At 67.7% G+C, this 228,041-nt stretch carries 214 protein-coding genes, 1 pseudogene and 1 riboswitch (2 of these 216 only partly in view); of the genes and pseudogenes, 154 read left to right on the plus strand and 61 right to left on the minus strand.

The features are described 5' to 3' along the window. The 51 genes from CGU35_RS01490 to CGU35_RS01740 form a co-directional block, all read left to right on the plus strand. On the plus strand, nt 1-1,308 hold the 3' portion of the coding sequence (locus CGU35_RS01490) for a 5-oxoprolinase/urea amidolyase family protein (RefSeq protein ID WP_232711103.1). 303 nt of this gene lie to the left of the window's left edge; the window shows 1,308 of its 1,611 coding nt (coding positions 304-1,611); its start codon lies beyond the left edge, outside the window; the stop codon is at nt 1,306-1,308. A gap of 416 nt (nt 1,309-1,724) precedes the next feature. Further along, entirely contained in the window at nt 1,725-5,216 is a 3,492-nt protein-coding gene (rpoB, locus tag CGU35_RS01495) for a DNA-directed RNA polymerase subunit beta (RefSeq protein ID WP_036299506.1), read from the plus strand. Between the two features lie 78 nt (nt 5,217-5,294). After that, nucleotides 5,295-9,167: a DNA-directed RNA polymerase subunit beta' gene (locus CGU35_RS01500; RefSeq protein ID WP_100809886.1), complete on the plus strand. Its 3,873-nt coding sequence runs from the start codon at nt 5,295-5,297 to the stop codon at nt 9,165-9,167. Nucleotides 9,168-9,321: 154 nt separating this feature from the next. Further along, nucleotides 9,322-10,005, plus strand: a complete 684-nt coding sequence (locus CGU35_RS01505; protein ID WP_100809887.1) for a hypothetical protein — start codon at nt 9,322-9,324, stop codon at nt 10,003-10,005. A gap of 150 nt (nt 10,006-10,155) precedes the next feature. Continuing rightward, nucleotides 10,156-11,136, plus strand: coding sequence for an ABC transporter (locus tag CGU35_RS01510; protein WP_100809888.1), 981 nt, complete (start codon nt 10,156-10,158; stop codon nt 11,134-11,136). A gap of 33 nt (nt 11,137-11,169) precedes the next feature. Next, complete coding sequence (locus CGU35_RS01515) at nt 11,170-11,652, plus strand: hypothetical protein (RefSeq protein ID WP_100809889.1); 483 nt, start codon at nt 11,170-11,172, stop codon at nt 11,650-11,652. A 130-nt stretch (nt 11,653-11,782) separates the two neighbouring features. Continuing rightward, the gene (locus CGU35_RS01520; RefSeq protein WP_100810078.1) at nt 11,783-12,457 is read left to right on the plus strand and encodes a spermidine/putrescine ABC transporter substrate-binding protein; all 675 of its coding nucleotides are present in this window, start codon (nt 11,783-11,785) and stop codon (nt 12,455-12,457) included. A 178-nt stretch (nt 12,458-12,635) separates the two neighbouring features. Next, nucleotides 12,636-13,775 (plus strand): serine/threonine-protein kinase, encoded by a 1,140-nt coding sequence (locus CGU35_RS01525; RefSeq protein ID WP_198519490.1) that lies wholly within the window; start codon nt 12,636-12,638, stop codon nt 13,773-13,775. Further along, nucleotides 13,775-19,747, plus strand: a complete 5,973-nt coding sequence (locus CGU35_RS01530) for an Ig-like domain-containing protein (protein WP_100809891.1) — start codon at nt 13,775-13,777, stop codon at nt 19,745-19,747. Before CGU35_RS01525 ends, CGU35_RS01530 begins: the two co-directional genes overlap by 1 nt. Before the next feature lie 37 nt (nt 19,748-19,784). Continuing rightward, nucleotides 19,785-20,750, plus strand: coding sequence for an AAA family ATPase (locus tag CGU35_RS01535; protein WP_100809892.1), 966 nt, complete (start codon nt 19,785-19,787; stop codon nt 20,748-20,750). Further along, nucleotides 20,747-22,108, plus strand: a complete 1,362-nt coding sequence (locus tag CGU35_RS01540; RefSeq protein ID WP_100809893.1) for a DUF58 domain-containing protein — start codon at nt 20,747-20,749, stop codon at nt 22,106-22,108. The genes CGU35_RS01535 and CGU35_RS01540 overlap by 4 nt, the downstream gene beginning before the upstream one ends. After that, a complete protein-coding gene (locus tag CGU35_RS01545; protein ID WP_100809894.1) occupies nt 22,105-24,600 on the plus strand; it encodes a DUF3488 and transglutaminase-like domain-containing protein in 2,496 nt (831 codons plus the stop codon). The genes CGU35_RS01540 and CGU35_RS01545 overlap by 4 nt, the downstream gene beginning before the upstream one ends. Further along, entirely contained in the window at nt 24,597-26,069 is a 1,473-nt protein-coding gene (locus tag CGU35_RS01550; protein WP_100809895.1) for a DUF5684 domain-containing protein, read from the plus strand. The genes CGU35_RS01545 and CGU35_RS01550 overlap by 4 nt, the downstream gene beginning before the upstream one ends. Further along, on the plus strand, nt 26,066-26,560 hold the full coding sequence (locus CGU35_RS01555; protein ID WP_100809896.1) for a hypothetical protein: 495 nt from the start codon (nt 26,066-26,068) through the stop codon (nt 26,558-26,560). The genes CGU35_RS01550 and CGU35_RS01555 overlap by 4 nt, the downstream gene beginning before the upstream one ends. A 311-nt stretch (nt 26,561-26,871) precedes the next feature. Then, nucleotides 26,872-27,240 carry a 30S ribosomal protein S12 gene (gene rpsL / locus CGU35_RS01560; RefSeq protein WP_036299939.1) on the plus strand — a complete coding sequence of 123 codons (369 nt, stop codon included), beginning with the start codon at nt 26,872-26,874 and terminating at the stop codon, nt 27,238-27,240. A gap of 5 nt (nt 27,241-27,245) precedes the next feature. Continuing rightward, nucleotides 27,246-27,716: a 30S ribosomal protein S7 gene (gene rpsG, locus CGU35_RS01565; RefSeq protein WP_100809897.1), complete on the plus strand. Its 471-nt coding sequence runs from the start codon at nt 27,246-27,248 to the stop codon at nt 27,714-27,716. Between the two features lie 136 nt (nt 27,717-27,852). Next, entirely contained in the window at nt 27,853-29,967 is a 2,115-nt protein-coding gene (fusA, locus tag CGU35_RS01570) for an elongation factor G (protein ID WP_100809898.1), read from the plus strand. Nucleotides 29,968-30,144: 177 nt separating this feature from the next. Next, nucleotides 30,145-31,338, plus strand: a complete 1,194-nt coding sequence (gene tuf, locus CGU35_RS01575; RefSeq protein WP_100809899.1) for an elongation factor Tu — start codon at nt 30,145-30,147, stop codon at nt 31,336-31,338. Nucleotides 31,339-31,432: 94 nt separating this feature from the next. Continuing rightward, nucleotides 31,433-31,687, plus strand: a complete 255-nt coding sequence (locus tag CGU35_RS01580) for a hypothetical protein (RefSeq protein WP_308455405.1) — start codon at nt 31,433-31,435, stop codon at nt 31,685-31,687. A gap of 580 nt (nt 31,688-32,267) precedes the next feature. Beyond that, nucleotides 32,268-32,576 (plus strand): 30S ribosomal protein S10, encoded by a 309-nt coding sequence (gene rpsJ, locus CGU35_RS01585; protein ID WP_092547990.1) that lies wholly within the window; start codon nt 32,268-32,270, stop codon nt 32,574-32,576. A 7-nt stretch (nt 32,577-32,583) separates the two neighbouring features. Next, on the plus strand, nt 32,584-33,243 hold the full coding sequence (gene rplC / locus CGU35_RS01590) for a 50S ribosomal protein L3 (RefSeq protein WP_100809900.1): 660 nt from the start codon (nt 32,584-32,586) through the stop codon (nt 33,241-33,243). 4 nt (nt 33,244-33,247) lie between these two features. Next, on the plus strand, nt 33,248-33,910 hold the full coding sequence (rplD, locus tag CGU35_RS01595) for a 50S ribosomal protein L4 (protein ID WP_100809901.1): 663 nt from the start codon (nt 33,248-33,250) through the stop codon (nt 33,908-33,910). After that, entirely contained in the window at nt 33,907-34,218 is a 312-nt protein-coding gene (gene rplW, locus CGU35_RS01600; RefSeq protein WP_100809902.1) for a 50S ribosomal protein L23, read from the plus strand. The genes rplD and rplW overlap by 4 nt, the downstream gene beginning before the upstream one ends. A 24-nt stretch (nt 34,219-34,242) precedes the next feature. After that, nucleotides 34,243-35,082 (plus strand): 50S ribosomal protein L2, encoded by an 840-nt coding sequence (gene rplB / locus CGU35_RS01605; RefSeq protein ID WP_036299955.1) that lies wholly within the window; start codon nt 34,243-34,245, stop codon nt 35,080-35,082. A gap of 13 nt (nt 35,083-35,095) precedes the next feature. Next, nucleotides 35,096-35,377, plus strand: coding sequence for a 30S ribosomal protein S19 (gene rpsS / locus CGU35_RS01610; RefSeq protein ID WP_100809903.1), 282 nt, complete (start codon nt 35,096-35,098; stop codon nt 35,375-35,377). Nucleotides 35,378-35,399: 22 nt separating this feature from the next. Beyond that, nucleotides 35,400-35,798, plus strand: a complete 399-nt coding sequence (rplV, locus tag CGU35_RS01615; RefSeq protein ID WP_036299959.1) for a 50S ribosomal protein L22 — start codon at nt 35,400-35,402, stop codon at nt 35,796-35,798. Continuing rightward, nucleotides 35,798-36,559 carry a 30S ribosomal protein S3 gene (gene rpsC / locus CGU35_RS01620; RefSeq protein WP_036299961.1) on the plus strand — a complete coding sequence of 254 codons (762 nt, stop codon included), beginning with the start codon at nt 35,798-35,800 and terminating at the stop codon, nt 36,557-36,559. The genes rplV and rpsC overlap by 1 nt, the downstream gene beginning before the upstream one ends. Next, nucleotides 36,559-36,978: a 50S ribosomal protein L16 gene (gene rplP, locus CGU35_RS01625; RefSeq protein WP_100809904.1), complete on the plus strand. Its 420-nt coding sequence runs from the start codon at nt 36,559-36,561 to the stop codon at nt 36,976-36,978. The genes rpsC and rplP overlap by 1 nt, the downstream gene beginning before the upstream one ends. Beyond that, the gene (gene rpmC / locus CGU35_RS01630) at nt 36,978-37,292 is read left to right on the plus strand and encodes a 50S ribosomal protein L29 (RefSeq protein WP_100809905.1); all 315 of its coding nucleotides are present in this window, start codon (nt 36,978-36,980) and stop codon (nt 37,290-37,292) included. The genes rplP and rpmC overlap by 1 nt, the downstream gene beginning before the upstream one ends. A gap of 152 nt (nt 37,293-37,444) precedes the next feature. Then, nucleotides 37,445-37,711 (plus strand): 30S ribosomal protein S17, encoded by a 267-nt coding sequence (gene rpsQ / locus CGU35_RS01635; protein WP_036300008.1) that lies wholly within the window; start codon nt 37,445-37,447, stop codon nt 37,709-37,711. A gap of 34 nt (nt 37,712-37,745) precedes the next feature. Next, nucleotides 37,746-38,114, plus strand: a complete 369-nt coding sequence (gene rplN / locus CGU35_RS01640) for a 50S ribosomal protein L14 (RefSeq protein ID WP_036299968.1) — start codon at nt 37,746-37,748, stop codon at nt 38,112-38,114. Nucleotides 38,115-38,116: 2 nt separating this feature from the next. Next, nucleotides 38,117-38,476, plus strand: a complete 360-nt coding sequence (gene rplX, locus CGU35_RS01645) for a 50S ribosomal protein L24 (protein ID WP_100809906.1) — start codon at nt 38,117-38,119, stop codon at nt 38,474-38,476. Continuing rightward, the gene (gene rplE, locus CGU35_RS01650; protein WP_036299972.1) at nt 38,476-39,057 is read left to right on the plus strand and encodes a 50S ribosomal protein L5; all 582 of its coding nucleotides are present in this window, start codon (nt 38,476-38,478) and stop codon (nt 39,055-39,057) included. The genes rplX and rplE overlap by 1 nt, the downstream gene beginning before the upstream one ends. A gap of 74 nt (nt 39,058-39,131) precedes the next feature. Continuing rightward, complete coding sequence (rpsH, locus tag CGU35_RS01655; RefSeq protein ID WP_036299974.1) at nt 39,132-39,530, plus strand: 30S ribosomal protein S8; 399 nt, start codon at nt 39,132-39,134, stop codon at nt 39,528-39,530. 6 nt (nt 39,531-39,536) lie between these two features. Next, nucleotides 39,537-40,073, plus strand: a complete 537-nt coding sequence (rplF, locus tag CGU35_RS01660; protein ID WP_036299975.1) for a 50S ribosomal protein L6 — start codon at nt 39,537-39,539, stop codon at nt 40,071-40,073. Nucleotides 40,074-40,075: 2 nt separating this feature from the next. Next, nucleotides 40,076-40,435: a 50S ribosomal protein L18 gene (rplR, locus tag CGU35_RS01665; RefSeq protein ID WP_036299976.1), complete on the plus strand. Its 360-nt coding sequence runs from the start codon at nt 40,076-40,078 to the stop codon at nt 40,433-40,435. Continuing rightward, entirely contained in the window at nt 40,432-41,130 is a 699-nt protein-coding gene (rpsE, locus tag CGU35_RS01670) for a 30S ribosomal protein S5 (RefSeq protein WP_374935791.1), read from the plus strand. The genes rplR and rpsE overlap by 4 nt, the downstream gene beginning before the upstream one ends. Beyond that, entirely contained in the window at nt 41,130-41,315 is a 186-nt protein-coding gene (rpmD, locus tag CGU35_RS01675) for a 50S ribosomal protein L30 (protein ID WP_036299980.1), read from the plus strand. Before rpsE ends, rpmD begins: the two co-directional genes overlap by 1 nt. Then, a complete protein-coding gene (gene rplO, locus CGU35_RS18495) occupies nt 41,315-42,010 on the plus strand; it encodes a 50S ribosomal protein L15 (RefSeq protein WP_100809908.1) in 696 nt (231 codons plus the stop codon). The genes rpmD and rplO overlap by 1 nt, the downstream gene beginning before the upstream one ends. Before the next feature lie 180 nt (nt 42,011-42,190). Further along, nucleotides 42,191-43,513, plus strand: coding sequence for a preprotein translocase subunit SecY (secY, locus tag CGU35_RS01685; RefSeq protein ID WP_100809909.1), 1,323 nt, complete (start codon nt 42,191-42,193; stop codon nt 43,511-43,513). Beyond that, nucleotides 43,510-44,106, plus strand: a complete 597-nt coding sequence (locus CGU35_RS01690) for an adenylate kinase (RefSeq protein ID WP_100809910.1) — start codon at nt 43,510-43,512, stop codon at nt 44,104-44,106. The genes secY and CGU35_RS01690 overlap by 4 nt, the downstream gene beginning before the upstream one ends. A 1-nt stretch (nt 44,107) precedes the next feature. Beyond that, nucleotides 44,108-44,938 carry a type I methionyl aminopeptidase gene (gene map, locus CGU35_RS01695; RefSeq protein ID WP_100809911.1) on the plus strand — a complete coding sequence of 277 codons (831 nt, stop codon included), beginning with the start codon at nt 44,108-44,110 and terminating at the stop codon, nt 44,936-44,938. Nucleotides 44,939-44,958: 20 nt separating this feature from the next. Further along, nucleotides 44,959-45,639 (plus strand): DsbA family protein, encoded by a 681-nt coding sequence (locus CGU35_RS01700; RefSeq protein WP_232711104.1) that lies wholly within the window; start codon nt 44,959-44,961, stop codon nt 45,637-45,639. Nucleotides 45,640-45,844: 205 nt separating this feature from the next. Continuing rightward, entirely contained in the window at nt 45,845-46,066 is a 222-nt protein-coding gene (infA, locus tag CGU35_RS01705) for a translation initiation factor IF-1 (RefSeq protein WP_017201569.1), read from the plus strand. Nucleotides 46,067-46,154: 88 nt separating this feature from the next. Continuing rightward, nucleotides 46,155-46,271: a 50S ribosomal protein L36 gene (rpmJ, locus tag CGU35_RS01710; protein ID WP_036299987.1), complete on the plus strand. Its 117-nt coding sequence runs from the start codon at nt 46,155-46,157 to the stop codon at nt 46,269-46,271. A 163-nt stretch (nt 46,272-46,434) separates the two neighbouring features. Continuing rightward, nucleotides 46,435-46,815 (plus strand): 30S ribosomal protein S13, encoded by a 381-nt coding sequence (rpsM, locus tag CGU35_RS01715; RefSeq protein WP_100809912.1) that lies wholly within the window; start codon nt 46,435-46,437, stop codon nt 46,813-46,815. 47 nt (nt 46,816-46,862) lie between these two features. Continuing rightward, nucleotides 46,863-47,261, plus strand: coding sequence for a 30S ribosomal protein S11 (gene rpsK / locus CGU35_RS01720; RefSeq protein ID WP_036299990.1), 399 nt, complete (start codon nt 46,863-46,865; stop codon nt 47,259-47,261). A gap of 175 nt (nt 47,262-47,436) precedes the next feature. Continuing rightward, nucleotides 47,437-48,426 carry a DNA-directed RNA polymerase subunit alpha gene (locus tag CGU35_RS01725; protein ID WP_100809913.1) on the plus strand — a complete coding sequence of 330 codons (990 nt, stop codon included), beginning with the start codon at nt 47,437-47,439 and terminating at the stop codon, nt 48,424-48,426. A 39-nt stretch (nt 48,427-48,465) separates the two neighbouring features. Next, nucleotides 48,466-49,017: a 50S ribosomal protein L17 gene (rplQ, locus tag CGU35_RS01730; protein ID WP_100809914.1), complete on the plus strand. Its 552-nt coding sequence runs from the start codon at nt 48,466-48,468 to the stop codon at nt 49,015-49,017. Between the two features lie 320 nt (nt 49,018-49,337). Continuing rightward, the gene (locus CGU35_RS01735; RefSeq protein ID WP_232711105.1) at nt 49,338-49,814 is read left to right on the plus strand and encodes a hypothetical protein; all 477 of its coding nucleotides are present in this window, start codon (nt 49,338-49,340) and stop codon (nt 49,812-49,814) included. 172 nt (nt 49,815-49,986) lie between these two features. After that, on the plus strand, nt 49,987-51,471 hold the full coding sequence (locus CGU35_RS01740) for a glycosyltransferase family 2 protein (RefSeq protein WP_181003493.1): 1,485 nt from the start codon (nt 49,987-49,989) through the stop codon (nt 51,469-51,471). Nucleotides 51,472-51,510: 39 nt separating this feature from the next. Here the strand turns inward: CGU35_RS01740 and CGU35_RS01745 are convergent, their stop codons facing one another. From CGU35_RS01745 to CGU35_RS01755, 3 genes are all read right to left on the minus strand, one after another. Next, entirely contained in the window at nt 51,511-52,578 is a 1,068-nt protein-coding gene (locus tag CGU35_RS01745) for a response regulator transcription factor (RefSeq protein ID WP_100810084.1), read from the minus strand. 112 nt (nt 52,579-52,690) lie between these two features. Continuing rightward, entirely contained in the window at nt 52,691-53,692 is a 1,002-nt protein-coding gene (locus CGU35_RS01750) for a glycoside hydrolase family 6 protein (protein WP_232711106.1), read from the minus strand. A gap of 72 nt (nt 53,693-53,764) precedes the next feature. Next, complete coding sequence (locus tag CGU35_RS01755) at nt 53,765-55,774, minus strand: acyltransferase family protein (protein WP_100809916.1); 2,010 nt, start codon at nt 55,772-55,774, stop codon at nt 53,765-53,767. Between the two features lie 147 nt (nt 55,775-55,921). On the opposite strand from CGU35_RS01755, the gene truA reads away from it, so the two are divergent. Continuing rightward, nucleotides 55,922-56,791, plus strand: a complete 870-nt coding sequence (gene truA / locus CGU35_RS01760; protein ID WP_100809917.1) for a tRNA pseudouridine(38-40) synthase TruA — start codon at nt 55,922-55,924, stop codon at nt 56,789-56,791. Here the strand turns inward: truA and CGU35_RS01765 are convergent, their stop codons facing one another. Together CGU35_RS01765 and CGU35_RS01770 are read right to left on the minus strand one after the other, a co-directional pair. Beyond that, nucleotides 56,792-57,388 (minus strand): TetR/AcrR family transcriptional regulator, encoded by a 597-nt coding sequence (locus CGU35_RS01765; protein WP_198519491.1) that lies wholly within the window; start codon nt 57,386-57,388, stop codon nt 56,792-56,794. Between the two features lies 1 nt (nt 57,389). After that, on the minus strand, nt 57,390-58,229 hold the full coding sequence (locus CGU35_RS01770; protein ID WP_100809919.1) for an alpha/beta fold hydrolase: 840 nt from the start codon (nt 58,227-58,229) through the stop codon (nt 57,390-57,392). A gap of 149 nt (nt 58,230-58,378) precedes the next feature. Here CGU35_RS01770 and CGU35_RS01775 point away from each other — a divergent pair, with 149 nt between their 5' ends. Together CGU35_RS01775 and CGU35_RS01780 are read left to right on the plus strand one after the other, a co-directional pair. Continuing rightward, nucleotides 58,379-59,116: an endonuclease/exonuclease/phosphatase family protein gene (locus CGU35_RS01775; protein WP_100809920.1), complete on the plus strand. Its 738-nt coding sequence runs from the start codon at nt 58,379-58,381 to the stop codon at nt 59,114-59,116. 113 nt (nt 59,117-59,229) lie between these two features. Continuing rightward, nucleotides 59,230-60,801 (plus strand): helix-turn-helix transcriptional regulator, encoded by a 1,572-nt coding sequence (locus tag CGU35_RS01780; RefSeq protein ID WP_157813866.1) that lies wholly within the window; start codon nt 59,230-59,232, stop codon nt 60,799-60,801. 218 nt (nt 60,802-61,019) lie between these two features. On the opposite strand, the gene CGU35_RS01785 is transcribed toward CGU35_RS01780, so the two are convergent. Further along, a complete protein-coding gene (locus CGU35_RS01785) occupies nt 61,020-62,330 on the minus strand; it encodes a UDP-glucose dehydrogenase family protein (protein ID WP_100809922.1) in 1,311 nt (436 codons plus the stop codon). A 542-nt stretch (nt 62,331-62,872) separates the two neighbouring features. On the opposite strand from CGU35_RS01785, the gene CGU35_RS01790 reads away from it, so the two are divergent. Then, nucleotides 62,873-64,423, plus strand: a complete 1,551-nt coding sequence (locus CGU35_RS01790) for an HNH endonuclease signature motif containing protein (protein WP_157813867.1) — start codon at nt 62,873-62,875, stop codon at nt 64,421-64,423. Nucleotides 64,424-64,496: 73 nt separating this feature from the next. Here the strand turns inward: CGU35_RS01790 and CGU35_RS01795 are convergent, their stop codons facing one another. The 9 genes from CGU35_RS01795 to CGU35_RS01835 all read right to left on the minus strand — a co-directional run bounded on the left by CGU35_RS01795 (nt 64,497) and on the right by CGU35_RS01835 (nt 74,083). Further along, nucleotides 64,497-66,719, minus strand: a complete 2,223-nt coding sequence (locus tag CGU35_RS01795; protein WP_100809924.1) for a malate synthase G — start codon at nt 66,717-66,719, stop codon at nt 64,497-64,499. Between the two features lie 28 nt (nt 66,720-66,747). Beyond that, nucleotides 66,748-67,662: an NAD-dependent epimerase/dehydratase family protein gene (locus tag CGU35_RS01800; protein ID WP_100809925.1), complete on the minus strand. Its 915-nt coding sequence runs from the start codon at nt 67,660-67,662 to the stop codon at nt 66,748-66,750. 19 nt (nt 67,663-67,681) lie between these two features. Beyond that, nucleotides 67,682-68,830 (minus strand): mandelate racemase/muconate lactonizing enzyme family protein, encoded by a 1,149-nt coding sequence (locus tag CGU35_RS01805; RefSeq protein ID WP_100809926.1) that lies wholly within the window; start codon nt 68,828-68,830, stop codon nt 67,682-67,684. 177 nt (nt 68,831-69,007) lie between these two features. Further along, a complete protein-coding gene (locus CGU35_RS01810) occupies nt 69,008-70,156 on the minus strand; it encodes a hypothetical protein (RefSeq protein WP_100809927.1) in 1,149 nt (382 codons plus the stop codon). Between the two features lie 46 nt (nt 70,157-70,202). Beyond that, complete coding sequence (locus CGU35_RS01815) at nt 70,203-70,991, minus strand: ABC transporter permease (RefSeq protein WP_100809928.1); 789 nt, start codon at nt 70,989-70,991, stop codon at nt 70,203-70,205. Then, nucleotides 70,988-71,725: an ABC transporter ATP-binding protein gene (locus tag CGU35_RS01820; protein ID WP_100809929.1), complete on the minus strand. Its 738-nt coding sequence runs from the start codon at nt 71,723-71,725 to the stop codon at nt 70,988-70,990. Before CGU35_RS01820 ends, CGU35_RS01815 begins: the two co-directional genes overlap by 4 nt. Before the next feature lie 96 nt (nt 71,726-71,821). Beyond that, on the minus strand, nt 71,822-72,454 hold the full coding sequence (locus CGU35_RS01825; protein WP_198519492.1) for a helix-turn-helix domain-containing protein: 633 nt from the start codon (nt 72,452-72,454) through the stop codon (nt 71,822-71,824). Nucleotides 72,455-72,511: 57 nt separating this feature from the next. Continuing rightward, nucleotides 72,512-73,096 carry a nitroreductase family protein gene (locus CGU35_RS01830; RefSeq protein ID WP_100809930.1) on the minus strand — a complete coding sequence of 195 codons (585 nt, stop codon included), beginning with the start codon at nt 73,094-73,096 and terminating at the stop codon, nt 72,512-72,514. A 57-nt stretch (nt 73,097-73,153) separates the two neighbouring features. Next, nucleotides 73,154-74,083 carry a LysR family transcriptional regulator gene (locus CGU35_RS01835; protein WP_181003494.1) on the minus strand — a complete coding sequence of 310 codons (930 nt, stop codon included), beginning with the start codon at nt 74,081-74,083 and terminating at the stop codon, nt 73,154-73,156. An 87-nt stretch (nt 74,084-74,170) separates the two neighbouring features. On the opposite strand from CGU35_RS01835, the gene CGU35_RS01840 reads away from it, so the two are divergent. The 3 genes from CGU35_RS01840 to CGU35_RS01850 all read left to right on the plus strand — a co-directional run bounded on the left by CGU35_RS01840 (nt 74,171) and on the right by CGU35_RS01850 (nt 77,654). Continuing rightward, nucleotides 74,171-75,820, plus strand: a complete 1,650-nt coding sequence (locus CGU35_RS01840) for a thiamine pyrophosphate-binding protein (RefSeq protein ID WP_198519493.1) — start codon at nt 74,171-74,173, stop codon at nt 75,818-75,820. A gap of 66 nt (nt 75,821-75,886) precedes the next feature. Next, nucleotides 75,887-76,864 (plus strand): dihydropteroate synthase, encoded by a 978-nt coding sequence (gene folP, locus CGU35_RS01845; protein ID WP_100809933.1) that lies wholly within the window; start codon nt 75,887-75,889, stop codon nt 76,862-76,864. 43 nt (nt 76,865-76,907) lie between these two features. After that, complete coding sequence (locus tag CGU35_RS01850) at nt 76,908-77,654, plus strand: dihydrofolate reductase family protein (RefSeq protein WP_100809934.1); 747 nt, start codon at nt 76,908-76,910, stop codon at nt 77,652-77,654. A gap of 28 nt (nt 77,655-77,682) precedes the next feature. Here CGU35_RS01850 and CGU35_RS01855 read toward each other — a convergent pair whose 3' ends face one another. Beyond that, nucleotides 77,683-78,207, minus strand: a complete 525-nt coding sequence (locus CGU35_RS01855; protein WP_100809935.1) for a flavin reductase family protein — start codon at nt 78,205-78,207, stop codon at nt 77,683-77,685. Nucleotides 78,208-78,418: 211 nt separating this feature from the next. On the opposite strand from CGU35_RS01855, the gene CGU35_RS01860 reads away from it, so the two are divergent. From CGU35_RS01860 to glmM, 8 genes are all read left to right on the plus strand, one after another. Further along, entirely contained in the window at nt 78,419-79,699 is a 1,281-nt protein-coding gene (locus CGU35_RS01860; protein WP_100809936.1) for an acyl-CoA dehydrogenase family protein, read from the plus strand. Between the two features lie 215 nt (nt 79,700-79,914). Beyond that, a complete protein-coding gene (locus CGU35_RS01865) occupies nt 79,915-81,087 on the plus strand; it encodes an ABC transporter ATP-binding protein (RefSeq protein ID WP_181003495.1) in 1,173 nt (390 codons plus the stop codon). Next, entirely contained in the window at nt 81,084-82,850 is a 1,767-nt protein-coding gene (locus CGU35_RS01870) for an ABC transporter permease (protein ID WP_100809938.1), read from the plus strand. The genes CGU35_RS01865 and CGU35_RS01870 overlap by 4 nt, the downstream gene beginning before the upstream one ends. Further along, nucleotides 82,843-83,961, plus strand: a complete 1,119-nt coding sequence (locus tag CGU35_RS01875) for an ABC transporter substrate-binding protein (RefSeq protein ID WP_100809939.1) — start codon at nt 82,843-82,845, stop codon at nt 83,959-83,961. The genes CGU35_RS01870 and CGU35_RS01875 overlap by 8 nt, the downstream gene beginning before the upstream one ends. A 167-nt stretch (nt 83,962-84,128) precedes the next feature. Beyond that, nucleotides 84,129-84,872, plus strand: coding sequence for a helix-turn-helix domain-containing protein (locus CGU35_RS01880; RefSeq protein WP_100809940.1), 744 nt, complete (start codon nt 84,129-84,131; stop codon nt 84,870-84,872). Between the two features lie 287 nt (nt 84,873-85,159). Further along, nucleotides 85,160-85,606: a 50S ribosomal protein L13 gene (rplM, locus tag CGU35_RS01885; RefSeq protein WP_100809941.1), complete on the plus strand. Its 447-nt coding sequence runs from the start codon at nt 85,160-85,162 to the stop codon at nt 85,604-85,606. A 29-nt stretch (nt 85,607-85,635) separates the two neighbouring features. Beyond that, complete coding sequence (gene rpsI / locus CGU35_RS01890; protein ID WP_100809942.1) at nt 85,636-86,139, plus strand: 30S ribosomal protein S9; 504 nt, start codon at nt 85,636-85,638, stop codon at nt 86,137-86,139. Nucleotides 86,140-86,157: 18 nt separating this feature from the next. After that, a complete protein-coding gene (gene glmM / locus CGU35_RS01895; protein ID WP_100809943.1) occupies nt 86,158-87,516 on the plus strand; it encodes a phosphoglucosamine mutase in 1,359 nt (452 codons plus the stop codon). Between the two features lie 61 nt (nt 87,517-87,577). On the opposite strand, the gene CGU35_RS01900 is transcribed toward glmM, so the two are convergent. Both CGU35_RS01900 and CGU35_RS01905 read right to left on the minus strand, forming a co-directional pair. Next, nucleotides 87,578-88,666 carry a hypothetical protein gene (locus CGU35_RS01900; RefSeq protein WP_100809944.1) on the minus strand — a complete coding sequence of 363 codons (1,089 nt, stop codon included), beginning with the start codon at nt 88,664-88,666 and terminating at the stop codon, nt 87,578-87,580. A gap of 264 nt (nt 88,667-88,930) precedes the next feature. Next, complete coding sequence (locus CGU35_RS01905) at nt 88,931-89,863, minus strand: Ppx/GppA phosphatase family protein (protein WP_100809945.1); 933 nt, start codon at nt 89,861-89,863, stop codon at nt 88,931-88,933. 71 nt (nt 89,864-89,934) lie between these two features. On the opposite strand from CGU35_RS01905, the gene coaA reads away from it, so the two are divergent. The 9 genes and pseudogenes from coaA (at nt 89,935) to CGU35_RS01950 (ending at nt 98,462) form a co-directional block, all read left to right on the plus strand. Next, the gene (coaA, locus tag CGU35_RS01910; RefSeq protein WP_100810086.1) at nt 89,935-90,885 is read left to right on the plus strand and encodes a type I pantothenate kinase; all 951 of its coding nucleotides are present in this window, start codon (nt 89,935-89,937) and stop codon (nt 90,883-90,885) included. Nucleotides 90,886-91,051: 166 nt separating this feature from the next. Next, nucleotides 91,052-92,902, plus strand: a complete 1,851-nt coding sequence (glmS, locus tag CGU35_RS01915; protein WP_100809946.1) for a glutamine--fructose-6-phosphate transaminase (isomerizing) — start codon at nt 91,052-91,054, stop codon at nt 92,900-92,902. A gap of 134 nt (nt 92,903-93,036) precedes the next feature. Continuing rightward, nucleotides 93,037-93,390, plus strand: a pseudogene (locus CGU35_RS01920) (holo-ACP synthase); the annotation flags it as partial. Nucleotides 93,391-93,500: 110 nt separating this feature from the next. Continuing rightward, nucleotides 93,501-94,625 (plus strand): alanine racemase, encoded by a 1,125-nt coding sequence (alr, locus tag CGU35_RS01925; protein WP_181003496.1) that lies wholly within the window; start codon nt 93,501-93,503, stop codon nt 94,623-94,625. Then, entirely contained in the window at nt 94,622-95,125 is a 504-nt protein-coding gene (gene tsaE / locus CGU35_RS01930) for a tRNA (adenosine(37)-N6)-threonylcarbamoyltransferase complex ATPase subunit type 1 TsaE (protein ID WP_232711107.1), read from the plus strand. Before alr ends, tsaE begins: the two co-directional genes overlap by 4 nt. Nucleotides 95,126-95,561: 436 nt before the next feature. Beyond that, entirely contained in the window at nt 95,562-96,212 is a 651-nt protein-coding gene (tsaB, locus tag CGU35_RS01935; protein WP_100809948.1) for a tRNA (adenosine(37)-N6)-threonylcarbamoyltransferase complex dimerization subunit type 1 TsaB, read from the plus strand. Then, complete coding sequence (rimI, locus tag CGU35_RS01940) at nt 96,209-96,835, plus strand: ribosomal protein S18-alanine N-acetyltransferase (protein WP_100809949.1); 627 nt, start codon at nt 96,209-96,211, stop codon at nt 96,833-96,835. Before tsaB ends, rimI begins: the two co-directional genes overlap by 4 nt. Continuing rightward, the gene (gene tsaD, locus CGU35_RS01945; RefSeq protein ID WP_442923024.1) at nt 96,826-97,938 is read left to right on the plus strand and encodes a tRNA (adenosine(37)-N6)-threonylcarbamoyltransferase complex transferase subunit TsaD; all 1,113 of its coding nucleotides are present in this window, start codon (nt 96,826-96,828) and stop codon (nt 97,936-97,938) included. Before rimI ends, tsaD begins: the two co-directional genes overlap by 10 nt. After that, nucleotides 97,935-98,462: a hypothetical protein gene (locus CGU35_RS01950; RefSeq protein WP_100809950.1), complete on the plus strand. Its 528-nt coding sequence runs from the start codon at nt 97,935-97,937 to the stop codon at nt 98,460-98,462. Before tsaD ends, CGU35_RS01950 begins: the two co-directional genes overlap by 4 nt. Before the next feature lie 30 nt (nt 98,463-98,492). Here CGU35_RS01950 and CGU35_RS01955 read toward each other — a convergent pair whose 3' ends face one another. Further along, nucleotides 98,493-99,683 carry a class I SAM-dependent methyltransferase gene (locus CGU35_RS01955; RefSeq protein WP_100809951.1) on the minus strand — a complete coding sequence of 397 codons (1,191 nt, stop codon included), beginning with the start codon at nt 99,681-99,683 and terminating at the stop codon, nt 98,493-98,495. A gap of 308 nt (nt 99,684-99,991) precedes the next feature. Between CGU35_RS01955 and groES the strand changes: the two genes are divergently transcribed. From groES to CGU35_RS01970, 3 genes are all read left to right on the plus strand, one after another. Beyond that, nucleotides 99,992-100,300, plus strand: coding sequence for a co-chaperone GroES (gene groES, locus CGU35_RS01960; protein WP_036301697.1), 309 nt, complete (start codon nt 99,992-99,994; stop codon nt 100,298-100,300). 204 nt (nt 100,301-100,504) lie between these two features. Beyond that, nucleotides 100,505-101,419: an EamA family transporter RarD gene (rarD, locus tag CGU35_RS01965; RefSeq protein ID WP_100810090.1), complete on the plus strand. Its 915-nt coding sequence runs from the start codon at nt 100,505-100,507 to the stop codon at nt 101,417-101,419. Between the two features lie 172 nt (nt 101,420-101,591). Beyond that, entirely contained in the window at nt 101,592-102,863 is a 1,272-nt protein-coding gene (locus tag CGU35_RS01970; RefSeq protein ID WP_100809952.1) for an ABC transporter substrate-binding protein, read from the plus strand. Nucleotides 102,864-103,496: 633 nt separating this feature from the next. Here the strand turns inward: CGU35_RS01970 and CGU35_RS01975 are convergent. The 4 genes from CGU35_RS01975 to CGU35_RS01990 form a co-directional block, all read right to left on the minus strand. Further along, entirely contained in the window at nt 103,497-104,234 is a 738-nt protein-coding gene (locus tag CGU35_RS01975; RefSeq protein WP_100809953.1) for an ABC transporter ATP-binding protein, read from the minus strand. Next, complete coding sequence (locus CGU35_RS01980; protein ID WP_232711118.1) at nt 104,231-105,166, minus strand: ABC transporter ATP-binding protein; 936 nt, start codon at nt 105,164-105,166, stop codon at nt 104,231-104,233. Before CGU35_RS01980 ends, CGU35_RS01975 begins: the two co-directional genes overlap by 4 nt. Nucleotides 105,167-105,296: 130 nt before the next feature. Beyond that, nucleotides 105,297-106,277: a branched-chain amino acid ABC transporter permease gene (locus CGU35_RS01985; RefSeq protein WP_100809954.1), complete on the minus strand. Its 981-nt coding sequence runs from the start codon at nt 106,275-106,277 to the stop codon at nt 105,297-105,299. Nucleotides 106,278-106,284: 7 nt separating this feature from the next. Continuing rightward, the gene (locus tag CGU35_RS01990; RefSeq protein WP_100810092.1) at nt 106,285-107,523 is read right to left on the minus strand and encodes a branched-chain amino acid ABC transporter permease; all 1,239 of its coding nucleotides are present in this window, start codon (nt 107,521-107,523) and stop codon (nt 106,285-106,287) included. 328 nt (nt 107,524-107,851) lie between these two features. Here CGU35_RS01990 and guaB point away from each other — a divergent pair, with 328 nt between their 5' ends. From guaB to guaA, 7 genes are all read left to right on the plus strand, one after another. Then, nucleotides 107,852-109,354 (plus strand): IMP dehydrogenase, encoded by a 1,503-nt coding sequence (guaB, locus tag CGU35_RS01995; RefSeq protein WP_100809955.1) that lies wholly within the window; start codon nt 107,852-107,854, stop codon nt 109,352-109,354. Between the two features lie 27 nt (nt 109,355-109,381). Further along, nucleotides 109,382-110,017: a TMEM175 family protein gene (locus CGU35_RS02000; RefSeq protein ID WP_100809956.1), complete on the plus strand. Its 636-nt coding sequence runs from the start codon at nt 109,382-109,384 to the stop codon at nt 110,015-110,017. 31 nt (nt 110,018-110,048) lie between these two features. Continuing rightward, nucleotides 110,049-110,327 carry a DUF2277 domain-containing protein gene (locus CGU35_RS02005; RefSeq protein WP_100809957.1) on the plus strand — a complete coding sequence of 93 codons (279 nt, stop codon included), beginning with the start codon at nt 110,049-110,051 and terminating at the stop codon, nt 110,325-110,327. A gap of 61 nt (nt 110,328-110,388) precedes the next feature. Continuing rightward, nucleotides 110,389-111,507 (plus strand): GuaB3 family IMP dehydrogenase-related protein, encoded by a 1,119-nt coding sequence (locus CGU35_RS02010; protein ID WP_100809958.1) that lies wholly within the window; start codon nt 110,389-110,391, stop codon nt 111,505-111,507. Nucleotides 111,508-111,587: 80 nt separating this feature from the next. After that, entirely contained in the window at nt 111,588-112,382 is a 795-nt protein-coding gene (locus tag CGU35_RS02015; protein WP_100810093.1) for an SURF1 family cytochrome oxidase biogenesis protein, read from the plus strand. A 58-nt stretch (nt 112,383-112,440) separates the two neighbouring features. Continuing rightward, nucleotides 112,441-112,962 carry a DUF3817 domain-containing protein gene (locus tag CGU35_RS02020; protein ID WP_100809959.1) on the plus strand — a complete coding sequence of 174 codons (522 nt, stop codon included), beginning with the start codon at nt 112,441-112,443 and terminating at the stop codon, nt 112,960-112,962. Beyond that, nucleotides 112,959-114,542 (plus strand): glutamine-hydrolyzing GMP synthase, encoded by a 1,584-nt coding sequence (gene guaA / locus CGU35_RS02025; protein WP_100809960.1) that lies wholly within the window; start codon nt 112,959-112,961, stop codon nt 114,540-114,542. The genes CGU35_RS02020 and guaA overlap by 4 nt, the downstream gene beginning before the upstream one ends. Nucleotides 114,543-114,583: 41 nt before the next feature. On the opposite strand, the gene CGU35_RS02030 is transcribed toward guaA, so the two are convergent. After that, nucleotides 114,584-115,819, minus strand: a complete 1,236-nt coding sequence (locus CGU35_RS02030) for a DNA polymerase domain-containing protein (RefSeq protein WP_100809961.1) — start codon at nt 115,817-115,819, stop codon at nt 114,584-114,586. A 100-nt stretch (nt 115,820-115,919) separates the two neighbouring features. Next, nucleotides 115,920-116,858: a Bax inhibitor-1/YccA family protein gene (locus CGU35_RS02035; protein ID WP_100809962.1), complete on the minus strand. Its 939-nt coding sequence runs from the start codon at nt 116,856-116,858 to the stop codon at nt 115,920-115,922. A gap of 168 nt (nt 116,859-117,026) precedes the next feature. On the opposite strand from CGU35_RS02035, the gene CGU35_RS02040 reads away from it, so the two are divergent. The 3 genes from CGU35_RS02040 (at nt 117,027) to CGU35_RS02050 (ending at nt 119,686) form a co-directional block, all read left to right on the plus strand. After that, entirely contained in the window at nt 117,027-118,046 is a 1,020-nt protein-coding gene (locus tag CGU35_RS02040) for a glycerophosphodiester phosphodiesterase family protein (RefSeq protein WP_100809963.1), read from the plus strand. A gap of 162 nt (nt 118,047-118,208) precedes the next feature. Beyond that, nucleotides 118,209-119,000 (plus strand): alpha/beta fold hydrolase, encoded by a 792-nt coding sequence (locus CGU35_RS02045; protein ID WP_100809964.1) that lies wholly within the window; start codon nt 118,209-118,211, stop codon nt 118,998-119,000. Then, a complete protein-coding gene (locus tag CGU35_RS02050; protein WP_181003497.1) occupies nt 118,997-119,686 on the plus strand; it encodes an esterase/lipase family protein in 690 nt (229 codons plus the stop codon). The genes CGU35_RS02045 and CGU35_RS02050 overlap by 4 nt, the downstream gene beginning before the upstream one ends. Before the next feature lie 15 nt (nt 119,687-119,701). Here CGU35_RS02050 and CGU35_RS02055 read toward each other — a convergent pair whose 3' ends face one another. The 6 genes from CGU35_RS02055 to CGU35_RS02075 all read right to left on the minus strand — a co-directional run bounded on the left by CGU35_RS02055 (nt 119,702) and on the right by CGU35_RS02075 (nt 122,973). Continuing rightward, nucleotides 119,702-120,115 carry a VOC family protein gene (locus CGU35_RS02055; protein WP_100810096.1) on the minus strand — a complete coding sequence of 138 codons (414 nt, stop codon included), beginning with the start codon at nt 120,113-120,115 and terminating at the stop codon, nt 119,702-119,704. Nucleotides 120,116-120,125: 10 nt separating this feature from the next. Then, complete coding sequence (locus CGU35_RS02060; RefSeq protein WP_100810095.1) at nt 120,126-120,557, minus strand: helix-turn-helix transcriptional regulator; 432 nt, start codon at nt 120,555-120,557, stop codon at nt 120,126-120,128. 47 nt (nt 120,558-120,604) lie between these two features. Next, nucleotides 120,605-121,330, minus strand: a complete 726-nt coding sequence (locus tag CGU35_RS02065) for a DUF72 domain-containing protein (protein ID WP_258034468.1) — start codon at nt 121,328-121,330, stop codon at nt 120,605-120,607. A gap of 19 nt (nt 121,331-121,349) precedes the next feature. Next, on the minus strand, nt 121,350-121,514 hold the full coding sequence (locus tag CGU35_RS18085; protein WP_157813868.1) for a hypothetical protein: 165 nt from the start codon (nt 121,512-121,514) through the stop codon (nt 121,350-121,352). Nucleotides 121,515-121,562: 48 nt separating this feature from the next. Next, nucleotides 121,563-122,246, minus strand: a complete 684-nt coding sequence (locus tag CGU35_RS02070) for an HAD family hydrolase (RefSeq protein WP_100809966.1) — start codon at nt 122,244-122,246, stop codon at nt 121,563-121,565. A gap of 127 nt (nt 122,247-122,373) precedes the next feature. After that, on the minus strand, nt 122,374-122,973 hold the full coding sequence (locus CGU35_RS02075; RefSeq protein ID WP_232711109.1) for a DoxX family protein: 600 nt from the start codon (nt 122,971-122,973) through the stop codon (nt 122,374-122,376). Between the two features lie 267 nt (nt 122,974-123,240). Between CGU35_RS02075 and CGU35_RS02080 the strand changes: the two genes are divergently transcribed. Genes CGU35_RS02080 through CGU35_RS02095 form a run of 4 tightly spaced genes read left to right on the plus strand, consistent with a single transcriptional unit; the run spans nt 123,241 to nt 129,267 of the window. Next, nucleotides 123,241-124,569, plus strand: coding sequence for an Acg family FMN-binding oxidoreductase (locus tag CGU35_RS02080; RefSeq protein WP_100809967.1), 1,329 nt, complete (start codon nt 123,241-123,243; stop codon nt 124,567-124,569). A 44-nt stretch (nt 124,570-124,613) separates the two neighbouring features. Beyond that, nucleotides 124,614-125,636, plus strand: a complete 1,023-nt coding sequence (locus tag CGU35_RS02085) for a 3-oxoacyl-ACP synthase III (RefSeq protein ID WP_232711110.1) — start codon at nt 124,614-124,616, stop codon at nt 125,634-125,636. A gap of 17 nt (nt 125,637-125,653) precedes the next feature. Beyond that, nucleotides 125,654-128,302, plus strand: a complete 2,649-nt coding sequence (locus CGU35_RS02090) for an alpha/beta fold hydrolase (RefSeq protein ID WP_100809969.1) — start codon at nt 125,654-125,656, stop codon at nt 128,300-128,302. Next, the gene (locus tag CGU35_RS02095; RefSeq protein WP_100810098.1) at nt 128,299-129,267 is read left to right on the plus strand and encodes an NAD-dependent epimerase/dehydratase family protein; all 969 of its coding nucleotides are present in this window, start codon (nt 128,299-128,301) and stop codon (nt 129,265-129,267) included. Before CGU35_RS02090 ends, CGU35_RS02095 begins: the two co-directional genes overlap by 4 nt. 93 nt (nt 129,268-129,360) lie before the next feature. On the opposite strand, the gene CGU35_RS02100 is transcribed toward CGU35_RS02095, so the two are convergent. Continuing rightward, a complete protein-coding gene (locus CGU35_RS02100; protein ID WP_157813869.1) occupies nt 129,361-130,644 on the minus strand; it encodes an HNH endonuclease signature motif containing protein in 1,284 nt (427 codons plus the stop codon). Between the two features lie 204 nt (nt 130,645-130,848). Here CGU35_RS02100 and CGU35_RS02105 point away from each other — a divergent pair, with 204 nt between their 5' ends. The 8 genes from CGU35_RS02105 (at nt 130,849) to CGU35_RS02140 (ending at nt 137,991) form a co-directional block, all read left to right on the plus strand. After that, a complete protein-coding gene (locus tag CGU35_RS02105; protein WP_100809971.1) occupies nt 130,849-131,643 on the plus strand; it encodes an SDR family oxidoreductase in 795 nt (264 codons plus the stop codon). A 76-nt stretch (nt 131,644-131,719) separates the two neighbouring features. After that, nucleotides 131,720-132,853, plus strand: a complete 1,134-nt coding sequence (locus CGU35_RS02110; protein ID WP_198519494.1) for a fatty acid desaturase family protein — start codon at nt 131,720-131,722, stop codon at nt 132,851-132,853. 56 nt (nt 132,854-132,909) lie between these two features. Further along, nucleotides 132,910-134,133 carry a sensor histidine kinase gene (locus tag CGU35_RS02115; RefSeq protein WP_100809972.1) on the plus strand — a complete coding sequence of 408 codons (1,224 nt, stop codon included), beginning with the start codon at nt 132,910-132,912 and terminating at the stop codon, nt 134,131-134,133. After that, on the plus strand, nt 134,130-134,804 hold the full coding sequence (locus CGU35_RS02120; RefSeq protein WP_100809973.1) for a response regulator: 675 nt from the start codon (nt 134,130-134,132) through the stop codon (nt 134,802-134,804). The genes CGU35_RS02115 and CGU35_RS02120 overlap by 4 nt, the downstream gene beginning before the upstream one ends. Before the next feature lie 135 nt (nt 134,805-134,939). Continuing rightward, the gene (locus CGU35_RS02125) at nt 134,940-135,821 is read left to right on the plus strand and encodes a CPBP family intramembrane glutamic endopeptidase (protein ID WP_157813870.1); all 882 of its coding nucleotides are present in this window, start codon (nt 134,940-134,942) and stop codon (nt 135,819-135,821) included. A gap of 182 nt (nt 135,822-136,003) precedes the next feature. Then, entirely contained in the window at nt 136,004-136,495 is a 492-nt protein-coding gene (locus CGU35_RS02130; protein WP_157813871.1) for a thioredoxin family protein, read from the plus strand. A gap of 27 nt (nt 136,496-136,522) precedes the next feature. After that, nucleotides 136,523-137,266, plus strand: coding sequence for a cytochrome c biogenesis CcdA family protein (locus CGU35_RS02135; RefSeq protein ID WP_100809976.1), 744 nt, complete (start codon nt 136,523-136,525; stop codon nt 137,264-137,266). Between the two features lie 68 nt (nt 137,267-137,334). Continuing rightward, nucleotides 137,335-137,991: a histidine phosphatase family protein gene (locus CGU35_RS02140; RefSeq protein WP_100809977.1), complete on the plus strand. Its 657-nt coding sequence runs from the start codon at nt 137,335-137,337 to the stop codon at nt 137,989-137,991. Nucleotides 137,992-138,006: 15 nt separating this feature from the next. Here the strand turns inward: CGU35_RS02140 and CGU35_RS02145 are convergent, their stop codons facing one another. Further along, entirely contained in the window at nt 138,007-138,234 is a 228-nt protein-coding gene (locus CGU35_RS02145; RefSeq protein ID WP_100809978.1) for an RNA-binding S4 domain-containing protein, read from the minus strand. A 415-nt stretch (nt 138,235-138,649) separates the two neighbouring features. Between CGU35_RS02145 and CGU35_RS02150 the strand changes: the two genes are divergently transcribed. The 4 genes from CGU35_RS02150 (at nt 138,650) to CGU35_RS02165 (ending at nt 142,235) form a co-directional block, all read left to right on the plus strand. Beyond that, complete coding sequence (locus CGU35_RS02150; RefSeq protein ID WP_146048096.1) at nt 138,650-139,111, plus strand: hypothetical protein; 462 nt, start codon at nt 138,650-138,652, stop codon at nt 139,109-139,111. 283 nt (nt 139,112-139,394) lie between these two features. Next, on the plus strand, nt 139,395-140,228 hold the full coding sequence (locus CGU35_RS02155; RefSeq protein WP_100809980.1) for a DUF4238 domain-containing protein: 834 nt from the start codon (nt 139,395-139,397) through the stop codon (nt 140,226-140,228). A 311-nt stretch (nt 140,229-140,539) separates the two neighbouring features. Beyond that, nucleotides 140,540-141,025 (plus strand): hypothetical protein, encoded by a 486-nt coding sequence (locus tag CGU35_RS02160; protein ID WP_100809981.1) that lies wholly within the window; start codon nt 140,540-140,542, stop codon nt 141,023-141,025. Nucleotides 141,026-141,338: 313 nt separating this feature from the next. Beyond that, nucleotides 141,339-142,235 (plus strand): hypothetical protein, encoded by an 897-nt coding sequence (locus tag CGU35_RS02165; protein ID WP_100809982.1) that lies wholly within the window; start codon nt 141,339-141,341, stop codon nt 142,233-142,235. A gap of 136 nt (nt 142,236-142,371) precedes the next feature. Here CGU35_RS02165 and CGU35_RS02170 read toward each other — a convergent pair whose 3' ends face one another. Then, the gene (locus tag CGU35_RS02170) at nt 142,372-143,841 is read right to left on the minus strand and encodes an IS1182 family transposase (protein ID WP_036294992.1); all 1,470 of its coding nucleotides are present in this window, start codon (nt 143,839-143,841) and stop codon (nt 142,372-142,374) included. A gap of 111 nt (nt 143,842-143,952) precedes the next feature. Here CGU35_RS02170 and CGU35_RS02175 point away from each other — a divergent pair, with 111 nt between their 5' ends. The 5 genes from CGU35_RS02175 to CGU35_RS02195 all read left to right on the plus strand — a co-directional run bounded on the left by CGU35_RS02175 (nt 143,953) and on the right by CGU35_RS02195 (nt 147,408). After that, nucleotides 143,953-144,201: a TraX family protein gene (locus CGU35_RS02175; RefSeq protein WP_269800302.1), complete on the plus strand. Its 249-nt coding sequence runs from the start codon at nt 143,953-143,955 to the stop codon at nt 144,199-144,201. A 14-nt stretch (nt 144,202-144,215) separates the two neighbouring features. After that, the gene (locus CGU35_RS02180; RefSeq protein WP_011600626.1) at nt 144,216-144,647 is read left to right on the plus strand and encodes an OmpA family protein; all 432 of its coding nucleotides are present in this window, start codon (nt 144,216-144,218) and stop codon (nt 144,645-144,647) included. Nucleotides 144,648-144,689: 42 nt separating this feature from the next. Continuing rightward, on the plus strand, nt 144,690-144,971 hold the full coding sequence (locus CGU35_RS02185; RefSeq protein ID WP_100809983.1) for a hypothetical protein: 282 nt from the start codon (nt 144,690-144,692) through the stop codon (nt 144,969-144,971). Between the two features lie 45 nt (nt 144,972-145,016). Continuing rightward, nucleotides 145,017-146,254, plus strand: a protein-coding gene (locus CGU35_RS02190; protein WP_100809984.1) for an IS3 family transposase whose coding sequence is annotated in 2 segments (ribosomal slippage) — nt 145,017-145,302 and nt 145,302-146,254 — 1,239 coding nt in all. Because the reading frame shifts where the segments join, the coding sequence is not laid out codon by codon here. Between the two features lie 185 nt (nt 146,255-146,439). Further along, on the plus strand, nt 146,440-147,408 hold the full coding sequence (locus tag CGU35_RS02195; RefSeq protein WP_011600628.1) for a hypothetical protein: 969 nt from the start codon (nt 146,440-146,442) through the stop codon (nt 147,406-147,408). Here CGU35_RS02195 and CGU35_RS02200 read toward each other — a convergent pair. Both CGU35_RS02200 and intI1 read right to left on the minus strand, forming a co-directional pair. Further along, nucleotides 147,391-148,023 carry a recombinase family protein gene (locus tag CGU35_RS02200; RefSeq protein WP_036299198.1) on the minus strand — a complete coding sequence of 211 codons (633 nt, stop codon included), beginning with the start codon at nt 148,021-148,023 and terminating at the stop codon, nt 147,391-147,393. The genes CGU35_RS02195 and CGU35_RS02200 overlap by 18 nt on opposite strands. A gap of 284 nt (nt 148,024-148,307) precedes the next feature. Further along, complete coding sequence (gene intI1, locus CGU35_RS02210) at nt 148,308-149,321, minus strand: class 1 integron integrase IntI1 (RefSeq protein WP_000845048.1); 1,014 nt, start codon at nt 149,319-149,321, stop codon at nt 148,308-148,310. 243 nt (nt 149,322-149,564) lie between these two features. On the opposite strand from intI1, the gene CGU35_RS02215 reads away from it, so the two are divergent. The 3 genes from CGU35_RS02215 (at nt 149,565) to CGU35_RS02230 (ending at nt 151,373) form a co-directional block, all read left to right on the plus strand. Further along, entirely contained in the window at nt 149,565-149,912 is a 348-nt protein-coding gene (locus tag CGU35_RS02215) for a quaternary ammonium compound efflux SMR transporter QacE delta 1 (RefSeq protein WP_000679427.1), read from the plus strand. Next, nucleotides 149,906-150,745: a sulfonamide-resistant dihydropteroate synthase Sul1 gene (sul1, locus tag CGU35_RS02220; protein ID WP_000259031.1), complete on the plus strand. Its 840-nt coding sequence runs from the start codon at nt 149,906-149,908 to the stop codon at nt 150,743-150,745. The genes CGU35_RS02215 and sul1 overlap by 7 nt, the downstream gene beginning before the upstream one ends. A 127-nt stretch (nt 150,746-150,872) precedes the next feature. Further along, complete coding sequence (locus tag CGU35_RS02230; protein ID WP_000376623.1) at nt 150,873-151,373, plus strand: GNAT family N-acetyltransferase; 501 nt, start codon at nt 150,873-150,875, stop codon at nt 151,371-151,373. 175 nt (nt 151,374-151,548) lie between these two features. Here CGU35_RS02230 and istB read toward each other — a convergent pair whose 3' ends face one another. The 5 genes from istB to CGU35_RS02260 all read right to left on the minus strand — a co-directional run bounded on the left by istB (nt 151,549) and on the right by CGU35_RS02260 (nt 158,289). Then, the gene (gene istB / locus CGU35_RS02235; protein ID WP_000983249.1) at nt 151,549-152,334 is read right to left on the minus strand and encodes an IS21-like element IS1326 family helper ATPase IstB; all 786 of its coding nucleotides are present in this window, start codon (nt 152,332-152,334) and stop codon (nt 151,549-151,551) included. After that, nucleotides 152,321-153,844 (minus strand): IS21-like element IS1326 family transposase, encoded by a 1,524-nt coding sequence (istA, locus tag CGU35_RS02240; RefSeq protein ID WP_001324342.1) that lies wholly within the window; start codon nt 153,842-153,844, stop codon nt 152,321-152,323. Before istA ends, istB begins: the two co-directional genes overlap by 14 nt. Nucleotides 153,845-153,945: 101 nt before the next feature. Continuing rightward, nucleotides 153,946-154,806 (minus strand): TniB family NTP-binding protein, encoded by an 861-nt coding sequence (locus tag CGU35_RS02245; RefSeq protein WP_000344784.1) that lies wholly within the window; start codon nt 154,804-154,806, stop codon nt 153,946-153,948. Nucleotides 154,807-154,808: 2 nt separating this feature from the next. Continuing rightward, a complete protein-coding gene (locus CGU35_RS02250; protein WP_000179844.1) occupies nt 154,809-156,488 on the minus strand; it encodes a Mu transposase C-terminal domain-containing protein in 1,680 nt (559 codons plus the stop codon). Nucleotides 156,489-156,819: 331 nt separating this feature from the next. Further along, on the minus strand, nt 156,820-158,289 hold the full coding sequence (locus CGU35_RS02260) for an IS1182 family transposase (RefSeq protein ID WP_036294992.1): 1,470 nt from the start codon (nt 158,287-158,289) through the stop codon (nt 156,820-156,822). Nucleotides 158,290-158,696: 407 nt separating this feature from the next. On the opposite strand from CGU35_RS02260, the gene CGU35_RS02265 reads away from it, so the two are divergent. Together CGU35_RS02265 and CGU35_RS02270 are read left to right on the plus strand one after the other, a co-directional pair. After that, nucleotides 158,697-159,050 carry a hypothetical protein gene (locus CGU35_RS02265; protein WP_100809985.1) on the plus strand — a complete coding sequence of 118 codons (354 nt, stop codon included), beginning with the start codon at nt 158,697-158,699 and terminating at the stop codon, nt 159,048-159,050. After that, nucleotides 159,007-160,674 carry an ATP-dependent nuclease gene (locus CGU35_RS02270; protein WP_100809986.1) on the plus strand — a complete coding sequence of 556 codons (1,668 nt, stop codon included), beginning with the start codon at nt 159,007-159,009 and terminating at the stop codon, nt 160,672-160,674. The genes CGU35_RS02265 and CGU35_RS02270 overlap by 44 nt, the downstream gene beginning before the upstream one ends. 45 nt (nt 160,675-160,719) lie before the next feature. Here CGU35_RS02270 and CGU35_RS02275 read toward each other — a convergent pair whose 3' ends face one another. After that, on the minus strand, nt 160,720-161,169 hold the full coding sequence (locus tag CGU35_RS02275; RefSeq protein WP_100809987.1) for a hypothetical protein: 450 nt from the start codon (nt 161,167-161,169) through the stop codon (nt 160,720-160,722). Nucleotides 161,170-161,481: 312 nt separating this feature from the next. Between CGU35_RS02275 and CGU35_RS02280 the strand changes: the two genes are divergently transcribed. The 4 genes from CGU35_RS02280 (at nt 161,482) to CGU35_RS02295 (ending at nt 166,530) form a co-directional block, all read left to right on the plus strand. Continuing rightward, nucleotides 161,482-164,238, plus strand: coding sequence for an AAA family ATPase (locus tag CGU35_RS02280; protein ID WP_181003498.1), 2,757 nt, complete (start codon nt 161,482-161,484; stop codon nt 164,236-164,238). Between the two features lie 127 nt (nt 164,239-164,365). Next, nucleotides 164,366-165,343, plus strand: coding sequence for a hypothetical protein (locus tag CGU35_RS02285; RefSeq protein ID WP_100809989.1), 978 nt, complete (start codon nt 164,366-164,368; stop codon nt 165,341-165,343). After that, a complete protein-coding gene (locus tag CGU35_RS02290; RefSeq protein WP_100809990.1) occupies nt 165,343-166,176 on the plus strand; it encodes a GSU2403 family nucleotidyltransferase fold protein in 834 nt (277 codons plus the stop codon). The genes CGU35_RS02285 and CGU35_RS02290 overlap by 1 nt, the downstream gene beginning before the upstream one ends. A gap of 90 nt (nt 166,177-166,266) precedes the next feature. Further along, on the plus strand, nt 166,267-166,530 hold the full coding sequence (locus CGU35_RS02295) for a ribbon-helix-helix protein, CopG family (RefSeq protein ID WP_100809991.1): 264 nt from the start codon (nt 166,267-166,269) through the stop codon (nt 166,528-166,530). A gap of 70 nt (nt 166,531-166,600) precedes the next feature. On the opposite strand, the gene CGU35_RS02300 is transcribed toward CGU35_RS02295, so the two are convergent. Next, nucleotides 166,601-166,837 carry a helix-turn-helix domain-containing protein gene (locus CGU35_RS02300; protein ID WP_146048098.1) on the minus strand — a complete coding sequence of 79 codons (237 nt, stop codon included), beginning with the start codon at nt 166,835-166,837 and terminating at the stop codon, nt 166,601-166,603. Between the two features lie 74 nt (nt 166,838-166,911). Between CGU35_RS02300 and CGU35_RS02305 the strand changes: the two genes are divergently transcribed. Beyond that, nucleotides 166,912-167,574 carry a hypothetical protein gene (locus tag CGU35_RS02305; RefSeq protein WP_146048099.1) on the plus strand — a complete coding sequence of 221 codons (663 nt, stop codon included), beginning with the start codon at nt 166,912-166,914 and terminating at the stop codon, nt 167,572-167,574. Continuing rightward, nucleotides 167,561-168,712, plus strand: coding sequence for a tyrosine-type recombinase/integrase (locus tag CGU35_RS02310; RefSeq protein ID WP_100809994.1), 1,152 nt, complete (start codon nt 167,561-167,563; stop codon nt 168,710-168,712). The genes CGU35_RS02305 and CGU35_RS02310 overlap by 14 nt, the downstream gene beginning before the upstream one ends. A 609-nt stretch (nt 168,713-169,321) precedes the next feature. On the opposite strand, the gene CGU35_RS02320 is transcribed toward CGU35_RS02310, so the two are convergent. Then, nucleotides 169,322-169,975 (minus strand): cation diffusion facilitator family transporter, encoded by a 654-nt coding sequence (locus CGU35_RS02320; protein WP_036300494.1) that lies wholly within the window; start codon nt 169,973-169,975, stop codon nt 169,322-169,324. Beyond that, nucleotides 169,972-170,331, minus strand: coding sequence for a Cd(II)/Pb(II)-sensing metalloregulatory transcriptional regulator CmtR (gene cmtR, locus CGU35_RS02325; protein WP_100809995.1), 360 nt, complete (start codon nt 170,329-170,331; stop codon nt 169,972-169,974). The genes CGU35_RS02320 and cmtR overlap by 4 nt, the downstream gene beginning before the upstream one ends. 1,180 nt (nt 170,332-171,511) lie before the next feature. Here cmtR and CGU35_RS02330 point away from each other — a divergent pair. Together CGU35_RS02330 and CGU35_RS02335 are read left to right on the plus strand one after the other, a co-directional pair. Continuing rightward, nucleotides 171,512-171,736 (plus strand): hypothetical protein, encoded by a 225-nt coding sequence (locus CGU35_RS02330; protein WP_100809996.1) that lies wholly within the window; start codon nt 171,512-171,514, stop codon nt 171,734-171,736. 1 nt (nt 171,737) lies between these two features. Next, nucleotides 171,738-172,031, plus strand: a complete 294-nt coding sequence (locus tag CGU35_RS02335; protein ID WP_100809997.1) for a putative quinol monooxygenase — start codon at nt 171,738-171,740, stop codon at nt 172,029-172,031. Here CGU35_RS02335 and CGU35_RS02340 read toward each other — a convergent pair. The 4 genes from CGU35_RS02340 to CGU35_RS02355 all read right to left on the minus strand — a co-directional run bounded on the left by CGU35_RS02340 (nt 172,028) and on the right by CGU35_RS02355 (nt 176,490). Further along, nucleotides 172,028-173,035, minus strand: a complete 1,008-nt coding sequence (locus CGU35_RS02340; RefSeq protein WP_100809998.1) for a helix-turn-helix transcriptional regulator — start codon at nt 173,033-173,035, stop codon at nt 172,028-172,030. The genes CGU35_RS02335 and CGU35_RS02340 overlap by 4 nt on opposite strands. Before the next feature lie 65 nt (nt 173,036-173,100). After that, nucleotides 173,101-173,697 (minus strand): 3-isopropylmalate dehydratase small subunit, encoded by a 597-nt coding sequence (gene leuD / locus CGU35_RS02345; RefSeq protein ID WP_100809999.1) that lies wholly within the window; start codon nt 173,695-173,697, stop codon nt 173,101-173,103. A gap of 1 nt (nt 173,698) precedes the next feature. Further along, nucleotides 173,699-175,171, minus strand: coding sequence for a 3-isopropylmalate dehydratase large subunit (leuC, locus tag CGU35_RS02350; protein WP_100810000.1), 1,473 nt, complete (start codon nt 175,169-175,171; stop codon nt 173,699-173,701). Between the two features lie 71 nt (nt 175,172-175,242). Next, nucleotides 175,243-176,490, minus strand: coding sequence for a CaiB/BaiF CoA transferase family protein (locus CGU35_RS02355; RefSeq protein ID WP_100810101.1), 1,248 nt, complete (start codon nt 176,488-176,490; stop codon nt 175,243-175,245). 392 nt (nt 176,491-176,882) lie between these two features. On the opposite strand from CGU35_RS02355, the gene CGU35_RS02360 reads away from it, so the two are divergent. The 11 genes from CGU35_RS02360 (at nt 176,883) to CGU35_RS02410 (ending at nt 187,464) form a co-directional block, all read left to right on the plus strand. Then, nucleotides 176,883-177,719 (plus strand): mycofactocin-coupled SDR family oxidoreductase, encoded by an 837-nt coding sequence (locus CGU35_RS02360; RefSeq protein WP_100810001.1) that lies wholly within the window; start codon nt 176,883-176,885, stop codon nt 177,717-177,719. Between the two features lie 80 nt (nt 177,720-177,799). Further along, entirely contained in the window at nt 177,800-178,918 is a 1,119-nt protein-coding gene (locus CGU35_RS02365; protein ID WP_100810002.1) for a sugar ABC transporter substrate-binding protein, read from the plus strand. Nucleotides 178,919-178,963: 45 nt separating this feature from the next. After that, nucleotides 178,964-180,592, plus strand: a complete 1,629-nt coding sequence (locus tag CGU35_RS02370) for a sugar ABC transporter ATP-binding protein (RefSeq protein ID WP_198519495.1) — start codon at nt 178,964-178,966, stop codon at nt 180,590-180,592. A gap of 28 nt (nt 180,593-180,620) precedes the next feature. Continuing rightward, the gene (locus CGU35_RS02375) at nt 180,621-181,670 is read left to right on the plus strand and encodes an ABC transporter permease (RefSeq protein WP_157813872.1); all 1,050 of its coding nucleotides are present in this window, start codon (nt 180,621-180,623) and stop codon (nt 181,668-181,670) included. Nucleotides 181,671-181,710: 40 nt separating this feature from the next. Next, nucleotides 181,711-182,148 (plus strand): GlcG/HbpS family heme-binding protein, encoded by a 438-nt coding sequence (locus CGU35_RS02380; RefSeq protein WP_100810005.1) that lies wholly within the window; start codon nt 181,711-181,713, stop codon nt 182,146-182,148. A 1-nt stretch (nt 182,149) separates the two neighbouring features. Continuing rightward, nucleotides 182,150-183,247, plus strand: coding sequence for an amidohydrolase family protein (locus tag CGU35_RS02385; protein ID WP_157813873.1), 1,098 nt, complete (start codon nt 182,150-182,152; stop codon nt 183,245-183,247). Further along, nucleotides 183,244-183,633, plus strand: coding sequence for a hypothetical protein (locus CGU35_RS02390; RefSeq protein WP_100810007.1), 390 nt, complete (start codon nt 183,244-183,246; stop codon nt 183,631-183,633). The genes CGU35_RS02385 and CGU35_RS02390 overlap by 4 nt, the downstream gene beginning before the upstream one ends. Before the next feature lies 1 nt (nt 183,634). After that, the gene (locus CGU35_RS02395) at nt 183,635-184,573 is read left to right on the plus strand and encodes a hydroxymethylglutaryl-CoA lyase (protein WP_100810008.1); all 939 of its coding nucleotides are present in this window, start codon (nt 183,635-183,637) and stop codon (nt 184,571-184,573) included. 78 nt (nt 184,574-184,651) lie between these two features. Next, nucleotides 184,652-185,377, plus strand: a complete 726-nt coding sequence (locus CGU35_RS02400) for a GntR family transcriptional regulator (protein WP_100810009.1) — start codon at nt 184,652-184,654, stop codon at nt 185,375-185,377. A gap of 159 nt (nt 185,378-185,536) precedes the next feature. Continuing rightward, entirely contained in the window at nt 185,537-186,661 is a 1,125-nt protein-coding gene (locus CGU35_RS02405; RefSeq protein ID WP_100810010.1) for an ATP-binding cassette domain-containing protein, read from the plus strand. Then, a complete protein-coding gene (locus CGU35_RS02410) occupies nt 186,658-187,464 on the plus strand; it encodes an ABC transporter permease (RefSeq protein WP_100810011.1) in 807 nt (268 codons plus the stop codon). The genes CGU35_RS02405 and CGU35_RS02410 overlap by 4 nt, the downstream gene beginning before the upstream one ends. Before the next feature lie 51 nt (nt 187,465-187,515). Here the strand turns inward: CGU35_RS02410 and CGU35_RS02415 are convergent, their stop codons facing one another. Beyond that, the gene (locus CGU35_RS02415) at nt 187,516-187,911 is read right to left on the minus strand and encodes a YccF domain-containing protein (protein WP_100810012.1); all 396 of its coding nucleotides are present in this window, start codon (nt 187,909-187,911) and stop codon (nt 187,516-187,518) included. 245 nt (nt 187,912-188,156) lie between these two features. Between CGU35_RS02415 and CGU35_RS02420 the strand changes: the two genes are divergently transcribed. The 3 genes from CGU35_RS02420 to ligD all read left to right on the plus strand — a co-directional run bounded on the left by CGU35_RS02420 (nt 188,157) and on the right by ligD (nt 193,184). Continuing rightward, nucleotides 188,157-190,607, plus strand: coding sequence for an ATP-dependent helicase (locus CGU35_RS02420; protein ID WP_100810013.1), 2,451 nt, complete (start codon nt 188,157-188,159; stop codon nt 190,605-190,607). Between the two features lie 236 nt (nt 190,608-190,843). Beyond that, nucleotides 190,844-192,022 (plus strand): SseB family protein, encoded by a 1,179-nt coding sequence (locus CGU35_RS02425; RefSeq protein WP_146048100.1) that lies wholly within the window; start codon nt 190,844-190,846, stop codon nt 192,020-192,022. Nucleotides 192,023-192,152: 130 nt separating this feature from the next. Continuing rightward, a complete protein-coding gene (gene ligD / locus CGU35_RS02430; protein ID WP_100810015.1) occupies nt 192,153-193,184 on the plus strand; it encodes a non-homologous end-joining DNA ligase in 1,032 nt (343 codons plus the stop codon). Between the two features lie 158 nt (nt 193,185-193,342). Here the strand turns inward: ligD and CGU35_RS02435 are convergent, their stop codons facing one another. Beyond that, a complete protein-coding gene (locus CGU35_RS02435) occupies nt 193,343-194,374 on the minus strand; it encodes an ATP-dependent DNA ligase (RefSeq protein ID WP_100810016.1) in 1,032 nt (343 codons plus the stop codon). 57 nt (nt 194,375-194,431) lie between these two features. Then, on the minus strand, nt 194,432-195,583 hold the full coding sequence (locus CGU35_RS02440) for an AI-2E family transporter (protein WP_100810017.1): 1,152 nt from the start codon (nt 195,581-195,583) through the stop codon (nt 194,432-194,434). Between the two features lie 104 nt (nt 195,584-195,687). Here CGU35_RS02440 and trxA point away from each other — a divergent pair, with 104 nt between their 5' ends. Both trxA and CGU35_RS02450 read left to right on the plus strand, forming a co-directional pair. Continuing rightward, complete coding sequence (gene trxA / locus CGU35_RS02445) at nt 195,688-196,071, plus strand: thioredoxin (protein ID WP_100810018.1); 384 nt, start codon at nt 195,688-195,690, stop codon at nt 196,069-196,071. 59 nt (nt 196,072-196,130) lie between these two features. After that, nucleotides 196,131-196,391: a hypothetical protein gene (locus tag CGU35_RS02450; RefSeq protein ID WP_100810019.1), complete on the plus strand. Its 261-nt coding sequence runs from the start codon at nt 196,131-196,133 to the stop codon at nt 196,389-196,391. A 13-nt stretch (nt 196,392-196,404) separates the two neighbouring features. Here CGU35_RS02450 and CGU35_RS02455 read toward each other — a convergent pair whose 3' ends face one another. Next, nucleotides 196,405-197,688, minus strand: a complete 1,284-nt coding sequence (locus CGU35_RS02455; RefSeq protein ID WP_100810020.1) for an acyl-CoA dehydrogenase family protein — start codon at nt 197,686-197,688, stop codon at nt 196,405-196,407. A gap of 69 nt (nt 197,689-197,757) precedes the next feature. Further along, nucleotides 197,758-198,429 carry a TetR/AcrR family transcriptional regulator gene (locus CGU35_RS02460; protein ID WP_100810021.1) on the minus strand — a complete coding sequence of 224 codons (672 nt, stop codon included), beginning with the start codon at nt 198,427-198,429 and terminating at the stop codon, nt 197,758-197,760. A gap of 163 nt (nt 198,430-198,592) precedes the next feature. Between CGU35_RS02460 and CGU35_RS02465 the strand changes: the two genes are divergently transcribed. The 12 genes from CGU35_RS02465 (at nt 198,593) to CGU35_RS02520 (ending at nt 214,284) form a co-directional block, all read left to right on the plus strand. Next, nucleotides 198,593-200,161: an FAD-dependent oxidoreductase gene (locus tag CGU35_RS02465; RefSeq protein ID WP_100810022.1), complete on the plus strand. Its 1,569-nt coding sequence runs from the start codon at nt 198,593-198,595 to the stop codon at nt 200,159-200,161. A gap of 85 nt (nt 200,162-200,246) precedes the next feature. Beyond that, complete coding sequence (sucC, locus tag CGU35_RS02470) at nt 200,247-201,410, plus strand: ADP-forming succinate--CoA ligase subunit beta (RefSeq protein ID WP_100810023.1); 1,164 nt, start codon at nt 200,247-200,249, stop codon at nt 201,408-201,410. 28 nt (nt 201,411-201,438) lie between these two features. Next, nucleotides 201,439-202,341: a succinate--CoA ligase subunit alpha gene (gene sucD, locus CGU35_RS02475; protein WP_100810024.1), complete on the plus strand. Its 903-nt coding sequence runs from the start codon at nt 201,439-201,441 to the stop codon at nt 202,339-202,341. Nucleotides 202,342-202,487: 146 nt separating this feature from the next. Continuing rightward, nucleotides 202,488-203,891, plus strand: coding sequence for a cell division protein PerM (locus tag CGU35_RS02480; RefSeq protein ID WP_181003499.1), 1,404 nt, complete (start codon nt 202,488-202,490; stop codon nt 203,889-203,891). A 40-nt stretch (nt 203,892-203,931) separates the two neighbouring features. Then, entirely contained in the window at nt 203,932-204,525 is a 594-nt protein-coding gene (gene purN / locus CGU35_RS02485) for a phosphoribosylglycinamide formyltransferase (RefSeq protein ID WP_100810025.1), read from the plus strand. A gap of 40 nt (nt 204,526-204,565) precedes the next feature. After that, nucleotides 204,566-206,173 carry a bifunctional phosphoribosylaminoimidazolecarboxamide formyltransferase/IMP cyclohydrolase gene (purH, locus tag CGU35_RS02490; protein ID WP_100810026.1) on the plus strand — a complete coding sequence of 536 codons (1,608 nt, stop codon included), beginning with the start codon at nt 204,566-204,568 and terminating at the stop codon, nt 206,171-206,173. A gap of 139 nt (nt 206,174-206,312) precedes the next feature. After that, nucleotides 206,313-207,941, plus strand: coding sequence for a DNA-3-methyladenine glycosylase 2 family protein (locus tag CGU35_RS02495; protein ID WP_232711111.1), 1,629 nt, complete (start codon nt 206,313-206,315; stop codon nt 207,939-207,941). Beyond that, entirely contained in the window at nt 207,938-208,471 is a 534-nt protein-coding gene (locus tag CGU35_RS02500; protein ID WP_100810027.1) for a methylated-DNA--[protein]-cysteine S-methyltransferase, read from the plus strand. The genes CGU35_RS02495 and CGU35_RS02500 overlap by 4 nt, the downstream gene beginning before the upstream one ends. A gap of 172 nt (nt 208,472-208,643) precedes the next feature. After that, nucleotides 208,644-210,581 (plus strand): ABC transporter ATP-binding protein, encoded by a 1,938-nt coding sequence (locus tag CGU35_RS02505; RefSeq protein ID WP_100810028.1) that lies wholly within the window; start codon nt 208,644-208,646, stop codon nt 210,579-210,581. Next, nucleotides 210,578-212,398: an ABC transporter ATP-binding protein gene (locus tag CGU35_RS02510; protein WP_100810029.1), complete on the plus strand. Its 1,821-nt coding sequence runs from the start codon at nt 210,578-210,580 to the stop codon at nt 212,396-212,398. The genes CGU35_RS02505 and CGU35_RS02510 overlap by 4 nt, the downstream gene beginning before the upstream one ends. A 61-nt stretch (nt 212,399-212,459) precedes the next feature. After that, the gene (locus CGU35_RS02515; protein WP_100810030.1) at nt 212,460-213,431 is read left to right on the plus strand and encodes an acetylxylan esterase; all 972 of its coding nucleotides are present in this window, start codon (nt 212,460-212,462) and stop codon (nt 213,429-213,431) included. Nucleotides 213,432-213,486: 55 nt separating this feature from the next. After that, complete coding sequence (locus CGU35_RS02520) at nt 213,487-214,284, plus strand: alpha/beta fold hydrolase (RefSeq protein WP_100810031.1); 798 nt, start codon at nt 213,487-213,489, stop codon at nt 214,282-214,284. A gap of 21 nt (nt 214,285-214,305) precedes the next feature. Here CGU35_RS02520 and CGU35_RS02525 read toward each other — a convergent pair whose 3' ends face one another. Further along, on the minus strand, nt 214,306-214,758 hold the full coding sequence (locus CGU35_RS02525) for a GNAT family N-acetyltransferase (RefSeq protein WP_100810032.1): 453 nt from the start codon (nt 214,756-214,758) through the stop codon (nt 214,306-214,308). Nucleotides 214,759-214,956: 198 nt separating this feature from the next. On the opposite strand from CGU35_RS02525, the gene CGU35_RS02530 reads away from it, so the two are divergent. After that, nucleotides 214,957-217,173, plus strand: coding sequence for an NADP-dependent isocitrate dehydrogenase (locus tag CGU35_RS02530; RefSeq protein WP_100810103.1), 2,217 nt, complete (start codon nt 214,957-214,959; stop codon nt 217,171-217,173). Nucleotides 217,174-217,523: 350 nt separating this feature from the next. Here CGU35_RS02530 and CGU35_RS02535 read toward each other — a convergent pair whose 3' ends face one another. Together CGU35_RS02535 and CGU35_RS02540 are read right to left on the minus strand one after the other, a co-directional pair. Beyond that, nucleotides 217,524-218,957, minus strand: a complete 1,434-nt coding sequence (locus tag CGU35_RS02535; RefSeq protein ID WP_100810033.1) for a L,D-transpeptidase — start codon at nt 218,955-218,957, stop codon at nt 217,524-217,526. A 99-nt stretch (nt 218,958-219,056) separates the two neighbouring features. After that, nucleotides 219,057-219,521: a hypothetical protein gene (locus tag CGU35_RS02540; protein ID WP_100810034.1), complete on the minus strand. Its 465-nt coding sequence runs from the start codon at nt 219,519-219,521 to the stop codon at nt 219,057-219,059. Between the two features lie 62 nt (nt 219,522-219,583). Here CGU35_RS02540 and CGU35_RS02545 point away from each other — a divergent pair, with 62 nt between their 5' ends. Beyond that, nucleotides 219,584-220,804 carry an extracellular solute-binding protein gene (locus tag CGU35_RS02545; protein WP_100810035.1) on the plus strand — a complete coding sequence of 407 codons (1,221 nt, stop codon included), beginning with the start codon at nt 219,584-219,586 and terminating at the stop codon, nt 220,802-220,804. 26 nt (nt 220,805-220,830) lie between these two features. Here CGU35_RS02545 and CGU35_RS02550 read toward each other — a convergent pair whose 3' ends face one another. The 3 genes from CGU35_RS02550 to CGU35_RS02560 are packed head-to-tail and all read right to left on the minus strand — an operon-like array spanning nt 220,831 to nt 224,472. Beyond that, a complete protein-coding gene (locus CGU35_RS02550; protein ID WP_100810104.1) occupies nt 220,831-222,234 on the minus strand; it encodes an FAD-binding oxidoreductase in 1,404 nt (467 codons plus the stop codon). 14 nt (nt 222,235-222,248) lie between these two features. Further along, a complete protein-coding gene (locus CGU35_RS02555; protein WP_100810036.1) occupies nt 222,249-222,659 on the minus strand; it encodes a YrdB family protein in 411 nt (136 codons plus the stop codon). 22 nt (nt 222,660-222,681) lie between these two features. Beyond that, nucleotides 222,682-224,472: a sigma-70 family RNA polymerase sigma factor gene (locus CGU35_RS02560; RefSeq protein WP_100810037.1), complete on the minus strand. Its 1,791-nt coding sequence runs from the start codon at nt 224,470-224,472 to the stop codon at nt 222,682-222,684. A 444-nt stretch (nt 224,473-224,916) separates the two neighbouring features. After that, nucleotides 224,917-225,001: riboswitch (ZMP/ZTP riboswitch) on the plus strand. Nucleotides 225,002-225,036: 35 nt separating this feature from the next. Between CGU35_RS02560 and glyA the strand changes: the two genes are divergently transcribed. Next, the gene (gene glyA, locus CGU35_RS02565; RefSeq protein ID WP_100810038.1) at nt 225,037-226,311 is read left to right on the plus strand and encodes a serine hydroxymethyltransferase; all 1,275 of its coding nucleotides are present in this window, start codon (nt 225,037-225,039) and stop codon (nt 226,309-226,311) included. Nucleotides 226,312-226,614: 303 nt separating this feature from the next. Next, a complete protein-coding gene (locus CGU35_RS02570) occupies nt 226,615-227,499 on the plus strand; it encodes a bifunctional methylenetetrahydrofolate dehydrogenase/methenyltetrahydrofolate cyclohydrolase (RefSeq protein ID WP_100810039.1) in 885 nt (294 codons plus the stop codon). A gap of 143 nt (nt 227,500-227,642) precedes the next feature. On the opposite strand, the gene CGU35_RS02575 is transcribed toward CGU35_RS02570, so the two are convergent. Then, nucleotides 227,643-228,041: the 3' portion of a hypothetical protein gene (locus CGU35_RS02575; protein ID WP_100810040.1), read on the minus strand. It continues 159 nt past the right edge of the window; only the last 399 of its 558 coding nucleotides appear in the window; its start codon lies off the right edge, out of view; the stop codon is at nt 227,643-227,645.

Consider the following 228,041-nt stretch of genomic DNA (forward strand, 5'->3'; position numbering starts at 1 on the left):
ATCACGCTCGATATCGCGTACGACGGCCCCGACCTCGCCGAGGTGGCCGAGATGCTCGGGCTCGGCCCCGGCGAGCTGGCCGAAAGGCACGAGCGCGCCCCGTGGACCGTCGCGTTCACGGGTTTCGCGCCGGGCTTCGGGTACCTGACGAGCCCCGCGTGGACCTTCGACGTGCCCCGTCTCCACGTTCCGCGCACCCGCGTGCCGGCGGGCGCGGTGGGCATCGCCGGCGCCTTCTCGGGCGCCTACCCGCGCGAGACTCCCGGCGGGTGGCGCCTGATCGGCACGACTACCGCAGCCCTGTTCGATCCGGCCGCCGCGCGCCCGGCGCTTCTCAGGCCGGGCGATCGCGTCCGCTTCCGCAGTATCGGGCGTCCCTCGGCCCGCGCGACGCCCACCGCATCCGTCGTCCCCGCAAGAACCGCGGGCGAGGCCGAATCCCCGGCGATCCGGGTGGTCGAGCCCGGCCTGCTCGCGACGGTGCAGGATCTCGGGCGTCCCGGCCATGCCTCGATCGGGGTGGCCCGATCGGGTGCCCTCGACCGCGAATCGCTCCGTATCGCCAACCGTCTCGTGGGCAACGCCGAGGGACGGGCCGGGATCGAGGTCGCCCTCGGGGGCTTCCGGGCGGTCGCGGCGCGCGATCTGTGGATCGCCGTCTCAGGGGGTTCGGGTCCGCTCACGATCGACGGTCGCCCGGTCGGCACACATGTCGCGCGCCCCTGGCCCGCGAGGTCCGAGCTGCGGATCGGATGGCTCGAGCACGGCGCGCGCGCCTACCTCGCCGTGCGCGGCGGCATCGTCGCGGACGAGGTGCTCGGATCGCGATCGACCGACACCCTCGCGGGGCTGGGCCCGGGCCCGCTCCGAGCCGGCGGATCGCTCCCGGTGGGGCGCGCGCCGCGCGACCCCGTCCCTCCGCTCGATATCGCGCCCTGGGGTGCGCCGCCCGACCACCTCGAGCTCGAACTCGCGCCGGGCCCGCGCGCCGACTGGTTCGAGCCGTCCGCCCTGCGCGCGCTGTTCGAATCCGTGTGGACGGTGTCGCGCGACGCCGACCGGGTGGGCGCCCGGCTGGACGGTCCCGAGCTCGTGCGCGCCGTTCCGGGCGAGCTGCCGAGTGAAGGCATGGTGCCGGGCGCCCTGCAGGTGCCGCCGGGTGGGCGTCCGACCGTTCTGCTCGCCGATGGACCCGTCACAGGTGGTTACCCCGTGATCGCGGTCGTGACGGATGCCTCGCTCGACGCCCTCGGGCAGGCCCGCCCGGGCACTCGCATCCGTTTCCGTCACGCTCGCTCGCACGCCTGACGCACCTCCGCCGCCCTGTGCGGGTGCTTGGGGCGTCGGATTCGCGTTGGGGCGCCGGAACTCGCGCCCCAACGCGATGCTGTCGCCCCAGCCCCCCGGCGGCGGGTGCAGGGCTGGGGGAGGACGCGGGTGCAGGCCCGGGTATCTGGACGGGTGCAGAGCCGGGGAATAGGAAGAGGCGCGCGCGGTTATACCGCAGGAAGCAACACTCGTCAAGAATCCGACTGGACAGTCGGCCGTTCGCGACGTATAGTTGTTGTTTGCGCTCCTAGATTCCCCCTGCCCTCATATGGTGGTCGGCTGTGCCTGTGTGCCCCCCGCGAAAGCGGCGTGCGGCCCTCTGGTTTCGGGGAAGGTGAGCGATCCACCCACGACGAGGAAACACGAGCCCTTCTGGGCCCATGGAGGTTTTTCCCTTGGCCGCTGCGCGCAACGCATCCACCACCACCCCCAAGACCGGTCGCGGAGCATCCCGCCTCTCGTTCGCGAAGATCTCTGACACGCTGACGGTCCCCGACCTTCTCGCGCTGCAGACCGAGTCCTTCGACTGGCTCGTCGGAAACGACGCCTGGAAGGCTCGTGTCGCCGAGGCGAAGAGCATCGGTCGTACCGACGTTCCCGAGATCAGCGGCCTCGAGGAGATCTTCGAAGAGATCTCGCCGATCGAGGACCTCTCCGAGACGATGCAGCTGTCGTTCACGAACCCGTACCTCGAGCCCGAGAAGTACTCGATCGAGGAGTGCAAGGAGCGCGGCAAGACGTACGCCGCCCCGCTGTACGTCGAGGCCGAGTTCATGAACCACCAGACCGGTGAGATCAAGACCCAGACCGTCTTCATGGGCGACTTCCCCCTGCAGACCGGCAAGGGCACGTTCATCATCAACGGCACCGAGCGCGTCGTCGTCTCGCAGCTCGTCCGCTCGCCCGGTGTGTACTTCGACAAGACCCCCGACAAGACGTCCGACAAGGACATCGTGTCGGCGCGCGTCATCCCGAGCCGTGGCGCCTGGCTCGAGTTCGAGATCGACAAGCGCGACCAGGTCGGCGTGCGCATCGACCGCAAGCGCAAGCAGTCGGTCACCGTGTTCCTCAAGGCGCTGGGCCTCACGAGCGAAGACATCATGACCGAGTTCGCGGGCTTCGACTCCATCGAAGAGACCCTCGCCAAGGACACGATCGTCACGAAGGAAGATGCGCTCCGCGACATCTACCGCAAGCTCCGTCCGGGCGAGCAGGTTGCCGCCGAGGCCGCGCGTGCGCTGCTCGACAACTTCTACTTCAACCCGAAGCGTTACGACCTGGCAAAGGTCGGTCGTTACAAGATCAACCAGAAGCTCGGTCTCGACGAGCCGCTCTCGGCCTCGGTCCTGACCGTCGAGGACGTCGTCGCGACGATCAAGTACCTCGTCCGCCTGCACCGCGGCGACGCGACCTTCCCGGGTCTGCGTAACGGCAAGCCGGCCGAGATCCGCATGGACATCGACGACATCGACAACTTCGGTAACCGTCGCATCCGCGCCGTCGGCGAGCTCATCCAGAACCAGGTCCGCACGGGTCTGTCCCGCATGGAGCGTGTCGTTCGCGAGCGCATGACCACGCAGGACATCGAGGCCATCACGCCGCAGACCCTGATCAACGTGCGCCCCGTCGTCGCCGCGATCAAGGAGTTCTTCGGAACGTCGCAGCTCTCGCAGTTCATGGACCAGAACAACCCGCTCGCGGGCCTGACCCACAAGCGTCGCCTCTCGGCGCTCGGCCCCGGTGGTCTGTCGCGTGAGCGCGCCGGCGTCGAGGTTCGTGACGTCCACCCCTCGCACTACGGCCGCATGTGCCCGATCGAGACCCCGGAAGGCCCGAACATCGGCCTGATCGGATCCCTCGCATCGTTCGCGCGCATCAACGCCTTCGGCTTCATCGAGACCCCGTACCGCAAGGTCGTCGACGGTCTCGTCACCGAGCAGATCGACTACCTGACGGCCAGCGAAGAGGAAGACTTCATCGTCGCCCAGGCCAACGCGCCCCTGAAGGCCGACGGTCACTTCGTCGAAGAGCGCGTGCTCGCCCGCAAGAAGGGTGGCGAGGTCGACCTCTTCCACCCCGAAGAGATCGGGTACATGGATGTCTCGCCGCGCCAGATGGTGTCGGTCGCAACATCCCTCGTCCCCTTCCTCGAGCACGACGACGCACAGCGCGCCCTCATGGGTGCCAACATGCAGCGTCAGGCCGTGCCGCTCCTGCGCAGCGACTCGCCCCTCGTCGGAACCGGTATGGAGGGCTACGCGGCCATCGACGCCGGTGACGTCGTCACGGCCGAGAAGGCCGGTGTCGTCATCGAGGTGTCGGCGGATGTCGTCACGCTCCAGCTCGACGAGGGTGGAACGCAGGAGTACTACCTGCGCAAGTTCGACCGCTCCAACCAGGGCACGAGCTACAACCAGCGCGTCATCGTCTCGGCCGGCGACCGTGTCGAGGTCGGTGCGGTCATCGCCGACGGCCCCGCGACGGAGAACGGCGAGCTCGCGCTCGGCAAGAACCTGCTCGTGGCGTTCATGCCCTGGGAGGGTCACAACTTCGAGGACGCGATCATCCTGAACCAGAACCTGGTGAAGGACGACACCCTCTCGTCGATCCACATCGAGGAGTACGAGGTCGACTCGCGCGACACCAAGCTCGGCAAGGAGGAGATCACCCGTGACCTCCCCAACGTCGCGCCCGACCTGCTGAAGGACCTCGACGAGCGCGGCATCGTGCGCATCGGCGCCGAGGTTCGCCCCGGCGACATCCTGGTCGGCAAGGTCACGCCCAAGGGTGAGACCGAGCTGTCGGCCGAGGAGCGTCTGCTCCGCGCGATCTTCAACGAGAAGAGCCGCGAGGTTCGCGACACGTCGCTGAAGGTCCCCCACGGTGAGCAGGGCACGATCATCGCCGTCAAGGAGTTCAACGCCGAGGACGGCGACGACGAGCTCGGCTCGGGCGTCAACCGCCGCGTCGTGGTCTACATCGCCCAGAAGCGCAAGATCACCGAGGGTGACAAGCTCGCCGGTCGTCACGGCAACAAGGGTGTCATCGCGAAGATCCTGCCCGTCGAGGACATGCCCTTCATGGCCGACGGCACCCCCGTCGATGTCGTGCTCAACCCGCTCGGTATCCCCGGTCGCATGAACTTCGGTCAGGTTCTCGAGACCCACCTCGGGTGGATCGCGAAGCAGGGCTGGAAGGTCGAGGGCACCCCCGAGTGGGCCGCCAAGCTGCCGCAGGAAGCCTTCGAGGCCGCCCCCGGCACGAAGGTCGCGACCCCGGTGTTCGACGGCGCGAGCGAGGCCGAGATCCAGGGCCTGCTCGATGTCACCACGCCGACGCGCGATGGCGACCGCCTGATCGACGGCACCGGTAAGGCGCTGTTGTTCGATGGCCGCTCGGGCGATCCGTTCCCCGCACCGGTCTCGGTCGGTTACATGTACATCCTGAAGCTGCACCACCTCGTCGACGACAAGATCCACGCACGTTCGACGGGCCCGTACTCGATGATCACGCAGCAGCCGCTGGGTGGTAAGGCGCAGTTCGGTGGTCAGCGATTCGGTGAGATGGAGGTCTGGGCCCTCGAGGCCTATGGCGCCGCCTACGCACTGCAGGAGCTCCTCACGATCAAGTCCGACGACATCCTCGGCCGCGTCAAGGTGTACGAGGCCATCGTCAAGGGCGAGAACATCCAGGAGCCCGGCATCCCCGAGTCCTTCAAGGTGCTCATCAAGGAGATGCAGTCGCTCTGCCTGAACGTCGAGGTCCTCTCGGCGGATGGCACGGCGGTCAACCTCCGCGACACGGATGACGAGGCTTTCCGCGCCGCGGAAGAGCTCGGCATCAACATCTCCAGCCGGTTCGAGTCGTCGTCCATCGACGAGATCTGACCCGTCCCAGGTTCAGGGATCGTCCCGATTCCGGCCCGACTCACGTAACTGACTTAAAGATTCGACACAGGAGAACACGTGCTCGACGTAACAACTTTTGACGAGCTTCGCATCGGTCTCGCCACCGCCGACGACATCCGTCGTTGGTCCTTCGGCGAGGTCAAGAAGCCCGAGACCATCAACTACCGCACGCTGAAGCCCGAGAAGGATGGCCTCTTCGGAGAGCAGATCTTCGGACCCAGCCGTGACTGGGAGTGCGCCTGCGGAAAGTACAAGCGGGTCCGCTTCAAGGGCATCGTCTGCGAGCGCTGCGGCGTCGAGGTCACCAAGTCCTCGGTTCGTCGTGAGCGCATGGGCCACATCGAGCTCGCCGCGCCCGTCACGCACATCTGGTACTTCAAGGGTGTCCCCTCGCGCCTCGGCTACCTGCTCGACATGGCGCCGAAGGACCTCGAGAAGGTCATCTACTTCGCGGCGTACATGGTCATCTCGGTCGACGACGACGCTCGTCACGCCGACATGCCGCAGCTCGAGAACGAGCTGCGCCTCGAGCTGAAGACGCTGGGCGACCAGCGGGACTCCCGCATCGCGACGCGCCTGCAGACGCTCGAGACCGAGCTCGCCGCTCTCGAGGCCGAAGGTGCCAAGGCCGACCAGAAGAAGAAGGTCAAGGACGCCGCCGAGAAGGAGATGGGTCAGGTCCGCAAGGGCTTCGACGAGCAGATCACCCGTCTCGAGCGCGTCTGGGAGGACTTCCGCAACCTGAAGGTCGGCGACCTCAAGCCGGAAGACGACGTCTTCCAGGAGCTGCAGGATCGCTACAGCCTGTACTTCGAGGCCCACATGGGCGCCGAGTCGATCCAGCGTCGCCTCGCGGCGTTCGACCTGGCCGCCGAGGCCGAGAACCTGCACCTGCAGATCTCGGAGGGCAAGGGCCAGCGCAAGATCCGTGCGATCAAGCGCCTCAAGGTTGTCAACGCGTTCCTCTCGACGGGCATGAGCCCCGCCGCGATGGTGCTCGACGTCGTCCCGGTGATCCCGCCGGAGCTTCGCCCCATGGTGCAGCTCGACGGTGGCCGCTTCGCGACATCCGATCTCAACGACCTCTACCGCCGCGTGATCAACCGCAACAACCGTCTTCGTCGTCTGATCGACCTCGGTGCCCCCGAGATCATCGTCAACAACGAGAAGCGGATGCTGCAGGAGGCCGTCGACGCACTGTTCGACAACGGCCGCCGTGGTCGCCCCGTGACCGGTACGGGCAACCGCGCCCTGAAGTCCCTCAGCGACATGCTGAAGGGTAAGCAGGGTCGGTTCCGTCAGAACCTGCTCGGCAAGCGCGTCGACTACTCGGGCCGTTCGGTCATCGTCGTCGGCCCGCAGCTGAAGCTGCACCAGTGTGGTCTGCCCAAGCAGATGGCCCTGGAGCTCTTCAAGCCGTTCGTCATCAAGCGCCTGATCGATCTCGGTCACTCGCAGAACATCAAGGCCGCCAAGCGCGCCGTCGAGCGCACGCGCCCCGAGGTCTGGGACGTGCTCGAAGAGATCATCCGCGAGCGCCCCGTGCTGCTCAACCGCGCGCCCACGCTCCACCGTCTGGGTATCCAGGCGTTCGAGCCGCAGCTCGTGGAGGGCAAGGCGATCCAGCTGCACCCGCTCGTCTGTGCCGCGTTCAACGCGGACTTCGACGGTGACCAGATGGCCGTCCACCTTCCGCTGTCGGTCGAGGCCCAGGCCGAGGCGCGCATCCTGATGCTCGCCTCGAACAACATCCTGAAGCCCTCCGACGGTCGTCCGGTCACCCTGCCTTCGCAGGACATGATCATCGGCCTGCACCACCTGACCACGGTCAAGAAGGGTGCTGCCGGAGAGGGACGCGCGTTCGGTTCGGTTTCCGAGGCGATCCTGGCCAAGGACGAGGGAACCCTCGACCTGCAGGCCGTCGTGCGCATCCGCATCCCGGGACTGTCGTTCCTCGAGGGCGAAGCGCCCGAGGGCTACGAGCGTCACGGCCTGGTCGAGTCGTCGCTCGGACAGGCGATCTTCAACGACACGCTCCCGAAGGGCTACCCCTTCGTGCGCGACGTCGCCGACAAGAACAAGCTGTCCCAGATCGTCAACAAGCTCGCCGAGGAGTACCCGGCCGAGGTTGCAGCGACGCTCGACCGCATCAAGGACGCCGGCTTCTACTGGGCCACCCGTTCGGGTGTCACGGTCGCCCTCTCCGACATCCTGACGCCGCCGAACAAGGCGGAGATCGTCGGACGTTACGAGAAGGACGCCGCGAAGGTCCAGGACGACTTCGACATGGGCTTCATCGATGACTCCGCGCGCCGCAAGGAACTCATCGACATCTGGACCAAGGCCACCGACGAGGTGCAGGTCGCGATGCGCGAGAACTTCCCGGAAGACAACACCATCAACCGCATGGTGTCGTCGGGTGCTCGTGGTAACTGGCTGCAGATCCGCAACATCGCGGGTATGCGAGGCCTGGTGAACAACCCCAAGGGTGAGATCATCCCGCGCCCGATCATCTCGTCGTACCGTGAGGGTCTGTCGGTCGCCGAGTACTTCATCGCCACGCACGGTACCCGTAAGGGTCTCGCCGACACCGCTCTGCGTACCGCCGACTCGGGTTACCTGACCCGTCGTCTGGTGGACGTCTCGCAGGACGTCATCATCCGCGAGGATGACTGTGGCACCGGCAAGGGCCTCGAGTACACGATCGCCGCCCCGGCTGCCGACGGTGTGCTCGTGCGCGACAAGAACGTCGAGAACTCGGTGTTCGCCCGCACGCTCGCCTCCGACGTCGTCGACGGCAAGGGCGAGACTGTTGCCTCGGCCGGTGACGACGTGGGCGACGTGCTCATCGACCGTCTGATCGAGCTGGGCGTCGAGTCCATCAAGGTGCGGTCCGTCCTCACCTGTGACTCGGCCGTCGGCGTCTGCGCGAAGTGCTACGGCCGCTCGCTCGCGACCGGAAAGCTCGTCGACATCGGAGAGGCCGTCGGCATCATCGCGGCCCAGTCGATCGGTGAGCCCGGAACGCAGCTCACGATGCGTACCTTCCACACCGGTGGTTCGGCCTCGGCCGATGACATCACGCAGGGTCTGCCCCGCGTGCAGGAGCTCTTCGAGGCCCGTACCCCCAAGGGTGCGTCGCCCATCGCAGAGGCCGCTGGTCGCATCACGATCGACGAGACCGATCGCGCGAAGAAGGTCATCATCACGCCCGATGACGGCGACGAGCCCAAGGTCTACCCGGTCCTGAAGCGTGCGACGCTTCTGGTCGAGGACGGCCAGCACGTCGAGGTCGGCGAGGCACTGCAGGTCGGTACGCGTGACCCGAAGGACATCATGCGTGTCCAGGGTGCCCGCGAGGTGCAGAAGTACCTCGTCAACGGCGTCCAGGGTGTATACCGCTCGCAGGGTGTGCCGATTCACGACAAGCACATCGAGGTCATCGTTCGCCAGATGCTGCGGAAGGTCACCGTGGTCGACCACGGCGACACGACGCTGCTGCCCGGTGAGCTCGTGGACTCGCGTCGCTTCATCGACATCAACCGCCAGACGGTCGTCGAGGGCAAGCGCCCCGCGTCGGGTCGTCCGGAGCTGATGGGTATCACCAAGGCGTCGCTGGCGACCGAGTCGTGGCTGTCGGCCGCCTCGTTCCAGGAGACGACCCGCGTGCTGACCGAAGCGGCCATGCAGGGTAAGAGCGATCCCCTGATGGGTCTCAAAGAGAACGTCATCATCGGAAAGCTCATCCCGGCGGGTACCGGCCTCGGCAAGTACCGCAACGTCGTCGTCGAGGCGACGGAAGAGGCCAAGAGCGAGCGCTACCCCAACCGGGTGTTCGCGTCCGACGGTGTCTACTCCGAAGCCGACCTCGGGTTCGTCGATTTCGACAGCTTCTCGACGGACGACTTCACGCCCGGCACGTACAACTGAGTAGTCCCGAAAAGGGGGTCCGCGTCGAGCGGGCCCCCTTTTTCGTGTCTGCGCAGAGCGCACCGCGTTGCGGACCGGCGGTGACGGCGAGTCCGGCTTAGCCTGGGCGCGGGGAACATCCGGGGAAGAGGGGCAGGCACGACGGGAGACGACGGTGGCGAAGATCGGGGGACGCAACACGGTCTTCGCGTGGTTCGTCGGTCTCGTGAGCCTCGCCGTCGTGGCGGGTCTCGTATGGCTTGCCGCCCCCATGGCACCCGTGGTGCTCGCGTGGACCGGGCAGATCGTCGACAGCGCTCTCGACCCCCGCGCCGCCCCGCCGAGTGCACAGCCGTCACCATCGCCCACTGTCAGCGTTCCTCCTCCGGCGCAGAACGAGGCGGTGGGTGCGCCGACCGCGTGCGGTGATCTGTATCCGCGTGCGCTGTGGGATCAGCTCAAGGCGGCGGACGGGACCTCCCTCGACGAGTCCATCGAGTTCCCTCCGTCATCGGTTGCGGGGCTGCCGGAGGCGCTCGGCGCGCAGGTCACCATCGGATGCGCGTGGACGGATGCCTCGGGCGCAGCCACCGTCACGGTCGCCGATGTCGACCCCTCCGCCGTCCAGACCGCGCAGAACGTCCTCCCCGCGACGGGGTTCGTCTGCACGCCGCTCCCCGACATCCCGCTCACCGATGGGGTCCGGTGCGACCTCCCGGCCGGCGACCAATCCGCCGCCGAGACGCACGTGCTGCGGACCGGTCGGTGGCTTGCCGTCGTACGCACGTTCCCCGGGCCCCCGTTCGACCAGGCGAACGCCGAGGCGCGCGTCTGGCCGTCCAACTCGACCGGGGGGTGAGCCGGGCGCCTCGGTATCATCGTGCGCGGCCATCCGACACACGGCGGCATGGCTGACCGACGTCGCCGCGACACCGGGGTAGCCTGAGGCCCGCGGGGAGTGCCCCGCACAGAATGGGCGGATGACCGTCCCCGCGTGAGGAGCATACCCATGAGCGACGCCAGCAAGGAGCCCGGCGCACCCGTCGAGGACCCGCGGCCGGTGGATGACGTCGTGGGCCGCGCGCACGAAGGCCTCGCAGACGCCGAAGCGGCCCAGCGCGACATCACCCCGACGACCTCGCGTGGCGAGGACATCGACTATGCAATGTACGAGGCCGCGGCGGCGACGCCGGACTCGGCCGATGTGACGCCCGCGGACGGCGACGCCGCGCCCGCGGCCGGTGCCCCCGTCACACAGGCAGCGGACGCGGATGCGCCCACGACGGCCTACGCGTCCGGCTCCGACGCCCCGACCACCGCTTATGCGGCCCCCGCCGCGGTGACGCCGAGCGAGCCGGCAGCCGACGCTTACGTCGCCCCGGCCGCGGTGGCCCCGGTCGCCTTCCCGAGCCCCCAGCCGATCTTCGTGCAGGCTCCCGAGCCGCCTCGTCCGCGCGGCAACCGCGCCGCCGCCGGTCTGATCGGCCTGCTCGCCGCCCTCAGCTTCGCCGTGCTCTATCTCGCTGCGGCCCTGGCCTTCGGCCTGATCGACCGATCACTCACTCTCGACACGGTCGCCGACACGGCGATCACCGCGCTCACCTCGTGGTGGCTGTGGATCACGACGGCCGTCTTCTTCATCGGCTTCTGGCTGCTCGGGGCGATCATCAACCGAGGACGCTGGGCCCACTGGGTCGTCTGGGGCCTCCTCATCGGGTTCGTCGCCTACGGCGCACACCTCGTCGGTCAGCTCTTCCAGGCGCCGTTCTGGCAGCTCACGCGGAGCGAGGGCGCCGACCTCGTCGAGGCGCAGCTGGTTGCGCCGCTCGCGTTCGCCGCCTTCGTCATCGGCCGTGAGCTCACGATCTGGTTCGGAGCCTGGGTGGCCGCGCGCGGTCGACGGGTGAGCGAGCTGAACCTCGAGGCGCAGCGCGAGTACGAGCGCACCCTCGAGGCGGGGCCGACGCTCGCGCGTGCCGCGCAGGGCTAGACACAGATACGACGATTTCAGACACGGGCCGAGATGGCTGACGTGAGCGCGGCCGATCGCCGGCGCTCACTGATGATTCTGGTATTCGCCGCCGTCGGCTTCGTCGCGCTCCTGATTTCCGGGCTCGGCATCGTCGGCCTCGTGCTGGATACGGCGGTCATCGTCGAACCCGGGATGACCCAGCTGCCCGGGGTCCTCGGCACGGTGTTCGCGATCCTCGGGTTCGCGGCGGTGACCTATCCCGCCCTCGCACGGCGGGCGAGTGTCGGAATGGCGCTCCTCGCGGGGATCGCCGCGGCCGTCGGCTACGTCGTCGGTGTCGCGCTCGGCGCGCTCATCTCGGGCGTCGACCCGCTGCGGGCACTCGGGGTAGCGGGAGGCATTGCCGTGTCGTGGCCGACACCCGTGATCGTCGTCGCGGGCGTCATCTCGGCGGCGATCGCCCTCGCGGTGGTGCGTGCGGGCCCGGGCGGTGCTCGGTGGCCGTGGGAGCGTCCGGAACACGACGAGGAGTGAGCCCGAGACGAATGGAGTGAGCGCGGCGACGGCTGAACGCGAGCGTTCGTTCGACCCCGGGCAGCGCCACGAGCGTGCCGAGCCACGGATGTCTGCCGTGTCGCGCCGTCCCGGTACTACCGTTGGTCACGTGGAGCGTTCTCTGGAGACGCGGGTCAGCGGGGCGGTCGACGCCTGGCTGCGCTGGCTCCCGCGTTGGGAACCGTCCACCCACCGGGGGAGGGTCGCTCCCTGCCGCCGTTGCTTCGGGTCGCCCGTGCTGTCGGCGGCGGGCCTCGGCTCGGACGTGCCGCACGCCGTCCAGCACGGCCTCTCGACGCGCATCAAGTCGATCGTCGATCAGGCGGTCGCCGTCTACACGTCGCTGAACCTGCCGATGCTGCAGGCCGAGCTCGACCAGCAGGCGGCGCGGAACCGCGCGCGCAGCTACCGTCCCGCGGACGGTCTCGAGCCGGAGTACGAGGGTCTGCCGATGGATCCCGATCCGGTCGCGGGTGCTCCGTTCCTCTTCACGATCGCGGGTCTCGCGCAAGAGGTCGACGCCGAGGTTCCTCCTCTCCCGGCCCTCACCGACGAGGCGAAGGCCGCCCTCCGTCAGGAGGTCGGGTTGGCCGACGACTACGCCAACCTGATCGGCCGCGAGGTGTGCGCCATCCTGCTCCACCACCGTCTGCGGATCCAGGCCGCCGTCACCCGCTACGTCGAGCCGCAGGTCGATGCCCTGTTGGCCGAATTGTCGCAATCGTTGGATGCCCCGTTCGACCCCGGCGTCCCGCCGTTCCCGGCGCCCGGCCCCGACGCCTGAGGGACTGTGGATCGGCAGCCGGCTCACGGTTGCACTTTGTTAGCATGTGTGGAACCCTCGCGGTCGCAAGGGCGGCGTTCTCAGTGCGGGGGCCAGTGAGCGTCTGAGGTGGTCGAGGGCATCGGCGCGCGGATCCTTATCGGGACTGCCGTCCGGAATGCAGTCTGGGGGACAACACGTGGCCAAAAGGCTGCCGTCCGCGCCCCCCATCCTGCCGGGTCTGACGTACGTTCGGCCGCTCGGTTCGGGTGGGTTCGCCGACGTGTTCCTGTACGAACAGGACATGCCGCGTCGCAATGTCGCCGTCAAGGTTCTGCCGAGCGACGTGAGCGACGCCGACCTGCTGCGCATGTTCAACGCGGAAGCGGACGTGCTGGCGCACCTGTCGGCGCATCCGTCGATCGTCACGGTCTATCAGGCGGGCGTCTCGGCCGAGGGTCGTCCGTACATCGTCATGGAGTATTGCCCCGGTTCGCTGTCACAGCGCTATCGCGTGGAGCGGATCCCCGTCGCCGAGGCGCTCTCGATCGGCGTCAAGATGGCCAGCGCGCTCGAGACCGCGCACCGGGCGGGGCTCGTCCACCGCGACGTCAAGCCGAGCAACATCCTGGTGACGAGTTTCGGCGCCCCCGTTCTGGCCGACTTCGGAATCTCGTCGTCGCTGGCGCGCAACCAGGCGGATGAGATCCTGGCCATGAGTGTGCCCTGGAGCGCCCCCGAGGTGATCACGGAGAAGACCTCGGGAACGGTCGCCAGCGAGGTGTGGGGGCTGGGCGCGACCGTCTATTCGCTGCTCGCGGGTCACAGTCCCTTCGAGCGGCGAGAAAAAGGACAGAACACGCGGGAGCAGCTGCGTCGACGCATCGCCCACGCGAGCTACCCGCCGCTGGGTCGCGCCGACGTACCCGCGTCGTTGCAGGACGTGCTCGCGACCGCGATGAACCGCGATCCGGCCCGTCGGTACCCGGGCGCACTGTCGTTCGGCGAGGCGCTCCGCTCCGTCCAGTCCGAGCTCGGCATGCCGCAGACCCCCCTCGAGGTCGCCGTGGACGAGTGGGCCGCGCCCACGGCATCCGTCGACTTCGCCGACGCCGGTCTGCGCGGCCCCGCGCGCCCGTGGGTTCCGCAAGAGACGACGCGCAAGGCGCCCTCCCGTCGGGGGGTTGCGGCGTTCGCGCGCGACGAGGACACCGACATCTCGGGCAGCGTCCCGTCCGCGCCTCGCAAGTGGCCGTGGATCGTCGGAGCGGCCGTCGTGGTGGCGGTCGCCGCCATCGCCGGCGCGCTGGGTGCGCTGTTCGGGTCGGGGGGCCTCTGATGCCGCGTCGGCGGATCCTGATCGCCGGGCTCGCCGCGGCCACGGCATTCGCGACCGTCGTCGGCATAGCGATCGTCTGGCCGGGGCTCGATGCGCGCGAGACGCCGTCGGTCGACACGTCGGTGTGGGCACTCCAGACGGGCGACGGTCGCCGATATGCGCGCGTGAACACGGCCGTCGGCGAGCTTGACACCGTACGGACCGTCGCGGATCCGACATTGGTGGCGCAGGGCGCATCGGGTGCCTACCTCTTCTCCGAGAGCTACGGCAGGGTGACCCGCGTCGACGAGGCATCGCCCCTGGATCTCGACGACGAAGCGCTCCGCGATTCGCCCGCCACCCCCGCGGGGACGACGGATGTCTCTGTCGCCGGTGACTTCGTGGCGTACCGGACCGACACGGGAGCGGTGTGGGTCGGTCGGTTGTCCGACACCGCTCCGACCCAGGTCGATCCGGACGAGACGTCGGGCGACGGGTCGGAGGAGGGACCGCAGTACGCGGCCGACGCGATCGCGGTCGATGACGCCGGCATCCTGTACAGCTACTCGCGGGTCGATTCTTCGGTGCTCCGCTACGACATCGGCTCTCGAACGGTCCGCGGCGTGGACGAACTCGAGATCGAGGCCACCGAACCGGCGATCTCGGCGGCGTCGGGCGTGTGGTTCGTCGTCGACCTCGACACCGGTGTCGCGTGGCGGAGGGACGCGGCCGAGCCGATCGAGACGGACACCCTGAGCGGCCGTGTCCTGAGCCGACCGTCGACCTCCGCGGACGCGGTCTACGTCGCGGACGAGACCCGATTGGTGCGGCTGGAGGTGAGTGGTTCGCCGGCCCTCCGCGAGGTGGGAACAGGGCAAGAGGTGCTGGGGACGCCCGCGCGACCCGTAACCGTCGACGGCACGACCTATGCAGCGTGGCTCGCGCCGTCGGGCGGGGGAGTCCTGTGGAATTCCGCGGCAGGGCAGTCGGTGCTGGACTACGCCGGGCTCGAACTCGACGATCAGCGGCGCCCATCCTTCCTCGTCGGCAGCGGTGTCGTGGCTCTGAACGAGACGCGCTCGGGATGGGTGTGGACCCTGCCCGACGGTGAGCTCGTACCGACGAGCCAGGACTGGTCGCTCGATGATCGTGTCGACCCGACGACGGAGGATGCGCAGGAAGAGGCGGCGGTCGTCCTCGACCCGAAGCCGCCCGTCGCCGAACCCGACGCCTTCGGCGTGCGCGCGGGCGCCCTCGTCGTCCTGCCCGTGCTGTTGAACGATCACGACCCCAACGAAGACGTGCTGAGCGTGGACGCCCTCTCGGTCGGGGGGCTCGACCCCGCCTTCGGCGAGGTTGCGGTCATCGACAGCGGCCAGCGGCTCGCGATCCGGGTGGCGGACGGTGCGCGTGGCTCGGGATCGCTCACGTATCGCGTCAGCGACGGCACCAGCGTCGGCGCCAGCGACGGCGGACTCTTCTCGGAGCCGACGACCGTCGCCCTGACGATCGCGCCCGAGCCATCCAATGCCGCTCCGGAATGGTGTGGGAGCGTCGGATGCCTCGCCGAATGGCCGACACCAGAGGTTGCGAGGGGCGGAACGGTTTCTGTGCCGGTGTTGCCCGGCTGGGTCGACCCGGACGGCGATCCGTTGCTCCTGCTATCGGTCGAGAACCCCTCCGGCATCGGCGTGGTCACGGCGTCTCCGTCGGGGGAGGTGGTCTACCAGCATGCCGACGACGGTTCCGGTGCGGCCCAGCTGATCGATCTGCAGGTCACCGTCGCCGATACCCGTGGCGCCACGTCCACCAGGCCGCTCTCCGTGCGTGTCTCGACGCAACCGCGCCTGCGTGTGCAATCGTTCGCGGTCGTCGACACGGTCGGCGCGGGCCTGACGGTCGATGTGTCGCCGCACGTCACCGGAACCGCGGGGCAACTCACACTCACCGCGGTGCGCGTCCTCGACGATGCCCCCGCGAGCGTGGTGGCGACGCCCGGCGGGACGGCCTTCGATCTCACGACCGAACAGCCGGGGATCTACCGCGTCAGCTTCTCGGTGGGCGACGGGCTGAGCGAGGCGACGGGTACGGCCCGGATCACCCTGCTCGCCGACGACGCGGCCGCGCAGCTCGCGACGGCACCGGTCGTTGCGTTCGTGCATCCGCGCGAGGACGCGACGGTCGACGTTTTCGCGGCGGTCTCGAACCCCACCCGCCGGGTGCTGCTGCTGAGCGACGCGGCCCCGCGCATCGATTCCGGCGCCTCGCTCAGCGTCGATGTCGTCGGGCAGAGCTCGCTGCGGGTCTCGGGGACGACCGCCACGGGCGATCCCGGCCGTCTCGGTACCGTGTCGTACGTCGTGAGCGATGGAACGGCGGATGTCGGCGCCCGCGTCTTGGGCGAGGCGACGGTATACCTCTTGCCGCCGGCTCCCGAGCTGGCACCCATCGCCGTCGGCGACTCGGTCGTCGTCCGTCAAGGCACACAGGTCGACATCCCGGTGCTCGCGAATGACGTCGCGCCGTCCGGATCGGGTCTGACGCTGAATCCCGCAACGGTGCTGTCGTCCACGTCCGAGGGTCTCGCCTTCGCCTCGGGCGGTGTGCTGCGCTACCTCGCGCCCGAGACCCCCGGCGAATACGTTGTGCAATACGGCGTGTTCGCGACGGGCGCGCCCGCCCTGGCCGATACCGCCGAGGTACGGATCCTCGTTCAGTCGGACGACGCGAACCGTGATCCGCTCCCCGAGACGCTCGAGGGTCGCGTGCCCAGCGGTCAGACGACGACCGTCGCGTTCGATCCCTTCGGTATCGACCCCGACGGCGACGCGGTGGCACTCGATACCGTCCTCACCCAGCCCGAATCCGGGGCCGCATCCATCTCCGCCGACGGCGCATCCATCGTCTACTCGAGCGTCGCCGGCTTCCGTGGGCAGGTCTCGTTCCTCTACCGCGTCGTGGACGCCGCGGGTGCGACGGGCATCGGAACCGTGCGCATCGGAGTTCTGGATGGCCAGTCCGACCCCGGCCCGGTGACGTTCACCGACTACGTCCAGGTGCAGGCGGGCTCGGCGAACGCGATCAACGTGAGTCCCCTCGCGAACGACATCGATCCCACGGGTGGCACGCTTCGCCTGACCGACGTGCAACCGGACCTGCCGCCCACGCTCGAGGACGGATCGGCGAGCGAGGAGTACGAACGGCTCGCGGGCCTCGTCCGGCCCATCGACGACTCCACGATCGCCGTGACGGCCGGTACCGAGCCCGGGACGATGTCGTTCCTCTACGACGTCGAGAGCGACTCGGGCAACACCGCACGCGGCCTGGTGGTCGTCCGGATCGTGCGCGAGGCCGTACCCGATTACCCGGTCGTCATCGACACCGTCCTGACCGCGGAGACGCGGGATGGGTTCGTGCGGGGCGTCGACGTCGTCTCCGGCAAGGTGCGCTGGACGGGTGGCGATGTCGGGGATCTCACCCTCAGCCTCTGGGGGGCGCCGACCGATCTCGAGGTCGACGGCTCCACGATCTCGGGGCCCCTGCCGTTGACGAGTCGGATCATCGCGTTCGAGCTCACCGGTGAGGGGGCTTCCGGACCGGTCACCACGTACGGCTTCCTCAGGATCCCCGGTGAGCGCGAAGTGAAGCTCGCGCTGCGCAGCGAGGCTGGTGCGCAAGAGGTGACCGAGGGGCGCTCGAAGACGTTCGATGTGGCCGGACTCGTGCCCGTGCCGAACGGCACGCGACTGCAGGTGTCACCGGACGTCGCGGCCTCCGGTGCGCGACCGCAGGGCTCATGCGAACTCGAATCGGGCACGACCGTCCGCTACGTCGCGGGACTGGCGGCGCCGTGGGCGGACGCCTGCTACGTTCCCGTTCGCCTGGCCGGCACTCAGGAGTGGACCGTCCTGGCGATCCCGATCCGGGTGCTCGCCGTCGCGCCCCAGCCGCAGTTGCGCGGTGGTGCCCTGACGATCGCGCCGGGGGCCAGCGCGGACTTCGATCTGCGCACCTTGACCAGCTGGCAGGGCCGCGACGAGTGGGATCGCATCGCGTACGCGATCGATTACCGCGGTTCGTCGTTCGTCGTCGATGCGGAAGACGGGCGACTGACGATCACGGGTGCGGACAGCGCCGTTCCGGGGACGCAGGAGGCCGTCACCGTCTCGATCACGAGCCACACGGGCGTCGAGCCGGTGCGACTGATGTTGAAGGTCGGAGCGACGCCGTCGACACTGCCCATCGGCGGGACGCTCACGCAAACCTGTTCGCAGGCGGGGGCGTCATCGTGCGTCATCCCCGTCGTCGGCGCCGCGGGAGAGGTCAACCCCCTGCCGCGGACCCCGCTCGAGGTCGTCGGCGTCGCGGCCACGGGTGCCTGCGTGGGCGTGACGTTCGCGGTGGCATCGACGAGCAGCGTGCTCGCGGAATGGACGGACGATGCCCCCGGGGCGACGTGCACGGCCACTTTCACGCTGCGCGACGCGCAGGGCCGGACGACCGGCGGTGGCCGCGACGGTGCGCTCTTGCTCGATCTGCAGGGCTTCCCGCAGTCGCCGACGAGCGTGCGACAGGTCGCCTATGCCGATGGATCCGTCACCCTCCGGGTCGACCCGGGCGCCGCCAGCCAGGCATACCCGGCGCTGACCGAGTTCGTGGTCCGATCCTCGGCATCCGGATCCGGTTCCGGGTCGATCGTCGCGACGTGCTCGGTCGACGGGGTGTGCCCGAGCATCCCCGCGCCGAACGGCGTCGAGCGCACGTACGAGGTCGTCGCGGTCAACGGCATCGGCGAGTCGCGCAGGGGCGTCAGCACGGTCGCGTGGGCATACGACACGCCCGCGGCTCCGGGGTCGGTCTCGTGGGCTCCGATCGTCACCGGCGGCGAGGGCGGCCTGATCAGCCTCACGATCGAGGGGATCGACCAGGCGAAGACCGGTTCGGTGCAGATCGTCAGCGCGGCGGGCGAGACCGTGGTCGTCGACGTGCCGAGCGGTCGCGACACCGTGAGCGTTCCGTCGTTCCGGGTGGGGTCGAACACGTCCACGACGGTCGTCATCACCCCCCAGTCCCGGTTCCCGCTCCCTCCCGGACTCGCGGGCAGCACCTCGGGCGCGGCCGTCATGATCCAGGCGAACGGGATCGGCGCGCCCACGGGGATCGCCCTGACCCTCTCGTCGACGTCGGACGGTAACGGCACCTCCACGATCCGCGCCGAGGCCACCGCCGGATCGGGCGGCGACGAATCGACTCTGCGATTCGGCGTCTCGCGCGCGGACCAGACCTGCTCGCCGACGAGTGCGGACGGCTCGGCCGTCTTCACGGTTCCCGACGGCCTCGAGTACGCGTTCACCGCGTGTGCGGTGTCGCGATACTCCGGCAGCACCTTCGGGTCGGCTACCATCCAGCAGTCGGTGCGCGCCGTGCAGAGCGCCGCGCCGCCGCAGGGCTTCACGTTCGTCGTTTCGCCGACACCGGATGTCGGGACGAACGGCGCCCGGTGGGTCATCCGCGACCTTCCGTCCTCGAGCGAGGAGGCCCCGACCCTGAACGTGCCCCAGTTCGAGGGCGCGCCACCGAACCCGGTCTTCGATGTCGACCCCGGCATCCGCGTCCGCTACACGCACACCCAGTGGGGCACGTCGAGCGAGTGGGCTGCGGTCACGCCCGCGCCCGGAAGCGCGCCCTTCCAGGTGCAGGTCGCCTGGCAGGTCGCGTCCTGCGTCGGCGGCGAGCAGCTGCAGCTCACGGCTTCGTCGACCGGGGGACGCGCGGAGTTCTCGTCCGACATCAGGTCCGCCGTCTTCACGGATGAGGCGGGCAACACCCTCGCGTTCGACCCGGCCCTCGGGATCGTGCCGATCGGCGCGGTCTCGGTCCAAGGCATCGGCGTGACCGCCTCCTGGGACGCGCAGGGCTGGGGCCTCGAGCCGGCATCGGGCACCGTCGGCGGTGCCTGTACCCCGAACAATCCGGTGCCGCCCGCACCATGATCATCGAATCCCGATCCCCGAAGGAAGAGTCGTTCTCATGAGCGTGACGCAGGAGCAGGCCACGTGGTTCGCGGAGACGTTCTCGCACCTCGCCGACAACGTCGAGCGCGCCGTGCTCGGCAAGCGCCATGTCGTCGAGCTCGTGCTGACGGCGATGATCAGCGACGGGCACGTGCTGCTCGAGGATGTCCCGGGCACCGGCAAGACGTCTCTCGCACGCGCGCTCGGCCAGTCGGTGCAGGGCACCAACACGCGCATCCAGTTCACCCCGGACCTGCTTCCCGGCGACATCACCGGCATCACGGTCTACGACCAGAAGACGGGCGCCTTCGAATTCCACGCAGGCCCCGTTTTCGCCAACATCGTTCTCGCCGACGAGATCAACCGCGCGAGCCCGAAGACCCAGTCGGCCCTGCTGGAGGTCATGGAAGAGGGGAGCGTCACGATCGACGGCATCAGTCGCCCCGTCGGTGACCCCTTCCTCGTGATCGCCACGCAGAACCCGGTCGAGCAGGCCGGCACGTACCGTCTTCCCGAGGCGCAGCTGGATCGATTCCTGCTGAAGACCTCGCTCGGATACCCCGACCACGCTTCGACCGTCCGGATCCTGAGCGGAGCCGCGGTTCCGACCTCCGAGCTGACGGCGATCGTCGCTCCGCAGGCGCTCATCGGGATGGCGGACATCGCGAAAGACGTCTACATCGACGCGCTCGTCCTCGACTACATCGCTCGCCTCGTCGACGCGACCCGCTCCGCGGACCAGGTTCGCCTGGGCGTCAGCATCCGCGGTGCGCTCGGGTTGACGCACGTCAGCAAGACACGCGCGGCATCACGCGGCCGGACCTACGTGACTCCCGACGACGTGAAGTCGCTCGCGGTCGCCGTGCTGTCGCACCGCCTCATCCTGCACCCCGAGGCCGAATTCGACGGTGTCAGCCCCGAGTCGGTCATCGGTCAGGTTCTGCTCGACGTCGCCCCGCCGACCCAACGCGAGCCCGGATGACCGCACGCACCGACTCACCTCTCACCCGGACCTCGTCGTCGTCCGGGTCTGCCGCGCGCACCCGCGTCACGACGACCGCGCGCGGTGCGCGAGGCGCGCGCGCCGGCGTCTGGGCCGTGGAAGCGGGTCGTGCCGTCGGCGAGGGCGTCCGTGATGTCGTCGAGCGCGCGGGAGGGGCGATCATGCCGGCCGGATGGCTCGCGCTGGCCGCCGCGACGCTCGGCCTCGGTATCGGAGTCGCTTTCGGATGGGTCGAATGGATCGTCGCCGGCGCCGCGTCCCTCGTCATGCTCGCGCTCTGCGTTCCGTTCCTCTTCGGCGCGCGCGCGTACGACGTCGTGGTGCGCCTCGCCCACGAGCGCGTGGTGGTGGGCGGAGAGTTGACGGGCGAGATCGTGATCCGCAACCGTGGGCGCTCGACAGCGCTGCCCGGACTGCTCGATCTTCCCGTCGGCGATGGACTGGTCGAGCTGGGTGTTCCCCTCATGCGCGCCGGGCATTTCGTCGCACAACCCCTCACGATTCCCGCCGTCCGGCGCGGGATCATCACGGTCGGCCCGCCCACTGCGGTCCGCACGGATCCCGTCGGGCTCCTCCGCCGGGAACGGGCCTGGGACGATGTGCGCCGCGTGTACGTCCACCCGAGAACGGTCGCGGTGCCCTCGACGAGTGCTGGGCTGGTGCGCGATCTCGAGGGCCAGCCGACCCGTCGTCTCGTCGATGCCGACATGTCGTTTCACGCCATCCGTGAGTATGCGCCGGGTGACGCACGGCGACAGATCCACTGGAAGTCCACGGCGAAGACCGGCCAGCTCATGGTGCGCCAGTTCGAGGAGTCGCGACGGTCGCGGATGGCGGTGGTGCTCGGACTCTCCGAGAAGGAGTTCGCCGACGCGGACGAGTTCGAGCTCGCCGTCGGCGCCGCTGCATCGCTCGGCGTCCAGGCGGTGCGCGACGGCCGGGACCTGGACGTGGTCACGGGCGCCGAGATTCCGCGCGTCGTGCGCGGTCGGCTACGCGCCATCCGTGGCATCTCGGCGGCCTCGCCGCGCGCCCTCCTGGACGGGTTCTGCACCGTCGAAGTCCTCGAGCACACGATGCCGCTGGAGGGCATCTGTCGCCTGACAGCCGAGACGAAGAACGACCTCTCGATCGCCGTGATCGTGTGCGGTTCGCGCGTGACGACCGCGACCCTGCGTCGTGCGGCCCTCGCCTTCCCCGCGGACACGGCCGTGATCGCCGTCGTGTGCGACGAGCGCGCCCATCCACGGATGCAGGGCATCGGTGGATTCACGGTGCTCACGATCGGGGTGCTCGACGACCTCGCGAGCCTGATGCTGCGCGGAGCCGGCGCATGAGAGAGCGCGTGATCGAGCGGAAGGCGGGCGCGCGGATCGCGGCGGGCAGCCTCTATGTCGCCACGATCACGGTCCTCGCCGCCGTCGCCGCGTGGCCGATCTACCGTTCGCTGTCGTTCCTCATCCTCGTCCTGGCCGCAGTCGTCGCGGGCACAGCGATCGCCGCTACGGCGCGAGCGCTCCGCTGGCCGGCCTGGCTCACCGCGCTGATCGCGTTCGGCAGCTTGATGGTGCTCGGAGTCCCGGTCGCCGTGCCCTCGAGGATGACCTCCCTGCCCGAGGCCATCGCGGGCCTCGGTGAAGTGCTGTGGGGGAGCATCACCGCCTGGAAAGACCTGCTGACGGTCGAGCTGCCGGCGGGCGCCTATCGAAACCTGCTCGTTCCGGCGCTGATCGTGTTCCTCTTCGGGATCACGGCCGCGCTGCTTCTCGCGTGGCGTCGTCCACCGACCGCGGCGCTCGCGGTCCCGGTGGGGCTGGCGATGGTGGCCTTCGGGCTGCTGTTCGGCAGCCCGAGCGTGAGCGCCCCGCTCGTTCTCGGGGGACTCGCGTTCCCCGCGCCCGTCGAAACGGCCGTCGGCGCGCTCAGTCTGGTGGTGAGCCTCGTCTGGCTCGCCTGGCAGACGTACGAAGAGCGCTCGCGTGCACTCCGCCGCGCGGCATCCGCGAGCGGGGTGCGCCTCTCGCGCTCTCGCGGCGGGTCGGACGCCCGGCGGATGGTGCTCGGCGCCGGAATGATCGCCGTGTCCGTTGCGGTGGCGGCCGTGCTCGTGCCGGCCGTCGCTGAGGGCGCGGAGCGGACGGTGCTGCGCTCGGGCGTCGGACCCGATACGGCGCTGAGTACCGCCATCAGCCCCCTCACCCAATACCGCGGGAACTTCAGCGAACCGCGCTCCGGATCGGTGTTGTTCCGAGTCGAGAGGACCGACGGCGCCGCCGACCGCGTTCGGTTGGCGACGCTTTCGCACTACGACGGCGAGACCTACCGCGCCGTCGATCCGCGCGGGAACGTCGACGCCGGGCGCTACCTGCGGGTGCCCGCGCGCCTCGACGCGGGCGCGGGCGCGACGGTGACCGCGGACATCCGGATCGGTCAACTCACGGGCATCTGGCTGCCGACGCTCGGACGGGTGCAGTCCATCGCTTTCGAGGGCGCGCGGGCGAGCGCCCTCGCCGACTCGTTCTACTACAGCGGCGACGCCTGGGGCGGCATCCAGGTGGCCGACGGAGGGGTCCGGGCCGGCGATGCCTACACCGTCACGGCCGTCATGCCCTCGGGCGCGGAGTTGAGCCGGATCGATGCGCCCGGCGTCCCCGCCGATCAGGTCGAGGCGCCCGAATCGCTGCGCCGCTGGGTCGACGAACACGTCGAGGGACAGGGCGGCGCCGCGCTCGCCGGTCTCGTCGACCTGCTGCGCGGGCGAGGCTATCTCTCGCACGCCGTCTCGGTCGACCTCGAGGCGCCGCCGACGTGGTTGTCGGAGATGCCCGGCTACGTCTTCGAGTCGAGTGCGTCCGGGCATTCGCTCGCCCGTATCGACTCCCTCTTCCGTGCGCTCCTGGATCGAGAGGCGGAGGTGGGCGGCGCCGAACTGCCGCTCGTCGCGGCGATCGGTGACGACGAGCAGTTCTCGGTCGCGGTGGCGCTGATGGCCCGCGAGCTCGGGTTTCCCGCGCGCGTGGTCGTCGGTGCACGGCTCACATCCGACGACGGGCTGCGCACCTGCGACAGGGGCGCGTGCCGAGGCGGCGACATCGTCGCCTGGACGGAAGTGCAGTCGGCCACGGGCGACTGGGTGCCCATCGACGTCACGCCCCAGAGCGCCGTGGCACCCCAGACCGACCTGACCCTGCAGCGCGACCCCCAGAACGAGACGGAAGTGCGTCCCGAGAACGCGGAGGAGGTCGTGCCCCCGGATCCCGTGCAGCAGGATGCTCCTGCCGCCAACGATTCGGACGACGAGGCCGCCGCCGACCTCAGCGGCCTGTGGGCCGTGGTCCGGGTCTCGGGCATCGCCCTCGTGATCGCGGGCCTGCTCCTGGGCCCGTTCGGCGTGATCACGGCAGCGAAGGCGTTCCGCCGCCGTGCCCGTCGCCGGAGCGAAGACCCGGTCGTCCGCATCGTCGCGGGCTGGGACGAATACGTCGATGCCGCGGTCGACCACGGACAGCCGGCGCCGCGCACGCAGACCCGAGAAGAGACCGCGGCCGGCTTCGCCACCCCCCGCGGTATCCTGCTCGCGGACCGAGCGGATCGGGCCGTGTTCGCGAAGGACGCGGTGACGACGGCGGAGTCCGACGAGTTCTGGGGCATCGTCGAACAGGAGCGTCGCGTGTTCTCTCAGCGAGAGAGCGCATGGCGCCGTCTGATGGCGGCCGTATCGTTGAGATCGTTCACCCGGGAAATCTCGCCGAAGAGTGCCCCATCGGGCGCTTCACGTCGTCAGGAGAGGAGGTCGCGGCGCCGCGACGGCGGCTCGCGCCCATCATGAACACAACGGAATTGATCACGACCTCGCTGGTCGTCGCACTCGTCCTGTACCTCTGGGTCGCGCTCGGCCTCTCCGCCGTCTTCCGCAAGGCTGGGGAGCACCCCTGGCAGGCCTGGGTTCCGATCCTGAACACGGTCGTCTTCCTTCGTCTCGGAGGGCTCTCGCCCTGGCTCGTGCTGCTCGCGTTCGTCCCCGTCGTCGGCACGCTCGCGTTCTTCGTGGTCGCGATCATCGCCCTCCAGCGCATCAACCGGTCGTTCGGGTTGGGCGTGGGCATGACGGTCCTGGGCGCCTTGCTCTTCCCCGTGTGGGCCAGCATCGTCGGCTGGGGATCCGCGCGGTGGCTGCCCGGTTCGGCCGCGATCGCACCCGCTCGCCGCAGTGTCGGTGCTGACGCCGGGTGGGGCACACCCGATCCGTCGCCCCGCACGCCGTCGGCGACACCTGCCGACGGAGCGGTGCTCGGCTCGGTCTTCGGAGCCCACGGTCCCGCAGGTGGTCCCGAACTGCCACCGCGTCCCGCCCCTCCGACCATCGACGGGTATCCATCGGTCGTGCCGGTCCCGGTGGGGCGCGGCGGGGTGCCGCTGCGGTCGGCCGACTCCGCACGCGAGGCGCCGACGCTCCCGCCGGTGCCGACCTTCCGCTCGACGATGCAGGAAACCCCGGCCGCGTTCGCGACGGGGGACGGCGCGGGCGAGCCATCCGGCGTTCCCGCCCGCGCATTCCTGCACGCGACGCCCCCTCGGCGCTCCGCTCCGGGAACTCACGGCGCATCCGCCGACGATCTCGGTGTTCCCGGTTCCCGGCCCTCGTTCACACCGGAAGACATGGATGACACGGAGGGTGCGCGTCCCCAAGCCGAACCGCCCGTTTCGGCTCGGCCGTCGACCGAGCCCTGGGGTCCCGCGGCGTCCGCCGCGGTGCGCCCCGCGGCATTCCAGCCGTTCCTGGGTTCGTCGGAGCTGACCTACGAATCCTCGGCCGAGGTGTCGGCCGTGCAGGGGGCGCCGACCTCCGGTGCACCCCGTTCGGCGCGAACCTCGGTGTCGGCGCAGCACAGGCGTCCCGAGATTCCTGACAACGAGGCTCTCGACGAATCGTTCGACGAGACGATCGTCGCCGTGCGTCGCCGCACCGTATGGACGCTGGTGCCCACTCTCGGTGCGCCGATCCCGCTGACGGCCGACGTCGTGATCATCGGTCGTCGTCCCCATCGCGAGCCCGACTACGGTGATGCTCAGCTCGTTGCGATCCCGGATGAGACGCGCACGGTGTCGAAGACCCACGCGCGCATGGAGCTGACCGCAGACGGGTGGACGATCGTCGATCTCGACTCGACCAACGGGGTGATTCTGATCGGTGAGGACGGCGCCGAGAAGGATGCCCCGGCGGGTTGCCCCGAGCGACTCACCCCGCGCTTCCTGCTCGGTGATGCGGAGTTCGGGCTGCGGCGGGAGGGCGAGTGACCGGCACCCCCGTGCCGGGCGCCGACGGTGGTCCGGACGGTTCGATCGGCGACACGACCGTGCGTCGACCCCGCATTCCGTCCTCGCCCGAGGCGGCAGCGCTCGTGGAAGGGGACCAGGCGAACGACACCGTCGTCGTGCGTCGCGTATCGCGCGACCGCGGCGCTGCAGGGTCTCGCCCGCTGGGCGAGTCGTCGTCCCCTGGTCTCCAGGAGACGAGCACGGGGGCTGTCGCGGCTTACCCGAGCCGCGTCGCGGCGCCGGTGCGCGGCTCGCGCAGGACGCAGCCGCCGCCGACACACCGAGGCGGGGGCGACTCCCGTGTGCCGCTCCCACGGGTGGAGCATCCGCTTCCGGATGCCTCGGGCATCCGTCGCGCCGTCCGTGCCCGCGCGCGTCGCCGACTCGTCGCGGTCGTCGTCGCCATCGTCGCCCTGGTCGTGGTGCTCGCGGGCGCGCTCATCGCGCTGGTGTTCGCTGTCGGCGTCTGAGGGCCGACGGCACTCGTTTGACCCCGTGCCGAACCCCGGCGTATCATGGATGGGTGTGCGCTCGCGCGCGCCATGTGACGTGCCTCGGGTGCGGAGCGGTTCATCCGCGACGTGCTCTCGGCCCAACACAGGTCGCAGACGCCACATCTCAGGGAAGGGCCTGCGAACAGGTCACCCCCACGGCATACCCCCACCACACGCGGCAGTCATCTGGCGCGTCGGAGGGTCGACGTGAACCCGACAAGATCTCCGGATCGCGTCGGGCAGAGAACACGCTCGCTGTCACCGTGCAGCACCATCAAGGAGAAGAAGTGCCAACTATTCAGCAGTTGGTTCGCAAGGGACGGACGCCGAAGGTCGTTAAGACCAAGGCTCCCGCCCTGAAGGCGAACCCGCAGCAGCGCGGCGTCTGCACGCGCGTGTACACGACCACCCCCAAGAAGCCCAACTCGGCGATGCGCAAGGTCGCCCGTGTGAAGCTGTCGAACGGCACCGAGGTCACGGCGTACATCCCCGGCGAGGGACACAACCTGCAGGAGCACTCGATGGTGCTCGTGCGAGGCGGTCGTGTGAAGGACCTCCCCGGCGTGCGTTACAAGATCGTGCGTGGCGCTCTCGACACGCAGGCCGTCAAGAACCGTAAGCAGGCTCGTAGCCGCTACGGCGCGAAGAAGGGTTAAGCACCATGCCTCGTAAAGGCCCCGCCCCGAAGCGCCCCGTCGTCAACGACCCGGTATACGGCGCTCCGATCGTCACGCAGCTCGTGAACAAGATCCTCGTCGACGGCAAGAAGTCCCTCGCTGAGTCGATCGTCTACAACGCCCTCGCGGGCGTCGAGGCGAAGAACAGCCAGGACGCCGTCGCGACGCTCAAGAAGGCGCTCGACAACGTCCGTCCGACCCTCGAGGTCCGCAGCCGCCGCGTCGGTGGCTCGACCTACCAGGTCCCGGTCGAGGTCAAGCCGCACCGCGCCAACACCCTGGCGCTGCGCTGGCTCGTGAGCTACGCGAAGGGTCGTCGTGAGAAGACGATGACCGAGCGTCTGCAGAACGAAATCCTGGACGCCTCGAACGGCCTGGGTGCCGCGGTCAAGCGCCGCGAAGACACCCACAAGATGGCCGAGTCGAACCGCGCCTTCGCGCACTACCGCTGGTAACCCGCCGGCAGGTCCGGGGAGCGCGGCGATAGCCGAATGGTTCCCCGGACCTGCCGAAGGGTCCGCCCCCAGCACCTGGTCGCTCGGCCGAGCGACAAGCAGCCCGATCGACCGAGTCGAGAAGTAAGGACACCCCGTGGCACAAGACGTGCTCACCGACCTCACGAAGGTCCGCAACATCGGCATCATGGCCCACATCGATGCCGGCAAGACGACGACCACCGAGCGCATCCTGTTCTACACGGGCGTCAACCACAAGATCGGCGAGACGCACGACGGCGCCGCGACGACCGACTGGATGGAGCAGGAGCAAGAGCGTGGCATCACGATCACCTCCGCTGCCGTGACGTGCTTCTGGGAGAAGAACCAGATCAACATCATCGACACCCCCGGGCACGTCGACTTCACGGTCGAGGTGGAGCGTTCGCTCCGCGTGCTCGACGGTGCCGTCGCCGTCTTCGACGGCAAGGAGGGCGTCGAGCCCCAGTCCGAGACGGTGTGGCGTCAGGCCGACAAGTACGACGTTCCCCGCATCTGCTTCGTCAACAAGATGGACAAGCTGGGCGCGGACTTCTACTTCACGGTCGACACGATCATCAACCGTCTGAAGGCGAAGCCCCTCGTCATCCAGCTGCCAATCGGTGCCGAGAACGACTTCGTGGGCGTCATCGACCTCGTCTACATGCGCGCCCTGGTCTGGCCCGGCGATGCCAAGGGTGACGTGACCATGGGTGCCAAGTACGAGATCCAGGAGATCCCGGCCGACCTCGCAGACAAGGCCGCGGAGTACCGCGAGAAGCTGCTCGAGACCGTCGCCGAGTCCGACGAGGTTCTTCTGGAGAAGTACTTCGGTGGTGAGGAGCTCACGGTCGACGAGGTCAAGGGCGCCATCCGCAAGATGACGATCGCCTCCGAGGTCTACCCCGTGCTCTGCGGCTCGGCGTTCAAGAACCGCGGTGTGCAGCCGATGCTCGACGCGGTCGTGGACTACCTGCCCTCGCCCCTCGACGTCCCCGCCATCGAGGCGCGCGACCCGAAGGACGAAGAGAAGATCATCGAGCGTCACGCCGACAGCGAGGAGCCGTTCGCGGCCCTGGCGTTCAAGATCGTGACGCACCCGTTCTTCGGTCGCCTGACCTACATCCGCGTCTACTCGGGTCACCTCGACTCGGGTGCCCAGGTGGTCAACGCCACGAAGGGCAAGAAGGAGCGCATCGGGAAGATCTTCCAGATGCACGCCAACAAGGAGATGCCGGTCGACTCGGTCACCGCGGGTCACATCTACGCCGTCATCGGCCTCAAGGACACCACGACGGGCGACACGCTGTCGGATTCGCAGCACCAGGTCGTGCTCGAGTCGATGACGTTCCCCGAGCCGGTCATCGAGGTCGCGATCGAGCCGAAGACCAAGGCTGACCAGGAGAAGCTGGGCACCGCGATCCAGAAGCTCGCCGAAGAGGACCCGACGTTCCGCGTCGAGCAGAACGCCGAGACGGGCCAGACGGTCATCAAGGGCATGGGCGAGCTCCACCTCGACATCCTCGTCGACCGCATGAAGCGCGAGTTCAAGGTCGAGGCGAACGTCGGAAAGCCGCAGGTCGCGTACCGCGAGACGATCAAGAAGGCCGTCGAGCGTCACGATTACACGCACAAGAAGCAGACCGGTGGTTCGGGTCAGTTCGCCAAGATCCAGTTCGCGATCGAGCCGCTCGAGGTCACGGCCGAGACGACGTACGAGTTCGTGAACAAGGTCTCGGGTGGACGCATCCCGCGTGAGTACATCGCGCCGGTCGACCAGGGCTTCCAGGACGCCATGAACGTCGGCGTTCTCGCCGGCTACCCCATGGTGGGTGTCAAGGCGAGCCTGCTCGATGGTGCGTCACACGATGTCGACTCGTCGGAGATGGCGTTCAAGATCGCCGGCTCGATGGGCTTCAAGGAGGCCGTTCGCAAGGCGAACCCCGTCATCCTCGAACCGATCATGTCGGTCGAGGTGCGTACTCCCGAGGAGTACATGGGCGACGTCATCGGTGACCTCAACAGCCGCCGTGGACAGATCCAGTCGATGGAGGATGCCGCGGGCGTCAAGGTCGTGCGGGCGAACGTCCCGCTGTCCGAGATGTTCGGCTACATCGGTGACCTGCGCTCGAAGACTTCCGGTCGTGCCGTCTACTCCATGGAGTTCGACAGCTACGCCGAGGTACCGCGCGCGGTGGCCGACGAGATCGTCCAGAAGAACAAGGGCGAGTAGCTCGATTTCCGGCCCCTCGCCCGCCGGGGAATCGTCCTGAGCTTGTCGACGGGGCCGGTCCACAACTTCACACAGAATCACTTCAACTCTCTCTACTAAGCTGAGAACCAATCCCCGTAGAGAACCGGTCGCAATCCAGCGCCCGGAGGATCTACACGAATGTCCTAGGAGGACCCAGTGGCTAAGGCCAAGTTCGAGCGGACCAAGCCGCACGTGAACATCGGAACGATCGGTCACGTCGACCACGGCAAGACCACGCTCACCGCCGCAATCTCGAAGGTGCTCGCCGACAAGTACCCGTCGGCCACCAACGTGCAGCGTGACTTCGCGTCGATCGACTCCGCTCCCGAGGAGCGCCAGCGCGGCATCACGATCAACATCTCGCACGTCGAGTACGAGACCCCGAAGCGTCACTACGCGCACGTCGATGCACCGGGTCACGCCGACTACATCAAGAACATGATCACGGGTGCCGCCCAGATGGACGGCGCAATCCTCGTGGTCGCCGCGACCGACGGCCCGATGGCCCAGACGCGTGAGCACGTTCTGCTCGCCAAGCAGGTCGGCGTGCCGTACCTGATGGTCGCGCTCAACAAGTCGGACATGGTCGACGACGAAGAGATCCTGGAGCTCGTCGAGCTCGAGGTTCGCGAGCTGCTCTCGAGCCAGGACTTCGATGGCGACAACGCCCCGGTCGTTCGCGTCTCGGGCCTCAAGGCTCTCGAGGGCGACGAGAAGTGGGTCAACGCGATCGTCGAGCTCATGGAAGCCGTCGACGAGTCGATCCCCGACCCGGTGCGTGACAAGGACAAGCCGTTCCTCATGCCCGTCGAGGACGTCTTCACCATCACCGGCCGTGGCACCGTCGTGACGGGCCGCGCCGAGCGCGGTACCCTCGCGATCAACTCCGAGGTCGAGATCGTGGGTCTGCGCCCGACGCAGAAGACGATCGTCACCGGTATCGAGATGTTCCACAAGCAGCTCGACGAGGCCTGGGCCGGCGAGAACTGTGGTCTGCTCCTGCGCGGCACCAAGCGTGACGACGTCGAGCGCGGCCAGGTCATCGTGAAGCCGGGCTCGGTCACGCCCCACACCAACTTCGAGGGCACGGCGTACATCCTGTCCAAGGAGGAGGGTGGCCGTCACAACCCCTTCTACACGAACTACCGCCCGCAGTTCTACTTCCGCACCACCGACGTCACCGGCGTCATCTCGCTGCCCGAGGGCACCGAGATGGTCATGCCCGGTGACACCACCGACATGACGGTCGAGCTGATCCAGCCGATCGCCCTCGAGGATGGCCTCGGCTTCGCGATCCGTGAGGGTGGCCGCACCGTCGGCGCCGGAACGGTCACGAAGATCCTGAAGTAACACCTGCTTGCCAAGAAGTGCCCCTCGACCTCGGTCGGGGGGCACTTCTGCGTTTCGGCGGGCTGGATGTCGCGGCCGCGCCGGAGGAAGATGGATGACGGGTGCGCCCGCGTGGGCGCCAGAGGAGGACACCGTGGGCGTCGACGACATCGTCAATAAGGGCAAGCAGATGTTCGAGCAGAACCGCGACAAGATCGAACAGGCTCTCAAGAGCGAGAAGGCCGAGGACGTCAGCGACGAGTTCCTCGCGGGCGCCGCCGACGCGATCAAGAAGGTCGTTCCCGAAGAGCACCACGCGAAGGTCGACGAGACGCGCGACAACGTCGACAAGCACATCGGCAACCAGTAGCGCCGGCTCAGCCGTCTGGGGTGTCCCACTTCGCCCCGGAAATTTGTCGGGTTCGCGCGAGAGAGTGGGACGCGCCCCACACGCATGTCCCACTTTCCACCGTTACCCGGCGCGCTTACCGGCCCAAAGCGGGACACGGAGCCAACAAAGTGGGACATGGGTCGCGGAGTTCGGCGTGGTGGTCATGCGATCGGCCCGGCCATCTCCGCGCGACACGCCGTCGACGACACGCCCGAGTTTGCGACACGCCCGGGCGACACGTAGACTAGTCCAGTTCCACATTCCGGCGTGCCATATGGTGCGCGCAGGATCACTGCCAGGCAGTGCATAGTCCGCGCGGAAGCGCAGGACTAGGCCGCGGGCAGCAGAACAATCCACAGGCCCAGCCGCACATGCGCAGCCGCGAAAGCGGGATTCGCACGCGTGCGTGCGGGGCGGTGATCCGGATGCTCAGGCATCCGGTGTGACATCAGAACAGCGGTGCAGCAGAAAGTGCCAGAGGCGCGCAAGCGTCACATGCGTCCAATGCGTCCGGAGAGATCCGGGAACCGTACGACGCGATATAGAGAGTGAGCAGACAATGGCGGGACAAAAGATCCGCATTCGCCTGAAGTCGTATGACCACGAGGTCATCGACACGTCGGCGCGGAAGATCGTCGACACCGTGACCCGTGCGGGAGCAACCGTCGTGGGCCCCGTGCCCCTTCCGACGGAGAAGAACGTGATCGCAGTCATCCGTTCTCCCCACAAGTACAAGGACAGCCGCGAGCACTTCGAGATGCGCACCCACAAGCGTCTGATCGACATCATCGACCCGACGCCCAAGGCCGTCGACTCGCTGATGCGTCTCGACCTGCCGGCCGATGTCAACATCGAGATCAAGCTCTGAGGACGACATGGCTGACATCAACAACAAGATTTCGAAGGGACTGCTGGGCACCAAGCTCGGCATGACCCAGGTATGGAACGAGCAGGGCAAGCTCATCCCCGTCACGGTGATCGAGCTCGCACCCAACGTCGTCACCCAGATCCGCACGCCCGAGAAGGACGGTTACAACGCCGTCCAGATCGCGTACGGGCAGATCGACCCGCGCAAGGTGAACAAGCCCCAGACGGCTCACTTCGAGGCCGCGGGCGTCACTCCCCGTCGTCACCTCACCGAGATCCGCACCGCGGACGCCTCTGACTACTCACTCGGTCAGGAGCTCACCGCAGAGGGCACGTTCGAGGCCGGCCAGCTCGTCGACGTCGTCGGCACGAGCAAGGGCAAGGGCTTCGCCGGTGTCATGAAGCGTCACAACTTCAAGGGCGTCTCGGCATCGCACGGTTCGCACCGCAACCACCGCAAGCCCGGCTCGATCGGCGCCTCGTCGACCCCGAGCCGTGTCTTCAAGGGCATGCGCATGGCCGGCCGTATGGGCGGCGAGCGCGTGACCGTCATGAACCTCACGGTGCACGCCGTCGACGCCGAGAAGGGTCTGCTGCTCGTCAAGGGCGCCGTCCCCGGCGCGCGCGGCCGCATCGTCTACGTCCGCAACGCAGTGAAGGGGGCTTGAGCAGATGACTGACTCGACTCTCGCGCTCGACGTGCGGGGTACCGACGGCAAGAAGGCCGGTTCCGTGAACCTGCCCGCCGAGGTCTTCGACGTCAAGACGAACATTCCTCTCATCCACCAGGTCGTCGTCGCGCAGCGCGCGGCGGCTCGCCAGGGCACCCACTCGACCAAGCGTCGTGGCGAGGTCTCGGGCGCCGGCCGCAAGCCCTTCAAGCAGAAGGGCACGGGTAACGCCCGTCAGGGCTCGATCCGCGCGCCGCACATGACCGGTGGTGGCATCGTCCACGGGCCGAAGCCGCGCGACTACGCGCAGCGCACGCCCAAGAAGATGATCGCCGCAGCGCTCCGCGGAGCCCTCAGCGATCGTGCGCGCGGCAACCGCCTGCACGTCGTCGAGTCGCTCGGTGTCGCCGGCGCCCCGTCGACGAAGGCCGCGGCGACGTACCTCGCCACGGTCGCGCCGACCAAGAACGTCCTGGTCGTCATCGAGCGTGACGACGAGATCAGCATCAAGAGCATCCGCAACCTCGCGTATGTCCACGTGCTGACGTTCGACCAGCTCAACGCGTACGACGTGCTCGTCTCGGACGACATCGTCTTCACCAAGGCCGCCTTCGACGCGTTCGTCGCATCCAAGACGGTCTCCACCACGGAGGTCTCGGCATGAGCGCCCTGAACAGTGCCCTGAACAAGGACCCGCGCGACGTCATCCTGAAGCCGGTCGTCTCGGAGAAGAGCTACGGGCTCATCGACGAGGGCAAGTACACGTTCCTCGTGGACCCCCGCGCCGACAAGACCGAGATCAAGCTGGCCGTCGAGAAGATCTTCGGTGTGAAGGTCGCCTCGGTCAACACGATCAACCGCGTGGGCAAGGCCCGCCGCACCCGCTTCGGCACCGGCCGCCGCAAGGACACCAAGCGCGCCATCGTCACGCTGAAGTCGGGCACCATCGACATCTTCACGGCAGTCGGCTGACGGTCGGGATAGGGACGAGACACCATGGCAATTCGCAAGTACAAGCCCACGACCCCCGGTCGACGCGGCTCGTCGGTCTCCGACTTCGCCGAGATCACGCGCTCGACGCCGGAGAAGTCGCTGCTGCGCCCGCTCTCCAAGACGGGTGGCCGCAACAACCAGGGCCGCATCACCACGCGCCACATCGGTGGTGGACACAAGCGTCAGTACCGCGTCATCGACTTCCGTCGTCACGACAAGGACGGTATCGACGCGAAGGTCGCTCACATCGAGTACGACCCCAACCGCACGGCACGCATCGCGCTGCTGCACTACGCGGACGGCGAGAAGCGCTACATCATCGCTCCGAACAAGCTGTCGCAGGGTGACATCGTCGAGTCGGGTTCCGGCGCCGACATCAAGCCCGGCAACAACCTGCCGCTGCGTAACATCCCGACCGGTACGGTCATCCACGCCATCGAGCTCCGCCCCGGTGGCGGCGCGAAGATGGCCCGTTCGGCGGGCGTCTCCGTGCGTCTCGTGGCGAAGGATGGCCCGTACGCTCAGCTGCGTCTGCCCTCGGGCGAGATCCGCAACGTCGATGCGCGCTGCCGCGCGACGATCGGCGAGGTCGGCAACGCCGAGCAGTCGAACATCAACTGGGGCAAGGCCGGCCGCAACCGCTGGAAGGGCATCCGCCCGACCGTTCGTGGTGTCGCGATGAACCCCGTCGACCACCCGCACGGTGGTGGTGAGGGTAAGACGTCCGGTGGACGTCACCCGGTTTCGCCGTGGGGTCAGGCCGAAGGCCGCACCCGGCACGCCAACAAGGAGAGCGACAAGCTCATCGTCCGCCGCCGCACGGCCGGCAAGAAGCGCAAGTAGGTAGGAACAGAAGATGCCACGCAGTCTCAAGAAGGGCCCCTTCGTCGACGAGCACCTGCTTCGCAAGGTTGTCGTCCAGAACGATTCGGGTTCCAAGAACGTCATCAAGACCTGGTCACGCCGGTCGATGATCGTGCCGGCCATGCTCGGCCACACGATTGCCGTCCACGACGGTCGCAAGCACATCCCCGTGTTCGTGACCGAGACCATGGTCGGCCACAAGTTGGGCGAATTCGCCCCGACCCGCACCTTCCGCGGCCACGAGAAGGACGACAAGAAGGGCCGTCGCCGCTGAGGCGGCGACAGAGGAGAGAGAAATGGTGGAGTCCATCGCACGCGTGCGACACATCCGCGTGACCCCTCAGAAGGCTCGTCGTGTCATCGCACTCATCAAGGGGAAGCAGGCCGAAGAGGCCCTCGCGATCCTGAAGTTCGCGCCGCAGTCGGCGTCGGAGCCCGTATCGAAGCTCGTCGCCTCGGCGATGGCCAACGCGCGGGTCAAGGCGGACAAGGACGGCGAGTTCCTCGACGACCGCGACCTGTACGTCGCGAACGTCTACGTCGACGAGGGCACGACGCTCAAGCGTTTCCGCCCCCGCGCACAGGGCCGCGCATTCCAGATCAAGAAGCGCACGAGCCACATCACGGTCGTGCTCGCGACGCCCGTGGCCGCTGACGCCCCGGCGTCCGCCAAGACCAAGAAGGCGAGCAAGTAATGGGACAGAAAGTCAACCCGTACGGCTTCCGCCTCGGGATCACCACGGACCACGTGTCCCGTTGGTTCTCGGACTCGACCAAGGTCGGCCAGCGTTACGCCGACTACGTCGCCGAGGACATCCGGATCCGTAAGCTCCTGCAGGTCTCGCTCGACCGTGCCGGCGTCAGCCGCATCGAGATCGAGCGCACCCGCGACCGCGTCCGCGTCGACATCCACACCGCCCGCCCGGGCATCGTGATCGGTCGTCGTGGTGCTGAGGCCGAGCGCATCCGCACCGACCTCGAGAAGCTCACGGGCAAGCAGATCCAGCTGAACATCCTCGAGGTCAAGAACCCCGAGGCCGACGCTCAGCTGGTCGCCCAGGGCATCGCCGAGCAGCTCACGGGTCGTGTGGCGTTCCGCCGCGCGATGCGCAAGGGTCTCCAGGGCGCGCAGCGCGCCGGAGCCAAGGGCGTCCGTATCCAGGTCTCGGGTCGCCTCGGCGGCGCGGAGATGAGCCGTTCGGAGTTCTACCGCGAGGGTCGCGTACCCCTGCACACGCTCCGCGCCAACATCGACTACGGCTTCTACGAGGCCAAGACGACGTTCGGCCGCATCGGCGTGAAGGTCTGGATCTACAAGGGTGACCTCACCAACAAGGAGCTCGCTCGCGAGCAGGCCAACGCCCCCAAGGCGCCCCGTGGCCGCGATGACCGTGGTGGCGACCGTCGCCGTGGTCCGCGCAACGACGCCCCCGTCGCAGAAGGAGCGTCTGCCTGATGCTTATTCCCCGCAAGGTCAAGTACCGCAAGCAGCACCACCCCGGCCGTTCGGGTCAGGCCACCGGAGGCACCGAGGTTTCCTTCGGTGAGTTCGGCATCCAGGCCCTCACGCCCGCTTACGTGACGAACCGTCAGATCGAGTCCGCTCGTATCGCGATGACCCGTCACATCAAGCGTGGTGGAAAGGTCTGGATCAACATCTACCCGGACCGTCCGCTCACCAAGAAGCCGGCCGAAACCCGAATGGGTTCCGGTAAGGGTTCGCCGGAGTGGTGGGTTGCCAACGTCAAGCCGGGTCGCGTCCTCTTCGAGGTCGCCGGCGTCAGCGAGGAGCTCGCCCGCGAGGCACTGACCCGTGCCATCCACAAGCTGCCCCTGAAGGCACGCATCATCAAGCGCGAGGAAGGCGACGCGTAATGGCTATCGGTACCAAGGAGCTCAGCCCGTCTGAGCTCGACACGATGGAAGACCACCGCCTCGTCGAGGAGCTGCGCAAGGCCAAGGAAGAGCTGTTCAACCTGCGCTTCCAGTCGGCCACCGGCCAGCTCGAGAGCCACGGCCGCATCCGCGCCGTCAAGCGCGACATCGCGCGGCTCTACACCGTCATCCGTGAGCGCGAGCTCGGCATCCGTGCCACGCCCGCACCCGCTGAGGTAGCGACGAAGGCCAAGAAGACGAAGGCGAAGAAGACCGAGGATGCCTCGGCCGGCGCCGAAGGAGAGGCTGAGTAATGGCCACCGAGAAGGCAACTGAGACCAAGGCTGCCAAGCCTGCCGCCAAGAAGGCACCCGCCAAGGCCGCCGCACCGAAGGCCGCTCAGGCCGAGGTCGTGGAGCCCGCGGCTGCCGTCCAGGCATCGGGACACGAGTCGTCCGCACACGACGTGCGCGACGCCGCGGCCCGTGGTTACCGCAAGTCGCGTCGTGGCTACGTCACGAGCGACCGCATGGACAAGACGATCGTCGTCGAGGTCGAAGACCGCGTGAAGCACCCGCTTTACGGCAAGGTCATCCGCCGCACGTCGAAGGTCAAGGTCCACGACGAGGCGAACTCCGCCGGAATCGGCGACCTGGTCGTCATCAACGAGACCCGCCCGCTCAGCGCCACCAAGCGCTGGCGCCTGGTCGAGATCCTCGAGAAGGCCAAGTAGGCCCTCGGCCCACTTGGAACCCAAGGAGTAAGAAGTGATTCAGCAGGAATCCCGCGTCAAGGTCGCCGATAACACCGGTGCCAAGGAGCTGCTCACGATCCGTGTGCTCGGTGGCTCGAAGCGCCGCTATGCGGGCCTCGGCGACACGATCGTGGCGACCGTCAAGGACGCCATCCCCGGCGGAAACGTCAAGAAGGGCGATGTCGTCAAGGCGGTCATCGTCCGTACCGTCAAGGAGACCCGTCGTCCCGACGGTTCCTACATCAAGTTCGACGAGAACGCCGCCGTCATCCTGAAGGCAGACGGGGAGCCCCGCGGCACCCGCATCTTCGGACCGGTCGGCCGCGAGCTTCGTGACCGCAAGTTCATGAAGATCGTCTCGCTCGCACCGGAGGTGATCTGATCATGGCCAACATCAAAAAGGGTGATCTCGTACAGGTCATCACGGGCGCCAAGCCCGAGCGTGGCGGAGACCGCGGTAAGCAGGGCAAGGTCCTCGAGGTGCTGACCGAGCGCAATCGTGTGATCGTGGAGGGCGTCAACTACGTCACCAAGCACACGCGCGTCGGCCAGACCCAGCGCGGCACCAAGACCGGTGGTCTCGAGACCCTCGAAGCCCCCATCCACATCTCCAACGTCGCCCTCGTCGACCCCGAGACGAAGAAGCCGACCCGCGTCGGTCACCGCGTCGAGGAGCGGACGAAGGATGGCGTGAAGCGCACCGTGCGCGTCCGCTACGCGAAGAAGTCAGGTAAGGACCTCTGATGAGCACCACCACTGCCGCGCCCGCTGGCAAAATCCAGCCGCGCCTGAAGCAGAAGTACCAGGCCGAGATCAAGAAGGCTCTTCAGGAAGAGTTCGGGTACGCCAACGTCAACCAGATCCCCGGTCTGGTCAAGGTTGTCGTGAACACCGGTGTCGGCGAAGCCGCGCGTGACAGCAAGGTGATGGACGGTGCGGTCGACGACCTCACCCGCATCACCGGCCAGAAGCCGCTCGTGACGAAGGCCCGCAAGTCGATCGCCCAGTTCAAGCTGCGCGAGGGTCAGCCCATCGGCGCCCACGTCACGCTGCGTGGCGACCGTGCCTGGGAGTTCGTCGACCGTCTCGTGACGCTCGCCCTGCCCCGTATCCGCGACTTCCGCGGTCTGTCGTCCAAGCAGTTCGACGGCAACGGCAACTACACCTTCGGTCTTCAGGAACAGTCCGTGTTCCACGAGATCGACCAGGACCGGATCGACCGCGTCCGTGGTTTCGACATCACCGTCGTCACCACGGCGAAGTCGGATGACGAGGGTCGTGCACTTCTGCGTCACCTCGGCTTCCCGTTCCGCGCCGAGGCGTAAGACTCCATAACACCACCACAGGTCGTCTGCCTTGCACAGGCATCCGAAACCTGGTGAACGAAGGAAACAAACACATGACAATGACAGACCCGGTCGCAGACATGCTGACCCGGCTGCGCAACGCGAACTCGGCGCACCACGATTCCGTGAGCCTGCCGAGCTCCAAGCTCAAGTCGCACATCGCCGAGATCCTCAAGCGTGAGGGTTACATCGCCGAGTGGGAGATCGAGGACGCCCGCGTGGGCCAGACGCTCACCATGACGCTGAAGTACGGCCCGAACCGCGAGCGCTCCATTGCGGGCATCAAGCGCGTTTCGAAGCCCGGTCTGCGCGTTTACGCGAAGTCCAGCGAGATCCCCCGCGTTCTCGGTGGCCTCGGCGTTGCCATCCTGTCCACCTCCTCCGGTCTTCTCACCGACCGTCAGGCAGAGCAGAAGGGCGTGGGTGGGGAAGTCCTCGCCTACGTTTGGTGATCCTCGATGTCACGTATTGGAAGACTGCCCATCGACATCCCCACGGACGTCACCGTCACGGTGACCGGTCGGGACGTTTCGGTCAAGGGACCCAAGGGTGAGCTCGGCCTGACGATCGCTCGTCCGATCGAGGTCGTCGTCGAAGAGAACCAGGTCGTCGTGTCGCGTCCGGACGACGAGCGGGAATCGCGTTCGCTGCACGGACTCACGCGCACCCTCATCGCCAACAACATCGTCGGCGTCACCACGGGCTACACCAAGGGCCTCGAGGTCGTCGGCACGGGTTACCGCGTCGCACAGAAGGGCGGCTCGGTCGAGTTCGCCCTCGGCTTCTCGCACCCCGTCCTGGTCGAGCCCCCCGCGGGCATCACGTTCACGGTCGAGGGCAACAACAAGGTCACCGTGAGCGGCATCGACAAGCAGGCCGTCGGCGAAGCCGCGGCCAACATCCGCAAGATTCGCAAGCCCGAGCCCTACAAGGGCAAGGGTGTGCGCTACGCCGGCGAGGTCGTGCGTCGCAAGGCCGGAAAGAGTGGTAAGTAACCATGGCTCTTAAGTCGAAGTCAGACGCTCGTTCGCGTCGCCATGCCCGCCTTCGTAAGAAGGTCGTCGGCACCGAGCTGCGCCCGCGTCTCGTCGTGACCCGCTCCGCACGCCACGTGTTCGTCCAGGTCGTCGATGACGCCAAGGGCCACACCGTCGCGTCGGCATCCACCCTCGAAGCGGACCTGCGTTCGTTCGACGGTGACAAGACCGCCAAGGCGCGCAAGGTCGGCGAACTCGTCGCCGAGCGTGCGAAGGCTGCCGGCATCGAGGATGTCGTGTTCGACCGTGGCGGCAACCGCTACGCCGGCCGCGTCGCTGCGATCGCCGACGGCGCCCGCGAAGGGGGACTGAACCTGTGAGTGACAACAAGGAGACCGAAGTGGCAGCGACTGCCGAGCAGGCCGCGCCCGAGGCGACGGCTGCTGCAACCGAGGCGCCGGCCGAGCGTGAGCGCGAGCCGCGTCGCGGTGGCCGCGAGCGCAACGCCAACCAGCGTGACCGCGGTTCGCGTGATGCCGACAAGAGCCAGTTCCTGGAGCGCGTCGTCACCATCAACCGCGTGTCGAAGGTCGTCAAGGGTGGTCGTCGCTTCAGCTTCACCGCTCTCGTGATCGTCGGAGACGGCAACGGACTCGTCGGCGTTGGATACGGCAAGGCGCGCGAGGTGCCGCTGGCCATCTCCAAGGGTGTCGAAGAGGCGAAGCGGAACTTCTTCCGCGTTCCCCGCGTCGACAAGACGATCCCGCACCCCGTGCAGGGTGAGGCAGCAGCGGGCGTCGTCCTGCTCCGCCCCGCCGCCGCCGGTACCGGTGTTATCGCGGGCGGTCCCGTCCGCGCCGTACTCGAGTGCGCCGGCATCCACGATGTCCTGTCGAAGTCGCTCGGCTCGTCGAACACGATCAACATCGTGCACGCGACGGTCGCCGCGCTGAAGCAGCTCGAGGAGCCGCGCGCCGTCGCCGCACGTCGTGGCCTGGACTTCGATCAGGTCGCCCCCGCGCGCCTGGTTCGTGCCGAGGCCGACGCCGCTGCGGCAGCAAAGGCAGGTGCATGATGGCTGCACGACTGAAGGTCACGCAGATCAAGTCCAAGGTGAGTGAGAAGCAGTACCAGCGCGACACGCTGCGTAGCCTCGGCCTCAAGCGGATCGGCGACTCGGTCGTCCGTCCCGACGACGCCCAGAACCGTGGTTATGTCAACACGGTTGCTCACCTCGTGAAGGTTGAGGAGATCGACTAATGGCTGACAAGGACAACACGGCCGAGGCCGCAGAGCCCCAGAAGGCTGCGGCCGCCAAGAAGGCGCCCGCCGCCAAGGCTGCACCGAAGGCTGCCAAGGCTCCGGCCGAGAAGCCTGCTGCTGAGAAGGCGCCCGCAAAGGCTCCGGCCAAGGCATCCGCTGCCAAGGCTTCGGCTTCCGCCGACGCCCCGAAGGCTGCGACGGCCAAGGCCCCCGCGAAGAAGACGCCCGTCCAGGACGACGCTCCGGCGTCGCGCCCCGGCGTGTTGAAGGTCCACCACCTTCGTCCCGTCCCGGGAGCCAACAAGCCGAAGACCCGTGTGGGTCGCGGTGAAGGCTCGAAGGGCAAGACGGCCGGTCGTGGCACGAAGGGCACCAAGGCCCGCAACACCGTGCGCGTCGGCTTCGAGGGTGGGCAGATGCCTCTGCACATGCGTACCCCGAAGCTGCGCGGGTTCAAGAACCCGTTCCGCGTCGAGTACCAGGTCGTCAACCTGGAGAAGCTCGCGGAGCTCTACCCGAAGGGTGGCGACGTCACCGTCGCCGACCTCGTGGCCAAGGGCGCCGTTCGCAAGAACGAGAAGGTCAAGGTGCTGGGTGACGGCGACATCGGCGTCAAGCTCACCGTGACCGTCGACAAGGTCTCCGGCTCGGCCGAGCAGAAGATCGTCGCGGCCGGCGGTAGCGTCAAGTAGTTCGGACGAACTGTTCTCAAACAGGGGGTCGGAGGCATCCTCCGGCCCCCTGTTTCCGTTCCCGGGACACATCACTCGTCGTAGCGGATCTCGGGCATGGGCCGCTCGCGGTGACAGCCTGGGCTAACCTAATGTTTGGCCCGCCCGCGGGCATCTCCCTTCCCTTCAGGAGGATCCTTCTTGTTCAGCGCTATCGCGCGCATCTTCCGGACACCCGACCTGCGCCGGAAGATCGCCTTCACCTTGGGCATCATCGTGCTCTATCGGCTGGGTGCTCATGTGCCGACGCCGTTCGTCGACTTCGCGAACGTGCAGTCCTGCATCGGGCAGAACCAGGGCATGGAGGGCCTCCTCTCCCTCGTCAACCTGTTCTCGGGCGGCGCCCTGCTGCAGTTGTCGATCTTCGCGCTGGGCGTCATGCCCTACATCACCGCGACGATCATCACGCAGCTGCTGCGCGTCGTCATCCCGCACTTCGAGACCCTCTACAAAGAGGGCCAGGCCGGACAGGCGCGTCTGACGCAGTACACGCGCTACCTGACCATCGCGCTCGCGCTGCTGCAGTCGACGACGCTCGTCACGGTTGCGCGCAGCGGCCAGCTCTTCGGCAACACGGGTGTTGCCGCCTGTGACAACCTGCTGACGAACGTCGCGTGGTGGGCCCAGCTGCTCATGATCATCACGATGACCGCCGGTACCGGCCTGATCATGTGGTTCGCCGAGCTCGTCACCGAGCGCGGTGTGGGCAATGGCATGTCCCTCCTGATCTTCACCTCGATCGCCGCGACGTTCCCTGCCGCCATGTGGTCGATCTGGCAGGCACGTGGCTTCGAGACCTTCCTTCTCGTTCTCGCTGTCGGCATCGTGGTGGTAGCGCTGGTGGTGTTCGTCGAACAGTCGCAGCGGCGTATCCCGGTGCAGTATGCGAAGCGGATGGTGGGGCGTCGAACGTACGGCGGCACCAACACCTACATCCCGATCAAGGTCAACATGGCCGGTGTGGTGCCGGTCATCTTCGCCTCGTCGCTGCTGTACATCCCGGCGCTGCTCGCGCAGTTCAACCAGCCGGCCGCAGGTCAAGAGCCCGCGGCCTGGGTCGTCTGGATCTCGCAGAACCTCACCACGGGGGACCACCCGCTCTACATGGCGGTGTACTTCTTCCTGATCATCGGCTTCACGTACTTCTACGTCGCCATCACGTTCAACCCCGTCGAGGTCGCCGACAACATGAAGCGCTACGGCGGCTTCATCCCCGGCATCCGCGCGGGTCGGCCGACGGCCGAGTATCTGGACTACGTCCTCACCCGCATCACGCTTCCCGGCTCGATCTACCTCGGTCTGATCGCGCTGCTCCCGCTCATCGCGCTAGCCACGGTCGGCGCAAACCAGAACTTCCCGTTCGGCGGCGCATCGATCCTGATCATCGTCGGGGTCGGTCTCGAGACGGTGAAGCAGATCGACGCGCAGCTGCAGCAGCGCCACTACGAAGGGCTGCTCCGATGACCACCACCCGCCTGCTGATCGTCGGACCGCAGGGATCCGGCAAGGGTACGCAGGGCGTCCGGATCGCGGAGGCCTACGACATCCCCGTCGTGTCGACGGGAGACGTCTTCCGGGCGAACATCAAGGACGGTACGGAGCTCGGTCAGCGTGTGCAGCAGATCGTGGAACAGGGTCGCCTCGTTCCCGACGAGTTGACGAGCGAGATCGTGCGCGATCGCCTGGCGCAGCCCGATGCGGCGGCCGGATTCCTGTTGGACGGCTATCCGCGAAACCTCGGCCAGGTCGCGCATCTCGACGACTTCCTCGCCAGCCGCGACGAGTCCCTCGACGCCGTGATCGAACTGCGCGTTCCGCGGACCGAGAGCATCGCGCGTCTCGGACTGCGCGCCGCGCAGGAGGGTCGTTCGGATGACACCGACGACGTCATCGCGCACCGCCTCGACATCTACGAGAACGAAACGGCACCGATCCTCGACGTTTACGGCGAGCGGGGCATCGTCGCGACGATCGACGGTGTCGGAACGCTCGACGAGATCACCGGCCGCATCTTCGCCGCGCTCGAGGCCCGCGGGCTCGTTCGCCGCAACGCCTGACGTGTCGCTGCGGCGCTCGATCTACAAGACCCCCGCGCAGTTGCGGGCGATGGTGCAACCCGGGCTCATCACGGCGCGTGCCCTGGACGCCGTGCGCGAGCTCGTCGTCCCCGGGGTGACGACGCTCGAACTGGATGCGGAGGCATCCCGCGTCATCACGGCGGCCGGCGCGAAGTCGAACTTCCAGATGGTGCGCGGCTACCGGCACACGATCTGCACGTCGGTCAACGGGCAGGTCGTGCACGGTATCCCGGGCGATCGCGTTGTGGAGGCCGGAGACATCTTGTCGGTGGATGCGGGCGCCGAATACCAGGGATGGAACGGCGATTCCGCGTTCACGATCGTTCTGCCCGATCCCTCACGCCCCGAGCTCGTCGCCGCACGTGAGGAGCTCTCTCGGGTGACCGAGGGGTCGCTCTGGGCGGGGATCGCCGCCCTCGCGTCGGCACGGCATGTGAACGAGGTCGGAGCCGCGATTCAGGACTACGTGGATGCGCAGGGGGATTACGGCATCCTCGCCGACTACGTCGGGCACGGCATCGGGCGGAAGATGCACGAGTCGCCGTCGGTTTTCAACTACCGCGTGAGCGACGCAGGCCCCGCGGTTCGACCGGGTCTGGTGCTCGCGATCGAGCCCATGGTGGTCGCGGGTTCGCCCGAGACGCTCGTCGAGGACGACGACTGGACGGTGTCGACGGTTGACGGTTCAGCCGGCTCACACTGGGAACATAGCGTCGCCGTGCATGATGGGGGCATCTGGGTGCTGACGGCACCCGACGGCGGGGCCGCGGGCCTGGCCGCGTTCGGGATCGAACCTCGGCCGATCGGCTGAGGCGGAAGTAGGAGCACGCAATGATGGCCACTGCTGGCAAGCGCACGAACTGGTTCGCGATCTGGGTGAGCGTCGCCGTGGTCGCGGTCGTCGTGGTGGCGGGTGTCGCCGTCGTTCTCATCAACAACGCGGCGTCGGACCCCGGCCCGGCGCCCGAGGCCGCCATCGTCAACACCGAGACCGGTGCGATCTCGGTCGGGGACGGTCCGGACGTCGTCGCGACCTACATCGACTTCATGTGCCCGATCTGCAAGCAGTTCGAGGGGGTCTACGGCGAGACGCTCAACAAGCTCGTCGCCGACGGGTCGATCACGCTCGAGTACCACCCCGTCGCGATCCTGGACAGCAGGTCGCAGGGCACCGCGTTCTCGACGCGCGCGGCGAACGCGCTGTACTGCGTCGCGGTCACGACGCCCCAGGCGGTCACGCCGTTCGTCACCGCCATGTACGCGAAACAGCCCGCCGAGGGCACGCCGGGACTCACGGACGACGAGATCATCTCGATTGCGACGGATGCCGGGGCGGGGGACATCGCGTCGTGCGTCACCGACCGCACCTACGGTGGCTTCGTCACGACGCAGACGAAGACGATCCCCCGGAACTCCCAGGGCCAAGCCGGCACCCCCACCGCCACATTCAACGGCGAGCGGATCGATCTGACCGGTGATCCGCAGGTTGATATCGTCAACCGCCTGCGCTGACGGCTGCGGCGTCCGTGCCCGGTTCGCCGGAGGCGTAGCGCAGCGTGCCGCAAGCATTTGCCTCGGGCATCCGTCTCGGATACCATAGATCCTTGGTGCCTTGCGCCGTCTATCGGCGTGTCTCACGACCTCGCTCTCGGGCGAGTCGTCGCACCGAAATCCCACCCACCGCAGACCGACCGGTCTGCCCAGCGTTAGCGAGTGTATGGCCAAGAAAGACGGTGTCATCGAGATCGAGGGCGTGATCTCCGAGGCGCTTCCCAACGCGATGTTCCGCGTTGAGCTGAGCAACGGACACAAGGTCCTGGCCACGATCTCGGGCAAGATGCGGCAGAACTACATCCGCATCATTCCCGAAGACCGCGTCGTCGTGGAGCTGAGCCCCTACGACCTCACGCGCGGTCGCATCGTCTACCGCTATCGCTAGACCGGTCGAGAAGTAACGGCCTGTTTCGGCAGGCTCAGCAACCGTGCTGAGCCGGTCGCAGGTACGAAGACAGCGAACAGGAAACATCATGAAGGTCAACCCCAGCGTCAAGCCCATTTGCGATCACTGCAAGATCATCCGCCGTCACGGCGTGGTCATGGTGATCTGCAAGAGCAACCCGCGCCACAAGCAGCGCCAGGGCTGAGACGCTCCCGCTCTTTCTGCAAGAACAGCAACACAGCACACAACTGAACACATACGGCAGTTTCAGAACCCCGTCCCGAGAAGTCAGGGCGGGGGGACACCCCGGGCGGAGGCCCGGGCACCGATTCTGCTCCACACCTCCACACACCTCCTAGGAGAGCCGCATGGCACGTCTTGCTGGCGTCGACATCCCGCGCGATAAGCGCGTGGTCATCGCCCTGACCTACATCTACGGCATCGGCCGTACCCGTTCCGTCGAGATCCTGAACGCCCTCGAGATCGACCCCGACGTCCGCGTCAAGGACCTCGCGGACGAACAGCTCGTTCAGCTGCGTGACCACATCGAGGCCACGTACAAGGTTGAGGGTGACCTTCGCCGCGAGGTCGCCTCCGACATCCGCCGCAAGGTCGAGATCGGGTCCTATCAGGGGATCCGCCACCGTCGTGGCCTGCCCGTCCACGGACAGCGCACCAAGACGAACGCCCGTACGCGCAAGGGCCCCAAGCGCACCGTCGCCGGCAAGAAGAAGGCGGGCCGTAAGTAGTCCTCGCGGGCTCAGGCACCGGCTCCCAGGTTTAGGAGAACAACGCAATGGCACAGGCCAAGACCGCCGTACGCAAGCCGCGGCGCAAAGAGAAGAAGAACATCGCGCTGGGTCACGCCCACATCAAGTCGACGTTCAACAACACGATCGTTTCGATCACCGACCCCTCGGGTGCAGTCATCAGCTGGGCCTCGTCGGGCGGCGTGGGCTTCAAGGGCTCGCGCAAGTCGACCCCGTACGCGGCCGGTATGGCCGCCGAGTCGGCCGCTCGCCAGGCTCAGGAGCACGGAGTGAAGAAGGTCGACGTCTTCGTCAAGGGACCCGGTTCCGGACGCGAGACGGCGATCCGTTCGCTCACGGCCGCGGGCCTCGAGGTCGGTTCGATCCAGGACGTCACGCCGCAGGCACACAACGGCTGCCGTCCCCCCAAGCGCCGCCGCGTCTGATCCCCGAGCCGGGGCGCCTCGTGCGCTCCGGCTATCGGTCGTCGCGCCGTCTCACTGATTTGCGGATGCCTGGACGTGCGCTCTATGCGCGGGTACGAGCATCCCCCGAGAAAAACTCAACAACCTCACCCATGCAAGTGTCATATAGCGGGCACTTAGCCGAAAGGAACACACAGTGCTCATCGCACAGCGTCCCACTCTGACCGAGGAAAAGATCGCGGAGTTCCGCAGCCGCTTCATCATCGAGCCGCTCGAGCCCGGATTCGGATACACGATCGGCAATGCGCTCCGTCGTAGCCTGCTCTCGTCGATCCCCGGTGCAGCCGTCACGAGCATCCGCATCGATGGCGTCCTCCACGAGTTCACCACGATCCCCGGTGTCAAGGAAGATGTCACCGAGATCATCCTGAACATCAAGCAGCTCGTCGTTTCGTCCGAGCGCGATGAGCCCATCACGGCTTACCTGCGCAAGACGGGTGCCGGCCAGGTCACGGCCGCCGACATCTCCGCTCCCGCGGGCGTCGAGATCCACAACCCCGAGCTTGTCATCGCGACGCTCAACGACACCGCGAAGTTCGAGCTCGAGCTGACGATCGAGCGTGGCCGTGGCTACGTGTCGGCGACGCAGAACCGCAACGAGTACGCCGAGGCCGGTCAGGTTCCGATCGACTCGATCTACTCGCCGGTCCTCAAGGTCAGCTACCGGGTCGACGCGACGCGTGCCGGTGAGCGCACCGACTTCGACAAGCTCGTGCTGGACGTCGAGACCAAGTCCTCGATCGCCCCGCGTGACGCGGTCGCCTCGGCCGGTCGCACGCTGACCGAGCTGTTCGGCCTCGCCCGCGAACTGAACGTCGAGGCCGAGGGCATCGAGATCGGCCCCGCGCCGGTCGAGACCGTTCTCTCGAACGAGCTGTCGATGCCGATCGAAGACCTCGATCTGTCCGTCCGTTCGTACAACTGCCTCAAGCGCGAGGGCATCAACACGGTCAGCGAGCTCGTTGCGCTCTCCGAGACCCAGCTGATGAACATTCGCAACTTCGGTCAGAAGTCGGTCGATGAGGTGCGCGACAAGCTCATCTCGCTCGGCCTGTCGCTCAAGGATTCCGTGCCCGGCTTCGACGGCGCGCACTTCTACGGCGGCTACGACGACGAGACCGTCTGACCGCGGACCCCGACCCGATTCATCCTGGAGTAGATACTCATGCCCAAGCCCACGAAGGGTCCCCGCCTCGGCGGCGGTCCTGCCCACGAGCGCCTGCTGCTTGCGAACCTCGCCGCGGCCCTCTTCACGCACAAGTCGATTCAGACGACCGAGACCAAGGCCAAGCGCCTCCGTCCCCTCGCTGAGCGCCTGATCACGTTCGCGAAGCGCGGTGACCTGCACGCGCGTCGTCGCGTGCTGGGCATCATCGGCGATCGCGAGGTCGTGCACGTGCTGTTCACCGAGATCGCCCCGCTGGTCGCGGAGCGCGAGGGTGGCTACACGCGCATCGTCAAGATCGGCAACCGCAAGGGCGACAACGCCCCCATGGCCGTCATCGAGCTCGTGCTCGAGCCGGTGACGCCGAAGGTCAAGTCGTCGAAGAAGTCGGATGCCGCGGCCCCCGCTGCGACGCCTGCCGCTGTCGAAGAGGCGCCCGCCGACGAGACTCCGGTCGCCGTCGAAGACGCCGATGTTGAGGTGTCGGACACCGACGCCGAGGCCCCGGCCGGTGCCGCGGAGGCTGCCGCCGAGGACGCCGAAGCGAAGTAGTACTCGTATGCCGTCATGAGGCCCGCGCCCCTCCGGGGGTGCGGGCCTCATGCTGTGTGCGGCGCGTCGCGGCGCGGATTTCATCTGCACCCGCATCCAGTGCAACACTTAGCGCTGGAGGGATCTCTGTGATCAATTTTGACTTGGAGAACGCGGTAACGCTGTCACATCGCTCGATTTCGGCGCGTTCCGACGTCCGTCGTCGTGCGCTTCGCGCACTCGCCGCGATGGCGATGGTCTCGGCGCTCGCTTTGACGGGGTGCTCGGGGGGCTTGCCGTGGGATCAGCCATCCGCATCCGCCGGGGCATCCGGTACCACCGTGCCCGCACCGGTCCCCAATGACCTGTCGAGCGGCTCGACCGCACGCACCCTCTCGGCCGGTGCCGTGGGGGTCTCGATCAACTACTGGTCCACGCTCAACATGGCCGACTGGACCTCCGGCGCGCTCAAGCCTGTCAGCATCAGCCTGATCACGAGCGTCACCCCGAACGATGGCCAGAAGGTCTACCTGCAGCGCGCGACGATGGTGGCCGTTCCGGGAACGCTCGACACGACTTTTGACCCGCTCGCACCCCAGAACGACCAGTCCACCGTTGCCCCCGGGTATCTTGTTCTCGACCCCTACAGCTACTCGCAGACCTTCAACGTCGGCCCGGTGCCGGCAGAGGCGACGCTCGTCACCCTCCAGTTCACCTACGACTTCCTCGTCCAGACGACGCCGACATCCACCGAGTACGCCAAACAGAGCGCGTCCGACACCCTGACCGTCGCAATCGTCCCGCAGCCCACGGAGTAGTAACATTCGCGAGTAAGACCCTTTTCCCCAGGTGCCGCACCTGTCAGTCTTCGACAGATCCTGCGGTGCCGCCAAGGCCGCACTGAGCATCCCCTGAGTCAGTGCGGACACAATCGAACAACAGTCACCCGTATTTATTCCCCCGGCGTCCGCGCCGAAACACGAGGTCCCCATGTCGATGCCCCCGCCCGCCGGACAGAAGGTCATGCCCTACTCGCGTCCTTCCTCCGCGCGCCCCGCTCCCGAGCCCGAAGCCGTCGAGCCCGATAACGCATTCCCGCAGGATTTCGCCGCGTCCTTGCAGGACCTGAACACGCAGCGCGCGACGATCGGATGCGTGATCCCGGCCTATAACGAAGAGGAGTCGATCGCCGGAGTGCTGCAGGGTCTGCTCGAGCAGTCGCGCGTACCCGACGTGATCCACCTGGTCGTCAACAACTCGAACGACAAGACGGTCGCGATCGCCTCCGAGTTCGCGGGTCCGCACGAGATCACGACCGAGCTGGGTGAGCAGTTCACCGAGGTCTTCGTCCATGACATCGGCAAGAACCCCGACAAGAAGGTCGGCGCGCTCAATTACGGGTTCGCGCTGGTGGAGGGCTACGACTTCCTTCTCGGTGTGGACGGCGACACGATCGCCGACCGTCGTGCGGTCGAGTTTCTCGAGACCGAGATCACGAGCGACACGCGCATCGGGGGCATCTCGGCGATCTACTCGATCGATGACCACCCGTTCCGCGGGCTCGCGCGCTTCCTGATCACGGGCCAGCGCTCGCAGTTCGCGGCGTTCAACCTCCACAACCTGCTGCGTGGACGCAACATGGCCGTCCTCGGCGGACAATTCTCGATCTTCTCCACGCGGGCGCTGCGCGATGTCATGCGCGAGAACCACCAGCAGACTCCGTGGGTGAAGGACAGCGAGGTCGAGGACTCACTCCTCTCGCTGCAGATCAAGAGTGCCGGATATCTCACCAAGATCAGCCCCTATGCCCGCGCCGACGTGGGTGGCATGACGACGCTGCGCGGCCTCGACGCCCAACAGGTCAAGTGGAACTACGGTGCCATCGAGCTGATGTGGCCCGGGCAGCGCGGCGACACGAAGGGGCAGCCGTTCCACCCGAACCTGCGCGTGCGCTGGCTCGAACAGTTCAGCATGCTCGTGAACCTCTTCGTGCGCGTGGGTTTCGTGACGCTGCTGGCCGGTTCGCTGTCGATCAACGCGTTCATCTTCTCGGCGTTCTGGCTCATCCCGATCGCGATGGCCATGCTGCTGAACCTGCGGATGGCTCTGTCGATGAAGAACCGGGACCGGCACGACGTGCTCTTCGCCGCGCTGATCGTTCCGGCCGAGCTCTACATGTGGATCAGAATCGGGCACTTCCTGCGGTCGTGGACACGCTTCCTGTCCCGTAAGAAGGTCGACAACTGGGCCATGCAGGCCAAAGCGGAGCGCGGCGCGGGTATTGGCCACTGGACGCCGATGTTCATCGCTATCGGTGTCGTGGCCGCGGTGGCGATCTCGTGGCAGCTGATCCCGATCACGCTGCAGTCCGGGATCCTCGCGGTCGGCTGGCCCGTGCTGGGCGTGATCACCGTGCTGCAGACGCTGAGCATGTTCATGCGGCTCATGCGCCGTCAGCACGGCTTCAAGGTCTGACGCACCGACCGCGGTAGTGCCGAGCCGAAACCGTCGAGGCTAGTTGTCGACCTCGGGCGTCATCCGGTAGCCCACGTCGCGCACGGCTTCGAGGTACATCGGAATCGGCGAGTCCATCTCGCCGAGCTTGCGTCGCAGGCTGTCGACATGGGCCTGCACGGCTCGCTTGTCGGCGTCGCCGACGTAGTACGACGTGACGTAGGACTCGCCGCGCAGAACCAGTGTGAGGTCCGCTTTGCTCCGGATGCGGCGCCGGGACGACATGATCGTCAGCAACAGCTCGAACTCGGTTTCGGTGAGGTCGATCGGCTGGCTTCCGACCTCGACCCGGCGTGACTCGGGTTCGAGATACAGGTCGCGATGGCGCATCCAGCCGATGTGCGGGTCGCGGCGCTCGAGCTCCGAGCCGGGTCCATCGATCTCGCCCACGATGACGTCATCGTATGCCGGGTCCAGATGGTCGTACTCAGCGCGCGGGATCACCCGCATGGCTGGGACCGGCTCCTCGGCCCTCTCCCACTCGCTCGGGTGGGGCTGACGCGGGGGCGGCGCCTGCTCGTATAGGCGCGTGCGCGGCGGCCCGCGATAGATCGGGGGTTCGACAGGCGGAGGAGCGACGGGCGGAGCAGGGGCCTGGACGGGGATGCTCGAGGTGTTGATGCGGGGGAAAGACGGCCCGGCGCTCTCTTGCTGACGCGGAGTGGGCGTCACGGGCGCTTCGGTGCGCGCGGGTCTGCGCAGGAAGGCATCGATTCGTGCCCGGAACTCGCGCGGGCGGAACGGCTTGACGATGTAGTCGTCGGCGCCGGCGCCGAGTCCTTGAATGACATCGGACTCTTCGGCCATGGCGCTGACCATGATGATGAAGGTCGGGCTACCACCCGCGCGGATGCGGCGGGCAGCTTCGAATCCGTCGATGCCGGGCATGCTCACGTCGAGCGTGGTGATGAGGGGCTTGTACGCCAGCGCAGCGCGCACGCCGTCCAGTCCGTTGCCCACCGAGACGACGGAGAAGCCTGCGGACTCGAAAACGCTCGCGATCAGGTGTCGGACGTCGGGGTCGTCCTCGACGATGACAGCGGTACGCAGCTCATCGGCATCGGCCATGCGGGCGCTCCCCTTGCTGATGATGGATCCCGTCGAATTCTCGCATACGTACGGCCCCGTCATTCACCGCCTGTGGACCGTGACCCGACGTGATCGCGTGTCCCGGGACCGGTCATTCGGTGCCGTCGTCCACGACGACCACGTCGCGCGTCAGTTCCACCGCGGCCATCGGCCACCAGGCGCCGGCCGGGGGCCCGCCGTTGCAGGCGCCATCGCTCTCGCCGGGCACTTTGATCCACAGATTCGTGTCGACGACGTCATCGTGCACGCTGCCCGCTGGCGCTCCCACGCGGCGGTTCGGCGGGTTGCACCAGTCGCCCGTCGCCCCGACCCCGTTGCGCGACGAATCGATCACGGCGTGAGCGCCTCCGAGCTGCCTCGACAGTGCGTGCGCATACGAGATCTCGTCGCCGTCCGTGTTGTAGTTCGAGACGTTGGTCGCGAACCCGCGGACCTGGTCGATGACCCCGATCTCACGGATGAAGCCCGCCATGACCTCGGGGGAGTGCCACGTCGAGTGGCCGCCGTCGATGTAGATCCGGGCATTCTCGGCCGAGAGATTTGCGGCGGCGCCCTGCAGCTGCGGTGCGCGCTCGGCCAGGTTGCCGCACTCCTGGGCGAGCGCTATCGAGTCCGGCTCGAGCATGATGATCGTGTCGATGCCGGATGCGCGAACTGCCGCGCCGATCTCGGCGGTCCAGATGGCGTACTGGTCCTCGGAGAGTCCACCCGCGGAGAAGTTGCCGCAATCGCGGCCGGGAAGACCGTAGATGACGATCGTCGATGTCGCGCCCTGGTCGGACGCCTCTTGTGCCAGGGACGTGACCCGCGGCCCGACCTCACCGATCGGATCGCGCTCGGGCACCAACCAGAAGGCAGTGGGCTGCCCCGCCAGGTAGGCCGCTGCCGCCCGCTCTGGCGAACCCTCGGGCGCGACCGCGGCCTGCACGGCGGCCTCCGTGTTGCTGTACACAGCCACCCGGATGTGCGCGTCCGGCGTCGCGACGTTTCCGCTTCCGTTCAGCAGAACCCACGCCGCGACACCGCCGCCGACGATCACCAAGAGCACCACGAATGTCACGACGATCGAGCGTCGTCGGCGAGAGGACTTCACCGCTCGAATCTATCGCGCCCGAGCGGGCGGGACCGTCCACGAGGCCGCCGCGGCGAGAGCGGGGAGCCTGCGTTACCCGTCGCCATCCACGAGGCGCGAGGCGAGGGCCGATACGCGCACGGATCTGTCGAACGCGGCCTGGGCGCGTGCATCCTCCACCCCTTGCACGGCCGCCGCGACGGTCTCGGCGAACAGCCGTCCACCCGTCGCACCGGGGTGGATCCGGTCACCCGCGAGCAGGTCTTGGTGGGCCGCGGCGGTTCCCGCCCAGTCCGCGACGACGACGTCGGGTTGCGCGGCATCGAAGGCCGCGAGCTCTGCGTTGACCCCCGCGATCCAGTCCCGTGGGGCGAATGCGTTCACGAGCACGAGGTGCCGGTCCGGGCCGATCGCCTGTTCGAGGCGGGCGAGCGCTTCGGCACTGATCGGCCCGTTCGTGCCGAGCGCGACGACGACGTAGGGGCGAAGCTGGCCCGCGGCCGCCTGGGCCTCGGCGATCCCGACACCGGCATTCATCGACCGAGACACGGATGCATCGATCTGGATCCCCGGGAGTCGTTCCATCAGTCCCGGCGCGGACGCGAGCATGACCGAGTCCCCGATCGCGCTGACCTGATCGCCGGGCACCGTGGTCGGGCGCGGCCCGGGAACGGGCTCATCGCCGGTCTGCACGGCGAGCGGCGGCGAGACCTCGATCGCGGTCGGCGTCGGCGAGGGGGATGCCGAGGCTTCGTCCAAGGCCTGCTGGCCCGCCTGGACCGCCGCGGCCCCGGACGTCGCCTGCGGCGCGATCGCGATGGCGCTCGTCGTCGCACCCGCCGCGAGGACGAACGCGGTCACAGCTCCGAGGGCGACGAACCGGCCCGCGGGGGCGCCGGACAGGCGTGCGCGCAGCGCCGCGAGGGAGGCGCGGAAGCCGTGGCGTCGGACCGGAGTCTCGATGAACCGGTAAGACACGGTCGCGGCCACCAGGGTGATGGCGAGCGCCCAGAGGCCTACGGCGAGCGGCGGCTCGTCTCCGGGTGCGATGGCCGTGCCCGCCATCAGCAGGACGAGGACCGGCCAGTGCCAGAGGTAGATGCCGTAGGACCGCACCCCGACCCAGCGGAGCGGCGCGACATCGAGCGTGCGTCCCAACACCGAGCCCGGCCATGCGCCCGCGGTGATGGCGGCGACGGTGAGCAGGCAGGCGGCGAGCAGGGCGCCCGGGAACGTCGCGGTGTCGGGCGCGGGTGGCACTGTCGCGACCGCGACGATCGCCGCGACCGCGAGGACGCCGACGGCGGTGACGCCGCGTCGAACGTTCGGGCGAACCATCCAGGCGGTCGGTTCGTGGAGCGCTCGGCCGACGGTGAACGCCAGCGCGACCCCGAGCAGGATGCCGAAGCCGTGTGAGTCGGTTCCGAAGTAGGCGCGCGTTACGTCCGCTGCCGCACCGCCCGCCGTCGCACCCGATACCAGGACTGCCATCCAGAGGGCCGAGCCTGCCGCCGCGACGGCGGCGACACCGGCACGGATGAGCCGCGAGGGGATCAGCAGGAGGAGAGGGAAGAGCAACGGCCAGAGGACGTAGAACTGCTCCTCGACCGCGAGCGACCACAGGTTGCGGAACAACTCGGGCGTGCCGGACTCGAAGTATCCGCTGCCCGCCGAAATCGACATCCAGTTGAAGGTGAACGTGAGGGCGCCGAGCACCTGACGACCGAAGCCGACCAATACGTCGCCTCCGACGGACCATGCCCAGAGGCCGCAGACCACGATGAGCGTGATGAGCGCCGGCAGAAGCCGGCGGGCTCGGCGCCGCCAGAACTCGACCAGCGAGATGCGTGGGCCGCGTCCCTCTGCCGCGGACACCCCGGCCTCGCGCAGCAACAGCGAGGTGATCAGGAATCCGCTGATGACGAAGAAGACGTCCACACCGATGAAACCCTGCGGCAGCCACCACGCGGGGAACAGGTGATAGGCCACGACCAGCGCGACCGCGATCGCGCGCAGTCCATCGAGGCCCGCGTAGCGCCCGCCGACAGGATCGGGGCGGGGTGCGGGAGCGGCAGCGGAGGGAAGGGGGTCAGTGCGAGTCATGGGTGCGGTGGTCCGCGCATCACACGTGCATTTCGGGGCGTGCGCATGGGCGCTGCGGGTGTGGCGTTGACGCTCGCCAAGTTTACGTCGGGGGCACCGACACCGCGAGAACGAATGGCTCGTCGCGCGCGGCAATAGGCTGTCCGGGTGCGGATCCGCCTCGACATCGCCTACGACGGCACGCATTTTCGCGGCTGGGCCCGCCAGACGAACCTGCGTACCGTCCAGGGCACACTCGAGGATGCGCTCGCCCGCGTGCTCGGGTCCGGACACATTCCCGGTCACGCGCACGGCAAGATGCCTCGGCTCGTCGTGGCGGGGCGTACCGACGCGGGCGTGCACGCCGCCGGTCAGGTCGCGCACCTCGATCTCGACACACGGCTCCTCGAAGCCCTCGGTCGGTCGCGCCCGAAGTACGGCACACCCCTCGACCTGCTCGCGCAGAGGGTGCGCGGCGTGCTGGGCAAGTACGCGGATGTCACGGTCCGCGGCATCCGTGAGGCTCCGGATGGGTTCGACGCCCGGTTCTCGGCCGTGTGGCGCCGATACGCGTATCGCATTGCCGATTCCACGGCCGGTTATGACCCCCTCGAGCGCACCCGCACGACGAGTGTCAACGCTCACCTGGACGTGGCGGCGATGGATGCCGCGGCGCGGTCGCTGATCGGACTGCATGACTTCGCCGCGTACTGCCGCCCCCGAGAGGGCGCCACGACGATCCGTACCCTGCTGGAGTTCGACTGGCGGCGCAACGACGAAGGCGTCCTGATCGCGAACGTGCGGGCGGACGCGTTCTGTCACAGCATGGTGCGCGCCCTCGTCGGCGCGTGCGTCTCGGTCGGGCGCGGCCGGTTGAGCGTCGAGGATGTCGCGAGTCTGCGGGATGCGGGGGAGCGGACGAGCGCGTTCCCCGTGCTCGCGGCGCGGGGACTCACCCTGATGGAGGTCGGCTACCCCGCCGACGATCAGCTCGCCTCGCGCGCCGAGGTGACCCGCGCCCGTCGCGACGAGGAGTGATCAGGTCCCGTCGACGCCGGGGGACGAAAGAGTCTCGGACTCTTCGGTCCAGCGTGTCAGCGCCACGGTGAAGCCGTGCACCAGGCGCTCGAAGCTGCGCTCGATCGAGGCTGACAGGGCGAAGCCGCCCTGGGCCTCGAGCGCGACGAATCCGTGCAGGGCCGACCGGAATGCGCGGATCGCGTCCACCGCGTCGTCGCCCTCGAGGCGGTAGGCGGCGAGAACGTCGGCGATGACCTGGACGACCGCGCTCGCGGTGGACTCGCTTTCGAGATCCCCGGGGATGGGTGCCATCTGTGACGCTTCGTAGCGTGCGGGATGCAGCAGGGCCCAGCCTCGGTAGGCGTGCGACATCGCGTGGATCGCGTCGGTGCCCGCTCGCCCGACCGCGGCTCGGGCGAGCACGTCGCCGAGCTCGCGCTGGGACCGGAGCGAGATGCTCCGCTGCAAACCCGCCATCGAGTCGATGTGCTTGTAGAGCGAGGGCTGGCGCACACCCAGCTTCTCGGCCAATGCGGCGAGTGTCAGTCGACTGAGACCGACCTCGTCGGCCATGATCGCCGCCTCGGCGACGACCCGGTCGCGGGTGAGGCCCACCCTAGGCACCGTGCGTCACTCTCTCGAGGAAGCGCAGCACGGCGTCCGCGGTGATGTCGGGCTGCTGCGCATGCGGGTAGTGCCCCGCCTCGGCGACCATCACGACCTCGCCCTTCAGGGCGTCGCCGATCCATCGTGCCTCGGCCGCGGGGTCCCTGAAGTCCGGGTCCCGGTCGCCCATCACGACGAGCGCCGGTGCGGCCACGGCATCGAGCGCGGCCTCGGCCGGATCGTGGTCGGTCTGCTGGGTCGTGAGCGAGAACGCCTTGCCGTATGCCGGGCGCCGCAGGCTGGCGATGACCGCGGTGCGGTACTGCTCGAAGTCGGCGGGCTTCTGGCCGGCGTACAGCGTGGGCATGTAGCTCTTCCAGACGCTGGCGATCCAGAGCGGCGCCATCATCGCCCGGAACAGCGCGCGCGTGATGGCGCTCACCGGCGGGTTGCGCACGAACGGACCCACGAGCACGAGACCCGTCACCTGTTCCGGGTGTTCCGCCGCGACGATCACGGCGGCTCCCGCCGCGAGCGAGTTCCCGACGATCACGGCACTGCCACCGAGATCCGCGATCAGGGCCGAGATGTCACCCGCCGTCGCGACGTCGCCATACGACGAGAACGACGTGTCGCTGTCGCCATGACCGCGCAGATCGGTCGTTGCGACCCGGTAGCCCGCCTCGACGAGCAGGGGAGTGAGGTGACGGTAGGACGAGCGCAGCTCGCCCATGCCGGGAACGAGTACGAGCAGCGGCCCCGACCCCTGGACGTCGTATCCGATGCGCCCCTCGGGACGGGCCAGGTAGCGCGTCGCGGCGTCCGAAACCGAAGCGGAGGAGGAAGTCATGAAAGCTAGACTCCATCATCTACCAGCTATTGTCAATAGCTTAAGTGGTCAGCGCGCGATGGGGCTCACCTGGGAGTTGTCAAAGAACCCCGCGATGGCGAGCCGGACGTCACCCGCCGGTAACGTCCCGCGCCTATCCTGGTGGCGGTATGAAGGTCATCTCTTACAACCTGCGCAAGCATCGTGCGGCAACCGAGCTCGCGGCGCTCGCCGAGCGCTACGAACCCGATGTGCTCTGCCTGCAGGAATGTGACTCCACCGACATCCCGAGCACGATCCACGGACTGACGCTGGCGGATGCGACGAGTCGCAATCGCCTCGGACTCGCGGTGTACTTCCGTGAGAACACCTACCGTGCTGAGGCCGTACGGGCGATGAGCCTGAAGAAGTCCTTGCACGACCGCGTCCTCAAGCCCGCCGAGGAGCGGCTGCTCGGCGTCCGCCTGCACGACATCGACGCGGGCCACCAGATGATCGTCGCCTCGTTTCACGCCGCACCGCTGACGGCTCTGAACTCACTGCGCCGCCACCAGATCCGTACGGCGCTCGACGAACTCGATGCGCTCGGACCGGGCCTGCCCACCCTCATGGTCGGCGACTACAACTACCCGGTATTCAAAGAGAACCTCGGCCAGCGCATCCGTGATCAGGGCTACGAGTTGAACCTGAGCGACGCCCGCACCTACACCCGCTACCGCTTCTTCCGGGGGCACTACGATTTCGCGACGTCGGTAGGTTTCGAGATCGAGAAGGTGCGGACCCTGCCGCAGGGCCGGTCTGACCACAAACCGATCCTCGTGACGGGCAGAGCTGTGGCTGCGACGACGGCCACCGTCCATGACGCGACGACAGCGGACGTGCCCCTGATGCCCAGAGCGAGCGCCTGATTCCGCTGGCTCCACTCGCGTCATGAAACGCCCGGACGCGCGTCTCATGAGAGGGCCCGACCGATCGCCGCGCCCTCTGCCGGGGTTGAATGCGTCGAAGGGTGGTCACTCCCATGAGCGACGAAGAGCAGGTCGATTCTGCGCGTGACAGGGTGGTCGTCGAGCCCGAGCGCCTGCGTTCCGCGATCGAGGATGCTGCTCGCGACCATGGCTGGCGGGCCGCAGCCGATGTCTTCCAGCGCCACTGGGATCTGTACGCCACGCGCGTCCCCCGGGTGATGCTCGAGGCGCTGAAGGGTCTGCCGGGCGAGGTCTTCGTCGAACGACCCAGCATGTTGATCGCCGCTGACTACCTCCAGCAGGTGGCGTCAGGTCAAGGCGCGGGGCGATTCCACGACGGTGCGCGTGACACCTACGGCGGCGCCCGTGAGCCCCGCGAACTGCTGGATTCTCTCATCGCGTTGACGGGCCGCGCGGCCGGGGCACGTGCGGAGGGCGGGCTCGACACGGCGCGGCTGCGTTCCGCCGAGGCGCGACGCACGCTGGAGCGCGCCGACGAGTCTGCGCGCGGGCGCGCCCGCGAGGCGTTGCCGCATCTGATGCTCCAGTGGGGGCGCTGCCGGGAAGCCGCCGATGCGGACGGCGCCATTGTCGAATACGAGCAGAGCCATCATCTCGGCACGATAACCGGGCAGACCGAGGTCGCGGGGCGCGCGGCAGCTTCGTTGGCGTGGCTGCTCGCGGAGCGCGGTCGCCTCTCCGATGCACGAGAGTGGCTCGCCCGCGCGCGCGCCACCGGCCGCGTCAGCCCGCGACACGGAGCGGTCCTGCACCTGACCGATGCGTTGATCGCCGCTGACCAGCTCGACGACGAGCTCGCCGAGCGCGCGCTGGCCCGGATCGACGACAACGGGATCGGCGAATATTGGGCGGCGCTGCTGTGGGTGCGGGCGATGATCGCCCGTGGACCGATCGCACCCCTGATGATCCGTCACGACTTCGTCGGCGAGACGGAGCGCCGCGCGCGCAAGCTGTACGACGAGGGTGCAAACCGCCGTTATCTCGTGCGTGCCGCCGACGCCATCGAGCGAGAGATCGAGCCGTGCGAGCCCCCCATCCCCGCGGCGAGCCCCGAAGCGCCCAGCCCAACGGACATCGTGCGTCAAGCCAGCGCCCTCTGCAGATCTGGTTCGTTCGCGGCAGCGAGGGGGCTCGCTCGAACGGCGCTCGCCGCGTCCCCGCCGGTGCGTGACGAGGCCGCGGCCCAGTTGATTCTGGCGGCCTCGGAGTTCGCGCTCGGGGGATCGGATGCCGCCCGCTCCGCGTTCTGTCGCGCCCACGCTCTCATCGCTCACGAGGGGTTGCTCCGCAGCTACGGCACCATCGGCGCGGCAGACCTCCGGGCGCTCGCCGAGCTGTCGGGTCTGCGCATTCCGGCTCTCGCGACCGTTGCTGACGCCGCCGAAGCAGCACGTCCTGGTCCAGCAGAGAGCGCGAACATGGCGGCGCTCACACGGCGGGAGCGCGAGCTGCTCGTCCTCATCGCCGAGGGTCGGCAGTTCGCCCAGATCGCGGAGTCGCTCTTCATCAGTCTCAACACGGTCAAGACCCTCACCCGCAGCCTCTATCGGAAACTCGGCGTGCACAGCCGCGGCGAGGCCGCCGCTCTCGCTCGCACGCTCTGACGACGGCGCCCGCACGGGTGAATTCGGGGCGGTTCGGGGGTGATATCTCCCGAAAGCCCGTGGAGCTTTTATGAGGGCGCTCTAATGTTTCTCGTCGAACGCCCTGCGCCGAGCGGGGGTGTGACAGGCGGTTCGGGCCGTATCCGGGGGGACGGGTCCGAACCGCCTGTCACACCGCCCGACCCGCGGAGCGTGCTCGTTCACGACGCCCGAGATCCTCAGGGCCGTCCCATGCCGTGGTACGTCCATCCCGCGGCACGCCACGCCGAAGCGTCGAGGCAGTTGCGCCCGTCCACGATGACCGGCGACGAGACGAGCGAGGCCGCGTGCTCGGGCGCGAGGTCGCGTCTGTACTCGTCCCACTCGGTCACGACCACGACGACGTCGGCGCCGCGCAGGGCTTCATCGCGGTCGGCGACGAAGTCGAGTTGCGGATGCAGCCGCTCGGCGTTCGCGATGGCCTGCGGGTCGGTCACCGTGACCCACGCGCCGAGTCCGCGCAGACGTACGGCGACATCCAGGGCGGGGGAGTCTCGCACATCGTCGCTGTGCGGCTTGAACGCTGCGCCCAGCACCGTGACGTTCTTCTTGAAGACCGAGCCCCCAAGGGCGGCAATGACGAGATCGACAGCGCGGTCGCGGCGTCGCAGGTTGATCGCGTCGACCTCGCGCAGGAACGCGACCGACTCGCCACGCCCCAGCTCTTCCGCCCGCGCAGCGAAGGCGCGGATGTCTTTCGGCAGGCATCCGCCACCGAACCCGATTCCGGCGCCCAGGAAGCGACGCCCGATGCGCACGTCATGCCCGATCGCGTCGGCGAGCTGGGTCACGTCCGCGCCCGTGACCTCGGCGATCTCGGCCATCGCGTTGATGAACGAGATCTTCGTGGCGAGGAAGGCGTTGGCCGCTACCTTGACGAGCTCGGCCGTGGCGTAGTCGGTGACGAGAAACGGCGTGCCCAGCGCAACGGCCGGGTGGTAGACCTCTCGCAGGACATCGGCCGCGCGCTCGCCGGAAAGGTCCGTCGGGACCCCGACGACCAGTCGGTCCGGGTCGATCGTGTCCTGCACGGCCCATCCCTCGCGCAAGAACTCGGGGTTCCAGACGAGGGTGGCGCCCGTGGATGACACCGTGGGGGCAAGCCGGGTCGCGGTCCCGACGGGGACGGTCGACTTACCGGCTACGACGTCGCCGGGTGAGAGGTGCGGGACGAGCGCATCGAACGCCGCGTCGACGTAGGTCAGGTCGGCCGCATAGCCGTCCGCACGCTGGGGAGTCCCGACTCCGACGAAGTGCACCGCGGCGCCACGAGCGTTCGAGATGTCGGTCGTGAACCGCAGATTGCCGGATGCGATACCCGCCTGGAGCATCTCCTTCAGGCGCGGTTCGAATAATGGGGCGTCTCCGCGCGAGAGCACCTCGATCTTCGAGTCGTCGACGTCGACGCCGATGACGTCGTGTCCGATGTGCGCCATCGCTGCTGCGTGGACGGCACCGAGGTATCCGCACCCGATCACCGACAGTCGCACGCGAGTCCTCGGCGGGGGCGGGGACTCGGTGGAACGCGCACGCTCTGGAGGGCAGGTGCCGACATGATCCGCGAGCGTATGCAGGGCTCACGACCTGCGCGTGAACGCCGCGCGAACACTTGTGTCGGCAGCGCGGCCTGCCGGCGGGTGAACCGGGCCAGCACGACCAGCAGGCTCAGCCGGGATTCCGCCGCGATCGTCACCGCCGGGTGGCAGTGCCGCTTCGCGCGCACGGCGCAGGACCAGCGTGATGAGGAACACGAAAGGCGCGAAGAGAAGGAGGTTCGATGGCTCTCGGCGGACCCGCCAACGAGGTGTCGCGCGGCCGGCATCTCGCTCGTGGCGTGCGGCCTGCTCGGTCGAGGCATCCGTCGGTACTAGCGTGGCAGCATGCTGTTCGCGGATGCTCCGGTCCTGTCGAATGCGCACGTCGAGTCCTCCACAGGCGGGCTCTTTCTGCTTTCTCCACGGGTTCAGATTGTTCCTCCGATCTGGCCGTTCTGCGCGCCGCTAATGTCGGTGGCCCTCGCCAGAATGGAGTTATGGAACCGGATCTCGAGGCACTCCGAGACGTGGATGCTGCGCTCGCCGCGGCCCTCGCGCCGGTGTTCGCGAGCGATGCGGTGCACGAGGCATCCGATGCTCACGTGCTCGAGGCGATGGCGGTCGCGGGATCGATCCTGCGGCGGGTCGAGGGGTTCTTGGTCGAGGCGACGGACGTGGTGCGCGGGCGATCGGCGGGTCCGCGAGATGAGCGGATGACCACGCGCGCGGGGTGTGGGTCGGTGGTGGAGGTCGTGCAGCGGGCGACCCGCGTGTCGGGGGCATCGGCCGGCGCGCTGGTGCGTGCGGCCGGGGTGGTGCATCGCGAGCGTTCGATGACGTCGGGGGAGTGGTTGCCCGCGCCTCTGCCCGCGCTGCGCGACGCGATGATCGCGGGTGCTGTGGGGAGCGACGGTGTGGCTGCGGCGTCCGTTCTGGTCGAGGCATCCGCTCGCATCGATCGAGACGCTCTGCTCGTCGCGGACGCGGCGTTGGGCGAGGCGGCGCTGGGCGTGACGCGCGATGTCGCGACGGGTGCGGTCGAGACCGGACCGCATGCGTCGGCGAACGAGTTGCGGGTGCTGGCGCAGGTGTGGGCGAGCGTGCTCGACCAGGACGGCGCGGAGCCCATCGAGGCGTCGGCGATGCGGCGGCGCGGCCTGACGGTCGGTCCCGTGCGCGATGGGCTGGCGCGGGTCAGCGGCGACGTGCTCGCCGAGGTCGCCGCACAGTGGCAGCGCACCTGCGACGCGCTGTCGAACCCCAGGGTTCGGGCTGGGGTCGGGTTCGCGCCGGACGGTGGTGCCGATGGTGCTGGCGGCGGCGGTGCTGGTGCTGGTGGTCTGGACGATGCGGTCGCCGACCCCCGCGACACCCGGACGCGCGCGCAGAAGATGCACGACGCGCTGGCGACGTCGCTCGACGTCGCGGCTCGGTCGGGCGAGCTGCCCACGGTCGGTGGCGGTGCGCCGACGCTCGTCGTCTACGCGCGCGAAGAGGATCTGGTCGCGGGAACGGGATGGGCCGAGGTCGAGGGCATCGGCGAGCCTGTCGGCATCGGGGTAGCGGAGCGGGTCGCGTGCAGTGGGAGCATCCAACGCGTGACACTGAACGATCGGGGCCGGATCGTGGGACTCGGTGTGGCGGATCGGGTCTTCACCGCCATCCAGCGCAAGGCGATCAGTCTGCGCGACGGTGGTTGTGTGATCCCGGGCTGCCAGGTTCCGGCCGGATGGTGTGAGATCCACCACGCGACAGACCATGCGCTAGGTGGACCGACGCACACAGACAACGGTGTCTTGCTCTGCTGGCACCACCACAGAACCTTGGCGACATCCGGGTGGTCGGTGATGATGATCGACGGGGTGCCGCACATTCGCGGGCCCGCCTGGTGGGATCCGGAGCGAAGATGGCGACCCGCCGCGGGGTCACGGTTGCGGCGAAGAGTGCGCGTCGACGCAAGCCGACACGGAGGCGCCCCGCCCGACGGGCTCCGCACGCAGGATGGATCGCCCGAAGGCCGGCTCCTCCAGCGATCGCGATCGCGGTAGAGGGAGAGGGAGAGGGAGAGGGGGGAGGGGGGAGAGGGGGAGCGAGAGGTAAAGGGAGCCGTGCTGCCCACCCTCAGGCGCGTGTGGGACTCACGGTGTCCGCGGCGTTGTCTCGCACTCGGTCCCGGTCCTTCGCGGCACGGCGGAAGCGGTGCAGCACGGGCTCGGTGTACCCGTTCGCGGCGGCCGTGCCGCCGAACACGAGCTCGAGCGCGGCCGCGTAGGCCAGACTCGACGCCAGGTCATCGGTCATCGGCCGATACCCCGCGTCGCCGGCATTCTGCGCATCGACGACCTCGGCCATCCGTTCCATCGTCGTGCGCACCTGATCCTCCGTCACGACTGCGTGCAGCAGCCAGTTCGCGACATGCTGACTCGAGATCCGCAACGTCGCGCGGTCTTCCATCAGCCCCACGCCCTCGATGTCGGGAACCGTCGAGCATCCGACGCCCTGGTCCACCCACCGCACGACGTAGCCGAGGATCGACTGCAGATTGTTCTCGAGCTCGCGCTGGATCCCATCGACAGACCAGGACCCCGGGTCACCGAGCGGGATCGTCAGGAGATCGTCGAGGGGATCCGTGGGCTCTGCCACGAGCTGCGCCTGCCGCTCGAACACGTCCACCCGCAGGTAGTGCAGGGCGTGCAGGGTCGCCGCCGTCGGCGACGGGACCCACGCGGTCGACGCCCCGGCGAGCGGATGCGCGACCTTCTGCGCGAGCATCGCCGCCATCCGATCGGGCATCGCCCACATGCCCTTGCCGATCTGCGCCCGGCCACCGAACCCGGTCGCAAGCCCGGACGCGACGTTGCGCCGCTCGTACGCGCGCATCCAGGGCTGATCGCGCAGATCGCCCTTCGGTACGAACGCACCGGCCTGAATGGAGGTGTGGATCTCGTCTCCCGAGCGATCGAGAAAGCCGGTGTTGACGAACACGAGGCGCGAGCGGGCCTCGGTCAGACACGCGACGAGGTTCGCCGACGTGCGGCGCTCCTCGTCCATGAGCCCGAGCTTGAGCGTCTGCGGGGCAAGGCCGAGGAGCGCCTCGACGCGCCCGAACAGATCGACGACGAACGCCACCTCGTCCGGCCCGTGCAGCTTCGGGACCACGATGGGGAGCGCCGCGTGAGTGGCATCGGTGGGGCGACCGATGGGGCGCGCGCACAGCGTCGTCACCACGGCATCCACGATCGTCTCGCTCACGGGCTCGCCGTCGCCATCGACCACGGCATCCGTCGCCATGTGCAGCCCGACGTTGCGCACGAGCATGAGCGAGCGCCCGGGCAGGATGATCGGCGCACCCATCGGGGCGCGATACTCGCGATCGGCGGCGAGCGCGCGCTCGATGATCCGCCCCCGCTTCTCGAACGCGTGCGTGAGGTCGCCCCTGTTGAGGCCGAGCCAGATGCGGTACGCGGCGACCTTGTCGTCGGCGTCGACGGTCGCCACCGAATCCTCGAAGTCCACGATCGTCGACAAGGCGGACTCGAGCAGCACGTCGTGGAGTGCCGCCGCGTCCCGCGACCCGACCGGGGACTGCGGGTCGAACTGCAGCTCGAGATGCAGGCCGTGATGCTCGAGGAGAATCGCCGTGGGCGACTCGGGGCGGCCCCGGTATCCGCGGAACTGCGAGCGGTCCGCCAGGTTCGTCAGGCCCCCGTCGGCGAGCGCGATCACGAGGGCGCCGTCGATGACCGTGTACGCCCGCGAAGCGCGATGGGTGCTCCCGGCCCCGGCCAGGGGCACGAACTCGTCGAGCAGGTCCCGCACGTGCGCGACGACACGGTCGCCCCGCTCGACGTCGTATCCGGATGCCGACGGATGGACGGGCTCGATCGCATCCGTGCCGTACAGCGCGTCGTACAGCGACCCCCACCGCGCGTTCACGGCGTTCAGGGCGTACCGCGGATTGGTGACGGGAACCACGAGCTGCGGTCCGGCGAGCGAGCTCAGCTCGGGAGCGATGCCCGTCGTCGTGAGGCGACACGGCGATACCTCGGGCACGAGATATCCGATCTTCAGCAGATGCTCGCGATACGCGGCGGCGTCGTCATGGTCGGTGCGGCCGTCACCGTCGCGAGTTCGCCGTGTGCGGTGCCAGTCGTCGAGCTCGGCCTGCAGCCTGTCGCGCTCCGCGAGGAGTTCGGCGCGGCGGGGCGCGAGGTCTTCGACGATCGCGGCGAAACCTGCCCAGAAGGCCGACGCCGAGGCATCCGGTGCGAGCGCTTCGTTCGCGATGAATTCGTAGAGGGGGCGAGCGACGCGCACGCTGCCGGCGTCGACGTAGTCCGTCATGGGGAGAGTCCGATGATCGTGTGGCGCCTCAGGGCGCGGAGGGGGAAAGGGGAGTGCCGTCCGGGGCGAGGTGATCGCGCCACGAACGCGACGCCGTCCAGCCGAACAGGCGCGCGGCCTTCGACGAGTCGATGCCGCTCGCATCCACGCGCGGTACCGGGCGCAGCTCGACCTCGGGGTGCACGCGGGCGACGCTCGCGAGCAGGTCGCGCCCGCCGATGTTGTCGGCCGCCGCGGCGTACACGACCTCGTGCCCCGGGGTCGGGGTGCGCAGGCACGCGACGACGAGGTCGGCGAGATCCCGCACATCGATGTACGCCCAGAACACGGCGCTCGGCAGATCGGGGTCGTCGAAGAACGGCCGCAGGTTCGCCGCATACGTCTCGGGCGTCAACACCCATGTCGGGCGGATCGACACGGCGCTCGCGCCGCCGCCGCCACCCGCACGGGCCACGAAGGCGTCGCACAGCAGCTCGGTGACGCGCTTGGACATCCCGTACGCGTCGTGCGCGAGATCGGGATGCGACTCATCGATCGGGCAGAACGACCCGAGGAACGGCCGATGCGCCCACGTCATGCCCGACACCGAGTCGCTCGACAGGTTGATCAGGCGCCGGATGCCGCGGGCCTCCATCGCTTCGATCACGTTGAACGTCGACTGCGTGTTCGTGGCGAAAACGGTGTGCGCCACGTTCTTCGTCGGCTCGGGGATGCCGGCCGTGTGCACGACCGCGTCCACGTCGCGCACGACCGCGAAAGCGTCACCGGCGTTCGTGAGGTCGGCCTGCACGTAGGCGGCGACGTTCGTTTCGTCGGCGTCGTACACGGGCCGGGCGATGTCGGTCGCCCGCACGTCGAACCCGGCCGCCACGAGGGCGGCGACGACGTGACGGCCGACCTTGCCGCGGGATCCGGTCACGAGCACGCGCTGAGGAAAGGACATGTTCACGATTCCACGGTAGTCAGGCGTCGAGGAACGCCCGGCGTCCCGCCTCGATCACGTCGACGTCGACGTCGATCCCGAGCCCGGGGCCGGACGGCACCGCGACCGTCCCGTCCACGATCGACGCGACCCCGAACCCGGAGTCGGGCGCGACGCGCTCGAGCATCGGCGAGAGGTGGAACGGGTACTCGATCAGGTCGATGCCGGGGATCGCCGAGGCGACGAGCGCGTTGGCGGCGAACGTCACGGGGCTGCCGTGCGTGTGCATGACGACGCGCGCCCCGCGGCCGAGGGCCGTGCGCGCCATCAGATCGGCCTCGGCGATTCCGCCGCAGATGGATGCGTCGGGTTGCACGACCGAGATGGCCGCGCCATCCATCGTGTCGAGCATGTGCTCGGTGCTGAAGATGTGCTCGCCGTACGCCACGGGCACCGGCGATGCCGCGGCGATGCGGGCGATCGCGGGGAGCCGGGCCGCCGACACGGGCTCTTCGAACCAGCTGATGCGGAGGTCGGCCAGGCGCGCTGCCATCTCGATCGACTCGGCGACCGAGAACAGCTCGCTGCCGTCGACCATGAGATCGATGTCGGGGAGGGTGGTGCGCAGGTCCGACAGCACGCGCATCGCGGAGCGCCAGTCGGGGCCGATGCGCATCTTCACCATCGAGACGCCGCGCTCGAGCAGCGGCGTGAGCAGCTCGACATGCCCGGCCGCGTCGCGCGACTCGAGGAAGTGGCTGTTGCCGGCGTAGACGCGCAGGCGAGCGCTCGCACGTCCCTCGACCGGTGAGAGCGAGACGCCCGCGCTGCGGGCCTGGGCGTCGCGGATCGCGATGTCGACCGCGCCGAGCGACTGCGCGGCGGAGTGGCTGAAGCCGAGCGTGCGGGCGACCGCGCGGCGCTTGGCGTCGAGCGCCGCGAGGGCCGCCGTGCAGGTGGCATCGACCGCGACCGGGCCCCAGACATCCTCGACGAAACGCGCGAGCACCGTCGGGTACGAGATGCCGAAGCTGTCGCAGCTCTCGCCCCAGCCGACGACCCCGTCGCTCGTCTCGACGCGCACGAGGAACAGCGTCATCTCGGCGTAGTCGGTGGGCAGGCGCAGCGGATAGGGAATTATCGAGGCGATCGTCGCGGTCGTCGTGGAGGTCATGGTGGAGGTGGTCATGAGGTTGCTGCTTTCGATCGCGCGGGGCGGGCGCTCGGTGGGGCTTGGTGTCTGTCGGGTTCGTGGGGTCTTCGGTGGATGCGGCCGTTCGCCGCGATGCCGGTGGGCGGTGCCGGTGGGTGGTGCCGGTGGGCGGTGCGGGCGGGTGGCGCCGAACGGACGCCACCCGCCACACCGTCAACCCGCGTAGCTGATGCTCGGGTCGAGGAATTCGTTCGTGTAGATGTCCTCCGCCGTGAGTCCCTCGGCGATCTCGACGCCCGACTCGGCGTAGATGTCGGCCAGGAGTGCGGTCATCCGATCCATCCGCTCGGCGTCGAACGAGCCGAACACGCCGTCCGTGCCATCCGCGACGATGCCCTCGTTCTTCATGACCCGGTGGATCTCGGCACCCAGCTCGGGCGTCACCTGGAAGAACTGGTCGATCTCGACGAGGTAGTCTGCGATCGCCTGGTTGACCGGCTCGGGGTCGTTCATGTAGTCGATCTGCGCCTGCTGCATGGCGGGGACGAGCTGCGCGAGGCACTCGGACTGCGCCTCGACGACCTCGGGCTTGCCCGACCACGCGGCCGGGTAGATGTCGTACCCCGAGTCGGCGATGAGGAAGGAATCGACGTCGCGACCGTAGTCGGGGAAGTCGACCTTCAGGCGGTAGGGCTCCTGCGTGATGTAGCCCTGCATGACGACCGGCTCGTCGGCGACGAGGCGCGTGACCGAGCCGTCGAACGATCCGTCCACCTGATCGGCGCGCACGTCGCCCTGGGCGATGAGGTAGTCCATGTAGGTCGCGCCCTGGAAGTAGAGCACCGTCGCGTCGCTCTCGGCGATGTCGGAGATCTCACCGAACGAGTAGCGCTCGGGGTCCCACAGCAGGATCTGCGGGTTGATCTGCAGCGGCGTGTACACCGCCTTCGTGGGCTGGTCGGCGGACAGCTTGACCGACTCGTCGGTGTCGATCATCGCGAGCATGATCGAGTCGTCCGAGTACAGCAGGGCCGTCGACTGCTGGAACCCGATGAAGGGTCCTCCCGAGCGCACCTCGATGGTGATGTTCGGGTCGGCGATGGCCGGACCCGAGTAGATGCCGGCATCGGGATCGGTCGTCGCTTCGGCGGGGTCGATCAGCGCGTACGCGGCGGAGTGCTCGGGCTCGGGGAACCAGTTCGTCTGCAGCACGACCGTCGCGGGGCACGCGCCGAGCGCGCCCTCGCCGCCGGCGGCTTCGGCGTCCTGCGCCGTGGGCTCGGGGCTGCTGCAGCCGGCGAGGGCGACCGTGAGGGCGGCCCCGATTCCGACGGTGGACACGAGAAAACGGGTGCGGTTCATGTGATCTCCAGGTGATTTCGGGTGGTGTGGGTGGAGCAGGACCGGATCAGCGCGTGTCGGGCTGGTACCACGAGCCGACGACGAGGCGCGAGAGAAGGCCGAAGAGCCAGAAGACGACGAGGCCGAACAGCGACGCCAGCAGGATGGCGCCGTAGAGCATCTCGCCGTCGAGGCGGTTGCGGTAGGTGTCGATGGCGAGACCGATGCCGGAGTTGCCCTGGCGGAAGAAGAAATCGGCCACGATCGCACCGACGACGGCCATCCCGGCCGAGATGCGCAGCCCCGTGAAGAGGGCGGGGAGTGCGGCGGGGAACTGCAGACGCCACATCATCGTCCATCGGCTTGCCCGCTTGAGCCGGAACAGGTCCTTCATCTGCGCGTTCGCCGAGTGGAGCCCGAAGAGGGTGTTCGTGACGATCGGGAAGAGCGCGATCAGGATCACGACGAGGATGCGGCTGCCGAATCCGTATCCCAGCGCGAAGGCGATCAGCGGCACGAGCGCGAGGATCGGCACGCTCTGCAGCGCGACGGCGTAGGGGTAGAGCGTCGTCTCGACCCACTTCGCCTGGCTCATCAGGATCGCCGTGATGATGCCGATCGCCGCAGCGATCGCGAGGCCGGTCATCGCGACGACCGCCGTCGTGCCCAGCTGACGCAGCAGATCGCTCAGGTTGGCCGGGTCGAGGAAAGCCACGACGAGGATCTCGTGTGGCATCGGCAGGATGAACCGCTTCGACGGCGACAAGAGGAACGCGCTGGTGACGTACCAGAGCGCCAGCACCGCGGTCGCGAACGCGACGGGCAGCAGGACGGACTTGACGGACACGCGACTCATACCATCGCCGCCTTCAGCAGATCGGAGATCTCGGCCGACAGCTCGGCGAACTCGGGGGAGTAGCGGGTGTGCTCGTCTCGTTCGTCGCCGAAGGGAACGGCGTACTCGCCGATGATGCGGCCGGGCGCGGCTCCCATCACGATCACCCTCGTCGCCATGTACACGGCCTCGGCGATCGAGTGCGTCACGAACACACCCGTGAACCCCTCATCGCGCCAGAGGGCGCGCACGTCGTCGTTCAGCTTCTCGCGCGTGAATTCATCGAGCGCACCGAAGGGCTCGTCGAAGAGGAACAGAGCAGGGTTGTTGACGAGTGAACGGGCGAGCGAGGCGCGCATGCGCATGCCGCCGGAGAGCTGGTGGGGTAGGTGCTTGGCGAACCTCGTGAGCCCGACCAGGTCGAGGGCGTGCTCCACGCGCCGCGATACTCCTGCCTGGGGCAGGTGATCGAGCTCGCCGAACAGCGCCACGTTGCGTTCGACGTTCAGCCAGGGCAGCAGCGTCGCGTCCTGGAAGACATAGCCGATGCGATCGGTGTCGGTCTCGGTGTGTCCGGACGTCGCCACGTCCAGCCCCGACGCCAACCGCAGGAGGGTGGACTTGCCGCACCCGGACGGTCCGAGGAGGGCGACGAATTCGCCGGGCCGGATCGACAGGTTGACGTCGTCCAGCGCGACGGTTCCGTTCGGGAACCGCATCGCGACGTCCGAGAAGACAAGCTGTGCGCCGGCCATCGATCCTCCTGAGAAATATTGACAAGATCAATATTGTCTCGGGATGTTTCGGGGTGATTTCAGCTCAATTGCCGTGTGATGAAGGTCGGTCGAGTGTCATATATGCTCGCTGACAATATTCTCGCTCGAGGTGTTCGTCCCCGCCTGCGTGACCAGGAGGCGGGCGGGCCAGAGCCCTACGACGCGCCAGCGGTGGCGCACGTTCCCCGCGAAGTACAGGGTGTCGCCGGGGCCGATGCGATGGATGCCCTTCTCGGCGAGGTCGACCTCGAGGTGGCCCGATATGACATAGATGAACTCCGCGCCGGGGTGCTGGTAATAGTCCTCGAACTCGGTGACGCTGGTCACGAACTCGAGGGGATACATGGCGCGCTCGCCGACGACGAGCGACTTCGCCTGGCCGTTGGACTGGGTGACCATCGATCCCTGGTCGACGCGCACGAGGCTCACGGCGTCCTCGTCGATCTCGGCCGCCGATCCGTTGCCGTGCTCGCCGCCCGACAGGAGCGCGGGCGTCGTGGTTCCGAGCGCGGATGCCAGACGGTGCAGGGAGGGCATGCTGGGGCGGGCGCGTCCCCGCTCGATCTGGCTCAGGAAGGGCTGTGAGAGATCGGTTCGCGCGGCGAGCGCCACGAGTGTCAGGCCGCGCTCCTTGCGCAGGACGCTGATCCGGCGGCCGAGCTCGAGCGTCATGCGCGCGTCGGTGTCGTCGCCGGGGGTCGCTGCCATGCCTCACACCCTAAGGGCAGATCCGGTCGTGTCCCGTTCGGGTCCGGCGCTGCACCGCTAGACGCCCGCGAGCACCAGATCCTTGACCGCGTGACGCGTGCGCGGCGCGAGTTCGCGCTCGCGGAGCTCCTCCGTGGCCTCGGCGATGTCGCCCAAGGCACCCACGGCCATCACGGTCAGGGGAGCGAACCGCGACTCCAGTGAGAACTTCGCCGAGATCGCGTCGGCGTCGAACCCGCCCATCTGATGGGTGTGCAATCCGCTCGCGTGCGCCTGGACCGTGAAGTGCGCCGCCGCCTGGCCGAGGTCGTACGCGGCCATGCGCAGCGGCGTGCCATCGGCGGTCTCGGTCTCGGCGACGAAGACCACGAGCAGGGATGCCGCGGTGGTCCACGACTGGTTGAAACCGCGCAGCGCGTCGTGCACCGCCTGGAACTCGGCCGTGCCGCGTCGCGCCACGATGAAGCGCCACGGCTGGGTGTTGTTCGCCGAGGGAGTCCAGCGGGCCGCTTCCAGCGCGCTCTGGATCGCAGCCTCGTCCAGCGGTGCCTCGGCGTCGAAGACGCGGGTGCTCCAGCGCTCCGCCAGCACATCGAGGATCGGTGCTTCGGTCTGGGCGGGGTTCGCGTGCGCGATGGTCATGAGGCTCCTCAGGGTCGAACGGGCGGTTCCCCTCGCCCAACCGCCCCGGCGCCGTCCCTATTCCGGCGGGACGGGGCGCGTGGCCCGGCGGACGATGTCGAGGAACCACCGCTGCGCGGGACCCAGGGTCTGCGGACGCGCCGAGAGCAGCATGACGTCGGCGGTCGGCGCCGGGTAGGGGGGATCGAGCACCTGCGTGCCCGCCGGCGGGGGAGTGTGCGCGAAGGCATCCGACGGTACGGCGGCAAGGAATCCCTGGTCCGCCACGAGTGTGGGTAACGCCGAGAAGCTCCGCACGGTGACGCGCGGCGCGATCGCCATACCCGCAGCCTCGGCCGCCCGGGCCATCATCGTGTGACCGGTGTTGGCGGCGACCGCCGCCCACGGCATGGAACGGAACGCCTCTTCCTCGATGCGGCCGCCCGGCGCCGCGAGCGACGCGGGGGCGAGGCATCCGTATCGGTCGGTGAAGAGCGTCTCGTGACGGCCCGCGCCGCGCACGTGCGTGCTCGCCACGGCCGCATCGACCGCGCCCTCGGCCAGGGCGGCGCCGATCCTCTCGGTGTCCAGGGGCAGCACGTCGAGCCGGGCGCCGGGCGCTTCGATCGCGAAGAGGCGCACGATGGCGGGCAGCAGCGTGGTCTCGCCGAGATCGGTGAGGGCGATCCGAAAGCGCTGCGTCGACGTCGCCGGGGTGAAATCGACGGCGCCGGCCAGTTCCCGGGCGATCTGCTGCAACGGCTGCGCGATCGCGTCGAACAGCGCGGTCGCGACGGTGGTCGGCCGGACTCCCGAACCGCTCCGGACGAACAGGGGATCGGCGAAACGCCGCCGCAGACGATTCAGTGCGTGACTCACGGCGGGCTGCGAGAGGTTGAGCGCCTGCGCCGCCGCGGTGATGCTGCGGTGCCGGTAGATGGTCACGAAGGTCTGGAGCTGGTTGAGGTCCATCCCTCGGCCCGAACCCAGATCATTCGTCATCGTCATGTCGACTATCAACATAATGCATTGGACTCATGTTCCACCGCGTGCCTACGGTGAAGCGGTAGGGATCGAGCGCAAGGGAGCGCCTGTATGGGTAGAACGGTGACGGTGGGCGACGCCGTGGGCCAGGCTCTACGTGAACTTGGGGTCGCGCAGATATTCGGCGTCGTCGGCAGCGGGAACTTCGTCGCCACGAACGCGATGATCGAGGGCGGGGCGCGCTTCGTCGCCGCCCGGCACGAGATGGGCGCGGCCTGCATGGCGGACGCCTACACACGCCTGACCGGGGAGCTCGCGGTCGTGAGCGTGCACCAGGGGTGCGGGCTCACCAACGCGATGACGGGGATCGCCGAGGCGGCCAAGTGCCACACCCCGATCCTCGTCGTGACGGGAGACACAGCGCTCGGCGACGTGTCCACCAACTTCGCGATCGATCAGGACCGCGCCGTCGAGGCGCTCGGAGCCGTCGCGATGCGGATCCACACCGCCGAGACCGCGGTCGCCGACGCCGTCGCCGCCTACGACCGCGCGATGCGTGACCGTGTCACCGTCGTCCTCTCCCTCCCCATCGATCTGCAGGCTCGGCCCTGGCAGGGCGAGGTCACCGTGCCGCCGCGCGGCGAGGTCCTTCCCGCGGGTGCTTCGGACGAGAGCATCGCCCGGCTCGCCGACGCCCTCGCGAGCGCCGAGCGACCGGTGATCGTCGGGGGTCGCGGAGCCCGACACGCCTCGGCCGAGCTGCGCGCGCTCGCGGAGCACAGCGGCGCCCTGCTGGCGACGTCCGCCGCCGGGCGAGGCCTCTTCGTCGGCGACGAATGGGCCCTCGACGTCATGGGCGGCTTCTCGACGCCCGGAGCGGCAGAACTCATCCGCGAGGCCGACCTGCTCGTCGGGTTCGGGGTGGCGCTGAACGGATGGACGACGCACCGCGGCACGCTTGCGGCGCAGCCCGTGGTCATCCAGGTCGACGACAGGCGCGAGGCCTTCGGGCTGCACCGCCCCGTGTCGCTCGCCATCCTCGGAGACACCGCGCAGGTCGCCTCGGCGGTCACGGCCGAACTCGCCTCACGCGGCGACGCGCGCGCCGGATATCGCACCCCCGAGGTCGCCGAACGGGTCCGCGGCGCCCGCAACTGGGTGGATCAGCCCGTCGACGAGCCCGACGACGACGGACTGGTCGGCGCGAAGGCGCTGACGAACGTCCTCGACGCGATGCTGCCCCTCGAGCGTGTCGTCGTGCCGGACGGCGGAAACGTCAACTTCTTCGCGGGTGCCTTCCTCCGGGTGCCGGATGAGAAGGGCTACGTCGTCCCGCTCGGCTTCCAATCGATCGGCCTCGGGCTGGCGAGCGCGATCGGCGCGGGCGTCGCCCAGCCGCAGCGCCTGCCGATCCTCGGCACCGGCGACGGCTCGTTCATGATGAGCCTGGTCGAGCTCGACACGGCCGTGCGCCTGGGTCTCGGCATGGTGATCGTCGTCTACAACGACGACGCGTACGGCGCGGAGGTGCACCTGTTCCCGGGGCAGCAGGATCGCCACGGAGTCGTCCGCTTTCCGGAAACGGATGTCGCGGCCATCGCCCGCGGATTCGGATGCGAGGCGATCACGGTGCGGAGCCTCGGCGATCTCGGCGGCGTCGAGGACTGGCTGGCGGGGCCACGAGATCGCCCGCTCGTGATCGACGCCAAGATCGCCGGTTACCCGACGCCCCTCATGGAGGACGATGCTCCGCACCACTGAGCCCGCCGAGGGCATCCCGTCCGTGGGAACCTGGTCCGGTGCGCCCCGATCCCGTGTCGGCAAGGCATGACTCGCTACCGAGAGGGGACAGACATCGTCGAAACCGCCCGCATCCCTGCGACGACCGAACGTGACCCACTCCTACGGCTCGACCCGGCGATCCCCCTGCGCGACGACAGCGTGCGGCGCATCGGGGGGCACGACTTCGACTTCGCCCGCCGCGTCGCCGTCATGGCGATCGTGAACCGTACACCCGACTCGTTCCACGATCGAGGAGCGGACTTCGCGCTCGAGCGTGCCGTGGAATCGTCGCTGCGCGCGGTCGCGGACGGGGCCGACTGGGTCGACATCGGGGGAGTGCCTTTCGGGCGCGGCCCGGACGTTTCGGTCGCAGAGGAGCTCGATCGCGTCGTCACGACCGTCGAGGCCGTGGCAGCGGCGTCCGACGTGGTCATATCGGTCGACACCACCCGAGCTGTCGTCGCCGACGCGGCGATCGCGGCGGGCGCTTCGGTCATCAACGACACGAGCGGATTCTGGGACCCGGACATGCCCGGGGTCGTGGCGCGCACCGGCGCGGCGGTCGTTCTGACCCACAGTCTCGGCCCGCCCAGATCCGAGCCGCCCCGACCGCACTACGACGACGTCGTGACGGCCGTGTGCACGCGGCTGAGTGGACTGACCGAGACGGCGCTCGCCGCGGGTATCCGTCAAGACCGCATCGTCGTCGATCCCGGCCATGACCTGAACAAGAACACGATGCACTCGCTCGAACTGATCCGGCGCCTGCCCGAGGTCGTCGCGCTGGGCTATCCCACGCTCGTCGCGCTGTCCAACAAGGACTTCGTCGGCGAGACGCTCGGGCGCGAACGCGGTGACCGCTTGGTGGGCTCCATCGCCGCCGCGGTCTCGTGTGTGCTGGCCGGAGCGCGCCTCGTGCGCGCCCACGATGTTCGGGCGACGGTCGACGCGCTCCGGATGACCGAGGCCATTCTCGGAACACGGGAGCCGCTGCGCGTCTGGCACAACAACGGGCAGAACTGATGAGACCCGGGCGGGCGCGCTCGCACGGACGGAGGTGCCCGATATGACGATCCGACTCGCGAGCGGTGCGGGTGCGGAGCTCGACGTCGACGGCCTGGCGAGCCTCTATGCGCGGCCCGACACCCAGGAGCGCACGCAGCCGTGGGTGCGCGTGAATTTCGTCTCGACGCTCGACGGCTCGGCGGTCGGACCCGACGGGCTGAGCGGATCGCTGTCTTCAGCATCGGATCGCGAGGTCTTCGGCGTCCTGCGCAGGCTGACCGATGCCGTGCTCGTCGCGGCAGGCACCGTGCGCGCCGAGGGGTATGCCGGGGCGCTGGTCGACCAAGCCCAGAGCGACTGGCGTGGCGCGCACGGACGGGCAGAGCATCCGGACTTCCTGATCGTGTCGCGAAGCCTCGACATCGATCCCGCGACCCTTGACGCGTCGCCGGTGCGGCCGGTCGTCATCACGACGCGCGACGCTCCCGCCGACGCGGCGCGCTCGCTGGCCCCGTACGCGACGGTGGTGGCGTGCGGCGAGCGGGACGTGGACGTGGCGGAGTTGCGTGCGTGGCTCGAGCGCGCGGGCTATCGGGATGTGCTGTGCGAGGGTGGCCCGAGCTTGCTCGGTGCGCTCGTCGCCGCGGACGGGCTGGACGAACTGTGCCTGACGCTGGCCGCGCAGCTCGTCGCGGGGCAGGGGCCGCGCATCGCTGTCGGTTCGCCCGCGGAGCGTGGGATGTCGCTGGAGCACGTTCTACGGGGAGACGCGGGAGACCTGCATCTGAGGTACACGCGGACACGCTGACCGCGCCGCCGCGGATTCGGCCCCGGCGTCAGGCCAGGTTGGCGTACCGGCCGCTGTAGAACACGAGGGGCTCGCCCTCACTGGGCTGTGAGCATGCGTTCACGCGGGCGATGACGAGTTCGTGGTCACCGGCATCCGCCACGGTCTCGATCGTGGCATCGAACCAGCTGAGGCAGTCCTCGAGGATCGGGTGCCCCGAGGGGCTCGTCAGCCAGGACGATTCCGCGAACCGGTCGATTCCGCGTTGCGAGAAGCGGCGTGCGACGTCCTCGTGGTGGAGCCGAAGGACCGAGACGGCGAACCGTCGGCCGGGACGGATGCCCGCCCATGACGCGCTCGTGAGCATCGCACAGAACGAGATCAGCGGTGGCGACAACGACACGGAAGTGAACGAGTTCACGGCCATTCCGACCGGGCCGTCCGGCGTCGCTGCGGCGACGAGCGCGACACCGGTGGGATAGCGACCCAACGCGTCGCGAAAGCCGCGGGAGTCCTGGTGGGTGTCGATCGCCGCGAGGGGGCGGACGACCGGGGACGGAGTTGCAGTGCTCATCTTCGAGACCTCTTCTCAGTTCTGGCGAACGATCATCACGATACGAGAAGTACTAATGAGTAAACAAGCAGTACTTTAAAAATACGCTGCACGGAACCTTGACGACGTTGCGCTCGGTGGGGAACACTGGCCGAAAGTACGAAGAAAGTTCAGTACGTGTCATAAAAATACCCCTGATGGATTCCCGTCACGGGTCAGGGAGGACCGAACGATGAGTATCACCGTCGATACACCGCAGGCCCCGCCGGTACCCGGCGTCGATCGACCCACATTGCTCGAGGCCGCGCGCGCGATGGAGCCGATGCTTCTGGCCGCCGAGGAGGTCATCGAGAACGAGCGTCGCGTCCCGCAGGAGATCACCGATGCTATGTACGAGAACGGGATCTACCGCGCGTTCCTGCCTTATGAACTGGGTGGGATCGAGGCCCACCCGCTCGAGTGGCTCGATGCCGTGGAGGAGATCTCGCGGGTCAACGGCTCGGTCGGATGGCTCTGCATGCTGCACTCCGGACAGACCTTCGTCGAGGAGGGCGTCATGCACGACCTCCTCGAGCAGGACAAGTGGATCACGGCCTCGAACGTCGGCCGCGCTGCGGGCAAGGCAGTGCGGGTGCCGGGTGGCTACCGCATCAGCGGACGGTGGCCCTTCAGCAGCGGGTCCCCCGAGGCCACCTGGCTCTCGGGGCGTTCGGTGCTCTACGACGAGCACGACGAGCCCGTCACGCACCCGCATGACGGACTGCCATGGTTCATCGTCGCGATGTTCCCCGCCTCGGAAGTGACGCTCTACGACACCTGGGACGGCCATGGCCTGCGCGGCTCGGGGAGTGGCGACTTCGAGGTCAAGGATCTCTTCGTGCCCTCGGAGATGGTCAACGAGGCCGGCATCTGGGAGCGCAAGTACGATCGTGCGCTGTTCCGCTATTGGTTCAATGTCATGGCCCACGGCGCGCACGCCCTCGGGCTCGCGAAGGGGGCGATCGAGGAGTTCGTGAATCTCGTCCACGTGTCGGCGAAGCGCGGTTCGTACCGCCAGGCGCGTCTGGGCAAGGAGGCGATGCATCAGTACGCGCTCGGCAAGGCCGACACGATGGTGCGGGCGGCGCGCGCGCACCTATGGGACCTGGTGGGTCAGGCGTACGAGAACGCCGAGAAGCAGTGGCCGATCGACTATGAACTGCGTGTCCTTCTGCACGGTGCGGTCATCAACGCCGTCCACACCTCGCGCGCGGCGGTGGACCTGATCTTCCAGCAGGCCGGCGCACCCGCGGTGTTCCGTGGTCGTCGCATCGAACGGATCCACCGCGACATGTTCACGGCGGCCAACCACGCCCTGATGGCCGAGTCGTCATATGACCGGATCGGGCAGTACATCATGTCGAAGGACAGCCCCACGGGGCCGGAGATCGAGATCCGCGAGATCGGCTACGTGCCGGGCCCGCACCCTCAGCACGATCGGAAGAAGGCGGAAGGGGCGCAGGACCGAGCGTGACGGGAGACGTCCGTGGGGGTCTTCGGCCGCACGGATCTCGCCCTCGACGCGGACGCACAAGTGTCCTGCGCGAGACCAGAAGTAGACGCGACAGACACCATTGATACTTTCGATTGGTGGCGGTCGAGTGCGCTGACGGACCGCGACAGAGCAGTGCAACTAGATACCGAGGCTCTCGACGCAGAGAGTCACCCTGGCAAACGATGGAGTTTCCCTTGTCTTCAATCACCGTGCGCGCCCTCGATAAGCGATTCGGCGACTACCAGGCCATCCGCGGCGCTGATCTCGCCGCATCCGACGGCGAATTCGTCACCCTGCTCGGAGAGAGCGGATGCGGAAAGACCACGACCCTGCGCTGTATCGCCGGCCTGGAGACGCCCACGTCGGGGCACATAGCGATCGGTGACCGCGTCGTTTACGACAGCGGCGAGCGGATCGATGTGCAGCCCGAGCGGCGCGAGACGGGCATGGTGTTCCAGAGCTACGCGCTGTGGCCGCACCTGACCGTGCTCGAGACGATCCTGTATCCCCTCAAGCGCCACAAGGTCCGTGGCAAGGAGGCGATGCAGCGGGCGCGGGACGTGCTCGAGACCGTCGGCCTCGGTCCTTTCGCCACGCGACCCGCGACATCGCTCTCGGGTGGACAGCAGCAGCGCGTCGCACTCGCACGTGCGCTCGTGAGCCGCCCCGAGCTGATGCTGTACGACGAGCCGCTGTCCAACCTCGACCCCTCGCTTCGCCGTCAGGTCCGCGATGAGATCCTGCGCTTGCACCGATCCAACGGCACCACGTCGCTGTATGTGACGCATGATCTCGAGGAGGCGATGCATCTCTCCGATCGCATCATCGTGATGCAGTCCGGTCTGCTGGAGCAGTCGGGTACCCCCGCGGAGATCTTCGCCAAGCCCACCAACGAGTTCGTCGCCAAGTTCGTCGGATTCGAGAACCTGCTCGCCGCAAGCGTCGAGGCGGTCTACGCCGACGAGGTCACCCTGCGGATGGAGGCGGCGGGGGTCGATGTCACCCTGCCCCGGTCCACCACGACAGGCCCCCTCTCCCGCGGCGACGAGGTCGTCGTGGCCTTCCGATCGGCCAACGCGGTCGTGGTGTCGGAATGCGAGCCCGGCGCGCCACGGCTGGAATTGGCCGGTGTCATCGAGAGCGTCGACTTCCTCGGCTCGCGCAACGAGTTCCGCATCAAGAGCGGTGGGGCGTCGCTGCGCGTCGCCGAATCGGAGCGTGACTACCGTCGCCAGAAGCTGCGCCGCGAAGCTGGCGCCCGCGTCTGGGTCGAGGTCGACGCGGAGCTGTGCTCGGTGATCCCGACCGGTCGGCGCAGCGCCACGACCTTGCCCGAGCCGGTCGCCGTCACGGGTGCGGTCGTATGACGCGTCTGCCCGCCGAGTGGCGGGGCGAGCGGCTGTTCGGCAAGGTGCTGCTCGGGGTCGCGATCGCGATCCTGTTCATCCTCTTCCTGTGGCCGCCGGTCATGATGGCGATCGCCGCATTCCGTGTGGGCAACCTCGCGGGCCAAGGGGAGTGGAGCGTCGTTCCCTTCATCGAGACGCTCTCGCGCGAGAGCACCTGGCGCGTCTCTCTGAACTCGATCATCCTCTCGGCCGCATCCAGCATCGGGGCCCTCGCGATCGGCACCTTTCTCGCCTGGGTCGCCGTTCGCACGACGACGCCGCTGCGACGGTGGATGACGCCCATCATGGCCGTCATCCTCGTCATCCCCTCCCTCTTCTACGGTCTCGGCTGGTACCTGGTGGTCAACGGCAACGCGGCTCCCGTGAACATCATGCTGCGAGAGTGGTTCGGGATAACCGGATCGCCTCTCGGTTCAGGCTGGCCCATCATGCTCTTCGTCGTGATCGGCTTCGTCATCCCCGTCGGCTACCTCTTCATGGTCGGCCCCATGGCGCGCATGGACGCGGCCCTCGACGACGCCGCGCGAATGAGCGGCGCGACACGCGGCAACGCGTTCTTCACGGTAACGCTGCCACTCCTGCGCCCGACGATGTTCGGCGTCTTCGTGCTCATGACGTCCTACGGGTTCAGCGCGTTCGAGTTGCCACTCCTCTTCGGCATCCAGGCCGACATCAACGTCTTCTCGACAGCGGTGTACACCACGCTGACGGCGCAGGAGGCGGTGCCCAACTACGCGGGTGCGAGCACCCTGTCGCTCATCCTGATGGCGCTCGTGATCCTGCTCGTGCTCGTGCGCTCGCGAATCCTCGGCGGACGCCGCTTCTCCACGATCACCGGCAAGGGTTTCCGCCCCGAGCCCAAGAGCTACGGCCGCATCCAGTGGCTCTTTCTCGCGATCTTCATCGCGGTGGTGTGCTGGGCGGGATTGATCCCGCTCGTGCAGATGATCCTCGGCTCGTTCCAGCCGATGTTCGGCGTGTCGCTCGGCTTCACGACGGCCAACTACGAGCTGCTCCTGCGGGACCCCGGGACCGGTTCGCTGATCGTCTTCACGCTGATCCTCGCGGCGATCGGCGGATTCGTCGCAGCCTCCGTCGCACTCATCATGAGCCACCTGTCCGCGCGCTCCGGCCGCTTCCTGCGCGGCGTCACCGGGCTCGTGAGCTGGGCACCGGTTGCCATCCCGGGGGTCCTGGTCGGTCTTGCGCTCATCACCGCGTACCTCCCGATCCCGGGCCTGCGGAACATGATCGGCACGCCGTTCATGCTGCTGCTCGGATTCATCGTCGTGGTCACGCCGATCGCGACGCGCGCCATCGAGGGCGGGGTGCTGCAGATCGCGACCGAGCTCGAGGAGTCGGCCCGGATTTCGGGGGCGTCGAAGGTCGTCACCTTCTTCACGGTGGTCCTGCCCCTCGTGCTGCCGAGCTTCCTCGCGGGCTGGTTCATCGCCGGCATCGGTATCTCCGGCAACCTCAGCCTCCCCGTCCTGCTGTCCTCGCCGTCCATGCAGACCGTCGCCGTCCAGGCATACGACTCGTATCGACAGGGCTACGCGTCCGAGGCGGCTGCACTGTTCCTGCTGCTCATGCTCTCCGTTGCCGCGGTCGGTGCGGTTGCGTGGGTGGTGGTCTCGGGAGGAGCCCGCCTGCTCAAGCGTGCTCGACTCACCCGCATCGAGAGAGCACTCATAACGAAAGGAAGTGTCGCGTATGTCTAAACGCCAAAGGTGGCTCGTAGCAACCGCGCTCGTCGTCCCCCTCGCCCTGCTCGGGAGCTGTTCGTCTGGAGCAGATCCCGCAGACCCGGGTGCTTCGGGTGGCGACGGTGGATACGGTGGGGCCCTGGGCAGCGCCGAGCAGGAGGCCGAGTTCGAAGCCCTCTACCAGGCGGCAGTGGACGCGGGAGAGAACCAGGTCATTGCATACGGACCGCCGCCCGCGCGCGCCCTCATTGACGCCTTCCAACAGCGCTTCCCGGGCATCGAGGTGAACTACCAGCAGCTGCAGACGGCTGAGCGGATCGCGAAGCTCGAGCAGGAGAAGCAGACCGAGAACTATGTGGCGGATGTCGCCTCCGACGGCCGGACTCCGATCGTCTCCATGGCGGTCGATGGATGGTGCCAGGAAATGGACACCATCATGGATGTGCCGAAAGAGTGGATGGGCCCGAACAACGCGGCCATGTTCCCGTATGTCTCGGTCTTCGGGCTCGTGATCAACACGGACATGATGGATGCGGAGGATGCGCCCCAGAGTTGGGAAGAGCTGATCTCGCCCGAGTGGGAGGGAAAGGTCGTCATGGTCAGTCCCGCGGCCGGGGGCGCCGCCGCCTTCACGTTCGCGATGATGCAGACGCCGGAGGAGAACGCTGAGAAGTATGCGGGCATCAAGGAGGGCATCAAGGACAACGTCACGCTCGTGGCCCGGGATGCACTCGTGTTGCAGGAGGTCGCCCAGGGCACGTACCCGATCGGCGCCCTCGCCTACTATCCGTACTTCGTCGAGACGGCCGCCCAGGGCGCGCCGATCGAGTTCGTCTTCCCGTTCACCGAGGGTGGCGGCAACATGTGGACGAAGAGCGGCAACTGCCTGATCGAAAACGCTCCTCACCCCAATGCCGGCGCGCTGTGGATGAACTGGCTAACGAGCGACGAGGGACAGACGGTTCTCGCCGATTCCGGCTGGTACCCGACGATGCCCGGCATGCCGGGCCCCGGCGGTCTGCCCCCGCTCGAGGACATCGATCTGCTGCACGCGCTGCCTGACGAGGAGGCCATCACGGCCTACGGCCCGTACGTCAAGGAGGTCATCGCCTTCTTCGGCGGCTGAGTCCACGGCCGGATCTTCCTCGGGCCCGCAACGGCTGGCCCGGGGAAGATCCGCGCCCACCTTCCGTGGCTCATCTCTGCGATATTCTGACCGGGGCCCGGGCAGGCGCCCGAAACGCCGGAAGATCGCCGGTCCCTGGCAACGATCACCTGGCGAAGGGAACCCGATTGACCGATACGAATGCGGGCCCGCAGTACTCCACCACGGTGGCTCGGGCGGCGATGCTTCTGCAGCTCCTCGCCGAGAATCCGGACGGCCTGGGTATCACCGTCCTCACGCGTCACCTCAACACCCAGCGCGCGCCGCTGTATCGGATCCTCGAGGCGCTCATCCGGGCGAGGCTGGTGCGCCGTGACGACCAGAAGCGCTATCGGCTCGGGATCGGCACGATCCAGTTGGCGCGGGCCTACTCCGTGCAGTTCCCGGCGGGCCTCGAGCAGCTCCTCGCCGAGCTCGCCAACGACGTCGGCGTCACCTCGACCCTCGTCTCCGCCGAGGGTGACGTGCTCACCACGGTGCTGTCCGTGACCCCCAGCACGAACGCCGAGCACGTCTTCACCCCGCCCGGCTTCCGGCATCCTGATGGGCCGCTGGCGACCCGCATCGCCCTCCAGGCGTCCGCCCCGCCCGCAGAGGACGATTCCGACGCGATCGTCGAGGCGCGTCGCCAGGGCTACGCGATCGCGCGCGGCTCGGTCGCACCCGTGCGCTACGCCGTCGCGGCGGTCGTGCCGAATTCCGCCCTCTCGGGTGCTGCCCTCGTCGTCGCTCTGGTCTCCGTCGTCGACTTCGACGCAGAGAGTGCCGCCGAACGCCTGATCCACACGGCCCAGCTGATCGGCATGTCACTCGGAACCGCAGGGAGCGGGGGAGGCGGCGCCGTCGGCGACTTCCGCCGGAGCGACTACTGACGAGCCGCCGACCCTCGGGTGTCGTCTGCGCGCCACCGGGGCGCGTGTTCCGCACGCCGGACGCGCACGTCGGGTTCGGTCAGGCGTCCGCCCCGCGATGCCCTCGCCCCACTGTTTGGCTCGCGGGCCCGCCTGCGCTAAGCTGATCCCTTGGTGCCTGTGCCCTGCTGGCCCGGCACCGCGAACGTGAGCCCTCCACTGGCTCGTTGCCCGGACATCCATCCGGAGTCAACACCCCGGAGCGGGATTCACGAACATCTCCGTTCGATCAAGAAAGCAGCACTACTGTGACGCGCACGTACACCCCCAAGGCTGGCGAGATCCAGCGCGAGTGGCTCATCATCGACGCGACCGACGTCGTTCTGGGCCGCCTCGCGAGCCACGCTGCAGCGCTTCTGCGCGGCAAGCACAAGCCCACCTTCGCCAACCACATGGACACCGGCGACTTCGTGATCATCGTCAACGCCGACAAGGTCGCGCTGACGGGTCAGAAGCTCGAGAAGAAGAAGGCCTACCGCCACTCCGGCTACCCGGGCGGACTCAAGTCCGTCACCTATGGCGAGCTCATGGACAAGAACCCCGAACGCGCCGTCGAAAAGGCCATTCGCGGGATGCTTCCCAAGAACAGCATCGGTCGCCAGCAGTTGGGCAAGCTCAAGGTCTACCGGGGTGCCGAGCACCCCCACGCTGCCCAGCAGCCCAAGACGTACACCCTCGACCAGGTCGCCCAGTAAGCGCCGCACTCATCTCAAAGGACATACTCGTGGCGAACATCTCCGACTCCACTTCCTCGATTGACGAGGCCCCCCAGAGCTACTCGACCGAGACGCCCGCTGACCAGGCGGCAGCAGCCGTCGCGGCAGAGCGTCCCGTCCTGACCGTTCCCGGCGCAGCCGTGGGTCGTCGCAAGCAGGCCATCGCCCGCGTGCGCATCGTCCCCGGCTCGGGCACGATCACGGTCAACGGCCGCTCGTTCGAGGACTACTTCCCGAACAAGCTGCACCAGCAGCTCGTCACCGACCCGTTCACGGTCCTCAACCTCACCGACGCCTACGACGTCATCGCCCGCATCTCGGGTGGTGGACCCTCGGGTCAGGCCGGCGCCCTGCGCCTCGGCATCGCGCGTTCGCTCAACGAGATCGACGTCGAGAACAACCGCGCCACCCTCAAGAAGGCCGGCTTCCTCTCGCGTGACGCTCGCGTCAAGGAGCGCAAGAAGGCCGGTCTCAAGAAGGCCCGCAAGGCGCCTCAGTACTCGAAGCGCTAACCAGCGGTCAGCGCTCCGATGCCACTGTTTGGCACGGACGGCGTTCGGGGTCTCGCCAACGGGACCCTGACCGCCGACCTCGCTCTTTCGCTTGCCCAGGCGACGGCCGTCGTCCTCGGGCAAGGTCGCACGGCCGAGGCCCGGCGTGCGCAGGGACGCCGGCTCACAGCCGTCGTCGCGCGCGACCCGCGGGTGTCCGGGGAGTTCCTCACGGCCGCGGTCGCGGCGGGGCTCGCCTCGTCGGGGGTCGATGTGCTCGAGGCCGGCGTCCTGCCGACCCCGGCGCTCGCCTTCCTCGTTGCCGACCGCGACGCCGACTTCGGTGTGATGGTCTCGGCCTCGCACAATCCCGCTCCCGACAACGGCATCAAGATCTTCGCCCGCGGCGGGATGAAGCTACCCGACGCGGTCGAAGAGCGCATCGAGCGAGCGATGTCGGGACCCAAGCTCCAGCCCACGGGCGCGGAGGTCGGGCGCATCGCGCGATTCTCGGATGCCGAGGACCGCTATGTCATGCACCTCCTGGCGTCTCTGCCGCAGCGGCTCGAGGGAGTGAAGGTCGTTCTCGACTGCGCCCACGGAGCCGCATCCGGGGTCTCGCCCGAGACCTTCCGGGATGCGGGAGCCGAACTCGTCGTGATCGGCGCCGACCCCGACGGGCTGAACATCAACGACGGTGTCGGCTCGACGCACCTCGATGTGCTCGCCGCGGCCGTTCTCGAACACGGCGCGGATGTCGGGATCGCCCACGACGGTGACGCGGATCGCTGCCTCGCGGTGGATGCCTCGGGCCGGATCGTCGACGGTGACCGCATCATGGCGATCCTCGCGGCATCACTCCACGAACGCGGACGCCTGCACGATGACACGCTCGTTGCGACGGTCATGAGCAACCTCGGCCTGCACCGCGCGATGTCCGAGCGAGGCATCCGCGTGCTGCAGACCGCCGTTGGCGACCGCTACGTTCTCGAAGAGATGACGCGCGGCCGCTACTCGCTCGGCGGCGAGCAGTCCGGGCATCTGATCATGAGCGACTACGCGACGACGGGCGACGGCCTGCTGACCGGGCTGCACCTGGTTGCCGAGATGGCGCGCACGGGCAAGTCGCTGGCGGAGCTGGCGTCGATCATGACGGTCTTTCCGCAGGTCCTCGTCAACGTGCGGGACGTGGACCGGTCGCGTGCCAACAGCGACCCGGTCGTCGTGGCCGCAGTGGCCGCAGCATCCGCTGCACTCGGCGACACCGGTCGCGTTCTGCTGCGTCCGTCGGGCACCGAGCCGCTCGTTCGCGTGATGGTCGAGGCCGCCGACGAGCAGACGGCCCGCCGCCACGCCGACGAGCTCGCCGACGTGGTGCGCGAGGCACTCGCCCTCTAGGGAGTGCGCGGGTCATCGTTCGCGCACCGCGCCTGCCGTCCGACGTCGCGGCGGAGGCGGTTCAGGCGAAGGCGGGTATCCGCGGAGCGAACGCGATCACGCGGCACCCACCCGCCGGTGTGAGTTCGGACTCGAGTCTGCCGCCGATTCCGCTCACCTGTCGCCGCAGGTTGTCGAGTCCCGGGGCCTCGCGATGGCTGCCGTCTCCCGCTGCGTCGTCGGCAACCGAGACGCGGACCATCCCCGCCGTTACGCCGATCTCGACATCGATCCGTTGAGCGCGACAGAACTCGAGGGCATTGAGCGTTGCTTCGACGACCGTGTGGAACAGCACGGCACGCCGCTCGATCTGCACGGAACCGGCGCCCGTTGCCGCATGTACCTCTCCCGGGTCGCTGACGCGGAGTCGGACCGCGATGGGGTTCGGGACGACCGTGATGAAGGCGCGAACGGCGGGCACCAGGCCATGATCGAGCGCCTCCGGATAGCTGAACATGGCCAACCCCTGTTGCCCCGCGATGGCTACGTCGGCGAGTTCACGTTGCACGGATTGCATGCGCAGCTTGATGAGGCCGTCCGCATCGCCGATGATCTCCGCGATCTCGTCCATCACATGCCCGAAGCGCTCTTTCAGCGTGTCGTGATTGTCCGATGCGAGCTGGTGTCGTGTCCGCGCCTGTGTCCGAAGCAACGTCACGAGAGCTTGGGAACTCTGCGCGGCCGACAGATGCGATGTGCGTTCGGCCCAGCGGATCCGCTGCTGCGAGCGGGTCACATACGCCGCGAACGCGATGATCAGGCTGATCATGACTCCCGATACGGCGGCGTCCGCGAGAGCTGGCAGTACATCGTGCTGCGAGTAGATGCCGACCGTGATCTGCATGACCGCGCGCAGTGCAGCCACTCCCACCCCGGCGGTGAGCACGAGGGCCGCCGCGGTCACCGGGCGCCGCGTCTCGATGCGAAGCTGGCTGACGATCAGGAGCGTGGTGATCACGGTCAAGAGGTTGATGAAGATGCGTCGTCCCAGATCCCAGCTGAGCGGAACGGGTTCCCCGACCAACTCGTCGGGGACTCCGAGGACGATGATGGCCTGTGCCGTAGCGGCGAGGGCCACCGCACCGCCGAGTACCGCGATCGTGACGAGCATCGTGCGGGTATCCGCGTGTCGATCTGCCGCCGATCGGGCCTTTTCGCGGTGCGCACGGGTTTCGCTGTCCGTGGGCACACCCGCGGGTGCACGCCCGCGAGACAGCCACGAAGCGCGGGGCGGATCGGAGGTATCGCGGCGGTCGTTGATTGACAACGTGTGTACCTCCGAAAGCGCTGGCGGGAATGGCGTCCCCCCGCCGAGGCCGATACTAGCGGCACTCGCGCCGATAATCCGCACGCCGCACGGTATTGGATTCGTGACTCAGCCCCAGGTCAGCGACTCGATATACCGCAGCAGGACTCCCTCTCGAAGGGCCCAGGGGCTCACCTCGAGCTCTTCGACACGCAACGCTGTCATGGCCTCGTGCAGCACGACCGCACCCGCGACGATCTGCATCGTTCGGTCGGCGGTGATCCCCGGCAGCTCCTGCCGTGCGCTCGCGGGCAGCCGTGCGAGCCGAGGAATCCAGGACGCGAGGGCGGCGCGGGGCAGCACCATCCGCTCGATTCCCGACCACCCGGGCATCGGGTACCCCGCGAGTTTCGCGAGCGAGCGGATCGCCTTCGACGACCCGACGACGTGGTCCGGCTTGGGCTGTGCTCTGAATTCGCGGGCGACGGGCGCGAGCACCTCGGCGGCGTGGGCGCGCAGGCGATCGGTCGCGGCCTCGCCGGGCGGGTCGTCGGGCAGGAAGCCCACGGTCATCCGCCCCGCTCCGAGGGGGACGGATGCCGCGGTCTCGGGCAGCTCCTCCGAACCCGATGCCAGCTCGAGCGAACCCCCTCCGATATCGAAGAGCAGAATGCGCCCGGCAGACCACCCGAACCACCGGCGCACCGCGAGGAACGTGAACCGCGCCTCGGTCTCCCCGCCGAGCACCTGCAGCGGCTGTCCCAGAGCCGCCTCGATGCGTTCGATGACCACGGCGCCGTTCGTCGCCTCACGGACGGCCGACGTCGCGGTTGCCAACAACTCATCGACGGCCTCGGCGGTGGCGCGGTCGCGTGCCTCGGATACGGCGGTCTCGAGCGCGCGGATGCCTTCTTCCGTGATGGATCCGTCCGGCGCCAAGTACCGCATCAGGCGCAATACCGTGCGGTGGCTGGTCGTGCCCAGCGGACGGCCGCCCGGTCGCGCATCGGCAACCAGCAGATGGACGGTATTCGATCCGATATCGAGGACTCCCAGGCGCACCGGTGAAGCGTAGCGCGGCCGGAGTGCCCCTCGTCGCGCAATGGCCAGACCCCGCGCGATACCATCGAACGGTGCCCGCCGAGGAGATCGCGACCACGTCATTGCTGACGCCCTACCGTGAGATCGAGCGCGCCGAGTGGGCGCGAACGGCGGCCGGGATGGCGCAACCGCTCTCCGAGACGGAGATCGTGCAGCTGCGTGGCCTCGGTGACCGTCTCGATGTGGACGAGGTTCGTGAGGTCTACCTCCCGCTCAGCCGCCTGCTGAGCCTGTACGCGAATGCGACGAAACGTCTCGGTGCCGACACGAGCGGGTTCCTCGGCGAACCCGACACGACCACGCCGTTCGTCGTCGCCGTCGCGGGCTCGGTCGCCGTGGGCAAATCGACGATCGCGCGTCTGTTGCGCGAACTGATGAGCCGCTGGCCGGGCACGCCGCGCGTCGAACTCGTCACGACCGACGGGTTCCTCTTTCCCAACGCCGAACTCGAGCGGCGCGGGCTCATGAGCCGCAAGGGGTTTCCGGAGTCCTACGACCGCCGCGCACTGATCCGCTTTCTGACCGAGGTGAAGAGCGGGGCGCCCGAGGTTCGAGCGCCCTTCTATTCGCACATGCGCTACGACATCGTTCCGGACGCGAGCGTCGTCGTCCGACGCCCCGACGTCGTGATCGTCGAGGGCCTCAACGTTCTTCAGCCCCCGGCGCTGCCGAACGACGTCGCGGTCAGTGAGCTGTTCGACTTCGCCGTCTACGTCGACGCCGATCCCGAGCACATCGCCCGGTGGTTCGTCGAACGATTCCTGGCGCTCCGACGCGGAGCGTTCGCGAATCCCACGTCGTACTTCAACGTGTTCGCCCACCTCAGTGACGAGGAGGCCGTCCAGACGGCGATGAAGTACTGGGACGAGATCAACATGCCCAACCTGGTCGAGAACGTCATGCCCACGCGGCATCGAGCGACACTGATCCTGCAGAAGGGGCCCGAGCACGCGGTTGATCGCGTGTTCCTGCGCAAGCTGTAGCCGCGTCGCGTAGCCATCCCCGCTGTCTTGGGGCGTCCAATCCCCGTTGGGGCGCGGCATGCCACGCCCCAACGGGGATTGGGCGCCCCGACTCTGAGCGTGGGGCGCTCCCCGCAGAGTGACCGGCTCACCTGCTGCACAGCCGCGGCGACTTAGGATGTCCCTCATGTGTGGAATCGTCGGATACGTCGGCCCGAGGCCGAGCCAGGCCATCCTTCTCGCCGGGCTCGCCCGACTCGAGTACCGCGGCTACGACTCGGCGGGCATCGCCGTGATCGACGGTTCCGGCGAACTCGGGATGCGCAAGCGCGCAGGCAAGCTGAGCGTGCTCGCCGAGAACCTCGCCGCGGACCCGCTCCCCACAGGGACGACGGGCATCGGACACACCCGCTGGGCGACGCACGGGGGCCCGACCGACGTCAACGCGCACCCGCACCTTGCCGACGACGACCGCCTCGCCGTCATCCACAACGGCATCATCGAGAACTTCTCGGAGCTGAAGGCCGAGCTGCTCGACGAGGGATATACCTTCCAGAGCGAGACCGACACCGAGGTCGCCGCGGTGCTGCTCGGCCGCGAGTACCGGAAGAGCGAGGACCTCGCGACGGCGTTCCGCGCCACCGTCAGCCGCCTCGACGGTGCGTTCACGCTGCTCGCCGTGCACGAGGAGCACCCGGATCTGGTCGTCGGCGCTCGCCGCAACTCACCGCTCGTGATCGGACTGGGTGAAGGCGAGAACTTCCTCGGCTCCGACGTCGCGGCGTTCGTCGAGCACACGCGCCGCGCGCTCGCGATCGGACAGGACCAGATCGTCGCGATCACACCCGGCGGCGTCACGGTGACCGACTTCTTCGGATCGCCGGTCGAGGTCGAGCCGTTCGAGGTGATGTGGGATGCGTCGGCCGCCGAAAAGGGCGGTTGGTCGTCGTTCATGGCCAAGGAGGTCTCGGAAGAGCCCGAGGCCGTCGCGAAGACGCTGCTCGGGCGAACCCGCGACGGTCAGGTCGTCATCCCGGAACTCGATGGGCTGGACGAACTCTTCGCGGGCATCTCGCGCATCGTCGTGATCGCCTGCGGCACGGCCGCCTATGCCGGTCTGGTGGGCAAGTACGCGCTCGAGCAGTGGGCACGCATCCCCGTGGATGTCGAACTCGCCCACGAATTCCGCTATCGCGACCCGGTGATCGACGCCAGCACGCTCGTCGTCTCGATCAGCCAGTCGGGCGAGACGATGGACACCCTCATGGCCGTCAAGTACGCCCGCGAACGCGGCGCCAAGACGCTCTCGATCTGCAACACGCAGGGCGCGACGATCCCGCGCGAGTCGGATGCGATCGTCTACACGCACGCGGGACCCGAAGTGGCCGTGGCATCCACCAAGGCCTTCGTCGCCCAGATCACCGCGCTCTACCTGCTCGCCCTGCACGTGGGCCGCGTGCGCGGTGCGATGAGTGCGACCGAGGCGGCGCAGCAGGTGGTCGAGCTGGAGGCCGTGCCCGAGAAGATCGCGCAGATCCTCGAGCGCGAGCAGCCCCGCATCGAGCAGCTCGCGCACTGGATGGCCGACACCCGGTCGGTGCTGTTCCTCGGGCGCCACGTCGGTTATCCGATCGCTCTCGAGGGTGCGCTCAAGCTCAAGGAGCTGGCGTACATCCACGCCGAGGGCTTCGCCGCGGGCGAGCTCAAGCACGGGCCGATCGCGCTGATCGAACCCGGCCAGCCCGTGTTCGTGATCGTGCCGTCGCCGCGCGAATCCGCGCTGTTGCACGCGAAGGTCGTCTCGAACATCCAGGAGATCCGGGCTCGCGGCGCACGCGTCATCGCGATCGCGGAAGAGGGGGATGCCGCCGTGCTGCCCTTCGCCGACGAGGTGCTGCGCATTCCGCTCGCCGCCCCCCTGTTCGAGCCGCTGCTCGCCGTCGTTCCCCTGCACATCTTCGCGATGGGACTCGCGACGGCGAAGGGCCTGGACGTCGATCAGCCCCGCAACCTCGCGAAGTCCGTCACCGTCGAGTAGCCCCCCGGGGTGGCCGGGGTGGGCTCGCCCGGGAGTAGATGCCGCGCGGGGCGTCGGCGGACGACGAGAAGTGCCGGGGAGCGGCTCGAAAGCCAGCGGGGATAGGGTGGCGAGGTGAAGATCGGAGCCCACGCGTGATCGTCGGGATCGGTGTGGACATCGTCGACATCCCCCGTTTCGAGCGAACCCTCGAGCGCACGCCACGCCTGCTCGAGCGTTTGTTCTCACCGGGAGAGCGGATGCTGCCGCCCCGTTCGCTCGCTGCGCGCTACGCCGCGAAAGAGGCGCTGATCAAGGCCCTCGGCGGTTCGGACGGCGTGCACTGGACCGAGATCGAGGTCACCCCCGAGGCATCCGGACGCCCCTGGTTCACCCTCGGTGGTTCCACGGCCGACGTCGTCGCGTCTCGCGGTATCACCGCCGTCCACCTGTCGATGTCGCACGACGCCGGGCTCGCGACCGCGTATGTCGTCGCGGAATCGGATGCATCGGCATCCGCCGTTGCGGTCGTGCGCCCTGTGCGGCCCGCACCCACCGCACCCACCGCTCCCGCCGCTCCCGCCACTCCCGCCGCTCCCGCCGGACCCGAGGAGACCCGATGACCCAGTTGCCCGCCGGGGTCATGCGCGAGGCCCTCATCGATGTCGGCGCGATCACGGCGAACACGCGGCACCTGCGTCGCCTGACCGGTGCCGAGGTCATCGCGGTCGTCAAGGCGGACGGGTACGGGCACGGCGCCGCGCGCTCGGCCGTAGCGGCCCTCGAGGGCGGCGCGACGCGCCTCGGTGTTGCCGATGTCTCGGAGGCGCTCGCTCTGCGCCGTGCGGGCATCATGGCCCCGATCGTGGCCTGGCTGCACGCGCCCGGCGCGTCGTTCGTGGAGGCCGCCGCCGTGGGGATCGAGCTCGGCATCTCGAGTTTCGACCAGCTGCTGCAGGCAGCGGCCGCGGCATCCGTCGACCGGCCGGTCGGCGTGCACCTGAAGCTCGAGACGGGCCTGTCGCGCAATGGCATCGCGCCGGGGGACTGGAACGTCGTCTTCGCCGAGGCCGCACGCCTGGAGCGGATCGGCAAGCTGCGGGTCGTGGGGCTGTTCAGCCACCTGTCGAACGCGACCCGCGAGGACGATCTCGCGGCGCTCGCCGCGTTCGAGTCCGGTGTCGTCGCGGCCGCAGGCCTCGGCCTGAACCCGTCGCTGCGGCACATCGCCGCGACCCACGCCGCGATCGACCTGCCCGAGGCTCGCCTGAACTGCGTGCGCATCGGTATCGGCCTCTACGGCCTCTCACCGTTCGCGGGACGGTCGTCGGCAGAGCTCGGCCTGCGCCCCGCCATGACGCTGCGCGGGGCGGTCGCGGCGGTGCGGCGCGTCTCGGCCGGGCAGGGCGTGTCGTACGGCTACGACTACCGCACGGGCGGGCCCACCACCCTCGCCCTCGTGCCGCTCGGGTATGCGGACGGCGTGCCGCGCGCGGCATCCGGTCGCGGCCCGGTGACGATCGGTCGGGCACGCCTCAACGTCGCGGGGCGCGTCGCGATGGACCAGTTCGTGGTGGACGCGGGCGACACCCCGGTAGCCGTCGGCGACGAGGTCGTGCTGTTCGGCGACCCGACGCTCGGCGTCCCCTCCGCGGACGACTGGGCGGATGCCGCGGGCACCATCAACTACGAGATCGTCACGCGGATCGGGCCGCGGGTGCCGCGTCGGCAGGTGTCGTCGTGAGCGTTCCGGACGACCTGCTGGGCCGCCACGACATCGTGACGGCCGACGACATGGAACAGCTCGGGCGCCGGCTCGGTGCGGGCCTCGTCGCCGGGGATCTGCTCGTTCTGACGGGCCCGCTCGGCGCAGGGAAGACGACCCTGACCCGCGGGATCGCGGAGGGACTCGGCGTGCGGGGGCCGATCCAGAGCCCGACGTTCGTGATCGCGCGCACGCATCCGTCCCTCGTCGACGGCCCGCCGCTCGTGCACGCCGATGCTTATCGCCTGGGCTCGGCGCTCGAGCTCGACGACCTCGACATCGACGCGGACGGCTCGGTGGTCGTGGTCGAGTGGGGTCGAGGTATGGCCGAGGGTCTGCGGGAGCAATGGTGGGAGCTCGAGATCGAGCGCCCGGTCGGCGGGCGGGGGGCCGACACGATGTGCGGCGATCTGTCGCGTTCGACCGAAGCCCTGGACGACGATGCCCCGCGCGTCGTGACGATCTCGCGCCGCCCATAGTTTCGTCGCGGTGTTTCGCCTCCCCGGGCACACGACCGTGGACGCGGGGTACCCCCGGCACGCCGTGGGGCGCTGGAACCCCGTTGGGGCGCGGGACCCCACGCCCCAGCGTGATTCTGGCACCCCGGGCGCCCGACGGTGGCGAGGCGGGCATCTGGACAGCCGTGGGGCGCTGGAACCCCGTTGGGGCGCGGGACCCCACGCCCCGACGTGATTCTGGCGCCCCGGGCGCCCGACGGTGGCGAGGCGGGCATCTGGACAGCCGTGGGGCGCTGGAACCCCGTTGGGGCGCGGGACCCCAGGCCCCAACGTGATTCTGACGCCCCGGATGGACGAAGCGCCAGCGCCGAGCGCGGCTGCAGCGCCCCAACGGGCTTCTCACGCCCCGGGTGGCGGGGAGCTGAGGGCACGAGAAACCCCGACTAACCTGGAGGGCGTGATCCTCGCCATCGACACCTCCCTCGGCTCTGCCGTCGCGGTCGTCGACCTCGACGGGATCACGCTCGGCGAAGCCTCGAGCCCCAATGCGCTCGGCCATGCCGAGATCATCGGCACGCTGCTCGAAGGGGCCTTGACCGAGGCATCCGTCGCCCCGCGCGACATCACTCATGTCGCCGCGGGGATGGGTCCCGGACCCTTCACCGGCCTGCGCATCGGCATCGCCGCCGCACGGACCTTCGCCTTGGCCCGGGCCGTGCCGCTCGTCGCGGTCGCGAGCCACGACGCCGCGGCGCTCTCAGCGTTCGAGGCGGATGCGTCCGGTCCGATCGCGATCGTCACCGACGCTCGCCGCCGCGAGTTCGCCTTCACGGTGTATGCGGGGTTGGTCGAAAAGCTTCCCGTCCGGACCACCTACCCCGCACTCGCCCCGCGCGACGACCTCGACGCGCGCCTGCTCTCGCTCGCCCTGCCCGCGAACCCCATCCGGCGCGTCGATGTCACGTCGATCTCCGCAGGAGCACTCGGTCGTCTGGCGGGACGGATGCTCGCTGCCGGAATCGCCGGCGACGGCGCATCCGTCGAGCCTCTCTACCTTCGCTCGCCCGACGTCACGCTGGGTCACGCGCCCAAGCGGGTGGGCGTATGACACTCCGGACGGCGACTCCCGAAGACCTGGACGCGATCATGGCGCTCGAGCGTGCCTCGTTCCCGACCGATGCGTGGTCGGACGCGATGATGCGCGAAGAGCTCCGCTCGCCCCACGGACGCTACCTCGTGCTCGAAGAGGCGGGGCGGCTTATCGGCTACGGCGGCATTCGTGCCGTCCACGGGGGGACGGATGCCGACATCCAGACCATCGCGCTCGCCGAGAGTGCCCGGGGCCGGGGTCGGGGGCGAGGCCTGCTGCGGTCGCTGCTTACCGAGGCGGGGGATCGGGGTGCGCGCGAGGTGTTCCTCGAGGTGCGTGCCGACAACCCCGTCGCGCAGGCGCTGTACGTGTCGGAGGGCTTCGCCGAGATCGCCCGCCGCCCGAACTACTACCAACCCGATGGGGTGGATGCGATCGTCATGCGCCTCGACTTGCGCGGCTGGCTCGCCGCGCGGGCAGAACCGAATCCCGCGGCAGAACCGAACCCCGCGGCAGAACCGAACCCCGCGGCAGAACCGAACCCCGCGGCAGAGCAGAACCCCGCGGCGGAGCCGAACCCCGGAGCAGAGTCGAACCCCGCAACTGAGCCGGCTGCATCCGAGGCGGGAGCGTGCACGTGAACACTCGCCAACCGCTGGTGCTCGGCATCGAGACGAGCTGCGACGAGACCGGAATCGGCATCGTGCGCGGCCGCACGCTGTTGAGCAACACGATCGCCAGCAGCATGGACGAGCACGCCCGGTTCGGCGGGGTCGTGCCCGAAGTCGCCGCGCGAGCGCACCTCGAGGCGCTCGGACCCGCGCTCGACGCCGCTGTCGCGGAGGCGGGCATCCGGCTCGAAGACCTCGACGCCGTCGCGGTCACGAGCGGTCCGGGGCTCGCGGGCGCGCTCATGGTCGGCGTCGGCGCCGCGAAAGCGCTCGCGATCGCTCTCGACAAGCCGCTGTACGCCGTCAACCACCTCGTCGGCCACATCGCGGCGGACCTGCTCGATGCGAACGCTCCGCCCCTCGAATACCCGACCGTCGCCCTGCTCGTGTCGGGCGGGCACACCTCGCTGCTTCTCGTCCGCGACCTGACGAGCGATGTCGAGCTGCTCGGCGAGACCATCGACGATGCCGCGGGCGAGGCCTTCGACAAGGTTGCCCGCTTGCTCGGGCTGCCCTACCCGGGCGGTCCCGAGATCGATCGGGCCGCGGCATCCGGCGATGCGCGGGCCATCGCGTTCCCGCGCGGGCTCTCGCGCGCCTCCGACCGTGAGAAGCACCGCTACGACTTCTCGTTCTCGGGTCTCAAGACCGCCGTCGCCCGGTGGACCGAGCAGCGTGAAGCCGCGGGTGAAGACGTGCCGATCGCGGATGTCGCGGCCTCCTTCCGCGAGGCCGTCATCGACGTGCTGGTCACGAAGGCCCTCGACGCCTGCGCGCAGTACGACGTGCCGCGCCTCCTGCTCGGCGGAGGCGTGATCGCCAATCGCCGCCTACGCGAGGTCGCGCTGGCTCGCGGCGAGGAGGCGGGCGTGGCCGTTCGCATCCCCCCTCTGTCGCTCTGCACCGACAACGGCGCCATGATCGCCGCCCTCGCCGCGGAGCTGATCGTTTCGGGACGCGCCCCGTCGACGCTCGAGTTCGGTGCCGATTCGACGCTGCCCGTCACCCAGATCCAGGTCGCGGCGCGTGACAGTGGGTCCGAACCGCGCGCGGCAGAGGGGGTGCCCGTATGAGCGAAGAACCGACGGATGCCGCGGCCCCCGCGCCCACGCGCCGTTCCACGCAGGCGGCTCGGCCCGTGCCGCCGCCGGTGCCGCAGACCGCGCCCGGGGCCCCGCCCGTGCCTCCTGTCGTCCCCTCATCGGTGCTCGCCGCTGCACAAGAGCCTTCCGTCGCCGCGCCCGGGTCCGGAGGGGCGGCCCCGTCCGGCACCGATGCCGAGCAGGCTCGCCCCGACGCGCCCGCTGCCGAGGCCGATGCACCGCCCGAACTCGCGTGGGCTCCGCCCGCGCCCCGTCAGCCTCCGGCCCTCGCCGGGTGGGCCCTCGCGGTCGCGATCGTCGGCCTCGTGGTCTCGCTCGTCGTCGGCTGGGGTTTTCCGGTCGGCATCATCGCGATCGTCACGGCGATCGCGGCGCTGCGCCGCCCGGACAGCCGACGCCAGGCGGCCGGGTGGGCGTTGGCCCTCGGCATCCTGTCGGTCCTCTACAGCGCGCTCTGGATCGCCGTCGCCGTGAGCCGGGGACCTCTGTTCTGACGCCGCTTCCGCTCTGAGCCGCGCCGCAGTTCAGACCCGGTCGGCGAGCACCGCGATGCGCGTCGATCCGATCCGGGTCAGCAGCAGGGTCGCCGATGCGTCGCCCTTCAGACCCAGGCGCGTGCGCAACACTGCGGGGTCGACATCCACGCCGCGCTTCTTGATCTCGAGGCGCCCGATGCCCCGTTCACGCAGTGCCCGCGCGAGCTTCTTGACGTCGGCGGGGAGCTGTTCACGCACGCGGAAGCTCGCGACGAACGGGCTCGTCAGCGCCGCGTCTCCCGTCAGGTACGCGATTCCGGGAGCGATCGGCCCCGCCTCGAGGGCGCGGGCGACATCGCCGACGAGGCGCGCGCGGATGACGGAGCCGGCGGGTTCGTGCAGGAAGACGCCCAAGGGATGCACGGGCTCATCCTCGGTGTCGGCGGCCGCCGTCAGCTCGTGTGACTGGCCGTCCGCCATGACGACGGCGGCGCGGGTGATCCCGGGCCGCGCGAGTACGCCCGACCAGAGCACGAGTTCGAGCGTGGAGCCATCCGCGGTGATCCACTGCGCCTCGGCGAACGCGGGCAGGCGGTCGCGGTCGAAGCCCGGCCCGAGCTTGATGCCGGTGGGCTTCTCGGTCGCGAGCGCGAACGCCCAGTCGAGCGAGGGGGAGTAGTCCTCGGGACGCGAGAGGCGGGATGTCTCCGTGTGACCGGCCGTGCGGCGCGCGGGATCGAGCCACACGCCGTCGTAGCCCGAGACGTCGATGTCCTCGGCCCGGGCGTGGCGTACTTCGGCCGACGGACCGAACGGGGCGAGGTTGTACGCGGCGATCGCGGCCGTGACCTCGTCGGCGTCCACCGCGAGCACCCTCAGCCCGAGCCCGGCGAATCCCAGGGCATCGCCCCCGATTCCGCTGCCGAGATCGGCGACGCTCTCGACCTCCGCGTCCCGGAAGCGTCCGGCGTGCAGGGCCGCGACCGACAGGCGCGTGGATTGCTCGAGTCCGGCCCGGGTGAAGAGCATCCGGGCCGCGTGAGCGCCGAACTTCGTCTCGGCGCGCGTTCGCAGGCGGGCCTGGCCGACGACGGCCGACACGAGGTCGGGGGAGTGCCCCGCGGACCGCAGCCGCGTGACCTCGCGGGCGACGTCCGCGGTGGTCGTGAGCGGCGGGGTCTGATCGAGCAGCCGCAGCCCCTCGGGCGTCAGCAGCGCCCGCAGTTCGGCCATCTCCACCTGTCCAGCCTAGGTGCGAGGCGGTGAGCGCATGCGGCCGGCATGGGTCTGAGACGCCCACCCGGCGCGTCGGACCGGGCCGGAAACGACCCTTCCCGTGCATCACAGAGGTTCCGTGGTGCGGAAGTCGCCCGCGCGGGCCGGATTCGCGCCACCGAGCCTCGGAGTACCTTCGAGATGTTCGCGGCACGGCCCATCGCCCGCTCGCTGGCACTCGCGTTGCGTGAGTGCCAGCGGTTGCCTACACTGGCATTAGCACTCTCGCATCGAGGTTGCTAATAAGTCTTGGATCAAGAAAGAGGTAGACCGTGACGGTTTCCACTCAGGTTTCCATCAAGCCGCTCGAGGACCGCATCGTCATCCGCCAGGTCGAGGCGGAGCAGACGACGGCTTCCGGCCTGGTCATCCCCGACACCGCGAAGGAGAAGCCCCAGGAGGGCGAGGTCGTCGCGGTGGGCCCGGGTCGGATCGACGATAACGGCAACCGCATTCCGCTCGACGTCGCCGTCGGCGACCGCGTGATCTACAGCAAGTACGGAGGCACCGAGGTCAAGTTCGGCGCCGACGACCTGCTCGTGCTCTCGGCCCGCGACGTGCTCGCGGTCGTCGTTCGCTGAGCGATTGACACACACGAAGGACCGGATGCCTCGGCATCCGGTCCTTCGTCGTTCCCGGACGACCGCCTCCGAGCCGGGCGGGGCCCGTCCGGCCGCCGCGCTCGCCGCTCATCGCGCCCGTAGGCTGGGGAGGTGACACCGGATCCCACCACCGCACCCGAGGGGCCGGGCGGTCAACCCGCGGGTGCCGCCGCAGCCGCGGAAGTGCGTGAGCGCAGCGTCGGCGTCGCATCGGCCCTGGGCGCGTACCTCATCTGGGGCTTCCTGCCGCTGTACTTCCTGTTGCTCGTGCCGACCGGCCCGTGGGAGATCGTGGCGTGGCGCATCCTGCTCGCCTTCGTCTTCTGCCTGATCCTGCTGACGGTCACGCGCGCATGGCCGGCATTCGTTCGCATCGTGCGTCAGCCACGTCTGTTGCTGCTGACCGCGGTGGCCGGGGTCTTCATCTACGTCAACTGGCAGGTCTACATCCTCGCCACGCTGACCGGGCACGTGATCGAGACGAGCCTCGGATACTTCATCAATCCGATCGTGACCGTGCTGCTCGGCGTGCTCGTGCTACGCGAGCGCCTGCGTCTCACGCAGTGGATCGCGATCGGGATCAGCGTCGTCGCCGTCGGTGTCATCGTCGTCGGCTACGGGGCGTTCCCCTGGGTCGCCCTGACCCTGGCGTTCTCGTTCGGTTTCTACGGCCTGATCAAGAAGCAGGTGGGGCCGCGCGTCGACGCGGTCGGCGGCCTGACCCTCGAGTCGTTCTGGTTGGTGCCGGTCGCGATCGTGCAGCTGATCGTCGTCGCCTCGACCAGCGGCATCACGATGGGCAGCGCCGGGCCGCTCCACACCGTCTTGCTGTCGCTGGCCGGGATCATCACCGCGATCCCGCTGCTGCTCTTCGCCGCGGGCGCCCGACGGGTGCCCCTGACCGTCATCGGGCTGCTGCAGTTCATCGCTCCCGTGCTGCAGTTCATCATCGGCGCGTGGGTCCTCGGCGAGCCGATGCCGCTCGAGCGATGGATCGGCTTCGGCCTGGTCTGGGTCGCGCTGATCGTCCTGTCGGTCGATTCCGTCCTCTTCTCGCGGCGCGGTCGTGGCGTCTCGGATGTCGCTGAGCTGACCTGACGCCCCGCGCCGGTTCCCCGTCGTTCGGGGGATGGGAGCGTTATCACGCTGTGACCGTACTGTTTCACATCGTTAACGCACTGCAACATCCCGGAGACGCCCGCGCGCATAGGGTGAAGCAACCCCGGTCGGCCGCAGTTCGGCCCCGAGTTCGTCCACAGCTAGGAGCAACATGAACTTCTTCTCCCGTTCGCGCACGGGCAAGGTCCTCGGCGGCATCGCCGTGGTCGGCGTCAGCGCGCTGGTTCTCGCAGGTTGTGCCGGCAGCGGTGGCAACACCGAGTCGTCGGGCGCACCCGCCGGTGACGACCTCGCCCTCAAGATCGGTACGGCACTGCCGCAGACCGGTAACCTCGCCTTCCTCGGCCCGCCCGAAGAGGCCGGTGTCGCGTACGCCGCGTCACAGATCAACGAAGTCTCGGCCGAAACCGGCCTGACCCTCGATGTGGTCTACGGCGACTCGGGTGACACCGACAACAAGGCCTACGAGACCGAGATCCCCCGCCTGCTGGGCGAGGACGTCTCGGCGATCATCGGTGCCGCATCTTCGGGTACGTCGCTGCAGTTCATCGACCAGGTGGTCGGCGCCGGCGTGATCCAGTTCTCGCCCGCCAACACCTCGGACGCCTTCACCACCTACGAGGACGACGGGCTGTACTTCCGCACCGCTCCCTCCGACGTGCTGCAGGGCGAGGTGCTCGGTAACCTGATCGCCGAGGACGGCAACCAGACCCTCGGTCTGATCGTGCTCAACGACTCGTATGGCACCGGGCTCGCCAAGTACGTGACCGAGGCCTTCGAGGCCGCCGGTGGCGAGGTCGTTGCGGCCCCGACCTACAACACGGGTGACGCGACCTTCGATGCTCAGATCAGCGAGGTCCTCGCGGCCGACCCCGACGCGATCGCCCTGATCACGTTCGACGAGGTCTCGACCATGCTGCCGAGCCTGTTCGGCCAGATCCCGGCAGACAAGCTGTACTTCGTCGACGGCAACCTGAAGAACTTCGCAGACGCCTTCCCGACCGGTTCCCTGACGGGCGCGAAGGGCACGCTCCCGGGACTGTCGATCGATTCGATCGCGGACTTCACGGGCGAGCTCGATGCGTTCCTCGAGGCCGAAGGAACCGCACCGCTCGAGGACTACAGCTACGCGGCCGAGTCCTACGACGCGACCATCCTGCTGGCTCTCGCCGCCCTCGCTGCCGGTTCGACCGACAGCGCAGCCATGGCCGAGAAGCTCATGGAGGTCTCGGGTGGTTCGGGCGACGGTGAGACCTGCGAGTCCTACGCGGAGTGCGCCGACATCATCCTGGGCGGTGGAGTCGCCGACTACGACGGCATCTCCGGTCCGATCACGTTCGACGAGGTCGGCGACCCGACCGAGGCGTCGATCGGCATCTACGAGTTCGGTGAGGACAACACCTACACGGCATACATGGGCTGAGCCCCACGCATCCCGCAATGAGGGGCCCCGGTCTTCGGACCGGGGCCCCTTGTCGTGCCCCGGTCTGTCGACACTTCTCCGGTGAAACCGGGTCTGCGGGGCCGGCAAGCCCGCCCGCAGAGCCCGGAGCGCGCCTTCGACCGGAGTACTGTCCTATCCGGGCCACCAACGTCACACGGTAGGTCCTCCCCAGAACCCGTTCCCGTGGCAACATCCCCCGTTGCGGACCGACGCGGGTCAGGCCAGTGAACGGCGCGCAAAGCTGCGTAGGTGCGCGCCCTCCATCCGGATCACGTCTACGTCCACGCCGACCTCAAGTCCGCGGGCCTCTCGCAGGGCAGCATCACCCAATTGGTGCGCAGCGGTGGCATCCTGCGAGCGCGGCGGGACACCTATCTGCATCCCGCTTCCTCGGTCGCGGGGGTGACCGCTGCGCGATCCGGCGGCCGGGTGGCGTGTACGAGCCTGCTGGCCGAATACGGAGTCTTCGTTCTGGAGAAGCGGACCGTGCACATCCAGGTTCCCGCGCACGCGACCCGGCTGCGGCCTCCGACGGGGGTGCGACTGCACGGGGCCCCGCTGCACCGTGCTCCGTCCCCGCGCTCGCTGCGCGTGGAGACGAAGTGCGGCGGGTCAGGTGCCGAGCGTGCCGAGGTACAGCTCGGTGACCTTCGGGTCGCCGAGCAGCTCGCGGCCCGTGCCGGTGTAGGCGTCGCGGCCCTGGTCGAGCACGTAGCCGCGGTCGCAGATCTGCAGGCAGCGCCGCGCGTTCTGCTCGACCATGATGCACGTCACCCCGGCCTTGTTGATCTCGGAGACGCGGATGAACGCCTCGTCCTGACGGACGGGGGAGAGACCCGCGGACGGCTCGTCGAGGAGCAGCACCTTCGGGTCCATCATCAGCGCACGGCTCATCGCCACCATTTGGCGCTCACCGCCCGAGAGCGAGCCCGCGCGCTGCTTGAGGCGCTTGCCCAGCTCGGCGAAGATGCCCGTGACGAACTCGAGACGCTCCTTGTATGCCGAAGGGCGCTGGTACAGGCCCATCTGCAGGTTCTCTTCGATCGTCAGTGTCGGGAAGACGTTGTTGGTCTGCGGGATGAACCCAACACCGCGCGCGACGAGCTTGTTCGCTCGCAGGCCCGTGATCTCGTCGCCCTCGAGCGTGATCGATCCCTCGCGCACGTTGACCTGACCGAAGATCGCCTTCAGCAGGGTCGACTTGCCGGCGCCGTTCGGGCCGATGATGCCGATCAGCTCGCCCTGGTTCGCGACCAGCGAGCAGCCGTTCAGGATGTTGACGCCCGGCAGATACCCGGCGTGCACGTTGTCGACGAAAACGACGGGGGTCTCGGTAGCTACCGTGCTCATGAGCGGTTCTCCTCGTCTTCGGCGACGCCCTCGTCCACCAGCGTCGCGGCGCGCGCGTGAGCGGATGCCTCGGCATCCGTCGTCGGGTCGGCCTGGATGGCCGTGATGCGCCCCGTGACGACACCCAGGTCGAGCTCTTGGTGAGCGCCGAGATAGGCGTCGATGACCGCGGGATTGCGCATGACCGTGTGCGGGTCGCCCTCGGCGACGACGCGCCCCTCGGCCATGACGACGACCCAGTCCGCTATGTGGCGCACCATATGCATGTCGTGCTCGACGAAGAGGACGGTCATGCCCTCTTCCTTGAGATCGAGGATGTGGTCCAGCAGCGACTGCGTCAGGGCCGGGTTGACCCCGGCCATCGGCTCATCGAGCATCACCAGTGTCGGCTTCGTCATCAGCGCGCGCGCCATCTCGAGCAGCTTGCGCTGCCCGCCCGAGAGGCTCGCCGCGAAGTCGGGCGCCTTCGTATCGAGCTTGAACTTCTTCAGCAGCGCCATGGCCTGGCTGTCGATGCTCGAGTCCTGCTTGCGCCAGATCGCGGGAATCAGCGCCTGCCAGAACTTCTCGCCGCGCTGACCCGTCGCGCCGAGCTTCATGTTCTCGAGCACCGTCAAGAGCCCGAGAGCCTTGGTGAGCTGGAACGTACGCACGAGGCCCATCCGCGCGACCCGGAAGGCGGGGACCCCCGACAGCGACCTGCCGTCGAAACTCCACGTACCCTCGTCGGGCTTGTCGAAGCCGGTGAGGAGGTTGAACAGCGTCGTCTTGCCGGCACCGTTGGGTCCGATCAGCGCCGTGATGGCGCCGCGGGGGATCTCGAGGTGCTCGACGTCGACGGCCGTGACGCCGCCGAACGTGCGGCGCACGCCGTCGGCGATGATGATCGGGTCGACCTTCTTCGCTCCCGGTACGGCCTCTCCGACGTGCAGACCCGTCGTCTTGGGACGCTCGACCGGTGCCGTGAGCGGTGCGCCCGAAGCCGCCTCGCCCAGCCGACCGGTGGTGGTGTGCTCGGCCCCCGACTGCCCGTTACTTGACTGCTCGTTACTTGACTGCTCGTTACTTGACAAAGGTCAGCTCCTTCTTGTTGCCGAGGATCCCCTGCGGCATGAAGATCACGAGCAGCATCAGGGCGACGCCGACGAGGATGAATCGGAGCGTTCCGGCCTGGATCTGCGACATGAAAGGAAGGACCCCGGCCGAGACGAGCGCCGGGAGGAAGTTGCTCAGGAATGTCTGCAGCACCCAGAAGATGAGCGACCCGAGCAGGGGGCCGAAGACGGTCGCGGCGCCACCCAGGAGAAGAGCGGTCCACACGAAGAATGTCAGCGACGTGACGTACACCCCGGGGCTGACGGCCGATGGCAGGGCGTAGACGATGCCGCCCGCCGCGGCGAGCACACCACCCAACACGAGCGACTGCATCTTGTACGCGTACACGTTCTTGCCGAGTGCGCGCACGGCGTCCTCGTCCTCGCGCACGCCCTTCAGTACACGCCCCCAGGGGCTGCGCATCAGCATCCAGACGACGAGCACCGCGATGCCGAGCGTGACGAGCCCCATGATGCGCACCCACCACTGCGTCTCGTTGTACGTGAAGGGACCGAAACCGTAGGTGCCCTGCGGCAGGGGATTGGAAGCGCGGAAGCTGCCGTGGTACCCGCTCAGGCCGTCGGCCGAGCCGGTGTATTCGTCGAACGCGGTGGTCAGGAACAGCAGACGCACGACCTCGGCTGCCGCGATCGTCACGATCGCGAGATAGTCGCCGCGCAGCCGCAGCGTCGGGATACCGAGGATCACGGCGAAGATCGCCGATGCCACGAGGCCGGCGATCGCAGCCACCCACCATTCGAGACCGAAGGTGAGCACGCCGATCGCGTAGCCGTAGGCACCGATCGCCATGAATCCGGCGATGCCCATGTTGATCAGGCCGGTGTAACCGAAGTGCACCGCGAGGCCGAGGGCGGCGAGGGCGTACCCGATCGTGGCGGGACTGAGGATCGACGAGGCGGAGTTCGAGAGGATCTGGAGCAAGTCCATGGCGCGCCTAACCTATTCTCTCGCGTCGACCAAGGATCCCCTGTGGTCGGAACAGCAGGATCACGATGAGGATGAAGAGTGCGCTCGCGTACTTCAGGTCCGCGGGGATCCACAGGCTCGAGACCTCGACGAGCAGCCCGACGATGATCGATCCGACGAGCGCGCCGTACGCGGTGCCGAGACCGCCGAGGATGACCGCGGCGAACATGAGCAGCAGAACCTGCGAACCCATGTCCCACTTGATGCCGGGGCGGTAGTAGGCGTACAGGATGCCCGCGAGCCCCGCGAGGCCACCCGCGATGACCCACACGATCCGGACGACGAAGTCCACGTCGATACCGGATGCCGCGGCGAGCGACGGGTTGTCGGAGATCGCTCGCGTCGCCTTGCCGAGGCGGCTGCGGGTGAGCCACACGGCAAATGCGATGATCACGATCACGGAGATCGCGATCGAGACCATGTCGATGATGCTCATCTGCACCGAACCGAACAGCTGGATCTTCGGCTCGGAGGCGAACGGAAGCTGGCTCGTGCCGCCCCCGATGAAGAACTGGAACGTGTAGCGGAGCGCGAGCGAGAGACCGATGCTGACGATCATGAGCTGAACTACGCCCACGCGCCGTCGGCGCAAGGGTCTCCACAGGATCATGTCCAGCACGAGCCCGAGGCCCGCGCTCAGGATCACCGCCAGCGGGAAGCCGACCCACACCGGCAGTGCGAGGCTCGCCGGACCGACGAGCGCGAGGGCCACGACGGCGCCGAAGGTGACCATCTCGCCGTGCGCGAAGTTCGAGATGCCCGTCGTGCCGAAGACGAGCGAGAGTCCGACGGCCGCGAGGGCGAGCATGAGACCGAAGCTCAGGCCCTGCACGATGCGTTGGATGAGCTGGTCCGCGAAGCTCGTGACGCTTCGTTCACCCTCACCGATGAAGAAGTTGACGGTGACGCGCCCTCCGGCGCCCATCTCGACCTCTTCTTCGTTGGGGGTGTCATCCTCGGGGTTCACGACGGCGATGCCGTCGGGCAGCGTCTCTTCGTCGAGGGTGACCGTGTAGGTCTCGCCGCGCTCCGGCACTCCGACGCGCCACTGACCCTCCGCATCCGTCTCGACCTCTTGCTCGCCGCCGGGACCGTCGATGACGAGGCGCACTCCCTCGAGCGGTTGCCCGTCGAGCTGCACGTTGCCGCTGATGCGGTAGGGGTCGTCTTCGGCCGCGAAGGCGGGGGACGCGGTCAAGCTCATCATCGCGAAGAGCACACCGAGGAGTGCCCCGATCGTGAGCAGAGTCCCCCCGCGGGAACGTCGCGCCGCAGCGGTCTTGGGATTCACAGATCCTCCAGTTCGGCACTGTTGCCGAGGGTCGCGTCCATCGGCATTGATGGACGACGGTACGAGCGTAATGTGTCCGCGTTGTTTCCCCCATCGGTCAATCGCGGGACGTGATGAGATCGCAATGGGATCGCTCCCGGAGGAATGTTCGCACAGCCTCGCCGCTTAGACTTCATCAAGCGGATGTTCTGCGCGAAATCGCTTCGATCCGCACCCCGATCACACCCGCACGAGGAGCGCGTACATGCCCGATTACGATCCGTTCGGTTTTGTCGGGCTGACGTACGACGATGTCCTCCTTCTGCCGGGACACACCGACGTCATCCCGAGCGAGGCGGACACGTCTTCGCGGTTGACGCGGCGGATCACCGTGGCGACGCCGCTGGTGTCGTCGGCGATGGACACCGTCACCGAGGCTCGCATGGCCATCGCGATCGCGCGCGAGGGCGGCCTCGGCATCCTGCACCGCAATCTGTCGATCGAAGATCAGGCCGCGCAGGTCGACCGCGTCAAGCGGAGCGAGTCGGGAATGATCTCGAACCCCATCACGACGAGCCCGACCGCGACGGTCGAGGAGGTCGACGCGCAGTGCGCGCAGTACCGCATCTCGGGGCTGCCGGTCGTGGACGACGATGGTCGCCTCGTCGGCATCATCACGAACCGCGACATGCGCTTCGTCTCGGGCTTCGAGCGTCAGACGACTCTCGTCAAGGACGTCATGACGAGCGAGGGCCTGATCACGGCGAAGGTCGGCATCGGCGCGAACGATGTGATCGCGACGTTCGCCAAGCACCGCGTCGAGAAGCTGCCGCTGATCGACGACGACGGCAAGCTCGCGGGTCTCATCACCATCAAGGACTTCGACAAGAGCGAGAAGTACCCCCTCGCCACGAAGGACGAACAGGGCCGTCTGCGCGTCGGTGCGGCGATCGGGTTCTTCGGCGATGCGTGGGAGCGTGCCGAAGCCCTCCGTGACGCCGGAGTCGATGTGCTGGTCGTCGACACCGCCAACGGCCAATCGGCGGGCGTGATCGACATCGTCCGCAGGCTCCGGGCGGATGCATCCTTCGCCCATATCGACATCATCGGCGGCAACGTCGCGACCCGTGAGGGCGCGCAGGCGCTGATCGACGCGGGCGTCGACGCGGTCAAGGTCGGCGTCGGTCCGGGATCGATCTGCACCACTCGCGTCGTGGCCGGCGTCGGCGTGCCGCAGGTCACGGCCGTCTACGAGGCATCCCTCGCCGCACGCCCCGCCGGCGTGCCGGTCATCGCCGACGGCGGTCTGCAGTACTCGGGCGACATCGCGAAGGCCCTGGTCGCAGGCGCCGACACCGTCATGCTCGGCTCGCTCCTGGCCGGAACCGACGAGTCGCCGGGCGAGATCGTCTTCCAGGGCGGCAAGCAGTTCAAGCAGTACCGCGGCATGGGGTCGCTCGGCGCCCTGCAGACGCGTGGCAAGAAGACCTCGTACTCGAAGGACCGGTATTTCCAGGCGGATGTCCCGAGCGACGACAAGCTGATCCCCGAGGGCATCGAGGGTCAGGTCGCCTATCGCGGCCCCGTCTCGGCCGTCGCGTACCAGCTCGTCGGGGGTCTCCGTCAGTCGATGTTCTACGTCGGCGCGCGCACGATCGACGAGCTGAAGGCCAAGGGGAAGTTCGTGCGCATCACGGCGGCGGGGCTGAAGGAGTCCCACCCGCACGACGTGCAGATCGTGGTCGAGGCCCCCAACTACAAGAAGTAGCCGCGCGGCGTCGGTACGCTGGGCGGCATGATCCGGCAACGGCGCCATCCCGCAGCGACGCAGGGCACAAGCCGCCTCGAGGCGTTCACCGACGGTGTCTTCGCCATCGCGGCAACGCTGCTGGTGCTCGATCTGACGAGCTACACGCTCGGCACGATCACATCGGATGCCGAGATGTGGTCGGCGCTCGCGGGAATGTGGGAGCTGTTCTTCAACTTCGTCCTGAGCTTCGTGCTGTTGTGCCTGCTGTGGATGACGCACGTGCAGCAGTTCGAGCACGTTGCGCGCGTCGACGCAACGATCGTCTGGCTCAACAGCGGACGCCTGCTGTTCATCGTCCTCGTGCCGTTCGCCACGAGCCTCACGACCGAGTACTCGGAGTGGGTCGCGGGCCGTCTGCTCATGCCCGTGACGTTCTTCTTCGCGATCCTCTGCAGCTATCTGCAATGGATGTGGGCCGTGCGCAACCGCGAGACGATGATGCCCGACCTCTCGGACGCCGACGCGAAGGCATACGGGCGCGGGGCCGTCAGCGCGCTCATCATCTCGGCGGCCGTCGTCGTCCTCGCCCCGCTGATCGGTTCCTTCGCCTTCGCGCTGTTCGTCTTCGATCCCGTCGGCACGCGTCTCTTCCGCGGTAGGGGCGACCGAGATACCCCGTGACGGCTGCTCCGGCCGGGCGTACCTTTTACGCATGTGCCGGAACATCCGAACCCTTCACAACTTCGAGCCCGCGGCATCCCACGACGAGGTCCATGCCGCAGCTCTCCAGTACGTCCGCAAGATCGCGGGCACGACGAAGCCGTCGAAGGCCAATCAGGAGGCCTTCGATCGAGCCGTGCACGAGATCGCCCACATCACCGGGCATCTGCTCGAGGATCTCGTCGCCGTGACCCCGCCGAAGAACCGCGAGGAAGAGGCGGCGAAGGCGCGAGCTCGGGCCGTCGCATCCGGTCGCTACTCCGTCGCCTGAGTGCCCCGGCGGTCCGGTCGGGAGCGGCGACGGGGTCAGCCGGTAGGCTGGACGGGTGAGCATGGAGATCGAACTGGGGCGCGCGAAGCGAGCGCGACGCGCGTACACCTTCGACGACATCGCGGTGGTGCCTTCGCGGCGCACGCGCAACCCCGAGGATGTCTCGACCGCCTGGTCGATCGACGCCTTCCAGTTCGACATCCCGGTGCTGGGTGCGCCGATGGATTCGGTCGTCAGCCCTCTGACCGCGATCATGCTCGGGCAGCTCGGCGGGCTCGGAGTCCTCGATCTCGAGGGCCTCTGGACGCGCTACGAAGACCCCGAGCCGCTGCTCGCCGAGATCGCCGGCCGTGAAGACGGCGACGCAACGCTCCGGATGCAGGAGCTGTACGCCGAGCCGATCAAGCCCGAGCTGGTCACGGCGCGTCTCGCCGAGATTCGGGCGGCGGGTGTCACGGTCGCCGGTGCCCTGACCCCCCAGCGCACGCAAGAGCTGTACGAGACCGTCGTCGCCGCCGGAGTCGACATCTTCGTCATCCGCGGTACCACCGTCTCGGCCGAGCACGTCTCGAGCGTGTCTGCCCCTCTCAACCTCAAGAAGTTCATCTACGACCTCGACGTCCCGGTGATCGTGGGCGGTGCCGCGACCTACACCGCCGCACTGCACCTCATGCGCACCGGTGCCGCGGGCGTGCTGGTCGGCTTCGGGGGCGGTGCCGCGTCCACGACGCGCGCGACCCTCGGCATCCATGCCCCCATGGCGACCGCGGTCGCCGACGTCACGGGAGCGCGCCGCGACTACCTCGACGAGTCGGGCGGCCGCTACGTGCACGTCATCGCGGACGGGGGAGTCGGCACCTCGGGCGACATCGTCAAGGCGCTCGCGATGGGCGCCGACGCCGTCATGCTCGGCGTTGCGCTCGCGCGCGCGACGGATGCTCCGGGTCAGGGCTTTCACTGGGGGCCCGAGGCGCACCACCCCAAGCTGCCGCGCGGACGCCGGGTGCGCGTCGACCAGGTCGCCTCGCTCGAGGGCATCCTGTACGGTCCGGCCCCCGTGGCCGACGGCACGGCGAACCTGATCGGGGCGCTGCGCAAGTCCATGGCGACCACCGGGTATTCGGACCTCAAGGAGTTCCAGCGCGTCGAGGTCGTCGTCGCGCCGTACTCCGGCGGATGAGCGGTGTGAGCACGGAGCACGACCCCGCCGCCTCGGTGCCAGACGCGCCCGAGGTCTTCCCCCCGACGCTGCGCGAAGTCATGCTGCGTCCGCAGTGGCTCGCGATGCTCGGGCTCTGTCTGCTCGTAGCCGGTGTCTTCGCGTGGCTCGGGCAGTGGCAGCTCGGACGCGCTGTCGACACCGACCCGCCCGCCGTAGGCGCGACGGAGCAGGTCCGTCCCCTCGACGACGTCGTCGAGCCCGGCGCATATCTCGAAGAACCGCTCGTCGGTCAGCAGGTTCAGACCACGGGGTCGTGGGTTCCCGAAGACTTCCTGGTCGTCTCGTCGCGATTCAACGACGGTGTCGAGGGGTACTGGGTCACCGGCCAGCTGCGCATCGACGGCCCGCTCAATCCCACGTCGATCGCTGTCGCGATCGGCTGGGCTCCCACGCTCGAGCAGGCGGAGGCCGCGGCATCCGAGCTCTCGGAGAGCGCCGCGACGACGGCGGCCGGTGTCGCGACGCAGGTGACGGGGCGTGTGATCTCGGACGAGGGGCCGCAATTGCCGCCTCGGGGAGGGGATCCCCTCGAGATGACACGGATGTCGCCGGCGGCCCTGCTCAGCCAGTGGCACGACGTCGACCGTCTGTTCGTCTACCGGCCGTATCTCGCGATGCTCGAGCCGGGCGGGACCGCCGAGGACGCGGGCCTCGTGCCGATCTCCTCCCGGGCGCCGGACGAGTCCTCGACCGTGAACTGGCTCAACATCTTCTACGCCGTCGAATGGGCCGTGTTCGCGGGCTTCGCCTTCTACCTCTGGTACCGCCTCGCGCGCGACGCGTGGGAGAAGGAGCTCGAGGACCTCGAAGACGCGCGCGCCGATGCGTCGTGAGCCGTCCGCCGGCTGGGTGCCGGAACTCGCGGCGGTCCGCCGCCGGTAGACTGGGCCCATGCCGCGCGCTCCCAAACTCGCCTCGTTTCCGGCGATCCGAGGGGCGCTGAAGTTCTACCAGGTCGCCTCGATCATCACGGGTGTCGGTCTGCTGCTGCTCGTCACCGAGATGGTGCTGAAATACACGCCGATTCACCTCGAGCTCTTTCTCGGTGGATCCGGCGGGTTCCTGTGGTTCGCGACGGTCATCGCCGGCGTCGACTGCGAGTGGTACTCGCTCTTCTTCCCCGGCAGCGGGTGCGAAATGGTCTCGACGGGCGACGGCATCAACATCTCGCTCGCGATCCTCGTGGTGCACGGCTGGTTCTACGTCGTGTATCTCTTCGCGTGCTTCCGCATCTGGAGCCTGATGCGCTGGCCGTTCCTGCGGTTCATCGTGCTCGCCCTCGGCGGCATCGTGCCGCTCCTGTCGTTCTTCATGGAGGCACGCGTCGCGCGTGAGGTGCGCACGTACCTCGCCGAGCGCGAGGCATCCGAAGCATCCGCCGTTCCCGTTCCCACCCCGGAAGGCCCCCGTTGACCGAAGCCACAGAGACCTCGCAGCGACCCGTCCTGGTCGTCGACTTCGGCGCGCAGTACGCGCAGCTGATCGCCCGGCGCGTACGCGAGGCGGGCGTGTACAGCGAGATCGTGCCGCACACCGCCACGGCAGCCGACATCGCGGCGCGCAACCCGGTCGGCCTGATCCTCTCGGGCGGTCCATCGTCGGTGTATGAGCCCGGTGCGCCGGCTCTCGATCCCGCGGTGTTCGACCTCGATGTTCCGACCCTCGGCATCTGCTACGGCTTCCAGGTCATGGCTCAGGCCCTCGGCGGCGAGGTCGCGAACACGGGGCTGCGTGAATACGGCGCGACGGATGCCTCGGTCACGGGGGACGGGGGAGTGCTGCTCGCAGGCCAGCCCGCCGCGCAGAACGTGTGGATGAGCCACGGCGACCAGGTGTCGCGGGCTCCCGAAGGTTTCGCCGTGCTCGCCTCGACCACGGCGACGCCGGTCGCGGCGTTCGGAAGCGACGAGCGCCGGATGTACGGGGTGCAGTGGCATCCCGAGGTCAAGCACACCGACCACGGCCAGCGCGTGATCGAGAACTTCCTGCACAAGGCCGCGGGCCTGCCCGCCGACTGGAACAGCGGCAACGTGATCGCCGAGCAGGTCGCGCGCATCCGCGAGCAGGTCGGGTCGGCGCGCGTGCTGTCCGCGCTGTCGGGTGGCGTCGACTCCGCCGTGTCGACCGCGCTCGTGCACGAGGCCGTCGGTGACCAGCTCGTCGCGGTGTTCGTCGACCACGGACTTCTGCGCAAGGGCGAGCGCGAGCAGGTCGAGCAGGACTACGTCGCCTCGACCGGTGTTCGACTCGTCACGGTCGACGCCCGCCAGACGTTCCTCGACGCGCTCGCCGGAGTCTCAGACCCCGAGCAGAAGCGCAAGATCATCGGCCGCGAGTTCATCCGCGCCTTCGAGCAGGTCGAGCGCGAGCTCGTCGCCGAGGCGGCGGCCGAGGGCGAGCCGATCCGCTTCCTCGTGCAGGGCACGCTGTACCCCGACGTCGTCGAGTCCGGCGGGGGCTCGGGCACCGCGAACATCAAGTCGCACCACAACGTCGGTGGCCTGCCCGAGGATCTGCAGTTCGAGCTCGTCGAGCCGCTGCGCACGCTCTTCAAGGACGAGGTGCGGGCGATCGGCCGCGAGCTCGGCCTGCCCGAGGTGATCGTCGGCCGACAGCCCTTTCCGGGGCCGGGCCTCGGCATCCGGATCGTCGGCGAGGTTACCGCTGACCGCCTCGAGATCCTGCGTGATGCCGACGCCATCGCGCGCGAAGAGCTGACCCGCGCCGGCCTCGATGCCGAGATCTGGCAGTGCCCCGTCGTGCTGCTCGCCGATGTGCGCTCGGTCGGGGTGCAGGGCGATGGCCGCACGTACGGGCACCCGATCGTGCTGCGGCCCGTGTCATCCGAGGATGCCATGACGGCGGACTGGACGCGCCTGCCGTACGACGTGCTGTCGAAGATCTCGAACCGCATCACGAACGAGGTGCGCGAGGTCAACCGCGTCGTGCTCGACGTCACGTCGAAGCCGCCGGGCACGATCGAGTGGGAGTGAGCCCGCGAAGACCCCCCCGTCGTCGGGCGAGGTATAGGAGATCAGGCGCGACCGGGGAAGGTGCGGCCGGCCCAGGGGTCGTAGTCGGCCAATAAGGGGCCCTGCTCCGGACGCTCGTGCTCGGGCACGTGCTGCAGATTCACGCGCACCCGGTACCAGAGCGAGGAGCTGCCGCGCATCCCGTCGACGAGTTCGTCGGCCGGATGCAGTGCCGCCGCCGCGGACGGATGCTCCGCACGCCACCGCTCCAGCGCCTCGAGGGCCTCGGGCTTGGACTTCGTCCGCGCGACCTCGATCAACGGCATCGTCGAGACCCGCCGCCCGGACCCGTCGCCCGCGCGCGGCGGCTTCTCGGCGGGGCCCAGGCGCTCGGCGAGGCTCAGCAAGCCCTCGAGAGACCCCGCAGTGGAGTCGATGCCGGCGTGCGGATCGCCGAGCTCGCGAAACCGCGGCACGACGGTCGCGACGGTGAACTCCTCGGGCCGACGCGTGCGCAGCTCGTCCCACGCGAGGGGCGTCGAGACGCGGGCGTCCGGCAAGGGGCGGATCGAATACGCGGATGCGACGGTGCGGTCCTTGGCGTTCTGGTTGAAGTCGACGAACACGCTCTCGCCGCGCTCCTCCTTCCACCACCGCGCCGTCGCGAGCCCGGGTGCCCGCGCCTCGACCTCGCGGGCGAGGGCCTCGGCGGCGGAGCGGAGCGCGCGGAAGGTCCAGCGCGGTTCGATCCGCACCAGGATGTGCAACCCGCGCGATCCCGAGGTCTTCGGCCATCCGATGAGCCCGTGGTCGGCCAGCACCTCGCCGGCGATCATCGCGACGTCCACGATCTGCTCCCACGCCACACCCGGCATCGGGTCGAGGTCGATGCGTAGCTCGTCGGGATGGTCGAGGTCCTCGGCACGGACGGGATGCGGGTTCAGGTCGAGGCATCCGAGGTTCGCGATCCAGGCGAGCCCCGCGGCATCCCGGATCACGGCCTCTTCGGCGGACGTGCCCGAGGCGTAACGCAGGGTCGCGGTGTCGATGAAGTCGGGGTGGTTCTCGGGCACGCGCTTCTGGAAGAACGCCTCGGCGCCGATGCCCTTCACGAATCGCTTGAGCACCATGGGCCGCCCGCCGGCACCCCGCAGCGCACCATCGGCCACGGCCAGGTAGTACCGCACGATGTCGAGCTTGGTCAGTCCCGGCTCGGGGAAGACGACCTTTCCCGGGTTGCTGACGCGCACCTCGTGACCCTCGACGTCGAGGATCTCCGCGGGTGAGGACGAGGCCATCGCCTCAGGCTAGGCCGGACGCATGCCCTGGGGCCAGCCCCGACGGCGTACGAAGAAGGGGCCGCCCGAAATCGGACGACCCCTTCTCGTGCGAGCAGCGTCAGTTGCTGCTGCGGACGATCGCGATGATGCGCAGGATCTCGACGTACAGCCAGATCACCGTGACCATGATGCCGAACGCACCGAGCCAGGCGAGCTTGCGGGGGGCGCCGTTGCGCACACCCTGCTGGATCTGGTCGAAGTCGAGCACCAGCGAGTAGGCGGCCATGAGGACGACGAGGACGCCGATAATCAGACCGAGCGGGATGTTGATGCCGAGAATGCTGATCGAAGCGCTGAGCAGACCGAACTGCTGGCCCGCAGGAAGGACCCCGGTCCACATGAGCACGATGTTCAGCAGCGAGAACACGAGATAGCCGACCATCGCGATCAGGAAGATCTTCGTCGCCTTCTTGGACGCGCGGATCTTGCCGTTCGCGAAGAGCGCGAGCGTCACGCCGACGACGGCGAGCGTTGCGAGCGTCGCCTGCATGACGATGCCCGGCCACTGCACCTCGTAGAACGCCGAGATTCCACCGACGAACAGACCCTGGAACGCGGCGTAGGCGAGGATCAGTGCGGGGCGGACCTTCTTGCGCGACGTGAAGATGACCACCATCGCGAGCACGAAACCGCCGAGCGCACCGATCAGCCACGGAACGATGTTGGTGGTCTGGTTCTGGTCGCCCGTGATCGTCAGGCCGCCCAGCGTCCACACCCAGCCGATGGCCGCGGTCACGAGAAGCACCGCGAACAGCCCGAGGGTCTTCATGACGGTGTCTTCGACCGTCATGCGGTCGGTTTCGATCGCACCGGCCGGCGGCGCGGCGTACATGCCCTCGAGGTGCGCCTGCGCGGCGGCATCGGTGCCGGCCTGCGTAGCCGCGGAGGTCTGCGTGCGACCACCGAGGTTCGCGGCCTGCGATCCACCGGGGTAGGTGTTCACGGCGCGCGGGTCCTGGAAGGCCGGGCTGTTGAATGCGGGATTGTTGAAGGCCATCGCCTCGCTCACACTCCAAGAAATGGGGGTCCACAGCGGGGTGCTGTTCATCAACGATATCCGACACCCCACCCACCGACGCCGCATTCCGCTGTGAGACGGCTATGAGCGAGCCCTGTCATCCGTCATACGCCCGGTCGACGAACGCGTCCCGGATAGCCTGGAAATATGCCTCTCGACCGCACGTTCGGCCGGCCGCTCGTGATCGGTCATCGCGGCGCACCGGGGTATCGTCCCGAGCACACCCGGTCGTCCTACGACTTGGCCCTGGCGATGGGCGTCGACGCGGTCGAGCCCGATGTCGTGCCGACGCGCGACGGCGTGCTGGTGGTACGGCACGAGAACGAGATCTCGGGGACGACGGATGTTTCGACCCGACCGGAGTTCGCCACCCGCCGGACGACGAAGACGGTGGACGGCACGGAGCTGACCGGCTGGTTCACGGAGGACTTCACGTGGGCCGAGTTGGCGACCCTGAAGTGCCGTGAGCGCCTGCCGAAGATCCGGCCGGCCAGCGCGAGCTTCGACGACCAGCAGCCGATCCTGCGCCTCGCGGACGTGCTCGATCTCGTGCGCGCCGCGTCGGACGAGCAGCAGCGTGCGATCGGCGTGGTGCTCGAGATCAAACACGCGACGTACTTCGAGAGCGTCGGCCTCGACGTCGTTCCGCTCGTCGAGGCCGAACTGCGCCGGAGCGGATGGTCCGATTCGCCCGCGCTCGTGATCGAGTCGTTCGAGTCGACGGTCCTGGAACGCCTGCGCGAACGCGGTGTTCGCGCCGAGTACATCTACCTGATCGAAGCCGGCGGGCGGCCGTTCGACCTCGTGGCCGCGTTCGGCGACGACGCTCCGACCTATCGGCAGACCGTGCAGCCCGAGGGTCTCGACGCTCTGGTCGGCAGGTTCGACGGCATCAGCGTCGACAAGCGTGTGATCCTGGCGCCGAACAAGCTCGGCCGGATGACGGGACCGACCTCTGTCGTGGCGGACGCCCACGCGCGCGGGCTGAAGGTCTTCGTGTGGACCTGCCGTCCCGAGAACTCCTTCCTCGTCGCGGATTTCCGCGGCAAGGGAGGCGGCGCGGCGCTCGGCGACTACGAGGCCGAGTGGCGCGTGATCCGGGATGCGGGCGTCGACGGCGTCTTCGTCGACCACCCCGACCTCGGCATGGACGTCTTCGCGCGCTGACGCGGGGACGCTGCTCAGGGAGCGGAAGTCGCGCCGCTTTCGCGTTGACCCGTGACCCCGAGGAAGCGGATGAAAACCGCGATCCACCCGAAGATGAGCGCGAACACGATGATCTCGAAGGCCGTGAGCGAGAAATAGCGCCCGGGCTGTCAGGCTCGGGTCATGCGGCAGATCGAGATCGACATCGACGGGGGCCTGTTCCGTGCGTACTCGTCCCTCGCGCCGCGCACCGACGCGGCACCCGCGGTCGAGCCGACGCCCGTCGTGCTCATCCACGGAATCGGGATGTCGCACCGCTACTTCGCCCGCCTGCATCGCGAGTTCGCGCGCTCGCGCGACGTGCACTCGATCGACCTCCCGGGGTTCGGGCGGTTCGGCCGTCCTCGGGGGAAGTTCGGACAGGAACGGATGGCGCGGGCGCTCGCCGCCGTGCTGCAGCGGCTGAACGTACCGCGCGCCGTGCTCGTCGGCCATTCGATGGGCGCGCAGTGGATCGTCGAACTCGCCCGACAGCGACGCGACCTCGCTGAGGGAGTCGTCCTGATAGGGCCGGTCGCGGACGACGAGCGCCGGACGCTGCGAGCGCAGAGCGTCGCCCTCGCACGGGATACCCTCGGCGAACCGCCGCGCGTCAACGCGATCGTCTTCGCGGACTACGTGCGCTGCGGCATGCCGTGGTATCTCACCCAGCTTCGCCACATGATGACGTACCCGATCGAGGAGCGGATCGCGGACCTCTCCGTGCCGGTGCTGGTCGTGCGGGGCGGGAACGACCCCGTCGCCGGACTCGACTGGTGTCGGCGTTTGCGAGATCGAGCGCACGACGGATCGCTCGTGATCGTGCCCGGGTGCAGACATGTCGTGCAGTTCGCGGCGCCGCGGGCCGTGGCATCCGCGATCGACGCCTTCCTGGCATCGCGCCGCCGGACCGGCCACCTCTTGGGCGTGGCATGACGGCGCGCCCGCAACGGCGCGCTCGGCGTCTCGAGATGCTCGGGGCGTGGGCGGGGGACTACGCGTACGCGATCGCGGCGCAGGCGCGGGGGGCACTCGATCGCACGGACCCGACCGTATTCCGAACGGGGCATCTCACTCCCGTCGTGGTGCTGCCCGGCATCTACGAGTCGTGGCACTTCATGCGCCCGCTCATCGCGGCGCTGCACGACCGGGGCCATCCGGTGCACGTCGTCGACGCCCTCCGACGCAACGGCAGACCGGTCACCGAGAGCGCCGTCGCCGTCGTGGAGTACCTGCGCGAACAGGATGTGCGCGGCGCGGTGATCCTCGCGCACAGCAAGGGCGGCCTGATCGGCAAACAGGCGATGATCTCGGGCGCGACACCCGCCCACGTCACGGCGATGCTCGCGGTTGCGACGCCCTTCGCCGGATCCCGGTACGCCCGGTACTTCGTCAATCCCGCGCTCCGCGGGTTCTCGCCGCGCGACGCGACAATCCGCGCGCTGCTGCTCGAGACGGCGATCGACGCGCGCATCGTGTCGGTCTACGGGCGGTTCGACCCGCACATCCCGGGGGGCAGCGCGTTGCCCGGGGGGCGCAACGTCGTGCTCGACACGATGGGGCACTTCCGCGTGCTCGAAGACCCGCGCGTGCTCGAAGAACTCGAGGCGCTCACCGGCTGAGCCCGGGCCGGGGGCTCAGCGCTTGTTCTCTTGCACGCGGATCAGGTTGCCGGCGGGATCGCGGACGGCGAAGTCCCGCACCCCGTAGTCCTGCTCGATCGGCTCCTGCACGATCTCGGCGCCCCGCGACTCGAGCGTCGCGAAGAGGGCATCGAGGTCGTCGGTGGCGAGATTCACGCCGAAGTAGGTGCCCTTGGCGATGAGCTCCATCAGCAGCCGGCCCTCGTCCTCGGTGATGCCGGGGTTCGCGGTCGGCGGGTGCAGGACGATCGCGGTGTCGGGTTGGCCGACCGGGCCGACCGTGATCCAGCGCAGATTCTCGTATCCGACGTCGAGGCGGACCTCGAAGCCCAGCACGTCGCGATAGAACGCGAGCGAGGCATCCGGGTCCGTGTGGGGCAGGAAGCTGGAGTGAATGGTGACGTTCATGGCGGCCACGCTACCGACGCGCGGCGCCCGCCGCTTCTCGATTCCTGACCGGTCGCGTGACCTGTTTGGCGATGCACGGCAGCATGCCGTCGGTCGCGGATGCGCCGCGATCGCGATAGGCGCTCGGGGGCACGCCGACGAGCTCGGTGAACCGGGTGCTGAACGTGCCGAGGGATGCGCATCCGACGGCGATGGCGACCTCGGTGACGCTCTGGTCGCCCTGGCGGAGCAGCATCATCGCGCGTTCGATGCGTCTCGTCATGAGGTAGGAGTACGGGGATTCGCCGAACGCCCGGCGGAATGCGCGACTGAGGTGTCCGGATGACATGTGCACACCCCGGGCAAGGGCTTCGACATCCAGCGGCTGCGCGTACTCCCGGTCGATGCGGTCGCGGACGCGGCGCAGCAACGCGAGGTCCCGCAGTTCGGCGGGCGTCGGCATGCTCACGATGACATGCTGCCAGGTCGCCGCGGGTGTGTCACGGGGTGTCACGGAGTCAACGCCGTGCGCAGCGTCTCGGCGTTGCGCACGGCGTTGCCGTCTCCGTCGTTGTTGAAGTAGGCGTAGACACGTCGCCCCTGGCCCTCCCACTCCCGGATGCGATCCGCCCACCAGGCGAGCGCGTCGTCCGTGTACGAACCGCCGTAGAGGGCCCGATCGTCGGGTCCGTGCAGCCGCACGTAGACGAGGTCGGAGGTCGCGCGCAGGATGCACGGCAACCCCGCACCGCTCATGACGCAGTACGCCGCGCGACGCCTCTCGAGCAGCTCGAAGACGCCCTCATCGTTCCACGACGGATGCCGGAACTCGATCGCCGGTTGCGTCCATCCGGGCAGCCGGGCGAGAAACCAGTCCAGACGCTCGTCGTCGCGCTCCATCGTCGGCGGGAGCTGCACGAGCAGCGGTCCGCGGCGGCCGGCCAGTTCGTGCAGCCCCGCGCTCATCCGCTCGATCCAGTTCTCGGGCTCGCGCAGGCGGCGTGCGTGCGTCAGTCCGCGGGGAGCTTTGACGGCCATCTCGAACCCCTCGGGCAAGCGCCGTCGCCACGAGGCGAACGTGGCCGGGGGAGGCCAGCGGTAGAACGAGGCATTCAGCTCGACCGTGTCGAAAGCGGCCACATAGCACGCCAGTCTCTCGCGTGGGGGCAGCCCAGACGGGTACAGCACCGCCTCCCAGTGGTCGTAGCTCCACCCCGATGTGCCGATGCGTGCCACGGCGCCGGACGAGGCGTCTTCAGTCCGCGTCGGGTTCGACCACGGCGTCTTCCGCATCATCCATCGCCGCGGCGCCCTCTTCGGGTGACTCCGAGCCGGCGTCGGCGGCCGCATCGTTCGATTGCTGCGGGCGCTGTTCGTCGTCGAGGGGGCCGTTGCCTGTTCCCGCGGTCGATTCGTTCATCGCTTGCTCCTTCTTCTGTCGTGTTCTTGCGCCCCGGATCTGGGGCCGTCAGGTCTCGTCACGCATGATCGGGCTGTCGTCGAGGTGAACCAACAGGTCAGCGACATCCTCGTACACCGCGTCGGCGCCCGCCACGAGAAGCTCTTCCGCGCCGTACCCGCCGCTGAGGACGCCGATGCTCGCCACCCCCGCCCGCGCTGCCGACGACATATCCCAGACCGAGTCGCCGACCAGCACCGCCTGCTCAGCGGTGACTCGCGCCCGTTCGAGTGCGACGTTGATCAGGTCGGGCTCCGGCTTGGCTGTCGCGACATCCTCGCCCGAGGTGACCGCATCGACCGCGTCGGACACATCCAGCGTGGCGAGGAGGGCGTCGAGTTCGTGCTGGGGTGCCGACGTGGCCAGAACCACGGTGCGGCCACGTTTCGCGAGCTCTCGCAGCAGATCCCGAGCGGATGCGAAGGGCCGGAGCCTGTCGGTGGTGGACGAGTAGTGCCGTTGGTGCGCGGTTTTCACAGCGTCGCCGAGTGCATCGGCATCGTCCCCGAGCAGGCTCTGTAGGAGCTTGCCCGAGTCCATGCCGATGGCGCGGTGGATGCGCCATGCGTCGACCGGGTGGTCGACGGCGACGAACGCCCTGTTCCAGGCGTCGATGTGGAGGTAGTTGGAATCGACGAGGGTTCCGTCGATGTCGAAGAGGACGGCCACAGGACCCGCGGATGACGCAGACATGACTCCAGCAAACGGCATGACCCCCCGGGGTGCCGAGGGGCTGGCGGAATCCGGCCGAGTGTGCCAGCAACGCGAGTGCGCCGCACCCGGAGGGGATCCAGGTGCGGCGCTCTCGGAACGGGCGGGGTCAGATCAGCCAGGGCTGGCTGCGCACGATCGACAGCTTGCGCCACGGGATGCCGAAGCCCCACGTGTCTCCGGCGTACGTCGCGGCGACCGCGATCAGGGCGAGGGCGTAGATGATGTGGTAATCGACGAGGGGGTTGGTCGACGCCGTCAGGTGCGCGAACGGCCACTCGGCCAGGTACATCAGCACCATGATCACCGAACCGACGACCGCGCTCACCCGCAGGCCGATCCCGAGCATGACCGCGACGCCGATCCCGAGCATTCCGGCCATGAACAGCACGTCGGTCAGGGGGCTGGCGATGCTCGCGAAGAACCCCTTGAGCGGACCGACGACCGCGTCACTGTTGAGGAATCCCTGGCTGGGGGTGCCGCCATTCATCCAGGCGCGCTCGGGCGGGGTCGAGAAGCCCAGGCCGAAGGTCTTGTCGAGAAAGGCCCAGAGGAAGATGAAGCCGGTCGCCAATCGCAGGATTGCGAGGGAGTAACGGCCGGCCGCAGTCCCGGCTGTCACATTCCGGGTATCGTGCTCGCCCGAGACCTGGCGCGGCATGGTGGCTCCGGACAGGGAAATGGTTGCGCGTGCGCTGGTGATCGTCACCGGATGCTCCTCGATAGGGTTCCCCGCCGTATCTGCTGACCGGCTGGGCTGATGACCCAACGTTCTCGCGCTCGAGCGCCCTGAAATAGTGCCGAAGGTCCCACCGCACGACGGCGTGTCCGGCCGCATGGAGTCGTGCTGAGGCATCCGGGACCTTCGGCCCTGCCGCGACGCCCCGCGGGGTGCGAGCGTCGTACCCGGCGGGTGACGGCGGCGTGGAGCTGGCGGCCGGCCGATCCGCAGCCCGACGGCAGCTGAAAGAAGATCATGAACGGTCAACGCCCCCGGTCGACCCGCAAGGGGGTGAAGATCGTCGCCATCGTCGGCGGTTCGATCGTCGCGCTGGCGGCCACGCTCCTGGTCGTGGTCCTGATAGCCGGGGGCATCCTCGCCCCAGCCACGTATCGGGAACCGTGGGACGAGGAATATGCCGCGAGGTTCGATGACCCGCGAATGCAACTCGTCGCGCGCGCCGTGCTCGCGCCGAGCAGCCACAACGAACAACCATGGCGGGTGCGCCTGGACGAGGCCGACGAAAACGTGCTCTATCTGTACACGGATTCTCACCGGCTGACCCCCGAGGTCGACCCGCTCGCCCGGCAGACGATGATCTCTCAGGGCACCTTCTTGGAGTACCTCGTGATTGCTGGACGGCACGTCGGAACGGATGTCACCATCGAGCTGTTTCCCGACGGGACATACGACGAGGCGGACCTGCCGGCCAGCATGGACGAACTCCCCGTCGCCCGGATCGTGCTCAGCCCTCGCTCCGATGCGAACAGCGATGACTACGCGTCACTGTTCCTCTCAGACACGAATCGCGGCCCCTACGCGCCCATCGAGGTGACGGCCGAGCAGGCGAGCGACCTCGAGGCGCTGGCCACGATGACAGGCCTCACCCTGACCGTCCACCGAGACCGTGAGGACGTCTCGGCGATCGGTGCCGCGACCGTGCGCGGCACCGTCATCGAGTCCGAGAACCAGGCCGTTGCGGCCGAGAGCGCGAGGATCTTCCGCTCCAACGAATACCGCAAGAACGAGACGCGCTCGGGCTTCGCGGTCGAGGGGCAGGGAACCGACGGCTTCATGAAGTACCTCCTGCAGGGCCTGACGACTCTGCTCCCGGGCACCAACAGCGCCGAGGCGGCCGCCGAACGAGCCGTCGCGCTCGCGACGAATGGCGCGGTGCACACCCCCGCGTACATCGTGCTCGAAACGGCGGGCAACACCCGGATCGATCAGGTCCGGTCCGGGATGCTCTACGCACAAGTGTCGCTGCGCGCTCGCAGCATGGGGCTCGTCGTCCAGCCGGTCAGTCAGGTCCTCGAGGAGTACCCGTCGATGAGGGCCGAGCGGGCTGCCATCCACTCCGCATACGCCACAGACGGGGGCACCATCCAGATGCTCGTCCGGCTCGGTACGCCGACGGTCGATTACCCGCCCACGATGCGTCGCGATGCCGGCGATCTGCTCGTCGAGAAACGCTGGTGGCACCCGACCGATGGGCGCCAACGACCCGATGAGACGCATGCTTTGAGAGATAGACGCGACCGCCTTCGTATGCAACCCCGCCAATGCACAGACAGAGTGAGGTAAAACCATATGAGGGGGAATGCATCGGCCCCCCTGAAGGAGACTCTGTGCCCGGCAATGCCACCGCCCGCTTCAGCAACGTCGCGTTGCTTTCCGTTGCGAGCGTTCTTCCCGGTCGTGTGACGACCTCTGACGAGATCGAGGATCGCCTCGCGCCTTCTCTCAAGCGACTGAAGCTGCGCAGCGGACTGCTGAAACGCGTCGCGGGTGTGCTCGAACGCCGCAACTGGGCCGCGGGCGAGACCGCCGACGCGTCGACCATCTCGGCGGGCCGGCAGGCGCTCGCCGAAGCCGGCGTCAGCGCGTCCGAGGTCGGGCTGCTGATCAACACCTCCGTCACGCGAACGAACCTCGAGCCATCCGTCGCCGTCGCCCTGCACCATGGCCTCGACCTGCCGAGCTCCGCGGTCAACTTCGACATCGCCAATGCCTGCCTCGGCTTCATCAACGGCATGTCGCTCGCCGCGACGATGATCGAGTCCGGGCAGATCCGGTACGCCGTCGTCGTTGCGGGCGAGGACGCCGACGAGATCCAGATCAATACGATCGAGCGTCTGCTGCACGCCGACGGTGATCGCGACGGCTTCATGAGCGAGTTCGCGTCGTTGACGCTGGGCTCGGGCTCTGCCGCGGCCGTGCTCGGACGCGCCGACGAGCACCCCGAGGGGCACCGGATTCTCGGGGGCGTGACGCGTGCCGCGACGGAGTTCCACAGGCTCTGCGTCGGCAGCGTCGACGGCATGTTCACCGACGCGAAGGCGCTCTTGAAGGGCGGCCTGGACCTGGTGGTCTCGGCGTGGAAGGACGCGTCGAGCGAGTGGGACTGGAAGTCGATGAACCGGTACATCACGCACCAGGTGTCGTCGATCCACACCCACGCGATCGTCAAGGCCGTGAACCTGGACGCATCCCGCGTTCCGACGACCTTCCCGCACTATGGCAACATCGGCCCGGCCTCGGTTCCGATCACTCTCGTCGAAGAGCAGGCCAGCCTGAAGAAGGGCGACCGGGTACTGCTGATGGGCGTCGGCTCGGGCCTGAACACGGCCATGATGGAGCTCGCCTGGTGACTGACGCCGATCGGCGGATGCTCGCAGGGTTGCCTGAGCTCGACATCCGTTTCAGCCGCACGCGCCTCGTGCGCCACCGGGGAACGGATGTCTCGCGGGAGTGGCACTACCTCGACACGGGTGACGAACTCGCGCGCCTCGTGCGGCCGGGCGGCGGCGAGGTCGTCGGCACGATCCTCGCGGTGCACGGCAACCCGACGTGGTCGTACCTGTGGCGCCGCCTCGCGTCGGCATCGCTGCGAGCGGCCGAGAAGGGCGGGCCCGCCTGGCGCGTCATCGCGGTCGACCAGCTCGACATGGGTTTCTCGGCGCGTACCGGCACGACCCGCACGCTGCCGCAGCGGGTGACCGACCTCGCCGACTTCACCGAAGACCTGGGCCTCGAAGGCCCGGTGATCACGCTCGGTCACGACTGGGGTGGCGTGATCTCGCTGGGCTGGGCGGTCGATCACCCCGAGATGCTCGCCGGAGTCATCACGCTCAACACCGCCGTGCACCACCCCGAGGGTGTTCCGATCCCCGCGCCGCTGCGGCTCGCGGGGGCCCGCGGTGTGCTCGCGGCATCCACCGTCTCGACTCCCGCGTTTCTCGAAACCACACTCGCCCTCGCTCAGCCGCCGCTCGCGCCCGAGGTCAAGGATGCCTTCCGCGCGCCATACCGAACCGCCGCGCGGCGACACGGGATTGGCGGCTTCGTCGCGGACATTCCGGTGGATGCCGCCGATCCGGGTTTCGCCGAGCTGCAGCGCATCGCCGCCGGTGTTACCGAGCTCGAGGTTCCGGCGCTGCTGCTGTGGGGGCCGAAGGATCCGATCTTCGGCGACCGCTACCTCGACGACCTGATCGACCGGCTGCCGCACGCCGACGTGCACCGCTTCGAGGGCGCCGGGCACCTGATCGCCGAGGACCGCTCGTACGCGGACGCGATCCTGACGTGGCTGGGTGACAACGCCGAGCGTCTGGCCGGGAGACTGGACGAGGCCGCTCCGAGAGAATCAGCGGATGTCTCCGCCCCGGTTCCCTTCACGCCGCTGTGGGCCGCGCTCGAGGCGCGCCGCGACGACGACGATGTCGCGATCATCGACATGGCCGCGGGCAGGGGCGCGGGGGGCGAGCGCCGCGTCAGCTGGCGACAGCTCGACGATCGGGTGCGGAGCCTGGCCGCGGGACTCGCGCGCATCGGTGTGCAGAAGGGGCAGCGCGTGTCGGTGCTCGTGCCCCCGGGGCCGACGCTGACGGCCGTGATCTACGCGTGCCTGCGCATCGGCGCTGTTGTGGTCGTCGCGGACGCCGGGCTCGGCGTCCGCGGACTCTCGCGCGCCGTGCGGGGTGCCTGGCCGGATGTCGTGATCGGCGAGCTGCCGGGGCTCTCAGCCGCCCGGGCACTGGGGTGGCCCGGCACGCGCATCTCGGTCGCGCGCCTGCCCCGAGCATCCGCACGGCTTCTCGGTGTTTCGCACGACCTCACGGCGATCGCTCGGGCGAGGGCTTCGGCTCCGCTTCCCCCCGAACCGGCTGCCGACGATCCCGCGGCGATCCTGTTCACGTCGGGATCGACCGGTCCCGCGAAGGGCGTCGCCTACACGCATCGTCAGCTCTCGGCGCTGCGCGATGTGCTCGCGGCTCACTTCGAGGTGAGCGGGGATACGGGCCTGGTCACCGGTTTCGCGCCGTTCGCGCTGCTGGGGCCCGCGCTCGGCACGCGTTCGGCGACTCCCGACATGGATGTCTCGGCGCCGCGCACCCTCACGGCGCGCGCTGTCGCGGCCGCGGTCAGGGCCTCCGATGCCCGCATCGTGTTCCTCTCGCCCGCCGCGATCCTGAACGTCGTCGCGACCGCCGCCGCCCTCTCCGCCGACGATCGCCGCGCGCTCGAGCGGGTGCGCACGTTCCTGTCGACGGGCGCTCCCGTCGGCGAACCGCTTCTCGCCGCGGCGGCGCAGCTCATGCCCAATGCCGAGCCGCACACCCCGTACGGCATGACCGAGTGCCTGCTCGTCACGGACGTGACGCTCGCCGGCATCCGCGCGGTGTCGGATGCCGCCGACCGCGGCGTCTGCGTCGGCTCCGCGATCGGGTCCAACCGTGTGCTGATCAGTGCGTTGGACGCGTCGGGACGGGCTGTCGGCGCCCCGAGCGACGAGCCCGGGGTGCTGGGCGAGGTCGTCGTCTCGGCCGAGCACCTGAAGACGTCGTACGACCGCCTGTGGCTCACCGATCGGGGTGCCGTTCGCGACACTCCCGCCGAGGGTCGCTGGCACCGCACGGGCGACGTCGGTCACCTCGACGCCGAGGGGCGACTCTGGATCGAGGGGCGTCTGCCGCACGTGCTCGTCACGGCCGACGGTCCCGTCGCGCCGGTCGGGCCCGAGCAACAGATCGAGGCCTCGACATCCGTGCGCCGCGCAGCCGTCGTCGGCATGGGGCCCCAGGGTCTCCGGCAAGCCGTGGCGGTCGTCGAGACGGCCCCGGCAGTCGCGCGCCCGGGCTTGGCATCGCCCGAGCTGACAGCGGACGTCCGCGGATGCACCGCCCTGCCCCTCGTCGCGGTGCTGGTCGTGCCGCACCTGCCCACCGACATCCGTCACAACTCCAAGATCGACCGCACGCGGCTGTCCGAGTGGGCGGAGCGCACACTCGCGGGCGGACGGATGACGCGGCCGTGATCGTCGCCGTCACGGGAGCGTCCGGATACCTCGGCCGCGCGGTCGCGGCCGAGCTCGTCGCATCCGGACACGACGTCCGCGCCCTGCAGCGTCGACCCTCGCGCGTCGACGGGGTTACGGATGTGCTCGGCTCGATAACCGATGCCGCCGCCGTCGCGCGGGTGGTCGACGGAGCCGAAGGCGTCGTTCACCTCGCCGCGAAGGTGTCGTTGGCGGGGGATCCCGCGGAGTTCCGCGCGGTCAACGTCGAGGGGACGCGGGCGCTGCTCGACGCGGCCGAGCGGGCCGGCGCATCCCGTTTCGTGCAGGTTTCGTCGCCGTCGGTCGCGCACGCGGGCGCAGCGCTCGCCGGAGTGGGTGCCGAGCCGGCCTCGCCGACGGACGCTCGCGGCGAGTACGCGCGGACGAAGGCCGAGGCCGAGCTGATCGCGCTCGGACGCGACTCCGACGCGATGCGGGTCGTCGCGGTGCGCCCGCACCTCGTCTGGGGACCGGGCGACACGCAGCTCGTCGGCCGGATCCTCGATCGTGCCCGTCGGGGGCGACTGCCCCTGCTCGACGGCGGACGGGCCCTCATCGACTCGACCTACGTCGACAACGCGGCGACCGGAATCGTCGCGGCCCTGCACCGTGCCGATACCGCTCGCGGCCGCGCCTTCGTCATCACCAACGGCGAACCGCGATCCGTCGGCGAACTGCTCGCGGGCATCTGCCTAGCGTCGGGGGTGCGGCCCCCGCGGTGGAGCATCCCGGCGGGGGTCGCCCGCGCGGCCGGGTCGCTCATCGAGCTGGCGTGGGCGCTGCGCCCCGGCGAGGACGAGCCGCCCATGACGCGGTTCCTGGCGGAGCAGCTGTCGACCGCGCACTGGTTCGACCAGCGTGGTACGCGGCAAGCCCTGGATTGGGCTCCGACCGTCAGCATCGACGAAGGGCTCCGCCGACTCGCCGCGCACGCCGGCTCCTGAACGTTCGCCGCGCCACGACCGCGCGTAGGCGCGCACGGGCGCGGCGCAACGGGTCACTTCGACGAGCGCAGTTACCGAGAGGGTGTGCGCACCCTAGAACGGGGGCGGATCCGTGTTCGGGGTGAAGTGGATCGCCGGGGGTGGCGTATCGATGTAGACGTGGCCGCCTGGGGAGGTCCATTCGAGGACTCCGCCGCCGAGTTGGCGGACGGTCCACGCCGTTTCGCCCTTGAGGGTGTGGTGTCGTTTGCAGAGGCAGGCGAGGTTGCAGACGGCGGTTTCACCGCCCAACGCGTAGTCGAGGGTGTGGTCCCGGTCGCACAGGTGCGCGGGTTGCCGGCACCCGGGGAATCGGCAGTGCTGATCCCTCGCCCGCAGGAACCGCTTCATGTCCGCCGACGGGGTGTACCGGTCGACCGCGAGCACGCACCCGGCGATCGGGTCAGCCAGGACCCGATCCCACCCGGTCGCGTACCCCGCGAGCTGGCGGGCAGTGGCCGGGTCGATCGGGCGCCGCCCGACCAGCTCGGCCGCCTCGTCCGTCACTCCGGCCAGCGCGAGCGCAGGCACCGTGACGTTCACGATCGCCTTGATCGCTCCAAGACCTCCAAGCCCATCTGACAGCCCGGCGCCGGTTTCGACGGTGGGCGTGGTGGTGAGCATCATGTCCGCGACGAGGTCGGCACGGATCTGGTCCAGTGTTCGCGTGTCGGTCGGGTCTGCATTCTTCAACGCTCGGGCCTGCTGGGTGATGCGGTCGTGCATTGCATGCGCCAACACGGCGGGTTGGGTTGAGATGAACTCCGCCATCCCGTCCCCGATGTCTCGAACGCACGCACCCCGCGACGCGCGTGCTTCCTTGTGGCGCTCCGCGAGCGGGCACGGCTGCAGGGATTCCGCGAGACGCGCCAACGATGCCCCGAGCCGCCCCGGGGTGGTCCCTTCGGCACGGGTGAGCGCTTCAGTCTCGAACTCCGCCCGCGCCTGAGCATCTTTGAGCGGTAGTCCGTGTTCCATGATCACCGCAACATGGCCGCCAGCAATCCGTCCGTCTTCCCACGCCGCGAACGTCGCGGGGAACGACTCGTCCAACACGGCGGCGTCGTTCATGCGGCGTTGGACGGTGCGATCGGACATGTTCATTGCGGCACCGAGCTCTGCCGCCAGAGCACGATACGGCAGCTCTGCTTCGCGGGAGGAGGGTGAGGCGAGTTCCGCGACCCGGCGCGCACCGACGTGTGCGGCTTTCGCGAACACTCGCGCGAGCGCGGCTTCCGCGCGCGCCATCGCCCGCCGGGCGTCGATGCCCTCCCCGGCGAGCTCGCGCGCGATCGCGTCCACCCCAGTCGTTTCGGCGTCGTCGCAGTTCGAATGCATGTTCGAAACTCTACGGATGACCACCGACATCGGAGACGCGAAAAGCCCCCAAATCACGGCGAAATCTCAACGAGAAAATGAGAGTCCTCACATCTCACGACGCCTCGCGAATCGTGGCCGCACGGGAATTGAAGAAGCGGCGGGACCTGCACATACTCTGTCAACCCCGTACCGCACAATTCTCGCGCGGACGATCCTCGATGCATGACATTCCAGCCCACGCGCGCGATCGTGACCGGCTCCGATTCGGGTATCGGCAAGGCGACCGCCGTCGCGCTCGCCGCGGCCGGAATGGACGTCGGTGTCACCTGGCACTCGGATGAGGAAGGCGCCCGCGACACCGTACGCGAAGTCGAGGCGCTCGGTCGGCGGGCGGTCGTGCGAAGACTCGATACCTCGGACATCCCCGCGTGCGGCGACGTCATCGACGAGCTGACGGCCGAACTCGGTGGGCTCGACGTGTTCGTGAACAACGCCGGCACAGGCGACAACGCACCGTTCCTCGAACTGACCCTCGAACAGTGGCGCCACACGGTGAGCGTCGACCTCGAGGGGGCCTTCGTCTGCCTGCAGCGCGCAGCCCGGCACATGGTTGGGGGCAGCGGCGGCCGACTCATCGCGATCACGAGCGTCCACGAGCATCAGCCCCGGGTCGGTTCGGCGGCGTACGACGCTGCCAAGCACGGTCTCGGCGGCCTCATGAAGACCATCGCCCTCGAGCTCGGACGCGAGGGGATTACGTCGAATTCGGTCGCTCCGGGAGAGATCGCGACACCCATGACCGGGCAGGAAGACGAGGATCCGCGAGGCACCGATCGTCCGGGTGTACCGCTCGGTCGGCCGGGCGATGCCCGCGAGATCGCTGCGGTCGTCGCGTTCCTCGCGTCACCCGCGGCGTCGTACGTGACGGGTACCTCATACGCCGTGGACGGCGGGATGCTGCAGATGGGGCCTCAGGCCGGGTCGCACATCGAATCGGATTACTGGCGCCCGGCCTGACCCGCTACCGGGGTAGCGGGTCGAATGCGCTCCATGGCGGGACGCGCTCCAGGGAGGCTGTCCGTAGCGTTTTGATATGGCTACTCAGGGGACTCTCGACCGCGCGACCGGGATCGGTCCGACCTCGACAGGTGTGCGCACCACGGTCCCGCGGCGGGTCGCGCCCGGGGGAGCGCAGGAGCGCAACGGCAGCACCTACGCCGAGCTTGCGAACACCATCAAGGGCATGGGTCTGATGGAGCGTCGCCGGGGCTGGTATCTGGTTCGCAGTCTGATCCTGCTCGCCGGCTATGTCGGCGGATTCGTGGCGTTGTTCAGTCTGGGCTCGTCGCCGTGGCAGCTTCTGGTGGCCGTCTTCTTCGCGGTGCTGTTCACTCAGACGGCCTTCCTGGCGCACGATGGCGCGCACAAGCAGATCTTCGCCTCGGGAAAACGCAATGAATGGGTCTCGCGCATCTTCGGGAACCTGCTGGTCGGCCTGAGCTACGGGTGGTGGATGAACAAGCATTCCAAGCACCACGCGAACCCGAACAAGGTCGGCAAGGACGGCGACATCGTCCCCGGTGCCATCGTCTTCACACAGGAGGATGCTGCGAAGCACACCGGCTGGCGCGCAGCGATCATGGCGCGGCAGCACTGGTTCTTCTTCCCCATCCTCACGCTCGCCGGGGTCGACCTGCACATCAATGCGGTGAAGGCCGTGGTCGGCCGCGAACCCGTCAAGGCCCGTGGCCTGGAGGCGGCGCTGCTCGCCATCCGTTTGATCGGATTCCCGATCCTGGTTCTGCTTGCGGCGGGGCCGCTGATGGGACTCGCATTCATGGGGGTGCAGCTCGCGATCTTCGGTGTCTACATGGGAGGCAGCTTCGCCCCCAATCACAAGGGCATGGCGATCATCCCCAAGGACATGTCGATCGACTTCCTGCGCCGGCAGACACTGACGTCCCGCAACATCAGCGGTGGCCCGCTGGTGGCGACCGGCATGGGCGGACTGAACTTCCAGATCGAGCACCACCTCTTTCCCAGCATGCCGAGCGTGAACCTGAGCCGGGCCCGACCCGTCGTGCGCGCCTTCTGTGCCGCGGAGGGGATCGCGTATACCGAGACCACCCTGGTCGGGTCGTACCGGATCGTGCTGAGGTACCTGCAGAAGGTCGGGCTGAAGTACGCCGATCCCTTCGACTGCCCTCTGGCGACCCAGCTGCGCTGACGCGGGCGCTACGATCTCGGCCGCGTGATGGTTTTCGTCCGCGTACCATTTTCGGCATGGTGACCCCCAGGCTCTCCCGCCGCCGCGAGGCGTGGTTGCGCATTGCGGCGGCAGCGGCGGCGATCGTCCTCGTCGTGGTCTCGGTCGCCCTGGGTGCCAGCCTCTACGACGGGCTCCTGCTGGTGCTGTTCGTCGGGGTGCTCGCCCAGGTCGCGTCGCTTCCCCTCGCGCTGATCCGCCCTCGAGTCGCCGCGATGCTCTCGATCGCCGGGGCACTGGTGATCATGGGTTCCGCCCACGCCGGAGAGGCGCCCTGGCCGTGGGCGGTGACGACGATGATCACCCAGATGCTGGTCGTGGCCGCTCTGGGATATCGCGCCAGCTGGCTGCTCGGCGCCGGGACATTGATCGGGGTCGTCGCGCTCTCGGGTGTGCTGGCGCTTCTCGTCGTGCCGTCGCGCGATCAGGAATCGGTGGCCGGGAACCTCGTGATCTTCAGCTGCATCGGGGGGATCGCGCTCGCCGTCGGCATCCTGGCGCGAGAGTGGCAGGCAGTCGGACGGCAGCTGCAGCGTGAGCGGCGTCTCACCGAGGACGAGCGCGCGCGTCGGCTGGTCGCCGAGGAGAAGACGCGGATCGCCCGCGAGCTGCACGACATCGTCGCGCACAGCATGTCGACCATCACCGTCCAGGCCACGAGCGCGCACGCACGCCTACCCCACGTGGACGCACCGACACGGCACGAGTTCGACGAGATCGCTGCTCTGAGCCGCAAGGCACTGACCGAGATGCGCTCGCTCCTCGGGGTTCTGCGCGAGCCGGATGCCCCGGTCGCTCGCACCCCCCAACCCGGCCTGTCGGGCATCGTCGAATTGGTGGCGCAGGCACGGCGCTCCGGGCTCCAGGTTCGGCTGCTGGGGGCCGACGCCCTCTCCGACGACGGAATCGATGAGGCGGTCGGACTCAGCGCCTACCGCATCGTGCAAGAGGCGCTGAGCAATGTCCGCCGGCATACCCGTGGGGCCGCCGCCGAGGTGCGCGTGCACCGCGACCAGAACCTCGACCTCCGGATCACGAATCAACGCGGAACGGATCTTTCGGGCGCGGATCAGGCGAGTCATCGCGCCGCAGCGAACACCGAGAGCAGCGGCCTGCTCGGTATGCGGGAGCGTGCGGCCATCGTCAACGGCACCCTGTCGTTCGGCCCGACAGGAGATGGCGGATACGAGATACACGCCGTCCTTCCTCTGCGCGCCCCGACCGAAACGGAGCGAAAGTGAGCATCCGCGTCCTGATCGCCGACGACCAGGCCATGGTGCGCGCGGGCTTCGCGGCCCTGCTCGATGCGACCGACGACATCCAGGTGATCGGGGAGGCAGCGGACGGGCTTCAGGCTCTAGAACTGTCGCGAGCGCTGCGACCGGACGTGATCCTGATGGACGTTCGGATGCCCCATCTCGACGGCATCGAGGCGACGCGCCGCATCCTTTCTGAGCACGAAGCGGCCAGGCACGGTTCACTCCCACGCATCCTGATGCTCACCACATTCGATATCGATGACTATGTCTACGAGGCGATGCGAGCGGGGGCCAGTGGGTTCCTTCTCAAGGACGCCCTCCCGGATGACCTCGCCGCCGCGGTTCGGGTCGTGTCGCGGGGCGACGCTCTGCTCGACCCCGCCGTCACGAAGCGGGTGATCGAGCACTTCGTGCGCACCATGACGCCGCCGGCGCAGCCCGTATCGCTCGACGCGCTGACTCCCCGCGAGCGCGATGTGCTCACGCTCGTCGCGCGCGGCCTCTCGAACCGAGAGATCGCCGGTGAACTCGTGCTCGCCGAGCAGACCGTGAAGAGCCACGTCAGCCGCATGCTCAACAAGCTCGACCTGCGTGACCGAGCGCAAGCGGTCGTCGCGGCCTATGAATCGGGGCTCGTGGTTCCGCGCGAATAGCCCGGGGTTCTGGGACAAGAGCATCGGGCCGCGCACGTCCCGGATCGCGCGCGGCGTCCGGATAGCGCAGCGAGGGGTGCTGATGCCAAACTGAGCGCGTCACGCGCCATGGGCGTGCCCGGAGAGGAACGCAGGATGGCGATCACCGACGATACGACGCGCACACCGCGAGCCGGAGCGCGCGGTATCGCGCAGCGCCACCCCCTCGCCTGCTATCTTCTCGTCGCCTTCGGATTCTCGTGGCTCATCGAGGTGCCGGTGGCGCTTTCAGCGCAGGGATTCATCGCGCCGTTTCCCGCGCCCGTCGTCGCGATCGCGATCATCGCCGCCACGTTCGGTCCCATGCTCGGGGCATTCGTCGTCACGGCGTTGATCGAGGGCGCCCCAGGCGTCGCCGGGCTGTTGCGACGGTTCGTCCGATGGCGGGTCGGCGTGGTGTGGTACGCATTCGTTCTCCTCGGAATCCCGCTCATCGTGCTGCTCGGTGCCGTGCTCGTCCCCGGCGCGTTGCCCTGGTTCGACCCCGCGGCCTTCGTCGCGCTGGCCGCCTATCCGATGGCGTTCGTTCTGACGTTCTTCCTCGGCGGTCCACTCGGGGAGGAGCCCGGTTGGCGAGGCTTCGCGCTGCCGCGCCTGCAGCAGCGGCACGGCCCGCTGTGGGGGAGCCTCATCCTGGGCGCGGTGTGGGCGGCGTGGCACCTCCCGCTGTTCTGGAGCGGTGTATGGACTCCTCCCACCGTCGCCAACATCGTGATGTTCGGTGCGATGATCATCGCGCTCACCGTCATCATGACCTGGGTCTTCAACCACGTCGGCGGCAGCCTGCTGATCATGATTCTGATGCACGCATCGTTCAACACCTTCGCGAACCGGGTTGCCGCTCCGCTCTTCCCCGCGCCGATCTTCAACGAATACGGACTCCTTCCCGTGCTCATCGGATTCGGACTCACGGCGATCGTGCTCGTCGCGGTCACGCGTGGACAACTCGGTGCGGGCGCGCGGCACTCGCCGACGTGACCGTGATCGGTGAGATCTACGGGTATTCGGGAGACTTCACATACGAGGTGAGGCGTGGCGAGATACCTGGCTAGCGATCCGCGGACCGTCGCCATCTCGTAACCATCAAACGGGCCTGGTGCCTCTGGAGATGGCTACCGTTGGAGAATCGGGCACGGAGGCCCGGGATGAGGATGGATGCCATGTTCAACCGTCGGCTCGTGTGGACGCCCCTGCTTCTCGGGGCCCTTCTCTTGTCGGCCTGCGCTCCCGCCGCATCGGATTCGACAGCCGATCAGGGATCCGCCGAGCAATCGGCGTCCGGGGAGGCCCCCGCGTCGACCGCGCCGGACACTGCCGAGGAATCGGATGCCCCGGCTCCATCGACGGCGGGCGCCTACGAGGACTACGAAGACGGGGTCATCGAGCAGACGGAGGGCGCGAAGGTCCTCTTCTTCCACGCCCCGTGGTGCCCGCAGTGCCGCAAACTCGACGATCAGCTGCGAGCGGAGGGTGCACCCGACGGGCTCACCGTCTTCAAGGTCGACTACGACTCGCGCTCGGACCTGCGCCAGAAGTACGGCGTGACGTTGCAGACGACCGTCGTCTTCGTCGACGACGAGGGTGAACTCCTCTCGAGCACCGTGCTCTACGACGATCCGTCCATCGAGTCACTCGTCGCCGCGGCGCCGTAGCCGGATGTCCCGGTCGAAGGCGGAACGGTGACTGCGACCCTGGGCCTCGCATTCGTGGCTGGGATCCTCACGGTTGCGGCTCCCTGCGTGTTGCCGCTCCTCCCGGTCGTGGTGGGTGGCGCGGTGGTGCGCGGCGGTGATGATGAGCGCCGCGCGCGCTGGCGTCCGTTCCTCATCGTCGGTTCGCTCGTCGTCAGCATCGTCCTGTTCACCCTTCTGCTGAAGGCAACCACTGCTCTGTTGGGTGTACCACCCCAGGTCTGGCAGGTGATCTCGGGCGGAATCATCCTTCTGCTCGGCATCGACATGATCTTTCCGGTGCTCTGGGATCGACTGTCGACGCGGATGCGGCTGCAATCCCGCAGTGGCGACATGCTGGATCGGTCGATGCGACGGCGGGGCGCGGGCGGCGACATCCTGACGGGCGCGGCTCTCGGGCCGGTCTTCTCGAGTTGCAGCCCCACCTATGCGCTGATCGTTGCGGCCGTGCTGCCGGTGTCGTTCGCGGAGGGTGTTGTGTACATCGTCGCGTACGCGATCGGACTGGCCGGGATGCTTCTGCTCATCGCCCTGCTCGGTCGGGGGCTCGTGCGGCGCCTCGGCTGGCTCGCCAACCCGAACGGATGGTTCCGCCGCATCATCGGCATCCTGTTCGTCCTCGTGGGAGTGGCCGTGATCATCGGCTTCGACAAGCAGCTTCAGACGTGGATCCTCGATGCGGGCCTCTACGACCCGATCGCGCGCCTGGAAGAGATCCTCGGCGTCGGTTGACGGCCGGCCGCGCGTTCTCGTCGGCTCTCGGCGCATCCTCGGATCGTGTTGGGCTCTAGGGTTGCGGTGTGCCCACCAACGATCCGCTGCCCGATCGCCCCGCCCCCGACAACCCCTCGGGCAAGCTCGTTCTCCTTCGCCACGGCGAGACGGAGTGGTCGAAGCTCGGCAGGCATACGGGTCTGACGGATATTCCGCTCACCGCACACGGCGAAGATCTCGCTCGCGGGGCGGGGGAGCTGGTCGCCGACTACGACTTCTCGCTCATCCTGACGTCGCCGCTGGAGCGCGCGCGACGCACCGCGGAGCTGGCCGGGCTGAAGGCTGAGGTCGATCCGCTTCTCGTCGAATGGGACTACGGCGGATACGAGGGTCGCACGACGCGCGACATCCGTGCCGAGCTCGGCTACGACTGGAGCGCCTTCACCCACGGGGTCGTCCGCGGTCAGACCCCCGGCGAGACGGTCGAAGAGGTCGCGGGGCGCGCGTCTCGCGTGCTCACGCGGGTGCTGCCCGCGATGGTCGAGGGGGATGTCGCGCTGGTCGCGCACGGCCACTTCTTGCGGATCCTGACGGCGGTGTATCTGCGGATGGCCCCCCGTTTCGGTGCTCAGATCACGCTGGATGCCGGGTCGGTGTCGGTGCTGAGCTACTACCGCGAGCAGCCCGCGATCCTGTCCTGGAACTACGGGCTGGCGCTGCCGATGGTGCCGTCTGAATCCTGATTCCGGGTCGCGGCTCTACGGGCAGACGCGGACGCTGCTCCCGCCGAACGCGACGATGTCACCGATCTGCAGCTGGCGTCCGCGTCGGCGTTCGACTTCGCCGTTCACGCTCACGAAGCCGTCGATGATGGCCTCTTTCACGTTCCCGCCGGAGTCGAGCAGCCCCGCGAACTTCATGAACGGGCCGAGGCGAATCATCTCACTGCCGATCGGGATGTCTTCGATCGGAGCCGGATTCGTCATGCCGGAATGCTAGCCGACGCCGTGCGGTGAGGGCTGCCTCTGGCGTCCCCCCGGAGACGCGACGGCGGGAGTCGAACTCAGGCGGGCGGTTTTGGCCGCGTCGCGAGATTCGGGGAAAACCGCGTCATTATGCGGAATTTTCGCTTGCCTCGGCGGGGCTGAAACCGGTTCGATCGGGGTGAATCTCGATCAAGTGTGGGCAAAATGTGGGCAAACCGTCACCGATGTCCTGATAGATCACAGTCCCGAGACATCACAGCCGTGGCGAAGACGTGGACGGCGTCTCCGCTGAGGGATCCCTATCCGGGCGATGCACGCTGAGGGCACGGCGGCGTGCGTCTTCGATCGCTGTTCGTGCAGGGCGCGGAAGCGGTCCATTGCTGTCGCGGCGGTGCCCTCGGTTACGCTCGTGCCCGTGACGAAACAGCTGGCCGCGACGATCTGCTGGGCGGCGGCATCAGTGTGCGGCGCGGTCTACCTTGTTGTGCTGCCGTTCCAGGACTGGGCGAAGAACGGCTTCTCGTTCATCCCTTACCCGTGGACGTGGTGGCTGATCGCCGGCGCCGTCATCTTCTTCGTGGCATGGGTAGTCCTGTCCTGGAAGCCCAAGCCCGCCTCGGCGCCGACTCCGGCTCCGCGCTCCGGTGTCCGTAGCTCAGTCCCGGGGCGCCACGTCTACGGGCGGCTCGCTGTCGAGAAGAAGATTGGGACTGATGCGCTCCACGTGAAGTGGGCGGACAACGGCGTCATCGTGGGATACCTCGTCCCCTCCACCAACCGAGGCGGCTGGCAAGTGCTGGATCACGAGGAGAATGAGCTCACGTGGGCCGGGAGCCCGGAGGAGGGCGCAGCGTACCTCGAGCGCCACGCCCCATAGGGAGACGAGCGGTCGAAGATAGGGGAATGATCTTGCTGGATGGATCGCTGGAATTCCAGCTCCCCCACCTGTGCGATGAACGCAGGGGTCGGTTATAGCGATATCCAGACCGGTGGGAAAATCACCGTGCACACCTCGAAGAGCTCCCTGAATGGCCCCGCCCAACCTATTCCCACACGAGCGTAGGAAGTGGCGCGCGTAGCGACCGACAGAAACCACAACTGCGGCGAGTCTGAAGAGCAATCCCGTCGGACGAGACAAGAGAGGAACGGCTCGCGTGGGGATGCCCTTCGACCACTACATCAGCCGGGCGCACATGCGCCAATGGGCCACGAACCATCGGGTCAGCATGCTGCAGCGCGGTAGGAAACCCAAAGTGATCGAGGTGGGCAAAAAGGTTGCCGCCGAACAAGGGCTCAACGACCCGGCGCTCGAGGCGGCCTATGGGAAAGTGGAGGACGCCTTCAGTCGGGCGCTGCGACGACTGCTCGACTTCTCGAGCGCTCCGACAGACGACGAGTGGCGCGCCGTCCGGGAGTACACCGTACTCATGCACGACCGGTACCCCGCGCTTCGCGGCTCAGCAGTTGACGAGCATGGTGTCTACGGCGGGAACGCCATAATGGCGCCAAACCCTGCCAACTGGGGCAACGCGGACGGCGCAACCGCGCCCCTGGCGCAACTCGCAACGTTAATGGACCGTGAGCAACTCAAGGACGCGCGGCGGCAGCTCTTGTCGGTCAACGCGCAGCTGTTGCCTCGCATCACACAGGTCTTCCGCGTCGGGCCGATGTTGCTCGGCGATGCCGGCGTCCACGCGCTCACGCTGCGCCCCGATGCGGACACAGAGCGGACGTATGTCGCGATGCCGTTGTCGCCGGACGCGATGGTCGTTTTCGGCAACCAGAATGCCGACGACGATGAGGTGCGCGACATTGGGCGCCTCCTCACAACGAAAGTTGCGATGGAGTCGACCGTGGTCATCGACACCCCGGAAGCCCCCGTCATCACCAGCTTCGTTACAGAGATGTGGTCGCACCAGCCGGAGCCCACCGGCGCCGGACTGCCCAAAACAGTTCGCGTCTTCAATCGAATCGATGACATCTCCGCCAGCTGATCAGTATCGGCGGAGGTCGACGGGACGGGCACAACGCGTATCCGTGAGACCTACAAATCGGCCCGAGCCGGGCGTCCGGTCCTCAATTCTGACTCTCGACCTTGAACCTGGCCTGCTGCTCCGCCTGGGTCGCACGGATCCCTCAGCGGGCGGGATGAGTTGGTGCCGCGACTCATGGCGATGTGTCCGATCGCCTCGACTGATCGGGTCCCAAACCTTCTGACTCGACGGTGATGGTCAAGGGGTTGGGGCCTCTTTGCACCGGCGCAGCGGTGAGCAGGGCCTTAACTTTCGCGCCTTAAGGTCGGAGCATGACCGACGATCACGATGCAGCCGATCACGATGCAACCCGCAAGCAATTCGAGGCGTTGTTGTCCCTGCACAAGTACTTCCTCAACGCGGACTTCCAGCGCGACGTGTTCATGAAGCGGGTCACGCGTGAACGGTCGCCAGGTGAAGTTGACTTCGTCACCGCGCTGGACGACCAAATCGCCATGAGCTTTTGGTACGCGACCGTTTACATCGTGATCGAAGGCTGGCGAAAAGCTGGGCTCGCCGACTCGGACGTCGACTTGCTGCTCAGCGACGACCGCGTCGATCGCCTTCGCCGCTTTCGCAATCAGGTCTTTCACTACCAGCGCGAGTATGACAATCCCAGACTGCTTGAGTTCCTCGGGACCGGCGATGACGATGCCCAGGCCGCGACGCAATGGATTCGACGCATACACATAGCTCTCGGGAGATCCATCCGACAGGCGCTGCAGGAGATGCTGGACGAGCAACGCGCAGGAGCATGATCGGCGACCATGATCGCCAGGAGTAAGAGCAGGCGTTAACCCTTGGGGTGCGTGTGCGGCAGGTGCTTCGCCCAAGACCGTGCGCAGTTAGAGCCACCCTCGAAGGCTGCCCATGAACAGGGCGCCTCCGAGAGAACTCCGGGATTGATGATCTGTCGGCGAAAGGGGGTCGATGCGGCGGGAATCGTAGCTTCGCTACAGGTATTGAGACAGGTCGTCGGACCGCCGAGCCATCTGGGCTGAAGGCTCTCTAGGATTGCGCTGAAGCGCTGGGCACGCCGACCGGTAACGCCGTCTGACCCTGGGGTATGCGATGACATTGAACTCGATCTGGCATTACACGGACGGTCGCGGGCTGGAGGGGATCGTCACGCACGACAAGCTCCGAGCAACGTCGTTTCGGCATCTCAACGACTCCAGAGAAGCTGACTATGCGACCGGCCTACTGAAAGCCGCAGCCGAGAAGCGCCGTGACTCCGTTCCAGCCCCTTATCAGGCGCGCTTCGATGAGCTCATGGAGTACGCCGAACGGCGAGGACTTGACCTCTTCCTTCTCTGTGCGGCCCGAAAGCCGGACTTACTGACTGTTTGGCGAGGCTATGGCGGCAGGGTCTCATACGCCATCGAGCTGGACGCCACTGTTGACCTTCTCCCCGTTGAGCGAAGCAAGGAGAAAACCCACCCGCACCCTCCAGCCGGACACGAGATCGAGCGCGACGAAGACGGCTACATCGTTCAGGACCCTGACCAGCTGCACATCGAAGCGGTCCCGTGGCGGAAAGTTCGTTACGACACGGCCGGTGTGGATCAGCGGGTGGACAGGATCGCCAAGCTGGCGGAGAAGCCCAAGCACGCGCTCACCGACATGTTCCTGCCATGGCACGAACTCGCTGACATCAAGATGCTCGAGCTGAAACACCCTGCCTTCAAAGATGAGCGGGAAGCGAGGATGATCCTCGAAGTGGCTCCCCGCTGGAAGTTCGTTTACCACTACGAAGGACGATTCGGGGTCACGCCATTCATTGAACTCTCCGCCCTCAATGGTGAGAATCAGCGGTACGCGAACGACAGATACCTCACGAAGGCTGGCCCGCTTCCCATCCGCTCCGTGACGATTGGACCTACGCCGCTCGGTGATGAGGTCATCGATGCGACACGGGAATTCCTAGGTGCGCGGGTCAGAATCGGGTGGCGTGGCGCGCGGCGTTGACTCTGGCATCGCGCGCTGACGGTCGCGAACGGGAACGGGCGGGCCGTTGCGGTGTGAGAGCGTGCGGGATCGCACGGCGAGGGGCTCGTGGCGACTGTCGGTGCGTGCTGTGACGCCCAGGGACCCCTGGGGAGGCCTATGCGGGCGCCAGCCCGGCGGCTGTAGCGACGCGGAGCTTGCGGAGGTTGTGGCAGATCGTGTGGAGTAGCCATTCGCCTTGGGCGCCGGCGAGTCCGCGTAGCCGGAGCTGTCCGGCGTTTTGCCGGGTCTTCATCTGCCCGAACGCGGGTTCAACGATGGCTTTGCGGCGCGCGTAGTCGGTGCGGCCCTGCTCGGTGCGCAGCGCGTGCGCCATCCGCTCCCGCCGGCTCGCGTCCTCTGGGGCCGGGTCCGGGGCGCCGGCGGTAGGGAAGCTCTCGCCGTGACGTTGCCGTCCCGTCGCGATCAACACCTGTGCGTCCAGATCGTCGGCGGCTTCGAGGTTGGCTTCCGAGCAGTAGCCCGCGTCAGCGAGGACGACCTCTGGGGAACGCTCGATTCCTGCCGCGTCGAGGTTCCGTAGGGTCTGCTCGGCCATCGGGACGAACTGCTGGATATCGGTGGCCTGCTGGGTGACCTCGGCGCTCAACACGATCTGGTGGCCCTCATCGACAACGGCCTGCGCGTTGAACGCGTAATCGAAGCCGCGGACCGTCTTCATCATCCGCGCCTCAGGATCGGTGAAATTGCGTTGCGCTTTCGGCTTCGGCGCCGCCGTGTCCACCGCAGTCGCGACGGCCGCGTCGGCCTGCTCAGGGGGCTGACCGGCGGCGTCGGCCTTCTTCCGCGCCACGGCTGCCGCCTTCTCGGCGGCGTCGGCCTCGATCGCGTCCTTCGCGGCACGTAGTTTTGCCAGGCGCCCCTCACGGCGGGCCAGCTCCGGGGCGACCTCGTCCCCGCGCCGGTCCTGGCCGAACTGCTGATCCTCGGCCTCATCGACCGCCTCCGCCTCGGCGAGCAGCGCAGCGACCTCGGCTTGGAGCTGATCGATCTTCGGCACGATCCGGTCATAGCTCATCGCCTTATGCCGCGACGCGTTCGCAGCCAGCTTCGTGCCATCCAGCGCGACCCGCCCCAACCGCACCAGCCCCGCCTCCGCGCAGACCCGCAGCACCTGCAGGAACAACCCCGGCAGGGCATCCAGGTGACGCCGACGAAACCGGGCCAGCGACCGGTAGTCGGGCGCCTGGTTGCCCGACAGCCACCGGAAGGCGATATCGCGCTTGCAGCGCCGCTCCAACTCACGAGACGAGGTCACGCCCGTCGCGTACGCGAACAGCAGCAGCTTCAACATCATCCGCGGGTCATACGGAGGCGCACCCGAGGCGGACGCGTACGACGCGTAGACCGGCGTCAGATCCAAGAGCTCTTCGACGACCTCGGAGATGAACCGGGCCTCATCATCCTCGTCCAGCCAGTCATCCAGACTCGGCGGGAGCAGGAAACACTGCCCCTGGTCATACCCACGGAACGTCTTGCCCGCACCCGCCGGTGCAGCCGATCCCGGCGCCCGCGCCTCACCCGGCTCGACCTCGAACAGACCCTCCAGGCTGGCAGTCACCGTCATGAATCGATTCTCCCAGCACCCCGCGCTATCCACCGGATTCACCCCGGCGCGTTAACGGAAGGATCTGACCCACGCACCTAGGGTTTTGGGCCATGCAACGGGGCCGGGTGGATCTGGTCTTATTGCAAGCGCCCCACCTGGACAGCCGCGGCGGTCGCGCTGCTGGCCCTGGCCGCGCTCTGGTTCATCAATCGCAACCTGTGGGCCTTGGCGGTGTTGCCGCTGCTCCTGGTCGCCTCTCGCATTGATCTGTCCATGCCGCGCCTGCGCTGGGCTTTCTATGCCTATTACCCGCTGCACCTGGCTGCGCTCTGGTTGATCCGCATTCCCATGAGCAAGGCCGGATACCTATTCTTTTGATTGGAGTCTGTCCGATGCGTAAAGCGTTCTTCCTGGCCATTTCCTTGGCGTCCATGATCTTCGCGCAAGGCGCGCTGGCCGCCGACTACGGCACCGCCCATAGCACGCCTGTTTCCTCGATGGTGATGGTTTCCTTCCCGGACAGCAGCACCACGTTCCAGCCGCCGGCGGACGTGGCCGCCGTCCTTGCTGACGCCCGCGCCGCCTCGATGATCTATGTCAACGGCCGCACCAGTACGAACCGGCCCAGCGCCCGCGATGAAATCCTGGCATTGAAGCGTGCCTTGTCGGCGCGCAAGTACCTGGTGGATCGTGGCGTGTCGCCGCTCAAGATCATGGTGAATTTCGCGTCGGCCGCCGACTACGTGACCGAGAACATCACGCCCGAAGGGCGCTACCAGAACCAACGTGTTGAAATCGAATTGATCTACGTGCCCATGTTCTAGGCACGGGCCGTCCACTTTTTTCACTGATAAGGAGTTTGCTGCATGAAATCTATAAACCGCCTAGCTCTTGCTTTGCCGATCCTGGCCCTTGCCGGTTGCGCCGCGCTGGATCAGGTCGCCAAGGACATTCAAAAGGCCACGGCCCCGGTCATGGTGACGGATACGCTGCCGCAGATTTGCCAAGCGGCGAAGAACAACCAGGTGCAAGCCAATAGCACGTATGTCGGTAAGGGCCTGGCCATGACTGGCGAAGTCCGGTCAGTCAATGAAGGCTTCCAGCCTCACTATCGCGTGCTGTTGAAAGCTGGCCAAGTGTCGATTTGAATCGGCCTGACTTTCGTTCCGTTCTTCAAGCAAGGATGGAACACGATGAACAGGAAGTATTCGCCGGAGATGCGTGAGCGGGCGTTGCGGATGCTCGCGGAGACGCGGCCGTCGCACCCGACGATGATGAGCGCGGTTAGGCATGTGGCTGGGCTGCTGGGGATGAGCCCGGAGACGTTGCGACTGTGGCAGCGCCGGGCCGAGGTCGACGCCGGTGTCAAGCCCGGGCTGACGACGGACGCGGCGGTGGAGATCAAGCGGCTGCAGAAGGAGAACGCCGAACTGCGCAAGGCCAACGAGATCCTCAAGGCTGCGAGCGTGTTTTTCGCGAAGGAGCTCGACCGCCCCTGACCGAGATGGTCCGGTTCATCGATGAACACAGGGATCGTTTCGGGGTCGAGCTCATCTGCCGGGTCCTCAAACCGGCAGTCCAGGGCTTCCTCACCGCGCGCGGCTACCGCGCCGCTGTCAGCCGTGCGGCGTCAGCGAGGCAGCTGCGCGACGACCTGCTGGTGCCGGAGGTCGCTCGCCTACATGCGGAGAACTACGGCGTCTACGGACGCCGGAAGATGCACGCACTCATGCGGCGGCAAGGGTGGGAGATCGGTCGCGATCAGACCGAACGGCTCATGCGGCTCGCCGGGGTGGAGGGCGTGAAGCGGTCCAAGCGGATGTTCACGACGAAGTCCGACCCGGCAGCGGAGAAGCCGAAGGATCTCGTGCAACGCCGGTTCACTGCCCCCGGCCCGCGCCGCCTCTGGGTCGCTGACGTGACATACGTCGCAACATGGTCCGGGTTCGCGTATGTCGCGTTCGTCACCGATGTCTATTCGCGTCGCATCGTGGGCTGGAACGTCGCAGCCACGCTCAAGTCCGACATCCTGCCACTACGGGCGCTCGATATGGCCGCCTGGGACGCCGGCGGACGCCTCGACGGCCTGGTTCATCACGCCGATCACGGATCGAACTACCTCGCCGTGGTCTACACCGATCGGATCGAGGAACTCGGCGCGAAACCCTCCACCGGGACCGTCGGCGACTCGTTCGACAACGCCCTCGCGGAGGCGGTCAACGGTCTCTACAAGACCGAGCTGATCCGTCAGCGCGGCCCCTGGCGAACCGTCGAGCAGGTCGAGCTAGCAACCCTTGAGTACGTGTGGTGGTGGAACAATCAGCGCCTCCACGGCGAGCTCGACATGCGCACCCCGATCGAGGTCGAAGACGCGTACTACGCTGACCTGGAATCAGCCAATCCGGCACCTGCTGGACAAGGCTCCCGATAGGAACGAAAGTCAGGCCGATTCAATTCACGCCGGCACCGACAACAAGGCCAACGTCACCGCGTTGACAGTCGGCAAGACGGCCCGCGCCTCCGGTGTCATTACGGACGTGTCCTATGACTTCAACGGCTGCGCAATCTCTTTGAAAGACGCGACGTTCTAGCCCAGCAAGGAAACGGCCGCCGATCATGGACATTAAGCGAAAGAATCATCCGCTTAACATTTCTGCGATATTGGACGTACTAGCCCCGCTGGCATGGGTAGCATTGGTATCACTTGTTGCTCTAGCTGGCAGGGCAGTCGGCAATGACTGGATGTTGTTCGGCGGCCTGTGGTTTGCCTTAGCTGTTGCGGCTGGCTTATGGGCTTCCAGACAACCCTGGATTGTGAGAACGGGAAATCCGATAGAACGCCGTATCGGAATCGGTCTTTCCGTCGCCCTGATTCCTGTTTTGACCTATGCCATAGCTCTGCTGTCTGGCATTGCGCTAGAACGAGTTTCAAGCGAGCGATACGCTGCCGCCCGCAGCGCCTTTGTGGCCGACGCGGACGGCTTCCCCTTCCTTAAAAAGTTTGCGCTTGAACATTACGGTGTGCATGTCGTGCTTTCATCCGCTGTGTCTGGTTGGAACACGAACACCGTTGCACTACCACACTCGATCCCGGCGCTTATGTACGTAGGGCCTGGCTACTGTGATCTGGTCTTGAATCCGGCGAATGTCCTAAAAGGCTTCACCGGCTCCGATCCCACCCCTTGGATTAAAGGGGTTATGGTGCATGAACTTGCGCACTGTCTGGACGTTTCCCGCGATATGCCCAGCTTTACAGGCCGCGATATCGGCACCCGCTCTATCGCTCCTGGTGCGGCTGTTAGCGCGGTGACTCTGGAACAGCACCTAGAGGCCGCGTCACGGCTTCCATCGCAAGTATGGCGTGAAGCCTTGGCAGATAGCTTTACTGTCGGCTTTTGGCGAATGACCGAACCCAGCGCCGACCAACTTATTACCGATCTCCTTGAAAAGCGTTCCAGCGGTGATGCCGCGCACTACACAAGCTGCTGGATCGAACAGGCAATGCAAACCCCCCTGCCCCGCTCGATGCCGGCATTATTGCCTTGGGCCGATACCATCCGCGCGTCATCAACCTGTACGCTTTGACGCCACGGCTTTGTGCAATGCCCACACTCTTTTGACCTGACTTTCGCTGCACCTGGCCAGTTTCGCCGTTTCCGCGATGCTATGCCCAGCAGTGCGCAGCGCAATGATCCGATCATGCGCCAGTGTGTCGGCCTTACGGCCGGTGTAGCGGCCGGCCTGCTTGGCCAGCTCCACGCCTTGCCGCTGACGCTCGCGCCGATCCTCGTAGTCATCGCGTGCGATCTGCAACGCCAGCTTCAAAAGCATGTCCTGGACGGATTCCAGAACAACCTTGGCCACGCCCTTCGCCTCGGCGGCCAGCTCCGTCAAATCCACCACACCAGGCACGGCTAGCCTGGCGCCCTTGGCCCGGATCGAGGCCACCAGGCGTTCGGCCTCGGCCAGCGGCAAGCGGCTGATTCGGTCGATCTTCTCCGCAACCACGACTTCACCAGGTTGCAGGTCGGCAATCAGGCGCAGCAGCTCGGCGCGATCGGCGCGTGCGCCGCTGGCTTTCTCGCGGTAGATGCCGGCGACGTAAAAGCCGGCCGCCTTCGTGCTCTCCACGATGGCATCCTGCCGGCTTAGGTCTTGTTCCTCCGTGCTCACGCGCAGGTAGATGCGTGCGACTTTCATGCGGGCCTCCTGGTCATTTTGGGTATAGGGAAAATGACCATTGTTTCACGCCTAGCCAAAAAGGGAAGGTTCCCGGTTCAAATGTCGTTTTCAGAAGACGGCTGCACTGAACGTCAGAAGCCGACTGCACTATAGCAGCGGAGGGGTTGGATCCATCAGGCAACGACGGGCTGCTGCCGGCCATCAGCGGACGCAGGGAGGACTTTCCGCAACCGGCCGTTCGATGCGGCACCGATGGCCTTCGCGCAGGGGTAGTGAATCCGCCAGGATTGACTTGCGCTGCCCTACCTCTCACTAGTGAGGGGCGGCAGCGCATCAAGCGGTGAGCGCACTCCGGCACCGCCAACTTTCAGCACATGCGTGTAAATCATCGTCGTAGAGACGTCGGAATGGCCGAGCAGATCCTGCACGGTTCGAATGTCGTAACCGCTGCGGAGCAAGGCCGTCGCGAACGAGTGGCGGAGGGTGTGCGGTGTGGCGGGCTTCGTGATGCCTGCTTGTTCTACGGCACGTTTGAAGGCGCGCTGAAAGGTCTGGTCATACATGTGATGGCGACGCACGACACCGCTCCGTGGATCGGTCGAATGCGTGTGCTGCGCAAAAACCCAGAACCACGGCCAGGAATGCCCGGCGCGCGGATACTTCCGCTCAAGGGCGTCGGGAAGCGCAACGCCGCTGCGGCCCTCGGCCTGGTCCTTCAGCCACCATGCCCGTGCACGCGACAGCTGCTCGCGCAGGCTGGGTGCCAAGCTCTCGGGTAACATCAAGGCCCGATCCTTGGAGCCCTTGCCCTCCCGCACGATGATCGTGCCGTGATCGAAATCCAGATCCTTGACCCGCAGTTGCAAACCCTCACTGATCCGCATGCCCGTTCCATACAGAAGCTGGGCGAACAAACGATGCTCGCCTTCCAGAAAACCGAGGATGCGAACCACTTCATCCGGGGTCAGCACCACCGGCAAGCGCCGCGACGGCCGAGGTCTTCCGATCTCCTGAAGCCAGGGCAGATCCGTGCACAGCACCTTGCCGTAGAAGAACAGCAAGGCCGCCAATGCCTGACGATGCGTGGAGACCGAAACCTTGCGCTCGTTCGCCAGCCAGGACAGAAATGCCTCGACTTCGCTGCTGCCCAAGGTTGCCGGGTGACGCACACCGTGGAAACGGATGAAGGCACGAACCCAGTGGACATAAGCCTGTTCGGTTCGTAAGCTGTAATGCAAGTAGCGTATGCGCTCACGCAACTGGTCCAGAACCTTGACCGAACGCAGCGGTGGTAACGGCGCAGTGGCGGTTTTCATGGCTTGTTATGACTGTTTTTTGTACAGTCTATGCCTCGGGCATCCAAGCAGCAAGCGCGTTACGCCGTGGGTCGATGTTTGATGTTATGGAGCAGCAACGATGTTACGCAGCAGGGCAGTCGCCCTAAAACAAAGTTAGATGCACTAAGCACATAATTGCTCACAGCCAAACTATCAGGTCAAGTCTGCTTTTATTATTTTTAAGCGTGCATAATAAGCCCTACACAAATTGGGAGATATATCATGAAAGGCTGGCTTTTTCTTGTTATCGCAATAGTTGGCGAAGTAATCGCAACATCCGCATTAAAATCTAGCGAGGGCTTTACTAAGCTTGCCCCTTCCGCCGTTGTCATAATCGGTTATGGCATCGCATTTTATTTTCTTTCTCTGGTTCTGAAATCCATCCCTGTCGGTGTTGCTTATGCAGTCTGGTCGGGACTCGGCGTCGTCATAATTACAGCCATTGCCTGGTTGCTTCATGGGCAAAAGCTTGATGCGTGGGGCTTTGTAGGTATGGGGCTCATAATTGCTGCCTTTTTGCTCGCCCGATCCCCATCGTGGAAGTCGCTGCGGAGGCCGACGCCATGGTGACGGTGTTCGGCATTCTGAATCTCACCGAGGACTCCTTCTTCGATGAGAGCCGGCGGCTAGACCCCGCCGGCGCTGTCACCGCGGCGATCGAAATGCTGCGAGTCGGATCAGACGTCGTGGATGTCGGACCGGCCGCCAGCCATCCGGACGCGAGGCCTGTATCGCCGGCCGATGAGATCAGACGTATTGCGCCGCTCTTAGACGCCCTGTCCGATCAGATGCACCGTGTTTCAATCGACAGCTTCCAACCGGAAACCCAGCGCTATGCGCTCAAGCGCGGCGTGGGCTACCTGAACGATATCCAAGGATTTCCTGACCCTGCGCTCTATCCCGATATTGCTGAGGCGGACTGCAGGCTGGTGGTTATGCACTCAGCGCAGCGGGATGGCATCGCCACCCGCACCGGTCACCTTCGACCCGAAGACGCGCTCGACGAGATTGTGCGGTTCTTCGAGGCGCGGGTTTCCGCCTTGCGACGGAGCGGGGTCGCTGCCGACCGGCTCATCCTCGATCCGGGGATGGGATTTTTCTTGAGCCCCGCACCGGAAACATCGCTGCACGTGCTGTCGAACCTTCAAAAGCTGAAGTCGGCGTTGGGGCTTCCGCTATTGGTCTCGGTGTCGCGGAAATCCTTCTTGGGCGCCACCGTTGGCCTTCCTGTAAAGGATCTGGGTCCAGCGAGCCTTGCGGCGGAACTTCACGCGATCGGCAATGGCGCTGACTACGTCCGCACCCACGCGCCTGGAGATCTGCGAAGCGCAATCACCTTCTCGGAAACCCTCGCGAAATTTCGCAGTCGCGACGCCAGAGACCGAGGGTTAGATCATGCCTAGCATTCACCTTCCGGCCGCCCGCTAGCGGACCCTGGTCAGGTTCCGCGAAGGTGGGCGCAGACATGCTGGGCTCGTCAGGATCAAACTGCACTATGAGGCGGCGGTTCATACCGCGCCAGGGGAGCGAATGGACAGCGAGGAGCCTCCGAACGTTCGGGTCGCCTGCTCGGGTGATATCGACGAGGTTGTGCGGCTGATGCACGACGCTGCGGCGTGGATGTCCGCCAAGGGAACGCCCGCCTGGGACGTCGCGCGGATCGACCGGACATTCGCGGAGACCTTCGTCCTGAGATCCGAGCTCCTAGTCGCGAGTTGCAGCGACGGCATCGTCGGCTGTTGCACCTTGTCGGCCGAGGATCCCGAGTTCTGGCCCGACGCCCTCAAGGGGGAGGCCGCATATCTGCACAAGCTCGCGGTGCGACGGACACATGCGGGCCGGGGTGTCAGCTCCGCGCTGATCGAGGCTTGCCGCCATGCCGCGCGAACGCAGGGGTGCGCCAAGCTGCGGCTCGACTGCCACCCGAACCTGCGTGGCCTATACGAGCGGCTCGGATTCACCCACGTCGACACTTTCAATCCCGGCTGGGATCCAACCTTCATCGCAGAACGCCTAGAACTCGAAATCTAACGTCCGTTCGGGCATCGAGGTCCATGTCGGGGTGGGACGGGCCCGTGGCTTCAAGATCACTTGCAGTCCGACCGCGATGTCTTGGTTGCGCGAGAGGTTGTCGATATCTGTTGATTTGCACCCAAATTTGACCCGGGATTTGCATTGAATTTTGACCCACCCCTTGTTGTCAGAATTATGTCTCGATTTTCAGTTTGCGGGTCTGTTTTTCCTCCTGCTTATTCTGAGTTGAACTGTGTTTGAAGCGGTAACTTTCATTGCCGGTTTCCAGGATGTGGCAGTGGTGGGTTAGTCGGTCCAACAACGCTGTTGTCATCTTTTCATCGCCAAACACTCGGCTCCATTCCGAGAAGCTCAAGTTGGTGGTCAGTATCACGCTGGTTTTTTCGTACAGCTTTGAGAGCAGGTGAAACAGCAGTGCCCCACCGGTTTGGCTAAAAGGCAAATATCCCAGCTCATCCAGAATCACCAAATCGGCATACAACAGACGGTTTGCGATTTGTCCCTGACGCCCAGATGATTTCTCTTGCTCCAGTGCATTGACCAAATCCACGGTGGAGAAGAAACGCACCCGTCGGTTCAAGTGCATCACTGCTTGTGTACCAATGGCTGTGGCCAGGTGAGTCTTGCCTGTGCCTGGCCCACCAATCAGCACCACGTTCTGGGCTTGTTCCATGAAGTCGCACCGGTGCAATTGTTTGACCGTGGCCTCATTAACCAGGCTTTGACTGAAGTCAAAGCCCACCAAGTCCCGATACACGGGGAACTTGGCCACCCGCAATTGATAGTTCACCGAACGTACTTCACGCTCTGCCACTTCAGCTTTAATCAAGCTGTCCAGCATGGGCAAGGCTTGATTAAATGCTGGTGAATTCTGATTGCCCAACTCCTCAATGGCGTGTGCCATGCCAAAGAGTTTCAAGGATTTGAGGATTCTCACATGGCCTTCATGCTGCATCATGGGCTCTCCTTAAACTGTCATAGCGGTTCACGTTGGCCTGTGGTTCCAATGTCAGCCTTAACCCCTTGGGAATTGGAATCGGTTTGGGTGGAGGTTCTTCGGTCAAACGTCCCAACAGATTAAGCACATGCTCCTTCGATGGCTTGCCACACTCCAATGCCAATTCCACAGCACTGAGTACCGCACCTTCATCGTGGTGCAATACAAGGGCCAGAATTTCCACCATGTCACGGTCACCGCCGGGGCGTTGCAGCAAGATGGATTGAAGCTTCTTGAACGCGGGTGGCAATTCAGCAAATGGCGCACCATTGCGCAACGCCCCAGGTTTCTTCTGAAGCACAGACAAGTAATGGTGCCAGTCGTATTGTGTGTGGCCACGCCGAGCGTGGCCACTGCCAAACAATCTTGGATGCTCGGCAATGTGTTGGCCTTCGGCAGCCATCACCAGCTTGTCTGCATAAATCCGAAGGCTGATGGCCCTGTTGGCGTAACTGGCAGGAACGCTGTAGCGATTGCCCTCGTGGTGAACAAGGCAGGTTGAAGTGACTCGCTTGGTTTGCTCCACGAATGCATCAAAGGCATTGGGTAGCGCCATCAACTCGCCTTGTTCATCGGCAAAGGCCTCTTGCACGGTTTGGTCCAATTCGGGGTGGCGCAGCTCAGACCACAGCGCTTTGCAGCGATGCTCAAGCCACACATTCAAATCAGCAAGGCTTTGAAAGTCTGGTGCCCCTTGCCACAGGCGTTGGCGGGAATCCTGCACGTTCTTCTCAATCTGGCCTTTCTCCCAACCCGATGCTGGATTACAGAACTGCGCATCAAACAGGTAGTGGCTGACCATGGCAGTGAACCGCTGATTGACCCTGCGCTCTTTGCCACGCCCCACCGAATCCACAGCGGTCTTCATGTTGTCGTAGATGCCGCGCTTGGGAATGCCACCGAAGATTTGAAAGGCATGCCAGTGGGCATCAAACAGCATTTCATGTTTTTGCTGGTAGTAAGCCCGAAGCACAAAGGCCCGGCTGTGGGCCAACTTAAACTGGGCAATCTGAAGTTTGACCTGTTTGCCCGCTATGCGGGCAAAGTCCTCACTCCAATCGAATTGGAAGGCTTCGCCACAAGCAAAGCGCAAGGGGATGAAACAACCCTTGCCCGAGGTTTGCGCCTTGAACTGTTCGGAATCTTTCCACTGTCGGGCAAAGGCACACACTCGGTCATAAGACCCGGTAAAGCCCAAAGCGACCAAATCCCGGTACATGCTGCGCAGGTTTCTGCGCAGCTTCTTTGTCTTTTTGTGCTCGGTGGAGAGCCACTGCCTTAACTTGGGCTCAAAAGGACTTAACTTGCCAACGCTGTCTCGCGCTGGGTACTGCGGTTCAACCACCTTGCTTTGCAAATACTTGCGAACGGTGTTCCTGGACAGGCCGCTTCGTCGGGCTATTTCCCGAATCGACGCACCATCGCGAAAATGCCAGCGTCGAATTGCGCTCAATATCGCCACGTTTATCACTCCTTGATTTCTCCCGCCATATCCAGACGGGAAACAGTGTCATACGTGGGTCAAATTTCGACGCAAATCTTTACCCTAAGTGGGTCAATTTTAGATGCAACTCAACAGGCCATGCTGAGTGTGCGATGGTTGATCGCTTCCTCGCCGCTCTCCACGGCGACGATGGCCGCCGCCATCAGCAAGTGCGCCAGTTCCCCTATGGTGCCCTCGCTGCGTGTGAGCAGGTAGCGAGCCATGTCCAGCGTGGCAATTGGGGAAGGCCGGCGCAGCGGGAGCGAAGCGGCGAAGCTGGCCAGCAGTGAGCAGCAATCGTCGTTGGCCTCCCATACCGGCAGCATCATCGGCTCGAAGCGATTTTCCAACTGGTCATCGGAGCGGATGGCTAGGTAGGCGTCGCGCGTGCCTACCCCAACCAACGGGATGCGCAGTTCGTTGCCGAGGAAGCGCAGCAGGTTGAGGAATTCCCGGCGGTTGACGCTGTTGCCGGCCAGCACGTTGTGCAGCTCGTCGATCACCAGCATGCGCACGCCGACCTTGCGCAGCAGTGCCAGAGCCAGTTGCTCCATTTCCGGCAACCGTGGGCGTGGGCGCAGCGGCGCGCCCATCGCGGCGAGCAGCGCGACGTAGAAGCGGATCACGGACGGCTCGGACGGCATCTGCACGACCAACACCGGGATGTGCTCCTGGTCGGCGTCGGAGCTGGCCGGGTGGGTGCGGCGGAACTTCTCGACGATCATCGACTTGCCATTGTTGGTCGGGCCAACCAGCAGCAGGTTGGGCATGCGTTGCTTGTTTGGCCACGCATAAAGGGCTTCCAGCCGGTTCAGCGCCTCGACTGCGCGCGGATAGCCGATCCAGCGGTCGGCGCGAAGGCGCTGGATGCGCTCGTCCGCCGGAAGACGGGCCAAGCCCTGGGCCGCCGGCAGCAGGTGGGACAGGTCGATGATGGGATATTCGTCCACGGCTACCACTCCTCAATCTGGTCGAACGGTTTGGCGGGTGGCAAGTTGTCTGCCTGCGGGTCGGCAATATCCGTATCCGGCGGAACGGGCTTGTCCGGCCGAGCTGATGTCTTGAGGTGCTGGCGGCGATCCGCGTCACGCCGCGCCTTGCGTGTGGCCTTCTGCGCGCTGGTCACAATCTCACGCATCTGGCCGATCATGCGGAACAGCGCCGACTCATCCACCTGTTCGCGCCCTTGCTGCCGCAGTTTCGCCAGCGCCTGCCGTTGTTCCCAGAGGGTGACAGCCGGATGCGACAAGGTACGGTAGGGAATTTCCAGGTAATGCTGTCCCTCCGGTTCCAGGACCCAGATACGGCTGATGTCGCGCGGATCGCGCCGGATCAGAAAGGACGGCCAGCGTTCACGCCGCGCAATCCACGGCTTGAGCGCATCGGCGTAGTAGTGGATGTGGTCGATGACAAAGCCGGTGCGGGTCAGCGTGCGCCGGAGGATCGGCAGAAAATCGACCAGGAACGAAGTAGCGCGTGTGACGACGGCCGGTACGCCGACACGCGCCACGGCCTCGGCCCAGCGCGCGGCCGGCGGTTGGAGCAGGCCGTTGTGCACCGAACCGTGGTAGGTGCCGACCGCCAATGTGAGCCAGCGCTCTAGCTCGCGCAGCGTCAGGGCGGCCTTGTTTTCGGAATCGTAGTCGCCGCGCTGGTCAGGGTTGGAGAAGGTCGTTCCCGGCAGTTCGTCGTGAATCATCTGCATCGCCGTGCCGATGATCCGTTCCACGATGCCGCCATAGTGCGGCTGTCCCAGCGGGCGATAGTCCAGCCGGATGCCATGCTGCTCGCAACCCCGGCGCAGGGCCTCGCTCTTGAACTCGGCCGCGTTGTCTAGGTAGAGCAGCAAGGGCTTGCCGCTCATCTGCCAATCCATTTCCACGTTCAGTCCTTCCAGCCAAGGGCGCTTGTCGCAGGCGACATGCACGAGGCACAGGCCAACCGAAACGGCAGACGGCGCTTCCAGCGTGACGACCATGCCGAGCACGCAGCGGGTGAACACGTCGATGGCGAGGGTCAGGTACGGGCGGCCAATAGGTTGCCGGTCGCGGTCATCGACCACGATCAGGTCGATGACCGTATGGTCTATCTGCACCTGCTCCAGCGGCGCGGTCACGGCAGGAGGCTCGCCGCCCACACCTTGTAGGTCACGAGCGGCATCCTGGCCTTCCCGCCGGCGGATGACCTTGCGCGGGTCAAGGCTAGCGATCCGTAAGGCCACGGTATTGCGCGCCGGCACTCGCAGTTTTTGAGCCTTGCACACCTGAGTGACTTCGCGGTGAAAGGCCGCTAGGCTGCGCTTCTGCTTGGTCAGGAACCGCTTTTGCAGTAGCTCGTGGATGACGCGCTCGACCGGTTCCGGCAAGCGCCCCTTACCTTTACCTCCACCGGACTGGCCGGGCACCAGATCCGTCACGAGGCCGCTGCCTTGCCGGGCACGCCGGATCAGAACGTATACCTGGCGCCGAGACAAGCCCAGCGCCTGAGCCGCCATATCGGCCGCTTCGTGCCCGACCGTCTCCGACTGCGCCAACGGACTGATGATCTCCGCACGACGGCGCGCACGCTCCCAAGCCTCATCAGGCAGAGTGGCCACGCCTTGTTCTGGAATCCGTGGGGTGTCCGTCGCCATGCTCACCTCGCTTTGGTGCACACGAGTATTGAGCATAGTCGAGATTGGTGCAGATCACTTCTGATATTGAACTGTCAGGAGCTGGCTGCACAACAGCCATTACGCCCAATCAACTGGTGCAGTCGTCTTCTGAAAATGACATCAAATTGGCTAGGTGCGCGGGTCAGAATCGGGTGGCGTGGCGCGCGGCGTTGACTCTGGCATCGCGCGCTGACGGTCGCGAACGGGAACGGGCGGGCCGTTGCGGTGTGAGAGCGTGCGGGATCGCACGGCGAGGGGCTCGTGGCGACTGTCGGTGCGTGCTGTGACGCCCAGGGACCCCTGGGGAGGCCTATGCGGGCGCCAGCCCGGCGGCTGTAGCGACGCGGAGCTTGCGGAGGTTGTGGCAGATCGTGTGGAGTAGCCATTCGCCTTGGGCGCCGGCGAGTCCGCGTAGCCGGAGCTGTCCGGCGTTTTGCCGGGTCTTCATCTGCCCGAACGCGGGTTCAACGATGGCTTTGCGGCGCGCGTAGTCGGTGCGGCCCTGCTCGGTGCGCAGCGCGTGCGCCATCCGCTCCCGCCGGCTCGCGTCCTCTGGGGCCGGGTCCGGGGCGCCGGCGGTAGGGAAGCTCTCGCCGTGACGTTGCCGTCCCGTCGCGATCAACACCTGTGCGTCCAGATCGTCGGCGGCTTCGAGGTTGGCTTCCGAGCAGTAGCCCGCGTCAGCGAGGACGACCTCTGGGGAACGCTCGATTCCTGCCGCGTCGAGGTTCCGTAGGGTCTGCTCGGCCATCGGGACGAACTGCTGGATATCGGTGGCCTGCTGGGTGACCTCGGCGCTCAACACGATCTGGTGGCCCTCATCGACAACGGCCTGCGCGTTGAACGCGTAATCGAAGCCGCGGACCGTCTTCATCATCCGCGCCTCAGGATCGGTGAAATTGCGTTGCGCTTTCGGCTTCGGCGCCGCCGTGTCCACCGCAGTCGCGACGGCCGCGTCGGCCTGCTCAGGGGGCTGACCGGCGGCGTCGGCCTTCTTCCGCGCCACGGCTGCCGCCTTCTCGGCGGCGTCGGCCTCGATCGCGTCCTTCGCGGCACGTAGTTTTGCCAGGCGCCCCTCACGGCGGGCCAGCTCCGGGGCGACCTCGTCCCCGCGCCGGTCCTGGCCGAACTGCTGATCCTCGGCCTCATCGACCGCCTCCGCCTCGGCGAGCAGCGCAGCGACCTCGGCTTGGAGCTGATCGATCTTCGGCACGATCCGGTCATAGCTCATCGCCTTATGCCGCGACGCGTTCGCAGCCAGCTTCGTGCCATCCAGCGCGACCCGCCCCAACCGCACCAGCCCCGCCTCCGCGCAGACCCGCAGCACCTGCAGGAACAACCCCGGCAGGGCATCCAGGTGACGCCGACGAAACCGGGCCAGCGACCGGTAGTCGGGCGCCTGGTTGCCCGACAGCCACCGGAAGGCGATATCGCGCTTGCAGCGCCGCTCCAACTCACGAGACGAGGTCACGCCCGTCGCGTACGCGAACAGCAGCAGCTTCAACATCATCCGCGGGTCATACGGAGGCGCACCCGAGGCGGACGCGTACGACGCGTAGACCGGCGTCAGATCCAAGAGCTCTTCGACGACCTCGGAGATGAACCGGGCCTCATCATCCTCGTCCAGCCAGTCATCCAGACTCGGCGGGAGCAGGAAACACTGCCCCTGGTCATACCCACGGAACGTCTTGCCCGCACCCGCCGGTGCAGCCGATCCCGGCGCCCGCGCCTCACCCGGCTCGACCTCGAACAGACCCTCCAGGCTGGCAGTCACCGTCATGAATCGATTCTCCCAGCACCCCGCGCTATCCACCGGATTCACCCCGGCGCGTTAACGGAAGGATCTGACCCACGCACCTAGAAGTGAACGGCTACCCGGATGTCGACGTTTCTCGAAGCACTATCCCGTTCCGATCCTAAGCTCGTGGTGACAACGCAGGCATGGGACGCTGTCCGCTCCGAGGCGGCTTGACGATTCCGAGGTCGCTGCTCGTCGCTGCGGGTCGCGAGAGGTACACCGAGAGACTCGCGCATGACGTCGTCGGCTCGCTGCGCGGCGTCTCGCTTCCGAGCAGTCCAGCTTTCGGCGATGGGTTCACCTGAGACCCTCACCGGTTGAAACCTCGACGTGTCCGTACGCCCAGCTAGGGTCAGAGGCGTTGATCTTCGAGGCGTGAGGGGGGCGCGATGCAGCTGTCATCGTTTCAGGTGTACAAGTACAAGAATGTGCTGGACTCGAGTGAGGTGTCCGCCGAGGAGGACATCACGACCCTCGTGGGAATGAACGAGTCCGGTAAGTCCACGATGCTGGACGCGCTTTACCGGCTCAATCCCGTCTACGGCGACGGCTTCGTAGAGCTTGAGGACTACCCGCGCTGGAGGCGGAGTCGCGACAGCCGCAGCGAGGACCTCCTGCAGGTCTCGCCGATCCAGGCGACCTTCCGCCTCGACAAGGCCGATCTCGACACGCTGACGGCGACCCTTGGCGACGGGCGTCGTGGCTGCCGACAGTGCGCTGGTCGGTCGCCGCTACAGCGGTGAGACGTGGGCACAGGTCGAGCTCGACGAGGCACGGTTCCTCCAGAACGTTCTCGAAGGGCACCCTGACGCACAGGCTTTCGCTGAGCAATACAACACCGTCGCCGCACTACGCGCTGCGCTTCAGGCGGTGGCTCAGGAGGAGGCCGATGGCGTTGCCCGTGCCGCTGCCGAAGCCGCGGATGCAGCAGCGGGGGTCGAGGACGCGGGCGAGACTGTCAGATCGTCGGCTCCCACTTCTGCGCCTGGCACGTCCACCCAGGAGGTGCTCGCACGCATCTCTGCGGTCGTCGGTACCGGCGATCTCGGGGCCGTCGCAAACTCGATCATCCTGGCTCGCATGCCCAAGTTCTTCCTCTTCTCGGACTACCAGAGTCTAGAGGGACGGGTTGATGTGGCGACGCTCAGGGAGGATGCGGACGAGCAGCCTGGTGCATCTCCCCGGCAGACCGCTCGTGCTCTCCTGAAGCTCGCGAATACCGACGTCAACGCGATGGCAAATTCAAACTTCGAGTCGAGCACGGCGGAACTCGAGTCGGTCTCCAACGACCTGTCCAGGGAGATGAAGGCGTACTGGAGCACCAACCCCGAGCTCCGCATCAAGATCATGACGGAGCCCGAGACGGTCGCGGACGCTCGCGGAGAGCGCAGCGTCATCCGCTATCTCAACTTTCGCGTCGAGGACCGCAAGCACGACTTCACCAACAACTTCTCCCGCCGGTCGTCGGGCTATAGGTGGTTCTTCTCGTTCCTCGCGGCATTCAGCGAGTTCGAGAGCCGCGGCGAGGACGTCGTCATCCTGCTCGACGAACCCGGCCTCACGCTCCACGCCAAGGCCCAGAGGGACTTCCTGCGATTCATCAACGAGCGCCTCGCGCCGGCCGGGCAGGTCATCTACACGACACACTCGCCGTTCATGGTCGACCAGATCGAGCGCGTCCGTGTGGTCGAGGATCGCGGCGAGGACATCGGGTCGGTCACCTCCTCCGACGCGTTGGAGGTGGGCGAGGACAGCGCGTTCCCGCTGCAGGCCGCGCTGGGCTACGACCTTAGTCAGAACCTCTTCATCGGCGAGCGGAACCTGCTCGTCGAGGGCCCGTCGGACCTTGCCTATCTCGACCTGATCAGTCGTGCCCTCCGCAAGGTCGGAAGGGTGGGGCTCGACGAACGCTGGCGCATCCTTCCCGCTGGCGGTTCCTCGAACGTACCCACCTTCGTGTCACTCCTCGGCCGGAAGGTCTCGGTCACCGTCCTGCTCGACTCGGGTGTCGAGGGCGCGGGCAAGGTCGAAGCAGCGATGAACGCGAACAAGATCGACAGCGATCGGGTGATTCTCGTCAGCTCGGTGCTTCAGCAGAATCACGCCGATATCGAGGACCTGTTCTCGGTGGACGATTACCTCGCGCTCTACAACGAGGCGCTGGGCAGGAGCGTCACGGCTGAGAGGCTGTCGGAGCACCACGATCGCATCCTGAAGCGGCTGGAGTCCGCGGGAGAGCCCAAGTTCGACCACTGGCGGCCCGCCGAGATGCTGCTGCGCGACCCCGCCCGCGTGGACGCGTTGTCCGCAACGACGCTCGACAACTTCGAGGCCCTCGCCAAGAAGATCAACGCGACCCACCCCTGACGACTCCTCCACCCCACCCCGGTCGCGAGTGGCGACATGAGGACGTCACACGCACATGCACGATCCGTCGGCGGTGTACTCGGTGAAGCAGACTGGGCAAGTTCGCGCTTGCTGCTCCGCGAGTCGGCGCTCTGCGGACAAGGTCGCGGGCTTCTCGCCGCCGACAAGGCGCTCGTAAGAGAGTCTGCAACGTTCGGTTACCCGATCAGAGTCGCGCTCGTAGTCACGAAGGAGTCTCGTCTGTCGGGAACTCAAGCCCAGTGGTTTCTCATTCGGCGTCCGGAACTGCTCGAGGTTGGACGCCATACTGTCGATTTTCCAGTCGACACCGTCGACCGTGCGGCCCAAGGCTTCGGCTAGAAGAGCCTGAAGATCCTGGTCACGACGACTCCCGATGAGGAGGATGTGGAGCGCAGCCTCTTCGCCCTCGAGCGTCCAGTCCTCGCCGAAATTGCTCGCGCCAGTCTGAAACTTCATGTCGTCGTCTGTGGGCATGAAGCCATTCTTCCCGCTTCGCTCCTCGGGTGGGTGATCGAGAGCGGGTCCTGCCTCGAGCGATACGCCGGGCCATGCTGGGGAATCGACGAGGCCGCAGGCTGAGGAGTGGACCGATTCTCGTAAGATCCGCCCGCGAAGGTGGCCGATGAAGGTCGCTCATGCGAACACGTCGAGACGCCTTGGGACGATCGACGGAACGCGATCGCCGACGATACGAGCCGCGACGCAAGAGCGACAAGAGTGACGAAACGACAATGCACGTAGGCACCATTCCTGGTGGTGACACAACTACGCATGTATCCTGCTGTCATGCGAGGCGGATTGCGGAGTTGGAAGCGCGGGGCTGAATCCCGCGGCATCCGCAATGCGATCTCGTACGCGTTCGACGGCACATGTGATGCGCACCGTGCTCCGACAGGAGTTGAATCTGCACGGCACTACGGTGCGACCGACGAGGCCACCGTCACACGATTCGTGGCGGTAGCGGGGGAGCTGGCTCGCGACGAGCTGGATGCGTCCGCGCTGCGGCGGTGGATCCAAGGGGAGGACCCCAAGACGGGTGAACCACGCGGACTCATGCACCGATCAGATAACACTGACCTGCTCCTAGACGGGACGATCAACTTCCCGAAGTCCTACAGCGTCGCAGCGCTCCTTGACCCGGAGCTCGCCCACGAGTTCGAGTTGCTGCAGGACCGGATGCGCGACCGCACCATCCTGCTCTGGCAGCGCGAGTTGAACGCGCGTCGTGGCCGGGGCGGACGCATCCGTGAAGACATCGCTCGGCTCGAAGTCGTCGAGTTGCAGCATCGGCGGTCGCGGGCGCTCGACCCGCACATCCATCGACACCTGTGGCTGAACATGAAGGTGCAGGGGACCGACGGCAAATGGTCGAGCCTCGACTCACGGGTTGCGCTCAAGCTCCACAACGTGGTCAACGCGGAGGGTGAGTTGGCGGCTCGCAGCGACCCACGATGGGTAGCCGCACTCGCCGCCCACGGCTACACGCTCGACGCGAATGGCGAGATCGCGCAGCTTGTCCATGTCGTGCGCCCGCTCTCGCGACGCTCGAACCAGATCGAGGCCAACCGTGTTCGGCTGATTGCGGAGTGGCGCGAGGAGCACCTTGGGCGGCAACCTGGCGTCGACGATCTTCACCACATCGACGAGCTGGCTTGGGCGCAGCGACGCCCGGGAAAACCTGCACATCTTGATGAAGCCGAGTGGGAAGAACGGGTGCGCAGTGAACTCGCCAATATCGATCCCATCCTTCTTTGGCGGCGGAATCCTGCCCGGCTCGACCCCACGTCGATCGCCGACCTCGATCGCGATTTGCTCGCGCGGATGGCGCTCGTCGAGGCCGACGCTCGTTCGGTCTCGAGCAGTGGGCGGTTCTCGTCATGGGATCTGCGTGCCAGCGCCATCCGGGCCATCTCCCGAACCGGGGTCGTCGCCGAGAGAGACACGCTCGACGAACTGGTCGACGACGTCGCGTCTCGGGCGACCGAGCACACGATCGACCTGGTGCCCGACGATCCGGCCAAGCCTGCGCACATCAAGGCGCTCATGGCCCAAGCGACGGTGCTGCTCAAGCTGCGCGTCGCGAATAGGTTTGCAGCACTCGCCACACCCGGGCAGCTGCCCGACGAACGACAGATGCGTACCGTCGCACGGCGTTTTGTGGGGGAGAGCGCGGAGCTCGTTGGTGCGCAGATCGCTGCGGCCTCCGCCATCGCCGGGACCGGGCGCCTCGTGTCGGTGACCGGTCCTGCCGGGTCGGGCAAGACGACGCTGTTGCGCGTCGCACTCCACGCCCTGCGACTGCAGCGGCGACGCATGATCGTGGTCGCGCCGACCAAGAAGGCGGCTGCCGTGGCCGAGCGCGAGATCGGGGCCACGGCATCCAGCCTGCACGCGTTGCTCGCCGACCACGGTTGGCGCTGGGGAATCGACGAAGCGGGAGCGGCTGTGTGGACCCGCCTGCAGATCGGTCGGACGGATGCGGCGACCGGCCGCACGTACCGCGGCCCGCGTGACTTCCGACTCAGCCGAGGCGATCGCATCGTGGTGGACGAGGCCGGGATGGTGGACCTCCACACCGCGGACGCGCTCGCGATCGTCGCGGGGGAGACCGGCGCCGGCATTGCCATGATCGGCGACCCGCGCCAGGCTGCGCCCGTTGGCCACGCGGGCGCGATGGCCGCGATGACCCAAGTAGCCGACAACGTCGTCGAGCTGAGTGAAATTCATCGCTTCACCGACCGCGCCTATGGGGATCTCACGCTGAGGTTGCGCGAGGTCACGACGGCAGAAGATGCGGCCGAAGTCGCCGCGGCCCTCGGTGACGGAGGGCACGTCGCGCGGGTCGCAAGCACGGATGCGGCGCACGATCTTATGGTGGACGCCTGGTTCGACTGGGCTGACCGCGGCAAGCGCGTCGCGCTCGTGACGGCCACCAACGACGATGCCGCCGCAATCAGCGAAGCAATCCAGCGGCGTCGCGTCGAGACCGGCGCACTCCGCGCGGATGCCGTCGCTCACGGTCGTGACGGTCAGCAGCTGCTCGTCGGCGATGTCGTGCAGACTCGGCGGAATGACCGGAGCACCGGAGTGCAGAATCGGGCGACCTGGGTAATCACCGCGATCCGGCCGGAGCGCATCGAACTCCGGAATCTTGCCGACACCACCGAGCGCCGACACGTCTCGGCCGAGTACGCATCCGACCAGGTGCAGCTCGCTTACGCGTCGACGGTGCACGGGATTCAAGGCGACACCTCGGATGCGTCTGTCGTGGGCCCGGGCGTCGATGCGGCGGGACTCTACGTCGGGCTGACCCGCGGGCGAGCCTGGAATCAGGCCGTAGTTGTCGCGGGCTCTCAGGATGCGGCGCTGGGCGAACTCGCCGAAGCGATGCGCCGCGGCAGCCCAGAGTCGACCCTTGAGGACTCGCGACATGCCGCACGGCTGGATTTGTCGCGTGCGGCGAGGGACGCAACTCGGTCGCCTGTCGGTGAGGCCCCGTCGTGGTTGCGAGAGGCGCCGCACGGCGCGGGTCTGAGTCGGTGATGGCGCCGCGTTGACTGATGTTCCATATATTGCTATGTTCCACTTTATGCGGAACGTATACTTTTCTGGAACGGACTCGCTCGTAGATGGGTTCAGCTCCGCGCTGGAATCGGTTGGAGCGCGTTCGGTGATCGTCGAGCGCCAAACCGGCAGCAGTGGGGTCGACGCGGAAGTGCGCGCGCAGTTCGGATCAGTTCCGCTCGTGCTGGACGCCGACGTAAAGCTGACCCCGCCACGAACCCGTTCCGAGGTCGGAGCGCTGCCGAGCGTTCGACCCGGGAGCGTGCCGGTGATCGTCGCGCCCTTCCTTTCGCCCGCGGTGCGTGACGAACTCATCCGAGCCGGGTGGTCGTACTGGGATGCGACCGGAAATATGCGCATCTCGAGCGACGACCCGGCTGTCTGGATCGATCGGGTCGGCGCATCGCGGGACCCGGAACCTCGCGACGACGGGCCGCAGCGACTTCGATCACTGAAGGCCAAAGCGGTGTCGCAAGTCATCGTTCAACTTCTAAGCGCCGGGCGAACGGCATCGGTGCGGGAGCTCTCCCGTGAGACCGGCACCGGTCTGGGTACTGCTAGTCGCGTGGTCGATCTGCTTCGCGAAGAGGGCCTGTTTAAGAACACCACCGGGGGTCCCATCGTCGTTGCTGATCGACTGGCTCTTGCACAACGTTGGGCCCGCGACTACGGATTCGCCAACACGTTCAAGCCGACCCGATACTTCTCGCTCCTGGGCGAAGAAGTGGCGCTTGACCGACTGCAGCGATCTGGACTTACGTACGCGCTGACGGGTGTTCGTGGTGCCGCGATCGAGTTCGAGTCTCGCGAGCTGGTCGCGCCGCTGCCCGCTTCGGGTATCTGGCTCTATACCGACGACATCCCGAGCGTCGAGCGTGCGATGGACCTGGCTCCGGACCGAGGCGGCAACATTCTTGTCGCTCGGACTGATTTTCTGGCTCCATTTAAGGAAGGGACGCAGGGTACCGAGCCGCGGCTAGCGGTCCCATGGCGAATCGTCGGCGACCTGTTGGGAGCGGGCGGGCGCCTGGCTTCAGTCGGTGAAGAGCTTGCGGCAATCCACTCCCCGGGAATGGCCGGCTGATGCCCGCAGAGAACGTCAGTCCCGAGTACGTCGCCGCGCGACGAGTCCTGCTGGACGCGCTCGAAGCATTGGGCCCGCACCTCGACGCAATCGTGCTCGTCGGTGCACAAGCGGTCTACGTCCATGCCCCGCTTGGTGACCCTCGACCGATCTACACAACCGACGCCGATTTGGCGCTCGATCCCGAGCTACTCGCCACGCATCCCGACATTGCGCGGTCGCTTGCCGACGCTGGCTTCGCTCCGAACGCGACGGGCAATCCCGGAAGTTGGGTGTCCGTCGACGGCATCGTCGTAGACCTGATGGTGCCGCTCGGCGCGATGCCGCCGAGTTCGCGCCGCACCGCGCCGCTCGAGGGGCACGGTTCCCTGACCGCCCGTCGCACCCGCGGGCTTGAGCTCGCACTCTTCGACAGCGCCCCCGTCACGCTCACGGCGCTGGAGCCTCAGGACTCCCGGGCAATAGCGGTTCGCGTGGCTGGGCCGGCCGCTCTCGTGATCGCCAAAGCGATCAAGATTCAGGAACGAGTCGAGGGTGCTCGCGAGGATCGTGTGACATCGAAGGATGCCGGTGACCTGCTGCGATTGCTTCGAAACGTCCCCGCGGAATCGATCGGCGCATCTTTGCGTGATCTGGAGGCGACGAATCCGGTCGTGCAGCCCGTCGTGTCGGCGGCGGTCGACTGGCTGGACGATCAGCTGACTGGTCGTTCACCTCTCATCGACCTCGCTGTAGCCGACAGGACAGGCATCGAGGCGCCCGCCCAGGTCAGCGCGGCCGTGCGGCAACTCTTGCGTCGGATGCTCGACGCCTACCGCGACGCTGACGGATGATTTCGGGCCCGCGAAGCGCGTTGAGTGGTCAATGACAGCCGATCGTCATCGGCGCCGTGGCTCGCTGGAGTTTCGTATTACATTAATGACATGGCTGCGGACGAGACGATCAACGGCGCGCCGGTCACCGAAGCGCTGATCGCCGAGTGGGCGGCCGACGCCGAGGTCGGCTATGACCTCCCGGCCTTGAGGAAGCGCGGTCGGGGGCGGCCGGGGCGGGGCGCGGAGCCGTCGCAGGTAGTTGCCCTGCGTCTGACGGCCGAGGAGCTTGCCGCCCTCGACGCAGCTGCTGCTCGTGAGCACAAGTCTCGCTCGGATCTCATCCGCGAGGCCCTCGCGATGTACGCGGCGTGAGGGTTCGCGAGACCGGCCTCAAGCAGGGGTTCCCGTGGACGATGCCGTTCAGGCCGCGTTCTGCCCTAACTCAGCGACCCGTGAGTACGTCGTCGGTGCGTGTGCACGCCCGACTCTCCATCCAGTCGAGGACGCCGGAGCGCTTATACAGGATCGTCTTCGCAGAAATGCGGTAGAAGGTCGGGCCGCCACCGCGGTATCGCAGCTGCGCGAGAGCCGCGCGCGTCATGTGCATCATCTGGGCGGCGTCATCGAGATCGAGCCATTCATCCGCGGCATCCACTTCCTGTCCCCTCTGCGTAACCATGTCATCAATACGCACAAGCTAGAACCACTTGCGTAGCTATGTCAATAGCGCGCACCGTGTGGCATCATGTCGATGTGAGCAAGACGATCAGACTCTCGGGCCGCAGCATTCTCGTGCCGCCAGGCCTGTCGTTGAAGCCGATCATCGAAGCCGACATGCTCGTCGGAAGAGATGACATCGTCGGGCTCGAAGACGACGAGCGGGCCCGTGTTCGCCTGCGACTCGAATACTCCTCGGATGCGGGCAGGTACGAGATCGCCGAGTTCGCACTCGATCGGGGCCAGCTGCCGCTCGAGATCGGTGGGGCGCTGCTCCGCACAGTTCGCGTCCACACCATCGCGCGACGCGCCATCGCCTACTCGCTGCCGCTGTGGACTATCGGCATCATCATGCTCCGCGACAAACAGCGCCAAGGAATGCTCGACGACTTCGCGCCGTTCGAGCCCACGCATCCGGAGACCCTTCACCTAACGGCGCTGGTCTATCGCATCGCAGAGATCTCGAACGAAAATCCGGCGCTCGCCGTAGCCGAAACGATGGGGCTGAAGCAGCGGACAGCGACGAACTGGATCGCGCGGGCCCGGTCTGGGGGCTACATGACGACGGTCGTCGATCAGCCCGGAGCGCGACTCATCGCAATGGGCCTGATGGAGAAGATGGGTATTGAGCCCGACATCTCCGACGAGGAGCACCAGGCATTTCTCGACTCACTGATCGGTCGCCATGGGAACGATTGAGGCCTACGAGACAGGCGCGGGCAAGCGGTATCGCGTCCGCTACCGAACGCCAGATCACCGCCAGACCGACAAGCGCGGCTTCCGCACCAAGCGCGACGCCGACCTCTTCCTCGCCACCGTCGAAGTCTCGAAGGCAACGGGGGAGTACATCGAACCAGCTCGGGCGCGCACCACGATCGCCGAACTCGGAGTCGGATGGCTCGAGGCAAAGCGTTCGCGACTGAAGCCGTCGAGCTACAAGGCGCTCGAAGACGCATGGCGCGTCTACGTCATGCCGCGGTGGGGAACCACTCAGGTCTCGGCAATTGCGCACAGCGACGTGCGAACGTGGGTCTCGCAGCTGTCCGCGGGCACCGCGAAGACGAACCGGCGAGACCATCCGCGCACTCGTGCGCAAGGCGCGAGACCCAAGAGCGCAACGGTCGTGATTCGCGCACACGGGGTGCTCGCATCCGTCCTCGACATCGCGGTCAAGGATCGCCGCATCCCGCACAACCCTGCGCGCGGTGTCGATAACCTGCCTCGGAAGGGCAGAAAGGCGCACCGATACCTCAGCCACCAGGAGATCGAGCGCCTCGCCGTCGCATCCGGAGATCACTCGACCGTCGTGTACCTCGCGGCGTACACAGGGCTTCGTTGGGGCGAGTTAACCGCGCTGCGCGTCCGCGATGTTGATGCCTTGCGCCGGCGGCTCGCGGTGAACGAGAACGCCGTGCGTGTGGGCGCGCAGATCCACGTAGGGACGCCGAAGACCCACGAACTGCGGTCGGTGCCGTACCCCGAGTTTCTCGAACTGCCGATCGCGCAGTTGTGCGAGGGGAAGTCGCGCGATGCGATCCTGTTCGGCGACGGCCTCGACTATCTGCCGCGCCCGCGGGCCTCGGGGAAGTCACGTTCGTGGTTCACGACCGCGATGGACATGGCCGGCCTTGAGCGGATGACGGTGCACGACCTGCGTCACACGGCCGCATCGCTCGCGATCAGTTCGGGCGCGAATGTGAAGGCGGTGCAGCGGATGCTCGGCCACGCGTCCGCGGCCATGACGCTAGATGTCTACGCCGACCTGTTCGACGACGACCTGGACACGGTGTCGGCGTCGCTTAATGCTGCGCGGACGCGTGCCGTCGCCGCGACTTAGTCAATTGACTGACGGAAAGTGCTCGTCGATGAAACCGTGGGCAGCTGGGCTAGGCGGTGTGGTGTCACTGCCAAGCGGTCGATTGGTGCGCGGGCGCGGGCTGAGAAGCGGCCCGATCGACGTTGGCTGACGCGCCGGATTTCGGGGTGTATCTCAGGGCCCGCATGCACCAGGCGAGTTGGCAATCGCAGTGGATTGCGTGGCCGGACTTCCGTCTGCCTCGAGAGCCGTCGAGCGCGCTATCCGCACTACGTGAGGCTTAGGACCGGTCGGCCACCGAGAGGGTGGAGATTGCTTGCGGTGGCGGGACAGGGCGAACGGGAACCGCTCTCGCCATCCTCGCACGGTACGACGGGGTACCGGCCGATGACGCCGTCGCATGGGTGCGCGCCGCCTATCGGCGCAACGCCGTCGAAACCCCCTGGCAGCGCAAGTTCGTGCGTGAGGCACAGCTACCGCTCTGACCCGAAAACGATCGTTTCCGGGACTATGATCCGCTGTTGGCCGCGAGCGGTCCGCAAACGGGGGCCGTATCGAAACCGGCTTTCGGGACAGGCGGTTTCGGTACACAGTTTCGGGCCAGCCGGGTCCGAGTTAGGTGGTCATGGTTTAGCGGTCGTCGTCGTCAGAAAGGTCTTCGAGCACTTCGAACGGCGACTCTACGTCGCCGCGCCATGCCTCGATGCCTTCACGGATTGCGAGAACGGCAACCACGAGAGCAGCCACGGAGTCGGCCCACCACCATCCGAACAGGGTGTTGAGAATGAGGCCGATGAACACGGCCCCCGAGAGGTAGACGCACAGGATGAGCTGCTTTGCGTCGGCCATGACGCTCTTAGAGTCCAGTTCGCGACCGGTGCGCACTTCAAACCACGCCAGAAGCGGCATGATGACCAAGCTCAATGCGGTGATACCCAGGCCGAGCAGGCTGTGTTCCGGTCCCTCCTGGGTGATCAGACTCGTTACCGCGTCGACGGTCACGTAGGCGGCGAGGGCAAAGAACGCGAGGCCGATTGCGCGAACGGTGACCTTCTCCCAACGCTCGGGGTCTTTCCTCGTGAACTGCCAGGCGATTGCTGCGGCTGACAGCACTTCCACGATGGAGTCGAGCCCGAAGCCGATCAGTGCTGCGGACGACGCCAGCGTGCCGGCCCAAATCGCGACGATCGCCTCGATGACGTTGTAGGAGATCGTGAAGCCCACGATGAAGCGCACTCGGCGGTGCAGCTTCGCGCGACGTTCGCCGCTCAGAACCGCGCTCATGCGCTCGCCCCCGTTCCGCAGCAACCCGGCACGGTGCAGGAGGAGTCGATGCAAGGTGCGCTCTCATCGACTGCCAACGTCACGTCTACGAGCGTCTTCAACGCTGCTGCAAGGTGAGGGTCGGCGATTTCGTAGCGGGTCTGTCGACCCTCGGGCTCGGCGACGACAATCCCACAGTCCCGAAGGCATGTGAGGTGGTTCGACACGTTTGACCGTGACAGGCCAAGATCGCGGGAAAGGACAGCCGGATAGCTCGGCTCGTCGAGCAACCTCATCAGGATGCGAGAGCGGGTCGGATCAGCCATGGCCCGGCCGAGCCGGTTCATGACGTCAAGTCGCGAGGTAATAGTCAGCATGCGATGACTATACATCGGATGCTGACTTATTGAGAGGTGGCCAATCGTCTGTGGTCATTGAGAGAGCTACTGGCCCGCCTTTGTGGGTTTCCGCAAACGTTCAAAACTGATCGATTGCGGCACGACGACCAGGTGCAGCGCCGCGATGTCGGCACGCCGTGCCGAAACCGTGTGCCGAAACCCCCAGGCCCCGAAACTGAAATTCGTCGTTTGCGGTACCCATCGCCGGCGGAGACAGGCCGGTGACAACCGCAGCTGAGGCAGCTCCCGCCCGCGATACATGCGTCCATTCTCGTCGCGGGCCGGGCACAGCACCGAGCTCCCTCAAAGGATTCTTCAGTGGTGACCCGCATCAGAGCGATGATCGAAGCAATCACCACTGGGACATGTCTCACGGGAATTCGAGTGATGAGCCTGGGACATCTACCACCGCACACCGGGGCTGATCTGGACATCTGTTGGTGGAATTCACCATCTCCACCGAAGGGCTGGCCCATGCTGTCGCTGACGGCGCTCAATGCTCTGCCTCCGAGGTGCGCATCTGCTCCGGGGGTCCCCACGCCGGGTGCGCCCGGCATCCAAGCTGCGACGCCGTGCGATGCCTTCGATTCCCATGCAGCGTATTGAATCGGCGTCGAGCGATTGTCATAACTCCCGTTACCAGTTACCCACGGCATCCACAATCCGCGACCGGCATCCTCCCGGGAGACAGGGCGGCGACACCTTGATCGTGTGTTTCCTGCTCACAAAATGTGGGCAAAATGTGGGCAAAACGCGTTTCGACGAGAATGCGAGGGCCCGAGATCCGCGTAATTGCGGGGATCTCGGGCCCTTCAAACTAGACGCGACGGCGGGAGTCGAACCCGCAACACGACCGGTATGAACCGGAGCCCGGGACCACCCGGATCGCCGCGATGACTCGACCGTAACGACATCCGTCGGTGCCGTCGAGTGCCATGACCGATCGTGACGGATCGTTTCCGCGGATGACACATTCCGGACACGGATGCCTCGGGCAGCGACGGGAATGGCGCACAGAACGATCGTCGCGGTCTTTCACTGGACGGAAATGTCTTGGCGCGACGGACGTCACGGGAGCCTAATAGAAAGGCGAACTCATGGAACAGGACGCGGCCGGGCGGCTGCATCCTGTTCCCCCCTCTCGGCGTCAGGAACGAACATGACCACCACACTCGATGACCTGCAGAAGATGCTCTCGGTCGACGGATACGTGCTGTCCGTCGAGACCGGGCAAGACCGGACGAACGCCGTCATCACGGCGGGCGAGGGCGTCTGCAGTGACTGCCTCGTCCCCAAGGTCGTCATGACCGGGATGCTGGCGAAGGCGCTCGACGTCCCGGCCGACACGATCAGCCTGGAATACCCCGACGACCAGGCGCACTGACGTGGCCGTCGCGAGCATCGTCAGGTTCACCTTCCGCCCCGAGGTCAGGGACGAGATCCCGGCGCTCGTGGACGAGATGCTCCGGGTGACACGGACCTTCGCCGGGCTCGAGCGGCTCGACATCCTCCGCGATGCAGCGGACCCCGACACCTGGACGCTCTACGAGGTCTGGTCCGGGCGGGAATCCGAGGACGCCTATCGGGCCTTCCGGGCGACGCCCGAGGGTGCGATTCCGCGTCTCGGAGAGGTGCTGGCCGCGCCGCCGATCCTCGAGAACTTCGTCGTCAGCGACTAGCGCCACACGTGACTGGGCGCGGGATGCGGCTGTGCGGGCGCGGCCTCCAGGGCCGCGAGCATCCGGACCAGAGTCTCGCGAAGCTCTGAGCGCGCGGGCTCGGCGAGGTCGGTCGTGTACCCGACCCCCTCGGGAATCCATGACATCCCGTACATCGTCTCGCGGAAGTCCCGCCCGCCGACGGGCCACCAGGTGCGTCGATCGTCGACGGCCTCGGCGCCCTGCGACCATTGGCCGAACGCGGCGCGCATCTCGTCGATCGGCATGTTCATGACCACGCTGGCCTCGACCGCCGTGCGGACCCACGAGGTAGCGACGGTGATGTGTTCGTCGATCTGCTCGGCCGTGAGGTCGCGCGGCGCGAACAGCACGCGGGTGTGCTGCAGGTCGGCCAGGCGATCGACGCGGAACGTGCGCCAGTCGTCGCGATCGAGATCCCAGCACAGCAGGTACCAGTTGCGTTCGGCGGGCGCGAGGACATACGGATCGACGCGTCGCGCGGTCACGACATCCGACGCCGACGTGTAGGTGAACCGCACGCGTTCGTGGTCTCGGCAGGCGAGCGCGAGCTCACCCAGCACGTCCGGTGAGACGGCCGAACCCGCCCCGATCCCTGTCGGCTGCACCGTCGCGGCGAGGGCGTTCACGCGACGACGGAGAGTCGCCGGCAGTACCTGTTCGAGCTTTGCGAGTGCGGCCAGGGTCGTTTCGGGTCCGCCGACCAGTCGCTGCGTCGCCGCGGCCCGCAGGCCGATGGCCATCGTCACGGCCTCGTCGTCGGTGAGCAGCAGGGGAGGCAGGGCGGATCCGGCCTCCAGCCGGTAACCCCCGGCCGAACCCGGTACCGACTCGATGCGGTAACCGAGCTCGCGGAGCCTCTCGACATCCCGCCGAACGGTCCGCTCGGTGACACCCAGGCGCTCCGCCAGCTCGGATCCCGGCCAGTGCCGGTGCGTCTGCAACATGTTGAGGAGCGTCAGCGCCCTCGTCGTCGTATCGGACATGGCCCCAAGACTGCCCGATGATGAGGACAGGATGTGTCCGCATCCGTCTTCGCGTTGGCGGTCGCTCAGTGGGCGGGCAACGTGCGTGGCCGCCAACCCTCGCGGCGCGCTTCGAAACGGGCGATCGCGTCCTCGTTACGGAGAGTAAGCCCGATGTCGTCGAGGCCGTGGAGGAGGCGCCAGCGGGTGTATTCGTCGATCTGGAATGAGATGCACTCGTCACCGATGCGCGCTTCACGCTGGTGCAGGTCGACGGTCATGGTGATGCCGGGGGACGCCTCGATCGCAGCCCAGGTGCGTTCGAGGTCGTCATCGGAAATGGCACCAGTGAGAAGCCCTTGTTTGCCGGAGTTACCGCGGAAGATGTCTGCGAATTTCGGGCTCAGGACGACCCTGAAGCCGTAGTCGCGGAGTGCCCAGACAGCATGCTCACGGCTCGAACCTGTGCCGAAGTCGGGTCCGGCGATGAGGATGCTGGCGTTCCGGTAGACGGGTTGGTTCAGAACGAAGCCGGGGTCCTGCCGCCAGTTGAAAAACAGAGCATCCTCGAAGCCGGTCTTCGTAATCCTCTTGAGGTGGGCGGCAGGAATGATCTGGTCGGTGTCGACCGCCGATCGCTTCAGCGGTGCGGCTACGCCGGTGTGGGTCGTGAATGCGTCCACATCACACCTCCGCCCCGGTCGATGCGCTCAAGGATCTGGTGACGGGTTCCAGATCGCTCGGGCTGGAGAGCGTCCCGCGCACCGCGGTCGCTGCCGCGACGAGCGGCGACACAAGATGCGTCCGCCCGCCCTTGCCCTGCCGACCCTCGAAATTGCGGTTGCTCGTCGATGCGCAGCGTTCGCCGGGGGCGAGCTGATCGGGGTTCATTCCCAGGCACATCGAGCACCCCGCGAAGCGCCACTCCGCCCCGAAATCCTTGAAGATTTTGTCGAGACCCTCGGCCTCGGCCTCCAGTCGCACGCGCGCCGAACCCGGCACGACCATCACGCGGACGCCATCGGCTTTCGTGCGGCCCCGGATCACCGATGCGAACGCTCTCAGGTCCTCGATGCGGCTGTTTGTGCACGATCCCATGAAGACCGCGTCCACCGGAATGTCCCTCATCGGTGTGCCCGGGGTGATGTTCATGTACTCCAACGCGCGCTGGGCCGCGGCACGCTCGCCAGGGTCCACAAATCGCTCCGGCGGCGGAACCACGTCGCTCAGCGCGACACCCTGACCCGGATTCGTCCCCCACGTCACGTACGGTTCGAGCTTGTCCCCTTCGAGGCACACCTCCGCGTCGTACACGGCACCCGGATCGCTGGGAAGCGTGCGCCAGTAAGCGAGCGCTTCGTCCCAGTCTCGTCCCTTCGGCGCGTGTGGTCGACCTTCGAGATAGGCAAAGGTCGTTTCGTCGGGCGCGACCATCCCCGCGCGCGCTCCGGCCTCGATCGACATGTTGCAGATCGTCATGCGACCCTCCATCGACAATGCACGGATCGTGCTGCCCCGGAACTCCAGCACGTACCCCTGCCCGCCATTCGTTCCGATCTCCGCGATCAGCGCGAGAATGATGTCTTTCGCCGTCACTCCCGGCCGCAACTCGCCCTCCACGGTGATTGCCATCGTCTTGAACGGTTTCAGCGGCAATGTCTGCGTCGCCAACACATGCTCGACCTCGCTCGTGCCGATTCCGAACGCCATAGCCCCGAACGCTCCATGCGTCGAGGTGTGTGAATCCCCGCAGACCACCGTAATGCCCGGCATCGTGAGCCCCAGTTGCGGGCCGACGACGTGCACGATCCCCTGCTCCGCATCCCCGAGCGAATGCAAACGCACCCCGAACTCCGCCGCGTTACGGCGCAAGGTTTCGATTTGCGTCCGACTCGTCAAATCCGCGATCGGCTTGTCGATATCCCAGGTCGGTGTGTTGTGATCCTCGGTCGCGATCGTGTTCTCCAGACGGCGCACCCCGCGGCCCTCCGCCCGCAACCCATCGAACGCCTGTGGGCTCGTCACCTCGTGCAAGAGATGTAGATCTATGTAGACCAGATCCGGTTCTGAGCCCTCGCCCCGTACGACCACGTGATCGTCCCAGACCTTCTCAGCCAGGGTGCGCGGGTGCTCGGGGAGGCTTTCGTTGATCGACATGTTGATGTCTCCCTTCGTGATCGGTGGCCGTCGGCCGCTCCTGGGACGCGCCGGTTCCGCGGTTGGGACTGCTACTGGACGATTCCTCGCTCACGGAGCCCGGCGATGCGGCGGTCGTCGTACCCGAGTTCCGACAACACGTCCTCGGTGTGGTCGCCGAGCCCCGCGCCTGCCCAGCGAACGGTGCCCGCGGTCCGGCTGAGACGGGGAAAAACGTTCTGCATCGGTATCGATCCGAAAACGGGATGCGGCACCCGAACGACCGTTTCCCGGGCACGGAAGTGCTCGTCGTGCAGCATGTCCCGCGCCGTGTAGATGCGGCCACAGGGCACCGCGGCATCCTCCATCAGCCGCTCGAGTTCTTCGGTCGAGCGAGCCGAGGTGAATGCACTGATCTCCCGGTCGAGTTCCTCCTGGCGCTGCCCCCGCGCCGAATGTGTCCCGAATTGGACCGAGTCGACCCATTCGGCGCGACCGATCGCCTCGGCGAATCGGCTGAACACTGAATCCTGATTCGCAGCGATGAGAATCCAGCTTCCATCCGCGGTCGGATATGCGTTGCTCGGCGCGACGTTCGGCAGAATCGATCCCGATCGTTCGCGCTGGTATCCGGCAACATCCCACTCCGGCACGAGCGACTCCATGACTCCGAGCACTGATTCGAAGATGGCGGCGTCCACGATCTGACCGCGCCCGCTGGCGGTCCGCTCATTCAGCGCGGCGAGCGCACCGATCGTGCCGAACATGGCAGCGAGCGTGTCTCCGATCGAGATTCCCACTCGAGACGGGGGGAGCGACGGGTCACCGACGACGTAACGGAGACCGCCGATGGCTTCGCCGATCGCGCCGAATCCGGCACGGGCCGCGTACGGCCCCGATTGTCCGTAGCCCGATACACGCACCATGATCAGGCCGGGGTTCACGGCAGCCAGCGATTCGTAGTCGAGCCCCCAGCGCTCGAAGGTGCCCGGCCGGAAGTTCTCGATCACGACATCTACCTGGCCGACGAGCGCGCGCGCCACGTCCTGGCCCTCTGCAGTGCGCAGATCAATTGCGACCGTCCGCTTGTTCCGGCCGATGACGGCCCACCACATTGATTCTCCTCGCGGCAGTTCGCGACCCCATTGTCGGATCGGATCCCCTGTGCGCGGCGCTTCCACTTTGATCACGTCGGCCCCAAGATCGCCGAGCAGCTGTCCGACGAACGGGCCTGCAATCAGCTGCCCGAACTCGGCCACGCGTATGCCGGTAAGCGGACCGGAAGCGACCGCCGGTCCTGCGGGCGACTCGGCATCGTCTGCGGTTCCGCGTGCGCTCATCGGCATTCCTCCTCGAAGTTCGACGCTTGTCCCCCCGGGTCCCGACTCGCTTTGACGAGAGACCCCCGGGCGGTGCGTTGGTTGTATGCAATCAAGACAATGCCGCTCTCGTCAAGCAACCTTGCATACAAGTTGGACTGAGAACCCAGGCGTTAGCGTGGAGTGCTCGCGCCTGATTCGCGCCGACAAGTGGCTCAGAATCGCCAATTTGTGCGGGAATTGCCCGGAGAGTGACGCGTCGTGCGCTCGCTGGAGAGAAAGTCTTGACAGGACGGCGCGAGAGTGATTGTGTGCATTTACGCAATAACTTCGACTCGACGGAGAGCCTGAAACGGTGACGAGATGTCCCGGCGAAGGGTGATCCGGCGCGCCCTGAGGAACTGAGGACCCCGATGACGCTGTCCAGAAAGCACGCCTTCATCACCGGAGGAGCCCGAGGCCAAGGCCGCTCCCACGCCCTCGCCCTCGCGAGGCGAGGCATCGACGTCGCGCTCGTCGATCTGCCGGCCGGTGTCGCCATTGCGAGCACGCCGGTGCCGTTGAGCGGGGCTTCGGACCTGCAGCAGACGGCTGAAGAGGTGCGCAGCTTCGGTGTCCGCTGTCTGACGTTCGAAACAGACGTGCGTGAGAGGGACGCGCTCGTCAGTGCGGTCGACGAGACCGTCGCAGAGTTCGGGTCCGTCGACTACGTCGCTGCCAATGCGGGAATATTCTCCTGGTCACGGATCGAGGACATGCCCGAACCGATGTGGCGCGACATGATTGACGTCAACCTGACCGGGGTGTTCCACACGTTCCACGCGGTGGCGGGTCACCTTGCTCGACAGGACTTCGGACGGGTCGTCGCCACCGCCTCGATGGCCGGTCGGGGCGGGTTCGCTCACCTCTCGCACTACACGGCCGCGAAGTGGGGACTCATCGGTCTCGCGAAATCCTTCGCACTGGAGATGGCGCAGTTCGGCACCACCGTGAATGTCGTCGCTCCCACCAACTGCGACACGCCGATGCTCAACAATCCCGCGGCGTACGAGTTCTTCGCGGGAAAGCCCGGTGCGACTCGCGAAGACGCGGCCGAGCAGGCGGCGGCGATGCTGCCGATAGACCTTCCGTGGATTCAGCCCGAAGACGTGACAGCGGCCTTCCTCTACCTGTTCTCCGACGGAGCACGGTACGTCAACGGCGAAGTCCTGCACGTCTCCGGAGGAATGAGCGCGAGCAACGCGGTCTGAGCGCTGACCAACTGAGCAGTGCTGTCTCCCTTCACATCCCAACCCACATCAATTCCCGCCCGACAAAGGAGTCCTAGACCATGACCAAGTCCTTCGCACACAGCGCGATCGCGGCCACCGCCGTCATCGCCGCCCTCGTCTTCTCGGGATGTTCGAGTTCGAGCCCCGATGCGAGTCCCGAAACCCCGCAGGGATCCGAGGGTGTCAGTCAAGACATGATCGATCTGGTGGCACAAGCCAGCGGTGAGATCGGTTTCGAGGGCCCCGCGAGCAGCCCAGGCATCGTTCCGGATCAGTCGATCGCGGTGATCACCTGTGCCGCGGCGGCAGCCGGATGCGTCCGCGTCGCCGAGGGTGTCAAAGCGGCTGGAGAACTCGTCGGATGGTCCGTCTCGGAACTGGACGGGCAGGGTCAGGCGGCCGGTCAGAATTCCGCGATCCTCCAGGCGGTAAGTCAAGGCGTCGACGGGATCGTCCTCGTGGCGATCGACTCGTCGAGCGTGAGCCAGGGCATGTCCGCGGCGGCTGACGCAGGAATCCCGGTCGTGAGCGTTCAGGCCGACAACGTGGTGGGAAACGCCCCGACGGATGTCTATGCGGAGCCGGTCTCGGGGTCGTTGCGCGCAGGGGAGGCGCTTGGCGCCTACGCCGTCGTGGAGAGTGACGCGACCGCCAAGGTCGCGACCCTCTCCACCGACGAGCTCGCCGTGACGCGCAACCGCACGGCCGGTTTCGTGGAACAGATCGACGCATGCTCGGGCTGCGAAGTGGTCGACACGCAGAACTACCTGCTCTCGAAGGCGGTAACCGATGTCCCCCTCCTGGTGAGCTCCATGCTCCAGTCGCACCCCGACCTCGACTACATCTTCGTGGACATCGGGCAGTTTGGTGCTTTGACCGCACAGGCGATCCAGTCCGCGGGCAGCGAGGCCGAGGTGCTCTCGGTTGACTGCAACCCGGACGACATCGTGCTCATCCGCGACGGCGCGGGCCAGAGCGCGTGTGCGGCGAACGCGCTCGGTGCTGGAGGCTGGGCCGCCGTGGCAGCACTGAACTTCGCCATCGCGGGCGAACCCACCCCGGAGGGGCTCGTCGTGCCGACGAAGCTCATCACGGTCGACAACCTTCCCGACACGGACGAGTGGGCTGGCGATTTCGACCTGGCCGCTGAATATGGCGCCTTCTGGGGCATCAACTGACGGGCTGCGCGCTCTGATCCGCTCATGACCGAGGAGGGAAGAACCGTGGGAGACACCGGTGGCGACACGCGTGCCGCGTCTGATCGGGGGCAGGAACCCCCGACGCAGGGGGCTGACCGTGACGTGCTCACTCTGCGCAACGTCTCCAAGACGTTCAACGGGAACACCGTCCTGAGAGGAGTGGACCTGGACCTACGGTCGGGCGAGGTCCACTCCCTCGTCGGAATGAACGGTTCGGGGAAGTCGACCCTCATCAAGCTGCTCGCCGGCGTTCATGTCCCCGATCGTGGGAGCGAGATCGTCCTACGTGAGCCGTCGGCCGGGTCCGCCACCCAATCGGGGCGCGGGCGGGTGAGGCAGGCTCTGAGCCTGAGCGTAGCCGCCCAGCGGCCCAACATCGGCTTCGTCCATCAAGATCTCGGGCTCATCCCGGAGTTCACCCTGCTCGAAAACTTCGAGCTGACACTGGGAGGCAGTGCGGATCGAGCCCGCGGTCTCGATGCGGCCCACCGCGTCGAGACCGCGCTCGAGCGAGTCGGTGTCCAATCCTCGCCGTACGCGACGGTGGCCCAGTTGGGTGCAGCCGATCGCTCGCTGTTCGCGATCGCGCGAGCGCTCGAGCAACTGCGCCACACGTCGCGGCCTATCTTGGTGCTCGACGAGCCGACCGCGTCTCTCCCCAAGGAAGAGTCCGAACGAGTCCTGCGAACCATGCGTCAGCTGGTCGCCCAGGGCGCCGCGGTCCTGTTCGTCAGTCACCACCTGTCCGAAGTGCTCTCCGTATCGGATCGCGTCACAGCGCTTCGCGATGGGCGCGTTACCCTGAGCGCCGCTCGCGAGGCGCTCACCGAACAGGTCCTGGTCGACGCAATCCTCGGCGATCAGCAGTCGTCCCTCTCTCCGCATGAGCGTCGGGAGCACGAGCGCGGTGATAGGTCGCCTGCCGTCATCGTGGAGGCTGTCACGTCCCACAACGTCCACGGGGTGTCGTTCGAGGCCTATCCCGGAGAGGTCCTCGTGATCACCGGCCTCGTCGGATGCGGGAAGAGTCAGCTCGGGCGGATACTCGTGGGTTCGCATCGCGCGGCCTCTGGTGGGGTTCGCTATCCCGGACTCGCGGAGTCGCCGCGATCTGTCAGCGCCGCCATCGACTCGCGGATCTCCTACGTGCCGGCTGAGCGCAAGACAGCCGGAGGCGTCGGGGACTTCACCCTCGAAGAGAACGTCTCGCTCTCGTCGCTGCGATCCATGATCCGCGCCGGAGCGATCGACGCCCGCGCAGAACGTGCGCTCGCGGAGCGGTTCGTCGAACTCCATCAAATACGGCCGCCGCTGCCGCCGCAGCCCTTCTCCATGTTCAGCGGGGGCAATCAGCAGAAGATCGTGATGGCGCGTGCGATGGCGATCGAACCTCGCGTACTCGTGGTCGATGAACCCACGCAGGGCGTGGACGTGGGCGCCATCGCTCTGCTCTATCGGCGGATCGAGACACTCTCCGCGGCGGGGGCGACAGTCATCGTCATCACGTCGTCGTTCGAGGAAGCGGTAGCGCTGGGCGACCGCGCGATCCTCCTCGACAAGGGCCACGTGATGGGAGAGATCTCGCGAGCTGATCTCTCCGTCGAGTCGCTCGTCACGCTCTCGTTGCGGGGGAAGCGATCACATGCCCGGTGAGCCTCTGGTGTCCGGAAAGGAAGACCCAATGACCACTTCGTCTATTCAGGAGGCAGGCTTCGTGTCGCCCGACCGGGAGTCGGGCCGACGAACGCCGAAGCCACGACGTGCGCGCTCGGGCGGCGATCGGATGGCGGGTGAGGGGTTCTTCTCCCGCTTCACTCTGGTCCTGGTCCTGATCGCGCTCGTCGCGGTCTTCTCGGTTCTCCGTCCCGAGACGTTCCCGACCTACACGAACCTCACCTCGATTCTCAGCAGTCAGACGGTGCTGCTCGTGCTCGCCGTGGGGGCGATGTTCCCCCTAATTGCTGGTGAGTTCGATCTCTCCGTCGGTTTCATGCTCGGGTTCACCGCGATGTTCTTCGCCGTCGCCACGACCCAGTGGTCGCTACCATTCGGGCTCGCGATCCCGCTCGTGATCCTGGTCGGTGCGGTTCTCGGCACGGTCAATGCAATCCTCATATTGAAGTTCGGCATCAATGCGTTCATCGCGACCCTGGCGTCCGGCACCGTGCTGCAGGGTCTCACACTGTGGCTGTCCGCCGGACGAGTCGTCGCAGGCGTCCCCGCCGAGATCACGGCGATCGGCCGGGCTCAGGTCGCCGGGATGCCCATCCTCGTCTTCTTCGCCGCCGCGATCGCGGTCGCCGCATGGTTCGTGCTCGATCGAACGCGCACCGGACGCCTTCTCTACGCGACGGGACTCGGTAGGGAGGCCGCTCGGCTCGCGGGCGTCAAGACCTCCAAGCTGCTCGCCGGGTCGTTCGTGGTATCCGGAGTCATGGCCTCGCTCGCAGGCATGATGCAGACGGCGAATCTCGGGGCCGCCAATCCGGATGTCGGCGCGCAGTACCTGCTGCCCGTCTTCGCCGCGGCGTTCCTCGGAGCGACGGCGATCCGCCCCGGCCGCTTCAACGTGCTCGGAACGGTGCTTTCGCTGCTCCTGCTCGCCTTTGGCATCTCCGGGCTGTCACAGCTCGGTGCCCCACTCTGGGTCTCGTCCGTCTTCAACGGACTAGCCCTCATCGTCGCGGTCGCCATCGCGGTGCGCCGTCGTCGTGCCGTCACCCGCGGCTGAACAGCAGATCGATTCCGACCCCGACAAGAGGAGAAAGAAGATGTCCGACGTGACATTCAGCAAGAAGTCCGTATCAGCGACGGCGGCTCTCGCCGGAATTGACGCGGCGGTGAAGAAGGCCGAGGAACTCGGCATGCCCTTCGTCATCGTCGTCGTCGACGATGCGGGATTGGTCAAGGCGAGCCTTCGAATGGACGGGGCGCCCCTCGTGAGCCTGCAGGTCGCCGAGGACAAGGCCTATACGGCCGCCGGATTCGGACTCGCGACAAACGACTGGTTCGACTTCCTGAGCGGCGACGAGCCGCTGAAGCTCGGAGCGCCGAACGGCATCAAACGGCTCGTGCCCTTCGGAGGCGGCTATCCGCTCAAGATAGACGGTGCAATCGTCGGTGGCATCGGAGTCAGCGGTGGGCACTGGAGCCATGACATGGAGGTCGCCAAGGCCGGGCTCAGCGCCATCACGGGCGAGGAGGCCTGACATGCACGGAGACTACTTCGTGATCGACGCCGTCGGCCACACGTACGACTTCTCCCACGACAATCGTCGACCGGACGTTCCGGAGGAGATTTACTACGGCTTCATCCGCTGGCTGTACGGATACGGACACGAGCCACTCGAGAAGACGAGTGATGGATACCTGCTCGGATACGACGAGTGGGCGAACGGATGGACCACCGACGAGCTGATCCGCATGTTCTTCGTCGAGAGTGATGTCGATATGGTCGCGATGCACGCCGTCAACTTCTTCAACCTGTTCACCCGTGGCGCGAACCCGTGGCCGCAGTGTCTTGCGGTGAAGACGGCGGCGCCCGACCGCGTGCTGCTCTACCCTGCCGTCGACCCGTTGTCCGATCGCCAGCAGGAGTTCGACAAGATGGCTGAGGCCGCGGAACTGGGTGTCGACGGATTCAAGTTCTACCCCGTGAGCGGCATGATCGACGCGCGCAATCGTGCGGTCAGCTACGACTTCTCAGACGAGACGATCCTGCCGTATTTCGCGCACGCCCGGAGCCTCGGGGTTCGTCACATCGGCATCCACAAAGCGTTGCCTACAGGGCCCGGGCCGAATCAGCACGACAGGCCGGACGACGTGCTCGGGGCCGCCGTCGCGTTCCCGGACATGACATTCGAGGTCGTTCACTCGGGATGGGCGTTCGTGGAGGACTGCGCGCTGCAGCTGACGATGAACGGCAATGTCTACGCAAACCTGGAAACGACGGCGAACGCGATCGTCAGAATGCCGCGTCGCTTCGCACGCGCGGTCGGTGCTCTGCTGGCGGAATCTCCCGACCGCGTTCTGTTCGGCAGCGGTGCTCCACTTACACATCCACAGCCGATCATCGAGGCGATCGCGAATTTCGAGATGCCGCAAGACCTGATCGATGAGGGGCTTCCGGAGTTCACAGACGACCTGAAGGCGAAACTCCTCGGCGGAAACATGGCTGCGCTCCACGGGATTGACATTGCGCAGCGCAAGAAGGTGCTCGACCAGGATGGATTCGCGCGCGAGCGCGCGGCGTATCTCGAGGAGGGAGGAGCGCCATGGTCCCTGAAGCGCGAGAGGATCAACGCATGACCTGCGCGACGGCGGGGGAGTTCATGGAGCTGGTCGGTGAGGCGCTCGACAGTGTGATCGACCCGTGCAGTGTGGGTCGAGGTCTGCATGCGGGGCTGCGCGACATGGGGATGGTCGGTTCGATCGAGCTCGGTTCCTTTACCGGCTCTCTGCCGGGAAGCGTCATCGTAACGCTCCAGACCACCTCGCCCGCGTGCACATTCCAGACGTGGTTCGACGACCGTGTGAAGCAGGAGGTCGCACAGCGCCTGCCGGGCGTCGCGTGCGACGTCCGGTGGTCCACCGCCTTCGACTGGTCTGACGATTCGATGAGCGACGCGCTGAAGGCACGCATCCGAGAGAAGCGCGAGCGGGTCCTGCTCACGCTCGGGAGGGTGCCGGCCTGAGATGGTCCAGCTGATAGAGGTCGGGCCGCGCGACGGCCTGCAGAACGAGTCCGCGGTGCTCGATCCCGATATGCGCATCGACTACATCGCCTCGATCGTGCGGTCCGGTCTCACCCGCATCGAAGCCGTGAGCTTCGTGCGCGAGGATCGCGTACCCCAGATGGCTGGAGCCGAGGAGGTGATGGCCGGTGTTCCGCGCGTCGCCGGAGTGTCGTACTCGGCTCTGGTTCTGAACGCGCGCGGCGTGGAGCGGGCGCTCGCCGCCGGTGTGGACGAGATCAACTTCGTCGTGCTCGCGTCGGAGACTTTTTCGAGACGGAACCAGGGCACGTCGATCGCCGCCGCTATCGACTCGTATGCGCACGTGAGGAAGATGATCGCGGGTACGGGCATCCGTTCTACGGTCACCGTGGGCGCGGCGTTCGGGTGCCCCTTCGAAGGGGACACGCCGCTGTCGCGCGTGCGGGAGATCGTCGCGCGCGTCACGCAGACCGGAGCTGATGAGCTTTCGCTCGCCGACACGATCGGGGTCGCGGTGCCGGCCGAGGTCGTGGGCGCCATCGACGTCGTGCGAAGCGTCACGACCCTCCCGCTGCGGATGCACCTGCACAACACCCGCAATACCGGCTACGCCAATGCACTCGCCGCAGTCGGCGCCGGGGTCGTCGCCCTCGACGCGTCAACGGGTGGAATCGGCGGGTGCCCGTTCGCGCCCGCGGCGACGGGGAACATCGCGACCGAAGACGTGCTGTACCAGCTGCGCCGTTCGGGTTACGACGTGCGCGGGGACTTCGACGCCATCGTCGATGTCGGGCGATGGATCGGCTCGGCGTTGGGGAAGACTCGCGTCGAGGGCATGCTAGAGTCGGCCGGCTGGTTTCCGTCGCCGAACTCCACGCCATCTCGGGCCCCGGATTCCAGAGTCGATGCGGCCGAGTGATTTCGACCCTCGATCTTGCAGTCCGGCAGGCTGCCGGGCGCTCGCACGGCGGTATCGACCGAGGGGTGACCGAGCTATATGACAGAACGTGCTTCTTCGCGTACCGTCCGTGACGCCGACGCGGGGGAGCGCGCCGCCGTCACGGGGAGTGAGCGCGTCTATGAGGCGATCATGGACCTCATCCGCGACGGTGCGATCGCACCGGGAGACTCGTTGCGCGAGTCGAGCCTCGCCAACGAGCTGGGTGTCTCTCGAACGCCCGTCCGCGAGTCGCTTCGGCGTTTGGCGGCGGAGGGCATCGTGGAGTTCCTTCCCAACCGCGGGTCCACCTTGGTGGCATATGACCGCGATGACGTGGCGGAGCTCTTCACACTCCGTGCGCTGCTGGAGCCCGAGGCGGCCGCCGGCGCGGCGGTCCATCGAGCCGACACCGACCTCTCGCTGCTGAACGAACTCCTCACGGAGATGGACGCGGCAGTGGCGAGTCGGGACCGCCGCGCCATGGCACAGCTCAACGCCGAGTTCCACGGCGCCATCGTTGCCATGTCCGGCTCCCGGGTGCTTCCCGAACTGATAAACCTGGTCACTCGGAAGCCGATCGTGCAGCGCACCTACAACCGCTATTCGGACGCTGAACTCGAACGATCGCAACGGCACCATCGCGAGCTCGTCGAAGCCATCGGCGAGGGCAACAGCTCATGGGCTCACTCCGTGATGCGCGTCCACATCGAGGCGGCACGCAGCCTATACCTCGGCGATGAATGGCAGCGAGGATCGTCGGACGGACCGACGTCGGCGCTCTGAGCGTGGATGGGTCGTGGTGGGAACCGCGGCGAACCGGCGGTTCGTGACTCAGTGCACCAATGCCCGCGAGGAGTGCCCTCTTCGTCGTATCGGACATGGCCCCAAGACTGCCCGTTGATGAGGACAGGATGTGTCCGCATAGCGTTCTAGCTTCTGTCCATGCCGAACGAACCCATCATCGAGGCCCGCGGGCTGACGAAGAGATTCCCCGTCAAGAAACAGACCGCCGAGAAACAGACCGTCGAGAAACAGACCGCTGAGAAACAGGCTGCCGAGAAGAAGACCGTCGCCGCCGTCACCGATCTGACCTTTCGGGTCGAGCCGGGCGAGCTGGTCGCGTTCCTCGGCCCCAACGGGGCCGGCAAGTCCACGAGCCTGCGGATGCTCACGACCCTGCTGCCGCCCACGTCGGGCACGGCCCGCGTGGTGGGCCACGAGATCCTCTCGGACCCGTCCGGCGTTCGTGCGCGTATCGGGTACGTCGGGCAGCTGACGAGCGGCAGCTTCTCGCAGCGCACCCGCGACGAACTGCTGAGCCAGGGCGCGTTCTACGGGATGTCGCGAGCAGACGCCGTCCGGCGCGCGGACGAACTCATCGAGTCGCTCGACCTCGGGACTTTCGCGGCGCGCACGGTGCAGCAGCTGAGCGGGGGGCAGAAGCGGCGTCTCGACATCGCGCTCGGCCTGATGCACGCGCCGGCCCTGCTCTTCCTCGACGAGCCGTCGACGGGTCTCGACCCCCAGAGTCGCGCGAACCTGTGGGAGCACATCATCGACCTCCGTCGCACGCACGGCACGACGATCTTCCTCACGACGCACTACCTGGAGGAGGCCGACCGTTACGCCGAGCGCGTGATGGTGATGGACAAGGGCCGGGTCATCGCCGACGACACGGCCTCGGCCCTCAAAGCGACGCTGGCGGGTGATGTGCTCGCCTTCGGGTTCGCGTCGGCGGACGAGGCCGACCGTGCAGCCGAAGTGGTCCGCGGGCTGGTTTCCCGTGCCGGACTCGCGGATCGCGAGGTGCGGCGCGAGGGCGAGGCATCCGTCGGCGTGACCGTGCCCGAGGGCGACGCGCTGCTGCCGCAGGCGGTGCGCGAACTGGACGCCGCGGGCATCCGGGTCACGCGGGCGACGGGTGTGCCACCGACCCTCGACGATGTCTTCCTCGCCCTGACCGGGCGAACCCTGCGTGAGGCCGGTGAGGGCGGCGCGGATGCGGAGTCCGAGGCGACAGAAGAGACGGATGCCACGGCATCCGAGAAGACGGGAGCGAACCGATGACCACCCAGACCCCGACGCCCGACCCCGCACCAGCGCGCACCGTCGTGAGGCCGAGCGTCCCGCGCGACACGTGGAATGTGCTGACGCGCGAGCTGCGCCCGACCCTGCGGGATCCGTTCTCGCTGATTTTCAGCCTGTTGCAGCCCCTCGTCTTCCTCGGGCTGTTCGGGCCGCTCCTGATCGGGCAGTCGGGTGCCCCGGTCGGCGAGACGCTGCAGTGGTTCGTTCCCGGTGTGCTCGTTATGATCGTGCTGTTCGGCACCGGCGCGACCGGCTCGAACCTGCAGTACGAGATGATGACAGGCTCGCACGAGCGCACACTCGTCGCCCCGCTCGCGCGGTCGTCGCTGCTCGTGGGACGCGCGCTCAAAGAGGTCGCGCCGATCGTCGTGCAGGCGATCGTGATCGTGCTGATCGCGTGGCCCTTCGGGTTCCAGATCAGCGTGGCGGGGATGGTCATCGGGCTCGGCCTGCTGGCGATCTTCGGCATCGGGCTCGGCTCGTTGTCGTACTCGCTCGCGCTAGCGACCAAGAACCGCGAGTGGCTGTTCTGGGGGGTTCAGCAGACGCTGATCTTCCCGCTGCTCATCCTCTCGGGCATGCTGCTGCCGCTGGATGCAGCGCCCGAGTGGATGCGCGCGGTCGCGACCGTCAATCCCGTCAACTGGGTCGTTCAGGCCGAGCGGGCGCTGTTCGCGGGCGACCTCGCTGATGCGACGGTGCTGTGGGGATGGGTCGCCGCGATCGTGCTGGCCGTCGTGGGGCTGGCCGTCGGCATCCGGTCGATGCGTCGCGCGGGGTGAGCCGGGCCCCGCGCTGCTCGTCTCGGTCAGCGCGGGGCTGCCTCGTTGGGCCTAGCGGGTGTCGAACGCGCCGCGGCGGGTGTCGACGATGTCTTTGCCCAGCGGCATGAGCGAGATCGGCACCATCTTGAAGTCGGCCACGCCGAGCGGGATGCCGATGATCGTGATGCAGAGCACGACACCCGAGACGATGTGCGCGAGCGCGAGCCACCAGCCGGCGAGGATCACCCAGACGACGTTGCCGAGGAACGAGCCGACCCCGGCGGTCGGCTTCGAGATGATCTCGCGTCCGAACGGCCAGAGGGCGTACAGGCCGATCCGGAACGAGGCGATGCCCCAGGGGATCGTGAGGATCAGGATGCACAGCACGACGCCGACCGCCATGTAGCCGACGAAGAGCCAGAAACCGGCGAAGATCAGCCAGATGATGTTGAGCAGTGTGCGCATGCCAGAAGTGTGGCACGGCGGGCTGTGCTCGAACCCTTCGGCATGGACGTGATCGCCGTGGCGTACATCTGAGGCGTACATCTGAGAGGTGATGTGGGACGGATGTTGCGTTTGAGGCGCCCCGTGCGCGATGCGGGCTGGTCGTTCCTCCGAGATGTTCGCACGACGCGGCGCAGGGCACGGTGGTCGGCCGTCTGACGCTGGTAGGAGGCGGTGTCGGCGCGCCCGCCTAGACTTGACGGGACATGACCGAAGCCTCCTCGCCCCTCGAAATCGGGTCACGCGACCCCCTCCTGGGCGACCTGCTCGAGGGCCTCAATCCGCCGCAGCTCGAGGCCGTGCTCTACCGCGGCCCCGCGCTGCTCATCGTCGCGGGCGCCGGGTCGGGCAAGACCCGCGTGCTCGCACACCGCATCGCGGGACTGCTGCGCGCCCGTGAGGCCTGGCCGAGCGAGATCCTCGCGATCACTTTCACCAACAAGGCGGCCGCCGAGATGCGCGAGCGCGTGCACGCGCTGGTCGGCGAGGCCACGCGCGGCATGTGGATCTCGACGTTCCACTCGGCGTGCGTGCGGATCCTCCGCCGCGAGGCCGAGGCGTTCGGGTTCAAGTCGTCGTTCACGATCTACGACTCGGGCGACTCGCGTGCCCTGATCAAGCGCCTCATCAAGGAGCACGAGGGCGACAGCTACGGACTCACGCCCGCCGGGGTGAAGGGCCGCATCTCGAAGCTCAAGAACGAGCTCGCCGACGCCGAGTCCTACGCTCGCACGGCGAACATGAGCGACCCGGCCGAGCGCATCTTCGTCGAGATCTTCGCCGACTACCAGCGCTCGCTGCAGCGCTCCAACGCGTTCGACTTCGACGACCTCATCGCGCAGACGGTCTACCTGTTCCGCGCCTTCCCGAAGATCGCCGACACGTACCGTCGACGCTTCCGCCACATCTTGGTCGACGAGTACCAAGACACCAACCACGCCCAGTACGCGCTGATCCACGAGCTCACGCGTCCGCTGTCGTCCGACGAGCCCGAGCCCTTCGAGGGTTCCGGCGGCATGATGATCTTCGAGGCGCCGGCGCCCCGGGCATCCGAGGGTCTCGAGCCCGCGTCGCTCACCGTGGTCGGCGACTCCGACCAGTCGATCTACGCGTTCCGCGGCGCCGACATCCGCAACATCAGCGAGTTCGAGCGCGACTACCCGGGCGCCAAGGTCGTGCTCCTCGAGCAGAACTACCGGTCGACGCAGACGATCCTGAACGCCGCGAACGCCGTGATCTCGCACAACTTCGACCGCAAAGACAAGAAGTTGTGGACGGATGTCGGGGCGGGCGAGAAGATCGTCGGCTTCACCGGCTACTCCCAGCACGACGAGGCCCAGTTCGTCGCCGACGAGATCGAGAACCTGCACCGCTCAGGTCTCGCCTACGGCGACGTCGCGGTGTTCTACCGCACCAACTCGCAGAGCCGTGCACTGGAAGAGATCTTCATCCGCTCGGCGCTGCCCTACAAGATCATGGGCGGCACCAAGTTCTACGAGCGCGCCGAGATCAAGGACGCCTTGGCGTACCTCGTCGCGGTCGCGAACCCCGCCGACGACATGGCCGTGCGGCGCATCCTGAACAAGCCGCGCCGGGGCATCGGAGACGTCACCGAGTCGGCGATCGCCCGGTATGCGACGAGCGAGGGCATCTCGTTCCGGGACGCGCTCGCCAACGCGTCCGCGCTCGGTGTCGGACCCAAGATCCAGGCCGCGATCGTGCAGCTCGACGCCGTTCTCGCTGAGGCAGCCGCCCTCATGCTGCCCGCGAGCGGCGAGCTCGCGCCCGCATCGGCCGTCGCGGACGGCCTGGCGCTGCTGCTCAACAAGTCCGGGTTCATGGATGCGCTGCGCGCGAGCCGCGACCCGCAAGACGAAGCACGGCTCGAGAACCTCGACGAGTTCGTCTCGGTCGCCAAGGAGTTCGCGCGGAACAACCCCGAGGGCACGATCATCGACTTTCTGGCCGAGGTCGCCCTGGTCTCGGACGCGGATGACCTCGAGGACGCCTCGGGTTCTGTGTCGCTCATGACGATGCACACGGCCAAGGGTCTGGAGTACGACGCCGTGTTCGTCACGGGCGTGGAAGAAGACCTGATCCCGCACCGGATGTCGGCGAACGAGCCCGGGGGACCGGCCGAGGAACGACGCCTCTTCTACGTCGGCGTCACCCGGGCCCGCAAGCGCCTGTACCTGTCGCTCGCGATGACGCGCGCGCAGTTCGGCGAGGTCACGGTCGCGATGCCGAGCAGGTTCCTGCAAGAGATCCCGGCCGACCTGATCGATTGGCGGCAGTCGCCCGGTGATGTGAACTCGCGCGGTCGGGGCTCCGGCCGGGCGCTCGGCGGCGGTTATGGCGGTGGGGGATTCAGCGGGAGCGGCCGTTCGGGCGGCTCCGGCGGCGGCAACCGTTACGGCAGCGACCTCGTGCCCACCTCGACCGCGCTCGACAGGTTCCCGAACAGGGTTCCCGCCCGGGTGCGGGACAACGGCGACCTCGAGCTGGCCAGCGGCGACCGCATCCGGCACGACGACTTCGGCGAGGGGCGGGTCGATGCCGTCACGGGCGAGGGCGCGCGACGGGTCGCGCACATCCGCTTCGACACGGTCGGCGCGAAGAAGATCCTGATCAAGATCGCGCCGATCGAGAAGATATAGCCCGGCCCGGTCGGCCCGCCCGGCCCGGTCGCCCGGTCGCGGGGCGTCCGGGCGTACACGGCGATCCGCACAACATTCCGGACGACGTGCCGTTCTCGCCCCCCCGCACCGCTGATTCGGGCCCGCGGCAGCGTTCTTTCCGGAATGTTGTCCCGCGCGATGCTGTCCGCGCGCGGGAGATGACGCGGACCGACTCCACCGGGTGTAGCGGATCGCGGCCGGGTTAGTCTGGTTCGATGGCTGTGTTCTCGAGACGCCCGAAGCGTGCGGATGCCGCACCCGACACCACGAACGGCACGTCCGAGGGGGCCGAGGCCGACGAGGCTCCCGCGACCTCGACCGAGGAACCGGTCGAGTCCGTACCCCAGGTGGGAATCTCGCTGTCGACGTATCGCGGCGGCGGGGGAGAGGTTGGGCGTCCGACGACGTTGCCGGATGCCGCCTCCGTGCCCCCCGCGGGCGGGGCGGCCGCGACGGGGCAAGCTGCTCCGGGTGCAGCGTTCTCCGCGTCCGCGCCGAACCTGCCCGCGGGAAGCCCGGCCGGTCCGGCTGAATCGCCGCCGCAGACCGAGACCGTCCCGGGGCTGCGTGACAACGTGCTGCTCGCCCAGGCGCTCCGCCGCCTCGAGTCGCCCGCCAAGCCGGAGCAACTGCTCGATGTGATGCGTCAGTTGATGCAGAACCACCTGTTTCTGCGGATCAAGGGCGACGCCCGCGCGATGCTCGCCGAGGGACGCGAGCTTCCCCTCGCCGTTGCCCGTCGCGGCGACGATGCCTACGTGCTCGTGTACAGCACGGGTGCTGCGCTGCAGGCGGCCCTCATGGCCGACAAGGACTCGGACACCTCGGCGGTCGGACAGCCGGCGCTCACGATCCTGAAGCACGTCATCGCTGGAACCTACGCGGGTGTGATCGTCGACGGATCGTCGGCGCCCGCGCGCGCCGTGCTGCCCCGCGCCGTGATCGAAGCAGCCGTCAATCAGGCCGACCCCGAGCTGCGGATCAAGACCGCCCTCGCGGCGCCCCGCACCCCCGAGACGGCGGCGGCCGTGGCATCCGCGCTCACCGAGGCCCCGTTGTACGTCGCCATCAACGAGACGGGCCCAGCGGTCGAGGGTGAGGCGCCGCGCTTCGGCATTGCCGAGGCTCGGACATCCGATGGTCGCCGCCTGATCGAGGTCTACTCGCACCCGCTCGAGGTCATCGCGCGTGGTCGGGGAGACCGGCCGATGCCGTTCCCTCCCGAGCAGCTCGGGGCATCTCTGCGCGACCACCCTGCGGTTGCCGGGGTGATCGTCGACGCCGCGGGTCCCTGGATCATCCTCGACCGTGAGGCACTTGCACCCGTGATGGCGCTGCCCGCACCGCCCGCGGGGACGCTCGCCGAGGGCTCCGCGGACGACTCGGGTAGCTGACTCCGGCTCTCGACCCTCATCCGTCGGACCGCGGGGACGAATCTCGGCGGCTGCGGCTGCGGCTGTGCCGTGGCGGTCGATCCGGAGCAAGGGGGTGTCGGATGTCCCGACCCCACCCTAGGGTCGGACCATGGCGAGCGAACGCATCACCCTGACCGTGCCCGGGTCCGGCAGCACACCCGACCGCGAGGTGGGACTGTCGAGCCCCAATCGCGTGCTCTGGCCCGAGGTCGGCATCACCAAGCACGAGCTCGCCGAATACATGATCGCGGTGTCGGTGCCGTTCCTCGCGGCGAACGGCGACCGGCCGGTCTCGCTCGAGCGGTATCCCGACTCGGTCGCGGGCGAGAGCTTCTTCTCGAAGAACCCGCCCAAGGGTGCGCCCGACTACGTCCGATCCGTCAGCGTGACGTACAACAGCGGCCGCAGGCATCCACAGCTCGTCCTCACCGAGACGGCCGCTGTGTTGTGGGCGGTGCAGATGAACACGATCGTCTTCCACCCGTGGGCCTCGCTCGCCGTCGATACCGACAATCCGGTCGAGTTGCGGATCGACCTCGACCCGCAGCCGGGCACCGACTTCGCCGATGCGGTCGTTGCGGCGCACGGCCTGCGCGAGGTGTTACGTGAGGCCGGGCTCGAGCCGTGGATCAAGACCAGTGGCAATCGCGGCCTGCACGTCTTCTGCCCGATCGAGCCGACGCACGAATTCCTCGACGTACGGCACGCCGTGATCGCTGCCGCGCGCGAGTTGGAGCGACGGATGCCCGACCGGGTCACGACGAATTGGTGGAAGGAAGAGCGGGGCGAGCGGATCTTCGTCGACTTCAACCAGGCCAACCGCGACCGCACGATGGCGGGCGCGTACAGTCCGCGGGCCCTCGCGACCGCGACGGTTTCTACACCCGTGACCTGGGAAGAGCTCGACGATGTCGACCCGGCATCCTTCACGGTCCGATCGATCCCCGAGCGTCTCGCCGCGACCGGGGACCCGTGGGCCGGGCTGCTCGATGAGCGCGGACGCATCGACACGCTGCTCGAGTGGTGGCAGCGCGACCTGAATGCGGGACTCGGCGAACTGCCGTTCCCACCCGAGTTCCCGAAGATGCCGGGCGAGCCCCCGCGGGTGCAACCGAGTCGCGCCCGCAAGCCCGACGCCTGAGCGGGCGGTTCGTCTCGTCGCTGCGTTCCTCGCTCAACGACGGCGGCCAAGCACACGCGCCGAGACACCCATCGTGCAGCGAAACACCCCGTGACGAGGGGGGTCTCGTCGCAAGAGGGGTGTCTCGGCTGCAGGACCCGGCTTCGGGGTGAGCCGCGTCAGGTCAGCACGCGGCCCAGGTCGTACGCCGAGACCTGCTCGAGCTGGTCGAAGCGACAGGATGCCGGATCCCGGTCGGGACGCCAGCGCTCGAACTGCACGGTGTGCCGGAACCGCATGCCCTCGAGCTGGTCGTACCGCACCTCGAGCACGCGCTCGGGTCGGAGTCGCACGAACGAGACATCCTTCGACGCCGAAAAACGCGACCGGTCCGTCTCTCCGGTGACGGCCTCCCCGATGTCGTCGCGCTCGACGAGCGGGGCGAGCTCGTCGACCAGCTCCAGCCGCCGCTTGTCGCTCCAGGCCGCGACCCCACCCACGCCCCGCAGAATCCCCGACGAATCGTAGAGCCCGACCAGCAGTGAACCAACGCCCCGGCCGCTCTTGTGGATCCGGTATCCGAGGGCCACGACATCCGCCGTGCGCGCGTGTTTGATCTTCAGCATGGTGCGTTTGCCGGGAGAGTACGGCTGGTCGAGCGGCTTCGCCACGACACCGTCGAGCCCCGCGCCCTCGAACTCGTCGAGCCATCGGCGGGCGAGCGCGGCATCCGTCGTCGTGCGCGTCAGGTGGATCGGATGCGGCACCCCGGCCAGCACGGTCTCGAGTCGTGCGCGCCGCTCGGCGAAGGGCGCCTCCAGCAGCGGCTCGCCGCCGACGGCGAGCAGGTCGAAGGCGATCAGCATCGCCGGCGTCTCGGCGGCGAGGCGCTGAACGCGTGAGTCGGCGGGGTGGATGCGCTGAGACAGGGTCTCCCAATCGAGGCGCTGCGATCCCTCGGGGCCGACAGCCACGACGATCTCGCCGTCGAGCACGCACGGCTCGGGCAGCAGCCGGGCGAGGGCCTCGACGAGCTCGGGAAAATACCGTGTCAGTGGCTTCGCGCCGCGCGACCCGAGCTCGACGGATTCCCCGTCCCACGACGCGATGACCCGAAAGCCATCCCATTTCGGCTCGAAGCTCAGCCCCTCACGGTCCGGGATAGCGGGCACGGCCTTGGCGAGCATCGGTGCGGGGATGTCGTGCGCCATGGGTCCCATCCTGACGTTCGCGCGAGTGCGGGTCGAGGCATCCGTCCGCCGGGGCGGCTAGACGGCCTCGGAGCGTTTCTGACGCGCCCAGCGAGCGGGCTTGTCGGGGCCGTCCCACACCTGGATCGCCCCCCACGCGACGGCCGTGATCGGCACCGCGAGCACAGCACCGAGCACCCCGCCGAGCACGGTTCCGATGGTCAGGGCGATGAGGACGACGAAGGCGTGCAGTTTGAGCGTCCGGCCCATGAGCACGGGCTGGAGGAAGTTGCCCTCGAGCTGGTTCACGGCGACGACGATCGCGACGACGATCAGGGCGTTGATGAGGCCGTTGGAGACCAGAGCCACGAGGGCGGCGAGGATCCCGGCCAGGGTCGCACCGACGATCGGGATGAACGCGAGCAGGAACACCAGGACGGCGAGCGGGAGCGCGAGGGGCACCTGCAGGATCCAGAGGCCGACGCCGATGCCGACGGCGTCCACGAACGCGACGGCCGCGGTTCCGCGCACGTAGGAGCCGAGCGTGGTCACCGTCTTGTCGCCGATCCGGCGTGCGCGGGCGTAGTGCTCGCCGCGGAAGGGGCGCAGCACGAACTCCCAGAGCTGCGGCCCGTCCTTCAGGAAGAAGAAGAGCACGACGACGAGCAGCACGAACCCGGTGATGAAGCTCGCGACGGCGCTCACCCCGGCCAGCGCACCCGATCCGAACTGCGCGCTCGTGACGAAGTCGGTCGCGGTGGCGATCCACTCGTCGATCTGCGCCTGATCGAACTCGAACGGCAGCGTGCCGATCCACGCCAGGACGTCTTGCAGGCCGTCCTGCGCCTGGCTGTAGAGCGAGTCCCACTGGTCGCGCACGGCCCACACGATGAGCCATCCGATGCCGCCCAGCACGACGACGATCGTCAGCAGCGTGATCAGGGTCGCGAGGACCGAGGGCACGCCGCGCGTGCGCATCGCCCGCATGATCGGGTTGAAGGCGGACGCCAGGATCAGCGCGAGCACCACCGGAATCGTCACGAGCGTCAGCTGCTGGATTCCCCAGATGACGCCGATCACCACGACCAGGACGACGATGATCTGCACCGCGCGGATGGCGAGCCGACCGAACCCGTCGGACCACAGGCTGACGGGGGTCGCGATCTCGTCGAGCACGCCCGGTGTTTCCGGCCGTTCGGGTGCGGGTGTGTGGCGGCCGAAGAGTCCCATGGCACGAAGGTATAACGGGATCAGAGGTTTTTCCGGCCCTTGCGCGGTGGGGCACGACATGCTTAGCCGCGCCATCGGATACCCTATGGGGTATAATTGGGCCTATGGCGACGACAGAGATCACCCTCGACAACCTCGAACAGACCGTATCCGGCGAGGGAATCGTGCTGCTGGACTTCTGGGCCGAGTGGTGCGGCCCCTGCCGGATGTTCGGTCCGGTCTTCGAGAAGGCTTCCGAGCAGCACTCCGACATCGTCTTCGGCAAGATCGACACCGAGGCCGAGCGGCAGCTCGCGGCCGGATTCAACATCACCTCGATCCCCACCCTGATGGCCTTCCGCGACGGCATCATCGTGTTCGCGCAGCCCGGGGCGCTGGCCGCCCCTCAGCTGCAGCAGCTGATCGACGGGGTTCGGTCGCTCGACATGGACGACGTGCGCGCGCAGATCGCCGCACAGAAGTCGGCGGCGCCGCGGGACGCTGAATGACGGCGGATGCGGGCACCTCTGCGTCCCCGGACGCGACTCGGCGCGCACCACGCTGTGCGGTGACGCGCGGTGAACGCGTGGGTCGTGCCGCCGCGTCCATCTTCGTCGGCGCCTTCTCGCTGAGCATGCTCGACAACCCCTGGTGCGCGATTCCGGCCGGGGCGTGTGCCGTGCTGCTCATGGTCGGTGCGATCACGGGCGGGTGCCCGAGCGATCTGCTCCGTCCGCGGGAGGCGATGCGCGTGACGAACGCCTCCACCGTGCCCGACCATCCCGTGCCCGACTATCCCGTGGCTCCGGACCCCGTACGACTGCGCTGAGGCCCCGAACCGGTCAGACGAAGGCGCTCATTCCCGTGATGTCGCGCCCGATGAGCAGGGCCTGGATCGACTCCGTGCCCTCGTACGTGTGGATCGCCTCGATGTCGGCCAGATGCTGCATCACGACGTTCTCGAGCAGGATCCCGTTGCCACCGAGCAGGTCCCGCGCGGTCGACGCGACGCGGCGCGCGGCGCGGGTGTTGTGGAATTTCGCGAGTGACGCCTGCGTGGGACGAAGGGCGCCGGATGCCTCGAGATCGGCCAGGTATCGGCAGTAGAGCTGCATCGCGGTCAGTTCGTCGAGCATCTGCGTCAGGCGTTCCTGCACCATCTGGAACTTCGCGAGCGGCTTGCCGAACTGCATGCGCTGCAGGGAATACGACAGTGCGGCTTCGTAGCACGCGGTCGCGTGCCCGAGCGCCGACCACGCGACGCCCGAGCGCGTCGCGTACAGGACGGTCGATGCATCCTTGAAGCTCTTCGCGCCGGGCAGCACCGCGTCGATCGGCAGGCGCACGTCGTCGAGCGTGATGTGAGCCTGATGGATGCCACGCAGCGACGCCTTACCGAGGATCGGGGTGCCGCTGTACCCCGCACGATCCTGCTCGACGAGGAAACAACGGACGGCGCCGTGCTCGGGAGCATCCGGATCGTCCACCCGCGCCCAGACGAACGTGATGCCGCCCGATGCGCCGTTGCCGATCCACTTCTTCGTGCCGCGGAGCACCCATTCTTCGGTGCCATCCGCGGCGGTCTCGCGGCGCGCCGTCGTCTCGAGTGAGACGGAGTCGGACCCGTGGTCGGGCTCCGTCAGCGCGAAGGCGCCGAGGGTCTCGACGGTCGCGAGGGGGCGCAGCCACCGGGCCTGCTGGTCGGGGCTGCCGAAGAGCGCGAGCGTTCGGAGCGCGAGGCCGCCCTGCACGGCGAGGATCGTCCCGAGTGACCCGTCTCCGCGAGAGAGCTCCATGTTGATCAGGCCCGCCGCCAGCGGCGAGAAGTGCGTGACGCCGGGGTGGTCGACGCCGTCACCCGTGAGGTCGAGCTCGCCGATGCGCCGCGCGACCTCGAGGGGGTATTCGGCGCGGTCCCAGGCCGCGCGCATCGTGGGTGCGACCTCGTCGACGAGCGTCTTCGCACGATCCCACGCGGCGCGATCCGCGGGTGGGATGTCCGCGAACACCGCGTAGTAGTCGGTGTCGAGGCGCTGCGTGACGTCGTAGTGCGTGACGCGCTCGCCGGGAAACGTCACGTCGTCGTGTGAGGCATCGGTTGCGGCGGTGGGTGCGGTGCTGCTCATGCGGACAAAGCTACTCCTGAGGCATCCGGTTTCACCACTCGCGGGACGCAGTTCCACATCCCGAACGGGTCAGTCGAGGGACGTACGGATGCGCCGCGCCACCTCTGCCGCCGGTGTCGCGCGGGGGAACACCGCGATCACGACGTCGTCTGCCGCGGCGGGCACCGGATCGGGATGCACGCCGTACCGGCGCAGAGCGCCATCGAGAGCGTCCTGCAGGTCCGACAGCGGCACGCGCCTGGTGCCGCGCAGCAGCCGGCGCAGCACGTGATTGTGCAGTGCCGTGACGAGTGCCGCGAACCCGACCGCGTCGAGCGGATCGATTCCGGGCAGCGCCGAGCGCAGGTACTCGTCGAACAACCGCTCGTAGCGGAAGACCGTCACGATCTCGCGATCGCGAAGTGCCGGAACACGCCGCACGATTTCGTAGCGGCGGCGCGCGACCTTCGGGTCGTTCGCGAAGTGCCGGAACACGCGCTGAGAGGCCTCGCACACGGCGACCCACGGATTGTCGTGGCCGAGCTCGAGCCAGGTGCGCAGGTCCGCGAGCAGCTCCTCGTGATCCGCGAAGACGACGTCTTCCTTGCCGCCGAACTGGCGGAAGAAGGTGCTGCGCGAGACCCCCGCGGCCCGCGCGATCTGCTCGACGGACGTCGCTTCGAACCCCTGCTGGGCGAAGAGTTCGAGGGCCGCGGCGACGACGACGGTGCGCGCGGCGGACGGTGACGGTGTCTCGCTCATGTCGACAGAAGCCTAGACCCGCGCGCCCGGGCTCCCGGGCGCGGGGGAGCCCGGCGCCGGATCCCCGGCCATTCGGTGATCCAGCAGCCGTCAGGAACGGCCCGCCCGCCGGAGCGCTGTCAACCCCGTTGATCGATCCCGAGTGCCGAGGTCTGCTGGTGTCATGCCCCCACTCTGGAAGCTCGATCGTGCAGCACCGTCTCTCTCCGTCCCGTTCAGTCCCGCTCGGCACGAGGTCGTGATCGTCGGGGCCGGTATCACGGGGCTCGCGACCGGGGTCATGCTGGCGACCCTCGGGCGTGACGTCGCGATCGTCGAGGCGGGCGAGATCGCGGAGCTCACGACCGGGTCGAACACGGGCAAGGTCTCGCTGCTGCAGGGCAGCACGCTCTCCACGCTGCGTCGCCATCATTCCGCGTCGCTGGTGCGTGCCTACGCCGACGCGAATCGCGCGGGCGCGGAGTGGCTCGCCGGATTCGCGGAGGATGCCGGTGTGAGCACGACAACACGGACGGCGTACTCCTATACGCCCTCTGACTCGGGCCTCGATATCGTCGAGGCCGAGATCTCAGCGGGGCGAGAGGCCGGTCTCGATGTCCGCCGCGCAGACGAGGCGGAGCTGGCGACGCCGTTCCCCGCCCTGGCTGCCGCGGCCCTCGACGGCCAACTCGCGATCGACCCGGTCGAGCTCGCCGATGCACTCGCCCGGGTCTTCGTCGCGGCCGGCGGCACCCTGCATACGGGCACGCGCGTGCGGGGGGTGCACGCGGTTCCCGAAGCCCTCGTACGGACGGATGCGGGGGCTCTCCGCGCCGATCGGATCGTGCTCGCGACCGGCACGGCGATCATGGACCGCGGGCTCACGTTCGCCAAGACCCGCGGCCTGCGATCGCACTGCGTCGCGTTCGCGTTCGACGGCGAGGTCCCGGACGGCATGTTCCTCTCGGTCGACGGACCCGCGCGGTCGGTGCGCTCCGTGGCGTCCGGTGACGGGCCCGCGGGCATCGCCCGCCTGATCGTCGGCGGCAACGGACATCCGGTCGGACGATCGATCTCGGATGCGTCCGAGATCGACGAACTCGTCGCGTGGACGCACGAGCACTTCCCGGGTGCCCGCGAGGTCGCGCGGTGGTCGGCGCAGGACTACGAATCGCACAACCTCGTGCCGTTCGTCGGGGTCATGCCGCGCACGCTCGGCCGCGTGCGGTTCGCGACGGGTTACGCGAAGTGGGGACTGACGAACGGGCCGGCCGCCGCGATCCGTCTCACCTCCGAGATCATGCGCGTGCCGTTTCGCGAGCGTCCGTCCTGGATGATCGCGCTCGGTACCCGACTCACGGTTCCGGCCGACCTGGCCCGGGGCGCGCGCGAGAACGCGCTCGTCGGGGCGGAGGCGGCGAAGGGGTGGTTGCGCGCCGAGTGCACCGCCGTGCCCGTGCCGCGCCCCGCCGAAGGCTGTGGGGTGGTGGCGCAGCGTGCGGGTCACCCGGTCGCCGTGTCGAGTGTCGACGGACAGACCCGGGCGGTCAGCGCCGTCTGCTCCCACCTGGGTGGGGTCGTCGCATGGAACGATGCGGACCGCACCTGGGATTGTCCTCTGCACGCCTCGCGATTCGCCCCCGACGGCACACGGATCGAGGGGCCTGCGATCGACGACCTCACTCCGCTCGGGGCTTCGGGCGACGGGGCGGCGGGCGGGAGCCCCGCGGACACCGCGCATTCGACCAAGTAGTAGGCTCGTTGATTGGTCGATATCTCTCGACATCAAGACTCTTTTTCGAAGAATTCCCCCCGGCGCGACAGCGAAGGACTGCAACGTGGATCTTTACGAGTACCAGGCACGTGACCTATTCGAGAAATACGAGGTGCCGGTTCTCGCGGGCATCATCGCCGACACCGCCGAAGAGGCGAAGGCGGCCGCCGAGAAGATCGGTGGCGTCGTCGTCGTCAAGGCCCAGGTCAAGGTCGGCGGCCGAGGCAAGGCCGGCGGCGTGAAGGTCGCCAAGACCCCCGAAGAGGCGTACGAGGCTGCACAGCAGATCCTCGGCCTCGACATCAAAGGCCATGTCGTCAAGCGCGTCATGGTCGCGGCCGGCGCCCGCATCGCCACCGAGTACTACTTCTCGGTGCTGCTCGACCGCGCCAACCGCTCGTACCTGAGCCTCGCGAGCGTCGAGGGCGGCATGGAGATCGAGCAGCTCGCCGTAGAGAAGCCCGAGGCCCTGGCCCGCATCGAGGTCAACCCGCTCACGGGCATCGACGCCGCGAAGGCGCTCGAGATCGCGCAGGCGGCCGGCTTCGACGCCGAGCTCGGCCCGAAGGTCGCCGACGTGTTCGTGAAGCTCTACGACGTCTACAAGGGTGAGGACGCCACGCTCGTCGAGGTCAACCCGCTCGTGCTCACGGAAGAGGGCGACATCATCGCGCTCGACGGCAAGGTCTCGCTCGACGAGAACGCCGCGTTCCGGCACCCCGACCACGAGGCGCTCGAAGACAAGGACGCCGCCGACCCGCTCGAGGCGAAGGCCAAGGAGAACGACCTCAACTACGTCAAGCTCGACGGCCAGGTCGGAATCATCGGCAACGGCGCCGGGCTCGTCATGTCGACCCTCGACGTCGTCGCCTACGCGGGCGAGGCACACGGCGGCGTGACCCCGGCCAACTTCCTCGACATCGGCGGCGGAGCATCCGCGGCCGTCATGGCTGCAGGCCTCGACGTCATCCTCGGCGACCCGCAGGTCAAGAGCGTCTTCGTCAACGTCTTCGGCGGCATCACCGCGTGCGACGCGGTCGCCAACGGCATCGTCGGCGCGCTCGACACCCTCGGCGCCACGGCCTCGAAGCCGCTCGTCGTGCGCCTCGACGGCAACCGCGTCGAGGAGGGCCGCGCGATCCTGCGCGAGTATGCCCACCCGCTGGTGACCCTGGCCGAGACGATGGACGAGGGCGCCGACAAGGCCGCCGAACTCGCCAACGCCTGACTCATCCGGATCAAAGGACTGTAGAGAAATGTCGATCTTCCTCAACAAGGACTCCAAGGTCATCGTCCAGGGCATCACCGGCGGCGAGGGCACCAAACACACGGCGCTCATGCTGAAGGCCGGCACCCAGGTCGTCGGGGGCGTCAACGCCCGCAAGGCCGGCACGACGGTTTCGCACACGGATGCCTCGGGCAACTCCGTCGAACTGCCCGTCTTCGCTTCGGTCAGCGAGGCCATGGCCGCGACCGGCGCAGACGTCTCGATCGCCTTCGTCCCCGCGGCCTTCACGAAGGACGCGATGCTCGAGGCCATCGACGCCGAGATCCCGTTGCTCGTCGTGATCACCGAGGGCGTGCCCGTCGGCGACAGCGCCGAGGCGTGGGCCTACGCCCAGAGCAAGGGCAACGCGACACGCATCATCGGTCCGAACTGCCCCGGCATCATCACGCCCGGCGAGGCACTGGTCGGCATCACGCCCGCCAACATCACCGACAAGGGCCCGATCGGCCTCGTGTCGAAGTCGGGCACCCTGACGTATCAGATGATGTTCGAGCTGCGCGACCTGGGCTTCTCGACCGCGATCGGCATCGGTGGCGACCCCATCATCGGCACGACGCACATCGACGCGCTCGCGGCTTTCGAGGCCGACCCCGAGACGAAGGCGATCGTCATGATCGGCGAGATCGGCGGCGACGCCGAGGAGCGCGCTGCCGACTACATCAAGGCTCACGTCACGAAGCCGGTTGTCGGCTATGTCGCCGGCTTCACGGCCCCCGAGGGCAAGACGATGGGCCACGCCGGCGCGATCGTGTCTGGCTCGGCGGGCACGGCTCAGGCCAAGAAGGAGGCGCTCGAGGCGGCCGGGGTCAAGGTCGGCAAGACGCCGAGCGAGACCGCCGCGCTCATGCGCGAGGTCATCGAGGCGCTCTAACACGCGCACGAAAAGGGCGGGTGCCGCGGGTCGAGCCGCGGCATCCGCCCTTTCGCGTGCGCGGCCACCGAACCGTGCGCCCAACACTGCTGTCCGGGCGTGCCTGTGCGGGGCCCGCCCGCCCCGCGGGTAGGGTCGAGTCCGCCATGCATCGCCTCATCGTCGCCCTGCTCAGCGCGCTCGACGCCCTCATCCAGGTCGCGGGGGGACTCGCGGTGATCGCCGCACCCCTGACGGCCCTGTGGGTGTTCGGGTTCGGCGGCGCGGCCGACTGGGGCGCGCTGTGGCCCGCGACGACCGCCGTCTGGCACGCGGGCAACCTGGTGCCTCTTCGGGTGACGCTGCCCGACACCGTCATCGCCGCCGGGATATCCGCGGATGCCGCATCCTTCGCCTTTTCGCTCGCCCCCCTCGGGTTCGCCGCCTTCACGGTCATCTTCGGTCTGCGCTCGGGTGCCCGCGCTGCGCGGTCGGGTGCGTGGGTCATCGGCTTCGCCTCGGCCGTCGTCGTGGCCGGGGCGCTCTCGACGTTGATTGCTCTGACCTCGCACTCCGACGTCGTCTCGGCGGTGCTGTGGCAAGCCATCATCATCCCGACCGCCCTCTACTCGGGTGCGGTGCTCATCGGCGGCTTCGTGTCGGCATGGCGCAACGGCGACGACGGAGCCGTCGATGCCCTCCGTGACAGACTCGAGCGCCGGGGCTCCGCCGACGCGGTCGTGAGCGCGACGGCTCTCGGTGCGGCCGTGACCCTTGCCGCTCTGGTCGGTGTGGGGGCCCTCGTGCTCGCGGGCGGGGTCGCGACATCGGGCGGCGAGATCATCGCGCTCTACCAGGCGGGCAATGTCGACATCCTGGGCGCGATCGTCGTCACACTCGGCCAGCTCGCCTACGTTCCCACACTCATCGTGTGGGCGATCTCGTGGATAGCCGGCCCGGGGTTCGCGATCGGTGCGGGCAGTGCGGTCTCGCCCGTCGGGTCCGACCTGGCCGTCGTACCGTCGATTCCCGTGCTCGGCGCGATCCCCGACGCATCCAATGCCTGGTTCCTGCTCGTCGCGCTCATCCCGGTCGCGGCGGGTGCGCTCGGGGGATGGTTCGCCCGTGCGCGCCTTCACGCGGCGATCGAGGGCGCCGATTCCCGCGGGGAGTCCGGCGACGCGATGGCGCCTCGCCTCGTCACGACCCTGGGTCTGGCGGTCGTCTCGGCCGCGGCCGGGGCGGGGATGGCGTTCGCCGCATCCGGGTCCATCGGTCCGGGCCGGCTGACGGATGTCGGTCCGCAGCCGGGTCCGATCGCCCTGGCGGTGGGCGTCGAGGTGCTCATCGGGGCCGCGATACTCCTGCTCTCCCCGCTTTCTGGCACTCGGAGACCTCGAACGCTCGTCGAAGACGAGGGCCCATCGGGGAGTGGGGCCCGGGAGGCCCCCTCATCGGCGTGGCAGGACCACGCGCCGGCGCAACGGGGCCCGGAGCCGGACCCCGCGCGCGACGACGAGGCCGCGGACGATCAGGCGACGACACCGATCGAGCCGCTCACTCGGTGGTAGCGCCCCGGGCGCGTCTGCCCGACCCCGGTAGACTTGCGGAGTGCTCACGGTCGCGGTCCTCATCTCGGGCACGGGATCGAACCTTCGCGCACTCCTCGAGGCCGCGAGCGAATCGCACTACCCCGCCCGGATCGTGATCGTCGGCGCCGACCGTGAGGCCGAGGGCTTCGCGCACGCCGACGAGTTCGGCATCCCGACCTTCCTCGTCCCGTGGTCGAGTTTCGACTCCCGCGAGGCGTGGGGTGACGAACTGCTCCGCCAGCTCGATGTCTGGAGCCCCGACCTGATCGTGTTGAGCGGCCTGATGCGGCTGCTTCCCCCCGCCGTGGTCGCCGCCTACGCGCCGCGCATCATCAACACCCATCCCGCCTACCTGCCCGAGTTTCCGGGCGCACACGGCGTCCGCGACGCGCTCGCCGCCGGTGCCGCCCAGACGGGCGCGAGCGTCATCGTGGTCGACGATGGCGTCGACACCGGCCCGGTCCTCGCCCAGGAGCGCGTGCCCGTCCGCGACACCGACGACGAAGCGTCCCTGCACGAGCGCATCAAGCCCGTCGAACGGCGCCTGCTGATCGACGTCGTCCGCCGCATCGGATCCGGCGAGCTGGATCTCGCCGCGGCGTCCTCGAACTGAAACAGACCCCACCTACCCGTCCCCGCAAAGGAGCACCCCCATGGCCGGACCGAGCCACGACAAGTCCCTCTATCGTGACCGCGATGTCGTCCCCGTTCGTCGCGCTCTCGTATCCGTCAGCGACAAGACCGACCTGCTCGTCCTGGCCGCGGCCCTGGTGGACGCGGGCGTCGAGATCGTCTCGACCGGTTCGACAGCCGCGACGATCCGCGACGCGGGATACACCGTGACGGACGTCGCGTCCGTGACGGGCTTCCCGGAGTCGCTCGATGGCCGGGTCAAGACCCTTCACCCGGGCGTGCACGCGGGTCTGCTCGCCGACCTGCGCCTCGAGGACCACGAGCGCCAGCTCGCGGACCTCGACATCGCTCCCTTCGAGCTCGTCGTGGTCAACCTGTATCCGTTCGTCGAGACCGTCGCGTCCGGCGCCGAGGCCGAGGACGTGGTCGAGCAGATCGACATCGGTGGCCCCGCGATGGTGCGCGCCTCCGCCAAGAACCACGCGAACGTGGCCATCGTGGTCTCGCCGTCGTCGTACCCCGCGGTGATCGACGCGGTCGCATCCGGCGGTACGAGCCTCGGTCAGCGCCGCGAGCTGGCGGCACGCGCCTTCGCGCACACCGCGGCCTACGACTCGGCCGTCGCGACCTGGTTCGCCGAGGGGACGCTCGCCGAGGGCGAAGACCTGCCCGGTCACCTGACGATCCGCGCCGAGCGGCTCGCGACGCTCCGCTACGGCGAGAACGCGCACCAGCGCGCCGCCATCTACACGCGCACCGGAGGCCACGGCATCGCCCAGGCGACGCAGCTGCAGGGCAAGGAGATGAGCTACAACAACTACGTCGACGCGGACGCCGCCCTGCGCGCCGCCTTCGACATGATCAAGCCCGCCGTGGCGATCATCAAGCACGCCAACCCGTGTGGGATCGCCGTGGCGGCCCCGAGCGCGCTCGACCCGATCGCGAGCGCGCACCTGCGCGCGAACGAGTGCGACCCCGTCTCGGCCTTCGGCGGAGTGATCGCGGCGAACCGTCCCGTGACGCTCAAGATGGCCGAGAACCTACGCGACATCTTCACGGAGGTCATCGTCGCGCCCGGGTTCGAGCCCCAGGCGCTCGAGGTGTTCGCCGAGAAGAAGAACCTGCGTCTGCTGCAGCTTCCGGCCGACTGGAAGCAGGAACGGATGGATGTCCGCCTCGTCTCCGGCGGCCTGCTGCTGCAGGATGCGGACCGGTTCCCCGACGACATCGAGTCGGTCGCGAAGGACTGGGAGCTCGTCTCGGGCGAGCGGCCCGAGGGCGATGACATGACCAACCTCATCTTCGCCTGGAAGGCGTGCCGCGCCGTCAAGTCCAACGCGATCGTGCTGGCCAAGAACTCGGCGACGGTCGGCATCGGCATGGGCCAGGTCAACCGGGTGGACTCGTGCCGCCTGGCCGTGGACCGCGCGGGGGACCGCGCTCCGGGCTCGGTCGCCGCATCCGATGCCTTCTTCCCGTTCGCGGACGGCCCCAAGGTTCTGCTCGACGCCGGGATCTCGGCGATCGTGCAGCCGGGCGGCTCGGTGCGCGACGACGAGGTCATCCAGGCGGCGCGCGACGCCGGTGTGACGATGTTCTTCACGGGCGAGCGGCACTTCTTCCACTGAGCCCGAGTCTTCGCGCCGAGTGCGCTCGCACGAGAGGTGTTTCGGCGGTCGAGCAGGTGGGAGGGTCGGCGGCCGAAGCCCGTGCCGCCATGTCCGATTTCCGCGAGTCGGGCGCGCCGGATCGTGTCAGGCTGGAGGCATGAAGCAGTCCGCCGCCGCCGCGCCGAGGCATCCGTCGATGACGTTCGATGAGCGTTATCGGGCGATCTCGTCGCGTGACACCCGCTTCGACGGGCAGTTCGTCACGGCCGTGCGGACGACCGGCATCTACTGCCGGCCGAGCTGCCCGGCGCGCACGCCGAAGCCGGCGAACGTGTCCTTCTTCGCCACGTCGGCCGCCGCGCACGAGGCGGGGTACCGGGCGTGCAAGCGTTGTCTGCCCGAGGCTGCGCCCGGGTCGCCCGAGTGGGACCTGCGCGGCGATGCCGCTGGTCGCGCGATGCGACTCATCACCGACGGGGTCAGCGAGCGCGAGGGCGTTCCCGGGCTCGCCGCGCGCCTCGGGTACTCCACGCGGCATCTGAACCGGATGCTGACGGCCGAACTCGGCGCGGGTCCTCTGGCCCTCGCCCGGGCGCAACGCGCACACACCGCGCGGATGCTCCTCGTGGGCACCGACCTGACGGCGGCCGAAGTCGCGTTCTCGGCCGGGTTCGCCAGCGTGAGACAGTTCAACGAAACCGTGCGCGAGGTGTTCGGCCTGACCCCGACCGAGTTGCGTGCGCGGGCTTCGCGTGTCGGGCCCGACCAGGGGGGCGCGGGGATCATCCGGCTGGCCCTCCCGTATCGGCGGCCGTTCGACGCATCGGGCCTGTTCGCGTGGATGGTGGCGCGGGCGATCCCCGGGGTCGAGGTCGCGACATCCGATTCGTTTGCGCGCGCCCTGCGCCTGCCGGGCGGCCCCGCGTGGTTCCGTGTGCGCGATGCGGCCCGGCAGGGCCGACTCGTGCTCGAGGCTCGGGTCGCGCGCCCGGGCGATCTCGCGGCGCTCGTCGCGAGAGTGCGGCGACTGTTCGACCTCGACGCCGACCCCCTCGCGATCGACGAGGCGCTCGCGACGGACCCGCTGCTCGCCGAACGTGTCCGCGCCGTGCCCGGGCTGCGGGTGCCCGGCGCGGCCGACCCGCACGAGATGTTGATCCGGGCGATGGTCGGACAGCAGATCACCGTCGTCGCGGCGCGAACCGCGCTGACACGGCTGACCCTCGAACTCGGCGAGCCCGTCGAGCCATGGGAGGGCGTGGACAGGCTCTTCCCGACGATGTCCGCGATCGCGGACCACGGCGCCGAGGTGCTGCGGGGCCCCCGCGCGCGCATCGGTGCGATCACGACGGTCGCCGCGGCGCTCGCCTCGGGCGAACTCGAGCTCGGCCCGGGCGACGACTCCGCCGCGCAACGGGCCGCGTTGCTCGCGCTGCCCGGTATCGGGCCCTGGACCGCGGATTATGTCCGGATGCGCGTGACGGGCGACCCCGATGTGTTCCTCCCCGGCGATGTCGCCGTGCGTACGGGCGCGGTTCGCGCGGGACTGCCGGGCGACCCGCGCGAGCTGACGGCCCGGGCGGCTCTGTCCGCCCCGTGGCGGTCGTACCTGACCGGGCACCTCTGGCGTGCCGTCGCGGACCTGCCCGCGCCCGGGCCTCTCGCGCGCCGGGCGGACATCGGCGAGGAACAACACCCGTCGATCGTCGGATCAACGCCCGCCGGGGCCGATTCCGCACCACCTCTCCTTCCTGATGCACGCCGCACGAAAGGCACCCCCGCATGAACGCAGCCACCCAGAGCGCCCTCGTCGAGGCGATCGACACCCCCGACGGCCCGCTCATCATCGTCGCCGACGCGGACCAGCGCGTGCTCGGCTCCGGTTGGACGACGGATGCCTCGGCCGTCATCGCCCGCATCCACCCGGCCCTCCGGCCCGGCACCGTGCGCGAGGCATCCCTCGACGCGGCGGCCGCAGCCCGCGCGTACTACGCCGGGGCCATCGGCGCAATCGACGATGTGCCCGTGCGCCAGCACGGCACCGACCTGCAGCTGAAGGGTTGGAGCGCGCTCCGCCGCATCGCACCGGGGGAGCCCCTGACCTACAGCCAGTTCGCCGCTGTCTTCGGGTCCCCGACCGCCGTCCGAGCCGCGGCATCCGTCTGCGCGCGAAACGCACCGGCGCTGTTCGTGCCGTGCCATCGTGTGCTCCGGAGCGACGGATCCCTCGGCGGCTTCGCGTGGGGACTTCCGGTCAAGGCGAGCCTGCTCGCCCGCGAACGCGGCGAGGCATACGTCCCGGTGCCGCTGGACTGATCGAGGACGCGCCCCCGACCGCAACGCGGGCGCAGCGGTCGCGCGCTTGCCCCGGGTCACACCGGCACATATCCTGGAAGGCTGTCCGCACCGCGCCTTCGACCAGGCCGGCGGTGCGCAGCTCTTCCGCACCGCCGCGCCGACCAGGCGATTCTGCACGCCCAAAAGGATCATGACTTCGACAGCCTCGACACCCACGCCCCAACCGTCGACCCCGCGTCTGTCGACCCCGCGCGCTCTCGCGCGCCTTCTGCCGTTCGCCCGTCCGGTCGCCGGACGACTGTGGCTGGGCGGTCTCAGCGCGCTGATCGCGAGCCTGCTCGCGCTCACGATTCCGCTCGTGCTCGAGGCGATCGTGGCGGGTCCCATCGCGTCGCGCGACTCGGGACAGATCGTGTGGGGTGCGGTCGTCGTGCTCGGGCTCGGACTCTTCGAGGCCCTCATGGTGTGGGCCCGACGCTGGTTCGTGCTCGGCCCCGCCACGAAGGTCGAGTACGACCTGCGCACCCAGTTCTACGAGCGTCTGCAGCGTCTGCCCGTCGCGTTCCACGACCGGTGGCAGTCGGGCCAGTTGCTCAGCCGCATGATGCAGGACATCGGTCTGATCCGCCGCTGGCTCGCGTTCGGTCTCGTCCTGCTCGTCGTCAACATGCTGACGATCCTGGTCGGTTCGGTCATCCTGTTCCGTTGGCACTGGGTGCTCGGCACGATCTTCGTCATCTGCTCGATCCCGCTGTGGATCGCGGGTTACCGCTTCGAGAAGAGGTATGGAACGCTCGCGCGGCAGAGTCAAGATCAGGCCGGTGACCTCGCGACAGCGGTCGAAGAGAGCGTGCACGGCATCCGCGTCCTCAAGGCCTTCGGGCGCGGTGGCCACGCCCTGCAGAAGTTCGCCCGTCAGGCCGAGGGTCTGCGCGAGACCGAGTTGAGCAAGGCCCGCGCGGTCGGGCTGATCTGGTTCTGGCTGGTGTTGCTGCCCGACATCGCCTTCGCGCTCTGCCTGGCAGCGGGCATCGTGCTCGCGCAGATCGGGCAGCTGAGCGTCGCGGAACTGTTCGCGTTCTTCGCGATGGCGACGGTGCTGCGCTGGCCGATGGAATCGATCGGCTTCCTGTTCTCGTTCCTGCTCGACGCGCGCACGGCAACGGATCGTCTGTTCGAGGTGTTCGACGAAGAGAACACGATCGTCGACCCCGACAAGCCGCGCAAGGCGGCCGAGGTTCGTGGTGAGCTCGCATTCCGCGGTGCGCACTTCCGGTACCAGGATGCGGCCGAGGGGGAGCGCGACCTGCTGGACGGCATCGACCTCGTGCTCCGCCCGGGAGAGACGATGGCGCTCGTCGGCCTGACCGGGTCGGGCAAGACGACGCTTACGACCCTGCCGACGCGCCTCTACGACGTGACGGCGGGCCGGGTGGAGCTGGATGGCGTGGATGTCCGCGAACTCACCCTGCACGAGCTCCGGGGCCACATCGGCATGGCGTTCGAGGACGCCACGCTGTTCTCGGCCACGGTGCGCGAAAACGTCCTGCTCGGACGCGAAGACCTCGAGCCCGGTAGCGCCGAGGCCGAGCGTGTGCTGCGCGAGGCCCTGGACGTCGCGCAGGCTGCGTTCGTCGACGATCTCCCGGACGGGGTCGACACGATCATCGGAGAGGAAGGACTGAGCCTGTCGGGCGGTCAGCGGCAGCGTCTGGCTCTCGCCCGCGCCGTCGCGGCCAAGCCCGCGGTGCTCGTGCTGGACGACCCGCTCTCGGCCCTCGATGTCGACACCGAGGCGCTCGTCGAGGCGGCGCTGCGCCGCGTCCTCGAGACCACCACGGCGCTGATCGTCGCGCACCGTCCCTCGACCGTCGCGCTCGCCGATCGCGTCGCGCTGCTCGAGGACGGCCGCATCACGGGTGTCGGCACGCACTCCGAGCTGCTGCGCACGAGTGCCCACTACCGGCACGTCATCTCGAGTCTCGAGGCGGAAGCGAGCAATCCGAGGCCCGAGCGCCCGGACGGGATACCGGACGCCTCGATCGCCGAGGCCGACCCCCTGTCATCCGCATCCATCGTCGACCGTGAGGGGCCCGGCGCCGCCGGCCTGGGAGGGGTGAACCCGTGAGCACCGTCACCGGAACCGAGGGCGAAGACCGCTCCGACTATACCCGGGCCGAGAGTCGACAGATCCGTCGCCGGTCGCTGCGCCTGCTGGGCTCGCTGCTCACGCCCGTGCGCGGCAACCTGATCCTCGCGCTCACCGTCCTGGTCGTCTCGACCGCGCTGCGCGTGCTCGGCCCCGCCCTGATCGCCTACGGAATCGACACGGCGCTGCCGGCGGTGCTCTCGCGCGCCGACTGGCTGCCGACGATCGGTGTCGTTGCGGCATTCGTCGTGTCGGCGATCGGCGGAGCTGTGCTGATCGGCTGGTACGTCGTCGTGACCGCACGCCTGACGCAGACGATCATGCTCGACCTGCGGATGCGGATCTTCCGCCACACGCAGCTTCTGAGCCTCGAGTTCCATGAGTCCTACACGTCGGGTCGCATCATCTCGCGGCAGACGAGCGACCTCGACTCGATCCGGGAGCTGCTCGACGGCGGCCTGAACGAGCTCGTCTCGGGCCTGCTCTACGGCGGATTCACCCTCATCGCGCTCGTGCTGCTCGACTGGCAGTCCGGCATCATCCTCGTCGTGATGGGCGTGCCGCTGTGGCTGCTGATGCGCTGGTTCTACCGGCGTTCGCAGCTCGTGTATCGCGAATCTCGGGTGGTCAGCGCACAGGTGATCGTGAAGTTCGTCGAGACGATGACGGGCATCCGCGCCGTCAAGGCGTTCCGACGCGAGAAGCGTGACGACGAGGACTTCGGCGAGCTCGCCAGCCAGTACCGTGACGTCAATATCCGGTCGATCCGCCTGTTCGGAACGTTCGAGCCCGGCCTGATGGCGGTGGCAGCGACCACCGTCGCGCTCGTGGTGCTCTGGGGTGGCCTCCGTGTCGCGGGTGTCGCCGGGGGCGCCCTCGACGTCGGTGTTCTGCTGGCCGCGGTCCTCTACGTGCGCAACTTCTTCTCACCGCTGCAAGAGGTGGCGTTCTTCCTCAACTCGTACCAGTCCGCGACCGCGGCGCTCGAGAAGGTTTCGGGCGTGCTCGAGGAGCAGCCGACGGTGCCGGATCCCACGAAGCCCGTCGACCTCTGGAAGGCCCGCGGTCACGTGCGATTCGACGGGGTGGAGTTCGGCTACGGCGGCGACCGCACGATCCTGCCCGACTTCACGCTCGACATCCCGGCCGGCCAGACGGTCGCGCTCGTGGGAACGACGGGTGCGGGCAAGTCCACGCTGGCCAAGCTCGTGTCGCGCTTCTACGACCCCACGCGGGGCCGCGTGACGCTCGATGACGTCGACCTGCGCGATCTGCACCCCAAGGATCTGCGCCGCGCGATCGTCATGGTCACGCAGGAGGCGTACCTGTTCAGCGGCTCGGTCGCCGACAACATCGCGTTCGGCAAGCCCGAGGCGACGTTCGAAGAGGTCCAGGCGGCCGCGCGCGCGGTGGGAGCGGATGCGTTCATCCGGGCGCTCCCGGACGGCTACGACACCGATGTGAACAAGCGCGGTGGCCGGGTCTCGGCGGGCCAGCGTCAGCTGATCTCGTTCGCCCGCGCCTTCCTCGCCGACCCCGCCGTGTTGATCCTCGACGAGGCGACGGCTTCGCTCGACATGCCGAGCGAGCGGTTGATCCAGGATGCGCTGCAGCACCTGCTCGCCGACCGCACCGCGATCATCATCGCGCACCGCCTGTCGACGGTCGCGATCGCCGACCGGGTGCTCGTGATGGAGCACGGCCGGATCGTGGAGGACGACACTCCGCAGGCGTTGATCGCGGGAACGGGACGTTTCGCCAAACTGCACGAGGCGTGGCGCGAGACCCTCGTCTAGGGAGTTGCGATCGTCGCTATGATCCAGGCGGGGACTTCCCCGACTGACGACGGGGGCTCCCATGGCGCAGACCGACCTGCCGCTCGAGACGCTGCGGGTGTACCGGCCCGAGGTGGCCGAACCATCCGACTTCGACGAGTTCTGGGCCGACACGCTCGCGCAGGCGCGCACCATGGCGTGGGCCCCGGAACTCGCCGCGGTCGACACCCCCATCGATGAGCTCGTGATCGAAGACCTGACGTTCGCCGGCTTCGGGGGCGAGCCGATCAAGGGCTGGGTCACCCGGCCGCGGGGCGAGGGTCCGTGGCCGACGGTCGTGGAGTTCATCGGCTACGGCGGTGGGCGCGGCCTGCCGGGCGAACGGCTGCTGTGGGCGGCTTCGGGATACGCGCACGTGCTGATGGACACGCGGGGCCAGGGGAGCGGCTGGGGCTCGGGCGGCGATACCCCGGACCCGCACGGTTCGGGCGCCGCCGGTTCGGGGTACATGACACGGGGCATCACGGCACCCGAAACGTACTTCTACCGCCGCGTCTTCACCGACGGCGCGCTGCTGATCGACGCCGTGCGAGCCCTGGACTTCGCCGACCCCGATCGCATCGCGGTCACGGGCGGCAGTCAGGGCGGTGCGATCTCGCTCGCGGTCGCCGGGCTGTCCGGCGCGAGCGTGCGGGCGGTGATGCCGGATGTCCCGTTCCTCTGCCACTTCCGACGCTCGGTCGAACTGACACCCGAGGCGCCCTTCACCGAGGTCGCCGCCTACCTGGCCGTGCACCGCGGTGCTGACGACAACGTCTTCCGCACCCTGTCGTACTTCGACGGCGTGAACTTCGCCCGGCGCATCGAGGTCCCGGCCCTCTTCTCGGTCGGCCTCATGGATCCGATCGTCCTGCCCTCGAGCGTCTTCACCGCGTACAACCACCTCGCAACGGACGACCGTGAGATCGAGGTGTACGCGTACAACGGGCACGAGGGCGGCGGGCACGCGCAGTGGGTGCGCCAGGCGCGCTGGCTCGCGGCGCGCATGGGCTGAGCAGAAGAAGGCGGGCGGACGGGGCAGCCCCGGGTCGGCGTGGGATGCTGGTGCCATGACCGCTCCCTCGACGATGCTGACCGAGATGCCCGATCCGCAGTTCGTGATGTCGGTCGAGGGCTACCGCATCGCGACCTACACGTGGGGCGACGAAGCGGCCGAGCCGGTGCTGTGTGTGCACGGCTTCTCGTCGAGCTGTCGCGACAACTGGGTCGACACGGGCTGGGTGCGCGATCTGACCCGCGCCGGATTCCGCGTGATCGGGGTCGACCAGCGCGGCCACGGCGCGAGTGACAAGCCGCACGATCCTCGCGCGTACGCGATGGACGACTTCCTCGCCGACCTCGAGATCGTGCTCGACACCTATCTCGTGGACGAGGTGCGATATGTCGGATACTCGCTCGGTGCGCGCGTGGGGTGGCAGTTCGCGGTCGAGGCCTCGCATCGCGTTTCGCGGGCGGTGCTGGGCGGCATCCCCGACGGCACACCGCTCGGACGGTTGAAGCTCGAGCAGGCGCGAGCGTTCGTCGAGGACGGTGTCGAGATCACCGACCCGGTCACGCGCAACTACGTGACCCTGTCGGAGCGGGTGGCGGGCAACGATCTGCGCTCGCTCATCGCTCTCGCCGAGGGAATGCGCCTGGGCGACGCGGACCCCGACCCCACGCATCCGCCGCGCCAGCCGATCCTCTTCGCAACGGGAAGCGACGACGCGATCATCGAGCGATCCCGCCTACTCGCCGAGGCGACGCCGAACGGCCGCTTCGTCGAGATCCCCGGGCGGCACCACTTCAACACGCCCGGTTCGCGGGACTTCCGGAATGCGGCGCTGGAGTTCCTCGTCGAGCCGTAGCCTCGTCGCGCGGGGTCCGCGTCAGATACGGATCTCGGCGATGACCTCGCCGTACTCCGTCTCGCCCACGGGTGTGAATCCGACGCGACGGAAGAAGGCCTCGGGTCCCCCCTCGCCCGCCTCGTAGATGACGTTGACGTGGTCGAGTCCGCGCGAGCGTGCCTCCTCGACGAGCGACTGCACGGCGAAGCGCCCGACGCCACGGCCCTGGTCGTCCGCGTCGACGTTGATGCGCCACAGCACCGAGCGGAAGTAGTCGATCGAGGCATCCTCGTCGAAGTTCGCGCTGACGAAGCCGACGACCTCATCGCCGTCCGAGACGACGCGCTGCCAGGAGGTGGTCGGATCGGCAACCGTGGCCGCGACCCCGTATGAGACCGGTGCGAGGTACTGTTCCTGCCCCGGCTTCAGAGACAGGTTGTTCACCGCCACGATCGTGGAGGCGGACAGTTCGACCAATCGCAGCTCAGCCATAGCGACAGGCTAACGGCTGATGGCGCGACCACCCACACTTCGATGTTTCGGAATGTGACCTGACGATGAACATCCGGAGCGTCGCACGGAGTCCCCGCCCCGTCCTTCCGGGGGTCTACGGTGCCGAACTATCTTGACGTCGAGATACATTTTGCAGCGGTGGGATAGGGTGGACAAGACGTGAATGGAGACTTCCTGGTGACCGAATCGACCATCATCTACACCCACACCGATGAGGCCCCGGCCCTCGCGACGGCATCTTTCCTGCCGATCGTTCGCGCCGTCGCGCGGCAGGCGGGCGTCGACGTCGAGACGCGCGACATCTCGCTCGCCGCTCGTGTGCTCGCCGCTTTCCCGCAGAAGCTGACGCCCGAGCAGCAGGTCGGCGACGCGCTCGCCGAGCTCGGCGGCCTCGCCACGCTTCCCGAGGCGAACATCATCAAGCTGCCGAACATCTCGGCTTCGATCCCGCAGCTCAAGGCCGCCATCGCCGAGCTGCAGGCGCAGGGATACGACATCCCTGACTACCCGGATGAGCCCACGACGCTCGACGAGAAGGACGTCCGTGCGCGCTACGACCGCATCAAGGGCTCGGCCGTCAACCCGGTGCTGCGCGAGGGCAACAGCGATCGCCGCGCGCCGCTGTCGGTGAAGAACTACGCCCGCAAGCACCCGCACGTGAACAAGCCGTTCCCCGCCGGTTCGAAGACCCGTGTCGCGACCATGGGTCACGACGACTTCAAGAGCAACGAGAAGTCCTGGGTCGCCGCCCACGACGACGTGCTGACCATCCGCCACACAGCGACGGACGGCACCAAGACGGTGCTCAAGAGCGACCTCAAGGTTCTGCCGCGCGAGATCATCGACGCGACCTTCCTCTCGGCCAAGGCGCTCGACGCCTTCCTGGCAGAGGCGCAGGATGCCGCCAAGGCCGACGACGTGCTCTACTCGGTGCACCTCAAGGCGACCATGATGAAGGTCAGCGACCCGATCATCTTCGGCCACGTGGTCCGTTCGTACTTCGCCGATGTCTTCGCCCGATACGGCGACAGGATCGCGGCGGCCGGCCTCGACCCGAACAACGGGCTCGGCGCGATCCTCGCCGGTCTCGCCGATGTCGATGGTGGCGACGAGATCATCGCCGCGTTCCACGACGCCCTGGCTGCCGGGGCACGCGTATCGTACGTCAACTCCGACAAGGGCATCACGAACCTGCACGTTCCGTCGGACGTGATCGTGGATGCTTCCATGCCCGCCCTCGTCCGCAACGGCGGCAAGCTGTGGGGTGCCGACGGCGGCGAAGACGACACGATCGCTGTGATCCCCGATTCGTCCTACGCGGGCGTCTACCAGGCCGTGATCGACGACGTGATCGCGAACGGCCCGCTCGACCCCGCCAAGATCGGCACGGTGCCGAACGTCGGTCTCATGGCCCAGGCGGCCGAAGAGTACGGCAGCCACGACAAGACGTTCGAGATCGCCGCCGACGGCATCGTCCAGGTCCTCGACAGCTCGGGCGAGGTGCTGATCGAGCACGCGGTCGAGAAGGGCGACATCTGGCGCGCGACGCAGACCAAGCACATCGCCGTCATCGACTGGGTGCGTCTTGCCGTCTCGCGGGCGCGAGCCACGGGTTCGCCCGCCGTCTTCTGGCTGGATGTCAACCGCTCGCACGACGCGCAGCTGATCGCCAAGGTGCACCAGGCTCTCGCCACGCTCGACGTCCACGGTCTGCAGCTGTCGATCCTGTCGCCCGAAGAGGCGACGCGCTACACGCTGTCGCGCATGCGGCACGGCCTCGACACCATCTCGGTGACGGGCAACGTGCTGCGCGACTACCTGACCGACCTGTTCCCGATCCTCGAGGTCGGCACGAGTGCCAAGATGCTCTCGATCGTTCCGCTGCTCGCGGGCGGTGGCCTGTTCGAGACCGGTGCCGGCGGTTCTGCCCCGAAGCACGTGCAGCAGCTCGTGGGTGAGAACTTCCTGCGCTGGGACTCGCTGGGCGAGTTCTTCGCTCTCGCTGCTTCCTTCGAGCACCTCGCGGACCGCACCGGAAACGCCCACGCGAAGGTTCTCGCCGACACGCTGGATGCCGCGACCGGAACGTTCCTCGAGAACGACCGGTCGCCGGGTCGGGCCGTGGGCATGATCGACAACCGCGGCAGCCACTTCTACCTGGCGCTGTACTGGGCGCAGGAGCTGGCGAAGCAGACCGCCGACCCCGAACTCGCCGCGCGCTTCGCGCCGGTCGCCGCTGAGCTGGCCGCGAACGAGCAGACGATCGTGGACGAACTCGCCGCGGCGCAGGGCACGCCCGTCGACATCGGCGGCTACTACCACCCCGACGAGCAGCGGGTCGACGCCATCATGCGTCCCTCGAAGACGCTGAACCGCATCATCGACGCCCTGTAGCGCAGACGCGCTCTCGCGCAGACGGAAGAAGAGCGGATGCCTGAGGCATCCGCTCTTCTTCCGTTTCGGCAGTGTCGACCCGTACTCCGCACTTGTCCGCACCCGCGTCCCACTTCTCGATCTGTGTGTCCCACTTCTCGGTCTGTGTGTCCCACTTTCAATCGGTATTCGAGGGGAATAGCGATGAGAAGTGGGACATGCCTGAACTGTGTGTCCCAGTTCTGCGAGGTATGCGGATGGGATTCCAGGGATAAGTGGGACATCGGTGGGGGGAGTGACCGAGATCAGACGCTGAAACGAGAAGAGCGGATGCCTGAGGCATCCGCTCTTCTTCTGCGCGTCGGCGTCGTCTACGCGTGCACCCACACGTCGGTGCCGGCGTCGGCCCACTGGTAGATCTGCTTGGCGAGCGCGGTCGGCATGCCGACGCAGCCGTGGCTGAGCGGGCGGCCCCAGATGTTGCGCCAGTACACGGCGTGGAACGCCTGGTCGCCGCTGAAGTACATGACCCACTCGACGTCGGGCTGCAGGTAGCCGACCTCGGTGTTGCCCATGTCCTGAACGCGCACCTTCGCGTTCACGGTGAAGTTGCCCTGGCGCGTGGACCAGCCGGGCATGCCGCTCGAGATCAACCAGGAGTCGATCACGACGTCGTTCTCTTTCACGTACAGGCGCTGGTCGGAGAGGTCGACCTCGAGCGATCGCACGATCGTGGTCGTCTGCGCGGGAGTGACCGCGACATCGAGTGCGTACGCCGCATCGCCTCCCGCGAGCTGCGAGGCGAACGCGGCAGCGATTCCCGCGGTGGCGCCGAGGACACGCCCGTCGGCCCCGGCCTGCTCGGTGCGGAGCACCGTGCCGGCCTTGTTGACGACCTGCACGCCGTTCGTCGCGGCCCGATCCACGGCGGCGGGCAGAGTATCGACCACGGCCTGGATCGCGGCGCGATCGGCCGAGATGGCGATCGTGCCCTGGTCGGGATCGGGCGTCAGGGTGAGCCAGGAAGCAAGCACCTCGGGCGCGATCGGGACGGTGCGTTCTTCGCCGACGTAGAAACCGACCGATGCGACCATGGCGTTCAGCTGTTCGGCGCGGGACGTCGCTGCCTCGGTCGTGATATCTGCCTCGAGGTCGACGAGTTCACCGTCGAACGCCGCGGGGAGCGACGGATCGAGCAGCCGGGCCTCGTACGCCCGCTCGATCGTCGTGTGATCGAGACCGCGGCCGAGGACCGCGGGGGCCACGACGTACGAACTAGTCGCGGCATCGAAGGTGACGACAGCATCGACCGGGTCGACCCAGTCAGTGGCGAAGGCATCCGCGAGCGCCGCCTCGGATGCGGAGGAGTCGAGGGTCGGCGCGGCGCGATCGGGGTTCGGGAACCATCCGCCCACCTGCCACAGGGGGTTCGTTTCGATGGCGGCCTGCGCGAGCTCGTCGGCGTCGATGGATGCGCCCATGTCGGCACCGGTGATCGTCGCGGTCGTCCCGGCGATGTTCACCTCGACACCCGTTCCCGAGATGGTCTGCGAGACCTTTTCGGACGCGGCGCCCACCGTCAGTCCGCCGACGGGGACGCCCGCGATGGTCACGCCGGGGGCGATCAGGATCGTTCCGAAGAAGGCCGCGGCACCCGCGAGAGCGAGGACGGGAAGCCCGATCCAGAGGGCGAGGGGCCAACGGCGCCGCTTGCGGGGCGGCGCCGGCGTCCATTCGACGCGCGGCGCAGGCGTCAGCGCCGATTCGTCCTCTGTGGACGCTGGCGTCGAAATGAGATCAGTCACGGGCCCCCCCTCACCCGCGGAGGGGTGTGCCTCGATTGTAGGCGAGGGCGGGTAACGAAGGCGCAACGACTCCCTACCGCGCTCTGCGGGGGCTTTCTCCTACTGCAGGCAGAGTTGCTGGAACGAGGTGAAGCTGTCCTGCAGTTCGGTTCCGAGCTTCTGCAGTTCGGCGACCTTCGACGCATCGCCCTGGGCGAGGGCAGCCATCGCCTCTCCGGCGGTCTCGAAAACGGTCTGGATGTCGGGCAGCAGCGCGGCGACCTCGGCGTTTTCGACCTGTGTGCTCGCTTCGCCGAGGGCATCGGCCGCGGCCTGGAACGCGGCGGCCGCGTCGGCGGGGTTCTCGGCCGTCACGCCCGCGAAATCGTCCGACACGCTCTGGATCGTGTCGTTCACCGAGGCGCACGCCTCTTCCACGGTCTGCGCTGCCGAGGCGCCGCCGCCGGACGCGGATTCGCTCGAGGACGGGACGCCGTCGGGGGCCTCGCCGCCGCCACCCGTGCACGCGGTGAGTCCGAGCAGTGCTGTCGCGGCAAGCGCGAGTGTGATCAGGCGTCGATTCATGACAGGTTTCCCCTCGGTGAAGCCCCTAGCCTATGGGTGTCCCGCCAACGCGAAGGAACGCCATGATGAAGTCGCTCGGAGCCGTCGCCCTGCTCGGGGTGTCGGCCCTCGTCCTCGCGGGTTGCACGGCGGACGGCGAATCCGCCGAGATTCGCGTCTGGCTCGTCGGTACCGAGACACCGCAAGAGGCGCGCGACTACCTGATCGAGACATTCGCGGACGAGTACCCGGGTTCGACCATCCTGATCGAAGAACAGACGAGGGACGGGCTCGTCGACACACTGGCCGCTGGCCTGTCGAGCGCGGATGGCCCCGACATCGTCGAGTTCGGCGCCGCACTGGCCCCTGCCTTCACCTCGAGCGGCGCGCTGCTCGACCTCACGGACGACTACGACGCGCTCGGGGGCGATGATCTGCTCCCCGGCCAGGTCGTCGCGGGAACCCACGATGGGGCATTCTTCGCTCCGCCGCTCTTCGCGAAGGCCCGCGCCGTGTTCGCCGACCCAGCGCTCGTGGGGGCGGCGCCCGCGACGCTCGACGAGTTCGTGACGACGGCCAAGACCCTGACGGCGGCCAACCCCGGCACCTCCGGCCTGTACTTCGCCGGCCGCGACTGGCAGAGCGCGCTGCCCTTCATCTGGGCGCACGGCGGTGAGGTCGCGGTGGACCAGGGGGGCGTGTGGGACGCGCAACTGAGCTCGGATCCCTCGGTGGCCGGGCTGCTTCAGGTGCAGGACTTGATGATCAACGCCTCGCTCGCCCCGCGGGACGGCGACAACGCCGAACCCTGGGTCGCCTACTGCGAGAAGCGGGCCATCCAGTTCTCGGCACCGGCCCGGGCCCTCGAACTCGCGAGCGCGTGCGAGTCGGCGACCCCGCAGCCCTCCCCGTTCGTGTACGCGCTGCCGGGCCGGGAGGGCGGAACCGCCCCGGTTCTGGCGGACGGATCGAACATCGGCATCTCGGCCGCGTCCGAGCATCCGGGACTCGCGAGGAGTGCGCTGAAGATCATGCTGAGCGACGAGTTTCAGATGCTCTACGGCGAAAGCGGCCTGGTTCCCGCCAAGACATCGCTCGCCCCGGCGCTCGGTGATTCTCCCGCGGCGGTCGCGTTCGCCGCGGTCGCGGGCAGCGCCCGACTCACGCCCGCGTCGCCGAGGTGGGCCGAGGTCGAGGCATCCGGTGTGCTCGAGGAGCTCATGGGCCAGATCGCGATCGGCGGGGACATCGCGGCGCTCGCGGCAGCGGCCGACCTGCAGATCGAGGCGGTCCTGAACGGCTGACGCGGTGCCCTTGGGACCCGCCGGGCTCAGGGGGCGAAGACCTTGCCCGGATTCAGGATGCCGAGCGGATCGAACACCCGCGCGATATCACGCTGCAGGGCCCACTGATCGTCGCCGAGCTCGTCGGCCAGCCAGCGTCGCTTGAGGGTACCGATGCCGTGCTCGCCGGTGAGCGTGCCGTCCAGCGCCAGAGCAGCACGGAAGAGAGCATCCGCGGCCGCCCAGATGTGATCGGGCACCTCTTCTCCGTCGAACGTGAAGTTCGGATGCAGGTTGCCATCGCCCGCGTGCGCGACCGTCGGGATCGTCACGTCGTACTCGCGTTCGATGCGGGCGATCTCGCCGAACATGGCCGCGAGCGCACTGCGGGGAACCGAGACATCCTCGATCAGCGTCGTCTTGCCGCGTGCCTCCATCGCCGGATGCATCGAGCGCCGGATCGTGAGCAGTCGCTCACCCTCGGCCCGGTCGCGCGACACCCGGACGGTGCCGCCGTTCGCCGCGAGCGTTGCGCCGATGACCTCGGCTTCGGCTCCCGCGGCCGGCCCGTCGGTCTGCACGATCAGTTGCGCGGCGCCGGGCGTCGGTGCCGGTATGCCGAGATACGAATGCGTGGATGCGAGGCTCGTCGCGTCCATGAGCTCCATGATCGCGGGTTGCACGCCCGATGCCGTCACCGCTGCGGACGCGCGTGCTGCGGACTGCACGTCGCGGAAGGTCGCGGCGATCGTGCAGACGTCGCCGGGCACGAGTCGGCGGAGCTTGAGGGTCGCACCGACGACGACCCCGAGCGTGCCCTCCGAGCCGATGACGAGGGAGGTGAGGTCGAGTCCCGTCACCCCCTTCACGGTGCGGTGCCCGAGACGCAGCAGGCGTCCGTCCGCGAGCACGATATCCACGCCCAGCACTGCGTCACGGACGACGCCGTACTTGGCGCAGAGCAGTCCGCCGGCACCCGTCGCGATGTTGCCGCCCACCGTCGAGATCGCCCGGCTCGCAGGATCGGGGGCCCACCACAGGTCGTGCGCGGCGAGTGCCGCGTTGAGATCGGCATTGATGATTCCGGGCTCGACCACGGCGAGCAGGTCGTCGGGGCGCACCTCGAGGATCGCGTCCATCGACCGCATCGACAGCACGATCTCGCCGGGTCCGCCCATCGCGGCGCCGGCAAGGCCCGTGCCTGCTCCGCGGGTCACGACGGGTGTGCGCGTCGCGGTCGCGATACGCATGGTGCGTTGCACGTCGTCGACGGATCGCGCGTGAACGACGGCGAGCGGTCGGCCGGCCGTGCGGTGACCGGATTTGTCGGCGCGGGCGGCCTCGAGCGAGGCATCCGTCGTGTCGACCCGTCCCGGAAGCTCGGCGCTCAAGAGGGCGACGACGTCGTCAGCCGTGGGTTCTGCGCGTTCCGTGCGGGCGTCGGTGGACACGTCGGGACCGGATGTCACGCGAAGCGTCGTCGTCCGACGACGAGTCCGGTCGTGACGGCCACCACACCGAAGGCGAGGCCGATCCAGGGCTGCCCGACACTCCACCACGCGAGGGTCGCGCTCACGAAGATCAACAGCTCGATGAACGCCGCGACGAACGGATGCACGGCGACGACGGCGCGGGGAGAGAGGAAGAGCGCCCAGACGAGGATCGCGAAGAGGGGCGCGCCGATGCCGAAGACGAGGTTCCAGGGGAAGGCGAATGCGAGGAAGCCCCACAGGGCGAGCGTTCCGAATGCGACGAGCTCGGTCAGCAGTCGCACGACATCGATGACCCCGGGCCGTTCGACCATCCCCGGCGCACGCCCCGCTGGCGGGGTCGCTGTCGGCTGAGGTGCGCCGTCGAGCGCGGACGAGTCGGTCATCGTTCCAGTCTACGAGCGGCGGCTAGTACGACCGATCCCAGGCCCGGGGAGACGAACCCGCGACCTCGATCGGTGCCCCGGACGCCGGGGCGTAACGGACGGTCATGGGGGAGAAGTAGTACTCGAGAGGATTCAACGGAACGTACAGGTGCCCGGTGTCCGGTCCGAGCAGGAGCGTGGCTCGCGTGACCGAGCCGATGTCGATCGACAGGACGGCGCCTTCTTGGCCGAGCACTTCGATATCGAGTCCGTAGTCGAAGCTCTCGACGTCCATCCGGCCCGTGATGGCGAATGCCGTGGGTCCGCCCGCGGGGAGCGTCGGCTGGTCCGGGTCTACCGGGTCTACCGGGTCGACGGGGTCGACGGGGTCGACGGGGTCGACGGGGTCGACGGGGTCGACCGGGTCGACGGGATCGACGGGGTCGACCGGTTTCGCGGGGATGCTTGGCGCGACGGGAGCGGGGGGCGGTGCTGCATCGGGGGCCGTCGGCCGGGGCCGACTCTCGCGAGGGGGCGCCACGCGTGGTGCGGCGGAGACGTCTTCCGGTGCGGGAGACGACGTCAGGGGAACGACCGTCTCGGTTGACGGGAGCGCGGACGGTGACGGGCCGGATCCGGGTGCCGCGGTCGAGGGGGCCACGGCATCCGTCGCCGGCGGTTCGGGCGCGCCGCGCCCGGCGGCCCCCGTATCCGAGGCGGGGGCGAAGATCGAGGGCCCCACCGTGACCACGATGACGGTTCCCGCGGTCACGAGTGTTCCCACCGCGATGGCGACGGCGAGCCCGGCCCCGGAGAAGATTCCCCCCGCACTCGTTGCTGCCGCGCCGGCGGCGACGCCAGCCGCTGACGACCCGGCGCCCGCCGCGGATGCCGCCGACGAGCCCGCGCCCGCACCCGGCGCGCCGACGCCACCCGCGGCGCTCGTGCCCGCACCGACGCTTCCGCTCCCGACCGCCACCGCTCCGGGGGTGATGGCCGAAGGCATGGCCGCGAGCGCGATGACCGGCGCGCTTCCGCCCTGCAACGTCGCGAGATAGCTCGTGGCGCCAGCGATGCCGATGGTCAGGGGGAGCAACACCAGGGCGAGGCGGGACGAGACATCCTTCGCCTCGGCCGCCACGATCGTGCAGCGCGAGCATTCGTGCAGGTGGTCGTCCACCCGACGCGTGTCGCGGGGACCGAGGTTGCCGCGAGCGTAGGCACCGAGCCGTTCGATCGTCCACTGGCAGTCCGAGTCGTCTGCGACGCTCTGCAGGTGCGCCTGGATCCAGGCCTCGCGAAGCCCCTCGCGCGCACGGAACGCGAGCTGCGCGACAGCTGCCGGTTTGAGCCCGAGGAGGGGTGCGATCTCGGCGGGCTTCATCCCCTCGATTTCGGAGTACCAGAGCACTTCTTGCCAACGGGTGGGCAGGCTGCGGAACGCGCGATGCGTCAGCCCGCGATCGAGCGCATCCGCCGTCGCCTCGTCGGTCGACGCGGGGTCTTCCATCGCGTCGATCTCGTCGATCGCCGTTTCCTGACGCGCTCGTCCCCAGCCCGCGGCCGTGTTGCGGATGCTGGTGAACAGATACGCGCGGAACGAGCCCGTGGGGCCGCCGCCCCTGCGGATGGACTGATAGATCCGGGCGTAGGCCTCTTGGACGAGGTCATCGGCGTCGAGCGAACTCGTGATCGACCGCGCGACGGTGATGCCGGAACGGTAGTGGCGTCGCCAGAGCTCGGCGTAGGCGCCGCGGTCCCCCGACCGGGCGCGCAGCACGAGATCCGCATCAGCCTCGCTCGTCGGCGTCGTGTCGACGTCGTCGCTCTCCATACCGATTCCCCTGCATTCGTCATGTCGGCCCCGTCGGTCCCCGAATCCGTCACGTGCGTCTCATGGAAGAGACGCACGTCTGGATGATCTATGACGCGGTTCTCTCCATTCTCACCCGCCGCCGTGACGAGAGCAGACGGTGGGCGTCTGTCGCGCCGCGCGGGCGACGTTCGGGGCCATCTCGGGGCCGGTTTGCGGACGCCCCGGAAAAAGATCGCGAAGTCGCGTAATGAACTGCCGGGCATCGCATCTCTTGGGTGAGAGACGCGCTTCGCTTCATTCCGGGGGGAAGGAGCGAAGTCGCTGCGGCGCCGAGCGTCGCAGCCGCGGGGCGCGGTTTCGGAGAGTCATCCGGGGGGAGGCTGATCCGAACCGCCCCCCGCCTCATCTCGATGTCGGATGCTTCGTTAAACCGCAGGGCTGACGACGGGGCATCCGCTAGACTCGCGGTGTCGCGACTGGCGTTCGGGTGGGTGACCACCGGGGAGCGACTGACTACGGCATTCGACCGCTCGCCTGGGCCGATGCGGAATTTCTGCCGATGCCGTCGTCCTGGAGGTTGCTGTGATCGATCCGCTCTTCAACGCCCCGCTCTCCGAAGTCGATCCCGAGATCGCGCAGGTCCTGCAGCGCGAGCTCGACCGCCAGCGCGGTTACCTCGAGATGATCGCATCCGAGAACTTCGTGCCCGTCTCGGTGCTCGAGTCGCAGGGCTCGGTGCTGACGAACAAGTACGCCGAGGGATACCCGGGACGCCGCTACTACGGCGGATGCGAAGAGGTCGACGTCGCCGAAGAGCTCGCGATCGAGCGCGCCAAGAGCCTGTTCGGCGCGGCATTCGCGAACGTCCAGCCGCACTCGGGGGCGACCGCGAACGCCGCCGTGCTGCACGCGATCGCGCGCCCCGGCGACACGCTGCTCGGCCTCTCGCTCGACCACGGCGGACACCTGACGCACGGCATGAAGATCAACTTCTCGGGCCGCCTGTTCGACATCGTCGCGTACGGCGTCGACGCCGAGACATCCCTCATCGACATGGACGAGGTCCGCGCGCTCGCCGTCGAGCACAAGCCGAAGGTGATCATCGCGGGCTGGTCGGCGTACCCGCGCCAGCTCGACTTCGCTCGGTTCCGCGAGATCGCCGATGAGGTCGGCGCGTACCTGTGGGTCGATATGGCGCACTTCGCGGGGCTCGTCGCCGCGGGCCTGCACCCCTCGCCGTTCCCGCACGCGCATGTCGTGTCGTCCACGGTGCACAAGACGATCGGCGGACCGCGCTCGGGATTCATCCTGACGAACGATCCCGACCTGGCGAAGAAGATCAACACGGCGGTGTTCCCGGGTCAGCAGGGCGGACCGCTCATGCACGTGATCGCGGCCAAGGCGACGGCGTTCAAGCTCGCCGCGACCCCCGCGTTCCGCGACCGCCAGGAGCGCACCGTCCGCGGCGCGCACATCCTGGCCGAGCGTCTGACGCAGCCGGATGTCTCGGCCGCGGGCATCAGCGTCCGCTCGGGCGGAACCGACGTCCACCTCGTGCTCGTCGACCTGCGCAACGCCCAGATCGACGGGATGCAGGCCGAGGACCTGCTGCACGAGATCCACATCACGGTCAACCGCAACTCGGTGCCGAACGACCCGCGCCCGCCCATGGTGACCTCGGGTCTGCGCATCGGTACTCCGGCGCTCGCGACCCGCGGGTTCGGCGACGCGGAGTTCACCGAGGTCGCGGACATCATCGCGCAGGCCCTGCTGCCGGACGCCGACGTCGCGGCGCTGCGCACGCGCGTCGCGGCGCTGACGGCGGCGTTCCCGCTGTACCCGGGCCTCGAGCAGTAACCGGGCCCCGCCCGGGCCTGGCCGGTCGCGGCCGGCGGTCAACATTCCGGATGAATGTGCGGCGCCGCGCCGCGGTTCCCCGTGTTTCCGCGGCTTCGACGGTGGCCGTGGGTGCTCGTTCGCAGGCCTCTCCGGAATTCTGTGCGCCCCACACCACGGCCGTTGCGTCTTCTGCCCTGGTGAGCGCGCCGCTCAGGGCCCTAGAATAACTATCGACATAGGTATTTCGGCCGGCCCCCGGGCCCCGGTCGGATACAGCGCAGTCCCGCAGCGAAGAAGCGCGGACGACCGACGGGAGAGACGATGACGGCGAAGAAGCTGGACGGCAAGGCGACAGCGGCGGCGATCAAGGCCGAGCTGACCGAGAGGGTGGCGGCGCTCAAGGCGCGCGGGGTCAACCCCGGAATCGCGACCGTGCTGGTCGGCGCGGATCCGGGTTCGCAGCTGTACGTCGGTATGAAGCACCGTCAGTCCGAGGCGATCGGCATGAACTCGATCCAGATCGAGTTGCCCGCCGACGCGACCCAGCAGGACGTCGAGGAGGTCATCGATCGTCTCAACGCAGACCCGGCCTGCCACGGCTACATCGTGCAGCTGCCGCTGCCGAAGCACCTCGACACCGATGCGATCCTCGAGCGGATCGATCCGGACAAGGATGCCGACGGCCTGCACCCGACCAACCTCGGCCGTCTCGTGCTGAACGTCAACGGCGAGATCACGTCACCCCTGCCCTGCACCCCGCGTGCGGTCATCGAGCTGCTGCGCCGCAGCGGCTACGACCTGGCGGGCAAGCACGTCGTCGTCGTCGGCCGCGGTGTGACGATCGGGCGCTCGATCGGCCTGTTGCTGACGCGGCGCGAGGTCAACGCGACCGTGACGCTGACCCACACCGGAACCCCGGACATCCCGTCGTTCATCCGTCAGGCGGATGTCGTGGTCGCGGCCGCGGGCGTCAAGCACCTCGTGCGTGCGGAGGACGTCAAGCCCGGTGCTGCGGTGCTCGACGTGGGCGTCACGCGCGGCGAGCCCGACCCCGAGACGGGCAAGTCGGCCGTGTACGGCGATGTCGACCCGGCTGTCGCCGAGGTCGCCGGATGGCTCTCACCGAACCCCGGTGGCGTCGGCCCGATGACCGTCGCGCTGCTCATGACGAACGTGGTCGAGGCCGCGGAGCGCTCGATCGCCTGACCCCGCGGGCCCGGTCTGCCCGGGGCATCCGCTATTCCGACCGAAACACCCCTGGCGTCGCGAAACACCCTGTGTCTGGGGTGTCTCGTCCCGCCCGGGGTGTTTCGCCGTGCTCGGGCGGGCGGGCGGTGTCCGGCGGCGCGTCAGCCGAGCTCGTCGAGCATGCGACGCTGCTCGTCGGTCAGGCCGTCCTTGAGTTCGCGGCGAGCGGATGCGTCCGCGCCCGGCGTGACCGAGGCATCCGTCGTCCCGCCAGACTTCGGCGCGCGCCCGAGCTTCGCCGAGGCGGAGTCATACACGCGTGCGGCGTGCTTCTCGACGCGGTCGTCGATCGCGTCGTAGATCGCCCAGGCGATCAGCAGGGCGATCGGCGGCACCACCCAACCCGAGAACCAGCCCTGGACGTGCACCGACGTGAGGAGCACGACCAGCACCCATACGATCACGGCCACGATCAACACGAGAACGTACTGCGTGAGCTTCTCGCCGACCTTCGTGCGCTGGTTCGCCGAGCGCGCCGCCATACCCTGGAACCACTTCGT

The sequence above is a fragment of the Microbacterium sp. BR1 genome (genome assembly GCF_002812725.1).
GTDB lineage: Bacteria > Actinomycetota > Actinomycetes > Actinomycetales > Microbacteriaceae > Microbacterium.

What these genes read in the sequence shown, in the direction of transcription:
- folP (WP_100809933.1), top strand. Translation starts at nt 75,887, where the DNA reads ATGACTCGCTACCGAGAGGGGACAGACATCGTCGAAACCGCCCGCATC.
- CGU35_RS02460 (WP_100810021.1), bottom strand. Translation starts at nt 198,429, where the DNA reads ATGAGCGAGACACCGTCACCGTCCGCCGCGCGCACCGTCGTCGTCGCC.
- CGU35_RS02070 (WP_100809966.1), bottom strand. Translation starts at nt 122,246, where the DNA reads ATGTCTGCGTCATCCGCGGGTCCTGTGGCCGTCCTCTTCGACATCGAC.
- CGU35_RS02330 (WP_100809996.1), top strand. Translation starts at nt 171,512, where the DNA reads ATGACCACCACACTCGATGACCTGCAGAAGATGCTCTCGGTCGACGGA.
- CGU35_RS01850 (WP_100809934.1), top strand. Translation starts at nt 76,908, where the DNA reads ATGACGATCCGACTCGCGAGCGGTGCGGGTGCGGAGCTCGACGTCGAC.
- CGU35_RS01970 (WP_100809952.1), top strand. Translation starts at nt 101,592, where the DNA reads ATGAACTTCTTCTCCCGTTCGCGCACGGGCAAGGTCCTCGGCGGCATC.
- CGU35_RS02105 (WP_100809971.1), top strand. Translation starts at nt 130,849, where the DNA reads ATGACATTCCAGCCCACGCGCGCGATCGTGACCGGCTCCGATTCGGGT.
- CGU35_RS01545 (WP_100809894.1), top strand. Translation starts at nt 22,105, where the DNA reads ATGAGAGAGCGCGTGATCGAGCGGAAGGCGGGCGCGCGGATCGCGGCG.
- CGU35_RS02195 (WP_011600628.1), top strand. Translation starts at nt 146,440, where the DNA reads ATGGACATTAAGCGAAAGAATCATCCGCTTAACATTTCTGCGATATTG.
- CGU35_RS02280 (WP_181003498.1), top strand. Translation starts at nt 161,482, where the DNA reads ATGCGAGGCGGATTGCGGAGTTGGAAGCGCGGGGCTGAATCCCGCGGC.
- CGU35_RS02390 (WP_100810007.1), top strand. Translation starts at nt 183,244, where the DNA reads ATGACCTGCGCGACGGCGGGGGAGTTCATGGAGCTGGTCGGTGAGGCG.
- leuC (WP_100810000.1), bottom strand. Translation starts at nt 175,171, where the DNA reads ATGTCGATCAACGAAAGCCTCCCCGAGCACCCGCGCACCCTGGCTGAG.
- CGU35_RS01700 (WP_232711104.1), top strand. Translation starts at nt 44,959, where the DNA reads ATGATGGCCACTGCTGGCAAGCGCACGAACTGGTTCGCGATCTGGGTG.
- CGU35_RS02160 (WP_100809981.1), top strand. Translation starts at nt 140,540, where the DNA reads ATGACCGACGATCACGATGCAGCCGATCACGATGCAACCCGCAAGCAA.
- rplR (WP_036299976.1), top strand. Translation starts at nt 40,076, where the DNA reads ATGGCTCTTAAGTCGAAGTCAGACGCTCGTTCGCGTCGCCATGCCCGC.
- rplW (WP_100809902.1), top strand. Translation starts at nt 33,907, where the DNA reads ATGAGCGCCCTGAACAGTGCCCTGAACAAGGACCCGCGCGACGTCATC.
- CGU35_RS02515 (WP_100810030.1), top strand. Translation starts at nt 212,460, where the DNA reads ATGGCGCAGACCGACCTGCCGCTCGAGACGCTGCGGGTGTACCGGCCC.
- CGU35_RS02290 (WP_100809990.1), top strand. Translation starts at nt 165,343, where the DNA reads ATGCCCGCAGAGAACGTCAGTCCCGAGTACGTCGCCGCGCGACGAGTC.
- CGU35_RS02495 (WP_232711111.1), top strand. Translation starts at nt 206,313, where the DNA reads ATGAAGCAGTCCGCCGCCGCCGCGCCGAGGCATCCGTCGATGACGTTC.
- CGU35_RS02365 (WP_100810002.1), top strand. Translation starts at nt 177,800, where the DNA reads ATGACCAAGTCCTTCGCACACAGCGCGATCGCGGCCACCGCCGTCATC.
- CGU35_RS02540 (WP_100810034.1), bottom strand. Translation starts at nt 219,521, where the DNA reads ATGAATCGACGCCTGATCACACTCGCGCTTGCCGCGACAGCACTGCTC.
- CGU35_RS02320 (WP_036300494.1), bottom strand. Translation starts at nt 169,975, where the DNA reads ATGAGCGCGGTTCTGAGCGGCGAACGTCGCGCGAAGCTGCACCGCCGA.
- CGU35_RS01815 (WP_100809928.1), bottom strand. Translation starts at nt 70,991, where the DNA reads ATGAGTCGCGTGTCCGTCAAGTCCGTCCTGCTGCCCGTCGCGTTCGCG.
- CGU35_RS02265 (WP_100809985.1), top strand. Translation starts at nt 158,697, where the DNA reads ATGCAGCTGTCATCGTTTCAGGTGTACAAGTACAAGAATGTGCTGGAC.
- CGU35_RS01820 (WP_100809929.1), bottom strand. Translation starts at nt 71,725, where the DNA reads ATGGCCGGCGCACAGCTTGTCTTCTCGGACGTCGCGATGCGGTTCCCG.
- CGU35_RS01825 (WP_198519492.1), bottom strand. Translation starts at nt 72,454, where the DNA reads ATGGCAGCGACCCCCGGCGACGACACCGACGCGCGCATGACGCTCGAG.
- CGU35_RS02555 (WP_100810036.1), bottom strand. Translation starts at nt 222,659, where the DNA reads ATGACCGACTCGTCCGCGCTCGACGGCGCACCTCAGCCGACAGCGACC.
- CGU35_RS02215 (WP_000679427.1), top strand. Translation starts at nt 149,565, where the DNA reads ATGAAAGGCTGGCTTTTTCTTGTTATCGCAATAGTTGGCGAAGTAATC.
- CGU35_RS02295 (WP_100809991.1), top strand. Translation starts at nt 166,267, where the DNA reads ATGGCTGCGGACGAGACGATCAACGGCGCGCCGGTCACCGAAGCGCTG.
- CGU35_RS02170 (WP_036294992.1), bottom strand. Translation starts at nt 143,841, where the DNA reads ATGACGGTGACTGCCAGCCTGGAGGGTCTGTTCGAGGTCGAGCCGGGT.
- rplD (WP_100809901.1), top strand. Translation starts at nt 33,248, where the DNA reads ATGACTGACTCGACTCTCGCGCTCGACGTGCGGGGTACCGACGGCAAG.
- CGU35_RS01690 (WP_100809910.1), top strand. Translation starts at nt 43,510, where the DNA reads ATGACCACCACCCGCCTGCTGATCGTCGGACCGCAGGGATCCGGCAAG.
- rplC (WP_100809900.1), top strand. Translation starts at nt 32,584, where the DNA reads ATGGCTGACATCAACAACAAGATTTCGAAGGGACTGCTGGGCACCAAG.
- CGU35_RS01515 (WP_100809889.1), top strand. Translation starts at nt 11,170, where the DNA reads ATGGCTGACGTGAGCGCGGCCGATCGCCGGCGCTCACTGATGATTCTG.
- CGU35_RS01985 (WP_100809954.1), bottom strand. Translation starts at nt 106,277, where the DNA reads ATGGACTTGCTCCAGATCCTCTCGAACTCCGCCTCGTCGATCCTCAGT.
- CGU35_RS02415 (WP_100810012.1), bottom strand. Translation starts at nt 187,911, where the DNA reads ATGCGCACACTGCTCAACATCATCTGGCTGATCTTCGCCGGTTTCTGG.
- CGU35_RS02310 (WP_100809994.1), top strand. Translation starts at nt 167,561, where the DNA reads ATGGGAACGATTGAGGCCTACGAGACAGGCGCGGGCAAGCGGTATCGC.
- CGU35_RS01550 (WP_100809895.1), top strand. Translation starts at nt 24,597, where the DNA reads ATGAACACAACGGAATTGATCACGACCTCGCTGGTCGTCGCACTCGTC.
- CGU35_RS02050 (WP_181003497.1), top strand. Translation starts at nt 118,997, where the DNA reads ATGACGGCGCGCCCGCAACGGCGCGCTCGGCGTCTCGAGATGCTCGGG.
- CGU35_RS02560 (WP_100810037.1), bottom strand. Translation starts at nt 224,472, where the DNA reads ATGGAGAGCGACGACGTCGACACGACGCCGACGAGCGAGGCTGATGCG.
- rplQ (WP_100809914.1), top strand. Translation starts at nt 48,466, where the DNA reads ATGCCCAAGCCCACGAAGGGTCCCCGCCTCGGCGGCGGTCCTGCCCAC.
- ligD (WP_100810015.1), top strand. Translation starts at nt 192,153, where the DNA reads ATGGCGAGCGAACGCATCACCCTGACCGTGCCCGGGTCCGGCAGCACA.
- CGU35_RS02480 (WP_181003499.1), top strand. Translation starts at nt 202,488, where the DNA reads ATGCATCGCCTCATCGTCGCCCTGCTCAGCGCGCTCGACGCCCTCATC.
- CGU35_RS02250 (WP_000179844.1), bottom strand. Translation starts at nt 156,488, where the DNA reads ATGGCGACGGACACCCCACGGATTCCAGAACAAGGCGTGGCCACTCTG.
- CGU35_RS02100 (WP_157813869.1), bottom strand. Translation starts at nt 130,644, where the DNA reads ATGCATTCGAACTGCGACGACGCCGAAACGACTGGGGTGGACGCGATC.
- CGU35_RS02395 (WP_100810008.1), top strand. Translation starts at nt 183,635, where the DNA reads ATGGTCCAGCTGATAGAGGTCGGGCCGCGCGACGGCCTGCAGAACGAG.
- rpsM (WP_100809912.1), top strand. Translation starts at nt 46,435, where the DNA reads ATGGCACGTCTTGCTGGCGTCGACATCCCGCGCGATAAGCGCGTGGTC.
- CGU35_RS01950 (WP_100809950.1), top strand. Translation starts at nt 97,935, where the DNA reads ATGAGCGAAGAACCGACGGATGCCGCGGCCCCCGCGCCCACGCGCCGT.
- rpsC (WP_036299961.1), top strand. Translation starts at nt 35,798, where the DNA reads ATGGGACAGAAAGTCAACCCGTACGGCTTCCGCCTCGGGATCACCACG.
- CGU35_RS02525 (WP_100810032.1), bottom strand. Translation starts at nt 214,758, where the DNA reads ATGGCTGAGCTGCGATTGGTCGAACTGTCCGCCTCCACGATCGTGGCG.
- rplV (WP_036299959.1), top strand. Translation starts at nt 35,400, where the DNA reads ATGGTGGAGTCCATCGCACGCGTGCGACACATCCGCGTGACCCCTCAG.
- CGU35_RS02200 (WP_036299198.1), bottom strand. Translation starts at nt 148,023, where the DNA reads ATGAAAGTCGCACGCATCTACCTGCGCGTGAGCACGGAGGAACAAGAC.
- CGU35_RS02115 (WP_100809972.1), top strand. Translation starts at nt 132,910, where the DNA reads ATGGTGACCCCCAGGCTCTCCCGCCGCCGCGAGGCGTGGTTGCGCATT.
- CGU35_RS02010 (WP_100809958.1), top strand. Translation starts at nt 110,389, where the DNA reads ATGGAGATCGAACTGGGGCGCGCGAAGCGAGCGCGACGCGCGTACACC.
- CGU35_RS02000 (WP_100809956.1), top strand. Translation starts at nt 109,382, where the DNA reads ATGATCCGGCAACGGCGCCATCCCGCAGCGACGCAGGGCACAAGCCGC.
- rpmD (WP_036299980.1), top strand. Translation starts at nt 41,130, where the DNA reads ATGGCTGCACGACTGAAGGTCACGCAGATCAAGTCCAAGGTGAGTGAG.
- glmS (WP_100809946.1), top strand. Translation starts at nt 91,052, where the DNA reads ATGTGTGGAATCGTCGGATACGTCGGCCCGAGGCCGAGCCAGGCCATC.
- CGU35_RS01530 (WP_100809891.1), top strand. Translation starts at nt 13,775, where the DNA reads ATGCCGCGTCGGCGGATCCTGATCGCCGGGCTCGCCGCGGCCACGGCA.
- CGU35_RS01975 (WP_100809953.1), bottom strand. Translation starts at nt 104,234, where the DNA reads ATGAGCACGGTAGCTACCGAGACCCCCGTCGTTTTCGTCGACAACGTG.
- CGU35_RS01875 (WP_100809939.1), top strand. Translation starts at nt 82,843, where the DNA reads ATGTCTAAACGCCAAAGGTGGCTCGTAGCAACCGCGCTCGTCGTCCCC.
- CGU35_RS01840 (WP_198519493.1), top strand. Translation starts at nt 74,171, where the DNA reads ATGGGTAGAACGGTGACGGTGGGCGACGCCGTGGGCCAGGCTCTACGT.
- trxA (WP_100810018.1), top strand. Translation starts at nt 195,688, where the DNA reads ATGGCGACGACAGAGATCACCCTCGACAACCTCGAACAGACCGTATCC.
- rpmC (WP_100809905.1), top strand. Translation starts at nt 36,978, where the DNA reads ATGGCTATCGGTACCAAGGAGCTCAGCCCGTCTGAGCTCGACACGATG.
- sucD (WP_100810024.1), top strand. Translation starts at nt 201,439, where the DNA reads ATGTCGATCTTCCTCAACAAGGACTCCAAGGTCATCGTCCAGGGCATC.
- CGU35_RS01810 (WP_100809927.1), bottom strand. Translation starts at nt 70,156, where the DNA reads ATGAACCGCACCCGTTTTCTCGTGTCCACCGTCGGAATCGGGGCCGCC.
- CGU35_RS01510 (WP_100809888.1), top strand. Translation starts at nt 10,156, where the DNA reads ATGAGCGACGCCAGCAAGGAGCCCGGCGCACCCGTCGAGGACCCGCGG.
- CGU35_RS02035 (WP_100809962.1), bottom strand. Translation starts at nt 116,858, where the DNA reads ATGGCCTTCAACAATCCCGCATTCAACAGCCCGGCCTTCCAGGACCCG.
- infA (WP_017201569.1), top strand. Translation starts at nt 45,845, where the DNA reads ATGGCCAAGAAAGACGGTGTCATCGAGATCGAGGGCGTGATCTCCGAG.
- CGU35_RS02545 (WP_100810035.1), top strand. Translation starts at nt 219,584, where the DNA reads ATGATGAAGTCGCTCGGAGCCGTCGCCCTGCTCGGGGTGTCGGCCCTC.
- CGU35_RS02185 (WP_100809983.1), top strand. Translation starts at nt 144,690, where the DNA reads ATGAAATCTATAAACCGCCTAGCTCTTGCTTTGCCGATCCTGGCCCTT.
- CGU35_RS02360 (WP_100810001.1), top strand. Translation starts at nt 176,883, where the DNA reads ATGACGCTGTCCAGAAAGCACGCCTTCATCACCGGAGGAGCCCGAGGC.
- intI1 (WP_000845048.1), bottom strand. Translation starts at nt 149,321, where the DNA reads ATGAAAACCGCCACTGCGCCGTTACCACCGCTGCGTTCGGTCAAGGTT.
- alr (WP_181003496.1), top strand. Translation starts at nt 93,501, where the DNA reads ATGACCCAGTTGCCCGCCGGGGTCATGCGCGAGGCCCTCATCGATGTC.
- CGU35_RS02425 (WP_146048100.1), top strand. Translation starts at nt 190,844, where the DNA reads ATGGCTGTGTTCTCGAGACGCCCGAAGCGTGCGGATGCCGCACCCGAC.
- rplP (WP_100809904.1), top strand. Translation starts at nt 36,559, where the DNA reads ATGCTTATTCCCCGCAAGGTCAAGTACCGCAAGCAGCACCACCCCGGC.
- guaB (WP_100809955.1), top strand. Translation starts at nt 107,852, where the DNA reads ATGCCCGATTACGATCCGTTCGGTTTTGTCGGGCTGACGTACGACGAT.
- CGU35_RS02260 (WP_036294992.1), bottom strand. Translation starts at nt 158,289, where the DNA reads ATGACGGTGACTGCCAGCCTGGAGGGTCTGTTCGAGGTCGAGCCGGGT.
- cmtR (WP_100809995.1), bottom strand. Translation starts at nt 170,331, where the DNA reads ATGCTGACTATTACCTCGCGACTTGACGTCATGAACCGGCTCGGCCGG.
- CGU35_RS01790 (WP_157813867.1), top strand. Translation starts at nt 62,873, where the DNA reads ATGGAACCGGATCTCGAGGCACTCCGAGACGTGGATGCTGCGCTCGCC.
- CGU35_RS01830 (WP_100809930.1), bottom strand. Translation starts at nt 73,096, where the DNA reads ATGACCATCGCGCACGCGAACCCCGCCCAGACCGAAGCACCGATCCTC.
- CGU35_RS01870 (WP_100809938.1), top strand. Translation starts at nt 81,084, where the DNA reads ATGACGCGTCTGCCCGCCGAGTGGCGGGGCGAGCGGCTGTTCGGCAAG.
- CGU35_RS02500 (WP_100810027.1), top strand. Translation starts at nt 207,938, where the DNA reads ATGAACGCAGCCACCCAGAGCGCCCTCGTCGAGGCGATCGACACCCCC.
- rpsJ (WP_092547990.1), top strand. Translation starts at nt 32,268, where the DNA reads ATGGCGGGACAAAAGATCCGCATTCGCCTGAAGTCGTATGACCACGAG.
- rplO (WP_100809908.1), top strand. Translation starts at nt 41,315, where the DNA reads ATGGCTGACAAGGACAACACGGCCGAGGCCGCAGAGCCCCAGAAGGCT.
- rpmJ (WP_036299987.1), top strand. Translation starts at nt 46,155, where the DNA reads ATGAAGGTCAACCCCAGCGTCAAGCCCATTTGCGATCACTGCAAGATC.
- CGU35_RS02355 (WP_100810101.1), bottom strand. Translation starts at nt 176,490, where the DNA reads ATGAGCGCACGCGGAACCGCAGACGATGCCGAGTCGCCCGCAGGACCG.
- CGU35_RS02125 (WP_157813870.1), top strand. Translation starts at nt 134,940, where the DNA reads ATGGCGATCACCGACGATACGACGCGCACACCGCGAGCCGGAGCGCGC.
- CGU35_RS18085 (WP_157813868.1), bottom strand. Translation starts at nt 121,514, where the DNA reads ATGAACGAATCGACCGCGGGAACAGGCAACGGCCCCCTCGACGACGAA.
- sul1 (WP_000259031.1), top strand. Translation starts at nt 149,906, where the DNA reads ATGGTGACGGTGTTCGGCATTCTGAATCTCACCGAGGACTCCTTCTTC.
- CGU35_RS02455 (WP_100810020.1), bottom strand. Translation starts at nt 197,688, where the DNA reads ATGAGCAGCACCGCACCCACCGCCGCAACCGATGCCTCACACGACGAC.
- CGU35_RS01860 (WP_100809936.1), top strand. Translation starts at nt 78,419, where the DNA reads ATGAGTATCACCGTCGATACACCGCAGGCCCCGCCGGTACCCGGCGTC.
- rplX (WP_100809906.1), top strand. Translation starts at nt 38,117, where the DNA reads ATGGCCAACATCAAAAAGGGTGATCTCGTACAGGTCATCACGGGCGCC.
- CGU35_RS02340 (WP_100809998.1), bottom strand. Translation starts at nt 173,035, where the DNA reads ATGTCCGATACGACGACGAGGGCGCTGACGCTCCTCAACATGTTGCAG.
- CGU35_RS01580 (WP_308455405.1), top strand. Translation starts at nt 31,433, where the DNA reads ATGACGGGTGCGCCCGCGTGGGCGCCAGAGGAGGACACCGTGGGCGTC.
- CGU35_RS02440 (WP_100810017.1), bottom strand. Translation starts at nt 195,583, where the DNA reads ATGGGACTCTTCGGCCGCCACACACCCGCACCCGAACGGCCGGAAACA.
- CGU35_RS02520 (WP_100810031.1), top strand. Translation starts at nt 213,487, where the DNA reads ATGACCGCTCCCTCGACGATGCTGACCGAGATGCCCGATCCGCAGTTC.
- CGU35_RS01755 (WP_100809916.1), bottom strand. Translation starts at nt 55,774, where the DNA reads ATGACTCGCACTGACCCCCTTCCCTCCGCTGCCGCTCCCGCACCCCGC.
- rpsK (WP_036299990.1), top strand. Translation starts at nt 46,863, where the DNA reads ATGGCACAGGCCAAGACCGCCGTACGCAAGCCGCGGCGCAAAGAGAAG.
- rpsG (WP_100809897.1), top strand. Translation starts at nt 27,246, where the DNA reads ATGCCTCGTAAAGGCCCCGCCCCGAAGCGCCCCGTCGTCAACGACCCG.
- CGU35_RS01835 (WP_181003494.1), bottom strand. Translation starts at nt 74,083, where the DNA reads ATGACGATGACGAATGATCTGGGTTCGGGCCGAGGGATGGACCTCAAC.
- CGU35_RS02110 (WP_198519494.1), top strand. Translation starts at nt 131,720, where the DNA reads ATGGCTACTCAGGGGACTCTCGACCGCGCGACCGGGATCGGTCCGACC.
- rpsH (WP_036299974.1), top strand. Translation starts at nt 39,132, where the DNA reads ATGACAATGACAGACCCGGTCGCAGACATGCTGACCCGGCTGCGCAAC.
- CGU35_RS02405 (WP_100810010.1), top strand. Translation starts at nt 185,537, where the DNA reads ATGCCGAACGAACCCATCATCGAGGCCCGCGGGCTGACGAAGAGATTC.
- CGU35_RS02385 (WP_157813873.1), top strand. Translation starts at nt 182,150, where the DNA reads ATGCACGGAGACTACTTCGTGATCGACGCCGTCGGCCACACGTACGAC.
- CGU35_RS02380 (WP_100810005.1), top strand. Translation starts at nt 181,711, where the DNA reads ATGTCCGACGTGACATTCAGCAAGAAGTCCGTATCAGCGACGGCGGCT.
- rpsS (WP_100809903.1), top strand. Translation starts at nt 35,096, where the DNA reads ATGCCACGCAGTCTCAAGAAGGGCCCCTTCGTCGACGAGCACCTGCTT.
- CGU35_RS02155 (WP_100809980.1), top strand. Translation starts at nt 139,395, where the DNA reads ATGCCCTTCGACCACTACATCAGCCGGGCGCACATGCGCCAATGGGCC.
- CGU35_RS02570 (WP_100810039.1), top strand. Translation starts at nt 226,615, where the DNA reads ATGACGGCGAAGAAGCTGGACGGCAAGGCGACAGCGGCGGCGATCAAG.
- CGU35_RS01745 (WP_100810084.1), bottom strand. Translation starts at nt 52,578, where the DNA reads ATGGCCGATGCCGATGAGCTGCGTACCGCTGTCATCGTCGAGGACGAC.
- CGU35_RS01805 (WP_100809926.1), bottom strand. Translation starts at nt 68,830, where the DNA reads ATGACCACCTCCACCATGACCTCCACGACGACCGCGACGATCGCCTCG.
- CGU35_RS01770 (WP_100809919.1), bottom strand. Translation starts at nt 58,229, where the DNA reads ATGACTTCCTCCTCCGCTTCGGTTTCGGACGCCGCGACGCGCTACCTG.
- CGU35_RS02130 (WP_157813871.1), top strand. Translation starts at nt 136,004, where the DNA reads ATGTTCAACCGTCGGCTCGTGTGGACGCCCCTGCTTCTCGGGGCCCTT.
- istB (WP_000983249.1), bottom strand. Translation starts at nt 152,334, where the DNA reads ATGATGCAGCATGAAGGCCATGTGAGAATCCTCAAATCCTTGAAACTC.
- CGU35_RS02060 (WP_100810095.1), bottom strand. Translation starts at nt 120,557, where the DNA reads ATGCCGACGCCCGCCGAACTGCGGGACCTCGCGTTGCTGCGCCGCGTC.
- CGU35_RS02090 (WP_100809969.1), top strand. Translation starts at nt 125,654, where the DNA reads ATGCTCGCAGGGTTGCCTGAGCTCGACATCCGTTTCAGCCGCACGCGC.
- CGU35_RS01780 (WP_157813866.1), top strand. Translation starts at nt 59,230, where the DNA reads ATGAGCGACGAAGAGCAGGTCGATTCTGCGCGTGACAGGGTGGTCGTC.
- CGU35_RS01990 (WP_100810092.1), bottom strand. Translation starts at nt 107,523, where the DNA reads ATGATGAGCTTGACCGCGTCCCCCGCCTTCGCGGCCGAAGACGACCCC.
- CGU35_RS01540 (WP_100809893.1), top strand. Translation starts at nt 20,747, where the DNA reads ATGACCGCACGCACCGACTCACCTCTCACCCGGACCTCGTCGTCGTCC.
- CGU35_RS01740 (WP_181003493.1), top strand. Translation starts at nt 49,987, where the DNA reads ATGTCGATGCCCCCGCCCGCCGGACAGAAGGTCATGCCCTACTCGCGT.
- CGU35_RS02005 (WP_100809957.1), top strand. Translation starts at nt 110,049, where the DNA reads ATGTGCCGGAACATCCGAACCCTTCACAACTTCGAGCCCGCGGCATCC.
- rplE (WP_036299972.1), top strand. Translation starts at nt 38,476, where the DNA reads ATGAGCACCACCACTGCCGCGCCCGCTGGCAAAATCCAGCCGCGCCTG.
- CGU35_RS01535 (WP_100809892.1), top strand. Translation starts at nt 19,785, where the DNA reads ATGAGCGTGACGCAGGAGCAGGCCACGTGGTTCGCGGAGACGTTCTCG.
- CGU35_RS02410 (WP_100810011.1), top strand. Translation starts at nt 186,658, where the DNA reads ATGACCACCCAGACCCCGACGCCCGACCCCGCACCAGCGCGCACCGTC.
- CGU35_RS01795 (WP_100809924.1), bottom strand. Translation starts at nt 66,719, where the DNA reads ATGACGGACTACGTCGACGCCGGCAGCGTGCGCGTCGCTCGCCCCCTC.
- CGU35_RS02040 (WP_100809963.1), top strand. Translation starts at nt 117,027, where the DNA reads ATGCCTCTCGACCGCACGTTCGGCCGGCCGCTCGTGATCGGTCATCGC.
- CGU35_RS02435 (WP_100810016.1), bottom strand. Translation starts at nt 194,374, where the DNA reads ATGGCGCACGACATCCCCGCACCGATGCTCGCCAAGGCCGTGCCCGCT.
- purH (WP_100810026.1), top strand. Translation starts at nt 204,566, where the DNA reads ATGGCCGGACCGAGCCACGACAAGTCCCTCTATCGTGACCGCGATGTC.
- CGU35_RS02030 (WP_100809961.1), bottom strand. Translation starts at nt 115,819, where the DNA reads ATGGCCTCGTCCTCACCCGCGGAGATCCTCGACGTCGAGGGTCACGAG.
- CGU35_RS02020 (WP_100809959.1), top strand. Translation starts at nt 112,441, where the DNA reads ATGCCGCGCGCTCCCAAACTCGCCTCGTTTCCGGCGATCCGAGGGGCG.
- CGU35_RS02180 (WP_011600626.1), top strand. Translation starts at nt 144,216, where the DNA reads ATGCGTAAAGCGTTCTTCCTGGCCATTTCCTTGGCGTCCATGATCTTC.
- CGU35_RS02015 (WP_100810093.1), top strand. Translation starts at nt 111,588, where the DNA reads ATGCTGCGTCCGCAGTGGCTCGCGATGCTCGGGCTCTGTCTGCTCGTA.
- rplB (WP_036299955.1), top strand. Translation starts at nt 34,243, where the DNA reads ATGGCAATTCGCAAGTACAAGCCCACGACCCCCGGTCGACGCGGCTCG.
- CGU35_RS02165 (WP_100809982.1), top strand. Translation starts at nt 141,339, where the DNA reads ATGACATTGAACTCGATCTGGCATTACACGGACGGTCGCGGGCTGGAG.
- rimI (WP_100809949.1), top strand. Translation starts at nt 96,209, where the DNA reads ATGACACTCCGGACGGCGACTCCCGAAGACCTGGACGCGATCATGGCG.
- CGU35_RS01855 (WP_100809935.1), bottom strand. Translation starts at nt 78,207, where the DNA reads ATGAGCACTGCAACTCCGTCCCCGGTCGTCCGCCCCCTCGCGGCGATC.
- CGU35_RS02400 (WP_100810009.1), top strand. Translation starts at nt 184,652, where the DNA reads ATGACAGAACGTGCTTCTTCGCGTACCGTCCGTGACGCCGACGCGGGG.
- CGU35_RS02145 (WP_100809978.1), bottom strand. Translation starts at nt 138,234, where the DNA reads ATGACGAATCCGGCTCCGATCGAAGACATCCCGATCGGCAGTGAGATG.
- CGU35_RS02375 (WP_157813872.1), top strand. Translation starts at nt 180,621, where the DNA reads ATGACCACTTCGTCTATTCAGGAGGCAGGCTTCGTGTCGCCCGACCGG.
- glmM (WP_100809943.1), top strand. Translation starts at nt 86,158, where the DNA reads ATGCCACTGTTTGGCACGGACGGCGTTCGGGGTCTCGCCAACGGGACC.
- CGU35_RS02080 (WP_100809967.1), top strand. Translation starts at nt 123,241, where the DNA reads ATGAACGGTCAACGCCCCCGGTCGACCCGCAAGGGGGTGAAGATCGTC.
- CGU35_RS01775 (WP_100809920.1), top strand. Translation starts at nt 58,379, where the DNA reads ATGAAGGTCATCTCTTACAACCTGCGCAAGCATCGTGCGGCAACCGAG.
- CGU35_RS02465 (WP_100810022.1), top strand. Translation starts at nt 198,593, where the DNA reads ATGCCCCCACTCTGGAAGCTCGATCGTGCAGCACCGTCTCTCTCCGTC.
- CGU35_RS02275 (WP_100809987.1), bottom strand. Translation starts at nt 161,169, where the DNA reads ATGCCCACAGACGACGACATGAAGTTTCAGACTGGCGCGAGCAATTTC.
- CGU35_RS02045 (WP_100809964.1), top strand. Translation starts at nt 118,209, where the DNA reads ATGCGGCAGATCGAGATCGACATCGACGGGGGCCTGTTCCGTGCGTAC.
- CGU35_RS01900 (WP_100809944.1), bottom strand. Translation starts at nt 88,666, where the DNA reads ATGCTCGTCACGATCGCGGTACTCGGCGGTGCGGTGGCCCTCGCCGCT.
- CGU35_RS01800 (WP_100809925.1), bottom strand. Translation starts at nt 67,662, where the DNA reads ATGTCCTTTCCTCAGCGCGTGCTCGTGACCGGATCCCGCGGCAAGGTC.
- CGU35_RS02420 (WP_100810013.1), top strand. Translation starts at nt 188,157, where the DNA reads ATGACCGAAGCCTCCTCGCCCCTCGAAATCGGGTCACGCGACCCCCTC.
- rplF (WP_036299975.1), top strand. Translation starts at nt 39,537, where the DNA reads ATGTCACGTATTGGAAGACTGCCCATCGACATCCCCACGGACGTCACC.
- CGU35_RS02505 (WP_100810028.1), top strand. Translation starts at nt 208,644, where the DNA reads ATGACTTCGACAGCCTCGACACCCACGCCCCAACCGTCGACCCCGCGT.
- CGU35_RS02230 (WP_000376623.1), top strand. Translation starts at nt 150,873, where the DNA reads ATGGACAGCGAGGAGCCTCCGAACGTTCGGGTCGCCTGCTCGGGTGAT.
- CGU35_RS02300 (WP_146048098.1), bottom strand. Translation starts at nt 166,837, where the DNA reads ATGGTTACGCAGAGGGGACAGGAAGTGGATGCCGCGGATGAATGGCTC.
- CGU35_RS02055 (WP_100810096.1), bottom strand. Translation starts at nt 120,115, where the DNA reads ATGAACGTCACCATTCACTCCAGCTTCCTGCCCCACACGGACCCGGAT.